The sequence below is a fragment of the Stenotrophomonas sp. NY11291 genome, assembly GCF_023277365.1.
Lineage (GTDB): Bacteria > Pseudomonadota > Gammaproteobacteria > Xanthomonadales > Xanthomonadaceae > Stenotrophomonas > Stenotrophomonas geniculata.
The window spans coordinates 3,553,743-3,782,124 of record NZ_CP096975.1; the positions used below are offsets into that span (position 1 = coordinate 3,553,743).

At 66.3% G+C, this 228,382-nt stretch carries 209 protein-coding genes, 1 tRNA gene and 1 riboswitch (2 of these 211 only partly in view); of the genes, 75 read left to right on the forward strand and 135 right to left on the reverse strand.

From position 1 onward, the window contains the following. Positions 1-325, reverse strand: partial view of a methyl-accepting chemotaxis protein gene (locus M1L61_RS16620; protein WP_241885692.1) — the start only. The gene continues 1,799 nt to the left of window position 1, outside the view; the window shows 325 of its 2,124 coding nt (coding positions 1-325); its start codon is at positions 323-325; its stop codon lies beyond the left edge, outside the window. 235 nt (positions 326-560) lie between these two features. On the opposite strand from M1L61_RS16620, the gene M1L61_RS16625 reads away from it, so the two are divergent. Both M1L61_RS16625 and M1L61_RS16630 read left to right on the forward strand, forming a co-directional pair. Next, positions 561-1,520 (forward strand): L,D-transpeptidase family protein, encoded by a 960-nt coding sequence (locus M1L61_RS16625; RefSeq protein ID WP_191849804.1) that lies wholly within the window; start codon positions 561-563, stop codon positions 1,518-1,520. Between the two features lie 4 nt (positions 1,521-1,524). Continuing rightward, entirely contained in the window at positions 1,525-2,175 is a 651-nt protein-coding gene (locus tag M1L61_RS16630; protein WP_248853797.1) for a M23 family metallopeptidase, read from the forward strand. On the opposite strand, the gene M1L61_RS16635 is transcribed toward M1L61_RS16630, so the two are convergent. The 5 genes from M1L61_RS16635 to hflK all read right to left on the reverse strand — a co-directional run bounded on the left by M1L61_RS16635 (position 2,111) and on the right by hflK (position 6,763). Beyond that, positions 2,111-2,773, reverse strand: coding sequence for a hypothetical protein (locus tag M1L61_RS16635; protein ID WP_019338667.1), 663 nt, complete (start codon positions 2,771-2,773; stop codon positions 2,111-2,113). The genes M1L61_RS16630 and M1L61_RS16635 overlap by 65 nt on opposite strands. 132 nt (positions 2,774-2,905) lie before the next feature. After that, positions 2,906-4,198: an adenylosuccinate synthase gene (locus tag M1L61_RS16640; protein WP_010482787.1), complete on the reverse strand. Its 1,293-nt coding sequence runs from the start codon at positions 4,196-4,198 to the stop codon at positions 2,906-2,908. Between the two features lie 317 nt (positions 4,199-4,515). Further along, positions 4,516-4,701, reverse strand: a complete 186-nt coding sequence (locus M1L61_RS16645) for a DUF2065 family protein (protein WP_005414170.1) — start codon at positions 4,699-4,701, stop codon at positions 4,516-4,518. 68 nt (positions 4,702-4,769) lie between these two features. Next, complete coding sequence (locus tag M1L61_RS16650) at positions 4,770-5,633, reverse strand: protease modulator HflC (protein ID WP_010482785.1); 864 nt, start codon at positions 5,631-5,633, stop codon at positions 4,770-4,772. Next, on the reverse strand, positions 5,630-6,763 hold the full coding sequence (gene hflK, locus M1L61_RS16655) for an FtsH protease activity modulator HflK (protein ID WP_049435269.1): 1,134 nt from the start codon (positions 6,761-6,763) through the stop codon (positions 5,630-5,632). Before hflK ends, M1L61_RS16650 begins: the two co-directional genes overlap by 4 nt. A gap of 153 nt (positions 6,764-6,916) precedes the next feature. Between hflK and M1L61_RS16660 the strand changes: the two genes are divergently transcribed. Both M1L61_RS16660 and pilH read left to right on the forward strand, forming a co-directional pair. Then, entirely contained in the window at positions 6,917-7,912 is a 996-nt protein-coding gene (locus M1L61_RS16660; RefSeq protein WP_191863541.1) for a YhdH/YhfP family quinone oxidoreductase, read from the forward strand. 88 nt (positions 7,913-8,000) lie between these two features. Then, on the forward strand, positions 8,001-8,372 hold the full coding sequence (gene pilH / locus M1L61_RS16665) for a twitching motility response regulator PilH (protein ID WP_005410644.1): 372 nt from the start codon (positions 8,001-8,003) through the stop codon (positions 8,370-8,372). 88 nt (positions 8,373-8,460) lie between these two features. Here the strand turns inward: pilH and M1L61_RS16670 are convergent, their stop codons facing one another. Then, positions 8,461-9,354, reverse strand: a complete 894-nt coding sequence (locus M1L61_RS16670) for a DnaJ C-terminal domain-containing protein (protein WP_010482782.1) — start codon at positions 9,352-9,354, stop codon at positions 8,461-8,463. Between the two features lie 261 nt (positions 9,355-9,615). Here M1L61_RS16670 and M1L61_RS16675 point away from each other — a divergent pair, with 261 nt between their 5' ends. Then, complete coding sequence (locus tag M1L61_RS16675; protein ID WP_248853798.1) at positions 9,616-10,098, forward strand: peroxiredoxin; 483 nt, start codon at positions 9,616-9,618, stop codon at positions 10,096-10,098. 29 nt (positions 10,099-10,127) lie between these two features. After that, a complete protein-coding gene (locus M1L61_RS16680) occupies positions 10,128-10,703 on the forward strand; it encodes a ferritin-like domain-containing protein (protein ID WP_010482780.1) in 576 nt (191 codons plus the stop codon). A gap of 154 nt (positions 10,704-10,857) precedes the next feature. Here the strand turns inward: M1L61_RS16680 and pbpC are convergent, their stop codons facing one another. The 9 genes from pbpC to prpB form a co-directional block, all read right to left on the reverse strand. Beyond that, the gene (pbpC, locus tag M1L61_RS16685) at positions 10,858-13,239 is read right to left on the reverse strand and encodes a penicillin-binding protein 1C (protein WP_019338672.1); all 2,382 of its coding nucleotides are present in this window, start codon (positions 13,237-13,239) and stop codon (positions 10,858-10,860) included. Between the two features lie 49 nt (positions 13,240-13,288). Continuing rightward, positions 13,289-18,196 carry an alpha-2-macroglobulin gene (locus M1L61_RS16690; RefSeq protein WP_248853799.1) on the reverse strand — a complete coding sequence of 1,636 codons (4,908 nt, stop codon included), beginning with the start codon at positions 18,194-18,196 and terminating at the stop codon, positions 13,289-13,291. Positions 18,197-18,474: 278 nt separating this feature from the next. Further along, complete coding sequence (locus M1L61_RS16695; RefSeq protein WP_043399099.1) at positions 18,475-19,935, reverse strand: bifunctional 2-methylcitrate dehydratase/aconitate hydratase; 1,461 nt, start codon at positions 19,933-19,935, stop codon at positions 18,475-18,477. A gap of 71 nt (positions 19,936-20,006) precedes the next feature. Then, on the reverse strand, positions 20,007-21,185 hold the full coding sequence (gene prpF / locus M1L61_RS16700) for a 2-methylaconitate cis-trans isomerase PrpF (RefSeq protein ID WP_053443378.1): 1,179 nt from the start codon (positions 21,183-21,185) through the stop codon (positions 20,007-20,009). A 23-nt stretch (positions 21,186-21,208) separates the two neighbouring features. Further along, positions 21,209-21,535, reverse strand: a complete 327-nt coding sequence (locus tag M1L61_RS16705) for a type II toxin-antitoxin system RelE/ParE family toxin (RefSeq protein ID WP_019338676.1) — start codon at positions 21,533-21,535, stop codon at positions 21,209-21,211. Then, positions 21,522-21,779 carry a type II toxin-antitoxin system ParD family antitoxin gene (locus M1L61_RS16710; RefSeq protein WP_019338677.1) on the reverse strand — a complete coding sequence of 86 codons (258 nt, stop codon included), beginning with the start codon at positions 21,777-21,779 and terminating at the stop codon, positions 21,522-21,524. Before M1L61_RS16710 ends, M1L61_RS16705 begins: the two co-directional genes overlap by 14 nt. A gap of 100 nt (positions 21,780-21,879) precedes the next feature. After that, the gene (acnD, locus tag M1L61_RS16715) at positions 21,880-24,498 is read right to left on the reverse strand and encodes a Fe/S-dependent 2-methylisocitrate dehydratase AcnD (RefSeq protein ID WP_010482771.1); all 2,619 of its coding nucleotides are present in this window, start codon (positions 24,496-24,498) and stop codon (positions 21,880-21,882) included. 97 nt (positions 24,499-24,595) lie between these two features. Then, positions 24,596-25,753 (reverse strand): 2-methylcitrate synthase, encoded by a 1,158-nt coding sequence (gene prpC / locus M1L61_RS16720; RefSeq protein ID WP_010482770.1) that lies wholly within the window; start codon positions 25,751-25,753, stop codon positions 24,596-24,598. Between the two features lie 36 nt (positions 25,754-25,789). Then, positions 25,790-26,683: a methylisocitrate lyase gene (gene prpB, locus M1L61_RS16725; protein ID WP_010482769.1), complete on the reverse strand. Its 894-nt coding sequence runs from the start codon at positions 26,681-26,683 to the stop codon at positions 25,790-25,792. Positions 26,684-26,839: 156 nt separating this feature from the next. On the opposite strand from prpB, the gene prpR reads away from it, so the two are divergent. Then, entirely contained in the window at positions 26,840-28,423 is a 1,584-nt protein-coding gene (gene prpR / locus M1L61_RS16730; RefSeq protein ID WP_109814895.1) for a propionate catabolism operon regulatory protein PrpR, read from the forward strand. An 84-nt stretch (positions 28,424-28,507) separates the two neighbouring features. Here prpR and pdxH read toward each other — a convergent pair whose 3' ends face one another. Next, positions 28,508-29,107: a pyridoxamine 5'-phosphate oxidase gene (pdxH, locus tag M1L61_RS16735; RefSeq protein WP_049410407.1), complete on the reverse strand. Its 600-nt coding sequence runs from the start codon at positions 29,105-29,107 to the stop codon at positions 28,508-28,510. Positions 29,108-29,147: 40 nt separating this feature from the next. On the opposite strand from pdxH, the gene M1L61_RS16740 reads away from it, so the two are divergent. After that, a complete protein-coding gene (locus M1L61_RS16740) occupies positions 29,148-29,975 on the forward strand; it encodes a kinase (protein WP_032952424.1) in 828 nt (275 codons plus the stop codon). Positions 29,976-29,981: 6 nt separating this feature from the next. Here M1L61_RS16740 and M1L61_RS16745 read toward each other — a convergent pair whose 3' ends face one another. Continuing rightward, complete coding sequence (locus M1L61_RS16745; protein WP_049435250.1) at positions 29,982-30,185, reverse strand: dodecin family protein; 204 nt, start codon at positions 30,183-30,185, stop codon at positions 29,982-29,984. Positions 30,186-30,284: 99 nt separating this feature from the next. On the opposite strand from M1L61_RS16745, the gene M1L61_RS16750 reads away from it, so the two are divergent. The 6 genes from M1L61_RS16750 to M1L61_RS16775 all read left to right on the forward strand — a co-directional run bounded on the left by M1L61_RS16750 (position 30,285) and on the right by M1L61_RS16775 (position 36,436). Beyond that, positions 30,285-30,827 carry a shikimate kinase gene (locus tag M1L61_RS16750; RefSeq protein ID WP_010482764.1) on the forward strand — a complete coding sequence of 181 codons (543 nt, stop codon included), beginning with the start codon at positions 30,285-30,287 and terminating at the stop codon, positions 30,825-30,827. Continuing rightward, the gene (aroB, locus tag M1L61_RS16755; protein ID WP_248853800.1) at positions 30,824-31,936 is read left to right on the forward strand and encodes a 3-dehydroquinate synthase; all 1,113 of its coding nucleotides are present in this window, start codon (positions 30,824-30,826) and stop codon (positions 31,934-31,936) included. The genes M1L61_RS16750 and aroB overlap by 4 nt, the downstream gene beginning before the upstream one ends. Before the next feature lie 120 nt (positions 31,937-32,056). Beyond that, positions 32,057-32,296 (forward strand): WGR domain-containing protein, encoded by a 240-nt coding sequence (locus tag M1L61_RS16760; RefSeq protein ID WP_019336384.1) that lies wholly within the window; start codon positions 32,057-32,059, stop codon positions 32,294-32,296. Between the two features lie 26 nt (positions 32,297-32,322). Beyond that, on the forward strand, positions 32,323-33,405 hold the full coding sequence (gene hemE / locus M1L61_RS16765; protein WP_019336385.1) for a uroporphyrinogen decarboxylase: 1,083 nt from the start codon (positions 32,323-32,325) through the stop codon (positions 33,403-33,405). A gap of 92 nt (positions 33,406-33,497) precedes the next feature. Next, complete coding sequence (gene mdtD / locus M1L61_RS16770; RefSeq protein WP_010482759.1) at positions 33,498-34,907, forward strand: multidrug transporter subunit MdtD; 1,410 nt, start codon at positions 33,498-33,500, stop codon at positions 34,905-34,907. Positions 34,908-35,084: 177 nt separating this feature from the next. Beyond that, positions 35,085-36,436 (forward strand): IS3 family transposase gene (locus M1L61_RS16775; protein ID WP_099560046.1). Its coding sequence is split into 2 segments (ribosomal slippage): positions 35,085-35,532 and positions 35,532-36,436, totalling 1,353 coding nucleotides; the frame shifts between segments, so codons are not numbered across the junction. 419 nt (positions 36,437-36,855) lie between these two features. Here M1L61_RS16775 and M1L61_RS16780 read toward each other — a convergent pair. Both M1L61_RS16780 and M1L61_RS16785 read right to left on the reverse strand, forming a co-directional pair. Next, positions 36,856-40,383, reverse strand: a complete 3,528-nt coding sequence (locus M1L61_RS16780; RefSeq protein ID WP_248853801.1) for a hybrid sensor histidine kinase/response regulator — start codon at positions 40,381-40,383, stop codon at positions 36,856-36,858. A gap of 96 nt (positions 40,384-40,479) precedes the next feature. After that, a complete protein-coding gene (locus tag M1L61_RS16785; protein WP_109814900.1) occupies positions 40,480-44,025 on the reverse strand; it encodes an ATP-binding protein in 3,546 nt (1,181 codons plus the stop codon). A 166-nt stretch (positions 44,026-44,191) separates the two neighbouring features. Here M1L61_RS16785 and M1L61_RS16790 point away from each other — a divergent pair, with 166 nt between their 5' ends. Genes M1L61_RS16790 through M1L61_RS16800 form a run of 3 tightly spaced genes read left to right on the forward strand, consistent with a single transcriptional unit; the run spans position 44,192 to position 45,983 of the window. After that, positions 44,192-44,824: a YceI family protein gene (locus tag M1L61_RS16790; RefSeq protein ID WP_248853802.1), complete on the forward strand. Its 633-nt coding sequence runs from the start codon at positions 44,192-44,194 to the stop codon at positions 44,822-44,824. Between the two features lie 10 nt (positions 44,825-44,834). After that, positions 44,835-45,407, forward strand: a complete 573-nt coding sequence (locus M1L61_RS16795; RefSeq protein ID WP_010482755.1) for a cytochrome b — start codon at positions 44,835-44,837, stop codon at positions 45,405-45,407. Positions 45,408-45,410: 3 nt separating this feature from the next. After that, complete coding sequence (locus M1L61_RS16800; protein WP_010482754.1) at positions 45,411-45,983, forward strand: YceI family protein; 573 nt, start codon at positions 45,411-45,413, stop codon at positions 45,981-45,983. A gap of 102 nt (positions 45,984-46,085) precedes the next feature. Here the strand turns inward: M1L61_RS16800 and M1L61_RS16805 are convergent, their stop codons facing one another. After that, entirely contained in the window at positions 46,086-46,319 is a 234-nt protein-coding gene (locus M1L61_RS16805; protein WP_010482753.1) for a glutaredoxin family protein, read from the reverse strand. A gap of 100 nt (positions 46,320-46,419) precedes the next feature. Here M1L61_RS16805 and M1L61_RS16810 point away from each other — a divergent pair, with 100 nt between their 5' ends. Beyond that, positions 46,420-47,802, forward strand: a complete 1,383-nt coding sequence (locus tag M1L61_RS16810) for an L-serine ammonia-lyase (protein ID WP_010482751.1) — start codon at positions 46,420-46,422, stop codon at positions 47,800-47,802. Positions 47,803-47,873: 71 nt separating this feature from the next. Further along, entirely contained in the window at positions 47,874-48,869 is a 996-nt protein-coding gene (locus M1L61_RS16815; RefSeq protein ID WP_043399124.1) for an alpha/beta hydrolase, read from the forward strand. Between the two features lie 58 nt (positions 48,870-48,927). Here M1L61_RS16815 and M1L61_RS16820 read toward each other — a convergent pair whose 3' ends face one another. The 3 genes from M1L61_RS16820 to M1L61_RS16830 are packed head-to-tail and all read right to left on the reverse strand — an operon-like array spanning position 48,928 to position 52,255. Beyond that, positions 48,928-49,995 carry a homoserine dehydrogenase gene (locus tag M1L61_RS16820; RefSeq protein WP_248853803.1) on the reverse strand — a complete coding sequence of 356 codons (1,068 nt, stop codon included), beginning with the start codon at positions 49,993-49,995 and terminating at the stop codon, positions 48,928-48,930. Further along, positions 49,992-51,227 carry an O-succinylhomoserine (thiol)-lyase gene (locus M1L61_RS16825; RefSeq protein WP_010482748.1) on the reverse strand — a complete coding sequence of 412 codons (1,236 nt, stop codon included), beginning with the start codon at positions 51,225-51,227 and terminating at the stop codon, positions 49,992-49,994. The genes M1L61_RS16820 and M1L61_RS16825 overlap by 4 nt, the downstream gene beginning before the upstream one ends. Beyond that, on the reverse strand, positions 51,224-52,255 hold the full coding sequence (locus tag M1L61_RS16830) for a homoserine O-succinyltransferase (protein ID WP_049481858.1): 1,032 nt from the start codon (positions 52,253-52,255) through the stop codon (positions 51,224-51,226). The genes M1L61_RS16825 and M1L61_RS16830 overlap by 4 nt, the downstream gene beginning before the upstream one ends. 77 nt (positions 52,256-52,332) lie before the next feature. Further along, positions 52,333-52,451, reverse strand: a riboswitch (SAM riboswitch). 148 nt (positions 52,452-52,599) lie between these two features. On the opposite strand from M1L61_RS16830, the gene M1L61_RS16835 reads away from it, so the two are divergent. From M1L61_RS16835 to M1L61_RS16850, 4 genes are all read left to right on the forward strand, one after another. Continuing rightward, complete coding sequence (locus tag M1L61_RS16835) at positions 52,600-53,484, forward strand: M23 family metallopeptidase (RefSeq protein WP_248853804.1); 885 nt, start codon at positions 52,600-52,602, stop codon at positions 53,482-53,484. Positions 53,485-53,550: 66 nt separating this feature from the next. Beyond that, on the forward strand, positions 53,551-55,155 hold the full coding sequence (locus tag M1L61_RS16840; RefSeq protein ID WP_014038155.1) for a peptide chain release factor 3: 1,605 nt from the start codon (positions 53,551-53,553) through the stop codon (positions 55,153-55,155). A 204-nt stretch (positions 55,156-55,359) separates the two neighbouring features. Then, positions 55,360-55,998, forward strand: a complete 639-nt coding sequence (locus M1L61_RS16845; protein ID WP_010482744.1) for a hemolysin III family protein — start codon at positions 55,360-55,362, stop codon at positions 55,996-55,998. Positions 55,999-56,071: 73 nt separating this feature from the next. Further along, positions 56,072-58,045: an AsmA family protein gene (locus M1L61_RS16850; RefSeq protein WP_248853805.1), complete on the forward strand. Its 1,974-nt coding sequence runs from the start codon at positions 56,072-56,074 to the stop codon at positions 58,043-58,045. A 491-nt stretch (positions 58,046-58,536) separates the two neighbouring features. Here M1L61_RS16850 and M1L61_RS16855 read toward each other — a convergent pair whose 3' ends face one another. From M1L61_RS16855 to mtgA, 3 genes are all read right to left on the reverse strand, one after another. After that, positions 58,537-58,968: a CBS domain-containing protein gene (locus M1L61_RS16855; protein ID WP_019336409.1), complete on the reverse strand. Its 432-nt coding sequence runs from the start codon at positions 58,966-58,968 to the stop codon at positions 58,537-58,539. Continuing rightward, positions 58,928-59,947: a glycosyltransferase family 2 protein gene (locus M1L61_RS16860; RefSeq protein WP_053443387.1), complete on the reverse strand. Its 1,020-nt coding sequence runs from the start codon at positions 59,945-59,947 to the stop codon at positions 58,928-58,930. The genes M1L61_RS16855 and M1L61_RS16860 overlap by 41 nt, the downstream gene beginning before the upstream one ends. Positions 59,948-60,010: 63 nt before the next feature. After that, positions 60,011-60,760 (reverse strand): monofunctional biosynthetic peptidoglycan transglycosylase, encoded by a 750-nt coding sequence (gene mtgA / locus M1L61_RS16865; protein WP_043399149.1) that lies wholly within the window; start codon positions 60,758-60,760, stop codon positions 60,011-60,013. 77 nt (positions 60,761-60,837) lie between these two features. On the opposite strand from mtgA, the gene M1L61_RS16870 reads away from it, so the two are divergent. The 3 genes from M1L61_RS16870 (at position 60,838) to M1L61_RS16880 (ending at position 65,842) form a co-directional block, all read left to right on the forward strand. Further along, a complete protein-coding gene (locus M1L61_RS16870) occupies positions 60,838-61,731 on the forward strand; it encodes an Hsp33 family molecular chaperone HslO (protein ID WP_010482737.1) in 894 nt (297 codons plus the stop codon). Positions 61,732-61,847: 116 nt separating this feature from the next. Next, positions 61,848-62,696 carry a hypothetical protein gene (locus M1L61_RS16875; RefSeq protein WP_010482736.1) on the forward strand — a complete coding sequence of 283 codons (849 nt, stop codon included), beginning with the start codon at positions 61,848-61,850 and terminating at the stop codon, positions 62,694-62,696. Positions 62,697-63,079: 383 nt separating this feature from the next. After that, complete coding sequence (locus tag M1L61_RS16880; protein ID WP_010482735.1) at positions 63,080-65,842, forward strand: TonB-dependent receptor; 2,763 nt, start codon at positions 63,080-63,082, stop codon at positions 65,840-65,842. 154 nt (positions 65,843-65,996) lie between these two features. Here M1L61_RS16880 and M1L61_RS16885 read toward each other — a convergent pair whose 3' ends face one another. Next, positions 65,997-66,599: a TetR/AcrR family transcriptional regulator gene (locus M1L61_RS16885; RefSeq protein WP_006464233.1), complete on the reverse strand. Its 603-nt coding sequence runs from the start codon at positions 66,597-66,599 to the stop codon at positions 65,997-65,999. Positions 66,600-66,740: 141 nt separating this feature from the next. Here M1L61_RS16885 and M1L61_RS16890 point away from each other — a divergent pair, with 141 nt between their 5' ends. From M1L61_RS16890 to M1L61_RS16900, 3 genes are all read left to right on the forward strand, one after another. Further along, positions 66,741-67,658: an alpha/beta hydrolase gene (locus tag M1L61_RS16890; RefSeq protein WP_010482732.1), complete on the forward strand. Its 918-nt coding sequence runs from the start codon at positions 66,741-66,743 to the stop codon at positions 67,656-67,658. Continuing rightward, positions 67,655-70,132 (forward strand): acyl-CoA dehydrogenase, encoded by a 2,478-nt coding sequence (locus tag M1L61_RS16895; protein ID WP_043399155.1) that lies wholly within the window; start codon positions 67,655-67,657, stop codon positions 70,130-70,132. The genes M1L61_RS16890 and M1L61_RS16895 overlap by 4 nt, the downstream gene beginning before the upstream one ends. A 75-nt stretch (positions 70,133-70,207) precedes the next feature. Further along, on the forward strand, positions 70,208-70,675 hold the full coding sequence (locus M1L61_RS16900) for a hotdog fold domain-containing protein (protein ID WP_109814566.1): 468 nt from the start codon (positions 70,208-70,210) through the stop codon (positions 70,673-70,675). Positions 70,676-71,173: 498 nt separating this feature from the next. Here the strand turns inward: M1L61_RS16900 and M1L61_RS16905 are convergent, their stop codons facing one another. Together M1L61_RS16905 and M1L61_RS16910 are read right to left on the reverse strand one after the other, a co-directional pair. Continuing rightward, entirely contained in the window at positions 71,174-71,524 is a 351-nt protein-coding gene (locus M1L61_RS16905; RefSeq protein ID WP_019338688.1) for a DUF1304 domain-containing protein, read from the reverse strand. Between the two features lie 30 nt (positions 71,525-71,554). Then, the gene (locus tag M1L61_RS16910) at positions 71,555-72,883 is read right to left on the reverse strand and encodes an MFS transporter (protein WP_248853806.1); all 1,329 of its coding nucleotides are present in this window, start codon (positions 72,881-72,883) and stop codon (positions 71,555-71,557) included. Positions 72,884-73,169: 286 nt separating this feature from the next. Between M1L61_RS16910 and M1L61_RS16915 the strand changes: the two genes are divergently transcribed. Continuing rightward, entirely contained in the window at positions 73,170-74,567 is a 1,398-nt protein-coding gene (locus tag M1L61_RS16915; RefSeq protein ID WP_010482727.1) for a serine hydrolase domain-containing protein, read from the forward strand. A 141-nt stretch (positions 74,568-74,708) separates the two neighbouring features. Here the strand turns inward: M1L61_RS16915 and M1L61_RS16920 are convergent, their stop codons facing one another. Next, positions 74,709-75,467 carry an SDR family oxidoreductase gene (locus M1L61_RS16920; protein ID WP_049436823.1) on the reverse strand — a complete coding sequence of 253 codons (759 nt, stop codon included), beginning with the start codon at positions 75,465-75,467 and terminating at the stop codon, positions 74,709-74,711. A gap of 114 nt (positions 75,468-75,581) precedes the next feature. On the opposite strand from M1L61_RS16920, the gene M1L61_RS16925 reads away from it, so the two are divergent. Next, on the forward strand, positions 75,582-76,475 hold the full coding sequence (locus M1L61_RS16925; RefSeq protein ID WP_248853807.1) for a LysR family transcriptional regulator: 894 nt from the start codon (positions 75,582-75,584) through the stop codon (positions 76,473-76,475). A gap of 120 nt (positions 76,476-76,595) precedes the next feature. On the opposite strand, the gene M1L61_RS16930 is transcribed toward M1L61_RS16925, so the two are convergent. Then, positions 76,596-77,114 (reverse strand): hypothetical protein, encoded by a 519-nt coding sequence (locus M1L61_RS16930; protein WP_019338693.1) that lies wholly within the window; start codon positions 77,112-77,114, stop codon positions 76,596-76,598. Positions 77,115-77,297: 183 nt separating this feature from the next. On the opposite strand from M1L61_RS16930, the gene M1L61_RS16935 reads away from it, so the two are divergent. Then, positions 77,298-77,597 (forward strand): hypothetical protein, encoded by a 300-nt coding sequence (locus M1L61_RS16935; protein ID WP_125438507.1) that lies wholly within the window; start codon positions 77,298-77,300, stop codon positions 77,595-77,597. A 292-nt stretch (positions 77,598-77,889) separates the two neighbouring features. On the opposite strand, the gene gcvH is transcribed toward M1L61_RS16935, so the two are convergent. From gcvH to nudE, 9 genes are all read right to left on the reverse strand, one after another. After that, complete coding sequence (gene gcvH, locus M1L61_RS16940; RefSeq protein WP_010482723.1) at positions 77,890-78,285, reverse strand: glycine cleavage system protein GcvH; 396 nt, start codon at positions 78,283-78,285, stop codon at positions 77,890-77,892. A gap of 93 nt (positions 78,286-78,378) precedes the next feature. Next, positions 78,379-79,491: a glycine cleavage system aminomethyltransferase GcvT gene (gene gcvT, locus M1L61_RS16945; RefSeq protein WP_010482722.1), complete on the reverse strand. Its 1,113-nt coding sequence runs from the start codon at positions 79,489-79,491 to the stop codon at positions 78,379-78,381. A 642-nt stretch (positions 79,492-80,133) separates the two neighbouring features. Then, positions 80,134-80,568 carry an NfeD family protein gene (locus M1L61_RS16950; protein ID WP_043399171.1) on the reverse strand — a complete coding sequence of 145 codons (435 nt, stop codon included), beginning with the start codon at positions 80,566-80,568 and terminating at the stop codon, positions 80,134-80,136. Between the two features lies 1 nt (position 80,569). After that, positions 80,570-81,529 (reverse strand): SPFH domain-containing protein, encoded by a 960-nt coding sequence (locus tag M1L61_RS16955; protein ID WP_043399173.1) that lies wholly within the window; start codon positions 81,527-81,529, stop codon positions 80,570-80,572. A 66-nt stretch (positions 81,530-81,595) separates the two neighbouring features. Next, positions 81,596-81,898, reverse strand: coding sequence for a DUF962 domain-containing protein (locus M1L61_RS16960; protein WP_010482717.1), 303 nt, complete (start codon positions 81,896-81,898; stop codon positions 81,596-81,598). Between the two features lie 160 nt (positions 81,899-82,058). Continuing rightward, entirely contained in the window at positions 82,059-82,388 is a 330-nt protein-coding gene (locus M1L61_RS16965) for a YnfA family protein (protein ID WP_100446428.1), read from the reverse strand. Beyond that, entirely contained in the window at positions 82,385-83,224 is an 840-nt protein-coding gene (gene mazG, locus M1L61_RS16970; protein ID WP_019338695.1) for a nucleoside triphosphate pyrophosphohydrolase, read from the reverse strand. The genes M1L61_RS16965 and mazG overlap by 4 nt, the downstream gene beginning before the upstream one ends. 13 nt (positions 83,225-83,237) lie before the next feature. After that, positions 83,238-84,041 carry a 3'(2'),5'-bisphosphate nucleotidase CysQ gene (gene cysQ, locus M1L61_RS16975; RefSeq protein ID WP_010482714.1) on the reverse strand — a complete coding sequence of 268 codons (804 nt, stop codon included), beginning with the start codon at positions 84,039-84,041 and terminating at the stop codon, positions 83,238-83,240. Next, entirely contained in the window at positions 84,038-84,601 is a 564-nt protein-coding gene (nudE, locus tag M1L61_RS16980) for an ADP compounds hydrolase NudE (RefSeq protein WP_049481820.1), read from the reverse strand. Before nudE ends, cysQ begins: the two co-directional genes overlap by 4 nt. 77 nt (positions 84,602-84,678) lie before the next feature. Here nudE and bioA point away from each other — a divergent pair, with 77 nt between their 5' ends. Both bioA and M1L61_RS16990 read left to right on the forward strand, forming a co-directional pair. Continuing rightward, positions 84,679-86,070, forward strand: a complete 1,392-nt coding sequence (bioA, locus tag M1L61_RS16985; RefSeq protein WP_248853808.1) for an adenosylmethionine--8-amino-7-oxononanoate transaminase — start codon at positions 84,679-84,681, stop codon at positions 86,068-86,070. Then, a complete protein-coding gene (locus M1L61_RS16990; RefSeq protein WP_010482711.1) occupies positions 86,061-86,798 on the forward strand; it encodes a 16S rRNA (uracil(1498)-N(3))-methyltransferase in 738 nt (245 codons plus the stop codon). Before bioA ends, M1L61_RS16990 begins: the two co-directional genes overlap by 10 nt. A gap of 104 nt (positions 86,799-86,902) precedes the next feature. Here M1L61_RS16990 and M1L61_RS16995 read toward each other — a convergent pair whose 3' ends face one another. From M1L61_RS16995 to pilG, 7 genes are all read right to left on the reverse strand, one after another. After that, entirely contained in the window at positions 86,903-87,367 is a 465-nt protein-coding gene (locus tag M1L61_RS16995) for a chemotaxis protein CheW (protein ID WP_010482710.1), read from the reverse strand. After that, positions 87,364-88,704, reverse strand: coding sequence for a chemotaxis protein CheB (locus tag M1L61_RS17000; protein ID WP_248853809.1), 1,341 nt, complete (start codon positions 88,702-88,704; stop codon positions 87,364-87,366). Before M1L61_RS17000 ends, M1L61_RS16995 begins: the two co-directional genes overlap by 4 nt. Further along, a complete protein-coding gene (locus M1L61_RS17005) occupies positions 88,691-95,398 on the reverse strand; it encodes an Hpt domain-containing protein (protein WP_248853810.1) in 6,708 nt (2,235 codons plus the stop codon). Before M1L61_RS17005 ends, M1L61_RS17000 begins: the two co-directional genes overlap by 14 nt. A 100-nt stretch (positions 95,399-95,498) precedes the next feature. Continuing rightward, the gene (locus tag M1L61_RS17010) at positions 95,499-97,535 is read right to left on the reverse strand and encodes a methyl-accepting chemotaxis protein (protein WP_010482706.1); all 2,037 of its coding nucleotides are present in this window, start codon (positions 97,533-97,535) and stop codon (positions 95,499-95,501) included. Between the two features lie 41 nt (positions 97,536-97,576). Then, positions 97,577-98,107 carry a chemotaxis protein CheW gene (locus tag M1L61_RS17015; protein WP_010482705.1) on the reverse strand — a complete coding sequence of 177 codons (531 nt, stop codon included), beginning with the start codon at positions 98,105-98,107 and terminating at the stop codon, positions 97,577-97,579. After that, positions 98,107-98,469, reverse strand: coding sequence for a response regulator (locus M1L61_RS17020; protein WP_005410717.1), 363 nt, complete (start codon positions 98,467-98,469; stop codon positions 98,107-98,109). The genes M1L61_RS17015 and M1L61_RS17020 overlap by 1 nt, the downstream gene beginning before the upstream one ends. An 18-nt stretch (positions 98,470-98,487) precedes the next feature. Further along, the gene (pilG, locus tag M1L61_RS17025; RefSeq protein WP_005418455.1) at positions 98,488-98,889 is read right to left on the reverse strand and encodes a twitching motility response regulator PilG; all 402 of its coding nucleotides are present in this window, start codon (positions 98,887-98,889) and stop codon (positions 98,488-98,490) included. Between the two features lie 240 nt (positions 98,890-99,129). Here pilG and gshB point away from each other — a divergent pair, with 240 nt between their 5' ends. After that, positions 99,130-100,077, forward strand: coding sequence for a glutathione synthase (gshB, locus tag M1L61_RS17030; protein ID WP_012511876.1), 948 nt, complete (start codon positions 99,130-99,132; stop codon positions 100,075-100,077). Further along, the gene (locus tag M1L61_RS17035) at positions 100,077-100,961 is read left to right on the forward strand and encodes an energy transducer TonB (RefSeq protein WP_010482701.1); all 885 of its coding nucleotides are present in this window, start codon (positions 100,077-100,079) and stop codon (positions 100,959-100,961) included. The genes gshB and M1L61_RS17035 overlap by 1 nt, the downstream gene beginning before the upstream one ends. A gap of 572 nt (positions 100,962-101,533) precedes the next feature. Here M1L61_RS17035 and tsaB read toward each other — a convergent pair. From tsaB to M1L61_RS17075, 8 genes are all read right to left on the reverse strand, one after another. Continuing rightward, a complete protein-coding gene (tsaB, locus tag M1L61_RS17040) occupies positions 101,534-102,247 on the reverse strand; it encodes a tRNA (adenosine(37)-N6)-threonylcarbamoyltransferase complex dimerization subunit type 1 TsaB (RefSeq protein WP_248853811.1) in 714 nt (237 codons plus the stop codon). 9 nt (positions 102,248-102,256) lie between these two features. Beyond that, positions 102,257-104,305, reverse strand: a complete 2,049-nt coding sequence (locus M1L61_RS17045) for an ATP-dependent DNA helicase (RefSeq protein ID WP_159360484.1) — start codon at positions 104,303-104,305, stop codon at positions 102,257-102,259. A gap of 644 nt (positions 104,306-104,949) precedes the next feature. Next, positions 104,950-105,486 carry a hypothetical protein gene (locus tag M1L61_RS17050; RefSeq protein ID WP_029379774.1) on the reverse strand — a complete coding sequence of 179 codons (537 nt, stop codon included), beginning with the start codon at positions 105,484-105,486 and terminating at the stop codon, positions 104,950-104,952. Continuing rightward, the gene (gene mrcB / locus M1L61_RS17055; RefSeq protein WP_049454809.1) at positions 105,483-107,921 is read right to left on the reverse strand and encodes a penicillin-binding protein 1B; all 2,439 of its coding nucleotides are present in this window, start codon (positions 107,919-107,921) and stop codon (positions 105,483-105,485) included. The genes M1L61_RS17050 and mrcB overlap by 4 nt, the downstream gene beginning before the upstream one ends. 76 nt (positions 107,922-107,997) lie before the next feature. Further along, a complete protein-coding gene (locus M1L61_RS17060; protein ID WP_224328387.1) occupies positions 107,998-108,918 on the reverse strand; it encodes a glycosyltransferase family 2 protein in 921 nt (306 codons plus the stop codon). A gap of 29 nt (positions 108,919-108,947) precedes the next feature. Next, a complete protein-coding gene (locus M1L61_RS17065; RefSeq protein WP_049454814.1) occupies positions 108,948-109,931 on the reverse strand; it encodes a glycosyltransferase family 2 protein in 984 nt (327 codons plus the stop codon). A gap of 74 nt (positions 109,932-110,005) precedes the next feature. Then, positions 110,006-111,571, reverse strand: a complete 1,566-nt coding sequence (locus M1L61_RS17070; RefSeq protein WP_248853812.1) for a hypothetical protein — start codon at positions 111,569-111,571, stop codon at positions 110,006-110,008. 30 nt (positions 111,572-111,601) lie between these two features. Next, complete coding sequence (locus M1L61_RS17075) at positions 111,602-113,758, reverse strand: bifunctional (p)ppGpp synthetase/guanosine-3',5'-bis(diphosphate) 3'-pyrophosphohydrolase (protein WP_043399224.1); 2,157 nt, start codon at positions 113,756-113,758, stop codon at positions 111,602-111,604. A 130-nt stretch (positions 113,759-113,888) separates the two neighbouring features. On the opposite strand from M1L61_RS17075, the gene M1L61_RS17080 reads away from it, so the two are divergent. Next, positions 113,889-114,425: a hypothetical protein gene (locus tag M1L61_RS17080; RefSeq protein WP_010481716.1), complete on the forward strand. Its 537-nt coding sequence runs from the start codon at positions 113,889-113,891 to the stop codon at positions 114,423-114,425. Positions 114,426-114,478: 53 nt separating this feature from the next. Here the strand turns inward: M1L61_RS17080 and hrpA are convergent, their stop codons facing one another. Further along, positions 114,479-118,561, reverse strand: a complete 4,083-nt coding sequence (gene hrpA, locus M1L61_RS17085; protein ID WP_248853813.1) for an ATP-dependent RNA helicase HrpA — start codon at positions 118,559-118,561, stop codon at positions 114,479-114,481. Between the two features lie 86 nt (positions 118,562-118,647). Between hrpA and M1L61_RS17090 the strand changes: the two genes are divergently transcribed. The 6 genes from M1L61_RS17090 to M1L61_RS17115 all read left to right on the forward strand — a co-directional run bounded on the left by M1L61_RS17090 (position 118,648) and on the right by M1L61_RS17115 (position 125,657). Continuing rightward, positions 118,648-119,196: a Dps family protein gene (locus M1L61_RS17090; RefSeq protein WP_006439098.1), complete on the forward strand. Its 549-nt coding sequence runs from the start codon at positions 118,648-118,650 to the stop codon at positions 119,194-119,196. A gap of 642 nt (positions 119,197-119,838) precedes the next feature. Next, positions 119,839-121,644, forward strand: a complete 1,806-nt coding sequence (gene recQ, locus M1L61_RS17095) for a DNA helicase RecQ (protein WP_053443400.1) — start codon at positions 119,839-119,841, stop codon at positions 121,642-121,644. A 153-nt stretch (positions 121,645-121,797) separates the two neighbouring features. Beyond that, positions 121,798-122,178 (forward strand): CopL family metal-binding regulatory protein, encoded by a 381-nt coding sequence (locus M1L61_RS17100; protein WP_248853814.1) that lies wholly within the window; start codon positions 121,798-121,800, stop codon positions 122,176-122,178. Between the two features lie 75 nt (positions 122,179-122,253). Beyond that, positions 122,254-124,062, forward strand: a complete 1,809-nt coding sequence (locus tag M1L61_RS17105) for a copper resistance system multicopper oxidase (protein ID WP_248853815.1) — start codon at positions 122,254-122,256, stop codon at positions 124,060-124,062. Beyond that, positions 124,059-125,063, forward strand: a complete 1,005-nt coding sequence (locus M1L61_RS17110; RefSeq protein ID WP_248853816.1) for a copper resistance protein B — start codon at positions 124,059-124,061, stop codon at positions 125,061-125,063. The genes M1L61_RS17105 and M1L61_RS17110 overlap by 4 nt, the downstream gene beginning before the upstream one ends. Before the next feature lie 81 nt (positions 125,064-125,144). Next, positions 125,145-125,657, forward strand: coding sequence for a GNAT family N-acetyltransferase (locus tag M1L61_RS17115; RefSeq protein ID WP_248853817.1), 513 nt, complete (start codon positions 125,145-125,147; stop codon positions 125,655-125,657). 54 nt (positions 125,658-125,711) lie between these two features. Here the strand turns inward: M1L61_RS17115 and M1L61_RS17120 are convergent, their stop codons facing one another. Continuing rightward, positions 125,712-126,032, reverse strand: a complete 321-nt coding sequence (locus tag M1L61_RS17120; RefSeq protein ID WP_171955117.1) for a zf-TFIIB domain-containing protein — start codon at positions 126,030-126,032, stop codon at positions 125,712-125,714. 149 nt (positions 126,033-126,181) lie between these two features. Between M1L61_RS17120 and M1L61_RS17125 the strand changes: the two genes are divergently transcribed. Next, entirely contained in the window at positions 126,182-126,949 is a 768-nt protein-coding gene (locus tag M1L61_RS17125) for a CPBP family glutamic-type intramembrane protease (protein ID WP_248853818.1), read from the forward strand. A gap of 94 nt (positions 126,950-127,043) precedes the next feature. Next, on the forward strand, positions 127,044-127,469 hold the full coding sequence (locus M1L61_RS17130; RefSeq protein WP_010481704.1) for a response regulator: 426 nt from the start codon (positions 127,044-127,046) through the stop codon (positions 127,467-127,469). A 107-nt stretch (positions 127,470-127,576) separates the two neighbouring features. Here M1L61_RS17130 and M1L61_RS17135 read toward each other — a convergent pair whose 3' ends face one another. Both M1L61_RS17135 and M1L61_RS17140 read right to left on the reverse strand, forming a co-directional pair. Next, positions 127,577-128,515 (reverse strand): alpha/beta hydrolase-fold protein, encoded by a 939-nt coding sequence (locus tag M1L61_RS17135; protein ID WP_134959311.1) that lies wholly within the window; start codon positions 128,513-128,515, stop codon positions 127,577-127,579. A gap of 82 nt (positions 128,516-128,597) precedes the next feature. Then, on the reverse strand, positions 128,598-129,437 hold the full coding sequence (locus M1L61_RS17140) for an alpha/beta hydrolase-fold protein (RefSeq protein ID WP_057503039.1): 840 nt from the start codon (positions 129,435-129,437) through the stop codon (positions 128,598-128,600). A 173-nt stretch (positions 129,438-129,610) separates the two neighbouring features. Between M1L61_RS17140 and M1L61_RS17145 the strand changes: the two genes are divergently transcribed. Further along, positions 129,611-129,949 (forward strand): hypothetical protein, encoded by a 339-nt coding sequence (locus M1L61_RS17145; protein ID WP_057503038.1) that lies wholly within the window; start codon positions 129,611-129,613, stop codon positions 129,947-129,949. 164 nt (positions 129,950-130,113) lie between these two features. Here the strand turns inward: M1L61_RS17145 and M1L61_RS17150 are convergent, their stop codons facing one another. Beyond that, positions 130,114-130,488, reverse strand: coding sequence for a hypothetical protein (locus tag M1L61_RS17150; RefSeq protein ID WP_134959308.1), 375 nt, complete (start codon positions 130,486-130,488; stop codon positions 130,114-130,116). 348 nt (positions 130,489-130,836) lie between these two features. Then, entirely contained in the window at positions 130,837-131,769 is a 933-nt protein-coding gene (locus M1L61_RS17155) for a hypothetical protein (protein ID WP_248854789.1), read from the reverse strand. A 325-nt stretch (positions 131,770-132,094) separates the two neighbouring features. Here M1L61_RS17155 and M1L61_RS17160 point away from each other — a divergent pair, with 325 nt between their 5' ends. Both M1L61_RS17160 and M1L61_RS17165 read left to right on the forward strand, forming a co-directional pair. Next, a complete protein-coding gene (locus tag M1L61_RS17160) occupies positions 132,095-133,072 on the forward strand; it encodes a hypothetical protein (RefSeq protein ID WP_248853819.1) in 978 nt (325 codons plus the stop codon). A 157-nt stretch (positions 133,073-133,229) separates the two neighbouring features. Continuing rightward, positions 133,230-133,493, forward strand: coding sequence for a hypothetical protein (locus M1L61_RS17165; RefSeq protein ID WP_248853820.1), 264 nt, complete (start codon positions 133,230-133,232; stop codon positions 133,491-133,493). 31 nt (positions 133,494-133,524) lie between these two features. Here the strand turns inward: M1L61_RS17165 and M1L61_RS17170 are convergent, their stop codons facing one another. The 37 genes from M1L61_RS17170 to M1L61_RS17350 all read right to left on the reverse strand — a co-directional run bounded on the left by M1L61_RS17170 (position 133,525) and on the right by M1L61_RS17350 (position 165,251). After that, positions 133,525-134,457 (reverse strand): SOS response-associated peptidase family protein, encoded by a 933-nt coding sequence (locus M1L61_RS17170; protein WP_248853821.1) that lies wholly within the window; start codon positions 134,455-134,457, stop codon positions 133,525-133,527. Positions 134,458-134,505: 48 nt separating this feature from the next. Next, positions 134,506-135,249 (reverse strand): hypothetical protein, encoded by a 744-nt coding sequence (locus M1L61_RS17175; protein WP_248853822.1) that lies wholly within the window; start codon positions 135,247-135,249, stop codon positions 134,506-134,508. Beyond that, positions 135,194-135,493, reverse strand: a complete 300-nt coding sequence (locus M1L61_RS17180) for a hypothetical protein (RefSeq protein WP_248853823.1) — start codon at positions 135,491-135,493, stop codon at positions 135,194-135,196. The genes M1L61_RS17175 and M1L61_RS17180 overlap by 56 nt, the downstream gene beginning before the upstream one ends. A gap of 53 nt (positions 135,494-135,546) precedes the next feature. Beyond that, on the reverse strand, positions 135,547-139,980 hold the full coding sequence (locus tag M1L61_RS17185) for a hypothetical protein (protein ID WP_248853824.1): 4,434 nt from the start codon (positions 139,978-139,980) through the stop codon (positions 135,547-135,549). Between the two features lie 6 nt (positions 139,981-139,986). Then, on the reverse strand, positions 139,987-144,573 hold the full coding sequence (locus tag M1L61_RS17190; protein ID WP_248853825.1) for a tape measure protein: 4,587 nt from the start codon (positions 144,571-144,573) through the stop codon (positions 139,987-139,989). A 72-nt stretch (positions 144,574-144,645) separates the two neighbouring features. Further along, positions 144,646-145,443: a hypothetical protein gene (locus M1L61_RS17195; RefSeq protein WP_248853826.1), complete on the reverse strand. Its 798-nt coding sequence runs from the start codon at positions 145,441-145,443 to the stop codon at positions 144,646-144,648. Positions 145,444-145,479: 36 nt separating this feature from the next. Then, positions 145,480-146,241, reverse strand: coding sequence for a hypothetical protein (locus M1L61_RS17200; RefSeq protein WP_248853827.1), 762 nt, complete (start codon positions 146,239-146,241; stop codon positions 145,480-145,482). A 223-nt stretch (positions 146,242-146,464) separates the two neighbouring features. Next, entirely contained in the window at positions 146,465-148,438 is a 1,974-nt protein-coding gene (locus M1L61_RS17205) for a hypothetical protein (protein ID WP_248853828.1), read from the reverse strand. Further along, positions 148,435-148,650, reverse strand: a complete 216-nt coding sequence (locus tag M1L61_RS17210) for a hypothetical protein (protein ID WP_099473310.1) — start codon at positions 148,648-148,650, stop codon at positions 148,435-148,437. The genes M1L61_RS17205 and M1L61_RS17210 overlap by 4 nt, the downstream gene beginning before the upstream one ends. Before the next feature lie 77 nt (positions 148,651-148,727). Beyond that, positions 148,728-149,102, reverse strand: a complete 375-nt coding sequence (locus tag M1L61_RS17215) for a hypothetical protein (RefSeq protein ID WP_248853829.1) — start codon at positions 149,100-149,102, stop codon at positions 148,728-148,730. A 124-nt stretch (positions 149,103-149,226) separates the two neighbouring features. Then, complete coding sequence (locus tag M1L61_RS17220; RefSeq protein WP_164222462.1) at positions 149,227-149,706, reverse strand: hypothetical protein; 480 nt, start codon at positions 149,704-149,706, stop codon at positions 149,227-149,229. A 78-nt stretch (positions 149,707-149,784) separates the two neighbouring features. Then, positions 149,785-150,147, reverse strand: a complete 363-nt coding sequence (locus tag M1L61_RS17225) for a DUF3168 domain-containing protein (RefSeq protein WP_201118945.1) — start codon at positions 150,145-150,147, stop codon at positions 149,785-149,787. Further along, the gene (locus M1L61_RS17230) at positions 150,144-150,647 is read right to left on the reverse strand and encodes an HK97-gp10 family putative phage morphogenesis protein (RefSeq protein WP_248853830.1); all 504 of its coding nucleotides are present in this window, start codon (positions 150,645-150,647) and stop codon (positions 150,144-150,146) included. Before M1L61_RS17230 ends, M1L61_RS17225 begins: the two co-directional genes overlap by 4 nt. After that, positions 150,640-150,975, reverse strand: coding sequence for a phage head closure protein (locus M1L61_RS17235; RefSeq protein WP_248853831.1), 336 nt, complete (start codon positions 150,973-150,975; stop codon positions 150,640-150,642). Before M1L61_RS17235 ends, M1L61_RS17230 begins: the two co-directional genes overlap by 8 nt. Further along, positions 150,972-151,451, reverse strand: a complete 480-nt coding sequence (locus M1L61_RS17240; RefSeq protein WP_248853832.1) for a head-tail connector protein — start codon at positions 151,449-151,451, stop codon at positions 150,972-150,974. The genes M1L61_RS17235 and M1L61_RS17240 overlap by 4 nt, the downstream gene beginning before the upstream one ends. Before the next feature lies 1 nt (position 151,452). Beyond that, positions 151,453-151,923: a hypothetical protein gene (locus tag M1L61_RS17245; protein ID WP_248853833.1), complete on the reverse strand. Its 471-nt coding sequence runs from the start codon at positions 151,921-151,923 to the stop codon at positions 151,453-151,455. Positions 151,924-151,984: 61 nt separating this feature from the next. Further along, positions 151,985-153,235 (reverse strand): phage major capsid protein, encoded by a 1,251-nt coding sequence (locus tag M1L61_RS17250; RefSeq protein ID WP_121504516.1) that lies wholly within the window; start codon positions 153,233-153,235, stop codon positions 151,985-151,987. An 11-nt stretch (positions 153,236-153,246) separates the two neighbouring features. After that, complete coding sequence (locus M1L61_RS17255) at positions 153,247-154,089, reverse strand: head maturation protease, ClpP-related (protein ID WP_032129826.1); 843 nt, start codon at positions 154,087-154,089, stop codon at positions 153,247-153,249. Then, entirely contained in the window at positions 154,067-155,341 is a 1,275-nt protein-coding gene (locus tag M1L61_RS17260; protein ID WP_248853834.1) for a phage portal protein, read from the reverse strand. Before M1L61_RS17260 ends, M1L61_RS17255 begins: the two co-directional genes overlap by 23 nt. A gap of 8 nt (positions 155,342-155,349) precedes the next feature. Then, positions 155,350-157,047 carry a terminase large subunit gene (locus M1L61_RS17265; protein ID WP_248853835.1) on the reverse strand — a complete coding sequence of 566 codons (1,698 nt, stop codon included), beginning with the start codon at positions 157,045-157,047 and terminating at the stop codon, positions 155,350-155,352. Between the two features lies 1 nt (position 157,048). Continuing rightward, positions 157,049-157,462: a hypothetical protein gene (locus M1L61_RS17270; protein ID WP_248853836.1), complete on the reverse strand. Its 414-nt coding sequence runs from the start codon at positions 157,460-157,462 to the stop codon at positions 157,049-157,051. Positions 157,463-157,621: 159 nt separating this feature from the next. Continuing rightward, positions 157,622-157,954: an HNH endonuclease signature motif containing protein gene (locus M1L61_RS23195; RefSeq protein WP_345779123.1), complete on the reverse strand. Its 333-nt coding sequence runs from the start codon at positions 157,952-157,954 to the stop codon at positions 157,622-157,624. Beyond that, a complete protein-coding gene (locus M1L61_RS17280; protein ID WP_248854791.1) occupies positions 157,954-158,244 on the reverse strand; it encodes a hypothetical protein in 291 nt (96 codons plus the stop codon). Before M1L61_RS17280 ends, M1L61_RS23195 begins: the two co-directional genes overlap by 1 nt. Before the next feature lie 162 nt (positions 158,245-158,406). Then, positions 158,407-158,751, reverse strand: a complete 345-nt coding sequence (locus M1L61_RS17285; RefSeq protein ID WP_248853837.1) for a DUF1064 domain-containing protein — start codon at positions 158,749-158,751, stop codon at positions 158,407-158,409. Then, positions 158,748-159,224: a lysis system i-spanin subunit Rz gene (locus M1L61_RS17290; protein WP_248853838.1), complete on the reverse strand. Its 477-nt coding sequence runs from the start codon at positions 159,222-159,224 to the stop codon at positions 158,748-158,750. Before M1L61_RS17290 ends, M1L61_RS17285 begins: the two co-directional genes overlap by 4 nt. Continuing rightward, positions 159,221-159,535 carry a hypothetical protein gene (locus M1L61_RS17295; RefSeq protein WP_032129818.1) on the reverse strand — a complete coding sequence of 105 codons (315 nt, stop codon included), beginning with the start codon at positions 159,533-159,535 and terminating at the stop codon, positions 159,221-159,223. Before M1L61_RS17295 ends, M1L61_RS17290 begins: the two co-directional genes overlap by 4 nt. Further along, a complete protein-coding gene (locus M1L61_RS17300) occupies positions 159,532-160,017 on the reverse strand; it encodes a glycoside hydrolase family 104 protein (protein ID WP_032129817.1) in 486 nt (161 codons plus the stop codon). Before M1L61_RS17300 ends, M1L61_RS17295 begins: the two co-directional genes overlap by 4 nt. A 96-nt stretch (positions 160,018-160,113) precedes the next feature. Further along, entirely contained in the window at positions 160,114-160,830 is a 717-nt protein-coding gene (locus M1L61_RS17305) for a hypothetical protein (RefSeq protein WP_248853839.1), read from the reverse strand. A 469-nt stretch (positions 160,831-161,299) separates the two neighbouring features. Then, positions 161,300-161,509 (reverse strand): hypothetical protein, encoded by a 210-nt coding sequence (locus M1L61_RS17310; protein ID WP_248853840.1) that lies wholly within the window; start codon positions 161,507-161,509, stop codon positions 161,300-161,302. After that, positions 161,506-161,709 (reverse strand): hypothetical protein, encoded by a 204-nt coding sequence (locus tag M1L61_RS17315; protein ID WP_248853841.1) that lies wholly within the window; start codon positions 161,707-161,709, stop codon positions 161,506-161,508. The genes M1L61_RS17310 and M1L61_RS17315 overlap by 4 nt, the downstream gene beginning before the upstream one ends. Next, positions 161,706-162,074 (reverse strand): Ref family recombination enhancement nuclease, encoded by a 369-nt coding sequence (locus M1L61_RS17320; protein ID WP_248853842.1) that lies wholly within the window; start codon positions 162,072-162,074, stop codon positions 161,706-161,708. Before M1L61_RS17320 ends, M1L61_RS17315 begins: the two co-directional genes overlap by 4 nt. Beyond that, positions 162,074-162,268, reverse strand: coding sequence for a hypothetical protein (locus tag M1L61_RS17325; RefSeq protein ID WP_032129812.1), 195 nt, complete (start codon positions 162,266-162,268; stop codon positions 162,074-162,076). The genes M1L61_RS17320 and M1L61_RS17325 overlap by 1 nt, the downstream gene beginning before the upstream one ends. Then, positions 162,265-162,936, reverse strand: coding sequence for a hypothetical protein (locus M1L61_RS17330; protein WP_248853843.1), 672 nt, complete (start codon positions 162,934-162,936; stop codon positions 162,265-162,267). The genes M1L61_RS17325 and M1L61_RS17330 overlap by 4 nt, the downstream gene beginning before the upstream one ends. Continuing rightward, entirely contained in the window at positions 162,926-163,822 is an 897-nt protein-coding gene (locus tag M1L61_RS17335) for a helix-turn-helix domain-containing protein (RefSeq protein ID WP_248853844.1), read from the reverse strand. Before M1L61_RS17335 ends, M1L61_RS17330 begins: the two co-directional genes overlap by 11 nt. A 1-nt stretch (position 163,823) precedes the next feature. After that, positions 163,824-164,135, reverse strand: coding sequence for a winged helix-turn-helix domain-containing protein (locus M1L61_RS17340; RefSeq protein ID WP_248853845.1), 312 nt, complete (start codon positions 164,133-164,135; stop codon positions 163,824-163,826). Continuing rightward, positions 164,132-164,662: a phage regulatory CII family protein gene (locus M1L61_RS17345; RefSeq protein WP_088026431.1), complete on the reverse strand. Its 531-nt coding sequence runs from the start codon at positions 164,660-164,662 to the stop codon at positions 164,132-164,134. The genes M1L61_RS17340 and M1L61_RS17345 overlap by 4 nt, the downstream gene beginning before the upstream one ends. A gap of 109 nt (positions 164,663-164,771) precedes the next feature. Further along, positions 164,772-165,251 (reverse strand): YdaS family helix-turn-helix protein, encoded by a 480-nt coding sequence (locus M1L61_RS17350; protein WP_111118790.1) that lies wholly within the window; start codon positions 165,249-165,251, stop codon positions 164,772-164,774. An 82-nt stretch (positions 165,252-165,333) separates the two neighbouring features. Between M1L61_RS17350 and M1L61_RS17355 the strand changes: the two genes are divergently transcribed. Then, positions 165,334-166,032, forward strand: a complete 699-nt coding sequence (locus M1L61_RS17355; protein WP_248853848.1) for a S24 family peptidase — start codon at positions 165,334-165,336, stop codon at positions 166,030-166,032. A gap of 91 nt (positions 166,033-166,123) precedes the next feature. On the opposite strand, the gene M1L61_RS17360 is transcribed toward M1L61_RS17355, so the two are convergent. Together M1L61_RS17360 and M1L61_RS17365 are read right to left on the reverse strand one after the other, a co-directional pair. After that, positions 166,124-166,297, reverse strand: coding sequence for a hypothetical protein (locus M1L61_RS17360; protein ID WP_248853849.1), 174 nt, complete (start codon positions 166,295-166,297; stop codon positions 166,124-166,126). Positions 166,298-166,348: 51 nt separating this feature from the next. Beyond that, positions 166,349-166,717, reverse strand: coding sequence for a hypothetical protein (locus M1L61_RS17365; protein ID WP_248853850.1), 369 nt, complete (start codon positions 166,715-166,717; stop codon positions 166,349-166,351). Between the two features lie 515 nt (positions 166,718-167,232). Here M1L61_RS17365 and M1L61_RS17370 point away from each other — a divergent pair. The 13 genes from M1L61_RS17370 (at position 167,233) to M1L61_RS17430 (ending at position 175,126) form a co-directional block, all read left to right on the forward strand. After that, positions 167,233-167,424 (forward strand): hypothetical protein, encoded by a 192-nt coding sequence (locus tag M1L61_RS17370; RefSeq protein WP_248853851.1) that lies wholly within the window; start codon positions 167,233-167,235, stop codon positions 167,422-167,424. Beyond that, complete coding sequence (locus M1L61_RS17375) at positions 167,421-167,636, forward strand: hypothetical protein (protein WP_248853852.1); 216 nt, start codon at positions 167,421-167,423, stop codon at positions 167,634-167,636. Before M1L61_RS17370 ends, M1L61_RS17375 begins: the two co-directional genes overlap by 4 nt. Continuing rightward, a complete protein-coding gene (locus M1L61_RS17380) occupies positions 167,633-167,905 on the forward strand; it encodes a hypothetical protein (protein ID WP_248853853.1) in 273 nt (90 codons plus the stop codon). The genes M1L61_RS17375 and M1L61_RS17380 overlap by 4 nt, the downstream gene beginning before the upstream one ends. Positions 167,906-168,161: 256 nt before the next feature. Next, positions 168,162-168,656, forward strand: a complete 495-nt coding sequence (locus M1L61_RS17385) for a hypothetical protein (RefSeq protein WP_248853854.1) — start codon at positions 168,162-168,164, stop codon at positions 168,654-168,656. Between the two features lie 109 nt (positions 168,657-168,765). After that, a complete protein-coding gene (locus M1L61_RS17390) occupies positions 168,766-169,008 on the forward strand; it encodes a hypothetical protein (RefSeq protein WP_164171501.1) in 243 nt (80 codons plus the stop codon). A gap of 82 nt (positions 169,009-169,090) precedes the next feature. Continuing rightward, the gene (locus M1L61_RS17395) at positions 169,091-169,474 is read left to right on the forward strand and encodes a hypothetical protein (protein ID WP_248853855.1); all 384 of its coding nucleotides are present in this window, start codon (positions 169,091-169,093) and stop codon (positions 169,472-169,474) included. Between the two features lie 3 nt (positions 169,475-169,477). Beyond that, positions 169,478-169,690: a hypothetical protein gene (locus M1L61_RS17400; protein ID WP_248853856.1), complete on the forward strand. Its 213-nt coding sequence runs from the start codon at positions 169,478-169,480 to the stop codon at positions 169,688-169,690. After that, entirely contained in the window at positions 169,687-170,811 is a 1,125-nt protein-coding gene (locus M1L61_RS17405; protein ID WP_248853857.1) for a hypothetical protein, read from the forward strand. The genes M1L61_RS17400 and M1L61_RS17405 overlap by 4 nt, the downstream gene beginning before the upstream one ends. Continuing rightward, the gene (locus M1L61_RS17410) at positions 170,804-172,792 is read left to right on the forward strand and encodes a DNA cytosine methyltransferase (protein ID WP_248853858.1); all 1,989 of its coding nucleotides are present in this window, start codon (positions 170,804-170,806) and stop codon (positions 172,790-172,792) included. The genes M1L61_RS17405 and M1L61_RS17410 overlap by 8 nt, the downstream gene beginning before the upstream one ends. Next, the gene (locus M1L61_RS17415) at positions 172,789-172,983 is read left to right on the forward strand and encodes a hypothetical protein (RefSeq protein WP_248853859.1); all 195 of its coding nucleotides are present in this window, start codon (positions 172,789-172,791) and stop codon (positions 172,981-172,983) included. Before M1L61_RS17410 ends, M1L61_RS17415 begins: the two co-directional genes overlap by 4 nt. Then, entirely contained in the window at positions 172,980-173,567 is a 588-nt protein-coding gene (locus tag M1L61_RS17420) for a hypothetical protein (RefSeq protein ID WP_248853860.1), read from the forward strand. The genes M1L61_RS17415 and M1L61_RS17420 overlap by 4 nt, the downstream gene beginning before the upstream one ends. Beyond that, positions 173,564-173,854 (forward strand): hypothetical protein, encoded by a 291-nt coding sequence (locus M1L61_RS17425; RefSeq protein WP_248853861.1) that lies wholly within the window; start codon positions 173,564-173,566, stop codon positions 173,852-173,854. The genes M1L61_RS17420 and M1L61_RS17425 overlap by 4 nt, the downstream gene beginning before the upstream one ends. 219 nt (positions 173,855-174,073) lie before the next feature. Further along, positions 174,074-175,126, forward strand: a complete 1,053-nt coding sequence (locus M1L61_RS17430; protein ID WP_248854792.1) for a tyrosine-type recombinase/integrase — start codon at positions 174,074-174,076, stop codon at positions 175,124-175,126. 73 nt (positions 175,127-175,199) lie between these two features. Here the strand turns inward: M1L61_RS17430 and M1L61_RS17435 are convergent. After that, positions 175,200-175,275, reverse strand: a tRNA-Lys gene (locus tag M1L61_RS17435). A 178-nt stretch (positions 175,276-175,453) separates the two neighbouring features. On the opposite strand from M1L61_RS17435, the gene M1L61_RS17440 reads away from it, so the two are divergent. Beyond that, complete coding sequence (locus tag M1L61_RS17440; protein WP_057503035.1) at positions 175,454-176,410, forward strand: DUF2268 domain-containing putative Zn-dependent protease; 957 nt, start codon at positions 175,454-175,456, stop codon at positions 176,408-176,410. 133 nt (positions 176,411-176,543) lie between these two features. On the opposite strand, the gene queC is transcribed toward M1L61_RS17440, so the two are convergent. The 18 genes from queC to aspS form a co-directional block, all read right to left on the reverse strand. Then, positions 176,544-177,209: a 7-cyano-7-deazaguanine synthase QueC gene (gene queC / locus M1L61_RS17445; protein WP_043400548.1), complete on the reverse strand. Its 666-nt coding sequence runs from the start codon at positions 177,207-177,209 to the stop codon at positions 176,544-176,546. Positions 177,210-177,287: 78 nt separating this feature from the next. Next, complete coding sequence (gene queE / locus M1L61_RS17450) at positions 177,288-177,989, reverse strand: 7-carboxy-7-deazaguanine synthase QueE (RefSeq protein WP_010481613.1); 702 nt, start codon at positions 177,987-177,989, stop codon at positions 177,288-177,290. 176 nt (positions 177,990-178,165) lie between these two features. Then, positions 178,166-178,984: a tol-pal system protein YbgF gene (gene ybgF, locus M1L61_RS17455; RefSeq protein WP_010481611.1), complete on the reverse strand. Its 819-nt coding sequence runs from the start codon at positions 178,982-178,984 to the stop codon at positions 178,166-178,168. 3 nt (positions 178,985-178,987) lie between these two features. Further along, complete coding sequence (gene pal / locus M1L61_RS17460) at positions 178,988-179,506, reverse strand: peptidoglycan-associated lipoprotein Pal (protein WP_005410748.1); 519 nt, start codon at positions 179,504-179,506, stop codon at positions 178,988-178,990. 64 nt (positions 179,507-179,570) lie between these two features. Then, on the reverse strand, positions 179,571-180,890 hold the full coding sequence (gene tolB, locus M1L61_RS17465) for a Tol-Pal system beta propeller repeat protein TolB (RefSeq protein WP_010481607.1): 1,320 nt from the start codon (positions 180,888-180,890) through the stop codon (positions 179,571-179,573). A 283-nt stretch (positions 180,891-181,173) separates the two neighbouring features. After that, a complete protein-coding gene (gene tolA, locus M1L61_RS17470; protein ID WP_010481606.1) occupies positions 181,174-182,226 on the reverse strand; it encodes a cell envelope integrity protein TolA in 1,053 nt (350 codons plus the stop codon). After that, positions 182,216-182,644, reverse strand: a complete 429-nt coding sequence (gene tolR, locus M1L61_RS17475; RefSeq protein WP_049453761.1) for a protein TolR — start codon at positions 182,642-182,644, stop codon at positions 182,216-182,218. The genes tolA and tolR overlap by 11 nt, the downstream gene beginning before the upstream one ends. 24 nt (positions 182,645-182,668) lie before the next feature. Next, the gene (gene tolQ, locus M1L61_RS17480; RefSeq protein WP_006438802.1) at positions 182,669-183,448 is read right to left on the reverse strand and encodes a protein TolQ; all 780 of its coding nucleotides are present in this window, start codon (positions 183,446-183,448) and stop codon (positions 182,669-182,671) included. 10 nt (positions 183,449-183,458) lie between these two features. After that, the gene (gene ybgC / locus M1L61_RS17485) at positions 183,459-183,890 is read right to left on the reverse strand and encodes a tol-pal system-associated acyl-CoA thioesterase (RefSeq protein ID WP_071229045.1); all 432 of its coding nucleotides are present in this window, start codon (positions 183,888-183,890) and stop codon (positions 183,459-183,461) included. Continuing rightward, complete coding sequence (gene ruvB / locus M1L61_RS17490) at positions 183,880-184,920, reverse strand: Holliday junction branch migration DNA helicase RuvB (protein ID WP_019337543.1); 1,041 nt, start codon at positions 184,918-184,920, stop codon at positions 183,880-183,882. The genes ybgC and ruvB overlap by 11 nt, the downstream gene beginning before the upstream one ends. 358 nt (positions 184,921-185,278) lie before the next feature. Further along, the gene (locus tag M1L61_RS17495) at positions 185,279-187,129 is read right to left on the reverse strand and encodes a potassium transporter Kup (RefSeq protein ID WP_005418516.1); all 1,851 of its coding nucleotides are present in this window, start codon (positions 187,127-187,129) and stop codon (positions 185,279-185,281) included. Positions 187,130-187,247: 118 nt separating this feature from the next. Next, on the reverse strand, positions 187,248-187,841 hold the full coding sequence (ruvA, locus tag M1L61_RS17500) for a Holliday junction branch migration protein RuvA (protein ID WP_010481591.1): 594 nt from the start codon (positions 187,839-187,841) through the stop codon (positions 187,248-187,250). Between the two features lie 13 nt (positions 187,842-187,854). After that, positions 187,855-188,376 (reverse strand): crossover junction endodeoxyribonuclease RuvC, encoded by a 522-nt coding sequence (ruvC, locus tag M1L61_RS17505; RefSeq protein WP_010481590.1) that lies wholly within the window; start codon positions 188,374-188,376, stop codon positions 187,855-187,857. A gap of 105 nt (positions 188,377-188,481) precedes the next feature. Further along, positions 188,482-189,213, reverse strand: a complete 732-nt coding sequence (locus M1L61_RS17510) for a YebC/PmpR family DNA-binding transcriptional regulator (protein ID WP_248853862.1) — start codon at positions 189,211-189,213, stop codon at positions 188,482-188,484. A gap of 247 nt (positions 189,214-189,460) precedes the next feature. Beyond that, positions 189,461-190,093 carry an alpha/beta fold hydrolase gene (locus tag M1L61_RS17515; RefSeq protein WP_099560251.1) on the reverse strand — a complete coding sequence of 211 codons (633 nt, stop codon included), beginning with the start codon at positions 190,091-190,093 and terminating at the stop codon, positions 189,461-189,463. A gap of 75 nt (positions 190,094-190,168) precedes the next feature. Then, the gene (locus M1L61_RS17520) at positions 190,169-190,690 is read right to left on the reverse strand and encodes a GNAT family N-acetyltransferase (protein WP_019337539.1); all 522 of its coding nucleotides are present in this window, start codon (positions 190,688-190,690) and stop codon (positions 190,169-190,171) included. Positions 190,691-190,721: 31 nt separating this feature from the next. Then, positions 190,722-191,042 carry a hypothetical protein gene (locus M1L61_RS17525; RefSeq protein ID WP_019337538.1) on the reverse strand — a complete coding sequence of 107 codons (321 nt, stop codon included), beginning with the start codon at positions 191,040-191,042 and terminating at the stop codon, positions 190,722-190,724. Between the two features lie 16 nt (positions 191,043-191,058). Beyond that, the gene (gene aspS / locus M1L61_RS17530) at positions 191,059-192,810 is read right to left on the reverse strand and encodes an aspartate--tRNA ligase (protein ID WP_010481582.1); all 1,752 of its coding nucleotides are present in this window, start codon (positions 192,808-192,810) and stop codon (positions 191,059-191,061) included. 159 nt (positions 192,811-192,969) lie between these two features. On the opposite strand from aspS, the gene M1L61_RS17535 reads away from it, so the two are divergent. Next, positions 192,970-193,713: a DUF3011 domain-containing protein gene (locus M1L61_RS17535; RefSeq protein WP_248853863.1), complete on the forward strand. Its 744-nt coding sequence runs from the start codon at positions 192,970-192,972 to the stop codon at positions 193,711-193,713. A gap of 76 nt (positions 193,714-193,789) precedes the next feature. On the opposite strand, the gene M1L61_RS17540 is transcribed toward M1L61_RS17535, so the two are convergent. From M1L61_RS17540 to blaL2, 3 genes are all read right to left on the reverse strand, one after another. Beyond that, a complete protein-coding gene (locus tag M1L61_RS17540) occupies positions 193,790-194,434 on the reverse strand; it encodes a hypothetical protein (RefSeq protein WP_248853864.1) in 645 nt (214 codons plus the stop codon). A 55-nt stretch (positions 194,435-194,489) separates the two neighbouring features. Next, on the reverse strand, positions 194,490-195,704 hold the full coding sequence (locus M1L61_RS17545; protein WP_010481576.1) for a cation:proton antiporter: 1,215 nt from the start codon (positions 195,702-195,704) through the stop codon (positions 194,490-194,492). A gap of 85 nt (positions 195,705-195,789) precedes the next feature. Continuing rightward, the gene (gene blaL2 / locus M1L61_RS17550; RefSeq protein WP_010481574.1) at positions 195,790-196,701 is read right to left on the reverse strand and encodes a L2 family extended-spectrum class A beta-lactamase; all 912 of its coding nucleotides are present in this window, start codon (positions 196,699-196,701) and stop codon (positions 195,790-195,792) included. 175 nt (positions 196,702-196,876) lie between these two features. On the opposite strand from blaL2, the gene ampR reads away from it, so the two are divergent. Beyond that, positions 196,877-197,740, forward strand: a complete 864-nt coding sequence (gene ampR / locus M1L61_RS17555) for a LysR family transcriptional regulator AmpR (RefSeq protein ID WP_043400524.1) — start codon at positions 196,877-196,879, stop codon at positions 197,738-197,740. A 91-nt stretch (positions 197,741-197,831) separates the two neighbouring features. Here ampR and M1L61_RS17560 read toward each other — a convergent pair whose 3' ends face one another. After that, positions 197,832-199,697 (reverse strand): ABC-F family ATP-binding cassette domain-containing protein, encoded by a 1,866-nt coding sequence (locus tag M1L61_RS17560; RefSeq protein ID WP_043400521.1) that lies wholly within the window; start codon positions 199,695-199,697, stop codon positions 197,832-197,834. A 334-nt stretch (positions 199,698-200,031) separates the two neighbouring features. Between M1L61_RS17560 and M1L61_RS17565 the strand changes: the two genes are divergently transcribed. Both M1L61_RS17565 and ybaL read left to right on the forward strand, forming a co-directional pair. Beyond that, entirely contained in the window at positions 200,032-202,419 is a 2,388-nt protein-coding gene (locus tag M1L61_RS17565) for a TonB-dependent receptor (RefSeq protein ID WP_248853865.1), read from the forward strand. Between the two features lie 158 nt (positions 202,420-202,577). Continuing rightward, positions 202,578-204,275 carry a YbaL family putative K(+) efflux transporter gene (ybaL, locus tag M1L61_RS17570; RefSeq protein WP_010481567.1) on the forward strand — a complete coding sequence of 566 codons (1,698 nt, stop codon included), beginning with the start codon at positions 202,578-202,580 and terminating at the stop codon, positions 204,273-204,275. Positions 204,276-204,550: 275 nt separating this feature from the next. Here the strand turns inward: ybaL and M1L61_RS17575 are convergent, their stop codons facing one another. Then, a complete protein-coding gene (locus tag M1L61_RS17575) occupies positions 204,551-205,837 on the reverse strand; it encodes an aminotransferase class I/II-fold pyridoxal phosphate-dependent enzyme (RefSeq protein WP_248853866.1) in 1,287 nt (428 codons plus the stop codon). A gap of 182 nt (positions 205,838-206,019) precedes the next feature. On the opposite strand from M1L61_RS17575, the gene M1L61_RS17580 reads away from it, so the two are divergent. The 3 genes from M1L61_RS17580 (at position 206,020) to M1L61_RS17590 (ending at position 208,984) form a co-directional block, all read left to right on the forward strand. Continuing rightward, positions 206,020-206,757: a response regulator transcription factor gene (locus M1L61_RS17580; protein WP_164194026.1), complete on the forward strand. Its 738-nt coding sequence runs from the start codon at positions 206,020-206,022 to the stop codon at positions 206,755-206,757. Beyond that, complete coding sequence (locus M1L61_RS17585; protein WP_010481562.1) at positions 206,754-208,043, forward strand: ATP-binding protein; 1,290 nt, start codon at positions 206,754-206,756, stop codon at positions 208,041-208,043. The genes M1L61_RS17580 and M1L61_RS17585 overlap by 4 nt, the downstream gene beginning before the upstream one ends. A 140-nt stretch (positions 208,044-208,183) precedes the next feature. Beyond that, entirely contained in the window at positions 208,184-208,984 is an 801-nt protein-coding gene (locus tag M1L61_RS17590; RefSeq protein WP_134957840.1) for a MipA/OmpV family protein, read from the forward strand. Between the two features lie 72 nt (positions 208,985-209,056). On the opposite strand, the gene clpB is transcribed toward M1L61_RS17590, so the two are convergent. Both clpB and M1L61_RS17600 read right to left on the reverse strand, forming a co-directional pair. After that, on the reverse strand, positions 209,057-211,642 hold the full coding sequence (gene clpB, locus M1L61_RS17595; RefSeq protein ID WP_248853867.1) for an ATP-dependent chaperone ClpB: 2,586 nt from the start codon (positions 211,640-211,642) through the stop codon (positions 209,057-209,059). A gap of 181 nt (positions 211,643-211,823) precedes the next feature. Further along, positions 211,824-212,645, reverse strand: coding sequence for a DUF3014 domain-containing protein (locus M1L61_RS17600; RefSeq protein WP_248853868.1), 822 nt, complete (start codon positions 212,643-212,645; stop codon positions 211,824-211,826). 170 nt (positions 212,646-212,815) lie between these two features. Here M1L61_RS17600 and M1L61_RS17605 point away from each other — a divergent pair, with 170 nt between their 5' ends. Further along, entirely contained in the window at positions 212,816-213,526 is a 711-nt protein-coding gene (locus M1L61_RS17605; protein ID WP_248853869.1) for a glutathione S-transferase, read from the forward strand. Positions 213,527-213,553: 27 nt separating this feature from the next. Here M1L61_RS17605 and M1L61_RS17610 read toward each other — a convergent pair whose 3' ends face one another. The 5 genes from M1L61_RS17610 to M1L61_RS17630 form a co-directional block, all read right to left on the reverse strand. Continuing rightward, positions 213,554-215,164: a hypothetical protein gene (locus M1L61_RS17610; RefSeq protein WP_053443416.1), complete on the reverse strand. Its 1,611-nt coding sequence runs from the start codon at positions 215,162-215,164 to the stop codon at positions 213,554-213,556. 343 nt (positions 215,165-215,507) lie between these two features. Beyond that, entirely contained in the window at positions 215,508-216,470 is a 963-nt protein-coding gene (locus M1L61_RS17615; RefSeq protein ID WP_049409923.1) for an IS110 family transposase, read from the reverse strand. A gap of 575 nt (positions 216,471-217,045) precedes the next feature. After that, positions 217,046-218,764, reverse strand: a complete 1,719-nt coding sequence (locus M1L61_RS17620; protein ID WP_241873110.1) for a thiamine pyrophosphate-dependent enzyme — start codon at positions 218,762-218,764, stop codon at positions 217,046-217,048. 109 nt (positions 218,765-218,873) lie between these two features. Then, on the reverse strand, positions 218,874-219,731 hold the full coding sequence (locus M1L61_RS17625; RefSeq protein WP_100447149.1) for a hypothetical protein: 858 nt from the start codon (positions 219,729-219,731) through the stop codon (positions 218,874-218,876). Between the two features lie 36 nt (positions 219,732-219,767). Beyond that, complete coding sequence (locus M1L61_RS17630) at positions 219,768-220,250, reverse strand: DUF3574 domain-containing protein (RefSeq protein ID WP_010481551.1); 483 nt, start codon at positions 220,248-220,250, stop codon at positions 219,768-219,770. Between the two features lie 214 nt (positions 220,251-220,464). On the opposite strand from M1L61_RS17630, the gene M1L61_RS17635 reads away from it, so the two are divergent. The 4 genes from M1L61_RS17635 (at position 220,465) to otsA (ending at position 227,007) form a co-directional block, all read left to right on the forward strand. Beyond that, positions 220,465-222,900 (forward strand): TonB-dependent receptor, encoded by a 2,436-nt coding sequence (locus tag M1L61_RS17635; RefSeq protein ID WP_049454803.1) that lies wholly within the window; start codon positions 220,465-220,467, stop codon positions 222,898-222,900. Between the two features lie 166 nt (positions 222,901-223,066). Next, a complete protein-coding gene (otsB, locus tag M1L61_RS17640; protein ID WP_071306336.1) occupies positions 223,067-223,825 on the forward strand; it encodes a trehalose-phosphatase in 759 nt (252 codons plus the stop codon). 39 nt (positions 223,826-223,864) lie between these two features. Then, entirely contained in the window at positions 223,865-225,646 is a 1,782-nt protein-coding gene (locus tag M1L61_RS17645) for a glycoside hydrolase family 15 protein (protein WP_029550881.1), read from the forward strand. Beyond that, complete coding sequence (otsA, locus tag M1L61_RS17650) at positions 225,643-227,007, forward strand: alpha,alpha-trehalose-phosphate synthase (UDP-forming) (protein ID WP_049413347.1); 1,365 nt, start codon at positions 225,643-225,645, stop codon at positions 227,005-227,007. The genes M1L61_RS17645 and otsA overlap by 4 nt, the downstream gene beginning before the upstream one ends. A gap of 124 nt (positions 227,008-227,131) precedes the next feature. On the opposite strand, the gene M1L61_RS17655 is transcribed toward otsA, so the two are convergent. The 3 genes in view from M1L61_RS17655 to pgeF are tightly spaced (at most 20 nt apart) and all read right to left on the reverse strand, a layout consistent with a single transcriptional unit that may run on beyond the window. Further along, positions 227,132-227,569, reverse strand: coding sequence for a thiol-disulfide oxidoreductase DCC family protein (locus M1L61_RS17655; RefSeq protein WP_126559681.1), 438 nt, complete (start codon positions 227,567-227,569; stop codon positions 227,132-227,134). Beyond that, positions 227,544-228,050: a DUF4166 domain-containing protein gene (locus M1L61_RS17660; RefSeq protein WP_019338720.1), complete on the reverse strand. Its 507-nt coding sequence runs from the start codon at positions 228,048-228,050 to the stop codon at positions 227,544-227,546. Before M1L61_RS17660 ends, M1L61_RS17655 begins: the two co-directional genes overlap by 26 nt. 20 nt (positions 228,051-228,070) lie before the next feature. Next, on the reverse strand, positions 228,071-228,382 hold the final stretch of the coding sequence (gene pgeF, locus M1L61_RS17665; RefSeq protein WP_164089494.1) for a peptidoglycan editing factor PgeF. Its footprint extends 459 nt past the window's final position; 312 of the gene's 771 nt are visible here — the last part of the coding sequence; the start codon falls outside the window, past its right edge; its stop codon occupies positions 228,071-228,073.

Below are 228,382 nucleotides of genomic sequence, written 5' to 3' on the forward strand. Positions count from 1 at the left end.
CATCACCCGGCAGTGCCTGATAGGCGGTCCAGCTGGCCTCATAACGCTTGACCAGATCGGCGATGCGCTGCTCGTCGTGGCCACGGTCTTCGCCCTGGCGGATCAGCATCTCGCGGCGCACCACCATCATCTGGTTGTTGGCATCGAGCATCTGCGACAACAGACGCACCTTGGTCACGCTGACGTCGACCACCTGCTGCATCGCGCGCTTCTGCACGACACTGGCGGTGGCGCCGGTGGCCACCACGGCGGCAACCAGCAACAACAGCAGGCCAAAGCCCAGCCCAAGACGCCAGGCAACCCTGACATTCCTCAAGTAGTTCATCGGTACATCCAAAACGGGGGGATGCGCCCCTATCGGCCGTGCCACCGGCAATCTTGATCGGCAACACGCACGCGCGTCGGCAGCCGTTCACCTTGGTGAGGCCACGCGCCGCGCTTCTGCGGCAAGGTCCAACCGCCCGCCGGGACCGCACTGCTCATGCCGGCATCAGGTTGCTTTCACGGGGGCTGCGCAGCCTCTCCGGGCAGGGTGGAGCTGCCATCTGCCGGAGATCTCCATGCCCGTACACCGCCCCGCCCTGCTCGCCCTGTCATTGCTGATGTCCCCCGCCTTCGCGCAGGTGCCGCCGCCGGACCAGCTGCCGGAGCCCATTGCCGAGAAGGCCGGACCCGATACCGCGGCGCGCTCGCCACTGCACGCCCAGGTGCTTCTGGATCGCGCCAATTTCTCCCCGGGCGAGATCGACGGTGAAGTCGGCAGCAATCAGCGCCGGGCCGTGGCAGGCTTCCAGGCGGCCCACGGCCTGACAGTGAGCGGAGAGCTGGACAATGCCACCTGGAAAGCACTGCAGGCCGATGCGACCACGCCGCTTGCCAGTTACACGTTGACCGCCGAGGACGTGGCCGGGCCGTTCATCGCCGTTCCGAAGACGCCCGCCGCGCAGGCAAAGCTGAAGGCACTGGGCTACAGCAGCGTCGAGGAATCACTGGGAGAGCGTTTCCATGCGTCGCCGGCATTGCTGAAGGCGCTCAACCCCGGCGTCGATCTGGCCAAGGCCGGCAGCCGCATCCAGGTGCCCAACATCGCACCGGCTGCATTGCCGAAGGCGGCGAAGATCGTGGTCGACAAGTCCGATTCCACCCTGCAGCTGCTGGATGTGCAGGGCAAGGTGATCGCGCAGGTGCCGGTCTCTTCCGGCAGCCAGCATGATCCGCTGCCGATCGGTGAATGGAAGATTCTCGGCGTCTATCGCGACCCGCCGTTCCACTACAACCCCAAGCTGTTCTGGGATGCGCGCAAAGGCGAGAAGAAAGCCACGCTGCCGCCAGGCCCGAACAATCCGGTCGGCCGGGTCTGGATCGACCTGTCCAAGCCCCACTATGGCCTCCACGGAACGCCGGTACCGGGCCATGTAGGCAAGACCGAATCGCATGGCTGCGTACGCATGACCAACTGGGATGCGCTGCGCGTGGCCGATGCGGTGGATACCTCCGTCCCCGTGGTGATGCAGGAGTGAGCCGATGCGTTTTTCGCAGCTGATCGTGCTGGGCGTGCTGCTGGGTATGGGACTGGGCTGGTGGCTGCGCCGCGATGCTGGCGAATTCGTGGCCGCGTCCACTCCTGCAGCGCAGCCCAGCGTGGCCACAACGCCGTCGATGCAAGCTGCCGCGCCGCGCGCGACGGCACCGACTGGCATCGACGCAGCCTCGGGCACCCTGCTGCTGCCGGTGCAGGGGGTACTGCCCTCTCAACTGCGCGACACCTTCACTGATGCACGCAGCGAGGGCCGCGTGCACGATGCGATCGACATCATGGCCGATGCCGGTACGCCGGTGCTGGCGGTGGCCGACGGCACGGTGGAGAAGCTGTTCGACAGCAAGCGCGGTGGGCTGACCATCTACCAGTTCGAGCCCAGCGGACGCTGGTGCTACTACTACGCGCATCTGCAGCGCTATGCCGATGGCCTGAGCGAAAAGCAGGTGATCAAACGCGGGGATGTGATTGGCTATGTGGGCAGCACTGGCAATGCCAGCGCGGAGGCCCCGCACCTGCATTTCGAAGTACACGTACTGGGGCCGGAGAAGCAGTGGTGGAAGGGGGAATCGATCAATCCGTATCCGCTGCTGAAATCGGCTGCTTCGACGCCCGGCGCTGCCAGCGCCGCAAGGTGAACGTGAACACCGCCAACGCGCCCCCGGGAATCAGCAGGAACAGTGCCGCCACCTTCCAGAAAAAGAACGGCCACAGCCAGACGTAATCCAGGTCGGTCAGCTTCAGCAGGTCCAGCGGGGGCTGCAGTTCGATCACGGCCGCCCTGCCCGCCAGCGCCGGGTCCACCTCCAGTACGGTTACCCGCAGCCATGAGCGTCCGCGTGGCAATGCATCACCGCGGCCATATCCAAAGTAGGACGCCATGAGCCCGCTGGACTCAACCGATGCCAGCCTGCGGTTGATACCCTGCCCGGCCACTCCCGAACGCTCTCCTGCGCGGAAGTCCCCATGATCGGTGGGAGTGTCGATGCGCAGCAGCACTTCAGGGTCAGCCTCAGTACCGTCTGCGGCATACCGCAGTCGCAGCCGCAGTTGGTCATCAATGAAGCGGTAGACCGTCACCTCGGCCGTCGCGCCGGGGCTGAGCAGCAGCGGCAGAGTCTGGGTGCGCGAGGCCAGATGGTTGGCGATGGCGCCGAGCGCCAGAACCACGCAGGCGATGCCCCACAGGCTCCACAACACCCACAGGGTGACCCGCACCACGGTCTCGCCTTTCACGCTGACATCCTGGTCATCGCTTCGCTTCCTTGCCGGCACTGGACTGGCGACACAGTAACGAAAAAGCCCCGCGTTCGCGGGGCTTCTTCCTTCTGCGACGCCAGGCATGGCCCAGCGCTACCGGTCACGCACTCAGGCGAACGGATCCTGCAGGACCATGGTGTGGTCGCGGTCCGGGCCGGTCGAGACGATGCTGATCGGGCAACCCGCCAGCTCTTCCAGCGAACGCAGGTAGGCACGTGCGGCCGGCGGCAGGTCGTCCCAGTGGGTGATGCCGTGGGTGTTCTCGCTCCAGCCCGGGAACTCCAGGTACACCGGGGTGCAGTCTTCCCAGCCCTGTGCGTCCAGCGGGGCGTACTCGGTGCGCTTGCCGTTGTATTCGTAGGCGATGCAGACCTTCAGCTTTTCCATGCCATCGAGCACGTCCAGCTTGGTGATGCACAGGCCGCTGATGCCGTTGATGGCCACGGCGCGCTTCAGCGCGACGATGTCCATCCAGCCGCAGCGACGCGGGCGACCGGTCGAGGCACCGTACTCGGCACCGCGGTCACGGATGCCCTGGCCGACTTCGTCGTCCAGTTCGGTCGGGAACGGGCCGCCGCCGACGCGGGTGGCGTAGGCCTTGGCGATACCCAGCACGTAGTCGATCGAATCGGCGCCGACGCCAGAACCGGCCAGCGCACCACCGACGGTGGTGTTGGAGCTGGTGACGTACGGGTAGGTGCCGTGGTCGATGTCCAGCAGCGCACCCTGCGCGCCTTCGAACAGCACGCGCTTACCCTGCTTGCGCAGGTCGTGCAGGATCCCGGCCACGTCGGACTTCATCGGCTGCACGTACTCGCCGAAGGCCAGCGCTTCGTCGAAGGTCTTCTGGAAGTCGACCGCATCGGTGTTCAGATACTTGGTCAGCACGAAGTTGTGGTAATCCAGCGCAGTGCGCAGGAGTTCTTCCAGCTGCTTCGGGTAGTGCAGGTCGGCGATGCGGATGCCGCGACGCGCCACCTTGTCTTCGTAGGCCGGGCCGATGCCACGGCCGGTGGTACCGATCGCCTTGCCACCGGCAGCGCGCTCGCGCGCCTGGTCCAGGGCGATGTGGTACGGCATGATCAGCGGCGCGGCCGGGGAGATCTTCAGGCGCGAACGCACTTCCACGCCGGAGGATTCCAGCTCGGCGATTTCCTTCTGCAACGCGGCCGGCGAGATCACCACGCCGTTGCCGATCAGGCACAGCGCGTCGTCACGCAGGATGCCCGACGGGATCAGGTGCAGGACGGTCTTCTTGCCGTTGATGACCAGAGTGTGGCCGGCATTGTGGCCGCCCTGGAAGCGCACGACGGCGCCGATTTCCTCAGTGAGCAGATCGACGATCTTGCCCTTGCCTTCATCGCCCCACTGGGCACCAAGCACTACGACAGACTGACCCATGACGGGCTCCTCATATGTTGCGGCCATCGGGGCCGCGGACGGGTAAACCGTGGCGGGGCTGGCCAGCACCTGGAGGGCGGCTCCAAACGGGGAGCAGCCGGCGATGGAAGGCCCAGACACGGAAAAAGCCGAACGGGGAGGCCCGTCCGGCTTTTGTGCATTATCCGGGTTTCCGGGGTCAGGTGCCACCTTTCCGACGGACGGCTTCACCGGCCGGTCAGGCCGGCGTCTCATGTAGAGCCGAGCCCATGCTCGGCTGCCTTCCCGCCGCTGCGCGGCGCCGCCCGAGCATGGGCTCGGACGCTACAGGGCGGGGTTCAGTGCCGCACCCACCACAGCAGGCTCAGCCCGGCCAGCAGCACCAGCCCGCCGAAGCTGCGCAGGGCCGGGCTGGGCAGGTCCAGCAGGCGCTCGGCCATGCGCTTCCAGGCGAACGGGGCGACGAACAGGAACAGGCCTTCCAGCACCGCGACCAGGCAGACGGCGGCGAACAGATCTTTCATGGGGGGACTCCGGAAAAAGCACGGGGCCCGGCGTCTGGCCGGGCCCCGTGGGGTAGTGCCCTGCGACCTCAGCGGTCGTTCTTCAGGTACTGCAGGAACGGGTCGTTCTTGTCCAGCACGATCACGCCGTTGCCGTCGGTCATGGAGCCACGGTAGGCCTCCAGGCTGCGGTAGAACGCGTAGAACGAGGGATCGGCCGAGCCGGCCTTGCCGTAGATACGGGCGGCATCGGCATCGCCTTCACCACGCAGGCGCTGGGCATCACGCTCGGCCTCGGCGATCAGCACGGTGCTGTCACGGTCGGCCTGGGCACGGATGGTCAGCGACTGCTCCTCGCCCTCGGCGCGCAGCTTGGCGGCTTCCTGCTTGCGCTGGGCGCGCATGCGCTCGTACACGTCATTGATCACCTGGCTGTCGGTGGGCAGGTCCACCTGCTTGATGCGCAGGTCGATCATCTGCATGCCGAGGCCGGCCACGGCTTCGTTGATCCCCTTCAGCTGCTCGGCGATCAGCTCGCTGCGGTCGCCGGAGACCAGCTGCTGCAGGGTGCGCGAGTTGATCTGGTTGCGCAGCGAGTCGGTGATGATCGGTGCCAGGCGGGCATTGGCGATCCGCGGATCGCCGCCGGTGGCACGGAAGTAGTCACCCACGTTGGAGATGTAGCCGATGGCGAAGAAGTCGACGCTGACGTCCTTCTGCTCGGCGGTGAAGTAACGCGCCGGCGCGGTGTCGAGCACCTGGAAGCGGCGGTCGAAGACCTTCACCGTTTCCACCACCGGCACCTTGAAGTGCAGGCCCGGCTTGATGTCCGAACGCACCACCTTGCCCAGGTTCAGGACCATGGCGGTCTGGTCCTCACGGACCACGTACACCGAGCCGAGCAGGCCCAGCACCACCGCCACGATCACGGCGATCCAGATAGGACTCTTCATCGGCTGCCCTCCTCACGGCCGCTCGGTCGCCCGGTCGGGCGGCCCACCGGCCGGCCCGGATCACGGGAAGCTTCCGCCGCTGCACCCGGCAGCGACGGCATCACCACCTCCGGGTTCGTCACTCCCGGCGGAGCCGAGGTGGTGGGACGGGTATCGCCGTTCATCGGCACGTAGATCAGCTGGCGGCCATCACCACCGATCACCTTGCGGTTCTCGCTCAGCACCTGCTGCACGGTCTCCAGCCACAGGCGCTTGCGGGTCACTTCCGGAGCGTCCTTGTACTGGGCCTGCAACAGGCTGAAGCGCTGCGCGTCACCCTCGGCCTTGGACACCACGGCCTGCTTGTAGCCTTCGGCGGTGGTACGGGCACGCGAGGCCTGGCCTCGGGCTTCCGGTACGACCTTGGCGGCGTAGGCCTGGGCTTCGTTGATCAGGCGTTCCTTGACCTGCTGGGCGCCGTTGACCTCGTCGAAGGCCGGCTTCACTTCTTCCGGCGGACGGGCGTCCTGCAGGGTCAGGCCGGTCACGGTCAGGCCGGTCTTGAACGCCTTCAGCAGCGCCTGCAGGCGCTCCTCGGCGGCCACGGCCAGCGGGCCACGGTTGTTCAGCACGGCGTTGAGGTCGGCGCGGCCGACTTCCTCGCGCACCGCGCTCTGCGCCGACTGCTCCAGCACCTGGTTGGCATCGACCGTGCCGAACAGGTACTGCTGCGGGTCGTCGATGCGGTACTGGACGTTCAGCGAAACGTTGACGATGTTCTCGTCGCGGGTCAGCACCGGCACCTGGATCGAGAAGGTCTTGATCTCGGTGGCATTGACCTTGGTGACCGATTCGATCGGCCACGGCAGCTTGAAGTTCGGGCCGGGCTGCAGGATGCGCGAGAACTGGCCGAAGCGCAGCACCACGCCACGCTGCTGTTCGCCGATCAGCTGGAAGCTGGAGAACAGCACCAGCAACACCACGGCTGCCACCACCCAACGCACGATGCCACCGTCGAACAGGTCCTTCAGCGGCCCGGGCAGTCCGCCCCAGCCACCACCATTGCCACCGCCGCGCGACCCGAAGGGCCCGCGTCGATTGTCCTCGGGGCCTTGTCCGCCCTTGTTGCCGCCGGGTGTATTCCAGGCCATGCACGCTCCATCAAGATTTGGGCTGCGGCGCGGGCCCTTCCCGCACCGCCAGCCGTGAAACCATCACCGATCATACAAGATGGGGCGGATCGGCAGGATCGAAAGGGGGGCAACGGGGTAAGGTGGCGTTTTCCTCGAAGTCAGGCAACGCCGATGGCCCCCACCACCCCGTTCACCGCCTTCCGCATCGAAAACGACGACGCCGGCTACCGCAGCGGCCTTGCCCAGCTCCGGATCGACGACCTCAACCCCGGACAGGTGCTGATCCGCGCCCACTGGTCCTCGGTCAACTACAAGGATGCCCTTGCCGGTACCGGCAAGGGGAAAATCCTGCGCCGCTTCCCGCTCGTGGGCGGCATCGACGTGGCCGGTACCGTGGTCGCCAGCTCCGACCCGGACTGGCGTGAAGGCGATGCGGTGCTGGCCACCGGCTGCGGCCTCAGCGAGACCCGTGATGGCGGCTACAGCCAGTACGTGCGGCTGGAATCGCGCGCGGTGATCGCCCAGCCGGCCGGGCTGACCCCGCGCGAGGCGATGGTGCTGGGCACCGCCGGCTTCACTGCGGCGCTGGCCCTGCTGCGCATGCAGGACAACCGGCAGACCCCGGAACTCGGCCCGCTGGCAGTCACCGGTGCCAGCGGCGGCGTCGGTGCGCTGGCGCTGTCGATCTTCAGCCGTGCCGGCTACAGCGTGCACGCGGTCAGCGGCAAGCAGAACCAGGCCGATTTCCTGCGCAGCATCGGCGCCACCGAGGTACTGCCACGCGACGCGCTGGCCGATACCGGCCCGCTGCAGTCGGCGCGCTTCGGCGGTGGCCTCGACAATGCCGGAGGCGACATGCTGGCCAGCCTGCTGGCGCAGACCGTGCCCTACGGCAGCGTGGTCAGTGCCGGTCTGGCCGCCAGCCCGACGCTGGACATGACCGTGATGCCGTTCATCCTGCGCGGTGTCTCGCTGCTGGGGGTGTCCTCGGCCAATGCGCCGCGCGGGCTGCGCGAAGAGGTGTGGTCGCGACTGGGCAGTGACTGGAAGCCGCAGCACCTGGACCGCATCTGCACTGCCGAAGTCGGCCTGGATGGCCTGCCCGCCGTGTTCCAGCGGATGCTGGCCGGCGGCTCGCTGGGGCGCACGGTGGTGCGGATCGACTGAACGTCGCAGGCAGGCGACGGACGGCAGACGCGCCCCTCCCGCCGGTAATGTGCCCGCACTACACTGCGGGCATTACATGGGGAACAACATGGCACGCATTCTGATCGTCGACGACTCACCGTCGCAGCTGTTGGGGATACAGCGCATCGTCGAGAAGCTCGGGCACCAGATCCTGACCGCCACCGATGGCGCCGCCGGGGTCGAAACCGCCAAGGCCGAGCTGCCCGACCTGGTCCTGATGGACGTGGTGATGCCCAACCTCAATGGCTTCCAGGCCACCCGCACCCTCGCCCGCGACGAGGCGACCCGGCACATTCCGGTGATCCTGGTGACCACCAAGGACCAGGACACCGACCGCATGTGGGGCATGCGCCAGGGCGCCAAGGCCTACATCACCAAGCCGTTCTCGGAAGATGAACTGTCCGAGGTGCTGGAACGGGTGTTCGCCGGGCAGGGCTGAAACATTCCGGTGGGTGCCAACCTTGGTTGGCACGCCTTGAACGGCCGAAAGGCGTGTGGACCGAGGTCCACACCCACCAGAATCGATCTCAGATCGTTTCGCCAAACGCCTTGGCCAGGTTCCGATAGGCCTTCTTCTGCGCCTCGTCGGTCGCAGCCGGGGCCACGATCTCGATTTCGACGATCTGGTCGCCGTCCGGGCTGCCAGGAAGGCCACGGCCACGCAGGCGCAGCTTGCGCCCGGCATCGGAATCGGCCGGAATCTTCAGCTCCACCGCACCGCCCAGGGTCGGCACGCTGATGCTGGTCCCCAACGCGGCCTGCCACGGTGTGACCGGCAGCGTATAGAGGATGTTGCGGCCATCGACCTCGAACTGCGGGTGCGCGGCGTATTCCACTTCCAGCAGCAGGTTGCCGCCATGGTTGCCCTGCCCTGCCAGGCGGATCACCTGGCCCGGGCGGATGCCCTTGGGCACGCGCACGTCCAGCTGCTTGCCGTTGACGGTGATGCGCAGGCTGTCACCGTTGTAGGCCGCCTCCAGCGGTACCGACAGCTTGGCGCGGGTATCGCGATTGGGCGCATGGCCCTGGCTGCTGAAGCCCGGCCCCGGACCAGCGCCGCCACCGCCACGCTGGCGCGCGAACAGGCTTTCGAAGAAGTCGCTGAAGCCGCCGTTGGGGCCGCCGCCGCCGAACACTTCCTCGAAATTGAACCCCCCGGCGCCGCCGTAGTTCGGCGGCACGTTGAACTCCTCGCCCGGGCGATAGCCCTGCGCGCGCAGCTGGTCGTAGGCCGCGCGCTTCTCCGGGTCGCGCAGCGCCTCATAGGCCTCGTTGACCGCCTTGAACTTGTCTTCGGCCCCGGCCTCCTTGCTGACGTCCGGGTGGTACTTGCGTGCCAGCCGGCGGTAGGCGGTCTTGATCTCCGCCTCGCCCGCGCTCGGTTCCACCCCCAGGGTGGCGTAGTAATCCTTGAATTCCATCCAGCTACCTCGATTCGCTTCGGCCGCGCCGGTGGCGCCGCCCCGGGTTCATTCTACGCGTCGGCGATGCTACGCCGGGCCTCGTGCGGCGCCGGTGAGGCCGACTGATCCTGCGCAATGCGGCTGCCATCCCCATGCCCCACGCTGTGGCTGGAAGCCCCTGCCGCAAAGCCCGAAGATGGGGCCTGCACGCAGGTTTTCCAATGTCTTGACGCCCCTGTCCCATCCGGCCCACTAGCCTGCCCCAGCAAGGAGTTCCCCATGACCATCCATGTCGGCGACCGCATTCCGGAAGTGACCCTCAAGCGCATCCGCGAGGGCATCGAAACACTCGATACGCATTCGCTGTTCGATGCGCGCAAGGTGGTGCTGTTCGCCGTGCCCGGCGCGTTCACCCCGACCTGCTCGGCGCGCCACCTGCCCGGCTACGTCGAAAAATTCCAGGACTTCCGCCAGCGCGGCATCGACGTCTACTGCATGGCCGTCAACGACCCGTTCGTGATGAAGGCCTGGGCTGCCGACCAGAGCGTGCCCGACGGCCTGCTGATGCTCTCCGACGGCAACGCCGAACTGACCCGCGCGCTCGGCCTTGAGCTCGACGCCAGCGCCTCGGGCATGGGCATCCGCTCGCGCCGCTTCGCGCTGTACGTGGTCGATGGCGTGGTGCGTGCGGCCTGGGTCGAACAGCCGGGCCAGTTCGAAGTCTCTTCAGCCGAGTACGTGCTGGAGCACGTGCCCACCTGATCTTCCACCGCAAGAGGAAACGGCCAGCCATGTCCAGCAAGCCAGCCAAAGCCACAAAGCCTGCCGCAAAGGTTCCCGGCATCAGCGACCGCAAGACCCTGCGCGAACGCGCCCGGCGCAACATCGAAGATGGTGCGATCACCGACAGCTACAATGCCGACCGCGAGGCAGTGATCAAGCTGCTCAACGACGCGTTGGCCACCGAGTACGTGTGCGTGCTGCGCTACTACAGGCACTTTTTCATGGCCAAGGGCATGCTGGCCGACGCGGTCAAGGCCGAGTTCCTGGAGCACGCACAGCAGGAGCAGGCACACGCCGGCAAGCTGGCCGAGCGCATCGTCCAGCTCGGCGGCGAGCCCGATTTCAACCCGGATACGCTGACCGCGCGCTCGCACGCCGAGTACAAGGAAGGCAGCGACCTCCGCGACATGGTGCGCGAGAACCTGGTGGCCGAACGCATTGCCATCGACAGCTACCGCGAAATGATCAACTTCATCGGCGACCGCGACACCACCACCAAACGCATCCTCGAAGAGATCCTGGCGCAGGAAGAAGAACACGCCGACGAATTCGCCGACCTGCTGGATGGGTGGATCGGGGAATAGCGGTTACGCCACACGCTCGCTGCCATCTGCCGCGTTGTAGAGCCGAGCCCATGCTCGGCTGACTGCACCACGCACGTCACAAGAGCAGCCGAGCATGGGCTCGGCTCTACAACAGCGTCGCAAATATACGGAAAGCGGCGACCAAGGTCGGCACCTACCGCAGCACGTTGAACCGTACCTGGGTCCACGCGCCATCTGCCGCCAGCGCGGTCAGGGTGTGTGCGCCCGGATCGGCGAACTCGCGCTGCATCAACTGCGCGCCGTGGGTCTGCGCAATCCAGCGTCCATCCAGCAACCAGTCCACCGCCTGCTCGCTGCCCAGCGCGCGCAGCTGCAGGCGTACGCCATGTTCGGCGTTGGGTGCACGCGCCAGTGCTGCGCCATCATTGAGGCCATCGATGTGCAACGCGACACTGGCCTCACGCCCATCGTCGCGGCAGTCAGGCGATAGCGCTGGCAATTGCGAGGCCTCGCGCGTGGCCTTGGACAACCACGGCGACAACAGCGCCGGCCAGCGCGCGATCTCACGCGCGACTTCCTCATGCGGCAAACGGCAATCAGCGGAGACACGCAGACCGGTCCGCGCATCGGCCAGGTAGCGCTGCCGCCCCGGCTGCCAGCGCCGCGCCTCGCGCTCGGGGAAGGTCGGTGGTGCTGCACCGTCCAGCAGGTAGGCCTGCATCCTGCGCTGGCAGAGCGCAGCTGGCAGTCCCTCGGCACGTTCGCCGGTCGGCCAGCAGATGTCTTCCTGGCTGACACTGGCCGGCATTGGCGCAGCAGCGGAATCGCCACGCTGGCGCGGCAGGCTGTCCACCACTTCGAACATCAGCGGCAGTGCGGTAACCGCACCATACTGGCCCGGCAACGGCGTGCCGTCTGGTCGCCCCACCCACACGCCCACTGTGTAGTGACGGGTACTGCCGATGGCCCACGCATCGCGGTACCCGTAACTGGTGCCGGTCTTCCACGCCACACGCGGGCGGCCACCGACATCGAACGTCCCGACGCCATAGCCCGGCCGCGGATTCGATTCCAGCATCTCGCGGACGATCCAGCTTGCGCCGGGCGAAGCGAGGCGCCGCTCGATCATTGGCTCATCGTCGGTGTAACGCACGCGCCCGGCGATGCCATTGCGGTTGAGCGCGGCGAACGCGCCGACCAGGTCTTCCAACCGCGCGCCGGTGCCGCCCAGGATCAGCGACAGATTAGGCGTGCTGCCCGGCGGGAAACGCAGCTGGATGCCGGAGTGCGACAGGCGAGCGGCGAAACGCGCAGCACCGACCCGTTGCAGCAGATCTACCGAGGGTACGTTGAGCGACAGGCGCAATGCACTGGAAGCGCCGATCGGTCCGTTGAAGGCCATGTCGAAGTTGCCGGGGCGGTAACTGCCGAAACTCTGCGGCGCATCCACCAGCAGGCTTTCCGAATGGATCAGGCCGTCATCCAGTGCCATCGCATACAGGAACGGCTTGAGCGTGGACCCCGGCGAGCGCCAGGCCTGCACCATGTCCACGTGCCCCAGCCGCTGGCGGTCACCGAACGCCAGCGTGCCCACATAGGCACGTGCCTGCAGGGTCTGGTTGTCGACCACCAGCAGGGCGGCCGAGGTGCGTTCGGGCAGCGTCGAGAAGTAGCTGGCCACGCGCTCTTCCAGCGTGCGCTGCAGGCCGATATCAATGCTGCTCTGGATGCGCGCTTTGCCCGGCTGCGCTGAATGCAGCCGCTGCGCCAGCAGTGCCGCATGCAGCGGCGGCCGCAGCGAGCGCGCCACCACGTTCTCGATGCGCGCGTCCTCCACTTCCTCCGGCGTCCACGCACCCAGTTCGGCCATGCGTGACAGCACCTTGTCGCGCGCCTTCTGCGCCGCTTCCGGATGGCGGTCCGGGCGCAGCCGGCTTGGCGCCTGCGGCAGCACCGCCAGCAACGCGGCCTCGGCATGCGACAGCTGCGCCGCCGGCTTGCCCAGGTAGGCCCAGCTGGCCGCTTCCACGCCCTCGATGGTGCCGCCGTAAGGCGCGCGCTCCAGATACAGGGCCAGGATCTGCTGCTTGCTCAGATGCACTTCCAGCTGCACCGCGCGCAGCATCTGCTTGAGCTTTCCCCAGGGCGTGCGCGTATGCGGGTCGAGGATGCGGGCAACCTGCATGGTCAGGGTCGAGCCACCGGACACGATGCGGCCGCCGCGCAGCAACTGGCCGCTGGCACGCAGGATCGCCAGCGGGTTGATGCCCGGATGGCGCCAGAACCAGCGGTCTTCGTAGGTCAGCAACGCCTGCAGGTACAGCGGCGAGACGCTGTCGATCGAAGCCGGATAGCGCCACACGCCCTCGGCATCGGCAAAGGCACGCAGCGGCGTGCCGTCGGCGGCCACCACCAGGGTGCTGGTATCACGCTGCTTCGGCAGCGGCGGCGGGAAAGCGAAGTCCAGCACCAGCAGCAGCGCCAGCGAGGCGGCCGTGCCCCAGCGCAACCACGGCCACAGCGGCCGCAGCCGGCGGCGCAGAGCCGCCAGCCGGGTCTTCATTGCGTCATTCATTGCGAATTGCCATCAGGACGGGCCGCGCCGTCGCGGCCCGTCCGCGCGGTCACGGCTGTACCACCGTGATCGTGGTCGGGTTGCTGCGGCCGACGCCGCGCAGCTGCGGCCGGTACATGTCCTCCACCAGCGGCGGCGGCACCGAGTAGGTTCCCGGGGTCACCGCGCGTACCAGGTAGAACACGTTGGCCTTGCTGCCACGCGAGAGCTTCAGCGCGGCCACATAGCGGTCGTCGCGGAACTCTTCGTGCTTGGTATCGGCGGCTTCACCACGATCGCTGATGGTGATGCCGTCCACGACCACGTCGGCCCACTGCTTGGCGTCGCCCAGGTTGAAGTTCTCGATCTCCAGGCCGGCCGGCAGCAGGTCGGTCAGCAGTGCATCCGGCATGGTGGTATCGGCAGTGACGGTGACGCGCACGATCAGCGCTTCGCCTTCCTTCAGTGGCCGCGGCGTCCACGGCTTGCCATCGGTGCCGAAGTAGCTGCGTTCAACACCCAGCACGCTGTTGTCCGGTGCCGGCGCGCTGCGCGGGATGCCGGCCACGTCGATGCTGGCAAACATCGGCGGCTGGCCCTGCGGGGTGAAGCGTACGCCGCTGGCCAGTTCGCTGCCGGTGAAGTTGCGGCCGAACAGCTTGCGCTCACTGATCGCCTCGGTGCTGCCACCGATCACCAGCTCACCGGCCACCAGCGCCTTCTGGTTGGCGGCCAGGGCCTTGCCGAGGCGGGCGATCGCCACCTGCTCCTGGGTGCTCAGCCACATCCAGCCGGCATTGCGGCGGGCATCCAGGCCACGGCCGAGATCGACCGCACGTGCGTCCCAGGCGGGCTTGGCCAGCTTGTTCTCGTGCGTCAGCGCGATCATCAGTGCGTCATCGCGGATCGCGCTGCCGTAGTCGCCGAAGTACGACGGGCGCTCGCTGCTGGACTTGGCGAACGCCGCCGCCAGTGCCGCCTGGCCACGCTTGGCATCACCCTGCAGTGACAGCGCCACGCCCAGGTGGACCAGCGACAGGCCACCGACCGCCTTGCTGCGCTCGTTGTCGTACAGCGTGCGCAGGGTACCCAGCGGCGCCCGGTTGACCCGGGCCAGCACATAGCCCGAATACGCCTGGTTGGCGAACTTCAGCTTCTCGCGGTCATCCTGGCCGTAGAACTGATTGCCACCGGACAGCAGGTCCTCACTGAGGCGGCTGAGTGCCTTCTGCAATACGTTGTCGGGCACCGCGAAGCCGGCGTCCTTGGCATCGAGCAGGAACTCGGTGATGTACGGGGTCAGCCACGGGTTCACGTAGCCGTCGTCACCCCACATCGAGAAGTTGCCGTTGGCCACCTGCATCGACGCCAGGCGACCGAACGCGCCTTCCATGCGCTCGCGGCGGGTCTTGGCATCCAACCCGTCAGCCCCGAGCATCGACGACGTCGCCTGGTCCAGGATCAGTGCGGCGTAGCCCTTGCTGGTGGTCTGCTCGGCGCAGCCGTATGGGTAGTTCAACGCGCCCTGCAGGGCACTGGCGAACGGGATTGGCGGCAGCGGGCTGACCAGCAGGCGCGCGTTCACCGACTCGGCCATCAGGCCGTCGGTCAGGCTGTTGTCGAGGCTGACCGCGGCCAGTGGATCCAGCGTGCGTACCTGCGAGCGCAGCACCTGCGGCCACGCCGCACGCACCGGCAGCTCGTAGCGGCGGTCGGCCTTGAATCCGTTGCCGTCCACCCGCACCCGCACCTTGGCTACGCTGTGGCCCTCACGCGCGGACAGCGGGAAACTCAGCGTGGTCTTGGCATCGGCATTCAACTGCACGCTGCGGCTGCCCTCACCCAGGTTCAACGGGCCCTCGCTTTCCACCTTCACGTTGAACTGCCCCCGCTTGCCGGTGAAGTTCTGCACGTCCAGGGTCACGGTGCTGCGGTCGCCCGGGGCCAGGACGCGCGGCATGCTGGCTTCGGCCAGGATCGGCGCGCGCACCACGGTCTCCACATCGCGCTTGCCGTACTGGTCATCGCTGTAGACCAGCGCCGATACGCGCAGGGTGCCGTTGAAGTCCGGCACCTTCAGGCGGATGCGGGCGATGCCCTTGGCATCCAGCTGCACCGGGCCGGAGAACAGGTCCACGGTCTGCACGCGTGCGGTCGGGCGCTTGGCCTGCGGCAGCGCCTGCAGCGCCATGTCGCCACCAAACTTCAGCTTGCCGCTGCCGCCATCGAAGCTCTCGATCACCCGGCTGTAGATGTCGTAGGCATCGATGCCGAGGCGACGCTGGGCGAAGAAGTGCGCGCCGGCGTCGGGCACCGGGAAGCGGGTGATGTTGAGGATGCCTACATCCACCGCCGAGACGGTGACGTGCGCCATCTTGCCCGCCAGCTGCGGTGCACTGACCGTCACCGGCAGGTCCTGCTCCGGCCGCATCTGCTTGGGCGCAGCCAGGCCAACCGCCACGGTGCGGCCCTTGCGGTCCATCGGAACGTGCACCACACCCACAGCACGGGCCGGGGTGATCTTGCTCGGCGCACTGCCGCCACGGAACACCAGCGCGGTGATGTACACGTCGTGGCGTTCCCAGTCGGCGGTAACCGGAATCTTGAAGGTCGACCCCGGCTTGGCGTCGATGCCCTGCACGTACAGCATGCGGTCGGTCTCGACCATCAGGATGCCCTTGCCGGCGTGCGGCGGGGTCACCGTCACCTCGAGCGTGTCGCCTGCCTTGTAGCCGGTCTTGTCCAGGCCCAGCTTGATCTTGTCAGGGCGCGCGTCCAGGCCGCGGTTGTCATCACCCCAGCTCCAGCCCGCACGGAACGGATAGCGGCTGGTCAGGCCGGTGGACGGATCGAACACGTCCACCCGGTACTCGCCCCACTCCACCGGGAAATCAAAGGCCACCGCGCTGCCGCCGGCATCGACGGTGCGCGTTTCCTTGTTCTCGAAACGGCGGGTGAAGTCGTAGTCCCAGCGGTTGTCGTTGAAGGTCCAGTGGTAGTCGCGCAGTTCGCGCACCAGGGTGATCTTCAGGCCCTTGGCCGGCTGCGGCTTGCCCGCTGCATCCACGCGCATCAGCTCGAAGCGCGCATTGCCGTTGGCATCGGCACCGTCTTCGGGATTGAACAGCGGGCGCACGCCCACCAGCGCATTGGCCGGCCACATCACCCGCTTCAAGGTGCGGGTGACGGTACGGCCGCCGGTCTCGTACAGGCTGCCGGACAGCACCACCGCAATCGGTGCCTTGGCCTTGGCCGCCTCCTCCGGCAATGCCACATCCTCGCGCAGCTGGCCGTTGGCCGGCAGCGTGGTGTCGATCACGTCCTTGGCTTCGCGCGGCAGCTGCAGGGTCGGGTCACCGAAGAAGTAGCCCGGCAGGCCCTCCACCGGCTGCTGCTCGGCCGCCACTGCCATGCGCGCGGTGAAGCGGTTGCCATCGGCCGGCGCACCATACAGGTAGGCACCATTGGCCTGCAGGCGCAGGTCCTCACCCGGCTTCAGCGTCTTCTGCGCGCTGTCCAGATCCAGCTTCATGCGCTCGGGCAGGAACTCCTCGATGCGCAGGGTCATGCCCTGGATCGCCTCCTTGCTGGCCGGGTCGGTGCGGAACTCGATCTGCCAGCGCCCGGTCGGCGCCTCGGCGGGGATCACCTGCTCGAAATTGATGTAGCCCTGGTCACCCGGCTGCAGGCGGGTCTCGCGGAAAGTCTTGCCGTCGGGCTGCTTCAGGCGCAGGAACACCGGTTGCGCCTTGACCGGCTTGCCATCGTTGTCACGCAGCAGCGCGGACAGGCGCACGGTCTCGCCCGGGCGGTACAGGTCGCGGCCGGACCAGGCGTAGACGTCGAACCAGGCATTGTCACGGCCGGCCACGGCGAATTCGCTCAGGTCCAGCGCCGGCTGGTTGAACGGCAGGAAGCTGGTGTCCTTGCCAGTGCTGGCGACCAGCACGTGGGTGGCATCCAGCGTGTAGTTCAGCAGCGCATTGCCATTGCCGTCGGTGCTGCCCTTCAGCACCACCTCGCCCTTGGCATCGAGAACCCGCAGGTCGATGCCCTTCAGCGGTGCGCCGTCCTTGAGGCCGGCGGTGTGCACGAACAGCTTGTCCTTGTAGGCGCGGGTATGCAGGCCGATGTCGCTGACCGAGAAGAACGCGGTATCGAACTCGCCCTCGTAGTCACCGGTGCGCTTGAGCAGGGCGAAGTACAGGCCCGGCTCCTGCAGTTCCTTGATGTCCTGGGTCGGCAGGTAGGTCAGCACCCGCTCGTTCTGCTTGCCACCCAGGATGAAGCGGTTGACGTAGACCGGCTCGGCCAGCTTGTTGATCGGGCTGCGCTCGTAGTCGCTGCTCAGCTCCCAGCTGCCACGGCGGCCTCCGCGCTGGTACTGGCTGAAGAAGGTCGGCAGGTCCTTCTCGCGCACGCGCAGGAACTCGACGTCGACCTCCGGCACGTTCACCGACACCACCGGCAGGCCACGGCTGTCCTTGGCCGGCAGCACGCTGCCCTGCGAGGCGAAGCCGACCACCGGCTTCAGTTCGCCGCTGAACACCTTCTGCTTCAGTTCCTTGCCCAGGCGGCTGCCATCGGCGGCCAGCAGGTCCGGCGAAACCACCAGGCTGAACTCCTTGCCGGCCTCGACGAACGGGTAACGCAGGGTCAGGCCGTCATCGGACAGCGTCCAGCTGCTGTCGTCGGTGCCGACCTTTTCCTCGAAGCGCACCAGTTTGTCGAAATCCTGGGTGCCGACGAGCGGGCGCGAGAACTCCAGCGCCAGCGACAAGCCGTCATTCTTCTGGTCCGGGTAGGCACGCAGCAGGGTGAACTCCTTCACCTGCTCGGCCTTGGTGGTGATGGCTTCACCGCTGGCCTTGGGCAGCTGCCCGCTGTCGTTGCGGCAGCCGGCCAGACCCAGCAACAGGCCTCCTGCCAGTACCGCCGCCGCCCATCCCCACCGCTTCCGCCGTGCCGGACCGCTCATGTCGTCACTCCTTGATCGAGGTGGTCATTATAGGCAGGCCGCGTCAAGGTGTTGACGCGGATTCGGCAAGTGCCCCGGGTGCAGGTAGTGCCGGCCGCTGGCCGGCAGTATCGGCAGTCGCCAACCTTGGTTGGCGTTGGGCCCGTGCCAACCAAGGTTGGCACCCACCAAAGCGCGCCTCCCCGGCAGGTACAGGCGCTGACACGAGTCCGGCGGGAATGCATCGGAGCGGTAGCGCCGGGCCATGCCCGGCGGGCCGGCGCCCACCAAGGCGCCTCCTACCCTGGCAGGTACAGGTCCACGTAGTCGGTCACCGGCATCGCCGGCAGCGTCACCGGGTCCAGTGAAGCGGCCCAGATGCGCTGCTGCTGGGCGGTCGGGAAGCGATGGGCCAGGTGCCGGCGGAACTTGTCCATCAGCAGCGGAATGCCTTCCTCGCGGCGCCGGGCGTGGCCGAGCGGGTATTCCACCAGTACCTCGGGCAGCTCGCTGCCGTCGGTAAAGCGCACGCTCAGGCCGTTGGCGATGCTGCGCTTGTCCGGATCCAGATAATCCGCGCTCAACTGCGGGTCTTCATGGCAGGCCATCTTCGCGCGCAGCGCATCAATGCGCGGATCGGCGGCAACGTCGTCCTCGTAATCCTCGGCCACCAACCGCCCGTGCAGCAACGCGATGGCGACCATGTACTGCACGCAGTGATCGCGGTCGGCCGGGTTATGCAACGGCCCCTGCTTGTCGATGATACGGATGCAGGCTTCCTGGGTGCGGATGGCGATGTGCGCGATGTCCTCGACCCGCCGTTCCATCGAGCGCAGCTGCTGGTGCAGCGTGACCGCCGCCTCCACTGCAGTCTGGCCGTGGAACTCGGCCGGGTAGCTGATCTTGAACAGCACGTTCTCCATCACATAGCTGCCCAGCGGTCGCCCCAGTGTCAGTGCCTGACCGTGCATGGATACGGCCTCGAAACCCCATGTCGGTGCACTCAATACGCTGGGATAGCCCATCTCGCCGCTGGCTGCCATCAGCGCCAGACGCACGCCACGACTGGTCGCATCGCCAGCGGCCCAGCTCTTGCGCGAGCCGGTATTGGGCGCGTGACGGTAGGTTCGCAGCGCCTGGCCATCTATCCAGGCCAGCGACACTGCATTGAGCATGCGTTCGCGATCCAGCCCGAGCAGCTGCGAGACCACCGCGGTGGTGGCCACCTTGACCAGCACCACATGGTCCAGCCCGACGCGGTTGAAGGAATTCTGCAGCGCCAGCACGCCCTGGATCTCGTGCGCCTTGATCATCGCAAGCAGCACGTCGTGCACGGTCGGCGGCGGACGACGCAGGGCCTGCGCGTTGCGCCCCAGCCAGTCAAGGACGGCAAGGATGCCGCCCAGGTTGTCCGATGGATGGCCCCATTCGGCGGCCAGCCAAGTGTCGTTGAAATCGAGCCAGCGCACCATTGCGCCGATGTTGAAGGCGGCCTGCACCGGGTCCAGCACGTAGTGCGTGCCCGGTACGCGCGCGCCGTCGACCACGCTGATGCCCGGCACCAGTGGACCGAGCAGTTTGCTGCAGGCCGGGAAGGACAGCGCTTCCAGGCCGCAGCCCAGCGTATCAAGCAGGCAGTGATGCGCGGTCTGGAACGCCAGCGGTGAGTCGATGCGGGCATCGCGCACGTAATCGACGATATCCACCAGCAGTGCATCCCACGCTGCACGCTCGTTGGATGGGGTGTGGTTGTCGGACATCGTCGATCTCCTCGTTGCGGTGCACGGTTGCCCGTGCACCATGCCAACCAAGGTTGGCATCTACCAGAGCACTATTCGGCTGGCACCCGCACCTTGCCTTCCATCAGCACACGGGCGCTGCGGCTCATGATGGCCTTGGTCACTGTCCACTGGCCGTCAACGAGACCAGCCTGCGCACCCACGCGCAACGTGCCCGAGGGATGGCCGAAGGTCACCGCCTCACGTTCGCCGCCACCGGCGGCGCGATTGACCAGGGTGCCCGGAATCGCCGCCGCGGTACCGATCGCCACGGCGGCAGTGCCCATCATCGCGTGGTGCAGCTTGCCCATCGACAACGCACGCGCGTGCAGGTCGATGGCCGAGGCCGGGATGGCCTTGCCGCTGGACGACACATAGTCCTGCGCCGGTGCAACGAAGGCCACCTTCGGCGTGTGCTGGCGCGTGGCCGCATCTTCCAGGTTCTTGATCAGCCCCATGCGCAAGGCGCCGTAGGCGCGGATCTTCTCGAAGCGCTCCAGCGCCCCCTTGTCCTCGTTGATCGCAGGCTGCAGTTCGGTGCCGGTGTAGCCCAGGTCGGCCGCATTGAGGAAGATGGTCGGAATGCCGGCGGTGATCATGGTCACCTCGAAACTACCCACGCCCGGCACGTCCAGGGTGTCGACCAGGTTGCCGGTCGGGAACATCGCGCCCGCATCGCCGTCATCGGACGGATCGATGAACTCCAGCTGGATCTCGGCGGCCGGGAAGGTCACGCCATCCAGTTCGAAATCGCCGATTTCCTGCACTTCGCCATCGCGCATCGGCACGTGGGCGATGATGGTCTTGCCGATGTTGGCCTGCCAGATGCGCACGGTGCACAGGCCATCGCGCGGCACGCGGGCGGGATCGATCAGCCCGTTGGCGATCGCGAATGGGCCGACCGCAGTGCTGAGGTTGCCGCAATTGCCGCTCCAGTCGACGAAGGCGGTGTCGATCGAGACCTGGCCGTACAGATAGTCCACGTCGTGGTCTGGCACCGAGGCGGTGGAGATGATCACGCACTTGCTGGTGCTGGAGGTGGCGCCGCCCATGCCATCGGTCTGCTTGCCATAAGGATCGGGCGAGCCGATCACGCGCATCAGCAGTGCATCGCGTGCGGCGCCCGGCGCCTGCGCGGCCTCGGGCAGGTCCTGCAGGCGGAAGAACACGCCCTTGCTGGTGCCGCCGCGCATGTAGGTGGCGGGAATACGGAGTTGCGGGAGGAAGGTCATCGTCGGATCCACGCGTTTGGATTTCAGGAAATGTCTTGCATCAGTGCGTCAAGACCACGATCAACGCACCACACACGCATGATGTCCACGCGGTCCGGTAGATCGAGGTAATAGACGAGGTACCGTTCGAAGCCCGGAACCAGCATGAACCGCAACGGCACCGGCAGCTGTGCTGCGAGGTCGGCGTGCCGGGTGGAACCCGAGCCTGGAAATACCGCGATGCGTTGAAGCGTGGCCTCCAACTCGGCGAGAAAGCGCCGACCCAGTATCAGCCCACCCTGCCGTGCGAACCACAGCGCGGCATCGGCTGCGTCGGCTTCGGCCCTGGGTCGCCATTCAATCGCCTTCACGCTCCATCCTTTCGGTCAGTTCACGACGCATGCGCTCGAATGTGTCGGCCGTCACCGGGACGCCAGGCCCAGAAGCCAGCCCCTCGGCAATCAGCTGCTTGAGCAGTTCTTCGGCCTTGCTGCGCTGGCGCTGGCGGATCAGGTCACGCACGTAGTCCGACGTACTGGAATAGCCGCCTTCACGCACTTCCTCGTCCACGAACTGCTTGAGCGGGTCGGTCAGCGAAATGTTCATGGTGGCCATGAGACTCTCCATTGGCAGTTTTTGCCAAGTCAGTGTGCGCCCTGCCCAGGTGTCGGACAAGCCCGCCCCCGGCCTCCGGGGGCAGGCATTCAGGCCGGCATCACGCCACCTTGGCGCCCTCCAGGAAGTCCTGGGCGAAGCGCTGCAGCACGCCGCCGGCTTCGTAGATCGCCACTTCCTCGTCACTGTCCAGGCGGCAGGTGACCGGCACGATCAGGTCCTGGCCGTCGCGGCGGTGGATGACCAGGGTCAGGTCGGCGCGCGGGGTGCGCTCGCCCACCACGTCGAAGGTCTCGGTGCCATCGATGCCCAGGGTCAGGCGGGTGGTGCCCGGCTTGAACTCCAGCGGCAGCACGCCCATGCCGATCAGGTTGGTACGGTGGATGCGTTCGAAGCCCTCGGCCACGATCGCTTCCACGCCGGCCAGGCGCACGCCCTTGGCGGCCCAGTCGCGCGAGCTGCCCTGGCCGTAGTCGGCACCGGCAATGATGATGAGCGGCTGCTTGCGCTCCATGTAGGTCTCGATCGCTTCCCACATGCGCATCACCTTGCCTTCCGGCTCCACGCGCGCCAGCGAACCCTGCTTCACGCTGCCATCGTCGTTGCGCACCATCTCGTTGAACAGCTTCGGATTGGCGAAGGTGGCGCGCTGCGCAGTCAGGTGATCACCGCGATGCGTGGCATAGGAATTGAAGTCCTCTTCCGGCAGGCCCATCTTCGCCAGGTACTCGCCGGCGGCGCTGGAGGCCAGGATCGCGTTGGACGGCGACAGGTGGTCAGTGGTGATGTTGTCCGGCAGCACCGCCAGCGCGCGCATGCCGGCCAGCGTGCGCTCACCGGCCAGTGCGCCCTCCCAGTACGGCGGACGGCGGATGTAGGTGCTCTGCGGGCGCCAGTCGTACAGCGGGCTGACCGCGGCACCGTTCTCCACGCGCACGTTGAACATCGGGTTGTAGACCTTGCGGAACTGCTCGGGCTTCACCGAGGCCTTCACCACCGCGTCGATCTCGGCATCGCTCGGCCAGATGTCCTTCAGGCGCACCTCGTTGCCATCGGCGTCCACGCCCAGCACGTCCTTCTCGATATCAAAGCGGACGGTGCCGGCGATGGCATAGGCGATCACCAGCGGCGGCGACGCCAGGAAAGCCTGCTTCGCATACGGGTGGATGCGGCCATCGAAGTTGCGGTTGCCCGACAGCACGGCCGTGGCGTACAGGTCCCGGTCGATGATCTCCTGCTGGATGGCCGGATCGAGCGCGCCGCTCATGCCGTTGCAGGTGGTGCAGGCGAAGGCGACGATGCCGAAGCCCAGCTTTTCCAGGTCCGGCAGCAGGCCGGCCTCTTCCAGGTACAGCTGCACCGCCTTCGAGCCGGGCGCCAACGAGGACTTCACCCACGGCTTGCGCAGCAGGCCACGTTCATTGGCCTTGCGCGCCAGCAGTGCGGCGGCGATCACGTTGCGCGGGTTTGAGGTGTTGGTGCAGCTGGTGATGGCGGCGATGATCACCGCGCCATCCGGCATCAGGCCCTGCGCCTGCTCGGCCTTGCCCGCTGCCAGCTTGGCCTCGTCGGCGATGCCGCGCTCGGCCAGCTCGGAAGTGGCGACGCGCTTGTGCGGGTTGGACGGGCCCGCCATGTTGCGCACCACGCTGGACAGGTCGAAGCGCAGCACGCGCTCGTACTGCGCGGTGGCCAGGTCGTCGGCCCACAGGCCTGTGGTGCGTGCATAGTTTTCCACCAGCGCCACCTGCGATTCCTCGCGGCCGGTCAGGCGCAGGTAATCGGTGGTCTGTGCGTCGATGTAGAACATCGCGGCGGTGGCACCGTATTCGGGGCACATGTTGGAGATGGTGGCGCGGTCACCGATGGTCAGTGCCGCAGCACCCTCGCCGAAGAATTCAAGCCAGGCTCCGACCACGCGCTCCTTGCGCAGGAACTCGGTCAGGGCCAGCACCACGTCGGTGGCGGTGATGCCCGGCTGCGGGCGACCACTCAGTTCGACACCGACGGTGTCGGGCAGGCGCATCCACGACGCGCGGCCCAGCATCACGTTCTCTGCTTCCAGGCCGCCAACACCAATTGCGATCACGCCCAGTGCATCCACGTGCGGGGTGTGACTGTCGGTGCCCACGCAGGTATCCGGGAAGGCCACGCCGTCCTGCACGTAGACCACCGGCGACATCTTCTCCAGGTTGATCTGGTGCATGATGCCGTTGCCCGGCGGAATCACGTCCACGTTCTCGAAGGCCAGTTTGGTCCAGTCGATGAAGTGGAAACGGTCTTCATTGCGACGATCTTCGATCGCGCGGTTCTTCTCGAACGCCTGCGGATCGAAACCGCCACACTCCACCGCCAGCGAGTGATCGACGATCAGCTGCACCGGCACCACCGGATTGACCTTGGCCGGGTCGCCGCCCTTGTCGGCGATCGCATCGCGCAACCCGGCCAGATCGACCAGTGCGGTCTGGCCGAGGATGTCGTGGCACACCACGCGCGCCGGGAACCACGGGAAATCAAGGTCGCGACGGCGCTCGATCAGCTGCTTCAGCGAATCGCTGAGCGTGGCCGGATCGCAGCGGCGCACCAGGTTCTCGGCCAGCACGCGCGAGGTGTACGGCAGGGTGGCGTAGGCGCCGGGCTGGATCGCATCGACAGCGGCACGCGCGTCGAAATAGTCCAGCGCGCTGCCGGGGAGGTTCTTGCGGTAATCGGTATTCATGGGCTGGCGGAGTGCTTGAGGCGGGCCGGGTGCCGGCGGTGCGGCGGCGAAAGCATCCGGCCGGCACGCGGCCGGCCGGATGGGTACAGCAGGTGGATCAGACGCGCTTGTCGATGGCGACGAAGTCGCGGTCTTCCGGGCCGATGTAGTTGGCGCTCGGGCGGATGATCTTGCCGTCGATGCGCTGCTCGACGATGTGCGCGCTCCAGCCGGCGGTGCGGGCGATCACGAACAGCGGGGTGAACATCGCGGTCGGCACGCCCATCATGTGGTAGCTGACGGCGCTGAACCAGTCCAGGTTCGGGAACATCTTCTTGATGTCCCACATCACCGATTCCAGGCGCTCGGCGATGTCGTACATCTTCATGCTGGACTGTTCTTCGGACAGCTCGCGGGCCACGTCCTTGATCACCTTGTTGCGCGGATCGGAGACGGTGTAGACCGGGTGGCCGAAACCGATCACCACTTCCTTGCGCTCGACGCGGGCCTTGATGTCTTCCTCGGCCTCATCGGGGGTGTCGTAGCGCTTCTGCACTTCGAACGCCACTTCGTTGGCGCCACCGTGCTTCGGACCGCGCAGGGCACCAATGCCACCACAGATCGCGCTGTACATGTCACTGCCGGTACCGGCGATGACACGGCAGGTGAAGGTCGAGGCGTTGAACTCGTGTTCCGCATACAGGATCAGCGAGGTATGCATCGCCTTCACCCACGACTCCTGCGGCTTCTCGCCGTGCAGCAGGTGCAGGAAGTGGCCACCGATCGAGTCGTCATCGGTTTCCACATCGATGGCGCGGCCGTTATGGCTCCAGTGGTACCAGTACAGCAGCATCGAACCGAGGCAGGCCATCAGCTTGTCGGCGATGTCGCGCGCGCCGGGGTGGTTGTGATCGTCCTTCTCCGGTGCCACGCAGCCAAGCACGGACACGCCGGTGCGCATCACGTCCATCGGGTGCGCCGACGGCGGCAGCTCTTCCAGCGCGGCCTTCACCGCGGCCGGAATGCCACGCAGCGACTTCAGCTTGGCCTTGTAGGAAACCAGCTCGGCGCGGGTCGGCAGCTTGCCGTGCACCAGCAGGTAGGCGATTTCCTCGAACTCGCTGGTGTTGGCCAGGTCCAGGATGTCGTAGCCACGGTAGTGCAGGTCGTTGCCACTGCGGCCCACGCTGCACAGCGCGGTGTTGCCGGCAGCGGTGCCGGACAGGGCGACGGACTTCTTCGGCTTGAAGGTCGGGGTTGCGGTCGTATCGTTCATGTTTCCCTCCGAAAACTTGATGGTGCAGGGTACTGCTTATTTCTTGGCGGCGAACAGTGCATCGAGCTGCTGCTCGAACGCGTGGTAGCCGATGCGGTCGTAGAGTTCTTCGCGGGTCTGCATGGTCTCCACCACGTTGCGCTGGTGGCCATCGCGGCGCACCGCCTGGTAGACGTTCTCGGCGGCCTTGTTGGCGGCGCGGAAGGCAGACAGCGGGAACAGCTGGATGGCAACACCGGCCGAAGCCAGTTCGTCGCGGCTGAACAGCGGGGTGGCGCCGAACTCGGTGATGTTGGCCAGCACCGGCACCTTCACCGCATCGACGAAGCGGCGGTAGGTATCCAGGTCGTAGGCGGCCTCGGCGAAGATGCCGTCGGCACCGGCCTCGACGCAGGCGATGGCGCGCTCGATGGCCTTGTCCACGCCGTCCACCTGGATGGCGTCGGTGCGCGCGATCAGGAAGAAGTCCGGATCGGTCTTGGCATCGGCGGCCGCCTTCACGCGGTCGACCATTTCACCCTGCGACACGATCTCCTTGCCCGGACGGTGACCGCAGCGCTTGGCGCCGACCTGGTCCTCGATGTGGCAGGCGGCCGCGCCGGCCTTGATCAGCGACTTCACGGTGCGCGCGATGTTGAACGCACTCGGGCCGAAGCCGGTGTCGATGTCGACCATCAGCGGCAGGTCGCAGACATCGGTGATGCGGCGCACGTCCACCAGCACGTCTTCCAGGGTGTTGATGCCCAGATCCGGCAGGCCCAGCGAGCCGGCGGCAACACCGCCACCAGACAGATAGATGGCGCGGAAGCCGGCGCGCTTGGCCAGCAGGGCGTGGTTGGCGTTGATCGCGCCGATCACCTGCAACGGCGATTCGGCAGCCAGCGCCTCACGGAAGCGGGCACCGGCAGAGAAAGGAGTGGAAGCGGTCATGCGGCAATCCAGGTTGGAGAACGTGTGTGTGTAGGCGCAAACACCATGCCAACCTGCAAGCGCTTGATTTCACGGGGATGACTGACCCGCATCAGTGAAACATATGAAACACTGAAACAGATGTATCATGAAACACCCTTCCCGGTCCGAGCCACCATGTACCTGCCCCGCTCGCCCCTGCGCCACGCCGACGCCGACCCCGGTCGCCCGGTGATCTGGACCGTCAGCGTTTCGCGGCTGACCGGTCTGCTCGGCGACGTCATTCCGGAGTTCGACCGCCGCGCGCGCATCGAGCAGATCAACCTCGGTTTCGAGGAAGCCGTGGACGTGATCGGCCAGCGCCTGCGCCGCGAGCACTGCGACGTGGTCATCGCAGGCGGCTCCAACGCGGCCTGGCTGCGCGGCCGGCTGGAGCTGCCGCTGGTGCCGATCCAGGCCAACGGCTTCGACCTGATGGAAGCGCTGGCCCGGGCACGACGGATCGCCAGCCGCATCGGCCTGGTCACCCACGCCAGCGACGTACCGGTGTTCAGCAACTTCCAGCAGAGTTTCGGCCTGGATATCGAGCATCGCCGTTTCGTCACCCGCGAGGACGCCCGCGACTGCATCGCTGACCTGCGCGCCAATGGCATCGAAGTGATCGTCGGCACCGGCATGGCCATCGATCACGCCGAACAGGCCGGCCTGCCCGGCGTGCTGCTGTACTCGGCCGACTCGGTGCGGCAGGCGTTCGAGCATGCGCTGGAACTGACCCAGACGCTGGCCCGCTCCAGTGGCAACCGATCCACCCCACGCCGGCGCCCGGCAGTACGTGCCGACGCGCATGAACTGCTCGGAGACAGCGATGCGATGGCACAGGTACGCGCACAGATTGCGCTCTATGCACCGCACGACAGCACCGTGCTGGTCAGTGGCGAAACCGGCACCGGCAAGGAACTGGTCGCGCGCCAGCTGCACGCCGCCAGCGGCCGGCGGGGTCGCTTCGTCGCGCTGAACTGCGGCGCGATCAGCGAATCGCTGCTGGAAGCGGAGTTGTTCGGCTACAGCGATGGCGCTTTCACCGGTGCACGTCGTGGCGGCCGCGTCGGCCTGGTCGAGGCCGCCGATGGCGGCACCCTGTTCCTGGATGAGATCGGCGAACTGCCACTGCCACTGCAGACCCGCCTGCTGCGTGTACTTGAAGAACGTGAGGTACTGCGCGTGGGCGCAACCGAACCGACCCCGGTCGACCTGCGCGTGGTGGCCGCCACCCTGCAATCGCTGGAGCAGCGCGCGGCAGCGGGCAGCTTCCGCCGCGATCTGTATTACCGACTGGCCGCACTACGCATTGCCCTGCCCTCGCTGCGTGCCCGGCGCGGTGACATCCCGTTGCTGGCGCAGCACTTCTTCCGCCAGCTGCGTGGCATCGACGCGCCACTGGATGAGGATGCACTGGCGGTGCTGACCACGGCCGAGTGGCCCGGCAACGTGCGCGAACTACGCAATCTGGTGGATCGCCTGCGCATCCACTGGCAGCCGGCTGAAGGGCCTATTGATGCTTCGCGACTGCTGCAGCTTGCGCCCGAGCTGGCAAGCGAAGGCGCGACGGCACTGCCGCTGGAAAGTAACGGCAAACGCCCGCCGCGTGCGCAGCTGGAAGCATTGCTGCAGGAACATCGCAATGACCGCGAGGGCATGGCACAGGCGCTGGGCGTATCACGCACCACGCTATGGCGCTGGCTGCGCGCGGAGGGTCTGTAGAGCCGAGCCCATGCTCGGCGGCTTCTGCAGGGACAACAGCCGAGCATGGGCTCGGCTCTACCGCAGCCCCGGCACCGCCCCGACTTACGGATACAGCAGGCGCTTGCTCCAGCGCCCTTCGGCACCGGCTTCATAGCACCAGCGTTCGTGCAGGCGGAACTGCGCGCCGTACCAGAACTCGATGCGGTCGGGCACCACGCGCAGGCCGCTCCAACCCTCCGGGCGCGGCACGTCCTTGCCTTCGAAGCGGGCTTCGATCCCGGCAACGCGCGCGTCGAACTCTTCACGCGTTGCCAGCGTCTTCGACTGCTGCGAGGCCCAGGCGCCGATCTGGCTCATCCGCGGACGGCTGGCGAAATAGGCATCGGCTTCGGCGTCGGCCACCTGCTCCACGCGCCCCTCGATGCGCACCTGGATGCCGGCCTCGCGCAGGCTGCGCCACAGGAACAACAGCGCCGCCTGCGGATTGGCCTGCAGTTCCTGGCCCTTGTGACTGTCCAGATGGGTGTAGAACACGAAGCCGCGCTCATCGAACGCCTTCAGCAGCACGGTGCGTGCCGAGGGACGACCCTGCGTATCGGCGGTGGCCACGGTCATCGCATTCGGCTCGACCTCGCGGCTCTGCTTGGCCTCTTCGAACAGGCCGGCAAACGTGGACAGGGCTTCGGCGTACAGGTCGCTCATGATTGCGTTCTTCTCACACGGATTGGGCTATTGTGGCTGCATGGCCGCTGCTGCGTATATGCCCCAGGTGAAAGGATTCCCCGAAACATTGGCCGAACAGGTGCTGGACGACGCACTGGGCAGCGACGCAGCAGTTCCAGTATTGGCGATCAGCGGCCTGCAGGGGAGCGGCAAATCGACGCTGGCCGCGCAGGTGGTGGCACGTGCCCAGGCACGCGGCCTGAACGCAGCCACGCTGTCGATCGACGATGTCTACCTGACCCGCGCACAGCGCCAACGGCTGGCCCGCCAGGTGCACCCACTGCTGATCACCCGCGGCCCACCCGGCACCCACGACCTGCCGCTGGCCCACGCGGTACTGGATGCAGTGGCCGCACGCCAGCCCTTCGCGATGCCGCGCTTCGACAAGCTGGCCGATGAACGCCTGCCTGAAGCGCAATGGCCGCAGCTGCAACAACCGCTGGACCTGCTGGTATTCGAAGGCTGGTTTCTGGGCACGCCTGCGCAGGATGACGACGCGCTGGTCAGCCCGTTGAACGCGCTGGAACGCGAGGCCGACGCCGATGGCCACTGGCGGCGCTGGTGCAACCAGGCGCTGGCCCGCGACTATCCGGCGCTGTGGCAGCGCTGCGCCCGCCTGTGGTTCCTGCAGCCACCGGATTTCTCGGTGGTACCACGCTGGCGCTGGCAGCAGGAGCAGAACCTGCAGGCCGCACAGCCGGGCCGGCACGGCATGAGCCGGCCACAGCTGGAGCGCTTCGTGCAGTATTACGAGCGGGTCAGCCGCCAGGCGCTGCGTGCCCTGCCCGCCCTGGCCGACCACGTAGTGGTGCTGGACGGCCAGCGACAGGTGCAGGACGTGCGCTGAGCGCGCCTATTCCACCAGGAAGGTCACCCGCAGGTTGACCCGCCATTCGGTGATCTCGCCACTGCCATTGGTGACCACCTTGGTCTCGTTCACCCAGGCGCCCTGGATGCCCTTGACCGTCCCGGAGACCTTCTTCAGCCCGCTGCGCACGGCGTCCTCCACGCTTTTCGGCGAGGAGGCGGTGATTTCGATGACCTTGGCGACCGTCATGGCCTGTACTCCGGCTGGCGCGGGAGACCCCGCATGAACGCCTACCCTGACGTGAAGAACGTAAAGGCCAGGGCACGGAGGTGTTAGCATCAGAGATGCATGAATCCTGCTCCGAACCTGATCCTGATCGGCCCGATGGGCGCCGGCAAAACCTGCATCGGCCGCCGCCTGGCCGAGCGCTTCACGCTGGACTTCGTCGACGTCGACCAGGCCATCGTCGATGCCGCCGGCGCCAGCATCCCGACCATCTTCGAGCACTCCGGCGAAGCCGGCTTCCGCAGCCATGAACGCGAGGCGCTTGCGCGCGTGCTGGAAGGCCGCGGCCAGCTGGTCTCCACCGGTGGCGGCGCGGTGCTGGATCCTGGCAATCGTGCACTGATCGCCCAGCGCGGCTTCGTGGTCTACCTGCGGGTCAGCGTGGCCGCGCAGCTGGAACGCCTGGCCCGCGACAAGGGCCGGCCGCTGCTGCAGCGCCCGGACCGCGAGCAGGTGCTGCACGATCTGGCCGCACACCGCGACCCGCTGTACCGCGAACTGGCCGACCTCACCCTCGATACCGACCCGTATACCGCTGCCGACGCGACCGCCCACCTGGTGGTCAAGCTGGCCACGCAATGGCAGCGCCAGGACCTGACCGCATGACTTCCCCCGCCCTGCTGCAGGTCGCCGTTGGCGGCGACCGCCCATACACCATCACCATCGGCGCCGGTGCCCAGGCCGACGGCGCTGCGCTGGCCTCGCATGTTCGCGGCCGCCACGTGCTGCTGCTCAGTGACAGCGAAGTGGCCCCACGCTATCTGGACGCCGTGAAGCAGACGCTGTTGGCCGCACGCCCCGACCTGATCGTCGGCGAGCACGTGCTGGCCGCAGGCGAAGCCTCCAAGACCCTGGCCGAGTTCGGCCGTGCGATCGAAGCACTGGCCGCGCTTGGCGCCACCCGCGACGCCTGCGTGTTCGCCCTCGGCGGCGGCGTGGTCGGTGATCTCGCCGGTTTTGCAGCCGCCTGCTGGATGCGCGGCGTGGACTGCGTGCAGCTGCCGACCACCCTGTTGGCGATGGTCGATTCGTCGGTGGGCGGCAAAACTGCGGTCGACATTCCGGCCGGCAAGAACCTGGTCGGCGCCTTCCATCCGCCGCGCGCGGTCATAGCCGATACCCGCGTGCTGGCTACGCTGCCGCCGCGCGAACTGCGTGCCGGCCTGGCCGAAGTGGTGAAGTACGGCGCGCTGGGCGATGCCGTGTTCTTCGAATGGCTGCAGCAGCATGCCGATGCGCTGATCGCCGGCGAAGACCACGTGCTTTCCGAAGCCATCGCGCGCAGCTGCCGGCACAAGGCTGCCATCGTCGAGCGCGATCCGTTCGAGAAGGGCGAGCGCGCCCTGCTCAACCTCGGCCATACCTTCGGCCATGCCATCGAGACCGAACAGGGCTATTCGGCCCCGGGCCGCGATGCACTGAACCATGGCGAGGCCGTGGCCGTGGGCATGGTGCTGGCGGCGAAGCTGTCCACCCACCTGGGCCTGGCCGAGGATGCCGACCGCGCGCGCCTGCAATCGCTTCTGGAGCGCCTTTGCCTGCCGGTGGCGATTCCGGCCGGGCTGGACCCACAGGCCCTGCTCGGCCGCATGCGGCTGGACAAGAAGAACGTGGCCGGCCGCCTGCGCCTGGTGCTGTGGCGCGGCATGGGCCGTGCCGAGGTGGTGCCGGACGTGGATGAGAAGGCTGTGCTGAAGGTGCTGGGCGCGGGCTGACCTTTCCGCGTTCGCCGGGCATGGCCCGGCGCTGACGGATTGTGCTGCGGCATGAAGCGCAGCCGAGCGTGGGCTCGGCTCTACAGGTCCGTGCCGCCCCGGGGCGATACAATCGGCGCCATGCACGTCTACCTGCAACATCCCGACGCCGGTGCGCAGGCACCGCGCTTCCTGCGCCTGAGCCTGCAGCCGGATCTGTTCGGCGGCTGGGAACTGCTGCGCGAAAGCGGCCGCGTCGGTGCCCGCTCGCAGCTGCGGCGCGAGCTGTTCCTGCAGGCCGACGAAGCCCGCCATGCTTTCGAGAAGGCCCGCGATGCCGAACTGCATCGCGGCTTCCAGATCCTTTCGCACGGCGACTGACGCCGCTGCCAACTTTCGTCCAAGGAATGCCCATCGTGACCAGCCCTCTCCGCAATGATCGCCTGCTGCGCGCCCTGCGCCGCGAACCGGTGGACTGCACCCCCGTCTGGCTGATGCGCCAGGCCGGCCGCTACCTGCCGGAGTACCGCGCGACCCGGGCCAAGGCCGGCAGCTTCCTGGCCATGGCCAAGAATCCGGAGATCGCCTGCGAGGTCACCCTGCAGCCGCTGCGCCGCTTCCCCTTGGACGCGGCCATCCTGTTCTCGGACATCCTCACCATTCCCGACGCGATGGGCCTGGAGCTGTACTTCGTCGAAGGCGAAGGCCCGAAGTTCCGCCACCCGGTGCGTGATGAAGCGGCCATCGCCAGGCTGGCCGTGCCGGACATGGAACAGGACCTGGGCTATGTGATGGACGCGGTGCGCCTGATCCGCCGCGAACTGGATGGCCAGGTGCCGTTGATCGGCTTCTCCGGCAGCCCGTGGACGCTGGCCTGCTACATGGTGGAAGGCGGCGGCAGCAAGGACTTTGCGCGCATCAAGGCGATGGCGCTGAACCACCCCCAGGCCCTGCACCGCCTGCTGGAGGTCACCACTGAAGCGGTGATCGCCTACCTCGGCGCGCAGCGTGCGGCTGGTGCGCAGGCGCTGCAGGTGTTCGACACCTGGGGTGGCGTGCTGTCGCCGTCGATGTACCGCGAGTTCTCGCTGCGTTACCTGCAGCGCATTGCCGAGGGCCTGGAGCGTGGCGAAGGCAGCGAGCGCACGCCGCTGATCCTGTTCGGCAAGGGCACCGGCCTGCATCTGGAAGCGCTGTCGCAGACCGGCGCCGATGCGCTGGGCCTGGACTGGACGCTGGACCTGGACGAGGCCATGCGCCGCACCGGTGGCCGCGTTGCCCTGCAGGGCAACCTCGACCCGACCACGCTGTACGCCTCGCCGGATGCGATCGCCGCCGCTGCCGCACGCGTGCTCGACACCTATGCCGCGGGCAACGGTGGTTCGCGCGAGGGCCATGTGTTCAATCTTGGCCACGGCATGTCGCCGGACATGGACCCGGCGCACGTGCAGGTGCTGGTCGACGCGGTGCACGCGCACAGCCAGCGCTGAACCTTGCGCATGCGGTTGCGGCGCGATGTTGATCGCGCCGTGACCCGCAGTGCGCGATCATGGTCTCCCCAACGCTGCACCGGCCGCGCCCCATGTCCACATCGCCATCGACCTACAACCGCCAGCGCCCCCTGCTGTGGTTGGTTTCGTTGGCGATCTTCATGCAGATGCTGGACTCGACCATCGTCAACACGGCGTTGCCGGCGATGGCCGCCAGCCTGGGCGAAAGCCCGCTGCAGATGCAATCGGTGGTGTTCAGCTATGCGCTGGCGGTGGCTACCTTCATTCCCGCCTCCGGCTGGATCGCTGACCGCTACGGCACCCGCCGCACCTTCCTGGTGGCGATCATCCTGTTCACCCTCGGCTCGCTGGCCTGCGCGCTGGCCCAGCACCTGCACCAGCTGGTCGGTGCGCGCGTGCTGCAGGGCATCGGCGGTGCGATGCTGCTGCCGGTCGGTCGCCTGGCGGTGATGCGTTCGGTGCCGCGCGAGGATTTCCTGCGTGCGATGAGCTTCATCGCCATCCCCGCGCTGGTCGGCCCGTTGATCGGTCCCACGCTGGGTGGCTGGCTGGTCGAGATCGCCTCGTGGCACTGGGTGTTCCTGATCAACCTGCCGATCGGCGTGATCGGTTTCATCGCCGCGATGAAGATCATGCCCGACCACTACGCCAGCCATCGCACCCGCTTCGACCTGCGTGGCTACATCATGCTGGCCTTCGCGATGGTGGTGCTGTCACTGGCGCTGGACGGCATCTCTGGACTCGGCACGCCACATGCGCTGGTGATGCTGATGACCGTGGCCGGCCTGGCTGCGCTGGTGGGCTACTGGCTGCACGCCGCCAACTCCACCGCTCCCTTGTTCTCGCTGGCCCTGTTCCGCGTGCCCAGCTATCGCATCGGTATCCTCGGCAACCTGTTCTCGCGCATCGGCAGCAGCGCCATGCCGATGCTGATCCCGCTGCTGCTACAGGTCGGCCTGGGCCTGGGCCCGATGAACGCCGGCCTGATGATGGTGCCGGTGGCAGCGGCCGGCATGGTGTCGAAGAAGCTGGCGGTAAAGCTGGTTGAGCGCTACGGCTACCGCCGCGTGCTGATGGTCAACACCGTGCTGGTCGGCCTGGCGATGGCCAGCTTCATCCTGATGACACCGGGCCAGCACCTGGCGTGGCGCCTGCTGCAGCTGGCGTTCTTCGGTGCGGTCAATTCGCTGCAGTTCACCGTGATGAACACCGTGACCCTTCGCGACCTGGACCGCGAATTCGCCAGTTCCGGCAACAGCCTGCTGTCGATGGTGATGATGCTCGCCGCTGGTTTCGGTGCCGCCGCTGCGGGCAGCCTGCTGGCCGCGTTCGGCAACCACCTGGACAGCAACAGCGCGACCGCGGCGCTACATGCGACGTTCCTGTGCGTGGGCGCGATCACGCTGACTTCGACGATGATCTTCTGGCAGCTGCCCGATACCAAGCCGGAGCCACGGCAGGTCGAGCACGTCGCGGAATAAGGGGGTTCGCCAGGGCCTGCGGCCCTGCACCCGCTACACGCAACGGCAACAGCTGAAGCAACAGCCAAAGCAGAATTCCGTGGGATGGCGGGGTACCGTGGGTTTGCGGGGCCGCCGTGAACCCGTCCATGAAGTGACCCCCGGGAGTTGGACACCAGATCCAACCCCGAGGGATACATGAACAGATACGACGCGCGTTTCAAACTGCAGGTCGCCAAAGAGGCCTGCAAGACCTCCACATCGGTCAAAGCCGTTGCTCGTCGCCACAGCCTGGAGTTTTCCACGGTCAGGCGCTGGGTGGCGACCTATCGGCTGCACGGTTGGCGCGGGTTTCACCGCCAGGCCCGGTCCTATGACCTCGCGTTCAAGCTGGCTGTCCTGGAGAAGATGAGCCAGGACGGCATGTCCGGGCGCGAAGCCACCACCTACTTTCAGATTGGTGATGCCGGCGCAGTGGGGCAGTGGCGGCGCCTGTATGCTCAGGGCGGTGCCCAAGCGTTGGCACCGCCCCTGCCGCCGCCCCGAAAGCCGATGAAAAAGACCCGTTCGTCCAAGCCACCTGAGGATATGAGCCGCGATGAGCTGCTCAAGGAAGTCGCCTATCTGCGCGCGGAGACCGACTACCTAAAAAAACTCGATGCCTTGATCCGGGAAGAGCAGGCGGCGCGAGACGCAAAGCGCAAGCCATCCAAGGATTGAGGCAGGTTCATACGCTGTCGCTTCTGCTCGAAGCGGCAGAGCTGTCACGCAGTACGTTCTATTACCAGAACCATGTCCTGGCCCATCCGGATCAGGACGAGGCAGATCTGCGCGAGCGCATCCGTGCAATCTACGATCAAAGCCAAGGGCGCTATGGCTATCGCACGGTAACGCTGGAATTGGCCAATCAGGGCCATCGGACCAATCGCAAGCGGGTACAGCGCCTGATGGGGGAGATGGGCCTGAAATCGCGCGTGCGCGTGAAGCGCTATCGGGCCTTCAAGGGAGCGGCCAATATTGTGGTTGGCAATGACCTCAATCGTGAGTTCCAGGCCGAGCGGCCCAACCAGAAGTGGGTGACTGACGTGACCGAGTTCAAGGTGCAGGGCATGAAGCTGTACCTGTCGCCGATCATGGACCTCTACAACGGTGAAATCGTGGCTTATCAGATCAAGCGCCAGCCCGTGTTCGATCTGGTGGGTCAGATGCTGGAGGAGGCCATCAGCAAGCTTTCCCCGGATGAGCGCCCCATGATCCATTCTGACCAGGGCTGGCAGTACCAGCATGAAAACTACCGGCACATGCTGGAAAAGCACTCGTTGAAGCAAAGCATGTCCCGGCGTGGCAACTGCTTGGACAATGCGGCAATGGAGAGCTTTTTCGGGACGCTGAAGTCGGAGTTCTTCTATCTGAACAGCTTTGACAGCATCGAGAGTCTGGAGGCTGGGCTGGTGGAATACATCCAGTACTACAACGAAGAGCGCATCAAACTGAAACTGAAAGGCCTGAGCCCGGTAAAGTACCGGGAGCAGGCCCAATCGGCCGCTTGACCCCGTCCAAGTCTCGGGGGTCACTTCACCATGGGGGCTTGGTCGCCGCATCCATGCGGCTCACACCCCGCAAACCCACGGCACCCCGCCTTCGACAGTTTCCCGGTGGCCTGTAGAACCACGCCATGCATGGATGAATCTCCATCGAGATCGAATATTTCGAATTGAAATCGAAACGCATCCACGCATGGCGTGGATCTATTGCAGATCGCAGGATTCTGTCGAAGGCGGGGTGGGTCCGGTTGCGGGAGTGTCCGCGGCATGGATGCCGCGGCCAAGCCCCCATGGATGGGTTTACGGCGTCTCCCACAACCGGATCCACCCCGCCATCCCACAGGAAGCCAGCTTTTGCTTCGGCTGTTGCTTCAGCTGTTGCCGTTGCGTGTAGCGGGTGCAGGGCCGCAGGCCCTGCCGAACCCCTACCTGCCCATCACCCGGGCGATCGCTTCCACCAGCAGCTCACCGGTCACCGGCTTGCGCAGGAAACCGCCGATGCCGGCCGCTTCCACCTGCTGCTGCAGGTCCGGATCGGTCCGCGCGGTCACGGCAAGCAGCGGCAGCATGTAGCCCTGGTTGCGCAGGTGCTGGGCCAGCTCGAAGCCACTCAGGCCCGGCAGGTCAAGATCCAGCAGGCCGACGTCGAAATCACCGGCGCTGATCTCGCGCAGTGCCGCCAGCGCATGCCCCGCATGCACGACCTCGTGCCCGCGCGCACTCAGCAACCCGCGCACCACGTCGGCCACGGTCGCATCGTCCTCTACCAGCAGTACCCGCAATGGCGGCATGTTGGCCGCGTCCTCGCGGTGCGTTTCGCCATCTGCTTCGGCATTGGCATCGACCACCATCGGCAACGGCAACGTCACACCGAAGCAGGTGCCGCGACCGAGTTGGCTCTCCACCTGGATGCGCCCCTGCATCGCATGCGCCAGTTCGCGGCAGATCGCCAGGCCCAGGCCACTGCCGCCGTACTGGGCGGCGGTACGTGCACCATCGGCCTGCTCGAAGCGGCGGAACAGGCGTTGCTGCTGCTCCTGGCTGATGCCGGGGCCGGTGTCGCGCACCTCGAAATGCAGCGATCGCAGCTCGGCGTCGCCGCGCGCGTGCAGGGTGATGGTGCCGCGGCTGGTGAACTTGACCGCATTCGAGAGCAGATTCAGCAGAATCTGACGGACCCGCATTGCATCGCCGGTGGCCTGCAGGCCGGGGGGCAGCTGGTTGTCGAGGGTGAAACGCAGGCCCTTCTGCGCCGCCAACGGCCCCATCAGCGCGGCCAGGTCCTGCAGCAGGCTGCTCAGTGCGAACGGCTTGTGCTGCAATTCCAGACGACCCGATTCGATCCGCGCAAGGTCCAGCGCATCGTTGACCAGGTGCAGCAGGTGCTCGCCGACATGGCGGATCGATTGCGTATAGCCGCGCTGCTGCGGATCCAGAGGCGAGGACAGCAGCAGCTCGCTCATGCCCAGCACACCGGTCATCGGCGTGCGGATCTCATGGCCAAGGTTGGCCAGGAAGCGGGTCTTGGCGGCCGATGCCTGTTCGGCCAGCTCCTGCTTGTGCAGCGCCAGCTGATAGGCGTGGCGGCGCTGCAGGCGACGACGGTACAGCCAAGCGAACCAGCTGGTCAGCAGCAGCGCGAACGAGGCCAGCACCAGCAGGCCGGACAAGCTGCGCCACCACGGTGGCTGCACGCGGAATTCCAGGCTCTGCACCCGTGACCAGACATGGTCGGCCGACCGCGCCTGCACTTCCAGCCGATAGCTGCCCGGTGCCAGCCGCGAGAACAGGCGCTCACCGGCCGGTCCCACTTCCACCCAGTCCGGGTCGTAGCCGGCCAACCGGTAACGATAGGTATTGGACGCCGAATCGGCGAATGACAGCAGGCGCGCGACGATGCGCAGATCGCGGTCGCCATCGGCGATCTGCAACGGCGTGTCGTGGGTGAGGTCCAGCACCTGCTCGTTGCGGCGCACCTCCACCCGCTCGATCACCAGCGGCGCACGCCGCATCGAGGGCCGCACCTGCTCCGGGTCGAAAACCACCACACCGGCCGGCGTACCCGCCACCAGATGGCCGTCTCCCGACATCACCAGCGTGTGCTCACGGAATTCCTGGCTCGGCAGGCCGTCGTGCACGCCATACAGGCGCACGCTCTGGCCATCGGCACCGATGCGCACCAGGCCACGCGCACTGGTTGCCCACGCTACCCCCTGGGCATCGACCACCAGTCCCGAGGCGGAGATCGCCGGGTAGCCCTGCTCGGCACCAATCACGGCCTGCCGCTCCAGCCGGCCCTGGCTCCAGCGGTAGCGCGACAGGCGGCCATCCTCGGACAGCCAGACCTGGCCATCGCTTCCCACGTGCAGAGCATGGATCGCGGTCGCCGGTGCACCCGGCACCGGCTGGAAACGCTCGCTTTCCGGCAGCCACTGCAGCAGGCCACGGCTGCTGGCCAGCCAGATATGGTCCTGAGGCCCGCATTCCACGTCGAGATTGAGCTGGCCCTGCTGCAATCCGCGCTGGCCATTGTCCAGCTGGCGCCGCAGGCGCCCATCCAGATCGCGCTGCTGAAGACCCGCCGACAGCATCAGCCAGAGACTGTCACCATCACAGGTCATCATCGATTCGATGACCCCTTCCATGGTCGCGTCGGCGCCGGCATCCCGGCCCCAGCGGCGCAGATCACGCCGCTTCGGGTCATAGCGCAGCAGTGCGTCGTTGGAACCGATCCAGACCTGGCCGCGGCGATCCTCGCGCACCGAGGTCAGCCAGTGCATGCCGTTGACCCAGGTGCGATGCTGTTCGATGCTGCCGGTCTTCGGATCGAAGCGGTCCAGCGCGCCGTGGCTGCCGACCGTCCAGATGCCGCCGTTGCTGGACGGGCTGGTACCCAGCACGAAAGCGTTGCGCAGCGAGCGGGGGTCGTCCTCCAGCCGCGACAGCACCGAGAACTGCCACCAACGCGGCAGCAGGTGCCAGAGGCCGGCGTTGGTGCTGGCCAGCCAGATACCACCCTCGCGATCCTCGTAGGCGCCGGTCCAGTTCGGGCGCACCGGACCACGCGCCACGGCGCTGTACAGGGGCACGGCCTGGTACTGGCCATCGACCGCCCGGCCAAGGCCGGTGCGGGTGTCCAGCCAGTGCCCGCCCTGCTCGTCGCGCAGCATCATGCCCAGCACCTGTTCGCCTTCGGGCAGCTTCCAGGACGGCGCCTCGAAACGACCGTCGGGGCGACGCACGACGGCACCGGCCATCGTGCTGATCCAGAGGCTGCCATCGGGCTCGGCCGTCAGGCCATTGATCAGCTGGCTGGGAACGATGCCGGCACCGACCCGTTCAAAGTCTGTGCCGGTCCAGCGCGCGACGCCATGCTTGGTGCCGATCCACAGGCTGCCATCGGCCAGGGTTGCCAGGTACGGCACCGATGCGGCCGGCAGGCTGCGTGGGTTGTTCGCTTCGGGCAGGAAGCGCTGCAGCCGGTCCTGGTTGTCCAGGCGGTACAGACCACCTTCGTGGGTGCCGAACCAGACCGAACCATCCGGCGTCGTGGCCAGGCTCCAGACCGTGTTGGTGCCCATCAACGGCTGGCTGCTGCGGTCGTAGAAATGCAGCTGGCGGCGATCGGCCGACATCCGTACAAGACCGGCGTTCTCGGTGCCGATCCAGAGCTGGTTGCGGGCATCGACCAGCACCGTCCAGATGCGGTTGTCGCGCAGGCCGTCTTCCGAACGCCAGATCCGGTAGTTGCGCCCGTCGTAGCGGGCCAGGCCGTCGTTGGTGGCGATCCACAGGTAACCGTAACGGTCCTCGGCCATGCGGTTCACGGTATTGGACGGCAAGCCGTCGAACACCGTCACCTGGCGCGGGCTCGGTGGCACCGGCTGCGCCGCAGCGGGCGACAGGCAGCACAGGAGGACCAGCAGCAGCATCGCCGCCCGCAGATACACCACCGATTGCCTCCTCACGCTGCTTCTGATGATTCCCGCACTACGGGCGTCGGCATGGTAAACCGAAAGTCGCGCCGTTCACGCCCGGCACTGCCGCATTCAAAGGGTGGTCTGCCGTTTTGCGCGCGCCTGGGCAATGGCAGCCACCAGCATGTCACCGGTCACCGGCTTGCGCAGGAAGCCATCGAACCCGGCCGCCAGGACCTGGGTCTCAGCGTAGGCATCGGAGCGTGCGGTGACCGCCACCAGGGGTAGTTCATAGCCCATGGTGCGCAGCTGGCGGGCGATGGCGGTGCCGTCCAGCGCCGGCAGATCGAGATCCAGCAGGCCCACGTCAAAGCCATCGGTGGCGATCTCCGAAAGCGCGCCCAGGCCATGCAGCACGTGCACCACATCGTGCCCACGGCCACGCAGCAGGCCGGCGATGACCTCCGCCACGGTCGCGTCATCCTCCACCAGCAGGATGCGCAGTGGCGGCAGCATCGGCAGCACCGGCGATTCGCCCGGCGCATTGGTGGCCTGCCGGATCCAGGGTAGTGGCAACCACACCCGGAAACGCGCGCCCTTGCCCGGCTGGCTGTCCACTTCGATGCGTCCGTTCATGGCCACGGCCAGCTCCTGGCAGATCGCCAGGCCCAGCCCGCTGCCGCCATAGCGCGACGCAGTGCGCGGGCCGTCCGCCTGTTCAAAGCGATGGAACAGGCGGTCCTGCTGCTCGGCGTTGATGCCCGGGCCGGTGTCATGCACTTCGAAGCAGAGGCCGCCGCCATTCTCCTCCAGTCGCACGGCCAGGCCGACGTGCCCACGCTCGGTGAACTTGATTGCGTTGCCCAGAAGATTCAGCAGGATCTGCCGCACGCGCATCTCGTCGCCGCTGACGCTGACCGGCCCCGGCGGATCGCTCCCACGCTGGAACTCCAGGTTGCGCTGCTTCGCGATCGGCTGCATCAACGCCTGCACCTGGTCGAGCAGGCCGGCCAGATCGAACGGGCGCAGGTCCAGCTCCAGCCGGCCGGCCTCGATGCGGGCCAGATCCAGCGCGTCGTTGACCAGCCGCAGCAGGTGGCTGCCAGCCTGCTGGATCGAGCCTGCATAGCTGCGCTGCACCGCATCCAGCGGGGTGGCCAGCAGCAGTTCGCTCATGCCGAGCACACCGGTCATCGGCGTGCGCACCTCATGGCCCAGCGTGGCCAGGAACCGGCTCTTGGCCTGTGAGGCCTGCTCTGCCAGCTGCTGCTTGTGCACGGTCAACTGCCATTGCTGGCGGCGGCGCAGGCGCGCGCGGATCGACCACACCAGGATAAGCAGCAGCAGCGAGCCGATCAGCAGGTAGCCGAAGATCGCCATGCCGCTGCGCCACCAGGGTGGCAGCACCTTCACCTGCAACTGCTGCGAAGGCGTCCACGCGCCACTGGCCGTAGCCGCCTGGACTTCAATGACGTAGCTGCCGGTCGGCAGCCGCGACAGCGTGCGCTGGCCGTCACCGCCCTGCTCCACCCAGTTCTGGTCGTAGCCCTGCACCCGGAAGCGGTAACGATTGCCCTCCGGATTGGCATAGGAAAGCAGTCGCGCATCGATCTGCAGATCACGATCGTCCGGCCCCAACAACAGCGTGCCGGTGGTCGGCAGTGGTTGCCAGCCACGGGCATCATCGCGCCGCACGCGAACCTCGGCGATCACCAGCGACGACGGCGGCAACACGGCATCGGCAGCATTCACATCGAACACCACCAGGCCGGTCTGGGCCACCGCCAGCACGCGACCATCGGCATTCACCGCCGGCGGCCGGCTGGTGAACTCGGCGTCGGGCAGGCCATCGCGTTCGTTGAACTGCTGCAGGCGGCGCGCCTTCGGGTCCCACCGCAGCAGGCCACGTGGCGTGGTCGCCCACAGGCGGCCATCTTCGGCCAACGCCAGTCCCCCCATGCTCACCGACGGCACGCCCGCACTGCCATCGATGCGCTGGATCAGGCGCAGGCTCATGCCATCCCACTGGTAGCGCTCGAGCGCGCCCTGGCGGGCCAGCCACAGCTGCTGTGGATCCACCCACACCAGATCGTAGATCAGCCCACGCGAAACGCCCGGCACCGCTTCGAAACGCCCGGCCTGTTCACGCCAGATCCCCATGTCGCCCATCACCCAGGCCTTGCCCTGGGCATCAAAGCGGATCTGCTCAACCGGTGAATCGGCCGTCTTGCGGAGATCCTCCAGCGGGAAACTACGCAGCACGCGGCCATCGGCGCTGCGCTGCTGCAGGCCCAGGTTCATCACCGACAGCCAGACCGTGCCATCGGGGGCCTGCCGCATCAGATCGATGCGCTGGCGCAGGTCGGCCCCTCCATCGATATGCCAATCGTGCAGCGCGCGGGTGGCCGGGTCGTACACGCTGATGCGGCCGGCACGCCCCAGCCACAGGCGCCCGTCCGGCCGCGGCAGCACCGACCACACCGCCCCGCTGCCGATCTCGCGATCGCTGGCCAACAACTTCAGCACTCCCTGCGCGTCCAGCTGGTACACGCCATGCGCTGAGCCGACGTAGTAATTCCGGCCATCACTGGCTGCACTCAACAGGTACTGGCTGTCCAGCGGCTTGCCGTCAAGCTGGTTCCAGATCGAAAACCGGCGCCAGTCCGGCGGCAGGTAGGCCAGGCCCTGGGTCAGCAGCGCCACCCACAATCCGCCCTCATGGTCCTGCATCAGATCAAGCACACCGCTCTGGGCAGTGAGGAAACCACTGCCACGGTCGCCGTCCAGCCGCCGCAGCATGCTGGCATCTCCGCGCAACAGGCCATCGGAGGTGCCCGCCCAGTAACCCCCCTGGCGATCGGCCAGCACCAGGGCCGAACGCAGGCGTGCACTGTCGGTCCAGCGCGGACGACTGACCCGGTCCTGCGCGTCGATACGGTAGAGGCCGTCGTTCTGGCTGCCGGCCCAGATCGAGCCATCGGGGTCGCGGCTCAGGCGCAACACACTCAGCGCCCCCAGTTCGCGCGGTGCGACAGCCTCGAATCCAGTCCCGTTCCAGCGCGCAATGCCCGCCTCGGTGCCGATCCACAGGCGCCCCTGCGCATCGACCAGGCTGCTGTAGATGGTATTGCTGGGCAACCCGCCAGGACGGGCCGGATCATGCTCGAAGAAGCGCAGGCTGCCGTCTTCACCGAAACGGCAGACGCCATGCCCACTGGTGCCGATCCACAGTGCATCCTCGGCGTAGGCCAACGTCCAGAACTGGCTCATGCAGGGGCCGTTGACCGCATCGAAGGTCTTGAAGTGCTCGCGGTCAGCATCCAGCCGGGCCACGCCCTTGCCATTGATGCCGACCCAGACGCGATCCAGGGGATCGACCAGCAGGGTCTCGATCTCGTTGCCGGGCAGCGATCCCGGCTGCTCCGGATCATGTTCCCAGACCCGCAGGCTGCCGCCGTCATAGCGCACCAGGCCACCATCGGTGGCAGCCCAGATATGGCCCTGGCGGTCTTCGGCCAACGCCAGCACCATGCGCGAGGGCATGCCTTCGGCGGCACCGAAACGGCGCAGGCGCGGTGTTTCCGCCATGTCCAGGGCCGTGGCCGCCGTGGCGAACGCCATCAGCAGCAGCCCCATTCCCGCGATGCCTCGGCACCACCGGCGCCAACCGCTCGTCATCCTGAACCCCCTGTCCTGTCCCGATTGTCACACAGGGCCGGCTTCATGGCTGCAACAGCCTGTTTCCACCGGTGGACCCACCACGAACTGTTGCAGCCATGCACGCAACGTTGGCAGGGGGCTGTGCGTATGATCGCAACGTCCCCCTTTCCGGAGCCCGCCATCGATGCGTCCCTGCCTGGCCCTGCTGCCGATGCTGCTCGCCACCGCCCCCGCCTGGGCGGATGCAGATACCTATCGCCTCGATCCGGTGCATACGCGTGTGCTGTTCACCATTGACCACGCGGGTTACTCGCAGGCGATGGGCACGGTCTCCGGCAGTGAGGGCCGCCTGCAGTTCGATCCCGACAACTGGCGCGAGGCCACACTGGATGTCGAGGTCCCCGTGTCGCGACTGGACCTGGGTGATGCCAAGTGGAACCAGGCCACGCTGGCCCGCAGCCTTCTGGATGGCGAGCGTTTCCCGAAGGCACATTTCGTCTCCAGCCGGATCGAACCGATCGATGCCAGGCGGGCCCACGTGATCGGCACCCTGACCCTGCGCGGGGTCAGCCAGGAGATCACGCTGGACGTGACCCTCAACGCCATCAAGCGCTATCCCCTGCCCCCGTTCCGACGCACCGCCGGTTTTTCCGCCAGCACCACGCTGAGCCGGCGCGCGTTCGGCATCACCGCCTGGCCGGGCGTCATCGGTGATGCAGTACAGCTGAGAATCGAGGCTGAAGCCACCCTCGACCGCAGCGCCGCCCCGGGAACTCCCGCTCCCGTTCCACACTCCGACCCCAAGACGGCCCCCTAGAGGACCCTTCATGACCGCCAAGAACACCCCCGCCGCCTGGGGGAGTGTCAGCCAGATCCTGCATTGGTTGATCGCATTGCTGATCCTCGCCCTGGGCGTGGTCGGCCTGACCATGGGCGAACTGCCCAAGACCCCCAAGTATTTCTGGGTCTATACCGCGCACAAGTCGATCGGCATCACCGTGCTGGCGCTGGTGCTGTTCCGCCTCGGCTGGCGCCTGTATGCCGGTGCCCCCAAGCCGGTGCCGGGCGTGCCCAGCTGGCAGGAACGCATCGCCAGTGCCACCCATGTGCTGCTGTATGTGCTGATGTTTGCCATCCCGCTGTCGGGCTGGCTGTACGACTCGGCCAGCGGCCTGCGCCCGTTCCGCTGGTTCGGCCTGGTTGACGTGCCCAAACTGAGCGGCCCAGACCCGCAGGTCGTTGCGGTGTCCCATGCCATCCACGAATACGGCTTCTGGCTGTTGATCGCGGTGGTGCTGGCCCATGCCGGCGCTGCCTTCTACCACCACCTGTTCCAGCGCGATGCAACCTTGTCCCGCATGTTGCCGCGTGGCTGGCTCACCTCCCCTCAGAAGGACTGACCGATGAACCTGAAACTGACCACTCCGGCCGCCGTGGCCGCCGCCCTGGCAGGCATGCTGGCCACCGCTCCGGCACTCGCTGCCGACTACGCGCAGGCCCCCGGCGCCGGCTCGATCCTGGTGTTCGCGACCAAGTACGACGGCGAAGTGTTCACCGGCAGCTTCCCGGGCTTTGCCACCAAGCTCAGCTTCGACCCGGCCAACCCGGCCGCCGGTTCGCTGGACGTGGTGATCCCGCTGGCCGGCGCCAAGAGCGGCAACAGCGACCGCGATTCGACCCTGCAGACCGCCGACTTCTTCAACGTCGGCAAGTTCGCCACCGCGCGTTACACCGCCAAGGGCTTCCGTGCCGTCGGCAATGACCAGTTCGCCGCCGATGGCACCCTGGAACTGCGCGGGGTCAGCAAGCCGGTCACGCTGACCTTCACCTGGAAGCCGGGCACCCAGCCGGTGCTGACCGGCAAGGCCACCGTCAAGCGCCTGGACTTCGGCGTCGGCAGCGGTGACTGGGCCGACACCAAGACCATCCCGGACGAAACCGCGATCAGCACGATCGTGAAGTTCGACGCGAAATGAGCAATGGGCCGGGGCACGGCTCCGGCCGCATCCTGTAGAGCCGAGCCATGCTCGGCTGCCGTCCAGGTCGCGCTGCGCGCGTCAGCCGAGCATGGCTCGGCTCTACAGTGAGCTTTCAGCCAGCCAGGCCTGAACCGTGGCCGCGTCGAACGGCCAGTCCAGCTCACGGTCACCGCGCTCGTCGCGCAGCACCGGCACCCGCGCGCCATAGCGCGATTCCAGCGCCGGCTGGTCATCCAGGAACACCGATTCGAACTCCGGCGCCCTGGCCTTGGCCAGCTCGGCCAGGGCCATGTCGCACAGGTGGCAGTCGTCACGCTGGAACAGGGTCAACACCGGTTTTGCTCCCTCTGCCGAAATGCTGCGCCGCAGCCATGGAAGTGCGGCATGAACCGCTAGAATAGCGGTCTCTTCCGGTACCCGCAGTACGGCAACCATGGCTGTCAGCACGTTCGACGTTTTCAAGATCGGCATTGGCCCGAGCTCCTCGCACACCGTCGGGCCGATGAAGGCCGCCGAGCGATTCATCCACCGCTGGCTGCTCGATCCGGGCCGCCTGCACGAGGTCGCGCGCATCCGTGCCGATGTCTACGGCTCGCTGGCGCTGACCGGCCGCGGCCATGGCACCGACAAGGCGATCCTGCTCGGCCTGGAAGGTCAGCGGCCCAACCTGATCGACCCGGACATCATCCCGGCCACGCTGGAGCGCATCCGCAGCAGCAAGCGCATCCAGCTGATGGGCCAGCACGAGATCGCCTTCGACGAAAAGCGCGACCTGGGCATGAACAAGCGCCAGAAGCTGCCGTACCACACCAACGGCATGCGCTTCACCGCGTACAACGCCGAGGACGAAGTGATCGCCACCCGCGATTACTACTCCGTCGGTGGTGGCTTCGTGGTCAACCAGGACGACGCGGCCGATGACCGCATCGTGCCCGACGAAACCCCGCTGCCCTACCCGTTCAAGAGCGGCGACGAGCTGCTGGCGCAGACCGCGCGCAGCGGCCTGAGCATTGCCCAGCTGATGTTCGAGAACGAGAAGTGCTGGCGCAGCGAAGACGAGATCCGCGCGCAGCTGCGCGAGATCTGGAGTGCGATGCAGTCGTGCGTGGCGCGCGGCATCCGCGAGGAAGGCGTGCTGCCGGGTGGCCTGAAGGTGGGCCGTCGTGCACCGGCGCTGTACCGCGAGCTGTCGTCGAAGCCGGAAGCGGCAATGCGCGACCCGCTGACCACGCTGGACTGGGTCAACCTGTACGCGCTGGCGGTGAACGAAGAGAACGCCGCCGGTGGCCGTGTGGTGACCGCGCCGACCAACGGTGCGGCCGGCGTGCTGCCGGCGGTGCTGCATTACTTCGACCGCTTCTGCCCCGGCGCCAACGAGCAGCGCGTATTCGATTTCCTGTTGACCTCGGCAGCGATCGGCATCCTCTACAAGGAAAACGCCTCGATTTCCGGCGCCGAAGTGGGTTGCCAGGGCGAAGTGGGCGTGGCCTGCTCGATGGCGGCCGGTGGCCTGGTCGCGGCGCTGGGTGGCAACCCCAGCCAGATCGAGAATGCCGCGGAAATCGGCATGGAACACAACCTCGGCCTGACCTGTGACCCGATCGGCGGCCTGGTGCAGATCCCCTGCATCGAACGCAACGCGATGGGCGCGGTGAAGGCAATCAATGCCTCGCGCATGGCGATGCGTGGCGACGGCAAGCACAAGGTGTCGCTGGACAAGGTGATCAAGACCATGCGCGATACCGGCCGCGACATGCAGGACAAGTACAAGGAAACCAGCCGCGGTGGGCTGGCGGTGAACGTCATCGAGTGCTGAGTCGTAACGCCGGACGGCACCGTCACCGCGTTCCGGTTAGGCTCGGGGCTCCCTTGCCCCCGGACTGCCCCATGCGCGTGATCGCTGCCGCCCTGCTTGCCTGCCTGCCGCTGCCTGCCCTGGCTGCGCCGACCTATGGGCCACGCCTGGAAGGCTTCGACTACGGCTATCCGGTGAAGACCTTCGCACTGGAATCGCAGCGGCAGCCGCTGGAAATGGCCTACCTGGACATCGCGCCGAAGAAGGCGCCCATCGGTGTGGTGGTGCTGCTGCACGGCAAGAACTTCTGCGCCGCCACCTGGAAGGAATCGATCAAGCCACTGGTTGCCGCCGGCTACCGGGTGATCGCCCCGGACCAGGTCGGCTTCTGCAAATCCAGCAAGCCCGAACGTTACCAGTATTCGTTCGCGCAGCTGGCCGCCAACACCCATGCCCTGCTGCATCAGCTGCAACTGGGTGATGTACCGGTGCACCTGGTCGGTCATTCGATGGGCGGCATGCTGGCGGTGCGCTACGCGCTGATGTTCCCGCAGGACCTGCGCAGCCTGTCGCTGGTCAACCCGATCGGTCTGGAAGACTGGAAGGCGTTGGGCGTGCCGTGGCGCAGCGTGGACGCGTGGTACGCCGGCGAATTGAACATCAGCTATGACAGCATCCGCCGCTACCAGCTGGAGGTGTACTACGACGGCAAATGGAAACCGGCGTATGAACCGTGGGCGCGGATGCAGTCGGGCATGTACGAAGGCCCGGGCAAGCAGGCCGTTGCATGGAGCCAGGCGCTGGCCTCGGACATGGTGTTCAACCAGCCGGTGGTCTACGAACTGAAGAACCTGCAGGTGCCGACCACGTTGTTCATCGGCCAGAAGGACCGCACCGCGATCGGCCGTGACCTGGCACCACCTGCAGTAAAGGCGACGCTGGGCAATTACCGGGTGCTCGGCAAGGCCGCGGCCTCAGCGATTTCCGGCTCGAACCTGGTCGAGTTCGCCGAACTGGGGCATTCGCCGCAGGTACAGGACCCGAAGCAGTTCAACAGCGCACTGTTGAAGGCGTTGAAGTCTCGCTGACCGGCAGGCGTGCCCCTGTAGAGCCGTGCGTGGGCTCGGCTCTACAGAAGCGGTGCGATCAACCCACGATCCGCAACACATCATCCAGCAGCGCGGCGGCGGTGACTTCCGCGCCAGCGCCCGGGCCCTGGATCAACAACGGCTGGCGCTGATAACGGTCACTGTGGATGGCTACGCGGTTGTCGGTGCCCGCGCCCTGCGCCAACGGGTGATCGGCCGGCAGCTCGCGCAGGCCCACCTGCGCACCCGCGCCATCGACACGGCCAACGAAACGCAGCACGTGGCCGTTGTCGCGCGCCTGCTGCCAACGCACCTGCAACGGCGCATCCAGCTGCTCCAGTGCCGCCAGTGCATCCTCCAGCGGCAACGCTGCCAGCGTTTCAGGCACCAGTGAATCCACCTGCACCTGCGAAGCATCCAGCGCCAGCCCGCTGCTGCGGGCCAGGATCAGCAGCTTGCGCCGCACGTCTTCGCCGGACAGGTCCAGGCGCGGATCGGGCTCGGTATAGCCGGCCGCCAACGCGTCGCGCACCGCCGCCGAGAACGGCGACTGGCCGTCGTAACGATGGAACAGCCACGCCAGCGAACCGGACAGCACACCCTTGATGGCATGGATGTGATCGCCACCGGCCACCAGCGCGCGCAGGCTGCTCAACAGCGGCAGGCCGGCACCGACGGTGGCGCTGTCGCCATAGCGCGCACCACTGTCTGCGCAGCTTTCGGCAATCGCCTGCGCGCGTGCGAGCTGCGCACCACGGCCCAGCTTGTTGGCGGTCACCACGTGCACGCCGCGCGCCAGCCACTGCACGTGGCGTGCGGCCACGTCTTCGCTGGCGGTGGCATCGACCACTACATCGCCACGTTCCAGTCCTTCGGCGCTGGCCCACGGCGGCGAACTCTGGCCATCGCGCGGTGCACGCCGTGCCAGCTCCAGCGGCAACACCAGGTCACGATCGATCTCCAGCGCAGTGCGTGAATTGGCCAGCCACTGCACGCTGGGCAGTTCCAGCCCACGCGCCCGCAATGCTTGGTAACGCTGCACGAAGGCCGAGCCGACCGTGCCAGTGCCCAGCAGCGCCAGGCGTCCCACGCCCAGCGCAGGAATGTCAGCGGCGAGCGCGCTCATGCATCCACCACCTGTTTGCGACGCGCGGCCGCATCAATCACCGCTTCGGCGCGCTGCAGCGCGGCGCCCAGATCTGCCAGCAGGTCACGCTCGGCCTCGATGCCGACCGACAGGCGCAGCAGCCCTTCGCTGATGCCCGCGGCGGCGCGCGCTTCGGCGGTCATCGCCGCATGGGTCATGGTGGCCGGATGCGCGATCAGGCTTTCGACGCCGCCCAGCGATTCGGCCAGGGTGAAACAGCGCAGGCCATCGACGAAGGCACGCACTGCGGCATGCGGATCATCGCCTTCGCAGTCGGCCAGTTCGAACGACAACATCGCGCCAAAGCCACTTTGCTGGCGTGCGGCGATGGCATGCCCGGGGTGATCGGCCAGGCCCGGGTAGTAGACCCTACCGACTGCCGGATGCTGGTCCAGCAGGGCAACGATCGACGCGGTGTTCTCCTGGTGCACGCGCAGGCGCGCATCCAGCGTGCGCAGGCCGCGCAGGGTCAGGAACGCATCGAACGGCGAACCGGTCAGGCCCAGCGCGTTGCCCCACCACACCAGCTGCTCGTGCAGTGCCTGATCGCGCGCGACCACCGCACCACCCACCACATCGCTGTGGCCATTGATGTACTTGGTGGTGGAATGCAGCACCAGATCTGCGCCGAAGGCCAGCGGTTGCTGCAGCGCCGGCGACAGGAAGGTGTTGTCGACCACCACGAGTGCACCGGCCTTGTGCGCGGCATCGATGACGAAGCGCAGGTCGGTGATGCGCAGCAGCGGGTTGGACGGGGTTTCCACCAGCACCAGCTTCGGCTGGGTGGCCAGCGCCTGTGCCAGTGCACGCGGATCGGTCAGGTCGGCGGTGACCAGTTCGAAGTGGCCCTTCTTCGCCAGCGCATTGAACAGGCGCCAGCTGCCACCGTACGCATCGTGCGGCACCACCAGGGTATCTCCCGGCTGCAGCAGTGCATTCAGCACCAGGTTGATCGCCCCCATGCCGGTGGCGGTGATCACGCCGCCGGCACCGCCTTCCAGTTCGGCCAGCGCCTCACCCAGCAGGTCGCGGGTGGGGTTGCCACTGCGCGTGTAGTCGTACTGGCGCTTGTTGCCGAAGCCTTCAAAGCTGAAGTTCGACGACAGCACGATCGGCGGGGTGACCGCGCCATGGGCGGTATCGCGATCGATGCCGGCACGGACGGCGGCGGTGGTGCGACTACAGGACGGCTCGTTGGCGTGCAGGCTCATGCGGACTCTCCAGAGGTGCGGAAGGCGGTGGCGAGGATCGCGTCGATGCGATCGGTTTCTTTGAGGAAGGCGTCGTGGCCGTAGGGCGAGCGCAGCACGCGCAGGCTGCCGCGCGGGCCCAGACCTTCGACCAGGCCGACGAGGTCGGCCAGCGGCACCAGGCGGTCGCCCTCCACGGCCACCACCACGGTCGGCGGCAGGATCGCGGCGGGGTCGACGCGGTGCAGGTCGATCGATTCGGACAGGCGCAGGTAGGCGGTCACCGGTGTGCGCGCGACGTACTGCGCGCCGGCGGCGTCGAGATAGTCTTCGGCGGCCACGCGCACGCGGCCGTTGATCACTTCCGGCGCGGCATCGAAGCGCTCGCCGAATTCTTCCGGGGTGCGGTAGCTGAGCATGGCGAACTGCCGGGCCAGCGCCAGGCCATGATCTTCGCCGCACTGCAGCTGGCCCAGCGCGACGGCGCGGCGCTGCAACGCGCGCCAGGCGGCGGCATACGGGTGCGGGCGATGCGCACCGCTGGCCAGCACCAGCTGGCGCACGCGGGCACGATGACGGATCGCGAACTGCTGGCCGACCAGCGCGCCATACGAATAGCCGACGAAGGCTTTCAGCGCGCGGATGCCGAGATGATCCAGCACCAGCGCCAATGCGTCGGCCTGATCGGCGGTATCGATCGGCACGTCCAGCGCACCGTCGGCGCCGATGAAATCGAACGCCAATACGCGCAGCTGCTGCGGATCCAGCGTGCGCCCCCTGCCGACCAGCTCTTCGGCCCAGCCCTTCTCGCTGAACTGTGCGTTGGAGGCCACATGGCGATGCGCGGAGATGCCGCCGGCCAGTACCACCACCGGCGCGTTGGCCGGGCCGACCCACTCGTAGCGCAGGCGCACCGGGCTGGGGCCGGCATGACGCATCGACAGCACCGCGGCGAACTCACCGCGCTCGGCATGCACACGGTCTTCGACCGGCACGCTGACGGGGACAAAGGGTTCGGGGCGAACGGCGGTACTGGCGGCGAAGCTCATGGCGGGATCCGGTTGGGGAATCGGCCATCGAGCCTTCGCGGGGCCCGCGTTCGAGATGCACGTGTGGTGCATGGTTCGAACCATCTTTCGGTGGACGCCACGGTCCCCGCAGGATTTGGCACCTACGCGGACGCTTGCGCGCCTGCGGGCTGCCCCGGCTTCAAAGGGCCTGTCCCTCTGCCGGTCTCGATGGTGAGGCCACGATGCCAGCCCTTCCGCGCACTGTCAATCCCTTCATGCGGATAAAGCGATGAATATTTTCGTCCCGGGTATGCGAGGGGCGTCGCGGTTGTCCCGTTCAGGATCCGGTACAGTCCCGGCGGTCCCTGCCGCTGGAACCCCCGATGCCACGCCTGCCCCTGACCTGGCTGCTGCTGCCCCTGCTGGCGAGTGCGACGGCCAGCGCCGGCGACTGGCGCCAGGGCTGGGGACTGGTGCCTCCTCCCGCTTCTGCCGCCCGCGCAGGCGATGCCGAGGCTGCCGCACCGATGGCCCAGCTGCGCCTGCAACCGGTCGGCACGCAATGGCAGGCCCGTATCGACAACACCCTGGCCGGACCGCTGCAGATCGAGCTGCGCGCTGCACCCGGACACCCGGTCGAAGGGCTGCCGGTGCAATCGCTGATCCAGGGCGACAGCAGCCTGGTGGTCGGCCACCTGCCTGCCCCGCTCGACGGCCGCACGCTGGACCTGCGCCTGCAGTCGGTACCGGGCAATCCGGCCGCACATGCCGAGGATGTGGCCTATCGCCTGCCGTTCGATGCGGCCCGTCCACGCGTGGACCAGGCGCCGCAGGGCCGGTTCAGCCACGACGACGAGGAAAACCGCGATGCGGTCGACTTCGCGCTGCCTGAAGGCACGTTGGTGCTGGCCGCACGCGAGGGCACGGTGATGCAGATCCAGGATGGCTTCCGTGGCAACGGCCAGGACCGCGAACGCGATGGTGGCCGCGCCAACTTCATCCGCGTGCTGCACAGCGACGGCAGCATGGCCCTGTACGGCCACCTGCAGGCCGGCGGCATGCGCGTGCGTCGCGGCCAGGCGGTGGGGGCCGGGCAGCCGATCGGCCTGTCCGGCAACAGTGGCTACAGCAGCGCCCCACACCTGCACTTCGTGGTACAGGTCAACCGCGGCATGGGCCTGCGCTCGGTGCCGGCACGCATCTTCGCCGAGCAGGGCCAGCTGCAGTTCGCCCGCCACGGCGAGGCCGACGGCGGTACCGGGCGCTGACCGGCCCCGGCCGGTATAATCGGGCGCTTATCTCTTTGAAAAGCGCCCCGGGCGGGCGCCACTGCCATGTCCGAAGTCGCCAACGAAGCGTCGCGTCGCCGCACCTTCGCCATCATTTCCCACCCTGACGCCGGCAAGACCACGCTGACCGAAAAGCTGCTGCTGTTCGGAGGCGCGATCCAGATGGCCGGTTCGGTGAAGGGCCGCAAGGCTGCCCGCCACGCCACCTCCGACTGGATGGCGCTGGAAAAGGAGCGCGGCATCTCCGTCACCTCCTCGGTGATGCAGTTCCCGTATGAAGGCAAGATCGTCAACCTGCTCGACACCCCCGGCCACGCCGACTTCGGCGAGGACACCTACCGCGTGCTGACCGCGGTGGACTCGGCGCTGATGGTGATCGACGTGGCCAAGGGCGTGGAAGAACGCACCATCAAGCTGATGGAAGTGTGCCGCCTGCGCGATACGCCGATCATGACCTTCATCAACAAGCTCGACCGCGAGGGCAAGGACCCGATCGAGCTGCTGGATGAAGTGGAAACCGTGCTGGGCATCCAGTGCGCCCCGGTCACCTGGCCGATCGGCATGGGCCAGCGCCTGAAGGGCGTGGTGCATCTGCTCACCGGCGAAGTGCACCTGTACGAACCGGGCCGCAACTTCACCCGCCAGGACTCGACCATCTTCCCGTCCATCGATGCCCCCGGCCTGGCCGAGAAGATCGGTGCACAGATGCTGGCCGACCTGCGCGACGAACTGGAACTGGTGCAGGGCGCCAGCCACCCGTTCGACCTGGACGCTTATCGCGCCGGCAAGCAGACCCCGGTGTTCTTCGGCTCGGGCGTGAACAACTTCGGCGTGCAGCCGCTGCTGGACTTCTTCGTCGAGCATGCGCCGTCGCCGCAGGCACGCTCCACCACCGGCCGCGAGATTGCCCCGGAAGAGAACAAGCTGACCGGCTTCGTGTTCAAGATCCAGGCCAACATGGATCCTCAGCACCGTGACCGCGTGGCGTTCATGCGCGTCTGCTCGGGCCGTTTCAGCGCCGGCATGAAGACCTTCCACGTGCGCACCGGCAAGGAAATGAAGCTGGCCAACGCCCTGACCTTCATGGCCAGCGATCGTGAAATCGCCGCCGAAGCGTGGCCGGGCGATGTGATCGGCATCCACAACCACGGCACCATTTCCATCGGCGATACCTTCACCGAAGGCGAAGCGGTCACCTTCACCGGTATTCCGAACTTCGCCCCGGAGCTGTTCCGTCGCGCACGCCTGCGTGATCCGCTCAAGCTCAAGCAGCTGCAGAAGGGCCTGGCCCAGCTGTCCGAGGAAGGTGCGACCCAGTTCTTCCGCCCGCTGACCAGCAACGACCTGATCCTGGGTGCGGTCGGTGTGCTGCAGTTCGACGTGGCCGCGTACCGCCTGAAGGACGAGTACGGCGTGGAAGCCACATTCGAGCCGGTCAGCGTGACCACTGCGCGTTGGGTCCACTGCAGCAACGAAAAGAAGCTGGAAGAGTTCCGCGAGAAGAACGCACTGAACCTGGCACTGGATGCGGCCGGCCACCTGGTCTACCTGGCACCGACCCGGGTCAACCTTCAGCTGGCGCAGGAACGCTCGCCGGACGTGCGCTTCTCGGCCACCCGCGAAGCGGCGCATACGGTTTCGGTGGGCTGATGCCACGCGGTCGGATCCCTTTCCGCAGGAAAGGGCTCTGACTCCTGCAGTGCCGGGCGTTCATCCACGCATGGCGTGGATCTACCATGGACCCGGCGCAGGCCGGCAATTCATCGACCATACGGTGACGGGCGTGCAGACGCCGCCCATCGCGGCGATGATAGGGGGGTGCGGGTCCCCCTCCCCGCGAACGATGCCTACGCCATGTCCACGACTTCCGTTGCTTCGATCCGCGAAGAAATCGCCAGCGCCCTGACCCACGGCCTCGGTGCCGTGCTCGCTCTGGGCGCCGGTGCGGTACTGATCACCCTGGCCGCCATCTACAGCGATGGCTGGCAGCTGGCCGGCGCGATCGTATTCGGCATTGCGCTTCTGCTGCTGTACACCGCCTCCACGCTGTACCACGCCATCCAGCACCCGGTCGCCAAGGGCCGCCTGAAGGTGTTCGACCACTGCGCAATCTACGTATTGATCGCCGGCACCTATACCCCGTTCACCCTGATCGGCCTGCGTGGCCCGTGGGGCTGGGGCCTGTTCGCCGCGATCTGGACCCTGGCCCTGGCCGGGGTGGTGTTCAAGCTGTTCTACACCGGCCGCTTCAAGGCGCTTTCCACCGGCATCTACATCGCCATGGGCTGGCTGGTGATCGTGGCGATCAAGCCGATGCTGGCCTCGATCGACGGCTGGACGCTGGGCTGGCTGCTGGCCGGCGGCCTGTCGTACACGCTGGGCACCTATTTCTATCACCGCGAATCGATCCCCTATTCGCACGCGATCTGGCACCTGTTCGTGATCGGCGGCAGCGTCTGCCACTTCGTCGCGGTAACCATGCAGGTGCTGTAACGGCGCGGGTTGTGCACACCACGCACATGGACGCTTCGCGCCCCGTCCACGATGAAGGGGCAACCATGGCAGCGTGAATGCTGCCGCCTCCCCTGCCGCAACGCGCGCTTCCCGCTGGTGCCTCCGCAGACCTGGCCCGCGCGGCCGGCGCTGGCTCACGGTCCTGGTCTTCCTGCTGGCAGTGATCCTGGTGGTGATCGCGCTGTGGGACTGGAACTGGTTCAAGGGTCCGGTCGAGCGCGCGGTGCAGGCACGCACCGGTCGTGCACTGCACATCGGCCACCTGGATGTCGACCTCGGCCGCACCAGCACCATCCGTGCCGATGCGATCACCTTCGCCAATGCCGCCTGGGCGAAGCAGCCGAACATGGCCACGGCCGACCGCGTCGAGATCGACGTGCGGGTATGGCCCCTGCTGCGCGGCAGCGTACAGCTGCCGGAAGTGCGCCTGACCCGACCGGACGTGCTGCTGGAAACCGCCCCGCGCAAGGGCGAGCCGGGCAACTGGGATTTCCTGGGTGACAGCAGAGGCGGGACAAGCCCGCAACTCAAGCGCCTGCGCATCGACGACGGCCGGCTGCAGTTCCTCGACGCACTGGGCCGCACCGACATCCGCGTGGGCGTGCACAGCGGCCAACCGAAACAGGCCGATGCCTCGCCGCCGCTGCTGGTGCAGGGCAAGGGCCACTGGCAGGGCAATCCGTTCACCCTGCAGGGCGGTACCGAATCACCGCTGGAACTGACCGACAGCGACCACCCGTTCCGCATCCACCTCGACGGCCGCGCCGGTGCCACCCACGCAGTGGCCCGCGGCACGCTCACCAACCCCTTCCAGCTGCGCGTGTTCGACCTGCAGTTCGCGCTCAGTGGCCAGGATCTGGCCGATCTCTACCCGCTGCTCGGCATCGCCATCCCGCCCTCACCGCCCTATGCGCTGGACGGCCGCCTGAAGCGCGACCACAACGTCTGGCGTTACGACGGCTTCACCGGTAAGGTCGGCGACAGCGACCTGGGTGGCAACCTGCAGTTCGAGGTGGGACGCGACCGTCCACGACTGACCGCGACGCTGGAATCCAGGCGCCTGGACTTCGATGACCTGGCCGGCTTCGTCGGCGCGCCACCGAAGACCGGCGGCGGCGAAACCGCCAACGCAGAACAGAAGGCCGAGGCTGCACGCGTTGCTGCCCGTGCACGCGTGCTGCCCGACACGCCCTACAACCTCGGCAAGCTGCGCGCGATGGATGCCGACGTGCGCTGGAAGGCCCACCGCATCAACGCCCCTTCGTTGCCGCTGGACGACATGGATGCGCACCTGCTGCTGGATGACGGCGTGCTACGGCTGGACCCGCTGAACTTCGGCGTGGCCGGCGGCGATATCCGCAGCACGATCCGCATGGATGCACGTCAGCCGCAGATCCGCACCGCGCTGAAGGCCAGCGTGCGCGGCGTGCAGCTGGGCCAGCTGCTCCCGGACGCGAAGCTGGCCGAGCAGGCCAAGGGCGGCATCGGCGGCGAAGTGGACCTGAGCGGCCGTGGCAACTCGATCGCCGCGATGCTGGGCAGCAGCGATGGCAAGGTCGGCCTGGCGATGGGCCGCGGCCATGTCGGTAACCTGGTAATGGAACTGGCGGGGCTGGACATTACCGAATCGCTGAAATTCCTGGTGACCGGCGACAAGCAGATCCCCCTGCGCTGCGCCTTCGCCGACTTCGGCGTGCGCGACGGCCTGATGACCAGCCAGGCACTGGCGGTGGATACCACCGACACGATCCTCATCGGCGAAGGCACGGTCAGCCTGCGCGACGAGACCTTGGACCTGCTGCTGAAGCCTCGCCCGAAGGACAAGAGCATCCTGGTTCTGCGCTCTCCGCTGCATATCAGCGGCACGTTCAAGGATCCGTCGTTCCGCCCGGACTTCAAGGCATTGGGTATTCGTGGCGCCGTGGCCCTGGCGCTGGGCAGCATCGCGCCGCCGGCGGCGTTGCTGGCGACGATCGAACTGGGGCCGGGCAAGGATGCCGACTGCGGGGGGCAGTATGCGAAGTAGGTTTACAGCGTTGTTCGCGGCGCCTCTTTTCCCGCGCGTAGAGCCGGAGCAAGGCGACAGGCAGGACACGCCGTAAATACGTCCCTGTAGGCTCGGTCGGCGCATCCATGCGCCTCACGGTCCTGCCTGCCGCCTTGCTCCGGCTCCGGACAGTTTCCTGCGCGCGCGGAACGAGAGCGGAAATTCAAAGTCAAAAGAAAAAAGCAGAGTCAAAAGCCGTTGCCAACCAAGGCTGGCAGCTACCCAAGGCGAGGCACCGCGCATGTAAACACCGCGCTCGCAGAAATGTGTCCAGAGGCGGAGGGTGCGGCTGGGCAGGACCGTTGGCGCCATGGATGGCGCCATCGAGCCTACAGGGACGTACTTGCGGCGTGTCCTGCCCAGCCGCACCCTCCGCCTCCCAACGTATCAGGAAGGCGCTGCTGTGGCTTTGGCTGTGGCTCTGGCTTCGAAAAGCGGGCCGGCGGGCCGCAGGCCCGCCAGCGACACCCTCACCCGGCAACGATATACTGCTGCAGCTGATCCAGCTCGCGCCGCTGCGCATCAATCACCGATTTCACCAGGTCACCGATGGAGATCACCCCCAGCACCTGCGCCCCCTCCACCACCGGCAGGTGGCGGATGCGGTAATCGGTCACCAGTTGCAGGCAGTGCTCTACCTGTTCGCCCGGCGAGACCGTCACCACCTTCGCCGTCATGATCTCGGCCACCGCCGTATCCCGCGACGAACGATCACGCAGCACGATCTTGCGCGCGTAATCGCGCTCCGACAGGATCCCGACCAGCCGCGGCCCGTCCATCACCAGCACCGCGCCAATGCCCTTTTCCGCCATCAACCGGATCGCATCGATCACCGCCGCATCCGGCGCGACCGCATGTACTTCAGGAGACTTGCCGTCCAACAGTTGCCGTACCGTGGTCATCTGCCTGCCCTCCGAGGGTGGGTTGCAGGGCCGAGTCTGCCACGGTGGATGCTAGCCACGCGTCAACCAGGTACAACGGGCGCTGCTTGGATTCCTCGTACAGCCGTCCCAGGTACTCACCGATCAGGCCCAGGGCGATCAACTGCACCCCGCCCAGGAACAGGATCACCGCCATCATTGTCGGCCAACCCGCCACCCGGTCACCGTACAGGGCCGCCTTAGCGATCACCCATACACCGAATACGAAAGCAACCGCCGCCGTGGCCAGGCCCATGTAGGTCGCCGCCCGCAGGGGAACGGTCGAGAACCCGGTGATACCTTCCAGCGCGAAGTTCCACAGCCGCCAAAGGCTGAACTTGCTGGAGCCGGCCACGCGCGCGTGGCGGTGGTAGGGCACGGCAATCCGCTTGAATCCGACCCAGCTGAAAAGACCCTTCATGAAGCGATGGCGTTCACGCATCTCGCGCAGCGCGCTCAGCGCGCGCGGCGACAGCAGGCGGAAGTCACCGGTATCGGCAGGGATCGGCGTGCGTGAGAGGCGACCGATCACCCGGTAGAACGCCGCCGCCGTGGCGCGCTTGATCCAGGCCTCGCCATCGCGGGCCATGCGCGTGCCATAGATGTTGTCATGCCCTTCGCGCCAGCGCGCAACGAACTGCGGCACCAGTTCCGGCGGGTCCTGGCCATCGGCGTCCAGGATCATCGCTGCGCCTTCGCGCACCAGATCCAGGCCGGCAGTCAGCGCGGCCTCCTTGCCGAAATTGCGCGACAGCTTCAACGCCGATACGCGCGCGTCGCCCTGCGCCAATCCTGCGATCACCTGCCAAGTCCCGTCGTGGCTGCCGTCGTCCACATACAGGATGTGACCATCGATGTCGGGCATACCATCGAGCACCGCGCACAGCCGTGGATGCAGCAGCGGCAGTGCCAGGGCCTCGTTGTAGGCGGCGATGACAAAAGTGAGCCGTTCGCGGTTCATGCCCGGATTGTACGTTGCCGGCGCGCACACGACCCGCCGCCTGCCGATCGCAGCGCGCCCGCCTCAGTCCTCCGACAGATAGGACGCGCCGCCCAGCTGCCGTGCCTGGCGCTGGATCCATGCCGCGCGCCGCTGCACGTACGGCCCTGGCTTGGCCGCGTTGTAGCGTCGCGGTGCCGGCAACACCGCCGCCAGCCGCGCACTCTCGGCCGGACTCAACCGGGCCGCGTCCTTGCCCCAGAACGTCTGTGCCGCTGCCTGCGCGCCATATACGCCATCGCCGAACTCAGCGATGTTGGCGTACATCTCCAGGATGCGTTCCTTCGGCCACAGTGCTTCGATCAGCACCGTGTACCAGACTTCCAGGCCCTTGCGCACCCAGCTGCGGCCCTGCCAGAGGAACAGGTTCTTGGCGACCTGCTGGCTGATCGTGCTGGCCCCCCGCAGGCGCCCGCCCTTGGCGTTGTGGTCGCGGGCCTTCTCGATGGCCTGCAGGTCGAAGCCGTTGTGGTCGGGAAAGCGCTGGTCCTCTGCGGCCACCAACGAGATCGGCAGGCTCGCTGCCATCTGGTCCAGGTCGCGCCACTGGTAGTGCAGGCGATAGGACCAGTCGGCCTCGCCCAAGGCCTCGCCATAGCGCCACAGCATGACCGTGGATACCGGCGGGTCGATGAACCGCAGCACCAGTACCTGCAGGCAGCTGAAAGCGGCCAGCAGCAGCGGCAGCCAGAGCAGCCGTTTCCAGCGCCAGCGCCTGCGGCGCGGGACTTCCGCGATGGCCTCCACCTTGTGCTGCTCTCCCCCTGCCCCCATTACTGGTGCATCCTTCTTCTATCTGGTTGTCGGCGCATTATCCGGCAACCGCCCTCGTTTACGCGCGATGTGAGCCGATGACCGCCAACCCCGATTCCCTGATCCGCTTCCTGCTTCCCGACGCTGGCGTCCGTGGCGTCCACGTGCGCCTGCAGGCCACCTGGCAGGAGATCCTGTCCCACGCCGAGTACCCGGATACCGCCGCCGAACTGCTCGGCGAGGCCTGCGTGGCCTCGGCGCTGTTCACCGGCCACACCAAGATCGATGGCCGCCTCTCGATCCAGCTGCGCAGCAGCACCGCCCTGCGCACCCTGTTCGCCGAGTGCACCGCCGCCGGTACCCTGCGCGGCATCGCCCAGCTCAGCGAGGGCGCCGATGCGCCGCGCGACCTGTCCCGCCTGGGTGATGACGCCCTCCTCGCGATCACCATCGAGAACCCGGGCCTGGACCCGCGCGAGCCGCAGCGCTACCAAAGCCTGGTCGCGCTGACCGCACCGGAGCTGGACGAGGCCTTCGAGGATTACTTCCGCCAGTCCGAGCAGCTGCCGACCCGCCTGCTGCTGGCCGCCGACCGCAATGGCGCCGCCGGCCTGCTGCTGCAGAAGCTGCCGGGCGACGAGGGTGACGAGGACGGCTGGGCGCGTGCCAGCGCCCTGTTCGAGACTCTGGGCAAGGCCGAGCTGCTGGCGACCCCGGCCGAGCAGCTGCTGCACCGCCTGTTCCACGAAGAGAAGCCGGAACTGATGGGCGACAAGCCGTTGTCCTTCGCCTGCTCCTGTTCCCGCGAGCGGGTCGCATCGATGCTGCAGTCGCTGGGCGAGGACGAGGCCCGTGCCGCGGCCGTGGACACCGGCGCCGTCGAGGTCCGTTGCGAATTCTGCGGGCGGGAGTATCACTTTCCTTTGACGGAGTTCGGCATACTGTTCCACGGCGCCGAGGGGACTGTACCGGCGCCCGAACGGCTTCAGTAAACGGCTTGTCTTGCATCTGGGGGGATCAAGGCTTGTTAAGAATTCATAAACACCCTAGGATCAAGTTCCCGTCTCTGCGGGAACTTCCGTTGTCCGTCCCTGTCTGAACTGGTCCGATGCGTACCTTCCTGCGTCTACCGCTGGCCCTGCTGATCGCCCTTGGCGCGATCACGGGCGTGCACGCGCAGAGCAAGGACACCCGGACCGTGCTGCCGGTGTGGAACAAGGGCAGCGGCAAGGTCGAGGCCCTGCTGTACCTGGAGCCCACGGGTGAACAGGCCGCCGGCGCCCGCTGGCACTTCGGCCGCAACTCGCTGGATGCGGCCTTCGGCCTGTCCTCCGGCGATTCACTGGGCCTGCTCTGCAACAGCAGCAGCGGGACCAGCATGAGCGGCCTGGCCAGTCATTGCATGCTGGCCAGCCTGGGTGACGACGACGACCTCAACAGCCGCCGCTTCACCGGCACCGCCGCGCTGAACCGCGGCAACAGCCGCCTCGGCATCACCGCGGGCACCGGCCGTGAAACGCTGCCGGCGTGGCTGTCAGGCCCGAACAAGACACCCTCGCTGCGCGCCGAGCAGAACGACCTGACCGTATTCGCGCAGAAGAACATCGGCCGCGAGGGTTTTGTCTCGATTGCCGGTACCTACGCCAAGGCCCGCCTGGTACCGCTGGCCGACGCCGCGCCGTCCATCGTCGACCGCTGGGACAGCAAGAGCCTGAGCATCGGCGCCGGCTACGGCAACTTCACCGGCAGCATCATCGGCCGCGTGATCGACGTACCGGGCAAGCCCGGCAAGTGGGAAGGCCTGGGCATCGGCCTGACCTGGCGTACCCCGTGGTCCGGCCAGCTTACCGTTGGCGCCGAGAACGTGATCAGCCGCGGCAAGAATCCGTTCTCCCCACGCAATGAAAGCAACGACGACGGCACCGTGCCGTACGTGCGTTACGAACAGGATCTCTGACCCCACCACGCGGGTCTTCCTGCAGTGACTCCTCCCGGGCGCCGAAAGGCGCCCGTTGCATATGCGCGATCGTGATACACGTCAAGCGCTTTTCGACGAATTGGATACCGCGCAATTCATGTCGACATACTGCGATACACATCAATGGAAACTTTTTTCATCACTTTGCGCTAACAAACGAGACATTGTGATCGCAGATTCAATTCAACTCGTTGATTTTAATCATTAATTTTCATCTTTACCAAAAACACAGACTTGATTAACGCAGCTTTAATTCTTGGCGAACGCCCGCTACTATCGGCTCAGCCCTCGCGATTTGGGAGCGCTTTTCGCTCCCCCGCCGGGCATTAACCCAGCCAAGATTTCTTGGAGAGAGAGAGCCAATGAATTTCCAGTCCAACAAGCTGCGCGATGCCGTTCTGGTCGCGCTCGTTGCCGGTGTGGCGTCCACTGCCACCGCCCAGGCTCAGGAAGCGACCAACCTTGACCGCATCTCGGTCACCGGTTCGCGCATCAAGAGCACCGACATCGAAACCTCGCAGCCGGTCCTGAGCCTGACCCGCGCCGATATCGAAAAGCAGGGCGTGACCTCGGTCGCCGACATCCTGCAGCGCGTTGCCGCCAACGGTGCCGCCCTGAACCGTACGTTCAACAACGGTGGTGATGGTTCGGCCGGCATCAGCCTGCGCAACCTCGGTTCTGCGCGCACCCTGGTGCTGGTCAACGGCCGCCGCTGGACCACCGGCCTGGATGGCAGCGTCGATCTGAACACCATCCCGACCGCGATGATCGAGCGCATCGACATCCTGAAGGACGGTGCATCGACCATCTACGGTTCGGACGCGATCGCCGGCGTGGTGAACATCATCACCAAGCAGAACTTCGATGGCGCGGAAGCCAACTTCTACAAGGGCCAGTACAGCGCTGGTGACGGCGAACGCGAAGCGGCCGACTTCACCATCGGCACCACCACCGACCGTGCGTCGGTGATGCTGGGTGTCTCCTACGTGAAGGAAGACAAGGTCATGGCTGGCGATCGCAAGATCTCCGCCGGTGGCCCGCCGTTCTTCGACGGCCAGAGCAGCACCGGCATGCCGGGCTCCTACCTGCGCAATGACGAGCGCTATGTCCAGATCAACGGCGTGGAAACGCCGTTCAACGCCAACGTCCACGGCTACAACACTGCACCGGACAACTACCTGCTGACCCCGCAGGAGCGCACCTCGCTGTTCGCATCGGGCTCGTACAACATCACCGACAACGTCACCTTCCGCACCGAGGCGATGTACAACGAGCGCAAGTCCGAGCAGCTGCTGGCCGCCATGCCCGTCACTGGCATGCGCCTGAGCAAGGACAGCATGTACAACCCGACCGGTGAAGACCTGACCGGCGTCAACCGTCGCTTCAACGAGAGCGGCGGCCGTTCGTTCAACCAGAACGTCAAGAACTGGCACTTCTACGGTGGTTTCGAAGGCTTCTTCGAATTCGCCGATCGCAACTTCGACTGGGACGTCGGCTACCGCTACGACAAGACTGACCAGAACGACCTGACCTATGGCCTGTTCAACCTGGCCAACCTGCGCAACGCCTATGGTCCGTCCGAGCTTCGTGGTGGCGTGCCGGTGTGCGTTACCGCTCCGGGTGGCGACATCATCCAGGGTTGCGTGCCGGTCAATGCGCTGGGTCCGGAAGGCTCGATCAGCCAGGGTGCCATCGACTACACCTCGTTCACCGCCCACGACTCCTCCAACCTGGTGTCCAAGGGCTACTACGCCAACATCTCCGGTGAAATCGCCCAGCTGCCAGCAGGTGCCCTGGCGTTCGCCGCGGGCTACGAGTACCGCAAGGAATCCGGCCAGTTCGATCCGGACGCCTTCATTGCTGCGGGCCTGAGCACCGGCAACGGCGCCAAGCCGACCAAGGGCAGCTATGACCTGGACGAGTTCTTCCTGGAACTGTCGATCCCGGTGCTGGCTGACCTGCCGGGCGCCAAGCTGCTCGACTTCAGCGCGGCAACCCGCTACTCGAAGTACAGCAACTTCGGCAACACCACCAACAACAAGTTTGGCTTCCGCTGGAAGCCGATCGACGACCTGATGATCCGCGGTAACTACTCGGAAGGCTTCCGCGCGCCGAGCATCAGCAACCTGTTCGCAGGTGACGGCGACTCGTTCGAAACCTACGCTGACCCGTGCGCGGCCGCCAATGGCCCGACCGGTGCAGTGCTGGCGCAGTGTATTGCCCAGGGTGTTCCGGCTGGCTTCGTGCAGCCCAATACCCGCGACGATGACGGCGTGCCGCAGTCCGGTGCCGCCCAGACCGCCGAACCGTTCACCTGGAAGTCCAACCCGAACCTGAAGCCGGAAACCTCGACCAGCAAGACGCTGGGCCTGGTGTGGAGCCCGAGCTTCGTGACCGGCCTGAACGTCACCCTGGACTGGTGGCAGATCAAGATCGAGGACGCCATCACCCGTCCGGCGATCCAGGACATCATGAACTACTGCTACGGCGGCTCGCCGGCTGAGCAGGCAGCCTACTGCGGCCTGATCACCCGTGACCCGACCTACGGCACTGCCGCCGAGCGCTACACCATCACCAACGTCAACATGCCGCTGCAGAACCTGGCATCGTACAAAGTGGAAGGCTGGGATCTGGGCATCCTGTATCGCCTGCCGGAAACCTCGATCGGCCAGTTCACCGTCACCCTCGACAGCACCTATCTGAGCAAGTGGGAAACCAAGGCCACGGAAGACTCGCAGGTCGAAGGTCGCCAGGGACGTTACCTCGACCAGGATCCGTACTGGCGCATCCGTTCCAACCTGTACGTCGACTGGTCCTATGGTGATTTCGGCGTCAACTACGGCCTGCGTTACAAGTCGGGGATGACCGAGTCGTGCCTGCTGGGTGGTTCGCTGCGCAACTACTGCTCGGATCCCGAGAACCGCGAAAACCACATGGGCGCCACCACCTACCACGACGTCCAGTTCCGCTACAACACGCCGTGGAAGGGCACCATCATGGTCGGCCTGAACAACGTGTGGGACAAGAACCCGCCGGTCTCGTACTCGACCTCGTACAACATGTTCGACCCGCAGTACGACCTGCCGGGCCGCTACATGTACATGCAGTACAAGCAGAAGTTCTGATCGATCCACTGATCAGCTGATGCAGCAACGGCCCCGCAAGGGGCCGTTGTTTTTTGTGTGTTCCAGGTTTTTGAGTGTTCCAGGTTGCGGCAGCACCAACGGAAAAGGCCGCGGCATTGCCGCGGCCTTTCTGCACTCAACGCAGCAACAACGCTCAACCGTTCGGAATCAGCGTCTCGATGAGATGCTCGACATAGGCTTCGAAATCCTCGCGCGCCTGCTTGGGCTGCTGCAGCTGCAGGGACAGCTGCAGGAAGCCGACATAGGCGGCGTAGGCCAGGCGTGCGCGATGGCGTGCATCGGTCGAGCTGAGCCCTGCCTGGCGGAACGAGGCGATCAGATAGTCGAGGCGGCGCTGCGACACGCGGTCGATCACCGGCCGCACCATCGGATGGTCCAATGCCTTCAGCAGCTCGCTGTAGATGATGTGCGGCTGCACTTCATGCGCCACCATCTGGAACAGCTGGCGCAGGCGCACGCGCGGGTCCGGTACGTCTTCCAGGCTGCCGAACACCTGTTCCTGTTCGAACAGTTCCCAGCGTTCCAGCGCGGCCTGCAACAAGGCGTCACGCGAGGGGAAATGCCAATAGAAACTGCCCTTGGTCACGCCGAGTCGCCGCGCCAGCGGTTCCACCGCAACGGCGCCTACGCCTTGTTCAGCAATCAGGTCGAGGGCCGCCTGGGCCCAGTCTTCGGCACTCAGGCGGCTGTTGCGGCCGGCGCGCGGTTCGCCGGCGGAAGCGTCAGGTTGATTCATGGGCTGATTTAACCATACGCCGGGGTTCGTTGCAGTACGCCGTTGCGGTCGAAACCGTCAAAGGCCTCTCCTGCAGGCCTGTCGCACTGCACCATACGATGCAGTATTGACTTCCCTCGCAGGCGATCCATACTAGCAAGTATGGTTACGTCCCCTACTCCCGCTGCGTTCCATGACCTGCGCCTGGAGGCGGCCCATGGCGCCCGCCTCGCCGCCACTGCCAGCGACCACGGTCGCCGTGGCCGGGTGCTGTTCGCGCACGGCTTCGGCCAGACCCGTCATGCCTGGAATGCCACCGCGCGTGCCCTGTCTGCAGCCGGCCTGCAGACCCTGGCTTATGACGCACGCGGCCACGGCGATTCGGACTGGAATGCCGCCGACCTGCCCTACCACGGCGAACAGTTCGCCGATGACCTGATCGTGCTGGCCGGCGAGCAGCCGCGCCCGCCGGTGCTGGTCGCAGCCTCGATGGGCGGCCTGTTCGGCCTGCTGGCCGAATCGCGCTGGCCGGGCCTGTTCTCGGCGATGGTGCTGGTCGACATCACCCCGCGTTGGGATACCGCCGGTGTTGAACGCATCCTGGCCTTCATGACCGCCCATCCCGACGGCTTCGCCTCGCTCACCCAGGCCGCCGACGTGATCTCGGCCTACATGCCGCACCGCCCGCGCAAATCCGAGCAGTCGCTGCGCGCCCTGCTGCGCGAGGACGGCCCCGGCCGCTGGCGCTGGCACTGGGATCCGCGACTGGTGGCCGAACTGGCCCGCGACAGCGAGCAGCACCAGGATGCACTGGCCGAGGCCGCGCGGCAGGTGAAGTGCCCGCTGCTGCTGGTCAGCGGCGGCCGCAGCGACCTGGTCACGCCGCAGACCGTGGCCGAATTCCTGGCGTTGGCGCCGCACGCGCGCCATGTACAGCTGCCGCAGGCCACGCACATGGTCGCCGGCGATGACAACGACGCCTTTACCGCTACTGTGTTGGACTATCTGGACGTGTTGCCCGCAGCAGACGCTGCGGCTTCGTCCGCCACAAACGAGCACGTCACCGGAGCACGCTCATGAGCATCGTTCTTCCCTTCCTCGCCCTGCTGCTGGCAGGCGCGTTCGTCGCCTACCACCGCATGCGGCTGGTTACCTGGACGCTGATCAGCGTGGCCCTGCTGGCCGCCTGCTGGTTCATTCCCTACGTCAACCAGACCGCCACGATCGTCGCAGCCGCCGTGCTTGCCGTCATCGCCGTGCCGCTGCTGCTGCCGTTCATCCGCAAGCCGCTGCTGACCGGCCCGATGATGAAGGTGTTCCGCAAGGTGCTGCCGCCGCTGTCGCAGACCGAGCGCATCGCGCTGGAAACCGGCTCGGTCGGCTTCGAGGGCGAACTGTTCACCGGTGATCCGGACTGGAACATCCTGCTCAACTATCCCAAGCCGCAGCTGACCGCCGAAGAACAGGCCTTCCTCGATGGCCCGGTGGAAGAGCTGTGCACCATGGTCAACGACTGGGAAATCACCCACGTCCATGCCGATCTGCCGCCGGAGCTGTGGGCCTTCATCAAGAAGAACAAGTTCTTCGGCATGATCATCCCGAAGGAATACGGCGGCCTGGGCTTCTCCGCACTGGCCCACCACAAGGTGATCCAGAAGCTGGCCTCGGTGTCTTCGGTGGTCAGCTCCACCGTCGGCGTGCCGAACTCGCTGGGCCCGGGTGAACTGCTGGTGCATTACGGCACCCAGGAACAGAAGGACCAGTACCTGCCGCGCCTGGCCGATGGTCGCGAGGTGCCCTGCTTCGGCCTGACCGGTCCGTTCGCCGGTTCCGACGCCACCTCCATTCCGGACTACGGCATCGTCTGCAAGGGCGAGTGGAACGGCGAGCAGGTGCTCGGCGTCAAGCTGACCTTCGACAAGCGCTACATCACCCTGGCGCCGGTCGCATCGCTGATCGGCCTGGCCTTCCGCATGTACGACCCGGATGGCCTGATCGGCGATACCCGCGACATCGGCATCACCCTGGGCCTGCTGCCGCGCGACACCGCCGGTGTTGAAATCGGCCGTCGCCACTTCCCGCTGAACTCGACCTTCCAGAACGGTCCGATCCGCGGCAAGGACGTGTTCATTCCGCTGACCCAGCTGATCGGTGGCGCAGCCATGGCCGGCAAGGGCTGGAACATGCTCAACGAGTGCCTGGCCGTGGGCCGCTCGATCACGCTGCCGTCCACCGCCAGTGGCGGTGCCAAGGCCGGTGCCGCCGTCACCGGCGCCTACGCACGCATCCGCAAGCAGTTCGGCCTGTCGGTCGGCCGCTTCGAGGGCGTGGAAGAAGCGCTGGCCCGCATCGGCGGCAAGGCCTACAAGATCAGCGCGCTGTCGCAGGCCACCGCCGCGGCGGTCGACCGTGGTGACGTGCCGTCGGTGCCGTCGGCGATCGCCAAGTACCACTGCACCAACATGAGCCGCGAGGTGATCTCGGACATGATGGACGTGATCGGCGGCAAGGGCATCATCCTGGGGCCGCGCAACTTCGCCGGCCGCAGCTGGCAGGCCGCGCCGATCGCGATCACCGTGGAAGGCGCCAACATCATGACCCGCAGCCTGCTGATCTTCGGCCAGGGTGCGATCCTCTGCCACCCGTGGGTGCTGAAGGAAATGAAGGCCGCGCAGGATCCGGACACCCGTGCCGGCCTGCAGGAGTTCGACCGCAGCCTGTTCGGCCACATCCGCTTCGGTATCTCCAATGCCGTGCGTTCGTTCTGGTTCGGCCTGACCGGCGCGCGCTTCGGCGCCGCCCCGGGCGACGCCTATACCCGCCGCTACTTCCGCAAGCTGGACCGTTACTCGGCCAACCTGGCGCTGATGGCCGACATCTCGATGATGACCCTCGGCGGCAAGCTGAAGTTCAAGGAATCGCTGTCAGGCCGCCTGGGCGATGTGCTGAGCCACGTCTACATGACCAGCGCCATGCTCAAGCGCTACCACGACGAAGGCGCACCGCAGGCCGACCAGCCGCTGCTGGCCTGGGCCTTCCATGACAGCGTGCACAAGATCGAGGAATCGCTGTCGGCGGCCCTGCGCAACTTCCCGATCCGTCCGATCGGCTGGCTGATGTGGGCGCTGATCTTCCCGCTGGGCCGTCGTGCCGAGGCTCCGGGCGACCGTCTGAGCCGCCGCGTCGCCGCGCTGCTGATGGCGCCGAACGAAGCGCGTGATCGTCTGGCCAGCGGCGTGTTCCTGACCCCGTGCGAGAACAACCCGGGTGGCCGCATCAACAGCTACCTGAGCAAGGCGATCATGGCCGAGCCGGTGGAGCGCAAGTTCCTCAAGGCGCTGAAGAGCAAGGGCATCGAAGCGCTGGACTTCAAGGCCCAGCTGGACGAAGCCGTGGCCGAGGGCGTGATCACCCAGGACGAGCGCAGCCTGCTGGAAGAGCTGCGCACGCTGACCCTGGACACCATCACCGTGGACGATTTCGACACCCACGAGCTGCGCGCGGCCAGCTACTACGACCGCCAGCACAAGGATCCGCATTCGCAGGCGGCCTGATTGCCCGCGACACGCGTTGCCTTCGACGGCGGGCCTCGGCCCGCCGTCGTTCTATCCGCCGACCGGAAACCGCTCATGTCCACGCCCCTGCTTTCGCTCTACCACCGCCTGCAGCGCTGGCCCGCCGGCAACTGGCTGTTCTCGCGCGCGGTCTGCTTCAAGGCGCCCTACTTCGCCAGCATCGCACCGCGCATCACCCGCCTGGAACACGGCCGCTGCGAAGGCACGCTGGCCGATCGCCGCAAGGTGCGCAACCACATCGGCACGGTGCATGCGATCGCGATGTGCAACCTGGCCGAGCTGACCGCCGGGCTGATGGTGGACGCGTCGCTGCCGAAGGGCATGCGCTGGATCCCGAAGGGGATGCAGGTGCAGTACCTGGCCAAGGCGCGTGGCACGCTGCAGGCGGTGGCGCTGCCGGCACAGCCGATTGTGGTCGCGGCCGAGGGCTATGCGCTGCCGGTGACGGTCAGCGTGCGCGACCGCGCGGGCACCGAGGTGTTCAGCGCGATCATCGACATGTGGATGTCGCCGGAAAAGTAGTGTCCCGGCGAACGGCGCAGCCCCTCGTGGGTGGGCGGCGAAAGCGGTTTATCGGTTGGGCCGGAGGGATGGGGCCGGGCGGGGACGCCGCAAGTACGTCCCTGTAGGCTTAGCCGCGCCATCCATGGCGCGGATACCCCGCCCGGCCCCACCCCTCCGGCCTCTGACAGATCTCTGCGGCGTCCACCACGCAAGAGAAAGAAGAAGAGCAGAAGCAAAAGCGGCCCAATGGCCGCTTTTTTCATGCGCGCAGAGCCCACGAGCGCAGCGACCCGCTGTTGCTCTTGATCTTCTTTTTTCTTCTCCGTGGGCTGGCCGCGCACGGAACCTGTCTGAGGCCGGGCGGGTTGGGTTCGCGGGGGTGTCCGCGGCATGGATGCCGCGGCCAAGCCTACAGGGACGTACTTGCGGCGTCCCCCGCGAACCCAACCCGCCCGGCCAACCCCATGACAAGCTCTACGCGAGCAACCCACGAGGGGCTGCGCCGTTGGCTGGAAACTACGCTACCGCGCGAAACACCAACGCCAGGATCGCAGGCACCGCCTGGATCATGAAAATGCGGCGGCTCACGCTGTAGGCGCCATAGCACCCGGCCACCACCACGCAGGCCAGCGAGAACGTCACCAGCACCGGCTGATTGATCACCAGCCCCACCACGATGCCCGCCGCCAGGAAGCCGTTGTACAGGCCCTGGTTGGCCGCCAGCACGCGCGTGGTCTCCGCCTTCTCCGGCGTGTTGCGGAACGTCTTCAAGCCCAGCGGACGGGTCCACAGGAACATCTCCAGCACCAGGAAGTACAGGTGCAGCACCGCGACCAGCACGGTCAGCAGCAGCGCGATCAGCGACATGGTTTCTCTCCTCGAAATGACTGGACGGGATCAGCGGTCGCGCGGCAGCTTTTTTTCTTCGCGCAGTACACCAAACGCGGCGGCGGTCATGCACGCGGCAACCACCACGCCACCGATGAACACCACATGTGAACCAAACAGCGACAAGCCCTTGTGCACCCACGCAAAGCTCAGGTCCGCGCCGCGGTACACCACCGTATCGATGGCCGCGCCGGCTTTGTAACGCCACTGCCGGTCCACGCGGGTATAGATGGTTTCACGTGCCGGCTTGGCCAATGCGAACTCGCTGGCGCGGGTCATCACCTGCACCACGGCCACCATCAACGGCATGGGTGAAGCGGCAAGCACCGAGAAGCCGATCAGGATCGCAAAGCCAGGGATCAACAGGGCCGGCGCGATGCCGTGGCGCGACAGCAGCCAGCGGGACAGGCCCAGCTGCATCAGCAGCGCCAGTGCGTTCACCGCCAGATCGATACGCGAGAAGAAGGCCGTGGCAGCGCCTGCATCGTTGAACGCTGCACGCACGATACTGGCCTGCTGGTTGTACAGCAGGGTGCCCACGCCCACACCGAAAACCACCATGATCGCCAGCCAGCGCAGCAACGGCTCACGCACGATCAGTTTCAGGCCGTCCAGCACGCTGCCGCCCATCGGCTGCTCGCCGGATACCAGCTGCTGCTCCTGCTCACGCAGCACCGCCCAGTGCCGCAGCCGCCAGATGCTCAACAGGCAGATGGCGAGAAAGCCTGCCGAGACCAGCATCAGATTGGCAATGCCCACGCGCTGCACCAGCGCACTGGTGATGACCGGACCAAGGAAGGCACCGATGGTGCCGGCCGCGCCGATGTAACCGTAGAAGGCACGTGCCTGCGCGTTGGAAAACACATCGGCCATGAAGCTCCAGAACACTGCCACCGCGAACAGGTTGAAAACGGTGATCCAGAAAAAGAACGCCATCCCGCGGCCTGGCACACCGCTATCGAACAGTACGTAGAAGCCCAGCAGAGTGACGATGAAGAACCCATACACCGCCGGCAGGAACACCCGCCGCGGGAAGCGGCTGACCAGCCAGCCGTACACCGGCTGCAGTACCAGCATGATCACGAACACGCAGGAGAACAGGAACTGCAGGACGAAGTCCTTCAGCGCGATGCCATGGCTGGCAAACCAGGCGATCAGCATCGGCGGGAACACGGTCTCCAGGTCAGCCGAGGCAGCCATCGCCTCACGCACCGGGCGCAGCACGTAGTAGCCACTGAGCAGGCAGAAGAAGTACAGGAACGACCACCACAGCGCCGGCGACTCACGCAGTGCCACCGTCAGCCCACGCAGCGGCCCCTTGCCCTTCACCGCGCTCACGCGGCGTCCCTCGCCAGAAGACGGCGGTTGGACAGCGGCATGGCAGGCTCCGGGGGCGGTGAAGCGCGTACGTTAGCCAATGCACTGCAACATCGCCAGCAGCAGCCACGCAGAAGGCTGCAACGCAGTGTCACGGCCCCACCCATACGACACGTTCCGATACATGCCTTCAGGGCGTCAAAATTCCAACTTTTTCAACGAGATGCGCATTCATCTTCGCTTTGTTTGTGCACAAGGGAAAAGCGGCGCTAGAATCGCCATCAGCAGTCGCGCACGGGTCTCCACGATGAAAAAGAACAGCCTGCGTCGTCCGATCCGTTCGGCGGCCACCGGTTTGCTGGGCATGTTGATGCCCGTTGCCTTGTCCACCACCGCGCAGACCCCGCCGCCATTGCCGCCGATGCCGGCCAACATCGAATCCGCCGCCACCGCCGTCGCCCACACGCAGCCCGCCGCCTACCGCACCGGCCTGGTGCCGCAGGTGCAGCTGCCGGCGGCCGGCTTCAACGTGGCCAACATCGAGTCGATGGCGCAGCAGCTCACCTATGGCGAGCGCGTGCCCGGCATGGCCGTGGCCATCGTGCAGGGTGGCCGTGTGCTCAGCGCGCGTGGCTATGGCGTCACCGACGTCAACAACCCGCTGCCGGTCGACGCCCACACCGTGTTCCGCCTGGCATCGCTGTCCAAGGCCTTCGCCGGCACCATGGCCGGACTGCTGGTCAACGACGGCACCCTGCGCTGGGACAGCAAGGTCACCGACTACGTGCCGGGCTTCCGCCTGAACTCGCCGGAAGCGACCGATCGCCTGACCGTGGCCGACGTGCTCAGCCACCGCGTCGGCCTGCCCTACAACGCCTACGACCGCGACATCGAAGGCAACGCCGAGTACTACTCACTGACCCAGAAGCTGGCCAACACCAGCCTGAAGTGCCTGCCGGGCGACTGCTACGCCTACCAGAACGTGGCCTTCAGCCTGATCGGCGACGTCGTCTATGCCGCCTCCGGCAGCTTCTACGAGCAGTCGGTCGAGCGCCGCATCTTCAAGCCGCTGGGCATGAACGATGCCAGCCTCGGCCTGGCCGGCATCCAGGCCAGCTCGCGCTGGGCGCGTCCGCATGTGCGCAGCCGCAACGGCTGGGTCTCGCTGACGCCGAAGCCGACCTACTACCGGGTCGCCCCGGCGGCCGGCGTCAATGCCAGCGCCAGCGACATGGCGCAGTGGCTGCTCGCCCACACCGGCCACCGCCCGGACGTGCTGCCGGCACCGCTGCTGGCCACCCTGCATTCGAGCCTGATCAGCACCCCCGGCGAGATGCGTTCGGGCTGGCGCCGCGAGCGCCTGCACTCGGCCGGCTACGCCCTGGGCTGGCGCACCTTCGACTACGCCGGCCACGACGTGGTGTTCCATGCCGGTGCCGTGCAGGGCTATCGCGGCCTGGTCGCGCTGGTGCCGGAACGCGATCTGGGCATCGCCATCATGTGGAATGGCGAAAGCAGCCTGCCCAGCGGCCTGCTGCCGACCGTGCTCGATTCCGCGCTCGGCCTGCCTGCGCAGCGCTGGCTGGATGTGGACACCGACTTCGGCAGCGACAACCTGATGGCCGAGGGCGCAAGCCCGGCGCAGCAGGACAAGCGCAAGGGCAAGGGTGCCTCGAGCAACCGCGCAGTGGCGTCCCCGCGCTGATCAGGCGGGCGCGACCTTAAGCATGAAGGGCGGCCCATGGGCCGCCCTTTTTGTTGTTGTGTAGAGCCCAGCCGTGCTCGGCTGAGCGGAATTCTGGCGCAAGGCAGCCGAGAATGGGCTCGGCTCTACAGCTCCGCAGCGCTAGTGCGCGAAGTAGTGCATGCCGCCATCCACCGGAATCACCGCGCCGGTGATGTAGCCGGCCAGCGGCGAAGCCAGGAAGGCCACCAGCGGCGCCACTTCGTCCGGCTCACCGAAGCGCCCGATCGGAATGTTGCGTGCAATGAACGCGCGCCGGCTTTCCTCGGTGGGATGCAGGCGGTCCAGGATCTGCGGGCTGTTGATGCGCCCCGGTGCAATCGCATTCACCGTAATGCCCTGCCCGGCCACCTCCGACGACAACCCCTTGCTCCACAGATGAAGCGCCGCCTTCGCTGCGGTGGCGGCATTCACCGAACGTGGCTCCATCGAACCGCTGAAATTGATCACCCGCCCCCATCCCTGCGCCCGCATCGCTGGCAGCAGTGCCTGGGTCAGCCGTCGTGCGGCGGAGAAGTTCAGGGCGATCGCTTCCTCCCAGACCTCGTCATCGGCATCAACCGTGGTCGGCCGGGAGCCCCCTGCGGCATTGACCAGGATGTCCACGTGCTGCAATGCCTCCCGGGATGCCTCCGCGATGGACCGGACGTCGCCGGCGACGGTGACATCGCCGACCACGATGACCGGTGCCGCGCCGCCTTCGGTTTCGATCCGCGCTGCCAGCGCCTGCAGGGGGTCGCGCTGCCGCGACGTGATGGCGACGCGCACGCCCTGGGCAGCCAGCTGCCTGGCGACGGCGGCACCGATGCCGCTGGCCGCGCCCGTCACCAATGCGGTACGGCCTGCAAGATTCAAGTCCATGGTGTTCTCCTGTCCACGTGGCCGGCCAATCCAGCCCTTGCACGACATGCTGTTTGATCACCCCTGATTGATAAACTCCGCGCAGGTTTCAGCATTCAACACCCGGAGTGTCAGATGAACCTGCTGGAGAGCATGCGGGTCTACGTGCTGATCGTGGACAAGGGCAGTCTCAGTGCAGCGGCGGCGGCGATGGATATCTCCGCGACGATGGCCGGTAAGCACCTGCGTGCATTGGAAGCACGGTTGGGCATGCAGTTGTTGAGCCGTACCACCCGGCGCCAGCATATGACGCCCTTCGGCGAGGACTACTACATCCGCTGCCGGGAGATCCTGCGCCTGGTGGAAGAAACCGACGCGCAGGCGCAGCACCAGCAACTGGCACCGGCGGGTACGCTGCGCATCAGTGCGCCGGTGATCTTCGGCACGCATGCGCTGGTACCGGCACTGGCCGAGTACATGGCGCGCCATCCGGAGGTCCGGGTCGAAGCCACGCTGACCGACCGCGTGGTCGACCTCGCCGAGGAGGGTTTCGAAGCAGCGCTGCGCATCGGCACGCTGGCCGACAGCAGCATGCTGGTGGCGCGTGCGCTGGCACCGTATCGCTTGATGATGTGCGCATCGCCCGGATACCTCGCCCGGCACGGTACGCCCTCCGACCTGCAGGCGCTTGCCCGGCACCAATGCCTGTCCTTCGAACCCAGCGCACTGGCGCAGTGGCTGCAGGTCGATGCTGGCGGGCTTGAGCGTGTGCCCGACGGCCGGCTGCAGATCAACAACGGCGAAGCACTGCGCACGGCGGCGCTGCATGGGCTGGGCATCGTGCTGCAGTCGGCACTGCTGCTGGCTGCCGACGTCGACGCCGGACGCCTGGTGCAGCTGTTCCCGGAACATGGCCAGACCGGTCGGCCGATGCACGTGGTCTACGCCCACGATCGCTACCACTCGACCCGCCTGCGCAGCTTCCTGGACTTCCTGGTGGAGCGCTTTCCACCGGCGCCGCACCGCTAGCGTCGACCGTCAGAAAAGCCGTCGGGCATGGCCTGACGCTACAAACCGCTCCATAAAAAAACCCCCTCCCCGCTGGGCAGCCAGGGAAGGGGGTTTCAGGATGCGGCTATCGGGAAGTACTTAGATCAGCGGCGCCGGGGTTGCCGGCAGAGCGACCGGAGCGGCCTTCTTCTTGCGGGCGGCCGGCTTGCGCTTGGCAACCTTCTTCGCTGCCTTCTTCGGGGCAGCCTTCTTGGTGGCCTTCTTCGCGGTCTTCTTTACTGCCTTCTTGGCGGTCTTCTTGACGGCCTTCTTGGCAGTCGCCTTCTTCGCGACCTTCTTGGCCGGCTTGCGGGCCGTTGCCTTCTTGGCAGTCTTCTTGGTGGCCTTCTTGGCTACCTTCTTGACGGCCTTCTTGGCGGTCTTCTTGACGGCCTTCTTGGCAGTGGACTTCTTGGCTACCTTCTTCGCCGCCTTCTTCACTGCCTTCTTCGCAGTGGCCTTCTTGGCGACCTTCTTCGCAGCCTTCTTCACTGCCTTCTTGGCGGTCGCCTTCTTCGCGACCTTCTTCACTGCCTTCTTGGCAGCAGCCTTCTTCGCGACCTTCTTCACCGCTTTCTTGGCGGCGGGCTTCTTCTTCGCAGCTTTCTTGGTTGCCATGGGATGGCTCCTCGTCAGTGATAGGGAGTTGAAACGCCCAGTTGGATCAAACCCGCGGATGCTGCGTGCGGGGACCGCCGGCGCGTCAGGCGCGCCGTTACGGATGCGGCAATGCCCGCCTCGATCGGCGGAGCGGACATCGGAACGGGGGTTGCCTTGCATTTCTCCGGGGGAAGCGGGGCCATGTCCACCGTCATCAGGGTCGCGGTGGTCTTGAAGGGGCTGCTTCGCATCGGACGATTGATTCTGCGCACTCGGTTGGGCAGGCAAGGTCTGCTGAGGCGAAACCTAATCACGGTTTTTTTTACTGTCAACAACCCCCGCGAAAAATTTTCACATCCGCGCCAGCCCGGACGCCGCCCGCGCCACCGCCGTGCGCGCCCTGCAACGACCATTGAAGCGGCGCGCACGCGCGTCGCATGCGACGACGTCGATGCGCTCTCTGAACAAAAAACACTTGAAATAAGCACTCTGCGCAGATAGGCACATGTTCTGGACAACAGCGCACGTGCATCGCCGATGGTCACCGGCACCGTCGCCAACGCCAGCACAACGGGGCCGCAACGGGGGGCGAAAAGTTTTCACATCTGATCGCTTCGGCGCAGGGCGGAAACGCGGATTTGCGCAAAACTGCGCACGCCGATCGGCACCGTTCGTCTGTCGGCTGATGCCACGCCGAGGGTGCAGAGCGAACCCGCCGTCATGAGTCCGACGCACTCGCCAAAACAAAAACGGCCACCCGAAGGTGGCCGTTCCAGAACCCGGAAGTGACGACTCAGTGGTCGTCGTTTTCCAGGGCTTCGGCATACGCGTCCGGATCCAGCAGTTCGTTGAGCTCTTCGGCGTTGGTCAGTTCGACCACGAACATCCAGCCTTCGCCGTAGGCATCTTCATTGATGGTTTCCGGCTTGTCGGACAGCGCCGAGTTGACCTCGACGACCTTGCCGCTGATCGGGCTGTAGACGTCCGAGGCGGCCTTCACCGATTCGACAACGGCGATCTGCTCGCCAGCCTTTGCGTCGGCACCGACTTCCGGCAGTTCGACGTAGACCAGGTCACCCAGCAGGCCCTGGGCGTGGTCGGAAATACCGACGGTGACACGGCCATTGCCTTCGACACGGGCCCACTCATGGGACTTGAGGAACTTGAGGTCGCCGGGGATCTCGCTCATGGGACTGCTCCAGAGATATGCAGGGGTGGAAAAAACGGGGCTAGTGTAACCAACCGGCCGCCACTGCTGTCAGTGACGATCGGCAGTTTCGGATCAGGCGTCGGCGAGCACGCCGGGCTGGGCCTGGCCTTCGCGCACGAACGGGAACTTGACCACGCGTACCGGTACCTGCCGGCCGCGGATGTCGACGGTGACCTCGCCGAGTTCACCGGCCGGTACGCGGGCGAAGGCGATGCCCTTGGCCAGGGTCGGCGAGAAGGTGCCGGACAGGATCTCGCCCTGGCCGCCCGCGGTGGTCACCGCCTGGCCGTGGCGCAGCACGCCCTTCTCGTCCATCACCAGGCCGATCATCTGGCGTGCGGTGCCGGCGGCCTTCTGCGCTTCCAGCACGTCGCGGCCGATGAAGTCGCGGCCTTCGTCCAGCGACACGGTCCAGGCCAGCGCCGCTTCGTACGGGCTGATCTCTTCGTCCATGTCCTGGCCGTACAGGTTCATGCCGGCTTCCAGGCGCAGCGTGTCGCGTGCGCCGAGGCCGGCCGGCTTCACGCCCGCCGCCAGCAGGCGGTTCCAGAACGCGACCACGGCGTCCTGCGGCAGCAGGATCTCGAAACCGTCTTCGCCGGTGTAACCGGTACGGGCGACGAACAGTTCGACGCCGTCATCGGACTGCACCTGCAGGGCGGCGAAACGGCCCAGCTTGGTCAGCGCCTGACGGTCCGCATCACGCGCCAGGCCGATCACGATGTCGCGCGCCTGCGGTCCCTGCACGGCCAGGATGGCCAGGTCCGGGCGCTGCTCGACGGTGACGCCGAACGGCGCAGCCTGCTCGCGCAGCCAGGCCAGGTCCTTCTCGCGGGTGGAGGCATTGACCACCATGCGGAAGAAATCGTCGCCCAGGTAGTAGACGATCAGGTCGTCGATGACGCCGCCGCGCGGGTTCAGCATGCACGAGTACAGCGCCTTGCCGGTCACCTTCAGCTTGTCGACCGAGTTGGCCAGCAGGCGGCGCAGGAACGGCTTGACCTGCTCACCGCGCAGGTCGACCACCGTCATGTGGCTGACGTCGAACACACCGGACTCGCGACGCACCTGGTGGTGCTCGTCCAGCTGCGAGCCGTAGTGGATGGGCATGTCCCAACCCCCGAAATCGACCATCTTGGCGCCAAGGGCGCGGTGGGTATCGTTGAGCAGCGTCTTCTGGGTCATGACCGGGTCCGGCAGCAGAGGAAACAAGAATCCCCATTATCCCAGATCGGTCGCCCGCAGGTCGCGCCGCAGCGCAGCGGGGATGTTTGGCCGGCCTGCGGCCGGCGCCGCTTTCTACAAGCCAAGCAACGGCAACAGCCAGAGCGTATCGGCTCGGCGAAGTCGACGGCTTGGCCGGAGCGGTATGGGTGATCGGGACACGCCGTGAACCCATCCCTGGGGGCTCGGTCGCGCCATCCATGGCGCGAACGGTCCCGCTCGCCTATACCGCTCCAGCCTTTCAACGTTCCCACTGACGGAACGGAAGTCAAATGCAGGAGCAACAGCAGATTTGGATGTCGATACAAATATAGAGAGGTGTCGGAGCCCTTTCCTGCGGAACGGGATCCGACCCCGAGTTCAGAGAGCGCAGCGACCGGCTTTTGCTTCTCGCTTTTGATTTCTTGTCCGTGGGCTGTACGCGTACGGAAACTGTCGGGGGTCGGTCGGGTTGGGTTCGCGGGACCGTTGACGCCATGGATGGCGCCATCGAGCCCCAGGGATGGGTTTACGACGTGTACCGCGAACCTAACCCGCCCGACCCAAACACATGAACCGCGTTCCGCGACCACCCACGAGGGGCTGCGTCGTTGGATGGAAACCCTAGGCCACCGCTTCGACCACAAGCGTGCTGCCCTGCACCGCCACCACCCGCACCAGGCTGCCGGCCTGCAGTTCCGGCCCACTGACCTGCCAGTACGCATCATCGATACTGACCCGGCCCTGCCCGCCGATGATGCCCTGCTGCAATGGCACCACCCGTCCGACCAGCTGCTCGGCGCGGCGGTTGAGCAACGGTGCATCGCTGGGTCGCGCCCTTGCCTTGCCCCAGCGCCGGTAGCACTGGATCGAGACCACGCTCAGCACGACGAAGGCAACGACCTGCCACAGCAATGGAATGCCGCTGAACACGGCCACCAGCACGAACACCGCCGCCGCGCCAATGCCGATCCACAGCATGAACGCACCCGGCGCCAGCGCTTCGGCAGCGAACAGCAGCAACGCCAACGCGCCCCAGCCCACGACTTCCCAGCGCATGTCAGCCTCCGATCGGCGGCGGCCGCTTGCCCGCGGCCTTGGTGTTCTGGTCGCCCAGTGCCTGCTTGGCCAGCTCGGCCACGCCGGCGATCGAACCGATCACACCGCTGGCCTCCATCGGCATCAGCACCAGCTTCTGGTTCGGCGAGCTGGCCAGCTCCTTGAACGCTTCCACGTATTTCTGGGCAACGAAGTAGTTGATCGCCTGCACGTCGCCTTCGGCAATCGCCGCCGACACCATCTGGGTTGCCTTCGCTTCGGCCTCGGCCAGGCGCTCACGCGCCTCGGCGTCGCGGAACGCAGCCTCGCGCCGGCCTTCGGCCTCGAGCACGGTGGCCTGCTTCTCGCCATCGGCACGCAGGATCTCCGACTGCCGCGAGCCTTCGGCTTCCAGAATCTGCGCGCGCTTTTCGCGCTCGGCCTTCATCTGCCGCGCCATCGCGTCCAGCAGATCCCGCGGCGGCTGGATGTCGCGGATCTCGATGCGGTTGACCTTCACGCCCCAGGGATTGGTGGCATGGTCGACCACGCTCAGCAGCTGGGCATTGATCACCTCGCGCTGGCTGAGCGATTCGTCCAGGTCCATCGAACCGATCACGGTACGGATGTTGGTCTGCACCAGGGCGATCATCGCCACTTCCAGGTTGGCCACCTCATAGGCGGCCTTGGCAGCATCCAGTACCTGGAAGAACACCACGCCGTCCACGCGCACGGCGGCGTTGTCCTTGGTGATCACTTCCTGGCTGGGCACATCCAGCACCTGCTCCATCATGTTCACCTTGCGCCCCACCCCGTACACGATCGGGATCAGGAAATGCAGGCCGGGGGTCATGGTATGCGTGTAGCGCCCGAAGCGCTCGACGGTCCACTCGTAGCCCTGGGGCACCATCCGTACGGCCTTGAACAGGATCACCACGGCCACGAAGGCCAGTACCACCGTAAAGAACATGGTCGGGAACATCTTGCTTTCCTTATCGATGACGTCCAGGCCCCAGCATAGCGCGTGAAGGCCGCATTCACAGCGGAGCTACCAGGGCACGCGCCCGCGCAGGATGTCGGCGAACATCACCCAGTCGCCCATGAACGAGTACAGCGGGTGCTGGAAGGTGGCCGGGCGGTTCTTCTCGAAAAAGAAATGGCCGACCCAGGCGAAGCTGTAACCGCAGAACAGGGCGGCCAGCACAAGGATGGGTTGGCCGCGCAGGATCGCCGCCGCAACCAGCAGCAGCACCCCGCAGCTGCCGACGAAGTGCAGCCGGCGCGACACCGGATGGCGGTGCTCGCTGAGGTAGAACGGATAGAACTCGCGGAAGCTGGCGAAGCGGGACATGCGCATGCTCCGGGGCCATGGTCAGGCCCATCATGCGCCTTTCGGGGGGCGCTGCGCTGCCTTGCAGCACCGAACCATGCTCGGCTTGCGCGTGCCAGCGCGGTCGGAAAGAAGAGCAGCCGAGCGTGGGCTCGGCTCTACAGAACCGCCTTGCCCGGACCTACACCGATGAGGTGCGCGGCCCGAACATGATCACCGCCATGCCGGCCAGGCACAGCGCGGCGCCGAACAGGTCCCAGCGACTGGGACGGATGCCATCGACCAGCCACAGCCAGAACAGCGCGGTGCCGATGTAGACGCCACCGTAGGCGGCATAGACCCGACCACTGGCGGTCGGATGCAGGGTCAACAGCCAGGCGAACAGGGCCAGGCTGGCGGCCGCCGGCAGCAGAAGCCAGATGCTGCCTTCCTTGCGCAGCCACAACCAGGGCAGATAGCAGCCCACGATCTCGGCCAGCGCGGTCAGCAGGAACAGGCCGAGCGTCTTCACGCTTTCTCCGCCGCCTTGGCGTGCTGCCAGAGGGCTTCCTGCGCCTCCAGGTCCATCGCAGCCAGCGCCCCACCCTGCGCATCGGCCTGCGCTTCCATCGCACGGAAGCGACGTTCGAACTTGTGGTTGGCCCCGCGCAGCGCCGCACCCAGATCGATATCGGCGTGGCGCGCCAGGTTGGCGCAGACGAACAGCAGGTCGCCCAGTTCTTCCTGCAGGCGCGCCTTGTTGCCGGCGATATCGCCGCGCTCGAACTCCTCGCGCAGCTCCTGCAGTTCCTCGGCCGCCTTGTCCAGCACCGGCAACGGGCCCGGCCAGTCGAAGCCGACCTTGGCCGCGCGCGACTGCAGCTTCACTGCCCGCTGCCATTCCGGCAGGCCGCGCGAGATGCCGGCCAGCGCGGAGGTGTCCTGTTCGCCCTTGGCGGCGCGCTCGGCCCGCTTGATCGCCTCCCAGTTGCGCATCACCCCATCGGCATCATCGACGCTGACCTCGGCGAACACGTGCGGGTGGCGGCGCTGCATCTTGTCGCTGATCGCGCGGGCCACGTCTGCGAAGGCGAAGCTGCCCTGCTCTTCGGCCATGCGCGCATGGAACACCACCTGCAGCAACAGGTCGCCCAGCTCGTCGCACAGGTCGTCGAGGTCGCCGCGGTCGATCGCATCGGCCACCTCGTAGGCTTCCTCGATGGTGTACGGCGCGATGGTCGCGAAGTTCTGCTCCAGGTCCCACGGGCAGCCGCCCTGCGGGTCGCGCAGGCGCGCCATGATCGCCAGCAGGCGCTCCAGTTCGTTGCTTGCGGCGCTGCCGGTGGTGGGGGTGTCGTGCGCGCTCATGCGGCCTCCAGTGTCAATCGGACAACCAGTCACGCCATGGCAGGCTGGTATCACCAAGGGCAATGAAATCGCCGTTCAACAGGGTCTCGCGGCGGTTGTAGCGGAACGGCTTGCCGGTCGCGGCCGACAGTACCGCACCACCGGCGGCGTGCAGCACGCACTGGCCGGCAGCGGTATCCCATTCGGAGGTCGGACCCAGCCGCGGATAGACATCCAGGCCACCTTCGGCGATCCGGCAGAATTTCAGCGACGAGCCCTGCGCGATGGTCTCGATGCGGCCCATCCTCGCCAGCAGCGCCTCGGTCTCCGGTGAGCGGTGCGAACGGCTGGCGGCAACCCGCAACGGTGCGGTGGCCGGTGTACGGGTACGCAGCACGGTGTCGTGCAGGCCCTGCCGGCGATAGGCCAACTCGCCGCGCATGGCATGCCAGACGATGCCGGTGACCGGGGCCAGCACCACGCCGAAAGCCGGTGCGCCCTGGTAGATCAACGCGATGTTGACGCTGAACTCGCCGTTGCGCTTGACGAACTCGCGGGTGCCGTCGAGCGGGTCGACCAGCCAGTAGGCCCCCCAGTGGCGGCGCTGCTCCCAGCCCACCTGCGCCGATTCCTCGGACAGGATCGGCAGGTCCGGGGTCAGCTGCTGCAGGCCCTGTTCAATGACCTGGTTGGCCGCCAGGTCGGCACTGGTGACCGGGCTGTTGTCGTCCTTGATCTGCACCTCGAAGCCATCGGCATAGACCTGCATGATGGCCTGTCCGGCTTCCTGGGCGATGGCGATGGCGGTCTCGCGCAGGTCCGTGGTCAGTTTGATCATCGCAATCCCTGCAGCCACTGGCGGGCGATGAACAGCGCCGCCAGCGAGCGTCCCTCGGAGAAGTCCTCACGCAGCATCAGCTGGTCCAGCTCGGCCAGCTTCCACGGGACAACTTCCAGTTCTTCCGGCTCGTCGCCGGCCAGCTTTTCCGGGTACAGGTCGCGCGCCACCACCAGCCACGACTGGTGGCTCATATAGGTCGGGGCAAGGGTCATTGCGCGCAGCACGTCGATCCGGCGCGCACCGTAACCGGCCTCTTCCTTCAGTTCGCGGTCCGCAGCCTGCTCGGGAGTCTCGCCGGCATCGATCCGGCCCTTGACCAGGCCCAGTTCGTAGCGGTGCATGCCTGCGGCGTATTCACGTACCAGCAGCACGGTCTCGTCGTCGAGCATCGGCACCACCACCACCGCACCATGGCCACGGCTGACCAGGCGCTCGAAGCGGCGGCGTTCGCCGTTGGAGAACTCCAGGTCCAGGTGCTGGCGCTGGAAGGGACCGTTCTCCTCATCGGTGATCCGATGGATGATCGGCAAGCGACGGCCGGCACGGTCATCGTTCATGCGGAATCTCCGCGGCGGCCGGCGCCTGCGCCGGGGCCGATAGAATGTGCAGGCAGCAACATGTTCATGAGCCCGAAATGCTAGCAGACCCAACCCCCTCCCCGCTGGCCCACCATTGGCGGCAGCGCGACCTGCAGGTGCTGTGGCACCCCTGCACGCAGATGCGCGAGCATCCGGACACCCTGCCGCTGGTGCCGATCGCCCGTGGCGAAGGTGCCTGGCTGATCGACCACGATGGCAATCGCTATCTGGATGCGGTCAGCAGCTGGTGGACCAACCTGTTCGGCCATGCCGAACCGCGCATCGGTGGCGCCATCGCCGCCCAGGCGACGCAGCTGGAACAGGTGATGCTGGCCGGCTTCGGCCATGAGCCGGCCATTACCCTGGCCGAACGCCTGCTGGCCCTGGCCCCGCACCAGCCTGGCCGCGAACCGCTGGCCAAGGTGTTCTACGCCGACAACGGTTCGGCCGGCGTGGAAGTGGCCCTGAAGATGGCCTTCCAGTATTTCCAGAACCGTGGGGAATCGCGGCGCACGCGTTTCATCGCACTGGAGAACGGCTACCACGGCGAGACCCTGGGCGCGCTGGCGCTGGGTGACATCCCGCTGTATCGCCGTGTCTACGCGCCGCTGCTGGCCGAAGCGCTGTTCGCGCCCTCGCCCGATGCCTACCTGGCCGAACCCGGCCAGAGCGCGGCCGACCGCGCGCGGCAGGCTGCCGACGGCCTGGCCACCCTGTTCGACCAGCATCCGGGCGAGATCTGCGCGGTGATCCTGGAACCGCGCCTGCAGTGTGCCGGCGGCATGCGCATGCATGACCCGGTCTATCTGCAGCGCGTGCGCGAACTGTGCGATGCCCATGGCGCGTTCATGATCGCCGACGAGATCGCCACCGGCTTCGGCCGCACCGGCACCCTGTTCGCCTGCGAGCAGGCAGGGGTGATGCCGGACCTGATGTGCCTGTCCAAGGGCCTGACCGGCGGCTTCCTGCCGCTGGCCGCGGTGCTGGCCACGCAGGCGCTGTACGACGCCTTCCTTGACGACTCGCGCGAGCGCGCGTTCCTGCACTCGCACAGCTACACCGGCAACCCGCTGGCCTGCGCGGCCGCGCTGGCGACGCTGGACATCTTCCGCGACGACGATGTGATCGCCCGCAACCGCAGCATCGCTTCCGTGATGGGTACGCTGGCGGCACCGTTCAACGACCATCCGCACGTGGCCGACGTGCGCCAGGCCGGCATGGTGGTGGCCTTCGAGCTGTCGCGCGACGGTAACAAGCGCACGCCGTTCGACCCGGCCATGCGGCTGGGCCTGCACGCCTACAAGGCCGCCTTGAAGCGCGGCGTGGTGCTGCGCCCGCTGGGCGACGTGCTGTACTGGATGCCACCCTACTGCGTGGACGACGAACAACTGGAGCTGCTGGCACATACCACACTGGCAGCGATTGACGAGGCGATTGCATGCGCGTGACCCGCTGCCCCATCGACCTGGCGCTGCACAGCGGCCAGACCGTGACCCTGCCGGAAGAGACGGCCAACCACCTGGTGCGGGTGATGCGCCTGCGCGAAGGCGATACCTGCGTCCTGTTCAACGGCGATGGCCACGACTACAGCGCGACGCTGACGGTGGCCGGCAAACGCGAGGTGCAGGTACGCATCGACGCCGTGCAGGCCATCAAGAATGAATCGCCACTGGCGATCACTCTGCTGCAGGGCATCGCGCGCGGCGAGAAAATGGACCTGATCCTGCAGAAGGCCACCGAACTGGGCGTGGCGGCGATCATTCCGGTCAACGCCGAGCGCACTGAGGTGAAGCTTGATGCAGCTCGGGCGGAGAAGCGCGTGGCGCACTGGAACAACGTGGTGACCTCGGCCTGCGGCCAGTCCGGGCGCGCGCGCATTCCGCAGGTGGGCTCGCCACTGTCGCTGGCGCAGGCCGCGGCGGCACTACCAGTGGATACGCTGCGGTTGACGCTGGACCCGCACGGCGCGCATCGGCTGTCGACGCTGGACGCTGCACCTGCCGCGGGAATCGTGATTGCAATCGGTCCGGAAGGGGGGTGGTCGCCGCGTGACCGGGATCAGCTGACGGCTGCAGGCTTCCAGGGCCTGCAGCTGGGCCCGCGCATTCTGCGCACGGAAACCGCCGGCCTGGCCGCGATCGCGGCACTGCAAGCGCGGTTGGGCGATCTGGGATAAGGAGCAGGTCCGGTGACCGCGGCGCTCGCCGGGCATGGCCCGGCGCTACCCCGGGAATCCGGGTCACCTGTGGTAGCGCCGGGCCATGCCCGGCGGATTCCCCATCAGGCCGCCAGTGAATCCAGCGCGGCTTCCAGTGCATCCAGGTTTGGCAGCAGCGCGCTCTGCTCACCCAGCAGCACGCGCATGTGCACGATCTGCGGCAGGGTTTCTTCGGAGGCGTCGGCCAGCAGGCCGTCGCGCGGCACCGAGATCAGCTGCGGGAAATTCTGCGTCAGCAGCGCATAGTAGGGGCGCTGCGCGTTGCCGCTCAGGGCCTTCAGCACCACCACTTTGTTGTGGCCGGCCACCGCCTCTTCGCCCAGCCCCGAAAGGCGTGCGAACGACACCAGCGGCACCTGCCAGCCGTGCCAGCCGATTTCGCCAACCAGCCAGCGCGGCGCATCGGAGACCGGCTGCACCGGCACGCGCGACATCATTTCGGCCACGGTGGCATTGGGCAGCAGTACGCGCTCGTTGCCGGCCTGGATCAGGACGCCGCGGATTTCGTCATTGCTGGCGTAGCTCATGGTGCCTCTCCGTTATCGTCTTCCGAGCCCCAGCGCGAGGCGATGGCCTGCGCCAGTTCCTGTGGCTCACCCGCCACCATGCCAGCGGCGACCACCGCCGTGGCTGCGGCAGGGTCATAGCAGCCCTCGCCGACCTGCCCGGCCACCCAGGCGCCGGCGGCGGCCAGATCCAGCGCCGGACCAACATGTGCAAGATCGGCGCCGCTGAGCAGGACCAGCGCAGTGTGGTCAGCCGGCAGCGCGGCAATCGAAATGCCCTGCGCGTCGCTGACGAAATGCAGGCCGTCACTGGCTGCCTGCACGCCAATGTCATCGGCCAGCACGTGCACTTCACCGGGTGTTGCACGCTGGCCGGCTTCGGCCAGCTGCACCGGCAACGGCGACACGCGTGCCATCTGCTTGACCAGGTTGCCGTAGCGTCCGCCATCCAGGCGCATGTGCACCAGGACCGGCACGCTCAGCGAAGACGGCAGCGCGCCGAGCAGGCGACGCAACGCGTCCGGGCCACCGATGCCGGCCAGCACCAGCAGCGATCCGGCGCGTGCGCCCACGGGCGCTGCGGCATCCAGGTCGACCAGGCTCAGATGACCGGTATCGAAGGAAGGCAGCGATGCCTCCACTGCAGCGTGGTGCGGAGCGGCGGCCGGGGCATCGGCCCCGTCTTCGACCAGGGACCAGGCGGTGTGGTCGAAGGAGACCGGCGGCAGGGGCGCTGCTGCGGGCGCGGTCTCTGCCGGCGACGGCAGTGCGGGCGGCTCCAGCGGCTCGGGCACGACCGGCTGCAACGCCGCCAGCGCCTGTTCCAGCGCGATCGGTTCGTGCAGCTGCGCGGGCGGCGAGTACAGGCTGTCAGCAGGGACCTCGTCGGCCCAGCTCAATGCCTGGTCCAGGTGCGGCTGCAACGCTTCTTCCTGCGGCGCCGGCGGTGGTGCCGGATGGCCCGGCTCCAGCTGCAGGCCGGGTTCTTCTTCGGCCCCCGGCGGCAACACCTGCTGGTGGCCATGCAGCTTGGCGGCCAGATGACGGCCCCAGCGCTGAGCCTCCCAGCCATCACGACGTGCGGCCAACTCGGCCTCGTCGAAGACCAGGGTCAGGCCCGGTGCGGACAGCACCGCTTCCAGGCGCTCCAATGCATCCTCGATGGCGGCCTCCAGCGCGATCACCACGAACTGCGGGCGCGCCTCCTGCAGGACCCGCACCTCCAGCGTATTGGGATCATCTTCCAGCACCAGCTGTACATCGGCGTGCGACAACGCCTCGCGCAGGCGCTCACGCGCCGCGCCGGGGCGGGCCAGCAGGGCAACGGCCGGAGCCGTTTGGGTTTCACTCACGGACACGGGCGATCCCCAGCAGGTCGTACACGTTACGCATCAGGTCCAGTTCCTGGTACGGCTTGCCCAGATAGCGCTGGACACCAATCTCGAAGGCGCGCTGGCGGTGCTTGTCGCCGCTGCGCGAGGTGATCATCACGATCGGCACATCCTTGTAGCGCGGGTCGGCGCGCATCGCGGTGGCCAGCTCGTAGCCATCCATGCGCGGCATCTCGATATCCAGCAGCATCAGGTCCGGCACGCGCTCTTCCAGGCGTTCCAGCGCCTCCACGCCGTCGCGGGCAACGCTGACCTCGAAATTGTGGCGTTCGAGGATGCGGCCGGTGACCTTGCGCATGGTCAGGGAGTCGTCCACCACCATCACCAGCGGCACCTGGCGCTCCTGGCGCGGCGCATTGGCCAGTACCGGCAGCGTCGGGTTGGCCAGGAAGCGGCGCACCAGCGGCGCCACGTCCAGGATCACCACCACACGGCCATCGCCGGTGATGGTCGCGCCGTAGATGCCCGGCACCGATGCGATCTGCAGGCCGACCGGCTTGACCACGATTTCGCGGTTGCCCAGCACCTGGTCGATTGCCACGGCGGCACGCAGGTCGCCGGCGCGGACCAGCAGCAGCGGCACCTGGTCCTGGCCGTCGGCACGCGCCGGAGCCTGCCCGACCAGGCTGCCGAGGTCGTACAGCGGATAGTCCTCGCCGCTGTAGCGATAGCTGCTGTCGGCCGCTTCGAAACGCTCACGCGACAGGCGGCCGATGCCACTGACCGAGGCGACCGGCACCGCAAAGGTGGTTTCGCCGATCTGCACGAACACCGCCTGGGTGACGGCCAGCGTCTGCGGCAGGCGCAGGGTGAAGCGCACGCCCTGGCCCCGCACCGACTGGATGTCGACCGAACCGCCGAGCTGGCGCACTTCGTTGCGCACCACGTCCATGCCCACGCCGCGGCCGGCCAGCTGGCTGACCTGATCGGCGGTGGTGAAGCCGGACGCGAAGATCAGGTTGTCCAGCTCCTGCTCGTTCGGCTGCGCATCGGCGGCCAGCAGGCCGCGGTCGATGGCGCGGCGGCGGATCGCTTCGCGGTCCAGGCCGGCGCCGTCATCGGCCACTTCCAGCACGATTTCCGAACCTTCGCGGTGCAGGCGGATGGCGATCTCGCCCTCCTCCGGCTTGCCGGCGGCGCGGCGCTGCTCCGGCGCCTCCAGGCCATGGGCCACGGAGTTGCGCAGCATGTGTTCCAGCGGCGCGACCATGCGGTCGAGGACGTTGCGGTCCAGTTCGCCGTGGGTACCTTCCAGGGTCAGGTGGACCTGCTTGCCGGTATCCATGCCGGACTGGCGGACCACGCGGCGCAGGCGCGGCACCAGGCCGTCGAACGGCACCATGCGCGCGCGCATCAGGCCATCCTGCAGCTCGGAGCTGACGCGCGATTGCTGCTGCAGCAGCGAATCGTACTGGCGCGACAGATCGTCAAGCACGCCCTGCAGGCCACCCAGGTCGGCCGCCGACTCGTTCAGCGCACGGCTGAGCTGCTGCAGGGTGGAGAAGCGGTCCAGTTCCAGCGGATCGAATTTCTGGTCGGCCTGGTCCTGTTCGCGCTGGTAGCGGGCGACGATCTGCGCCTCGGTTTCCAGGTCGAGTCGGCGCAGCTGGTCGCGCAGTCGCGCATTGGTGCGCTCCAGTTCGCCCATGGCACCACGGAAGGCACCGAGCTGCTGTTCAAGCCGCGAGCGGTAGATCGCCACTTCACCGGCATGGTTGACCAGGCGGTCGAGCAGGTCGGCGCGCACGCGCACCTGCTCCTGCTGCGGACGCGCCAGCGGATCTTCATCGACCACGCCTTCTGCCGGCAGCGGTGCCGACAACGGCGCATCGAGCAGTGCCGGAGCCGGGCTGGCGACCGGTGCCGAGTCGGTTTCTGCGACGCTCGCCACGTTGGCCGCCGCAGCCGCAGCGATATCGGTGGTGGTACGCACTTCGAACGCGTCGACCAGGTCCTGCGCCGGTTCCACCACGCGATGATCACCGGTGCGGGTCAGCAGCTGGTGCAGGCGATCGAAGCCACGCTCCAGCAGCTGCACATCACGGCGCTCGATCTCGGTGCGACCGGCGGCGACGGCTTCCAGCAGCGATTCGATGCTGTGGCCGAGATCGCCGATGGCGTTGATGCCGGCCATGCGCGCGCCCCCCTTGAGGGTGTGCAGGTCACGCTGCAGGCCGGCCAGCACCTCGCGGTCCTGCGGTGCATCGCGCAGTTCGCTGATCAGGCCATCACAGTGGTCGAGCAGGTCCTTGCCTTCCTCGACAAAGATATCGACCAGCTCGCGGTCGTACACGCTGAAGTCAAGTGCGTCGGCGCCGTCTTCGGCATCGGCCGCATCAGGCGCCTGCTCGAGGTGCGGCGCACGGGGCGTGACGTCGGCCTCTGCAATCTCGGCATCGGCATCGGCATCGGCTTCGACCATGCCCTGGCCCGGCGCCTCTTCCATCTCGAAGAAGCGCACCACAGCAGCGCTGCCCTGCGGGGGCTCCGCGGTGATCTCCTCAATCACCGTCGCCGGGGACGGCTGATCGGCGCTCTCTCCTTCACCGACCGCCGCCTCCCCGCCGACGTCCGCATCCTCGGCAAAGGCATCTGCCTCGCCCGGCGCGAGTTCGCTGGCCTGGAGGCCGATCACGGGCCATTGCCCGTCGTCGTCCAGGGTCTGCTCTTCCTCGATCACGTGCAGGCCGGCCTCGAGCGCGGCTGCCAGCGTGACCGGTTCTGCAAAACCCGGCACAGCCATTTCATCCTGCAGGCTCGACAGCTCGCTGTCGAGTGGCAGTGCAGCAGCGTCGTCAATGACGCGGTCATCGCCACGGCCCGAATCAAAGGACAGCGACGTATTCAGGTCGATCGCGTCAACATCCGCAGACACCGGCAGCTCTTCCGCGTCACGGTCATCCACCGGCAGCGCACTGGCGTCGAGGTACGGCGACAGATCGTCGGCCATGGTCAGATCAGCGTCGTCGACCGTCGCGATCGTGGGCACGGCATCTGCTTCGGCCACTTCGACAGCAGGCGCACTCTCGGCCGGCTGGATCGATTCAATCGCGCCGATGTCCGCCACGGCAGGTTCAGCTTCGCCTGGCACCGACGGCCAGCCGGCGTCGAAGTAACGCGAAAGATCATCGCTGGCGGTCAGCTCGCCCACGTCCAGGCCGCTGTCGGCCGCGACATCCAGCGGCTGCGACTCGGCTGCAGCTGGAACCGGTTCCAGCGCATCTTCGGCAAGCAGCTGCGGCTCGGCAATGAGATCGGGCGCCGCATCCAAAGCGGACGGCATGCCGGTTTCGTCCAGCGCGTCCAGCCCGGCCAGCGGCGCTTCGGCTTCGGATGCCTGCTCGACATCAGCCGCCAGCTCGACGCCCTCCTCATCCTCGTCTTCCAGCGCGAACAGCGGCCAGCGTGCTTCCGGCAGCTTGCCGGCCAACGCCTGCAGCCGCTGCACCAACGCGCCCTGCGGAACAATGCGCGGCTGTTCGGCCTGCAGCGCCTCCATGGTCGCGGTGATCGCCTGCGCAGTCGCATCCAGTGCGGCAACGCCTTCGTCGCCAGGCACCACGTCGGCGGCCAGTGCGCGCTTGATGTAGGACTCGGCACCGCCGGTGACCGCCGTGATTTCCGGCACTTCGGTCATCGCGAAGGCGCCGTTCATGGTGTGCACTGCGCGCAGCAGCGCGTCGCTGACCGGCTGCGGTGCCTGCTGCGCCGAGCGCAGCCAATCCTGCAGGGTCGCCTGGTGGACTTCCACTTCGGCTTCGAGGATCTCGCGCAGCACGCTGTCGATGTTGGCTGGCGTGCCCACGGCCTCGGGCACCGGCTCGGCTTCGTCCTGTACCGACGCGATGGCTTCGGCCGCCAGGATGCGGCTGATCTCGTCCTCGTCCTCGCCTTCGGCCTCGGCCACCGGTGCCACAGGCGCGGCCGCTACCGGCAGCGGCACGTAATAGGTTTCCTCACCGGCGCCGACACGATCGGCGATGGCCTGCATCGCCTGCAGGTCCACGCTGATGCGCTGGCCATGGCGCAGCGCGGCGTTCAGCTGCGGCAGCGCGGCATGTGCGTTATCGACCATCGCCAGCACGGCCGGAGTGGCCGGGCGGCTGCCATCAAGCACGCGGTTGAGCATGCCTTCGATCTTCCAGGCGAACTCACCCAGGGTGCGTGCACCGACCAGTCGGCCACTGCCCTTGAGGGTGTGGAAGATGCGCCGGATCGGCCGCAGCCGGTCCATGTTGTCCAGCTGCACACGCCATGCCGGCAGCAGCGTGCCAAGGTTGGCCAGCTCGTCGTCGAACTCTTCCAGGAACACCTCGCGGATGTCCTCGTCGATGTTCTCGGCATCGTCGTCGAAGCCCGCCTCGAAGCCGGCCTCGGTCCCAGCCACGACCGGGATGTCCGCAGCGGGCGGAGCCGCCATGGCCTGCGGATTGAAGTCGGCCGCCGCGGCGCTCAGCTCGGCAAAGAACTGTGCGTCGGCTTCGCTGAAATCGATCGGTGCGATGGTGTCGATATCAATCACCGACACCGCCGGTGCCGGTGCATCGGAGGCCGGCGTCAGCACCTCGGCCATCGGCGCGGGCACGTCCTCCGGCACATCCGCCGGAACGGCGTCCACTCCGGCAACCACAGGGCTTTCGTCTACCCGCAGGGGCGTGGCGGCATCGACGATCTCCAGCGACGGATGCAATCCGGCGTCGTCGTCCAGCGACAGCGTCTCCATCGCGTGCAGCGACAGCACGTCGTCGGCATTGTCCAGTGCATCGCCGTCGAAACGGAATACCACGTCCTCACCGGCGGCAACCGCATCGTGCTCGGCAGCGACCGGGTCGAACACCGGCACGGCAAAGTCAGCGGTGTCGAAGGGCACCGAGGCGTCGACGTCGCCCTCGACAGCCATCACGGCCGCATCGGCCACTGCCGGCGGCGCTGCCTCCGACAGTGTCCACTGCGGCGCCGATCCCACTCCGGTTTCGGCCCGTTCGAAACTGACCGGCTCGAAGCTGGCGAAGGTCGGACTGCGCTCGTCTTCGGCACTCGCGGCCGGATCGGAGTCGGAATGGAACGGTGCGAGATCCCATTGCGGCACGTCGGGTGCAGGCGCGCTGGAGGCGGCGAAGACCAAGGGCGCATCTGCGTCGTCCTGCAGCGACAGCGGTGCGGATGCAACGGTCCCCAGCGCACCGAACATCAGGCTGTTGTCCACCACCTCCGGTGCAGGCGTGGCCGGTGGCGGATCAAAGGTAAAGTCCGGCAGCGGCACCGGCACAGTGCCGGCGGCGGGCGCGGCCGGCTGCACCGGAATCTCGATGCGCTCCGGCTGCAACGGCTCGGCCTGCAGCGCGACCGGCTCGCGTTCGATCAGCAGCGATGCGAACGGAATCGGCGCGGCGGCAACAGGTTCCACCGTGTTGCGATCCGGCAACGGCCAGTAGCGCAGCGCTTCAAGGCTGCTGCGGGTGATGTCGAGAATGTCCTCGCGGCCCGGGCGGCGGTCGCGCAGTGCTTCGAGGTAGTACTCCAGGCTGGCCATGGCATCGGCCAGGGTGTCCAGCTGACGGCCACTGGGCACGCGCTGGCGACCGATCAGCTCGGCTTCGATGTACTGCTGCACACCGCGCAGGTAATCGGCAGCCGTGCCCAGATCCAGCATGCGCAGCGCGCCGGAGACATCGCCCAGCAGGCGCGGCACGTCCTGCAGCTCGGCATGGTTCCAGCTGGTTTCAATGAACGCGACGAAGTGCTCGCGCGCGGCGGCGAAGTTGGCGATGGCCTCATGCGCCAGCACTTCTACCGTGCGCCGGTTCTCCACCGCGCTCGGATCGTCCTCGCCACTGCCGCCGGCGCCCAGATGAGCAACCTGGTCATCCAGCGAGGCATCCACGTACAGCAGTGCCCCGGCGATATCCAGCAACAGGTTCTCGTCGATCTGCTGGCGCCCTTCGACCACGCCACGCAGTGCATCACGCTGCTGCACGACCACGCCGCGGGCAACGCCCAGGCCCATCATGCCCAGCGTATCGGCCACCGCACCGAGCTCGTTGGCCTGGGTCTGCAGCTGTTCGGGCGCGCCGCCGGTACGCAGGTGCAGGTCCAGCGCATCCTTGATGCGCAGCAGTTCTTCCTTCACCGCACTGCCGACGGTGTCGAGCAGTTCGCGATTGCGTCCACTCAGGCTGCCACGGGCATGGTCCAGTTCGGCCTCGGTGGCGGTGACGCTGTCCGGTGCGAATGCCAACAGCACGCTGTCATGCACCCCTTCTTCGCCACGCGCGGCACGGATTTCGTTGAGCAGTGGCATCAGCACGATCGGGATGTCGCGATGCCCGTTCTGCAGGCGCTCCAGGTAGTCGGGCAGCAGCACGCTGCCACGCATCAGGGTCGCGCAGGCTTCATCCCGATCGGCCACACCCCCAGCGCCGATGGCATTGGCCAGCTGTTCAAGCTCCTCGGCCACCATCGCCGGGGCATACAGTTCGACCATGCGCAGGGTGCCCTGCACCTGGTGCAGGTAGCCGGCGCAGATGCGCATGCGGCTGGCATCGGCCGGGTCTTCCGCGTAGTACTCGACCTCGTTGCGCACCTGGCGCAGGGTCTCGTCCAGCTCAGGCTTGACCCAACCCAGCGCTGCGTGGCTCATCGCATCGCGCAGACTGCTCATGGACGCGCTCCGTTCGCCGCCGCGCGGAAGCCGCGCGAGTTCTGGCGTGGGAAATGGAAATGCTTCATCGACTGGTTCCTTGCTCGCCGCCCTGCCTGCGTCACGCCGGCAGCTTGAAGTCGGCGACCGAACGACGCAGGTCGGCCGCCAGCTGCGCGAGGTGGCCGATCGATTCGGCGGTCTGCCCGGCACCCTGCGAGGTCTGGCCGGTGATCTGCCGGATCACGCCCATGGTGCGGGTGATGTCCGAGGCCGCGGCCGACTGCTGCTGGGCGGCGATGGAGATGTTCTTGATGAGGGTGTTCAGTGCATTGGACACGCGTTCGATTTCGGTCAGCGCGGTGCCGGCGTCCTCGGCCAGGCGTGCACCGGACACCACTTCGGCGGTGGTCTGTTCCATCGAGGTGACCGCTTCGTTGGTATCGGCCTGAATGGCCTGCACCAGGTTCTCGATGCGTCGGGTCGCGCCGGAGGTACGTTCTGCCAGGCGCTGCACTTCGTCGGCCACGACCGCGAAGCCGCGGCCCGCTTCACCGGCCGAGGCCGCCTGCACCGCCGCGTTCAACGCCAGGATGTTGGTCTGCTCGGAAATGTCGTTGATCAGTTCCACGATCGAGCCGATTTCCTGCGACGACTCGCCCAGGCGCTTGATACGCTTGGAGGTTTCCTGGATCTGGTCGCGGATCTGGTCCATGCCCTGGATGGTCTCGCGCACCACGCCGGCACCCTCGGCGGCGATCACCACCGAGCGCTGTGCCACGTCGGCCGACTCAGCCGAGTTGCGCGACACCTGTTCGATGCTCGCCGCGATTTCGCCGATGCGGTCCGACGCCGAAGTGATCTGGTTGGCCTGGTGGCCCGCCGCCTCTGCCAGCTGCATGGCGGTGGCCTGGGTTTCCTGGGTGGACAGCGCGACCTTGGCCGAGGTGTCGTTGATGGTGGTCACCAGGTGGCGCAGCTCGTCGACGGCGTAGTTGATCGCGTCGGCGATGGCGCCGGTCATGTCCTCGGTCACCGAGGCCTTCACCGTCAGGTCGCCCTCACCCAGCGAGGAAATTTCGTCCAGCAGCCGCATGATCGCCTGCTGGTTGCGGCTGTTGAACTCCACCTGGGTCTGGTAGCGCAGTTCCTGCTCGCGCGAGCGGCTGCGCACGTTGGTGGAGACGAAACCGATGATCGCAATCAGCGACAGCGCACCGGAGACCACGCCGATCCAGAAATTCGGGAACAGGCGGGTATCGGACACCGAACCGAACGAGGAGAACGCCTCGAACAGCTTGCGGCTGTCGTCCAGCATGTGCGCCGAACCCTGGCCCAGCGCGGTGGCTGCGGACTGCGCGGCGAACAGCTGGCGCGAGCTGGCCAGGATCGCGTCGGCGTCCTGCTTCATCGCTTCCCACTTCTGCTGCGACTGCTCCAGCGCGGCCACGGCGGCGGCACCGCGCACGGCGGTGATGCCCAGTTCCTCGTTGCCGTTGCGCAGGCCGTCGAGCACCTGAGAGAACACGGTGATGTCACGGGCCAGTGCATCGCCCGAGGTGGCAGCGGCGCTGCCACCGGCACGCATTTCCGTCACGCGGCGGGCCATGGAGCCGGCCACCACCACCTGCTGCAGGGCGCTGTACACCTGCGACGACGGGGCGCCGGAAGCGGACATCGCACGCACCAGCTCGTTCAGCTGGGCCTGTAGCCCCGGCACGGCGCCGGTGAAGTTGTTGGCGTTGCCGGCCAGGGCCAGCACCGCCGGTTCACTGGCGACCAGCTGCCCGGCCTGCTTGCCCAGCGGCGCCCAGGTTTCGCCCAGGGTGGCGATCGCACCGGACACGCCCGGTTCCTTGCCGTAGCGCCCCTGCAGGGTCGACACGTTCTGTTCGATCGCGTTGCGGGTGGCCTTGAAGGCGGTGAACGCCTGCGCGTTGCCGCCCACCGCGTCACGGCCCTGGTTGGCCAGCTGCTGTGACAGCACCTGCAGGTCGGCCGCCTTGGAACCGGCATCGGCCAGGCGACTGCCCTGCCAGGTGGCGACGCCGGTGTTGACGCCGAACAGGATCATCGATGCCAGCAGCAGGAACAGCCAGAGGTTGCTGCCGCCCAGCCGCAGCTTGCCGGTCTTGGTGGCGTCCGAAGCAGTACTCATCGTTCAACCTCGATCTTCAATGCAGGGGGCGTTGCCCGGCCTCAGGCCGCGGCTTGCCGGAATTCAGGGGTACGCGACAGCAGCGAGAGCGAGAACACGCCCCAGTCGTGGCCGTCGGCGTGGAAGGCGCGATCGACGAAGTGGCCGTAACGCCCTTCGGCCAGCGTGCCGGCTTCGATCTGCTGGTCCAGTTCGAAACTGCGCTGGCCGAACAGCTCATCGATGGTCAGCGCGACGTCGCCGCCGGCCTGGCGCATGATCAGCACGCGCTGGCCTTCCTGCTGCACGGTACGCGTGCCTTCCAGGAAGTACTTCAGGTCGACCACCGGGAACAGGTTGCCGCGCAGGTTGCCCACGCCCAGCAGCCACGGCTGCGCGCACGGCACCGGGGTGACCGGCGGCATCGGCACGATTTCCACCACTTCGCGGAAATCGGACACCAGCCGGCGCTGGCCGACGCGGTAACCCACGCCACGCCAGAGGTCCTGCGCGAACTGCCGCTCCGGCAGCTGCACCGCGTGGGCCAGGCTGCGCCGTTCGTAGGCTTCGAGGATGTCGAAGGGCGAGCGCATCAGGCCACCAGTTCGTTGATCCGCGCGATCAGTTCATCCTCGCGCGGCGGCTTGACGATGTAATCGGCCGCGCCCTGGCGCAGGCCCCATGCTTTGTCGGTTTCCATCGCCTTGGTGCTGACGATGATCACCGGGATGTGCTTGATCGCTGCATCACGGGCCATCGCGCGGGTGGCCTGGAAGCCGCTCATGCCGGGCAGGACCACGTCCATCAGCACCAGCTGCGGCACCTGGTCGCGGACCAGCTGCAGTCCATCCTCGGCATTGTCCGCTTCCAGCACCTCGTGGCCGGCACGGCGCAGCCACTGGGTGAACACCGCACGGTCGGTCGGTGAATCCTCGATCAGAACGATACGAGCCATTGTGCCTTTCCCCCCTGGTCAGGCGTTGACGTATGTGCGGATGGCACCCAGCAGTTCTTCACGCGTGAAAGGCTTCGTCAGGTATTGCTCCGAGCCGACGATGCGTCCCCGCGCCTTGTCGAACAGGCCATCCTTGGACGAGAGCATGATGACCGGGGTCGCCTTGAACAGCTGGTTGCCCTTGATCAGCGCACAGGTCTGGTACCCGTCCAGGCGCGGCATCATGATGTCGACGAAGATGATCTGCGGTTGCTGGTCTGCGATCTTCGCAAGCGCTTCGAAGCCGTCGGTGGCGGTGACCACCTCGCAGCCTTCGCGCTTGAGCAGCGTTTCCGCAGTCCTGCGGATGGTCTTCGAATCATCGATGACCATCACCCGGAGTCCTGCGAGTTCCCCGCCCGCAGTCGTGTTTTCAGTCATTGCCTATCCCCAAGCGCACGGCCCGATCTCTGGCGGGGGCCGCTACGAAAGCGTATCTATATCGCACTTTCCGCGCCCGCTTCAAGGCCGCCCCATGGCGCGGGGCATGGCACCCTCCTGAACGTGACGGGTTTCGCAATGCGTGCGCGGGCGCCGGGCGGACGCTGCGTTGCAGTACGGCGGGGAGGCGCGCGGGCGGCGTTGCCGCTACCATCAACGCCTTGCCTGACAGGTGCGCCCATGCCGTTGAACGTCATCGTGGTGATGGACCCCATCGCCCACATCAAGATCGCCAAGGACACCACCTTCGCCATGCTGCTGGAAGCCCAGCGCCGCGGCCATGCCCTGCACTACGTGCGCCCGGGCGGCCTGGCCCTGGAGGGCGGCGTAGCGGTGGCCCAGACCGCGCCGCTGCAGGTGCGCGATGACCCGGCCGGCTGGTATGAGCTGGGCGCATTCAGCCGCACCGAATTCGGCCCCGGCCAGATCGTGCTGATGCGCAAGGATCCGCCGGTCGACGCCGAATACATCTACGACACCCAGGTGCTGGACGTGGCCGCAGCGGCCGGCGCCTGCGTGGTCAACAACCCGCAGGGCCTGCGCGACTACAACGAGAAGCTGGCCGCCCTGCTGTTCCCGCAGTGCTGCCCCCCCACCCTGGTCAGCCGCGACGCCAAGGCGTTGAAGGCCTTCGCGCTGGAGCATGGCCAGGCCGTGCTGAAGCCGCTGGACGGCATGGGCGGCCGCTCGATCTTCCGCAGCGGCCAGGGCGATCCGAACCTGAACGTGATTCTGGAAACGCTGACCGACGGCGGCCACAGGATGGCGCTGGCGCAGAAGTTCATTCCCGACATCACCGCCGGCGACAAGCGCATCCTGCTGGTCGATGGCGAACCGGTCGACTACTGCCTGGCGCGCATCCCGCAGGGCGACGAATTCCGCGGCAACCTCGCCGCCGGCGGCCGCGGTGAAGGCCGCCCGCTGAGCGAGCGCGACCGCTGGATCGCCGCCCAGGTGGGCCCGGAGATGAAGCGTCGCGGCATGCGCTTCGTCGGCCTGGACGTGATCGGTGATTACCTCACCGAGGTCAACGTGACCAGCCCGACCTGCGTGCGCGAACTGGACGCGCAGTACGGCCTGAACATTGCCGGCACCCTGTTCGACGCACTCGAGGCCGGCCTGCGCTGATGCCGTCCGCACCTGCCGTCCTGCCCCCGCCGCCGCGCGAAGCGCAACGGCTGGGGGCGACCATCGCGCTGTCTGTGCTGGTCCACGCCCTGCTGATCCTGGGCGTGGGCTTTGCCGTGAAGGGCGATGCACCGCTGGTGCCGACGCTGGAAGTGATCTTCAGCCAGACCCGTACCGCGCTGACGCCGAAGCAGGCTGATTTCCTGGCCGCGGCCAACCAGGAAGGCGGTGGCGAACACGACCGCGCACAGCGTCCACGCGACAACCAGGCCGGCATCGTCCCACAGGCCCAGTCCGGGCTGAGCCCGGTGCCGCAGCAGCAGCAATCGGCCGCGCCGGTTCCGCCGCCGCAGGCACGGGTGGTCAGCAGCCGCAATGGCGAAGAGGTGGTGGCGCAGGCACAGTCCCGCCCCACGCCGGATCAGCCCGAACCGGACGCACCGCTGAGCGCGCGCGAGCAGCGCGATGTGGAGATGGCGCGGTTGGCTGCCGAAGTGCATCTGCGCTCGGCGCAGTACGCCAAGCGCCCGAACCGCAAGTTCGTGTCGGCCAGCACGCGCGAATATGCCTATGCCAATTACCTGCGTGCCTGGGTCGACCGCGCCGAGCGCGTAGGCAATCTGAATTACCCGGACGAGGCCCGGCAGCGCCGCCTCGGTGGCCAAGTGGTGATCAGCGTGGGGGTGCGCCGCGATGGCAGCGTGGAGAGCAGCCGGATCCTGCGTTCGAGCGGGACGCCGTTGCTGGATGAGGCGGCACTGCGGGTGGTGAAACTGGCCCAGCCGTTCCCGCCGTTGCCGAAGACCGAAGACGAGATCGACATCCTGCAGGTCACCCGCACGTGGGTGTTCCTGCCGGGCGGCACCCTGCACGACGACCGGTAGGGGTTTGCTGCCCGGGCCTGCGGCCCGGGACCCGCAGAGGCAACGGCCACAGCCGAACCAACAGCAGAAGCGGCGGCGGGGATGCTGGACCTGGCGGGGCGGTGTGGGCTTGCAGGACACGCCGTAAACCCGTCCCTGGGGGCTCGATGGCGCCTTGCTCGTATGCGCCATCCTGCGCATACGGCAAGACCGGGGCTGGGCGTCCTGCCCAACCCGCCCGAGGCATGCCTCGGGCCCATGGCGCCAACGGTCCTGCAAGCCCACACCGCCCCACCTCTGACAGATCGCGGCGCACCATTGCTTTGGTAGGTGTCGACCTTGGTCGATACACATCCACGCCACGCGTGGATGCAAGCGAAGCGACCCGCTTTTGATTTTGACTTTTCTTTTTTTGATCTTCCGTGGCGGACGCGCACGGAAACTGTCAGAGGCCGGGCGGGTGGGCTGCGCAGGGGCGTGAGCCGCATGGATGCGGCGACCGAGCTTACATGGACGTACTTGCAGCGCCCCCTGCGCAGCCCACCCGCCCGGCCAAACCACGGCTTGTGCTTTCGCGCTCCGCCACGAGGGGCTCAGCCGTTGGCCTTCGCCTTCGCCTCGCGCGCAGCCTGCTGCTCGACCAGGGTCAGCGCCACGTTGTCACGCAGGTACGCGGGCTCGACCTTCTCCGGCGCAATCGCCTCGCCACGCGCGAACGCCGGCACCGCCAGTGCCAGCACATCCGATGCCCGCGGCAGTGCTGTCGCATCGAATCCCCGAAGGCCACTGCCCAACTGCGCCACCAGCGCGCCGTCGGCCGCGCCGAAGCCGGTGCCGACGCCATAGGCCGACAGCCCGTCCGGCAGCGCCACTGCTGCCGGTGCACATACACGCTCGCCATCGCGCGCGAGCCGCAGGCCGTCAACACGCTCGAAGCGCGCAACGTACAACTCTCCCATCCGTGCGTCGATCGCCGACAGGATCTGCGTTTCTTCTTCCGGTGCCCGCAGCGCCAGCACCTGCAGCGTCGAGACCGGCAATAGCGGCCGGTCCAGCGCCAGTGCGATGCCCTGGGCAATCGCGATCGCCAGGCGCACGCCGGTGAACGCCCCGGGGCCGCGGCTGAGCGCGATGCCGTCCAACTGGCGACGGCTGATGCCGGCCTCGGCCAGCAGCGCCTCGGCCCACGGCAGGCTCAGTTCGGCATGCCGGCGCGGGGCGATCTCGAAGCGTTCCAGTACCTGCCCATCGACATGCAGGGCAACGGAACAGGCTTCGGTGGCGGTTTCAAAGGCGAGCAGTTTCATCGGATCGGGTCAGAACAGGGGGAACGTGGCACCGGGCGCCGGCTCGGGGCCGGTCGCAACAGCGGCCCGGGCAGCCGCATCATCGGCCACGGGCGCCCATTGTGGCGTAAAGAAGGCCTGAACATCGGCCAGGCTGCGGGTACGGCGGAACGGTGGCAGTGAATCGAGGAAGACCCGGCCGTAGCCGCGGTTGAGCAGGCGCGGGTCGCACAGCACCAGCACACCACGGTCGCTCTCGCTGCGGATCAGGCGGCCGACCCCCTGCTTCAGCGCGATCACCGCCTGTGGCAGCTGCTCATCGCGGAACGGATTGCCGCCCTGGCTGCGGATCGCCTCCAGCCGCGCCTCGTACACCGGATCGTCCGGTGCCGCGAACGGCAGCTTGTCGATCATCACCACGCTCAGCGCCTCACCCACCACGTCCACGCCCTCGCGGAAACTGGCCGAGCCCAGCAGCACGCCATTGCCCGATTCGCGGAAGCGTTGCAGCAGCGTCGCGCGCGGTGCCTCGCCCTGCACGAACAACGGCCACGGCCCATCACGCAGTGCCTCGGCGGCCTCGCGCAATGCACGGTGCGAGGCGAACAACAGGAACGCCCTGCCCTGCGACGCCTGCAGCACCGGCCGCAGGGTCTGGATCAGCGCGGTTCCGAAACCACGCGCGGCCGGATCAGGCAGGCCCTCGGGCAGATAGCACAACGCCTGCTCCGGCCAGTTGAACGGGCTGGGCTGGACCAGCGTATGCGGGTCGTCCAGGCCCAGGCGGGTGGCGATATGATCGAAACCACCGCCCACGGTCAGTGTCGCCGAGGTAAAGATCCATGCGGCTCGGCTGCGTTCGCGATGCTCGCGCAATGGACCGGACACATCCATTGGCGTGCGCTGGCAGCGGAAACCACGCGGCGTGAGCTCGTACCAGAGCACATCGGCGGCGCTGGCGGTCTCCTCCGGATCGGTATCGAAATCGAGGGTGGGTTCGTCATCCCCCAGCCAGCGGCTGAGCCGCGAAACCGCTTCGCGCGCACGCGCATGGCAGGCATCGAGGCCGGCAGCCGCTTCGCGCAGCGGCTGCAGCGCCTGCTCCAGCGTCACCAGGCCAGCCATCACCGCATCGAAGCCATCACGCACCTGCGGCATCGCCAGTGCACGCCATTGCGTGCCACGCGCTGGCAGCCCTTCCATTGCCGAGCGCAGCGCCAACAGCGCCTGCTGCAACTGGTCGACCGGTTCCTGCAGCGCCGACTGCGCGCCCCCGACGCCGCGCGCTTCGGCCAGGCAGTCGCGGCCCAGTTCCTGCCACGGACGCATGCCAAAACCTTCGCCGAAGAACTGCGCGGCCAGTTCGGGCAACTGATGCGCCTCGTCGATGACGAAGGCCTGCGCCCCAGGTAACAACTCGCCAAAGCCGTCCTGCTTCAGTGCCAGGTCGGCCAACAGCAGATGGTGGTTGACCACCACCACATCGGCGGCCTGCGCGCGTTGCCGCGCGCGCACCACGAAGCAGTCATCCCAGAACGGGCAGTCGGTCCCCAGGCAGTTGTCGACAGTGGAGGTGACCATCGGCAGCAGCGGCGAATCATCGGCCAGGCCTTCCAGTTCGGCGATGTCACCGAACTCCGAACGACCGGACCAGGCCAGGATCCGCTGGAACTGCGCAGCCTGTTCGGGGCTGGAAAAACGCGGCTCGCCGCGCGCCTGCTGCAGGCGATAGCGGCACAGGTAGTTCGCGCGTCCCTTCAGCAGCGCACTGCGCAGGCCAACACCGAGCGCCTGGCGCACCCGTGGCAGATCGCGGTGGTAGAGCTGGTCCTGCAGCGCGCGGGTACCGGTGGAGATGATGGTGCGCAACCCGGACAGCAGCACCGGCACCAGGTAGGCGAACGTCTTGCCGGTGCCGGTACCGGCCTCGGCCAGCAGCAGGTCACGCTGCTGCAGCGCATCGGCGATGGCTTCGGTCAGGTGCAGCTGTGCCGGACGCGGGACGAATGCATCCAGGTGCGAGGCGAGCGCGCCGCCGTCGCTGAGGGCTTCGCGGCTGGCATGGACAAGGTCGGACATCAGAGGGAAAGGATACCCGGCCGGGCGCTGCCCGGCACCCGTTTCAAGCCAGAGCACCCGCAAAAGCAACGGCAACAGCTTGGTTCATGGCTCTGGGTTTCTACGTGCTGGGCGGGTCGGGAGGGGCAGGCAGGACACGCCGTAAACCCATCCCTGGGGGCTCGATGGCGCCTTGCTCGTGCGCGCTGTCCTGCGCACACGGCAAGACCGGGGTTGGGCATCCTTCCCAACCCGCCCGAGGCATGCCTCGGGCCCATGGCGCCAACGGTCCTGCCTGCCCCTCCCGACCCGCCTTCGACAGTTTCCCGGTGACGGATGGACGCACGTCGTAAGGTCGAGCTTGCTCGACTGGCAACTCAGAAGCTGTGGGAGGAACGAGGGAAGAAGATGGATTACTGCGAGTGCGCGCAGCGTGCGACCCGCTTTTGATTTTTTTTTCTCTTCCGTGGCCGGCAGCACACGGAAACTGTCAGAGGTCGGGCGGGGTGGGTTCGCGGGGGTGTCCGCGGCATGGATGCCGCGGCCAAGCCCCCAAGGACGGGTTCACGGCGTCCCCCGCGACCCCACCCCGCCCGGCCAAGCGCGGCTTTTGCTTTACGCGGCCAAGCAGCCAGCCACGAGGGGCTGCGCCGTTGGCTGGAAATTCAGTACCGCTTGATCCCCGGCACGGTGCAGCCTTCCAGCTGTGCATGCGCCGACACCGCATTTTCCTTCTCGCCCCGCGCCAGGCGCGACTGCTCGATCGTCGCCCAGTGCCGCCGGCACAGCGGCCCCGTCTTCGAGCCCAGATCCACCGCCTTGCGCGCGAACGTCTCCGCCTGCGCCCACTGCCCCTGCAGCAGTGCCAGTTCGGCACGTTCCTGCAGTACCGCCGGGTCGCCGGCGACGATTTCCAGCGCGTGGTCCAGGCTGCTGGCGGCACCGGCCAGGTCGTTCGCCTGGCGTTGCGCCTGCGCGGTCACCCGCAGGTCTTCCACCTGCGAATCACGCAGCGGCTGCACCGACAGCTCCTTGTCGTCCGGACCTGCGGCCGCATCCACCGCGGCCAGGCGCTGTGCCGGCGTAGTGGTATCGACCGGCGTGACCACCGGCGGCGCGCTGGTCACGCAGGCGGCCAGGGCCAGGCTGAGGCCGGTCAGGGCCAGGGGCTGCAGCAGGGATCGCATGTTCATCGGCATCATCGGCTCGGGGGAGGAGTGGCGGCGGCGGGCGCCGCGGCAGGTTCGGCAGGCGCTTCCGGCTTGCGGTCCAGGCCGAACCAGCTGCGCCAGCCACCGCCCTCGCCTTCAGCACCCTGCGCGTCCGGCGACACTGCCGGCGCGCACGGTGCATAGGCCGGTGCATAGCCCACCACGAACGGGAAACGACGCGCGCCCGGGCAGCCTTCATCCGTGCTGTTGAGTCCGGTGGGCGCCACCGACTGCCAGTCCAGGCCCTTGTTGCTGACCCGCAGCGGAGCACTCGGCAGGCGCTGGAAGATACCCGACCAGACCCGCATCGCGCCGGTGGCACCGTACAGGCCGGCCTGCTCGTTCTGGTCGTTGCCGATCCAGATCACCGCCAGATGATCGCCGGTGTAACCGGCGTACCAGCTGTCGCGACCATCGTTGGTGGTACCGGTCTTGCCGGCGGGTTGCAGGCGGCCCAGGCCATCGGCGTTCAAGCGCTGCGCGGTGCCGCTGGCAACCACCTGCTGCAGGCCGACACTGATCAGGTTGGCGGCAATCGAGTCGCCCTCCTGCGCCGGTGCCGGGGTCTTGTCGTAACGCTTGAGCAGCTTGCCCTGCGGATCGAGCACGCCACGCACCGCATGCAGCGGTTGGATCTCGCCACCGGACGCGAGGAACTGGTACAGCTGTGCCATCGCGTACGGGCTCTGGTCGGTCGAGCCGAGGATCACCGCCGGGTTGGCGTCGGCCTTGATGCCGGCCAGGACATGGATCAGCTGGGTCACGCGCTCCGGGCCGACCTGCATGCCCACGCGCACCGTGGCCTGGTTGTAGGAATGCGCCAGTGCGTCGATCAGGCGCACCGTGCCGTGGCTGCGGTTGTCCGCGTTGCCGGGACTCCAGTTGCGGCCGCGGCCGAGCTGCACCGTCACCGGCGAGTCATCGACCCAGCTGGCCAGCGAGTAGCGGTCCGGCTGTGCCAAGGCCAGCAGGTAGACGAACGGCTTGAGCAGCGAACCGACCGGACGCTGTGCTTCGATCGCCCGATTGAAGCCGACCTCGGACACCTCACGGCTGCCGATCACCGCCAGCACATCACCGTTGTGCACGTCGGTCAGCACCATGCCGGCCTGCAGTTCGGGGCGGCGCTTGCTTTCCAGCGACTTGATGGTGCGGGTCACCGCGCCTTCGGCATAGGCCTGCGCGGACGGCGACATGCCGGTCATCACGCTCAGGCCCGCGCCCTGCAGCGCCGATTCCGGATAGTCATGGCCCAGCTGGCGGCGGACCAGATCGACATAGGCCGGGAAGCGGTTGGCGGCAACCAGGCCCGGCGTCTTGGGCACGCCCAGCGGGGCCTTCAACGCACGTTGGTACTCGGCGTCATCGATCAGCGTGGCCTCGTGCAGTTTGCCCAGCACGAAGTTGCGGCGATCCAGCGCGCGTTCCGGATTGCGCCGCGGGTCGTAGAAGGACGGGCCCTTGACCAGGCCGATCAGCAGCGCGATCTGCTCGGTCTCCAGCGACTGCAGGTCGCGGCCGAACCAGAACTCGGCACCGGACGACATGCCATGGATCGCCTGGCTGCCACGCTGGCCCAGGTACACCTGGTTGAGGTAGGCCTCGAAGATGGTGCGCTTGTCGTAGCGCGCTTCCATGATCAGCGCGTACAGCACTTCGTTGAATTTGCGGGTGACCGTTTGTTCCTTGCCGATGCCGAGCAGGCCGCTGCGGGCCAGCTGCTGGGTCAGCGTCGAAGCGCCCTGGCGGCTCTGCCCACCGGAGCGGATGGTCACCCACACCGCGCGCGCAATGCCGGACAGGTCGATGCCGTGATGGCGGTTGAAGTCCTTGTCCTCCACCGCCTGCAGGCCGGTCACCAGCAGGTCCGGCGCCTCGTCCATGCGGATCAGGCGGCGTTCTTCCTGCTTCTGGCCGTACAGGGTGGCGATGCGGGCCGGGTCCAACCGTGCGGCCTTCAACGCCTTGCGGTTGTCGGCGTCGCGCAGCGAGGCGACCGCACCATCGGCCAGCGACAGCTCGAGCCGGCGCGGGGCAACCCGGCCATCGACGTCGTTGTAGCCGCGGCTGGAGATGACGAAGCGCCCGCCGTTCACCGCATAGGTGGCCGGCTCCTTGCCCTGGCCGTCATCGCGGTAGGCGGAGGCGGCCAGCTCGGTCTTCAGCGTGGACGCATCCATCGCCTTGCCGGGGGTGAGCACCAGCGGGCGCGCATAGACACGCGTCGGGATCTGCCAGCGCAGTTCACCGAAACGCTGGGTCACCTGCTGGTTCAGGTACAGCGTATAGGGAATGAGGAAACCCAATCCCAACGCGACCGCAGCCATGCTCCAGGTGATCAGGCGACGCCGCCACAGCGGGCCGTTGTCCTGCTGGTCGTCGTCGTCGAAATCGTCGATGTCGTCGGAATCGTAGCGTCGGGGCACGGGAGAAGCATAGCGATGGCGTCAGCGGAGTCTACCCCAGCACATTTCCCCAAGGCAGTTTCTCGAAACCGCCTGTTCAGCGACCTGCCGGGGGTAGCGCCCCCGACTTGCCTCGAACTCCATCCCACAACCCTTTCAGCATGAACCTTAACCGAACCCAGCGAGGGGCTAGGAATAAGCTGTTTCCCATCAGCTTCAGCAGCAACCGCGGCATATCCTGGGCAATCCAAATCCAGGGCGTATAGGCACGCCCATAGAGCAGGACCCGATTGCGCATGATGTAGTAAAGCCGGAAGGGCTTGTGCACGATCACACCATCGGGTTTTGCACGTGAAGGCAGCAGTTCCTCGCCGATGCTGTGGGTCATCTGCGCATCGCAAATGCCATACAGGGCATGGCCACTGCGCTTGGCGCGGAAGCACCAGTCCATGTCCAGATTGTCAATGAACAAGGATTCGTCCATTGCGCCAATCTCCCGCAAGGCCTTCATTGGTATCAGCGAACCGGATGTAATGAGGAAATCACAAGAGATGCGCTGACCTGGCCCACCGCGCAGCTTGAAATTGAACGGGAATCCAAAGCGCACGAACGGAGCAAGCATGCCATTGCGCGAATCCCGGAACTGCGGACCGACAGCCGCCACACTCTCATCCCGGGCCAATTCAACCAGTGCGTTTCCCAGCAGAACGACCATTCCCGGTGCCAGTATGCTGTCTTGGTCCATCAGCAGCACATAGTCGAATTCCAGCGCCTGCGCACGCTCATAGGCTCGATTCAAGGCACTGCCAAGACCAACATTGATTGGTGAAGCAAAAACGCTTATCCCCTCTTGATCTCCCAGCATTTCAGCAACGTCAACAGCACTGCTGCCATTGTCGAACACTACCAGATGCCCTACCTGCTGCAGCACGCTGTCAACCACATTGCGCAGCAAGACGGGATTGGGCCTGTAGGTAACGATCACGGCGCAGACACGTTTGGTGTCGAAGACAGACACGGAGTCGGGTTTCTGCAATATCAGTGGACTCATGGCATCAGATCACTGGCTGCGGACCGCAAGCCATTTGAAAAGCGATGGTAGCGGCCACTGGCCACTTCCCTGAAGACCTGCAGCAAACGTGCGAACAACGACACAGCAAGTCCGGCACGTGCCTGTGCATGCTTCAGGCGCTGCTCGAGAATCTCGGTCTGCACAGCATCAAGCGGCGGCCGTCCCCGCTGCGTGCGCGACTGCAATGAGTAGAGGCGCTGCAACGCCGCCATCAAATAGTTGCGACGTACCACGGCACTTCCCAATGCACGCTCAAGCACCCCCCGCCTGTGCGCCCCCACCTGGTTCCTGTCGTGCTGCCGGTAATCGGTGGTGATGGTCTCAATACAATCCAGTCCACCGCTGGCTGCTGCCACCATCGCCAACCATTCGTCGTGGATCCAGCCATCAGCCACTGGCAGTGCCTCCGCGATCAGATCGCGGCGCAGCGCTGTGACCGCGCCGGTTACAATGTTTCGGCCGAGGAGGACCTCAAAGCCTTCACCGCGATGCTCACGCTTGATGTCCTGGCGATCAATGGCCAAGGCCTGAAACAAAGTCGCCCGCAGAGGGACACCTTCGGCGTCGACCAACTGCGCGTTGCTGTGCAGGAGCCGCAAACCTGGACGCGCATCGAAGATCCTTAGGAAGGTCTCGATCTTGTCCTCGCGCCAGAGGTCATCCTGATCGCACAGAAAGACGATGTCGCCGCTGCACTGTAATAATGCGCTTTCGAAATTGCGGACGTATCCGACGTTCTGCTGCTGCCGTCGGAGCACCACTTCGATACCCCTCGCATGCAGGGTCGCCACCTCCTGTTCGAGAACACCCCATGTACCGTCAGTTGAGGCGTCGTCGACTATCACTACTTGCGTAGGCAGCACGGTCTGCGCACCGACGGTGCGCAGCTGGGCGGCAATGTAGCGCTCCCCCTGCCAGGTACATAAAGCAACAGAGACGGTGGTTGTGACGCTGGACATGTTCACAGGAGCGGCCGGAGCGACTGGACTATACCCCACCCGTAGACCCTACACGAATCGCAACAACTTCAGCGTCACCGCGATTCACCGCCTGCGCGGCGCAGGCGGTCTTCGAATGCTGGCAGCTCGGCCAGGTCCGGCTGCAGCAAACGGGCCTGTCCGGCGGCATGCGCCGCGAAAGCCAGGTCGCCGTTGCCGAGCCGTTCGCTGCCGATCGCCAGCCAGCGCTGGGCCAGGCGCAGGCGCGCCGAGGGAAGTCCGGCCGCGGTCGGCGACAGGGTCTGCCAGGCCTGCAGGCAGGCACCTGCGGCCTGCACGCGGTTCTGCCGCAGGTTGTCGTCGAAGCAGCGGCGGCTGGCGGGCAGCAGCCGCGCTGCGGCAGCCTTCACCCGTGCATCGCGTGGCGCCAGTGACTGCGCTTCGCGCAACGCGTCGAACGCACTGTGGCCGGGGGGGCTGATCCATTGCCCGGCACGTTCAGCGCGCTCGATCCTGCGCAGGTGGTCGCGCAGTTGGCGTTCGCGTTGCGTGTTGCTGACCGCCGGCTGCTGCAGCACCTTCTGCGCCTGTTGTGCGCGCTGCAGGCGTTGCGCGAGCTGCTGTTGCGCGGCCGGCGAAGCACCCAGTTCCGCCGCCAGCGCGGAATCGGCCTGCGCCGGCTCGAACTGGAAGTCGTCGGCCCGCTTCTGGCTGCGCGCCAGCACCGCCTGCAAGGTCTGTTCGCGGCCGCGCTGGGCACTGGAATCATCAACCGCCACTGCCAGCACGGCGAGGAATCCCTTCGCTGCCGATTCCAGCTGCCGCCGCTGCAAGGCGCGCTGGGCCTGGCGCAGGCGCTGGTCGACAGCCTGTGCCAATGCTTCCTGGCTTGCGGGCAGATCGGCGTGGCCGGCATCGAACTGGCGCGCACGCTGCAGTATCGTCGCTGCCTCGGCCAGCTCGCCGCGCCCGGCCAGGATGCGGGCCTGCTGCAGCAGATCGCTCAGTGCGTCCTCGCGACCTTCCAGCGCCGGCAGATTGTCCGGCTGCAATGCCAGGATGCGCTGGAACAGGGGCAGCGCGCTGCTGTCACCTTCGTCCAGCCGGCCCGCTGCAAAGGCGTTGCGCGCCTGCGCCAGCAGTGCACCGATGCCGGCGCCTGCACTGCGCCGGGCCTGCAGCTGGCGAGCCACGGCGTCCGCATCGGCCTGCGGCACCTGCAGCTCCCGGGCCAGTGCCAGCGCCTTCGCGCTGCCCTCGAGGTCGTTGGCCTGCAGTTTTTCGCTGGCCTGCTGCAGGGCCGCGGCGCCGGTACGGGCCAGGCCTTCGCGGGCCTGCGGACGATCACCATCCAGCGCCAGCACGGCCAGGTAGCGCTCGCGCGCACCACTGCCGTCGGCCGCGCTCAACCGGCCGGTGGCAAGCGCGCGGTCACCTTCGGCCAGCAACTGTTCGATCTGCGGCTCATCCCAGAACCAGTCGGCCAATGGCTTGCGCAGCAGCACCAGCAGCACGAACACCGCCAGCGCCGCGACCAGCGCCCAGCGCCACACCCGGCGCGCGTGGCGTGCCTGCAGCCACCACCAACGGCCTTCACGGCGGACGCGGTCCAGCGCAGGGTGTTCAGCGCCATGCGGGCGATGCGGGGGCTCGCGTTCCATGCGTGCAGGGTAGCCGGGGCAGCGTGAAGCTCAGCCGAGGCGACGCGCCTCGCTCACGCCGGGCAGCGCATCCAGCTTGCCGAGCAGGGTCGACAGCTGGCCGTAGTCGCTCACCTTCAGGCGCAGGCGCAGGTGGGCACGGCCACTGTTGCGTACATTGTCACTGTGGATGTCGAGCACGTAGGCGTCTTCCTGGGCGATCAGGTTGGTGATGTCCTTCAGCAGCCAGCGGCGGTCGACCGCAGTGACCACCACGTCCACTTCGTAGCCGCCGCCGGCCTGGCCCCACTCCACCGGCAGGATGCGCTGCGGGCTGGTGGCTGCCAGCCGGGCCAGCGCGGCACAGTCTGCACGATGCACGGTGACACCACGGCTACGGGTCAGGTAGCCGACGATCGGCTCGCCAGCCACGGGCTGGCAGCAGCGTGCCAGCTGCACCAGCAGGTTGCCTACGCCCTGCACGGTGAACTTGGACTTGCCCAGGTTCTCGCGGCGCGCGGTCGGCCGCGGCAGGGTCGGCGCGGGCGCCGGCTGGCTCGCTGCACGTTCGGCTTCCAGCAGGGTACGGCTGACCTGGTTCGGGCCGGTATCGCCCAGCGCCACCTGGATGTAGAGATCGTCAACGCTGTCGGCATGGAACTTCTTCGCCGCCACCGCCAGGTCCGAGTGCTGCAGGCCCAGACGCTTCAGCTCGCGCTCAAGCAGTTCGCGCCCGGCCTGCACGTTGCGCGCGCGGTCCAGCTTGTGGAACCAGCTGCGTACCTTTTCGCGCGAGCGGTTGCTGGCCAGGAAGCCGTTGGCCGGCATCAGCCAGTCGCGGCGGGGGTCGGCCTCCTTGCCGGTCAGGATCTCGACGCGGTCGCCGCTGCGCAGGCGATAGGTCAGCGGCACGATGCGACCGTTGACCTTGGCGCCCCGGCAGCGGTGGCCCACCATGGTGTGCACCTGGTAGGCGAAATCGAGCGGCGTGGCGCCCTGCGGCAGATCCAGCACCTCATCCTTCGGGCTGAGTGCATAGACCCGGTCTTCGGTCAGCTCGGCATCGAGCGCCCCGGCCAGCTCATTGCCCTGCCCGTCCTGCGCCTGCTCCAGCAGCTGGCGCATCCAGGTGATCTTGCGGTCGAAGGACTTCTCCGCGCCCTTGCCACCTTCCTTGTACTTCCAGTGCGCGGCCACGCCCAGCTCGGCCTGCGAGTGCATCTCATGGGTACGGATCTGCACTTCGATGGTGCGCCCTTCCGGGCCGACCACGGCGGTATGCAGCGAGCGATAGTCGTTGGCCTTGGGCCGGGCGATGTAATCGTCGAACTCGCTCGGCACCGGCGCCCACAGTGCATGCACCACGCCCAGCGCGGCATAGCAGGCGGCGACGTCGTCGACCATCACGCGCACCGCACGGATGTCATACAGCTGGTCGAACGCCAGACGCTTCTTCTGCATCTTCCGCCAGATGCTGTAGATGTGCTTTGGACGGCCGCTGACCTCGGCCTTGATGCCCTGCGCGACCAGCTCGCGCGACAGCACCTTCTTGACGTTCTCGACGTAACGCTCGCGGGCGATGCGGGTTTCGTCCACCTCCCGCGCAATGCGACGGTAGGTCTCCGGTTCCAGGTGGCGGAACGCCAGGTCCTCCAGCTCCCACTTCAGCTGCCAGATGCCCAGGCGGTTGGCCAATGGCGCGTGGATGTCGCGTGTCAGCTGTGCCAGCGCGCGGCGTTGCTCGTCATCCAGCTTGTCGGCCGCGCGCATCCGCGCCAGCTGCCGGGCCAGCAGGATGGGCACCACGCGCAGGTCGCGGATGATCGCCAGCAGCAGGCGGCGCAGGCCTTCGCTGTTGCGCCCTGCCTCACGGCCGGCATGCAGCGCCCACACCGGGTCGGCGGCGTCCTGACCATCCAGCAGGCCGATCACCGCGGCCTTGTGGTTGCCCAGCGGCAGCTGTTCCAGGCTCGCCCGCAGGCCTGGCAGGTCGAACAGCAGGGCCGCGACCACCGCGCCTTCGTCGGCGGAGAGCATCGCCAGTGCGTCGAGGGTGTCACCCAGCACCGACCAGCTGGCGCGCATCTGGTGGTCGCATTCCGGCGCTTCCCAGTGCCCGCGCAGGGCCTGGCGCAGCGCAGCAGGCAGCACGGCTGCCGAGGGACGGTTCAACAAGGCATCCAGGCCGGGGACGGAAGCGCGGTTCACAGCATCGAGCAGGCAAGACAGAGGCCTCTACACTAGCGCCGGCGCCGTTCAGGGACAATCACCGCGACCACCATCACCCGGCATGAAGACATGCCGCTACACTCGCGGGCAAACCCAGGAGAGTCCCGACATGTCCTCGATCGCCCCGCGTTTCCGCCTACGGCTGCTGGCCTGTGCCGCACTGTTGCTGTCCTTGTCGGCGCCTGCGCTGGCCCAGCGTGTGGTGGAGGGGGACCTGCAGCAGCAGATGTCACCGGCCGAGTTCAAGGCTGCTGGCCTGGACAAGCTCAGTGCGCAGGAACTGGCCACGCTGAACCGCTGGCTGCAGGGCAAGGTCGAAGCCGCCACCACCCAGGCGGTTGCCGCCGTACGGGAATCGGCACGCGAGGAAGGCCGTCAGGAAGTGATCGTGAAGAATCGCGGCTTCTTCGATTTCGGCAGCAGCGAGCCGATTGTCGGCGTGCTGCAGGGCGAATTCCGCGGCTTCGGCAAAGGCCGCGTCTACGTGCTGGACAACGGCCAGGAATGGGAGCAGACCGATGCAAGCACCCTGGCCGGTGTGCGCAAGCAGTCCCCCGCCGTCAGCATCAAGCCCGGCGTGATGGGCGTGTGGTACCTGAAGGTCGACGGCGTGAACACCCAGCCGAAGGTGCGCCGTACCAAGTAACGCCGTGACCTTGCTGTAGAGCCGAGCATGGGCTCGGCTCTACAGCAACGACGTCATGCCTGGCGCAATGCGGTCACCCGCTGCGCCAGCTTCTTCGCCGAGATGCCGGTGCGTGCCCCCAGCTCCTGCGCGAACAGTGACACCCGCAGCTCTTCCAGATCCCAGCGCAGCGCCTGCCATTGCGGGCGCTCGCGCAGTCCCTGCTGCTCTCCCACTTCCAGCGCTTCCAGGAACGGGTGCAGTTCCAGCATGCGCGCCTGGTCACGTGGCGGATCACGCTTGGCACGCTCGGTGCGCAGGATCATCGCCTTCAGGTAGCGCGGATACTGCGCCAGCGCGTCAGCCGGCGTGTCGCGCAGGAAGCCGGGATGGATCAGGCCGGCCAGCTGCGCTTCCATGTCGTCCAGGTTGCCGCGCGCCCAGCCCATCAACGGTGCTTCCAGCATCGGCTTCAGTTCCGCCACCAGGCCCAGGATGGTTTCGGCCAGTTTCAGCCGCGACATCGCCTCACCGAACAGGGCCTTGGCCGCATGCTCGCGTCGCTGCTCGAAGGTCGCCGCATCGCGGATGTCTTCCAGGCCCTCGGCCAGCACCGCGTTCATCGCTGCATCGACCAGGTCGCCGCGCAGGCGCTCCTGCGATTCGATCGCGGCATACAGCAGGCCGGTCTTGGCACCGACCGGCAGCTGCTTGCGCGCCTGCTTCACCTTCTCGGCCAAGGCGATTTCCAGCAGGCGGCGCACGCCGAGCGGATGGGCCTCCAGCGCCTGCTGGCGGTCGGCGAAGATGCGCAGCGCCACGCTGTCGCCCTCGTCCAGCAATGCCGGATACGCCGGCACGCCCGCTTCACCGGGCACCTGCAGCGGAATCGGCGTGGCCGGGAACGTACGCAGGCCATCGGCCGCCATCTCGCGGCCGGCGCGTGCAGCGAACGCATCGCCGGCACGACCGCCGAATTTGGCGCGCAGTGCATCCAGATCGCGCGAGGTCGCCAGCACCTTGCCCTGCTCGTCGCGCAGCCGCAGGTTCATGTGCAGGTGCGGTTCGATCGAACCGGGCTCGAAATCGAGCGCGGTCACGGTCGCGCCGGTTGCGCGCGACAGGAAACGCGCCAGTTCGCCGGTGATGGCATCGGCGCTGGGCTGCGGGAACGCCTCGTAGAACGCGCGGCCGAAGTCCGGCGCCGGCACGTAGTTGCGGCGCATCGCCTTGGGCAGGCTGCGGATCAATGCAGAGGCCTTGTCGGCGACGAAACCCGGCGCCAGCCAACCCAGTTGCACTGGGTCCAGGGCATTGAGCAGATGCAGCGGCACATCCAGGGTCACGCCATCGTCGTCGGCACCCGGTTCGAAGCGGTAGTGCAGCGGCAAGCGCGCCTGGCCCAGGGCCAGGTACTTCGGATAGCGCTCCTGTTCACTGCCCTCACCCGGTAACAGATCGACCAGCGACCAGTGCAGGGTCTTGCGCTGTTCCGGCGCCAGCCCCTTCCACCAGGTATCCAGCCCCGCCGCCGAATGGATCTGCGGCGGCACCCGGTCCAGGTACCAGCGCGCCTGCCAGTCCTCGTCGGCGACGATGCCGGCGCGGCGCAGCTTGGCTTCTTCCTCGCGGGCGGTCTCCAGCACTTTCTGGTTGTCGGCCACGAAGCTGGCGCGGGTGTTGATCTCGCCGGTCACCAGCGCCTGACGCACGAAGATGTCATGCGCTTCGCCCGGTTCGATGCGGCCGTAGTGCACCGGCTTCTTCGGCGCCAGCACCAGGCCGAACAGGCTGATCTGCTCGGACGCCAGCACCTGGCCCTGCGCGCGCGACCAGTGCGGATCGAAGTGCTTGCGCAGCAGCAGGTGCGGCAGTTCGGCGATCACCCAGTCCGGCTCGATCGCGGCCAGGGTCATGCCCCACACCTTCTGCGTATCCAGCAGGTTGGCCACCAGCAGCCACGGCGGCGGCCGCTTGGACAGCGGCGAACCGGGGAACGGCAGGAAGCGGCGCTGGCGTGGTGCCTGGAAATCGCCCTTCTCGGTGCGGTGGCCGATCTGCGTCGGCAGGCCCGCCACCAGCGCCCGGTGCAGGGTCTGGTAGGCGGCGGCGCGCACGCGTTCACTGAAACCGCCGCCAACTGGCGTCTGTTCCTTCTGCGCACGCACGGCCACCGGCATCGGTGCGGCCTCGGCCTTGCCTTCGCGGGCCAGGCGCGCGGCACGGTGCAGCTGGCCTCGGGTGGCTTTCACCGCCGCGGCGTCGTCACGCGCCGGTGCCGGCGCACTGCTGCCGGCCAGCAACGGTGCCATCGAGGCCTCGTTGGCCTCTTCCTTCCAGCCCAGTTCTTCGCACAGCAGGCGAAGCTGGCGATGCAGCTCGCGCCACTCGCGCATGCGCAGGAAGCCGAGGAAATGACGGCCACACCAGTCGCGCAGTTTGGACTGGGTCAGGTCTTCGTGGGCCTGCCGGTAGCCATCCCACAGGCGCAGCACGCCGACAAACTCGGAGCGGCCATCGGCGAACTGCGCATGTGCGCTGTCGGCCGCACCGCGTGCTTCGGGCGGGCGTTCGCGCGGGTCCTGGATGCCCAGGAACGAGGCGATCACCAGCATCGGCCGCAGGCAACCGGCAGCCTGCGCAGCGACCAGCATGCGCGCCAGCTTCACGTCCACCGGCAGGCGTGCCATCTGCTTGCCGATGGTGGTCATGCGCCGCTCGGCATCGATCGCGCCCAGTTCGGTCAGCTGCTGCCAGCCATCGGCTACCGCGCGCTCGTCCGGTGCTTCCAGGAACGGGAATTCCTCGATGCGGCCCAGGCCCAGCTGCAGCATGCGCAGGATCACCCCGGCCAGGCTGGAGCGGCGGATTTCCGGATCGGTGAACTCCGGCCGCGCCTGGAAATCAGACTCGGCGTACAGGCGGTAGCAGATGCCCTCGGCGATACGCCCGCAGCGGCCCTTGCGCTGGTTGGCGCTGGCCTGCGAGATCGGCTCGATGTGCAGGCGGTCCAGCTTGTTGCGCGGACTGTAGCGCTTGACGCGGGCGAAGCCCGGATCGACCACGTACCGGATGCGCGGCACCGTCAGCGAGGTTTCCGCCACGTTGGTGGCCAGCACGATGCGCCGGTTCGGGCCGGGGTTGAACACCCGGTCCTGGTCCTGGTTGGACAGCCGCGCGTACAGCGGCAGCACCTCGGTGTTGCGGTACTTGCGCCGTTCCAGCGACTGGTGCGCATCGCGGATCTCGCGCTCGCCCGGCAGGAAGATCAGCACGTCGCCGCGCGCATCCAGGCGGGTGATCTCGTCGATGGCCGACACGATGGCGTCGTTGACGGTGCGCTCGCCCTCCTGTTCGCCCTCGCCTTCCAGCGCGCGGTAGCGCACTTCCACCGGGTAGGTGCGGCCTTCCACGCTGATCACCGGCGCATTGTCGAAGTGCTGGGCGAAGCGTTCGGTGTCGATGGTGGCCGAGGTGACGATCAGCTTCAGGTCCGGGCGCTTGCGCAGCAGCTGCTTCAGGTAGCCCAGCAGGAAGTCGATGTTGAGGCTGCGTTCGTGCGCCTCGTCGACGATGATCGTGTCGTAGTTCGACAACCAGCGGTCGCTGGCGATCTCCGCCAGCAGGATGCCGTCGGTCATGAACTTGATGCGGCTGTCTTCGCTGACCTTGTCGTTGAAGCGCACCTGGTAGCCGACCAGCTGGCCCAGTTCGCTCTGCAGTTCCTGCGCCACGCGGCTGGCCACCGCACGTGCGGCAATCCGTCGCGGCTGGGTGCAGCCGATCATGCCGGCCTGGCCCCGGCCCGCGGCCAGGCACAGCTTGGGCAGCTGGGTGGTCTTGCCCGAGCCGGTTTCACCGGCGATCACCACGACCTGATGGTCGCGGATCAGCTTGATGATCGCGTCGGCTTCACGCGCAATCGGCAGCTGCGGGTCCAGAGTAATGGACGGCTGCTGCTGCGCCCGTGTCATCCGGCGCTGCACCGACGCCTGCAAGGCCTGCTCGAAGGTGGCGGCCAGTGCCGCATCCTGTGGCTTGGCCTGGCACCGCGAGAGCATCCCCAGCAAACGGCCCCGGTCGCGGCTCATGGCGCCGTCGATGGCGGCGCGCTGTTGGCGCAGGCGGGGCGATGGATTTTTATCGATAGAGTTCATCAATCGGTTCGTTCAAAACTTTGAAAGCGACCAGTCATCACGACCGGTTTATTGTGAAGGCCAACGATTCCACAAGGAGGAACCCCATGGCGAAGACCAAGAGCACGACCAAGGCCAAGACCGGCAAGCAGAAGCTTGCAGCGGCGGCACCGTCGGCGCCGAACATCGATATCGGGATCACCCAGGGCGACCGCAAGAAGATCGCCGACGGTCTGTCGCGCTTCCAGGCTGATGCGTTCACGCTCTACCTGAAGACGCACAACTTCCACTGGAATGTGACCGGGTCGATGTTCAACTCGCTGCACACCATGTTCGAGACGCAGTACACCGAGCAGTGGGCGGCACTGGACGACGTGGCCGAGCGCATCCGCGCGCTGGGCTTCAATGCCCCGGGCTCCTACCGGGAATTCGCTGCGCTGACCTCGATCGCCGAGGAACCGGGCCTGACCGACAGTGCGGACTGGCGTGAAATGGTACGCCAGTTGGTGGTCGCCAACGAAGCGGTCTGCCGTACGGCACGTGAAGTGCTGGACGTGGCGGCCAAGGGTGACGATGCCCCGACCGAGGATCTGATGACCCAGCGGCTGCAGACGCACGAGAAGTACGCCTGGATGCTGCGCTCCCTGCTCCAGTAAGGGTTTTGGGGGTCTCGGCAGGGCTGCGCCCTGCACCCGCAGAGGCCGAAGCAACAGCAACTACCAGAGCAAGAGCAAGAGCTGGTTTCCTGTGGGTTGGCGGGGTGGGTCCGGTTGCGGGAGACGCCGTAAACCCGTCCTTGGGGGCTTGGCAGCCGCATCCATGCGGCTGACACTCCCACAACCGGACCCACCCCGCCCTTGACAGATTTCCGCGGTCTGCCTGCCCTTGTAGAGCCGAGCCATGCTCGGCTCTTTTCGTTTCGATCTCGAAATATTCGATTTCGATGGATTTTGATCCACGCATGGCGTGGATGGCCCAACCGTCACCGGGAAGCTGTCGGGGGCGGGTCGGTGTGGGCTTGCAGGACCGTTGGCGCCATGGGCCCGAGGCACGCCTCGGGCGGGTTGGGCAGGAAGCCCAACCCCGGTCTTGCCGTGTGAGCAGGACAGCGCACACGAGCAAGGCGCCATCGAGCCCCCAAGGACGGGTTTACGGCGTGTCCTGCAAGCCCACACCGCCCCGCCCAACCAGCAGACACCCCAGAGCCGGCTGCTGCCTTTGACGTTGCTCTGGCTTGAAGGCTTCTGCAGGTGCAGGGCGCAGCCCTGCCGACTCCCCCGCCGGGGTAAACTAGCGCGATGGCTTCCCGTCCCGCGCACGACCTGCTCCAACGCGTCTTTGGTTACGACGATTTCCGTGGTCCCCAGCAGGACATCGTGGAGCATGTAGCTGCCGGTCACGATGCCCTGGTGCTGATGCCCACCGGCGGCGGCAAGTCGCTGTGCTACCAGGTCCCGGCCCTGCTGCGTGACGGATGTGGCATCGTCATCTCGCCGCTGATCGCGCTGATGCAGGACCAGGTCGAAGCCCTGCGCCAGCTCGGCGTGCGTGCCGAGTACCTGAACTCGACCCTTGACGCCGAGACCGCCAGCCGCGTCGAGCGCGAACTGCTCGCGGGCGAGCTGGACATGCTCTATGTCGCCCCCGAGCGGCTGCTGACCGGCCGCTTCCTGTCGCTGCTGTCACGCAGCCACATCGCCCTGTTCGCCATCGACGAAGCACACTGCGTGTCGCAGTGGGGCCATGACTTCCGCCCCGAATACCGCCAGTTGACCGTGCTGCACGAGCGCTGGCCGCAGATCCCCCGGATCGCGCTGACCGCCACCGCCGACCCGCCGACCCAGCGCGAGATCGCCGAGCGCCTGGACCTTCAGGAAGCACGCCACTTCGTCAGCTCCTTCGACCGCCCCAACATTCGCTACACCGTGGTGCAGAAGGACAATGCCCGCAAGCAGCTGACCGATTTCCTGCGCGGCCACCGTGGCGAGGCCGGCATCGTCTACTGCATGTCACGGCGCAAGGTCGAGGAGACTGCCGAATTCCTCTGCGGCCAAGGCTTCAACGCCCTGCCCTACCATGCCGGCCTGCCGCCGGAAGTGCGCGCTAACAACCAGCGCCGTTTCCTGCGCGAGGATGGCATCGTGATGTGCGCCACCATCGCCTTTGGCATGGGCATCGACAAGCCGGACGTGCGCTTCGTAGCGCATACCGACCTGCCCAAGTCGATGGAAGGCTACTACCAGGAAACCGGTCGCGCCGGCCGTGATGGCGAAGCCGCTGAAGCATGGCTGTGCTACGGCCTGGGCGACGTGGTCCTGCTCAAGCAGATGATCGAGCAGTCCGAGGCCGGCGAAGAACGCAAGCAGCTGGAGCGGGGCAAGCTCGATCACCTGCTGGGCTACTGCGAATCCATGCAGTGCCGCCGCCAGGTGCTGCTGGCCGGTTTCGGCGAGACCTATCCGCAGCCCTGCGGCAACTGCGACAACTGCCTGACCCCGCCCGCTTCGTGGGATGCCACCATTCCCGCGCAGAAGGCATTGAGCTGCGTCTACCGCAGCGGCCAGCGCTTCGGCGTCGGTCACCTGATCGACGTCCTGCGTGGCAGCGAGAACGAGAAGGTGAAGCAGCAGGGCCACGACAAGCTGAGCACCTATGCGATCGGCCGCGACCTGGATGCACGCACCTGGCGCAGCGTGTTCCGCCAGCTGGTCGCCGCCAGCCTGCTGGAAGTGGATAGCGAGGGCCATGGCGGCCTGCGCCTGACCGATGCCAGCCGCGACGTGCTGACCGGCCGCCGCCAGATCAGCATGCGCCGCGACCCGGCCAGCAGCACCAGCGGACGCGAGCGCAGCGCACAGCGCACCGGCCTGTCGGTGCTGCCGCAGGATCTGGCCCTGTTCAACGCCCTGCGCGGCCTGCGTGCCGAACTGGCCCGCGAACAGAACGTGCCGGCCTTCGTGATCTTCCACGACAGCACCCTGCGCAACATCGCCGAGCAACGCCCGACCAGCCTGGACGAACTGGCACGGGTCGGCGGCATCGGCGGCACCAAGCTGAGCCGCTACGGCCCACGCCTGGTCGAAATCGTTCGCGAAGAAGGCTAGCGGCGGGCCCCTGTAGAGCCGAGCCCACGCTCGGCTGCCTCTGCGCGAACAGCAGCCGAGCGCAGGCTCGGCTCTACATTGATGCTGGTCCAACCTTGAACCGGCCATTCAGCCGGAAGTGCATCCGCGCCCACTTGCAGCTAGATTAACGCCATGTCCCTGGCCTCGACCCTGCTCCGTGTCGTGCTCATGCTCAGCCTGTTGCTCAACGGGCTGAACGCGGCCATGGCCAGTGGCCACGAGGAAATGGGCCGGATGGCCCACGCGGTAGCCGCCCTTGATGGTGGCGATGCCGACTGCCACCACCACGCCGCCATGCAGGCCGACCAGGCCCCGCAGACCAAGGCCCCCGCCCACGACGCCCACTGCCAGATCAAGGACTGCGTGCGCAGCTGCGCCCAGCACCCGCTGCTGGTGGTGCAGCCGTTGCCGTACCTGGCCGGCCCAGCACTGTCGCTGGCCCCGCAGCCGATGCCGGCCACTGGCCGTCCGGCGCCGCCGCTGCCGCCGATCTCCCGCCCTCCCATCGGCTGATTCCACACGCACCGTGCGCCCTGCGCACCGCAGCCGGCCGCCTGCCGGCGTCTTTACGTGTCTGGAGTCACCACCATGAATACCCGTATTCCCCCCGGCCCGGGCGCTGTGCCCATGCCGTCGCGCCGCCTGTTCGTGCAGGGCCTGGCCGCCGGTGGCGTGGTTGCCGGCATCGCCGCTGTCGGCGTGCCGCAACGCGCGCTCGCCGCCGCCACGGCCGCCCCACGCCTGGCCGGCGTTCCCGCCGTGCTCAGCGATACCCGCATCGAACTGGCCATCGGCGAATCGCTGGCCAATTTCACCGGCCGCACCCGCCCGGCGATCACCGTCAACGGCTCGCTGCCCGCGCCGATCCTGCGCTGGCGCGAAGGCCAGACCGTGGACCTGTTCGTGCGCAACACGCTGGGACGCCACCCGACCTCCATCCACTGGCACGGCATCCTGCTGCCGGCCAACATGGACGGCGTGCCGGGCCTGAGCTTCAACGGCATCGGCCCCGGCGAGACCTACCACTACCACTTCCAGCTGAAGCAGTCGGGCACCTACTGGTACCACAGCCACTCGATGTTCCAGGAGCAGGCCGGCCTGTACGGTGCGCTGATCATCGATCCGGCCGAACCGGCGCCGTACCACCACGACCGCGAGCACGTGATCATGCTGTCCGACTGGACCGACATGGACCCGGGCGCGCTGTTCCGGCGCATGAAGAAGCTTGCCGAGCACGACAACTACTACAAGCGCACGCTGCCCGACTTCCTGCGTGACGTGAAGCGCGACGGCTGGTCGGCCGCGCTGTCCGACCGCGGCATGTGGGGCCGGATGCGGATGACGCCGACCGATATCTCCGACATCAACGCGCATACCTACACCTATCTGATGAACGGCACCGCCCCGGCCGGCAACTGGACCGGCCTGTTCCGCAGCGGCGAAAAGGTGCTGCTGCGCTTCATCAATGGCGGGTCGATGACCTATTTCGACGTGCGCATCCCCGGTTTGAAGATGACCGTGGTCGCCGCCGATGGCCAGTACATCCATCCGGTCAGCATCGATGAGTTCCGCATCGCTCCCGCCGAAACCTACGATGTGCTGGTCGAGCCCACCGGCCAGGACGCGTTTACCATCTTCTGCCAGGACATGGGCCGCACCGGCTACGCCGCCGGAACACTGGCCGTTCGCCATGGCCTGCAGGCACCGATTCCCGCGCGCGACCCACGCCCGTTGTTGACGATGAGCGACATGGGGCACGACATGGGCAGTGGTGGCCACGGTGGCCACGACATGGCCGCGATGAAGGGCATGGAAGGCGGCTGCGGCGCCAGCATGGGTCACGGCGCGCACGGCGGCGATACCGCCAGCAAGGCACCGAAGCATCCGGCCAGCGAACGCAACAACCCGCTGGTGGACATGCAGAGTTCGGCCACCGAACCGAAGCTGGACGACCCCGGCATCGGCCTGCGCGACAACGGCCGCCAGGTGCTGACCTACGGCGCCATGCGCAGCCTGTTCGAAGACCCGGATGGTCGCGAGCCCAGTCGTGAAGTCGAGCTGCACCTGACCGGCCACATGGAGAAATTCTCCTGGTCGTTCGACGGCATCCCGTTTGCCAGCGCCGAGCCACTGCGGCTGAACTACGGCGAACGCATGCGCATCGTGCTGGTCAACGACACCATGATGCAGCACCCGATCCATCTGCACGGCGTGTGGAGCGATCTGGAAAACGCACAAGGCGAATTCCAGGTGCGCAAGCACACCATCGACATGCCACCCGGTACACGCCGCAGCTACCGCGTGCGCGCCGACGCGCTCGGCCGCTGGGCCTATCACTGCCATCTGCTGTACCACATGGAAGCGGGCATGATGCGCGAAGTGAGGATCGAAGAATGAGCCGCTCACTGCTTTCCCCCAGCCTGCTGGCCTTGGGCCTGGCCGCCGCATTGCCGGTGTTCGCGCAGTCGCACGCGGGCCATGACATGGGCGCGATGAACGCGCCTGCGAAGGCCACGAAGTCCGCGAAGACGCCTGCCGAACCGGTCGATCATTCGAAGATGGACCACTCGACCATGGATCACTCGAAGATGAACCACGCCGCGATGCAGCCGGCGACGATGGACCATTCCGCGATGGATCACTCCAGCATGGATCACGCGGCGATGGGTCACGGCACGCCCGCACCCACCGAACCTCGCGAACCGATCCCGGTCCCGACCGATGCCGACCGCGCCGCCGCCTTCCCGCCGATCGCACATGGCGCGATGGAACACGCGCCGGAGATCAACAGCCTGCTGCTGATTGACCGCCTCGAACACTGGGACGGCAAGAGCAGCAACGGCCAGGCCTGGGAAGCCACCGGCTGGATCGGCGGCAACATCAACCGCCTGTGGCTGCGCACCGATGGCGAACGCAGCCGTGGCCGCACCGAGTCGTCATCGCTGGAGGCCCTGTACGGCCGTAGCGTGTCGCCGTGGTGGGACGTGCTGGTCGGCGTGCGCCAGGACTTCCGCCCCGCCGACTCGCGCACGTGGGCGGCGATCGGCATCCAGGGCCTTGCGCCCTACAAGTTCGAGAGCTCGGCCACGCTGTACATGGGCTCCGGCGGCCAGGTGCTGGCCAAGGCCGAAGTCGAGTACGACGTGCTGCTGACCAACCGCTTGATCCTGCAGCCGCTGCTGGAAGCCACGGTGGCAGCCAAGGATGAACCGGAGTACGGCATCGGCCGTGGCCTGAACAAGGTCGAAGCCGGGCTGCGACTGCGCTATGAGTTCAGCCGCCGCTTCGCGCCGTACATCGGCATCAGCCACGAACGCAGTTTCGGCGACACCGCCGACTATGCCGGTGACCACGCGCGCGACACACGTTGGGTCGCTGGCGTGCGCATGTGGTTCTGAGCAGCGTTACGTGAGCAGTGGCCAGCCCCGGCAGCCGCCGGGGCCGGCTACACTGCGCCTCGTTCCAATGCAGGCACCGCCATGTCGTTGCAGATCCGCCGCGCCACCCTCGCCGACGTCGACACGCTTTCGGCAATCGCCATCGCCACCTACACCGAGACCTGGGGCGACTCGTATCCGCCGCAGGACCTGCACGATTTCCTGCAGGATCACTACAGCAGCGAACCGCAGCGCATCGAACTGTCCGACCCACGCAGTGCCATCTGGCTGCTGACGGACGGTGACGCCGTGGTCGGCTATCTGGCCGCCGGTGCCAACACCCTGCCGCACGCGGATGCATGCGAGGGCGACATCGAACTGAAGCGGTTCTACATTCTGGCTGCACACCAGAACGGCGGCCATGGTGCACGCATGATGGACGCGTTCATGGCCTGGCTGGACCAGCCGCAGCGCCGCACCCTGTGGGTGGGCGTATGGGAAGAAAACTTCGGCGCGCAGCGCTTCTACGCGCGCTATGGCTGCAGCAAAGTGGGCGAGTACGACTTCATCGTCGGCGATACCCACGATCGCGAGTACATCCTGCGCCGGCCGTGATCATGCGGCCCCTGTAGCGTCGAGCATGGCTAGACGCTACAAAGAGCGAAGCGGCTAGAAGTCGAACAGCTCCGACAGGAAGCTGTCCTTCTTCTTTTTCTTGTAGCCGTGACCGTACTGCTGGCCACGGTTGTCCTCGTAGCGCTGGCCCAGATGGCGGGTGTCACGGTGCATCACCGGCGGCGGCGCGGCGGCCGGCTGCGACTGCGCCGGGGCGGGCGGCGGTACCGCACTACCCGCACCCGCGCGCTCGATGATCTTGTCCAGCTCGCCACGATCCAGCCAGACACCACGGCAGCCAGGGCAATAGTCGATTTCGATGCCATGGCGTTCGGCCATCTGCAGGGTCTGGGTCTTGCACACGGGGCACAGCATCGGCATTGCTCCTGTCGGTCTGGCAAGGACTCTACCTGCCCTGTGATGACTGTGCGGCAACACATGACCGATGGCACAGGGACTTCCGGCGCGTGCCAGCGTGCCCGGCCCCTTCCACACTGCATGCTGGTTCCGCAGGGAGTGCGTGCATGACCGTCCTGTCCCGCCTGCCCAGCGCCGCGCGCCTGCTGCTGGTGCTGCTCGGCGTCGGCGTTGGCCTGAATCTGCGCGACATCGCAGCCGCCGCAGGCACGCCGATTCCCGCCTTGCCCATTGCTTACGGCGGCAGCCTGCTCGACAACGCGCTGGCCGTGCTCGTGGCACTCCTGCTGGCCGCGCTGCTGCGGCCACGCGGGATGGGCCTGATGACCAGCCTGGGGCTGCGCGGCAACGGCTGGAGCGGCCCGTTCTGGGTACTGCTGGCCAGCCTGCCATGCTGGCTGGGCCTGGCGCTGCTCGGTTCACCGAACACCGCGCTGACCGCGTTGGACGCCACGATGCTGGCAGTGCTGTTCCCACTGGCCGAGGAAGTGCTGTTCCGCGGCCTCGGCTTCGTGCTGCTGGTGAAGATCGTGCGCGCCCCCTGGCCATGGCTCGCACTGCCGCAGGCGCTGTTGTTCGGCTGGGTGCACTGGCTGGGTTTCGGCGGGTTCGACGGCGGCGGCCTCGCGCTGTTCGTCGGGGCGGTGATCGCCCTGGGCGGCTTCATCTTCGCCTGGCTCGACCACCTCGACGGTGACACCTTGTGGTGCGGCCTGGTCCTGCACGTGTCGATGAACCTGGCCTGGAACGTGTTCAGCCTTGATGACGCCGTTGCACTGGGCTGGCAGGCCACCGGCCTGCGCATCGGCACCGCCCTGTTCGCGGTCGCGATCCTGGCCTGGCACGTGCATCGCCGGCGCCAGACGCGGTTGTAACGCCCACTTAGCTTGCCGTGCACGCCGGGATCACTACCGGCTTGCGCATACTTGCGCGCCTTTCGCTCCCCCTGTTGTCCGGAGTTGCCGCGTCATGTTGCTGTCCAAGCGCTTTGTGGAACCGCGCGTCCTGCTCATCGAGGACGCCGAGGAAACCCAGGAACTGAGCCGTCTCGCCCTGGAAAGCCAGGCCTGCCAGGTCACCGCTGTCAGCAGCGCCGAGGCCGCGCTGGGCTTGCTCAACGCCGGTGAACCGTTCGACCTGCTGTTCACCGACGTCTGCCTGGGCGGCATCAGCGGCATCGAAACCGCCAACCGCGTGCGCGAGCACCTGCCGCAGCTGCCGATCCTGGTCACCTCCGGCATGGATCAGCATCGCGTGCTGCCGCAGCTGCGCGCCGGCATCCACTTCCTGCCCAAGCCATACAGCATGAGCGAGCTGCTCGATGCCATCCGCCTGTGCTTCCGCCACGCAGCGGATGCCGCGCTGATGCCGCCGCCGCAGGCCAGCGCGGCCTGAGGGGATCATCCACGCATGGCGTGGATCTACTGATTCCGTTTCTCGTCGGCGTGGATCCACGTCAACAACCCCGGTAGATCCACGCCATGCGTGGATTGAACCTGCGATCAACCGCTGCTGTACGGCCCGCTACCCGGGAACACCTTCAGCAGTGCGCGGGTGATCATGTCCGGGTAGACCGTGAAGTGATCCTCGTCATCGATCACCATGTCCTCCACCTTCAATGATCGCCCGCTGCTGCGCAGCTGCTCGGCGAATTCTGCGTTGTGGCGCAGCATGTCGTTGCGGGTGAAATAACGCGGTTCGGGCTTGACCGTTTCAAAGCTGCCCACCGACAGCACCACCGTGGTCGGCTGCGCCGGCGCCTTGGCCTCGGCCTGCATGCGCGGCACCCGATGGTCGTCGAACCACAGTGATGGGCTGGAGAGGATGTAGGTGCGGAACATGTCCGGGCGCGTGGTCAGCACATAGGCGCCGAACAGGCCACCATAGGAATGACCCGCATAGGCGCGCCGCGCCGGATCAGTGCGGTAGCGCGCATCGATCATCGGCAGCACCCGCTCGGCGAGGAAATCGCGATAGTGCGCCGCGCCACCGTAGCTCACGTCATCGCTGTAATCACGCGGATCGGTACGCGCCGGGTCGCTGGGCGTGTAGTCGCGCGAGCGGCTCTGCTTGGAGGTCAGCCCTTCCTGCGGCGGCAGCCCGACCAGGATGAAATCCTCCAGGTTGACACCCTTCTGGCCCACCAGGTTGCGCACGCTGCGCACCAGCGGGAAGCTGTACAGCGCGTCGGTTACGTACAGCACCGGATAGTGCTTTTCCGGATGTGCGGCGTAGTCGGCCGGCAACGCCACCCAGACCGGATAATCGCGGCCGATCGGATCGTGCACGCGCAGCGCTTCGGTATCCGGCAGCACCACGCCCGACACAGCGGCGGCCGGGCTCTCCTTCGCTTCACTCTGCGCTGCCGGCGGCGCCACCGACATCGCACAGCCACTCACGGCCAGGCCGGCCGCCACACTCCATCCACGCACACGCTGCATCCACACGCTCCCATTGCGGGCGGCGCACCGGATGGCGCCGCTGCCGCATCCTTGCATGGTGCGCAACCCGCTGCCAGTGCGGTCAGGGCGAGGCCGGCGGCGCCGGGAACAGTGTGCGCAGCGCCTGCAATGCGGCCGGATGATAGATCGTAGCGTGGGTTTCTTCCGGCAACGGCAGGTACTTCACCAGCGGCGACGGCGAAGCCTGCTGCAGCAACTCGGCCAGTCGTGCAGTGGATGCGGCCAGCTCCGGCTGCCCACTGCTGGCCAGGAATACTCGCGGCTGCGCACGCGTCACCGCCGGCAGCTGCTTGGCCGCCCCGGCCAGCATTGCACCACGGTTCCACCACAGGCTGGGGTCCAGCGCGATGTAGCTGTTGAACAGTGTCGGTTCCTGCAGCAGCGTTTCGACCACGAACAGGCCAGCCAGCGACTCGCCGATCAACGCGCGTTCGTCGGTAGTCGGGTAGCGCTGGCGCACCTGCGGCATCAGTTCATCGCGCAGGAACGTGCGGTAGGCCGCCGAGCCACCAATGCGTGGCGCGATCTTCTGGTCCTGCGGGTCGTTGCTGGGGCCGGTCATGTCGCGGCGGCGCTCGGTGTTCTCGATGCCGACCAGCAGGAACGGGCGCATGCTGCCGTTGCCGGTCAGCACCTGCACCAGCCCAGCCACATGCAGGAAGTCCTCGCCGATGCCGCCGTCGGGCATGTAGAGCACCGGCAGCGGCGTTTTCGGGTCCAGACCCCATGGCTGCGGGCGGTAGACGTTGATGCGGCGGGTTTCGCCCAGCGCCTTCGATTCGATGGTGAAGGTCTCGCCGATGACCAGAGGCAAGGCGGCAGCGGGCGGCGCGGTTTCGGCGGCCATCAGCGGCGCGGCGGAGACAGCGGACAACAACAGCGACAGCACGATCAGACGCATGGGGCGGTCCATATTGGGAAAGCGCTGAGCATAGACCGCCGGAGGCACTGTCGTTCGCGGCACTTTGCCGATCGACCGGAACTGGAGCACCATGGAGTCGGTGATGGTCATGCAACGCGCACCATGGCTCACGGACTGGTCACCGCCACGCTCATATCCACAAGGAGGTTCCCATGTTGAGTGTATTGATCGCCACCGCCCTTGCCGCCGCCTCGCCTCAGGCCAGCAGCACTCCGGCAGCATCCGCAGCGTATGCGGACTGCCTGCTCGCCCACCTCCAACCGGGATTGTCCGACCACGCGATCCCGCTGCTGCAGCAGGCCTGCGTCGCGAAGCATCCGGAGAGCTACGTCGCATATTCAGAACTGGAACGCCGGATCAGCGCGCAGCGCCGGGCTGACTTTGACGCGGCTCAAGCGGAAGCCGTGCGTTCCGCGAACGCGGCAGCGACGGCCGCACAAGAAGCTGCCGACGCGGCGGCCGCGAAAGCCAAGGGAATGCGGACGAAGTAGAGGCCCTGGACCAGGCAACAAAAAAGGCACCGCATTGCGATGCCTTTCTGAATGACCTGGGTCATTGGATGCAATGGTGGGCCGTGAAGGATTCGAACCTTCGACCAAAAGATTAGAAGCCATTGGACAATCGCATTACCTTCAATGCGCTATGTCGTTCCGCCTCAATCTTCGAAACTGACATTTGAATTCCTTGAGCCACATAGGGCGAGGGAATTTGCGGAACGGATTTCCAACCCCTCCAGCGACCTCAACAAGGCCCACTCCATCTGCCCGAAAGGCGGATCAAGGTCGGTCTTGGCCAGCCGGTTTCCCCTGACCTTCTCCCGCCAGGCTTGGATCCTGGCCACGTCCTCCCGCAGTCTGTCCTCGCGCATAGCCACCCATAGTTCGACGCCGGCCCGTCCCCGCTCATAGCTGCTGCGCCAGCGGAACGGTCCGCCCGGGCCATGCCTGTGCCGGTCCAGCGCGGCAATCCAGGTTTCGTTGTTTACCCACGGGGCCATAGCCACGACCCGCACGCTTTGGGAGTCGATCACGTTCAGCGGGCCATCCGGCCGGCTGGCGAACCTGATCGTCCAGTGGAAGTTGGGAGAAGCGTCATGGCCGGCAGCATACGGCCGATCGTCGCGAAGACCGCGATCACGTCGCCGACCTGCCTGTGCCGCCAGGCGAAGGAATTGTTAAGGGCTGCATCGGCGATCTGACGAAATCGTCGATTTGCCCAGATACCAGGGTCGACTCTGGGCCGGCACGCCGCTGCTCAGGCGCAGAAGGGCAAAACCGCCATCGCCCCGGACTGACCAATGCTCACCTCGTAATGGAATAGCCCCGCTGTGCAGGGGCTATTCCAGTGACCAAGAGAAACTACAGCGCTAACGAGAATTTCAGCGAATCATATACTGGACATGACAGGTCTTGGCAGCGCCGGCACCGCTACAAGTAATAGCTTGCACGGAGCCAGATGATGGACCAGACGAAGTCATCGTTGCACCAAGGCCGTGCAGGTGCGTGACCATCTGCCCCAGGTTCTCTCCATTGTAATCCGTCCACTCCCCTTGCACCTGCTGGATGTCAGAAGGAATCAACTGACCTGCAGCAGTACGCTCACTACCGACTTCGCTCTGGCCGTTCTGATACTCAAGATTCACAATAACCGTAACGTAGGATCCATCTTTGAACACGATCCGCATCAACAGTCGGGCTTGGTCGCGAAGTCCCGTGTAGTTGGTCACGTGTTGGAGAAGATCAGACATCGCTGTCAAAACGTTGGCACCAACTATTTTTGTGATCACGCCGGTACTTCCAGCTGCCGACTCCACCATCGCACGCAAGTTGTGATCGCCGACGTAATCGTAGGCGGTCTTGGCAGACGCACTTGGATTAAGACCCAAGACATCAACTGGGACGATATAAGTCGGCCGCAGAGTACCGCCGCCCTCAACCATCACCTGATGCCCACGCCTAACCTCCTCGACAGCTCCAGAGGGTGGCGTCTGACGCTGCACTACAGGACCTGCAGCACGGGGAACAACGCCACCACCACCACCACCACCACCAGTGCTGTCATATCCGATGTAGTACTGCTGGATCAAATTGGCGGAAACGTTGTACACAAGGTGTGTTCCCGCACCCAGCCTTACTGCTTCATTGCGGAAATCAAGGTCCTTGGTGCACGTATCGCACCGAACAGCTTTCGCCTCGACAGCGGGAGCAAAAGAAATGAACCCCACCAGCGCAAGAAACCCAGCAAAACAGCCCTTCAACACGACCTTCTCCTTGGCAAAAATGCGATCTCTGTCACTTCCGAAGTAGACCACCAAGCCTACTTCTCTCTAAAGTGACAAACCGATGCTACATCGAATGAATTGATCGCGCATCCGAACATCCAGCGCCGTATCACGTTTCAAACTTATTTTTCATGCATCAACATTCCGTCGCGCATGCCAGTGCACAGCTTCTGGCATGTGACCGTGATCAGGGCGGAGTGGCACATGGGCGCAATCTGACACGTCGCCTCGTTCAGCCGCCGTGAGACCGTAGCTTAGTGTCCGGTCACATGAATAAGCACGAACCTGCCAGCTACGAACCTCGCGGATTCCTACGCCCACGTTATCCGGTGACCACCGCGAGTCCCAGCCGTCCATGCTGGTCATCAGCGCATTGCCGAGCATGTCCGGAGAACCTCCAATTCTGCCCCTGCTGCGTGACTTGGGACTCAGCGGGTTGAAGCCGCTGGCGAACCGGCCGCTGACGTTCAAACGGCACGGCAAGCAGAAGGGTGCGGTGATCGTTCACACGGCGCTGCTGGATGAGTGCGGCCAGCTGCTGAGCAAGGGCCAGCTGCGAAGACGATTCGATGCAGCGCACGCACTTGCAGGCGCTGCCAAGGCGGCATCCCAGTTCCGGGATCTGCGGGCTGAGGCCGGCACTGACAAGGCAGACGCGGCGGCGGACATTCGCCCCGACGAAGTAATCTTGCGGAAACGATCGGCGATTGCGGAAAAGAAAAAGGGTTCCGGATTGATCCGAAACCCTTGTATCGCAATGGTGGGCCGTGAAGGATTCGAACCTTCGACCAAAAGATTAAAAGTCACAGGACAATTGCATTACTTTCAATGTGTTACGCCGCTATTCGTTCCGCTTCAGTCTTCGAAACTGACACTTGAAAGCCTTGGTCCGCAAAGGCCCCGGGAATTTTGCGGAACGGATTTCCAACCCATCCAGCGGCCTCAACGAGGCCTATCCCATCCAACCAAATGGCGGATCCTGGCCTGCCTTGGCCAGCCGGTTGCCCCGAACCTTTTCCTGCCAGGCCCGGATCAAGGCCACGTCCTCGCGCAACCTCGCCTCGTGCCTGACCACCCATTGTTCGGCGCCGGCCCGGCCCTGCGCGTAGCTGCTGCACCAGCGGAACGGTCCTCCCGGGCCGTGCCGGTGCCGGTCCAGCGAGGCAATCCAGATGCCATCGTTCACCCGTTCAGCCATGGCCACCACCCACACCCCATGGCAGGCGATCACAGTCGGGGTGTCATTCGGGTGGCTGGCCGACCTAGTCGTCCAGTAGAAGTCGGCGGGGAGCGGCATGGCCGGGAGGATACGGCAGGACGTCGCACTGACTGAGACAAAAGGCAAACAACTTAATAACGCCGACCGAACATAACTGTTATGCTCCTGATTTATAACGTTTTTTATCTGGACATTCGGACGCAGGCCGGTTCTAATCCCGCCGCACCTTGAAGCTGACCGCCACGGTCTGCGGGGCGCAGAGGAAGCAATCATGAATGCCATCCCCGTCGGTCTCGAAGCCTTGTCCCCAGACTTCATTCGTCACCACAGCCGCTTTCCTTCTTTACAACACATGCTCGACGAACACGGCCTGAGCATTGCTTCTGGCCAGGAGCAGCTAGATTCCATGGTCCGCACGAGCACCGCGTTCAATGACTGGCAAGACATGTTCCGGGAAGCAGCGAGAGTGATGGTCTCGAACAACCTGGCCGCCCGCCTTCGGTCGAACGGCTCGCGCAAGCGCTACATTCGCTGACGGGGACACCGCCGATCTACCCGCCGGTCACCTAAGCTGCCAATCGGTGCTCATAGAACGGGTGCCGCTTGTCATCAAAGATCCGGTACAGCGCGGATAGGTCTGCCGGATCCGGGTTGAGCCAGGCATCCACGTGCTCGGGTTTGATGTTGATGATCGTTCGATCATGGCCGGCAGCAGCCACCTCCGGCTCCGGGTCGTCGGTGATGGCAGCGAACGACAGGAGGTCGGGTTCTTTCCCCGCGGGGTCCGCCCAGTGCGACCACAGGCATGCCACCAGCATCGGTTCACCGGTGCGCGGCGTGAACTGCACCACCTGGTTCTTGCCGTCCGGCCCCTCGACGTTCTCGTAGAACGTGTCCACCACCAGCAGGCCGTGGGTATGGCCGAAGGCCGGTGCCCAGAAGTTCTCCAGGCTGTCGCGGCGGGCGTTGTAGGTGCCCGGATAGCGCTGGTCGTAGTTGGCCGGCTTCCCGGCGAGCCGGCACTGGTAGCGCATGGGCCTGATCACCAGCTTGCCTCCCTCGGAGACGATCACCGGGGCATACACGCCGGGGAAGATCCGGCTATCCCGGTCCTTGGGGTCGGTACGCTTCAGGTCGGCCAGCTTGGCCAGGGCGCGATCGATCTTGTTGCCGGCGATCCGCACGTCCTCCCGGGCCTTCTTCGTCTCCTTCACCTGCAGCGCGCGCTCGGCGTCGGCCAGGCGCTTCCGGTTGGCGAACAGCTCCTGTTCCAATACCGCGGCCTCGGCCCGGTTCCACTGCTCGACCTCAGCCCACACCGCCAGCTCAGCCGGGCTCGCCCCGCCCCGGAAGGCGTCGTCCATCGCCTTCGGGGTCTTGGGCCGCTTCTTGCCCGGGTCGTGAGCATAGAGCGCGGCGAATTCCTGCAGTGACAGCGTGGCGCCGGTCATCCGGACCAGTTTCTGATAGGCGGCGGTGATCTGGGCGGAATAGCACATGGGCGCAATCTGACACGCCCCGCCGTTCAGTCGCCGTGACGCTGCAGCTTAGTGGCCGGTCACGTCGATCAGCACGAAGTGGCCCGATGCGCTGAACTGTGTCGCATTGTCGGACTGGGGGATCAAAGCGGCAGCGCCGGCATAGTAGAAGCGCCCCGAACCCGCTGCACCAGTCCCGTCCCCCTGCGGCCCGGTCAGGCGGAAGCCCACGCCGCGCTCAATCCGCTGACACGAACGAGACGAGATCACCGCGTAGCGTCTGCCAGCCGGGACCTGCATGTATGCTCCCTCAGCCGCTCCGAACGGAGCAGTCGTCACGCCCATGATGCGTAGGGGCTTCGCCCAGGAAGCGAAGGCCAGTTCGCCGGTGTGCTCTCGGTACACCTCGATTCCTTCCTTGCCCGGTGTTCCAGTCACAACCGAGTCGTACACCCACACCGTGCCAGCGACCCATGTTGAGCCGGTGTAGGCTGACACTCGCCAGTTGTTGCCACCGAGATTGGTCAGAATAACGCTGAGCCCGAAGTTGTTGTTCGGACCGGTGACAGCAACCACTGGGCTCTTGGCCTGGAAGTCACGGGTGACGAACCGGGTTACTACGATCCCCGACACCTCGTACGCAATGGCTCCCGCCTCGTTGAAATCCCACTTGTGGCGCAGATGGAAGTTGAGCAGATCGCTTCGGACCTGCACCGTCCCGGACGGGGTGTATGCCTCAAACCCTCCTACTAGCATTTCAATGCACCCCGTAAAGAACAGTTGCTGGGACCAGGGTAAAGGCTGGCTGCCCATTGCCATCCACATCCGTGCCCCAGTAAACCCTGCCATCCGAGTACCAAACGGTCGGGGTGCGGCCAGGCTGCGCAGGCGGAGGCACCACGTAGAAGAGGAAGTCCCCTGGTGGCAGAGGCCCTACCCACGTCGAATTGCCGTGCACGGCGTCGGTCTGAACCGTGCCGATGAAAAGCCCCAAGCGGGTCGTGTAATCAATCTCCAGCGACCCGTCGAGATTGAAGGTCTGGATGCCCGCAGGCATGCGCTCTACTCCTCTAGTGATTGGCGGGAGGGCGTTTGCGCCCCCGCCGTTTTCTATTGCCACCAACCCATGCGAGTGGCGAGCTGCCCGTTCGGGTAGTAGGTGCGCCAGTTCCCGTCGCTGTACTCCGTTCGCTGTCCACCCGATGGCGAGGACACACGGAATACGTCCGCCAGAACATCAAAGGCAGATATCTCACCCGTCGCTGAGAGCTGCACACCACCGATCTTCTTGTCGGCACGCACACTGACGCCCCATTGCGCCATCGCCTCCATACCGCTCGCCGAGTACTGAGGCGGCTGAGTCGCCCCTTCGGCAACCTGACACAACATCGGCATGTAGAGGAAAAACGCTGGGTCTGAACCACCATTGCCCTCGATGTGAACAACTACCCGAGCACGCACCGCATCAGCAGGTGGCTTCACCATGACGAAAGGCCGCGGGTACTGCTTTATATCGACCCGCCCCAGACTCACGTTTGAGGCGAAAGGCGTATAGGCCTCGCCTGCGATCGAGTCGTTGGCCCGATAGAACAAAATGCCCATCCGCATACGACAGCGATGAGGGTTCATGTAGGCAGACAGGCAGTAGGTCGTCCGCGTGTCCACGGGCACTGAGTACTCAGATTGGATCCATCCGCCTCCGCCTTGCGGGTAGGCGCCAGCACGCTGAGCCCACAGGGACGTGCGCATGCCGGCTGGCACAAAGGCCAGATTTCCGGAACTACCGAGTGCCGGCCAGCCATCCGGGCTCGACCAGCTCCACCCGGCAGCGCTCCAGTTCGGGAACTGCGAGTTCCCAAGCAAATTCCCGCCGCCTCCCTGGTTCTTCACCTGCGCCTGCATGGCCACAACAACCTCGGCGTCCGCCTTGCCACCAAGCGACGTCTGGATGCCCGAGATCTGCTGGGCCTGCGCCGACTGCGTCTGCCCCTGCTGCGTGACCTGCGTCTTCAGCTCGTTGAAGCCGCTGGCCGACACGTCCCCCACCTGCGTCTTCAGGCTCACCAGGTCCTGCGCAGTCGCGTCCAGCTTGCTGCCCTGCTGGTTCACCTCCGTGTTGAGGCCTGCCGTTGCAGCAGCATTGGCGGTGATCTTGACCTCGTTGGTAATGTCGTAGAACTCGATCCGGTCAATCAGGACTCGGGCCGGGCCCGTAGACCCTGCACGGTTCGTCACCCACACGTGGGACAGGACTTCCGTACGATCGTCACCGACGGGGTGCTCTAGCTGGAACCGCTGCCACTCCGTGGTCAGGTTCGGGGTTGTCTGGTCATTATTGCCCTCACCAGCCACCCCACCCGTACGCACACGGCAGCGAGCCGTGATCGACGCAGTGCCCGAGATTGCCCGAGCAACAACGACGGTGCGCATGCGGCGGCCGGTGCCCGCCTTCATACCCGACCAGCGATTACCGTTGGCGAACAGACCTGGCGACTGGGTCGCGTTCTGTACCACGGTCACGTCTACCGCCGAGCCGATCTGCCCCGCACCGTTGGACCACACAATGTCACCACCGGTAGCGCCCGTGTTCGTCTTCACGAACGGGGCCATGCCGCCATCGAAACCGGAATTGGTGTTGATGTTGTCGCCGCGGTTGAACGTGGTGGTGATGGTGGTATTTAGATCGGTGACCTGGCTTGCTGTGCTGGCCAAGGTGTTCTCGGCGCTCGTTACCCTGGAGGCCAGCCCGGTGATGGCTTGCGCGTTCGCCTCCGAAGATTGCTGTGCACCATAGGCCTCAGTTACATCGGTGATGACAATGTCATCCAGCAGCAGAATCGACCCGATCACGCGTTGGGACTTGGGGTCGGTCGCGTGACCAGGCAGAGAAACGAACAACCGCCCCTGTGCCGCAGACGCGTTGGTCGTCACGTACCCGCTCACCTTCGTCCACGAGGTTTTCGACAGGCTGGCGACACCCCAATTAACAGTCGTCCAAACATTGCTCGTACCGCCAGCACCTGCAGCAGAGGTCTGAACTCCAATGCGCAGATTGCTCTTGTTGTCGACCGGAATCTCAGCGCTACCAGAGGAAAGTGCCGCCCACGCCTCGACGTACAGGCGTCGAACTCCGACGAGGGGAATGAACTCGGTGACCGGATAGCAATCGGCATTTAGATCAGGGCGTGCGTCAGACGCCACCTGAATCAACAGGCCACGATTTCCATTGCGCTTTGCCGACGGGTTGACGGTGAACGTCGTGCCATAAGCCTGGGACAGCACCTGGCCATCCGCGAACTGCTCAAACGTCCCCGACGGGAACATCCCACCGCCACCGGCCAAACTGGCTTTCATCTCCGACTGCAGCTTGGTGACACTGGTCGAGGTCGAATCGATCTTGTCCTCTGCCGTCGTCACACGGGTCGTGAGGTTCTGCAGGGCAGATGCGTTGGCGTCGGTCCTTCCGGAAACGCCGGTCAGGTCGCTGCGAAGCGCCGTCAGCTGCTCGGCCTGCGACGTGACCGTATTACCCAACTGCGTCACGCTGGTGCTGAGGTCCGAGATCGCTTGTGCGTTCGCCAGCAGCTCAGTCACCTCCTCAAATGCAACATCGTCGACCCACAACGTACCAGCCGTGTGGTTCATGGTGAGCGACAGCTGCAACGCCGTGATGGACGTGTTCTCCGCAACGGTATAGACCGCTCCCAGGTAGGTCCATTCGCTCTTCCCCGGCAAGAATGGCGTTGCACCGCCAACAAGTGCCGCCGTCTGCGTACCCAGCCGCAACTTGCTGTTGTCAGGCGTGCCGTTGAAATCAGTAGTGGTTCTGTACCAGCAGCCATAGCGATACTTCTTGCCAGGCTTTGCTTCCATGTCCCGGCCGCCCGGCAGAATCCCGTTTGCTATAGCAGTGCGCACGCCGTTTACACCGTCTGCACGGAACGCTGCACCTCCTGCACGACCTTCCGTTGCAGCAACCAACATGGTCGGACTGCTGTAGGACCAGCCCACATCACGGCCAGCCTGCCAGCCACCGTTCACGACCAGGTTGCTTCCCTGCGAAATCATCGACGGCAACGTGGCGTTGATCGTCGTGATCGACTGCGCCAAGGCGTTGGTGGTGGTGGCGGTAGCCTCCTGCAGCGCCGTCACCGATGCCGCGGTTGCCAGCGAACCGGCACCGGCCGGCATGCGGGCCTCCATCGTGCTGATGCGCTGCACCTGCGCCGAGTCGGCAGCCACTCGGGCTTTCAGTTCCTCGTAGGCCAGGCCAGCTGTCAGCTGCAGCGGATCCGTTCCGGTGTAGTTCCCACGCATCTGCACGGCCAACGTGGTGCGCTGGGCGGCCTCGGCGGCGTCAGCGGTGATGCGGGCTTGGGTTTCCTCCTGCACCAGCGCCACCGACGCACCCGGCTGCGGGCGCCCGACGGCGATGTAGTCGATCAGGTAGTAGTTGGCGACGGTCTGCGCCGCCCCCAGCTGCAGGCGAATCGCATCGACCGTGGCCGGCCACCAGGCAATGTCCTGCACGTCGACCGTGGCCACGCCGTTCACGTCCCACGCCGGTTCCGGGATCGCCACACGCTTCTGCGTGTTCCATGCCTGGTCCGTGGCGGTGATCCACTGGAGGAATCCGTTCCACGTCGGCGAGCCAACGCGCTTCACACGCAGCTTCACGAAGCGGTATGCGCTGCCGTCTACGGCCAAGGCCACCGGCGACTGCACCCACGGTGCGGTGGCATGGTTGGCGGGCCGCAGCCAGCCATCTACGAGCGTCGGCGCGCCGTTGCCCGTCCACCCTTCAATGTTCTGATTGAACGGCCAGAGCTTGATGCTGTCGAACTGCGTCCCGCTGCCGGCAGCGACCTCCGATACCGCGCGCGCCAACGATTCATCGGCGCTCTGCCGCAGTTGCTGCTCATGGCTGATCGCTGCCTCGCGCTCCAGCTTCTCATTCAGGAGCGCATCGATTCGCGCCTGGGCCTCCGCACTGACCGCCTGCAGGGCCTCGGTCACGCCCTGCTGCCGCAGCAGTGCCTCGGCGACCAGGTCCTGTGCAGCCTGCGCCAGCCCGGCAGCGCGTGCCGCCGCCTCGTCTGCGATCGCCTGGATCCGGGCGCTGATCTCCGCCGCCAGCTTGGCCTGCTGCTCGGCCAAGTCCTTGGAGGTCGTGGGCGGGACAACACCCACCACGGTTCCGGTGCCTGTCTTGCCGCGCACGGTCGGGGTGATCTGGAACCACCACGTCTTGCCGCTGCCGTCGCTATAGACGTACCGCGTCTCGGTGGTGCGATGGATTTCCGTCCAGGGGCCGTTCTGGCTCTCGCTGCGCGAGATGACGTAGACCACGCCCTCCAGATTGACGGCGTCCCATTCGAGCACGACGCCGTCGGCCACCGGCGTAGGGGTAACCCCGTTCGCCGGCGGCACGTCCGGTGCCTTGAAGGGCACCGGGAACCACGTGGAAAAGCGCGGTGCCACCGGAGACGCGGACGGCAGCCCGCCCACGCCGATTTCCACCAGCGTGAGTTTCCTTGCTTGCATTGCTGATTACCTCGCGTTGAGTGCTTCGCGCAGCGCTGAACTGCTGGCGTTGCGTACGCCCTGGGTAGTGGTAGACACGAGTTGGCGGAGCAGCTGGTTCTGCTCGGCGAGCAGAGCGTTGCTCTGCTGTACTGCGGCAGTGGTTTGCGTCTGAGCGTCGTTGTTCACGACCAGGTCGAACACGGCCCGGCTGAAGTTGTCCGGCAGCGCCTCGATGGCGTCTGCCAGCGCCCCCATGCTGGTGCCGTCCTGCTGATTGAGGTCGCCGACCTTCATGCCATCGATCAGGCCCGTCACGCGGCCGTACAGGCTGTTGTAGTCCTGCCCGCTGGCGTAGAGGTTCCGACCAAAGCCCAGCGCGGCCTGAGCGGCCGCCTGTGCGGCGCTGGTGTCGCCACCGGACACCGCCCGCTCCAGCTCCTTCATCGCCTCGCCCAGCTTCTCCTGGTCCGTCAGCGGCGAAAGATCGCTGATCGACAGGCCGTACTGCATGGCCTTCTTGTCCTTGTCGATCTGCGCCTGCAGCTTGCCCATGTTGGTGGCACGCAGCGCCTCGATCTTGGCCAGGTCCTCCGCGCGGGCGCCGGACAAGCCAAGCGCCTTGGCGTAGTCATTGGCCGACTTCACCTGCTGGCGATACGTGCGCTCGATCGACAGCGCCTGCGACTGGTACTGCGTCAGGTTGGCCGTCATCAGCTGGGTGCTCACGTCGGCCATGAGGCTGGCGTAGTTGCCGAGCAGCCCCGTCACCTTCTGCACCTGGGTCGCCAAGTCCGTGCCGGCGACGCCGGCCAGGTCCTGGAAGTAGTCAACCGCCTTGTTGACCTTGTCGACTTCCAGCCCGTTGAGTGCTCGGCCCAGCTCATCGGCATTGCCCACGGCCAGCGCGATCGATGCACTGAGCGCGGTGAACACGTCCGCCGACTCGAAGTAGCCGTCGAGCTGGCGACCGAACCCCGCCGCCTTGACCGCCTCGGTATACAACCGATTGGTCATGTCGCTGAGGTAGGCCTCCAGCTGCGCCTTGGCCTCGGTGGAGTCCGCAGACAACTGGAGCTTGCCCAGTTCTACTCGCACGCTGCCGAGCTTCTGCGTCAGGTCCACACCCAACTGCTTGGCAAGATCGGTAGCCGCACCACGCACCTGGCGCGCGGCCATATCGAACGTGCGATCGATGCCAGGATCCAGCGCGCCGAACTGCGTCCACTTCTTGTCGCTGCGGAACAGGCCGCCCTTGGCCTTGATATCCGCATAGCTCTGGCCGTCGAACCCGCCGAAGCCGTAGCTGCCGGTGATGCCTTGGCCTGTGACCTTAGGCGCCTGTCGACCGAACAGCTTGGCGTGGATGCTGGAGCCAGACAGGATCGAAGCGACCTTGTCGTTGAAGCCAAGGGCACGGAACCCCTTGTCGGCCAAGCCGACAGCCCCAGCGGTTGCGATCTTTCCGGCCCAGCTCTCCCCATTGGCGATGTTCCAGCCTTGATCGAACAGCTGGGCGTTCTTCATCATGCCGGCCACGATCCAGCCGATGATCGGCACCGCCGCTGCCGCCGAGCCGGCCGCACCAGCTCCTGCACCAGCACCAGCGCCGGCACTGCCACCACCGATCAGGCTCGAGAAGCTGGAACCGGTCATCCCGGCCATGCTGGTCACGTCGCCGAAGCCGGTAAGGGTGCCCGCCGCGGCACCGGCCGAGCGACCGAAGCCGAACAGACCCTGCCCCTTGGAGAGCAGGCCGGCCACCGTGCTCAGGTTCTGCCCGCCGGCCGCCGAGCCGTTGCCGCCGAACAACCCCATCAAGCTCTGCAGGTTCAGCCCACCGCCTTGACCGCTCATCCCGTTGAGGATCTGTGTCTGGATCGGGATCACCAGCTTCTGCTGCAGGAACTCGCGAGCGAGATCGCGCAGGCCGCGCTTGGCGGCGTCCTTCAGGTCGTCCCACAGGTTGTCGAAGTCGCGCATGCCGCCCGCAACGAAGTCCGCCATGGCGTCTGCGGCATCGCCGACGCCGTACACCAGCACGTTGGCCCATGCCTCTACGTTCGCTGCAGCCTCTTCCACCCGCAGCGACAGATCGGCCGAGGCGCGAGCCGCAGCAAGCATAGACTGCTCATACGCCTCATATGAGGCAACGCCCTTCCTCCTGGCCAGCTCCTCCTTGCTGCCTGCCGCCTCCACGGCCCTCTGCAGCTCCTGCCGCATGTCGCGCTCGTTCATCATCTGCCGGCGCGACAGCTCTCGCGCACGCCCGACCTTGCCGAGCATGGCCACCTCGGCGTCCATGGTCGCCAGCAGCGATTCCGGACTGGCCAGGGCCTTCTTGATCTCAGCGCTGGACTGCTCCAACGCCTTCTGCGACTCCAGCACGAGCGTGTTGTACGCGGCACGCTCGATGCGCCCTTCCTTGAGCGCTTCCTTCAGCTTGTCCTCGAGCTGCTTCTGGCGCTCGGTGGCCTCAGCCAGCGGGCCGGCCATGGTCGCGGCAGCCATCGCCGCCTGCTCGCCGTAGCGCTTGATTGCCTCCGCGTCGGCTTTGCGGTCCTTCGCGCCCGCACGCTCTGCGGCCGACGAAGCCTTGCGCGATTCGGTGAAGTTCTTCTGCGCCGCGGCCAGCTCGGTCTGCAGCCGGATGTACTGGGCGCCCTGTTCAAGGTACTGCTTGACCTTCGGGTCGTCGCGCTTGGAGAAGTCGACGCCGTTGGCTTGGGCCTCCTTGAACCAGTCGCCCACGTCCAGCTTTGCCACCTCTGCCGCGCTCTTGCCGACGCGCGCCAGCTGGCCAGGCAGCGACTGCATCGCCGACGCGATGCGCTTACCTGCAGCTCCTGCCGAATCCCCCAAGGCATTGAACGAGCCCGACAGGCTGTCAGTCGCAGTCGAGGCTTGGTTTGTAGCTCCTGTGAATGCCGTCAACAGACGGTTTTGCTGTTCATACCTTTGAGCCAGAGATGCAGCCGACGCCGTCTGTTCAGTGAACTTGTCGGTGATGCGCTTGGCAGCCGGAGCGCCATCAAGAAGCTGCGTATTTGCAGCAGCAAGTGAGGCACTGAACTGATCCGCAGTTATCTTGCCTGCCTGAAACTCTGCTCGAAGCTGCCCAACTTCTTGGACGTAGAGCTTGAAGCGCGGCCCGCCAATCTCCGTACTAGAGACCGCCACCATCTGATTCACGGCAGCGTTTAGCTCGTCATAGCCCTTGGACATTTCCTTCTGCAGCCGAAGGATCTCACCTGCCTGCATCTCGGCATTGAGGGACTTGAACTTCTCAATGGCCGTATCGGCCGCGCCGCTAAAGTCGACCAAAGCAGCCGATGCGGTCTTGGTGTTGTCGCGGAAGATCAACCAACCGGCGGCCGCTGTGGCCAGCATGGTGATGATGCCGGCTGGACCACCCAGCATGGCGAGCGTCGATGCACCCGCACGAGCAACCCATCCGGCATTCGCGGCAGCGGCCTGCCCTTGGGCCTGTGCAAGCAGGATGACGGCTTGCCGATGTTCCAGGGTCGCCGCTGCGGCCTTGGAGCTAACGGACACACTACCGCCGATAGCAGCAGCACGCCCGACTTCCGCCTGAGCATCAAGCATTGCGGCCCGGGTCCGCAGTTCCAGCTGCTGGGCCGCGGCGACGTTCTGCGCGGCTGCGGCCCGATCTGCTGCCATTCCAGCGTTAGCTGCAGCCACCCGCGCCAGTAGGGCCTTCAGTAGTGGGCCAGAAGCCACGGCAGCACCAGCAACCGCTACCATTTCCAAGTTGTTGGCAAGCGCCCCAATGCCCGCAGAAAGCGCTTGGGAAGCCCCCGTTGCCTCATCTGCCCTGCCGATCATCTCTGTCAGGTTGGTATTTAGGTTGGTGATCGACTGCGAGACACGGACTTGCATCTTCCCAAACGAGTCATCAACGCCGTCAGACATTTTCAGCAGAGCGTTGACGATCTGATCGGCTGCGACACCGCCATCCACCACGAACTTGCGGAGACTGCCGCGGGCAATGCCCATTCCGTCTTCAATGGTCTGCACCAGCTTGGATGCGCCATCGACCATCGAGTTGAACTCTTCGGCGCGCAACGTACCTGCCGCCAGGGCCTGGCCAAACTGAGTAAGCGCGCCCTCCGACGCAGCTGCGCTACTACCCGACATGGCAATCGTCTTGTTCACCGTCTCCACGATCCGCGCTGTCTGCGCGCCCGTTACGCCGAGCCGATCCTGAACCATTGCCAGGTTTTGATAGAGACTCGCGGTGGCGTCCAACGGCTGATATGTCGCTTTGGCGATCCGGACCACATCCTGCTGGGCCGCAACAAACTCGGCCTGTGAGGCGGTGACCAGGCGAATGCGGTTGCTCATCCCGGTCCATTCGTCAGCCCGGCCGATTGTCGCCTTGACTGCCGCCAGAGCCGAGCCCATCCCGACCGCCTCAAGCGTCACGCGACGGAACCCTGCCGCCACGTCATCGGCACCACGTCGTGCAGCCTCAGACATCGCCGACTGAATGCTCGACATGTCCCGCTGCACTACTCGGGCCGCTTTGCCGCTGTCCCGCTCGAAAGAGCCGGACTTGAGCAGTAGATCGACGGTGAGGGTATATAGGCTCATGGCTTCCTCAATAAAAAAAGCCCGCTCAAAGCGGGCTTTCGATGAACATGCGTTGGTCCGTCGCTGAACGCGCTAGCGGGTGACCGCTGACTTACAGATATTCAGCTTCTCGACCAAGCCTGAAAGATTGAACTCTCGGATTACTTCCGACTCATAGGGCCATTGATATGCACCAACAAGTAGACGCCTCCCGCCCGACCGGATCTGTGCCACAAGTGCCTGAGCCCTTTGACCGCTTAGGCCATCGACCTCAGAAACTGCACGATTCTTGTCCACACGAAACGTTGTGCTCTTACCGGGGAAGTCACCGCCGACAACAGTCACTGAAAACCCTTCTTTCGAGTGATAGAAGAACATCGGATATGGCAACCGATCGGTCTGTGGAGTCACATGGCAGGACTTCGCATCCGTCATTCGATCAGTTTCATTTGTGACGACCCAAGCAGTGGCCGGAGCCACAGCGAACTCGATGCCGAATGCCATCGCGTCCTCCGCGTCAATATCGCTCGCGTTACGCAAATATGCGGAGGAGCAGTCCTCAACGAGAACCTCCCTGGCATAAGCGCCAGCCTCCCGGCCGATCTTCCCCCTCTTCCCCGCGTACTCATCAAAGGGAAGACTCTCAAACCCATCTACAGTCTTTGAAAAGTGCTGGAATCCGTACTTTCGATAGACCTCGTCGCGGGAGAATGTGAATTCCAAGCCGCTGAACTGCGAGTAGTCGCAGTACTTCCCTGTGTAGGGGGCAGGACTTTCGCGTTCTTTCGAAGCACGCTCCCAAACAGGCTGTAGTGGGTTCTCTTGAGCTGCTAGAGGGGTCGCTAGCCCGAGCGCACAAGTGAGGAGCAAGCATAGGGAGTTCTTTTTCATAGATCGTCCTTGATGGAAGGTGCGGCCATTCCAGCATCATGCTGGTACTTCTTCAAACTCCATGTATCCCGAGAAGTATTGCCGGCTGATGTTCTCGGCACTGGGTAGCTGGGTCGGAAAGCCATAGAGAGCGGACCGCGCCGCCAGTGCAGGATCGAATGCCTTCGTGACCATATCCCGGTACTGGGGCACCACGCAGGAGCGCCGCCGGCCCGAGAGTGCGGCCCCGATCGTCTCCCAATCCATGCCGCCGAGACCGTTGCCGCGCACAACCGGCGTGGATCGGCCCGACAGCGTGCAGTTCAGGCGACGGTACAGCGCCCCGGGAACCGTATTGACCTGGCCGCCCTTGGTCCGGGCATGAACGCTGGAGTCGATAGTGGCCACGGCCCAGCCGTCCCTGATGCCAACGTCCACCGCCCGGAAGATCGCAATCTCGCCCACGTCCACGTTGGTGGCGGTGGTGGCGATCTCCACGGACACCACCGAGACCAGGGCGGAGGCCTGAGGGAACAGCCAAGCGCAGACGCTGCCGTCCGGCAAACGCACAGTGGTCCCGGTCGCGCCGGCAGCGCTGACCTGCACGCCCGGCGGAATGTTGAGGCCGAGAATCGCGATGATCCCCGGGACGACAGCATCGGCCAAGGTGATCGTAATCGCCAGCGAGCTTGTGCGCCGGATCCGAGAGGCCCTGCCAGGCTTGCCATCGAAGAGTGCCGAGCCCTGGTCAGCACTGAGCCACGTGGCGCCCGTGAGGGTGACCGTCGCAACGGCCGGCATGCCATATCCGATCAACATTCAAGATCTCCCGAGGGCACCCATGCAAACGGGCTGAACTGCCCGGTAGCGGGAAGCATCGTCATCGCCCACTCGCCGGCATACTCTCCGTCCTCGATCAACCAGCACGCTTTCCACTTGGACGGCTGACCGATGAGGTCCGATGCCCCAGGCACCAAGTCGTCTTGGCGCCGCGGTTGGAACTTCGCGACCACTACATCGAATTGGCGAACGTCTCGCATACCTAGCCCCACACCGTCAGCACCACGTCCCCTGTGGCAGGGTTGCGCTCTACCCGACGCACCAGCACCGGCTTGCCGTCCTCGAGGCCGTATCGACCGTAGGTAAGCCGGCCGATCTGCCCGGGAAGCGGCGCCAGTTCCTGATCACCACGGACGGCGAGCTGGTAGAAGTGGCGCTGCACCTGGTACATGCTCAGGACGCGCTCAATTTCCTGCTGCGCATCGGCCGCGTGCCAGAACAACGAGATGACCGGGTCGGCAGCCTCTGCCCGCTGGTAGTGGGCGTGCAGCGGACCAGCACCATACACCTGCCCCCGGTAGAGGCCGGTCAGTTCGTCGCGTCGGGACTGGGGCACGTCGACAACGTCGGTGACCAGGTCCGATGCGCCCAGCGCCTGGCCGTTGGGTCGGTAGGCCATGCGTCGGGTCAGGTTGGGAGCGTCATCGGGCACCATGACCAGATCAGCCGCCAGATCATCCTCCGACAGGTCGAAGGCGAACGCACCGGCATGGGCCTCGGGCGCGGTCACGCGGACAAAGCGCAACACGCCAGCAGGATCCTGATAGCAGCCGGCGCCGTAGCTGGGCAGGAGCGAATTCAGTGCCGCGCGGCCGGTGATGGCTGTGCCCGCGTAGTAGCCGATCCCCATGTAGCCCGTGGCTTGGTCGATCACCGCGCAGTCGCTGGCCGACCACGCCGCTCGGCCCAACCGGGCCATCACATCACCCACCGCCTGCTCCAGCCGTGCCGGCATCATGCCCGCGCCGATGCTGGAGGCGTCAACCACGACCGGCGTCACCGGTGGCGACTTCAGCAGCAGCTGTTGCCCGTCCGGGGCCTCGTTGTAGGTGTTGATCTCCATCAATTCGCCGCGGTCCATCACCGCATTGACGTAGACCCGGCTGTCAGCGACGAACATCGATGTTGCGTCCGAATTGGCGCCCATGGCCGGGATGCTGGCCACCGCGCCGATCACCACCGGCTGTGGTTTCCATGCCAGTGACGCGACATTCGGCAGGAACACACCCCGGTTGATCGTCTCGTCCAGGTAGTCGTGCGCATCGCGCAGGTGCAGCGTCTTGGTGCCGTCGTCGTTGATCTCGATCTGCTCGATCGCGCATCGGAAAGCCGGGACCGCGTCGGCCCGCATCCCGCTCTCGGGGGCCAGGAGGATCTGCACCGAACTGCCAGAGGCACCAGTGCCAGCCATGCCGTCCAGCAGACCATCCGCATCTACCACGACGCACTCGGCGGCCGCTGCCTGGGACACCGGATCACCGCCCCACGGCCAGAACGCCAGCTCCTGGATCAGGTTGACGCCCTCGGCCACCAATCCCTCGTAACGGGCATTGGCCGGGCTGTCGCCGGGCGCGGACAGCCAGTCCACGTCGGCCAGCCGGGTCGGGCTGACGGATGCAGTGGGCAACCGCCAGCCAGCGGCCGCCGCCTCGCTTCGCGGCCCCCACTGCCCGGCGTTGACAGCCAGACAGAGACCACCCGCCTTCGAAGCGCCCAGCGACGCGGCGAAGAACAGCGGACCGGACAGTTGCAGCTCACGCACCAGGATCTGCGCGCCGTTGAGGTAGAGCCGCAGCTGGCGAGGAGTCGAGAACACCACCTGCAGCCCGACAATATCGCCATGGGTCACTGTCGGAAGGCCAGTCGCGATCGCACCACCCGCCTGCAGCAGTCGCCCGGCGGCGAGGTCCCAACCGATACTGGTCAGGTCTGCACCCAGCGCCTTGTTCAGCGCTGCTGGACCGGTGGCGAATCCTACGAGTGCTGCAACGGCGTCATCACCCCACACGGCAAACTCCACGCCCACCGTCCCGGCATCAAGGCTGAAATCGGAACGCGCGTGGCTGGCCAGCGTTGTGGCACCGGTTGTGGCCAGGGTGAGCCCACCATCTCGCGCAGCGAGTACCGGGCCAATGGGTGTGGCGGCGAACCGCCCGAATGTGTCGGTCATGGTCATCCCAGTCCGTCGAACCAGTCCTGCGCCTCGTCCTCATCGGACCGCGGCACGAGAGCGTCGAGGTAGTGCTGAAAGGAGCGTTTGGTCCCGCCCTGGCTGTGCGAGGCGGTGATGTACGCGACGAAGGCAGCGGGCTTGATGTGCAGGCTCACGGGGTCGATGGGGTTCCGCTTGTGAAACTCCCACCACTCCAGGAACTCGCGGCGCGACATGGTGGCCCGCAACTCCGAATCCGGACGGTGCAGGTGACCGGCGAGGACCTTCCAGAACCAGTCATCGCCACGCTGCCTTAGCCGTTTCCCGCGTCGGCCTGCGCTTGGGCGGCGTCGTCGCCGAACCCGGAGTGCTTCATGGCCACGCGCTGCAGCTCAGCAGCCACCAGCGGCTTGAGCTGGGCGGCCTGCGTCACGTTCATGACCGGCTTGCCGTCCTCGTCGCAGATGGTCGCCGCGATCAGCTTGGCGCGGTCGCCTTCGCCCCACAGCTTGCGGAACTCCGCATCGGGCAGCTCGCGCACGTGGAACTGTGCTTTGTCACCGTTCGGCAGGGTGATCGTGTCGGCATGCACGTCCTTGGACGCGAACATGCCCAGGTCAGTGAACGACTGCAGGATGCTCACGGGCTGCTGCGGCTGGGTATCGGTGGTTTCGCTGGTCTTGCTCATTGGCCGTTTCCTTGAATGGCGACAGGGCGCGCGGGCCGCGCACGGCTAACACGCAGAGGATCCGCGCGCCCTGCCAAAGAGAAGGCCCGCCGAAGCGGGCCGAGAGAGAGCGCCGTTGCGACGGTCAGCCGCCCACCGAAGGCCGGTGGGTAGTGACTGCGCCGGAGCCGCGGATGGTGATCGTGGCCTTCCAGACGTCGTTGTCCTGGCTGGTCACCGCGAAGTTCTGGACGAAGCCGTCGAACTGCTTGGACAGCACGTCAGTGGGCGGGGTGATCTTCCCGGCGACCGCGACCGGCTTTGCCGCTCCTTCAGTTTCCGACTTCGGCGCGGTCACCAGCCAGTTCACGACAGCGCCGGTCTTGTGGAGATCTTCCAGCTTCTCGTGATCTTCGCTGTCGTAGATGATCTCGATGCTGGTGCTGCCGGTCTGCTTGCGCCCGGCGACGAACTGGTCCCAGTCGTCGTCGTAGTCGGAGATATCGATCTCCGACGCCTGGCCATCGGGGAAGCCAACCGAGCGCAGGCGGGTCACCTTGGTGACCTCAGCCGCACCGGTGGCGACGAACAACTGGGAGTGCTTCGACTTGATTACCTGTCCCATAGGGGTTTCCTTGCGTTGTGCCCGTCGCCGGGCATGAAAAAGGCCCCTTGCGGGGCCGGTGGGTTGCCGTTGTGTGGATCAGCGCAGCTGCAGGAGCCGCACGTCGAACGAAATGCCTATCGCATCCGTGCCGTCGCTGTCGGGCGTCGGGTTGTACGACTCGATGCTGCCCACGCGCTCCACCACATCGCGGATGGCGACGGCAACGCCGTTGGCTTGGGTGAGGACCTCGCCCCATACGGTCATGCGGACCCGCCAGCCGTCAGCCGGCGGCGGCTCGGACAGCATCGCGGTTGGCGAGCCGTTGACCACCTCCCACGTGGCGTAAGGGAGCGGCGTGTTCTGAGGCGCGCTACCCAGGAAAAGGCGGACGGGGTCGCCGAGCAGCTGCCGGACGGTCGCATCGTCTTCCAGCAGGGATTGGATCAAAGGAACCATCATCGCCAGCCATCCTTCTTCAGCTGCTTGTCCAGCGCCGCCCAGGTCTCATCGATGACCACTTGAGCCGCTTCCGGGCCCTTGGCCTCGCCTGCTGGCGTGAGGAACGGAGACGCCCGCATGTTCTTGGTGCCGAACTCTATGAACCGCCAGTAGTAGGCCCAGCCTCTATCGACATAGGTTTTACCGGTCCGCCCACGCCGTTGATTGCGCTTGGTGTTGGCGTACTTGCGGCGGCGCCCCGTCTTAACGCCTACGGTGAAGTACTCGCCGCCTTGGCCTACACCTGCGCGCTGTCGGCTCTTGGAGTTGGCCCGGCGGGTGACGATCTGCGAGGCCATGAACCCCGATGCTTTCAGTGCGCGGCGCCTGGCGTCGTCCCGGATGACGTTGCCGCCCTTGCGCATGCCGGCCTGGACCGCCCTTCCCTGGATCGCCTTGGGCGCTTCCCGCAGCGAGCGCAACAGGCCATCCAGGCCCTGAATCGACACTTGCTCAGACATTGCTCAACCCCGCTACGGCGATGATCGCGATCTCGCTACGATCGTTGCTGGGCGCGATGCTCTTGATATCGAAGGCGCGACCACGGAACACGATCCGCCACTGAGGATCAACATCACGCGGCCGGATATCGAACCGAACCTGCTCCCGGTAGCGATCTGCGCCGGCGGCGACCGCCTCTGTCGTTGCCGCAAGATTGTTGGTGGCCTTGGCCCACACGCTCACAACCTCGACCCACACCGGTTTACCTGGGCCGCCCAGTGGATCGCGCGAATCGGTCTTGCGCTCGAAGCGAATGCGGTGCTGCAGATCGCCATCTAGAAGCGTCATGGCATCATCACCCTTCGGTATGGGCGCAGCAGGCTCTTGGCGCCGTTGGGTAGCTCGACCGCCTGGGCTCCCACGATCACGTCCGTGCGGTTCGCGTAGAGGTGACCGAGCGTCAGCAGGATGGCAGAGAAGATGCTTGGATTCACAACAACGCCATGGACGCAGGCCTCCGCCTCGGCTGTCGCCTCGCGATGGGCGACAACCGCCAGCCTTATTGCGGCAGTGCGCTCGTCGCTATCCTCAATGAACACCGCGTCACCCAGCGCCTGGCTTTTTGCAAGCGCCGCGTCCTTCATTGCGGCTGGATAGCCACTCCGTGCCAGAGCCAAGGCGTCGGCGTCCTTGTAGATCCGACGGTTGAGGTATGCCTGCGCTGCATCCTGCGCGCCGGCAATGGCGGCCTGCAGCTGTTCCTCGGGGTAATCGGCCTCAACTCGCACATGCGAGCGGGCTTGTGCGAGTGAGACGACGGGCATATCAGTCCTTCTTCCCTTCAACCAGAGCAGCGGCCAGCTTCTCCGCCCCCCAGCGCTTGTCGAACGGGATACCTGCGGCTTCCAGCTGCGCCATCAAGGCGGGCTTGTCTTCGGCAGCGACCTGGCCCTTGTCGTCCTCGCCGGACAGCTTGTCGACGGTATCAGCAATCAGCGCCTCGCGTGCGGTGCTATCGAGCGCGTTCCAGTCCTCCACCGACAGCCCCGAGGCTACGTGCGCGCGGCCAACCACATCGCCCAACGACAGGACACTGCCGTCGGAAATCTCGAAGCTCTCCGGCTGAACACTGGATCCCAGCAGGATCGGGGGCGGTGTGTCTGCCATCAGGCTGAGCGCACCGACAGAGAGTGCGCCGGCCTCCAGCTCGGGCGGGCAGTCATCCCCGGCAACGAACTGGACGGGATAGATCTCGCCTTCCGGCACTCCACGGAAGGGCTTGATGAACTTTGCCATTGCGGCTCCTCGATCACAGGGTGAATGCCGGGCGGCGCGAGGCCGCCCGACGGGTGGGTGATCAGGCCGAAGCCGCGATCTTGAGGGCACGCATCGGCTCCGGGTTGTGCACACCGCCGCCCACGCGCTTGGTGGTGTAGAACATCACGTAGGGCTTGTTGGTGTACGGGTCGCGCAGCACGCGCACGCCCTTGCGGTCGTACACGGTGTAGGTCTGCTTGAAGTCGCCGAACAGCGCGGCGATGGCGTTTGCTGCCACATCCGGGATCGCGGCCACGTCCTGCACCGCAAAGCCGGCCAGGGTCGACGGCTGGCCGGCCACCAGCGACGGCTGCCACAGGTAGTTGCCCTGCGCATCCTTCAGCTTGCGCACCACACCCTGGGTCTTGCGGTTCAGCGCGAACTTGGCGCCCGCGGTGAATGCCGACGGCAGGTCATAGACCAGGTCCAGGATGCTGTCACCGTTGATGCCGGCCGCCACGCCGCTGTTCACCACCTTGATCGCACCAAACGGGTGCTTGGCCGCGTTGGCGCCACCGTCCACGTAGGTCAGGATGCCGAACGGCTTGTTGACGCCATTGCCGGAGAAGAAAGCATCGCCCTCCTGCTTGGCGAACTCCAGCTCGACCTCGCCGGCCAGCCATGCCTCCAGGTCAATCTCGGCATCGTCCAGCAGCTGCTGGGTCGCCGCCGGATTGGCGTAGATCTCGCCCCAGCCGAAGCTGAGCGGACGCAGCTTCGCCGTTGCGGTCTCCGGGCGGGCATCTTCTTCGCCCACCCAGCCCGACGAAGTGCCGCCGGTGTTGTAGAGCTTGGTCAGGCCCGCACCGGAGCAGGGCTGCACGTTGGCCAACTGCCGCATATCCGACACGATGACCAGTCGGTCGGTGATCGAACGATCCCATTCGACCGGGGCCAGGTATCCACCTTCATCGGCCGCGCCCTTGTTCAGGGCCGCCTGCACTTCACCCTTTCGGAAGTGGGCACGGAAGGAATCGGTGTACTCAGCATCGGCGACGCCGCTGCCGGCGCTGCCGCCACCCATCTGGAACGCGGCCATCTGGGTGTTGGCCTGGTCGACCGCGGCTTGCAACCGGGTGATATCGGCGTTGATGTTGTCGACCTTCAGGGCCTGCAGTGCGTCGGCGCTGCCCTTCTTGATCTCTTCGAGCTGCTTGGTGTGCTCGGCCTTGAACTCGGCGAATGCCTTGTTCAGCGACTCCACCAGCGCCTTCACGTCAGGCTGGCTGCCTCCATCGGCGTGCACGGAAACGAGGCCGCGCGGGACGCGGCCGTGGGTCATCTTGGTCATGTGTTGGCCTCTTAGGCTTTGATGTTGTCGAGAAGGCCCTGCAGCAGGGCCGAGGTTTCGTTGCCGCCAGCGCTCGGCGTAGCGGACCCGGCAGCGCTCGGCTTGCCGTTGAACAGCGATTTCAGGGTGTCGCGTCGCATGGATCGAGAGTGGCCGGCCTTGGCCATCGCCGCTTCGACCAAAGCCAGAGCCTTGCGCCCACCCGATGCCTGCTTGGCATCCTTGGTGGCGGCAGCTCCATCGAGCAGACCATCGGCAAAGCCGTCTTCCACGGCCTGGGCGGCACCGATCCAGGTCTCCTCATCCATCATCCGAGCCGCCTCGGCCTCGGTGACGCCCGAACGGGCCGCGTAGACCTTGGCCATGGCGGTGTCGAAGGGCTCCAGCAGCCTTGCCGCGTCGGCCATGTCGTGTCGATTGCCGATCGCCACCGCCCAAGCGTTGTGGATCATCAGGAACGAACCGTCACCCATCAGGATCTCGTCGCCGGCCATCGCGATCACCGACGCCGCCGACGCGGCCAGGCCCATGACCTGGACAGTCACCCTGCCCTGGTGCTCGCGCAGCAGGTTGTAGATCGCGACACCTTCGAAGAAGTCGCCGCCGGGCGAGTTGATGTTCACCACCACGTCTTTCTCGCCGATTGCGCGTAGGGCGGCGCTGATCCGCTTGGCGGTGACGCCAGTGCCCTCCCAGTTTTCGCCGATCGAGTCATAGATCGAGATGCTGTTCGCGTCGTTGCCGGCGGCGCGAACTTCGGGCTCCCAGCGTTCGAGCGCGTCGGGGCGCATGTCGAACTGGGCGGCGCCGAGCCGTCGCTCGGCACGGATTTCAGGCAGCTGCCGGAGGCTCATTGCTCTTTCCCTTCTGTGTCATGGGGTTGATCAGGTCATTGGCCCCGGGCTGGTCCGATTCCGGATAATCCAGCAGGTCGCGGACCTCGTTCTGCGTGTGGAACGGCGCCGTACCGCCGGAACCGAGCGCGGCCTTGAAGAAGTCGGCCTGATCCTTGAGCGTGCCGCGCATCAGCGCCCGCACGTTGAACTTGGGCTGGTAGCGCTCCAGGTCCCGCTCGTCGATCAGCGATCGCGCGACCGCCTGCTCCCAGTTGGTGAAGTGCTCCAACATCGTGTACTGCAGGAAGAAGATCCCCAGCTGCTCGATGCCAGTGCCCCAGCTGGTGTCGCTGAGGAACAGGAGCGGTCGGGGGACGCCGTAAAGCCTGGCCACCTCCTCCACCTGTGCGCTGCGGTTCTCGACGTGCTGGGCCTCTTGGGCGGTGCTGCCGAACTTGTTGGCCTTGGCGTTCTCCTCCAGCAGCATCCAGCGCTGTGCCGCGGCGGCGCCGGCATACTCGGTGTCGAGAGACGTGCGCATGCGCTCGTAGGCCACGTCGCTGAGCGCATTTGGCACCTCAATGGCGCCGCCGGCCATGTTGCCGGTCTCAAAGATCCGGCTTGCTGCCTGTTCCGCATCCAGAGCCAGGCGAATAGCCCGATCTGCCAGCTTCATCCTGGACAGGCTCGTCACGCCGTCCACGGATAGGTCGCGGATGTGCAGCACTTCCTCCTGCTTGAGGATGACCTCGCCACGCTTCTTGCTGTTGAACCGGTAGAGCATGCGCCAGTCGTCGCCCAGCTCCGCCCGCACCGCTGGGGAATCCAGCGGGATAAGGTGGATTGGCCGGCCTGCTGACCACACGATCCGCGCGTAGGCATCCCCGTGCCGCTGCCGGGCCAGCTCCATCTGCCGCTTGAACTCCAGCGGCGTCTGCCATGGATTCGGCTTGATCTTCAGCAGGCGGTGCGCGGGATGCTCGGTGGCTATGCGCTTCTTCCCACCCGACTCAACCAGGTTCAGCGGCAGCATGCCGATGGTCCCGCAGATCAGAGACAGGCAGCGGAGCACTGCCATGTTGCGGAGCTGGTAGCCACCGCCGCCGTGCCCACCTTGCGATCGAATGAACTCCAATAGTGCCGGGTCGTCCATCCCAGTGAACTGGCCAGCTTGGGCCCGCGCAGCTTGTGGCGGAGGCGAATCGAGGACCGGCGGAGGGTTCCAGTACCGGTCCAGAGACGCCAGATCGTCGGCATTGAAACGAGACATGAGGTTCCTTATAGGAATCGAATGCCGCGGCTCTCGTAAACGGAGGTGCCGCGAGCAGTTGGATTGAGTGCCATCAACGAAACCGCGTTGAAGAGCGCCATCAGCGGATCGATCTTTGCTGTACCGCTGACCTGCTTGGTGATCGTGATGGCGTTTCCGGCTGGAACCACCTTCGCATTGCCTACCGACCACGCCATCAGAGGTTGCCCGGCGTGGACCAGGTCGCCACCAGCCAATGCACGTTCTGTCGTCTTGATGGCGCCATTGAGCTTCCAGCCTTGGGAGACGGCCACGATCTGCTTGAGATCGATGCCTCGATCCTCGGTGGTCAGCTCATCAACAATGGCCCCGATTCCTGCCGGGTCCACCCCGATCCCGTTCTCTTCAGGCATCAGGCCCGCCTGCTTGATCCGGCAGATGGCATCGGCCACCTGATCCACGTCCTGCCCCGGCAGCTTGACGATGGTGAGATCGCCTGCCCGCTCGAACTCGCGAAGCTTGGTGACGATATCCTTGCGCCGCTCCAGCACGATATCGTGCGCCCAAGCGTGAACCCAGGCCAGCCACTTGCGTGTTTCCCGTTCACGCCCTACCGCTGCCAAGCCCAGCAGATCGTCCAGCCCACCACCATCGATCCCGGTGGTGATCACCTCGCAACGCTGCAGCAGATCATCCAGCGTCGCCACAAGCTCCGGACGGGCTTGCTGCTCCCAGAAGTCCGCCCCGGCCCAGCGATCCGAGCGCAAATTGAGCCCGACTTCGACATTCGCATGCTTAGCCAGAAAGCCCCGTAGAGAATGCTCGCCAGCCTGTTCGGCCTTCTCGTATTCCCGTCGCAGGAACTCCGAGTCCACCGACACCCCGAAGTTGGGATTGACTAGCGGCATATTCTCCAGCTTCAGGTGATCGCCAGCGGCAACCATCTCAGGTGGGTGCTCATAGAGCACCGGCAACGACTGAGGGTCCACGATCTTGCCATCACGTACGTCCCGCATGCGCTGCAGGTCCTGCTTGAACACACCCGCCGGCGGCTCATCGGACTGGGTCGTCAGCTTGATGACGATCCCTTCCGGGCGCGACGCCAGGCCACCGACCGCTTCGCGGAACATCGCCTCGGCATTGGGGCGCTTGCCGAACAGCCACTCCTCATCGATCAGAACCCAGCTGGCTTTCTTGCCACCGACTGTTTCGCTATCGGCCGCGACCACCTTCAAGGTGGCCCCCATCGTCCGATGGGTGATGGTGCGTACATGGTCCTGCACGTGGAACAGTTCGGACAGGTCGTCATCGACCTTGATCATGTCCCGGGCCGGCGCGAACGCGTTGTTGGCGATTTCCACGGTCGGGGCCAGGATGATCATCTCCGCTGACACACGCCAGTTCAGGATCAGGGCAGTCACCATGATTCCTGCCGCCAGCGTGGACTTGCTGTTCTTCTTCGGGATCAGCATCAGCACCTCGCGAATCAGCCGTCGACCGGTCTCCGCGTCGTAGGCGCCAAAGATGGCCGCCACAAAGTCGAACACCCATGGCTCGCAGGCTTCCCCAAAGGTCGGGCTACCTGGTGCATCGACGATCCGCAGCTGCTTGAAGACCTGCAGTGCCTCTTCCGCCTGACTCGGGTATATCGGCGGCGGGATGATGCTCTTTCCCGAACGCAAGCGATCCACCCAGTCCAGGCAGGCCGTTGTGTAAGCGATTCCCATCTCAGTTCATCCGAGGGCGGGGCGGAGCGGAAGGGGCGAAGCGACCGGCCACTGCCTGGGCCTTCTGCTGCCGCTCCTCCTTCTTGCCGCCCTCGCCCTTCTTGGCGTGGGTGTAGGGCAACGCCGCCGAGGCCGCTTTCACCTGCAGTGCAGTCGCGACCACGCGCCCCAGTGCAATGTCCTGGAGAAGGGTCAGCATGTCCTTGTCCTCCTGCTCAACCGGCACTGACGTAGTGCGCTTGAGAGCGCCACCGCCGGGCTGGGCTTCCAGAGAGACCTCCACCGCCGATGCCTTGGTATTTGCTGATTTCTTCGCGGGAACCGGAACCGGTTGCTTGGGCTTTCGACCGGCGCCAGGCCTTGCGCCGCCTGCGTTCTTGCGCGGGCCGCCGCTCTTGCCTTTGACGCCTGCCATTTGCTGATTTCCTTTCCTGAGGGGAATTTTTTCCGTGCGTGGGAGGGTGCGCGGTCTAGGTCCGAATCGGCTCCATACTTTTGACGCCCCCTCCGTACGCTGACGCCAAGGGGCCGTGGAACACTCGCCGACTGCCTTGCACTCGGGATGGTTTCACGCTCACAAAATGCCGCGCTCAAGCCTCTGCTTAGCGCCATCGTGGCAGGGCTTGCAGAGCGGCTGATGGTTCTTCGGATCCCAGAACAGGCGGTGATCACCCCGGTGCGGAGTGATGTGATCGACGACCGATGCCGCCACTACTAGGCCCAGAGCCCCACACATCACGCACAGTGGATGCGCCTCAAGAAAGCGCGCTCGATACTTTTGCCACCGGTATCCGTAGCCACGCTTGGTGCTACTCGTCTCCGTGCCGCGCCAGCTTCCTGGCGTCACACTCTTAAGCCGTGGAGATATCCCGCCCACGCGTGGAGGGACCGTGCGAAGGCGCGCCATCAGTACGGCTTCCCGTCCAGGTCGACTCGCTCAGGCTCGGCACCTTCGTCTTGCACCGGTGCGCCGGCCTCCTCACCCAGCAGCTGGGCCACCGCTTGCACCAGCAGCCCCACGTGCATGGCCAGCTCGGCGATCTGCTTGCCCTGCTGCTCGATGATCCCGACCAACCGATCGATGCGAGCGTCGGCGCTACCGTCAATGCGTGCAGCCAAGGCATCAACAGCAGCAGCGCGCGCGGCCTGCTCGTTTGCCAGCTCAGTGGCCAGCGCTTCAATCCGTGCAACGTCCATCAGCAACCCTCGTCGTTTGCAGCACCAGGCCGCGGCGTATCCACCGTTCAACCCGGTCCCAGTCCGGCTCCATCCCCGTTGCCCGGGCGAACCACATCACTGCGGCGAGGTAGCAACGCAGCCACCACCGCATGCGTATCGACGCGCGCACTGTCGCAGCCATCAGAACTCCTCCACTGCCCAGCCGCCGCCATCCCGCTTGGGCTTGGCCTTCACCGCGATGAAGCGGAATGGGTACATGGCCGCGGCGATCTTGATCTTGGCCCTGGCATCGTCCTGCCAGTGGCCCTTCACTTCGTGGCAGGCCATGACACCGTCGGCCTCCAGCACGGCAAAGTCCGGCGTGTAGAAGGTGTTGTCCGCCAGGCGCAGCTTCAGCCCTTCGAACCGGTGCCACTGGATCTCACCAGCTGACTGCAGCGCGCGCAGCCGTTCGGCGTACGCAGCCTCGGTCTTGTTCATCTCGCCGGTCTTCAGCCGGCCCAGCGCCAGCAGCCGGCGATTCATTGCGCCACCGGCTGCCGATCAGCTGCGATCACGGCCTGACAGGCCCGGACGTGGTCGTCGGCGTCTCGTCCGATTTGAACAAGAGCGCCCGCGACCTCTGCTCGTAGTTCGGCGTGCGCATCACGTTCGACGGCGCCGGCGACGGCTTGGGACAGGAGGCTGGTACTGCAGGTGGCGAGGTCGTCGCGCAGCTGGAGGCTGCCATCACGTACGCCAGCTGCAACAGCAGCAGGGACGGCCTCGGCCGCAGTGCGGTCTTCTTCATGCTTAGCTCCGATGGTGGCCAGGCTGTCTGCCTGGCGGTGTTCGACGGCGCGTGTCTGGTTCACCTGGTCCGCCACTGCCTCGGCGCCGGCGGCACGCTGGGTGGCTTCCGTGCCCTCTGCACGATCACCTCGCCAGGTCCAACCCACGCCGACCATGGCACCGGACCACAGGATGAAGGCTGCGCCAGCGATGGCTATGCGGTTCACTCCGAACCTCCCGCCCTGATGGTGTCGCTGTCCGGATCGAATGGCGGCGGCTCGAGGCCGGCTGCGCGCATCAACCCTTCAAGCCGGTAAATGTGGCGGATGAGCCGCAGTTCCCTGGCCTCCATGCGGCCAACCCGCTCGCCCAGCCGGGTCACTTCCTCGCGCATCAACTGGATCACGTTGACCTCAGCCCCTTCCCTGGCTGTCTCTACGAACTGCTTGCGCCACCACAGCGCTACACCGCCGGCGCCGACCATCAGGCCACCAACGGCCGTGCCAATGGCCTGCCAGTCCACGTCGACCCCGATCATGGCGCCACCGTCCCACCGGCCTTGCGGTACACGGCCAGCAGGTCGGCAAAGGTGTGTTCGTGCTGGCCGTAGCCCGCACCGGGCAAGCTCGCCCATTCCTTGGAACACAGCGCAATCGCGTGGTGAATGTGGCCGGCCTGCACTGATGCCAAAGCACCCCGGCCCTGGATCAGCCTGATACAACCCTTGTCCTGGCTCAGCGGACCGAAGTCCGCCAAACCCATCTGGCGCCGCAGGCTGTCCCAAGTGCGCGACAAGAACTGGTAGCGACCTGCAGCCGTCGACGCCAGCTTCGAGTTCAGGCGAACCAGAACACGCGGATGATCGCGGTAAGTGTTGAAGAGCTTGCCGCCCACCAGCACGTCATAGCCGCTGTTGTTGGTGGGCTGCTTGCCGTTGTCGGTGCCTTCGGACCAAGCCAGCATGTCGAGGAAGGCCACGACGTTCACGCCGCCAGCCTGTTGGGGAGTGATCTGCGCCATTGCGTCTCCGGAAAAGAAAAAGCCCCGGCTGGGCCGGGGCTTGCGTCTGGATGGTGACGAGATTGCACGCCAAAGTGGGGACCCTGCAAGTCCCCACTAAGCGGCGCGGTTCAACGCGCTTGAGAGACTCTCGGCAGCAACGTGCTCAGCGCTTCGCATGCGCTCCAGCATCCATTCGTAGACCGGCTGCCAGAACCGCTGATAGGCCGACTTGTCGGCGCCAATCGCTGCCGCGCGCTTTCTGCCGCTGAGCTGCTCCAGCCCCATCCCGCCACATGCCTCGCACTCCACCACCCCGCCACCCTCAGGGGCGGATTGAATGCGCAGGCCGTCGCAGGCCTTGCAGCAGCCACAGCTGGCCATCTCCTCAATCACAGCGCTGGCCAGCACCCCAAGCTGCTCCATGGTGTTGTTCGGCCATGCCGCAGCGCGCGCCTCATCCAGTGCGCTCTCTGCCCGGCTCAGCTCACGCCGCTGCATATCCGTCACGGGCCCGCCGCCCCAGCCGATGCTTGCCTTGGCAATGCCGAACTCGGTCCGCGCGGTGGCCAGGCCATGCATCTGCTGGATGAACTCTGGCGCCACCAGGCCGATCACCGCCTTGCGCAGATGCTCGCGACGGCGCGCTGCGCTCTCCGGCCACCACAGCACCTCCAGCAGCTCACGCCCAAGGCCATCCGGCACGTACGCAAGGGCGGCCGCAATGTCCTGCGTCGTCAGCTCCGGCCGTCCGCCGCCACAGCCAGCGTCGAACTTCTGCGTGGTCGGCCCCATACGGCTTGCCAGCAATTCGCGTGCCTTGTTCGTCCTCATGCGCCTTCCCCTTGGTGGTTTGCTCGTGCAGCGCGCGATTGCGCCAAGTCTTGGACTACCGCCCCCCTTCCGAGGGCCTTCCCCTGGACATGAGCGGCTGTAGCCTCCCCGTCATCTTCCGGGCGTACACCGGCCTTATGTTCCGATGCGACCTGTGCCAGCTCGATATCCCGTGGGAGACCGCCGGCTACCTGGTCGATCCCTACGGCACCTGCTTCGTCTGCCCCGAGTGCGGCCGACGGAACTACCTGGAGTTCTTGGGCCTCGATCCGGCTGGCGCCGTCTTGGTCCAGCAGGTCGACAGGCCGACCCTGCAATAGGGCGGCGATGATGGCATCCAGTGCCGCTTGCTCCCTGCGGTCAAGTCTCCCGTGCACCAGGCCCTGGGACTCATGGACCATCGGCGGATAATCCGTTGCCCGATATGCAGCAGACAGCATCTCCCGCGCCCGCTTCTCGATGGCGTCCATCAGTGCCTCCCCTTGATTTCAGGAACCGGCTCAAACTGCTCGTAGGTGCCCTTGAACCGGCCAAGGTGATCGCTGACCACCTCCATTCCGATCCCATCCATGCAAGGAACATCGAGAACGGAAACACGTGCGATCTCCCCACAGAACGGGAATACGTCCGGATCTTCCTTCACCATGACCAACTGGCCCACGCGGAAACCCGCGCTCATGCTGCCTGCTCCCAGCTGGCCGTCAGGCGCTGCACCTGTCCGCCACGCGCCTTGAACTGCTCCACCGTCTCGGCCGGGCCGGTCGCGTTCTTCGCCGGTTTCAGCCGCTTGGGTCGGGAAACGGTGTTGTGGTCCATCCGCCGCTCACGTGGGACACGCTGGGGGTTGATCCTCGGCGCCATGGCCTTCGTCTTCTTCATGCTGCCGCCCTCAATTCGTTCACGCAGGTCTGGTTTGCAATCAGCTCGTCGTCGGAGCCGTACATCTCGTGGAAGGTCCGCGAGCCATCCATCAGGCTCGGGCCGTAGATATGGCGCATCGTCGCGAAGGTGTTCCCCTCCATCGGATGCCGCATGTGGTGCCACTTGCAGAGGGCGTAGCCGAACATGTGACCGCGCCGCACGTTCCCGCTCTTGGCGTGGTTGTAGTCGCAGCCGTAGACCACCAGCTCCGGCTCCAGAAGCTCCTGCATCTGCAGCGCCAGGCAGGCCATGCACGGGCCGGTCTTGGCCAGCTCGATCCGCGCAGCTTCTTCCCTTGTCGGTGGCGGTGCCTTCGACCACATCAGCGCAGCTCCGGGATCGGGCCGGCATAGCGGGTGATTGGGATCTGGCGCATGCCATCGCGCCACACCCGGGTGCCACGGGTGGCGTACAGCACCAGCGGCTTGATCCCGTAGCCATAGGCCAGATACCAGCCGGCCACCGCCACCGGCTCGGACACCGGGCGCACCTCCAGTTCGACGTGGTCTTCCCTCATGCCGCGGCGTCCTGAGCGGAGCCGAGCAGCTCGGCAATCTCAGCCAGCCGCTTCCGGGCGCGCTCGTTCGCCTGCGGACTCGCCTCCACTCGGCCAGCCAGCAGCGCCAGCGGATTGAACGCGGGCGTGGCCGGCGGCAGCGACAGGTATTCGGCGACCTGCCCATGCGCCAGGCGTCCAGCATTGACCGCCTGCTGCAGCGCGGCGTCCCGTGCGCCGGAGTCATGGCCCAGCGACGGCTGGTAGACGGCACAGCCGCCTACAGCGCGCGCCTCCTTCACCAACCGGCCATAGACCTCCAGGAATGCAGCCCGGCCTGCGATCTTGTCTCCGGCTTCCACCAGCGGCAGCGCCGCGGTCCATGCGTCCCGGGTCTGCTCGGTCCACACCAGCGTTACCGCCTCGTCAGCGGCGCGGATGGCCACGGCCCAAGCTTCGTTGGGTGCCGGGTGCCCGTCGTCAATCCGCTCCATGATCGCGGCCAGGCTGAGCTTGCCTTTCACCTCGCGACGGCAGGCGGTCAGCGCGTTGGCCAACACTTGCAGCGAATAGGTCGCCAGGTCGGTGACCATATAGGCTGCAGCTGCCGGGCGGATCTGCTCGCCCATCACCTCAGCCGTGGCCACCAGCATTTCGACCAGCCTGTCCTGATCAGCATCACTGAGCATTTGCGTTCCCCTTCAAGCGGCGCAGCAGCGCCTTGGCGTCGTCGGCGGCGGAGGCGTTCGCCTGGGTCTGGTCCTGCTGCCTGGCGCTGGTATCCGTCACCTGCCGGTTGGTCAGCCACTGGGTGCGATAGGCCTCAGCCCGGAACAGCAGCGAGCCAACGTCGTGGCAGGCCTTCACCACACCGTGTTCGCTGACGTTCTCCACGAACCATGCGGCTACCTGCGGTGCCTCGCCCTGACCAATCCGCTTCACCAGCTCTCGCACCTGGCCGTTGACCTTCGCGTTGCGGACCGGGGCGACGCGGTAGCGATTCCGGTAGGCCAGCGAGTAGGCCGCCCACGTTGCCCGGCAGGCAGCCTGCATCTGCTCCTCCAGCTCCGCCTTCGTCGGCGGCGTCGCCACCGGCGGCGCAATTGGCGGTTCATCTGACGGTTCAATGGGGGTTATATGACGGTTAGGCGGCACGGGGCGCACCTCCAGACCTGCGCCCGGTGCATCCCCTCCTGCAGCGGGCGCATCCCCACCTGCACCGGGCGCACCCCCTGCATGGGGCGCAGCACCTGCGCCCGGTGCAGTACCGTTCTTTCCAGTCTTGCGGGTGCCCTTGGACGGCGCAGCGGCAGCGTTGAACTTGGCCGGCGTAACCGAGTAGACGGTGCTGCTGTTGAATCGGCGATCGCGCGCCAGCAGGCCAACGGCCTCCAGATGATCCATGGCGCTACGTACAGCGCGCGCCGACATGCAGCAGCGCGCAGCGATGGTGCCGACCGCTGGCCAGCACACGCCGTCGTCGTTCGCCTGATCAGCCAGCGAGATCAGTACAGCCTTCTGCGTGACGCTCAGGCCCTGCAGCGGCCAGCACTGCGACATGATGATGGTCGACATGTCAGAGCCCCAGCGTCATGTTTTCGCCCGGCGCCACCGGCCACCAGGTGCACGCGGGCTTGCCGGTGGTGGCGCACGGAGCGGTCGGCCCACGCCAGATGCGGCCCTCTCGGGCCAGCTCAGGAAGGCGGCGACCAAGCATGTGGCGGTCAAGGCCGGTCAGCGCCGCGAGGTGCAGACTGCTCTGACCGGGATGACGTTGGACGGCGACTGCGGCCATGGTCTGCTGGTCCAGCAGCTTGCCGGTAGAGACAAGGTCGGCGGCGGCGATGTGGCTGGACTGCGGATCAGTGGAGCGGGCCGGATGGTTCATCGACGCGCCCTCCCCTTCGCTGCAGCGCGCGACACATTGCGGATCAGCCGGTGCGCCATCGTGATCAGCGAGTTGGCCTCTTCCACCATCAGCCTGGCTTCGTCGCTATCGATGTGGCGATCTGCCATGGCCTCCACCGCAGTGCCCGACAAGCGCCCCACCCGCGTGGTGATCTCCAGCAGCTTCGTCTGGATTGCGCCGATCTCGTCCGACCAGCCACCCTCCGGCGGCGGCGGAACGGTGGCCACGGCCATTCCAAACTGCCCGGCCAGTGCCTGCATCCAGTCCAGGGCGTAGTCGCTACCCCCGGCCTTCTCCTGCATCCACTCGGTCAGCAGTTCGGCGATTTCCATCGTCACCGATTCACCCTCCAACCCGCGCAGCTTCGCGCGCAGCGTCTCCGGGTGCATCGACTTGCCGCGGCGGTCGGCCAAGAAAGCGGCTGCGTCCACCACACCGCCGGGCGTCTTGCGCACCGAGTTGTAGAGAACGTCGAGCCAGTTGAGTGCAGATGTACGGCAGGTCATGGGTCACCTTGGGGAAGGCTGTGTTTCAAGGTTTCGGGCTGGGCCCGGGTGGCGCACGATGGGCGCCATGGAGATCAACAACTCAGGGACGACGGCCAGGGATGGCCTTTCAGGCGGTGTCGACCGGGGCGATGCGATTCGCGTCGGGATCATCGTTCGCGGGCTCAGCAGCGGCCTGGGGCTCAGCACCGAGCAAGCGCTGGATCTGCGGCAAGGCGGGCAGAACGCCCTCCTCTGGCCATGCCGCAACCTCTTCGACGGGAAGCTGCAGCAGGGTGGCCAAGTGCTTGTCGCTGGCCATACCAAGCTTGGCGCGCAGCGCGCGCTTGCTCATGCGGCTATCGATTTCTGCGCGCAGCTGTGCGACTGCCTCGGTCTGGGCTTCCGCAGGATCTGGCCCAAAGACGTCTGGGCGGAGCTGGTGGCGGGAGACGCCAGTGGCCAGCTCGATTGCGATGCAACGTTCTGCGGGAACGCGGCAGCGGTCGTACCAGCCGGATACCGACGGCGGCTTGATGCCGAGAAGCTGAGCAAGAGCCTGCTGGCTCCCTGCCGACTGAACTGCTCTATCGAGGGCTGACATGTTCATGGCATCTATTAGTCCACAGCTAACAGCTTATTGCAAGCTGGCAGCTGCACGAAATCGATTAGTTACCAGCTAACCTGCCGCGATGGACATTCGAGAGATCCGCAGCCGCAACTTTCGCCATCTGATCGACGCCCTTGAAATGAAGGGGATCAAGGGGCGACGGGATCAAGGCGCCCAACTGGGTGGCTTCCTGTCGGCGTCGTACGTGTCCCAGCTGCTCGGCGGGAAGTACATCGGCGACGATGTGGCCAAAAAGATCAGTAGCGCCCTGGGCAAGGATCATGGCTGGATGGATCGGCCACAGTGGAGCGAAGACGGAGAGGTATCCGTCTCACCAATCCCGGAGAATGAGACGCCACCCGGCTATGTTCGCTTCGACTTGTTCGAAGGGGGTGCGGGAATGGGCGCAGGGATGGTCAACCAGGACTACCCAGAGGTGGTGAAGACCATCGAGGTCGCAGAATGGGAAGTTCGCAGGAAGCTCGGTTACCTACCCAAGCCAGGCAGGATCCAGATCATCACCGGCCGAGGGCCGTCGATGAAACCCAAGCTCGAAGACGGCGACATTGTCTGGATCGACACCAGCTGCGACTACTTCGACGGCGACGACTACTACCTGATCAACATCGGTGGCGAGACCCAGATCAAGATGCTGCAGAAGCGCGGCGATGGTCTCTACGTCGTGAGCGTCAACACTGACTTCCCGGCCTATAGGCCAGATCCAGGTGACGTAAGCATCTTGGGTAAGGCGCTGATTCACGCAGGCCTGAGGAAGTTCTAAGTAGCAGGGGAATTCCCAGTGTCGTCCCAATTTGGGACAACAAAAAAGCCCCGCCGAAGCGGGGCTTTTCGTATGAGATCAGCTCAGAGAGTCAGGCCGAGGCTTCCGCATCGTGCGAGCAGCGCTCATTGGCAAGAATGTCAGCCATGTGCGCCCGAATGTTCGCAAACTCCGAACGGACTTCCTTGGCCAACGCAATGAGATCGGCGCACGACTTGGGAGCAGCCAAGGCATGGAGATCAAAGTTCAAGGCATCAGCTTTCATAAGTAGCTCCGGGACATGTTCATCTAAACGGTGAGGTGATCGTGACAACAGTCAGTGTTGGCGCTGAGTGCTCAACTTACGGACTACGTCATCGTATTCCGCCTGGTTGTGGAACTTCAGAGCGATGTGCACACGGCGGATGAGGTGCATGCTCTGCTGGCAGTTTTGCAGCGTCTGACGACATTCAAAAGACAAAGACTGGTCTTCAGTATCCAGCATCGTGTTCAAGGCTGTGTCAATGAACCCAATGCTGTTCACGATATCTTCAATTGACGGGTCCGCGTATGCAGCGAAGTGCTGGAACCCAAAAAAGCGGTGACCGGCCAGCACATCATTGATCGCGCCAATGCAGTCACTCCAGATACCCGCTACCAGCTTCTCAAGCTCTTCTTGCTCGGAGCTTATGACCAAAGCATTCATTTCCCTATGGATCCCCCGTTTAAGACGAAGGCTGACTGGTCGCGTCGACCGGTCTCGGCCCAAGTCAAGTTGCGGGATTGTAAGTGTGAAACCCCCGCTAACACAACTACCCGTAGCGTCAATGGTTGACAAATTTGCATGTTCACAAAATTTGTTCAGATTTCTCGTGCCACCAAATCTTCGGCAAATAGCAATGGAACTTTAGGATCCCTTGTGACACTAGGCCTTTGCTCGGTTCGTCAGCATCAATAGCGTCTACCTAGACTCACGGCAAGTGAAGAAAGTTTTAACGTTAAAGCGGTCTGTTCATCGTTCGTTTTCCGTGGGCCACTGTCCATAGCCGAAGCTTCCCAGCCTGGCTCAGCCGTATCACTTGCAGGGGTGGCCAGCGGGCCAACCAGCCCATTCATAAAATTGTTAGCTGATAGCTGTTGACTAACAATTAGTGCGCAGCTAACGTTATCTCCAGTCGCCCACCATCACCCCATCCCGGGGCCGGGCGCAGGAGATCACGCATGGCCACCCTTTCCCTGGGCTGCCGATCGGCAGAGATGAAAGTCACCGCTGACCACGTCAGCGAACGCGTCATCGCAGACATGGGCGCTGCCCGCCTGCACCTCACCGCCGACGAGGCGGAGCAGCACGCACACCAGCTGCAGGCTGCAGCCAAGCAGCTGCGCGCCGCAATCCAGGACGCGGCCGCATGAGCGCCGCCCTCGCCCACCACTCCAACGCTCAGCGCGCCGCTGCAGCCGCTGGCATCGTCGCCCGCGCCGGGCGCCGCTGGGGCCTCCTCCCTTACCAGGTCGTCGCCGCAGCCAACTCCGCCGCCGATATCGTGCGGTTGCAGGGAAAGAGCGTTGCGGGTGCTGTCTCCGCCGCTCGTCGTGCAGCGCGCGCACAGGCAGGTGCTGCATGAGCGCCCCATCCAAGATCGCGGCCATCCGCCACGCGGTCAGCGCGCTGCACGGCGCCGCCGACGACGGTGCGGACACCCGCCGCTACGCCGACGCGCTGCAGGAAGCGGCCGAGGCCATTGATGCGCTCGTTGCAGCCGATGAGGACTACGACCAAGCGCGTGACCGGTGGCTCAACTCGCCAAGCGATCACGAATCGTTCGAAGCGGCGCGCGAAGCCTGGGCGCGGCGCGCAGTTGCCCTCGCCCGCGTCAAAGAGGGTGCCGCATGAACGCCGCTGCTGAAGTGCTGGCTGCGAAGCTGGCCGGCCGCTGTGCAAACGGCCTCGAACGGGGACAGGGCACCAAGCTGCATGCGATCCCGTCCGCGCAGGTGCGGCGCCATGGTGGATTCGTTGAACCTACCGGCAAGGCTCTGTGCGGAGCAGCACCTGGCCGTCGCTCCGTGGGCTGGACCGCCTGCGAATCGCATCCTGTGACCTGTCCTCGATGCCAGCGTGCCCTCGCCCGAGTCAAAGGCGGTGCCGCATGAGCTTCTACAAGACCAACGATCCAGCCGTGCTGGCTGCGTATGAGCAGGAGCGCTCTGAAAAGGCGCTGTTGCAGGCCGAGGTGGACGCCTTCGCAGACCGCTTTGGCGGCAAGGGTTTGGTGTACGCGGATCCGGCACGCTTGGCCGGCATCAAGTTCACCCCTGCGAAGCCCCGCGACCTGTGGCGCGCGCCTGATGGCAACGGCTTGCAGTGGCCGCGTAGCTCTCCGCTCAAGGGCGCAACCGCAGAAACCAAGGCGGCGCTCAAGGCGCTACAGGCCGAGTGGAACCAGCATTTGCCGACTCGAAAGATCGACACCAATGCCGTCATTCGTGCGCTGGGGTTCAGCAGCAGCTGTGACTTCTTTTTCGAGGGTCTGACGCTGTTCCGCTCGAACGGCTTCGTCTACGCGTCCACCAGCAAGGCCATGCCGCGCATGACCGAGATCCTGGGCAGCGAGTACGAACAAGCCAAGGCGGCGCGCGCATGACCGACCCCGACTTCTTCGCCGCCATGGCCGTCGGCATCCCGCCCATCACCCCGCCCGTCAGCCCGCCGCCCGCGCCGGCCGAGCCCACCGCCGAACAGGAGACCGAGTAATGCGCCACCTCGCCCTGCCCTTCTTCTGCGCCGTCGTCGTCGGCCTGCTCCTCGCACTGCTCCCTTGGGCACTGCGCAACCAGGTCGACGCCGTCGCCCTCGCCTGCGCCATCGGCGCCGTGTTCTTCGCATGGCGCTGCTGGGAAGACCTCCAGACCACCTGGCCAGCCTTCAAGGCCGAAATGCAGCGCCGCACCGCCGAGAGGCAGCGCGCGCCGCTGGCCGCTGACGACACCCACTGAGCAACCGCCCGGCCGGCGCATCCGGCCTCCCCCGCCGGCAGGACTTCCACACAGCCGGCAACCTATTCCCCAGAGATCCGCCATGACCGATTCCGTCGTTGTCGATTTCCAGCACGAGCCCGAGTTTTCCAAGAAGGAAAACGGCGAAATGCCCCGGGTTGAACTGATCCGTGAGCAGGTCGCCGGGTTCGTTCAGGGCTATACCACCGCCAAGGGCCAGCGGCCACCGCGCATCGTCCTGCAGGCTTCAGACCTGAAGCACTGCGTGCGCCGGATCCTCGCGCGCATGCAGAAGCCGTACCGCGATGAAGCCAAGGCGGCATGGATGCGGGCGCGCAAGGCTGGCTCGAAGCAGCCGTGGCGCGAAGCGAAGCCCGAGCCGATCCCCGGCGCCACCCTCGCCTGGTGCGGGATCCCCATCGAAGGCATGGGCTACAGCCGCCATCGCGCGGTCGAAAAGCACTGATCCATGGCCAAGCCGGTCCAGATGGACATTTTCGATGACGACCCAGCGCGCGAGGCAGCCGCTTGGCGCGTGCAAGCGGAAGAGTCTTTGAAGCACTTCCAGTTCTCCGAATCGATCCGTCTGGAACGACACGCCTACTACCTCGGCATAGCCGAACAACTCGAAGCCAGAGCGCGCGGTGCGCGCTCGACCAACGGCAAGGACATGCAGGCATGAGCAACGAATCGACCAACCAGAACGCCCAGAAGCCTGCGGCCGCGCTGGCAGACACCCTGGCAGTCAAGCTGGCCCGTGCAGCGGCATTCGCCCACTGCACCCAGCACTCTTACCTGCCGCAGACCCATGAGCAGGCCAACAGCTGGCAGCCGCATGAATGGGGCGTCGCTGCGATCCATACTGCCGCACTGATCGCCTCGCAGCCGGTGGGCGCAACCGTCAAGGATTCCTTGGCCGTTGGCGGTGGCCAGGCTGTGGGGCAGGAGCCGGCCTTCTACCTGGGCGCTTCGGACTGGGGACACATTCGTATCCCGATGACCAAGCATCGGGATGTGCGTGCGCTGCGACACGGGTTCGATCACGGCGATACCACGCTGGTGCCGTTCTACGCCGCCCCGCCCGCGCAGGCCGTGGACCAAGCAAAGCCCGATCCCACCCTGCTTGAGTTCTACCAGGTCACGGACTACCCGACGTTGGTGGCCGCGCTGGAATCACATGTCCTGAAGCTGATCGATACGTGCGAGCGAAACGTAAAGCCGTGGGAAGACACCTTCCCGCCGACCCTTCTCCCGAAATGGCAGCGGGAGCAGCGCGCGCAGGCCGTGGACTTGGCGCAGTTCCGCGTCCTCGCCGCGAAGTTCGATGGGATGGGCGACGAAGAAGTGGGCGACGCCTACAGCGGCCCCTACTACCAGTGCGCGCAGGAGCTGCGTGCCCTGATCGACAGCCAGGAAATGGGCCGTGAGCCGAATAGCGCGCCCAATCGGCTCACGGAGCAATCCGAATTCATGCCGGTGATGCTCAAGGGCATCGGCAAGATCAACGGCGACGGCTGGAAGGACACCACCACCATCGGTGAAGTCGTCTACGTCTGGCCCAACGAGTTGCCGAAGCCGTATGCACCTGGTCAGTACGACCGCGTGGGCAATCAATGCGGCTGGACCGCCAGCACGCACCAGTACGACTTCCAACCGGCCACGCACGCGGAGGTGCGGGAGTTCGTTGAAGCCATGGCCACGAAGTCGTGGGAGCGAGCCGCCGAGCTGGACCGGCTGAACCCGGATCGCGCCGTTGCCTGTGGTCAGGCCGCCATCATCACCAAGGATTCCACCAATGGCTGACGGCTCCCGCTCCTTCAACTTCCCCGCGCCGCAGCGCTCCCGCCTGCGCCCGGGCGAAATCGTGGTCGACCTGTTCGCCGGCGGCGGCGGTGCCAGCGAAGGCCTCAAGCAGGCCCTCGGCATCGATCCTGCCCTGGCCTACAACCACGACGAGCTGGCCATCGGCATGCACGCCGCAAACCACCCGCTCACCCAGCACCACCGCGAGGATATCTGGCACGCAGACCCGCGCGTGGACGTGGCCGGCCGCCCCATCGGCTGGTTCCATGCCTCCCCGGACTGCACCCATTTCAGCCAGGCCAAGGGCGGCCAGCCGCGCAGCCGTAAGACCCGCGCCCTGTCGTGGGTGGTCGTGAAGTGGCTCGGCATGCTCGTGCGCGCCGATCTGCTCAACGGCACCAACACCGCGCCGCGAATTTTCTCGATGGAGAACGTGTGGCAGATCCTGACGTGGGGGCCGCTGGTGGCCAAGCGCTGCAAGGCTACCGGCCGCGTCATCAAGATGGACGGCTCCGTTGCAGCGCGCGGCGAGCGAGTGCCTATTGAGAACCAGCAGCTCGTGCCGGACAAACGGCACAGCGGCCGCACCTGGCGCCGGTTCGTAGCCGAGCTGCGTGGACTGGGCTACGCGGTCGAATGGCGCAAGCTGGTTGCCAGCGACTACGGCGCCGGCACCAGCCGCGAACGCCTCTTCGCGCTCGGCCGCCGGGATGGTGAGGCCATCGTGTGGCCGGAGGCCAGCCACGGTGCCGCGCCGGGCCAGACGCCGCGCGTCACCGCTGCCGACTGCCTGGACTTCTCCATCCCCTGCCCGTCCATCTTCGCCCGCGCCCGGCCTCTGGCCGACGCCACCATGCGGCGCATCGCCAAGGGCGTCATGCGCCACGTCATAAACTCGGCCGATCCCTTCATCGTGCCAGTGACGCACCAGGGCGGCGACCGCGTCCACGATGGGCGTGACCCCATGCGTACCATCACCGCCGCCAACCGCGGCGAGCTGATGCTGGCAGCACCGGAACTGGCTCCCTTCATCGCCGAGCATGCCAACGCCAGCAACCAGCGCACGATGGCTGCCGACGAGCCGCTGCGCACGGTCTGCGCCGGAGTGAAGGGTGGCCACTTCTCCGTGGTAGCGCCGACGCTGGTGCAGACCGGCTATGGAGAGCGCGAGGGCCAGGCGCCGCGCGCGCTCGACCTGCAGCAGCCGCTGGGCACCGTGGTTGCCGGCGGCGTTAAGCATGCAGTGGCAGCACCGCACCTGGTCAAGTTCCGTGGCGACAGCATCGGCACGCCCGCTACCGAGCCTGTGCCCACGATCACCTCGGGCGCTGGCGCTGCTCGCCCGGCTGGTGCGGCCCACGCCCTTGGCCTGGCCGCTGCCTCGTTGGTCACCCTGCGGAACAACATGGCCGGCGCCGATGTGCAGGGACCGCTCAGCACTATCGCCGCGCAGGGCGGCCACCATGGCCTGACCACGGCATTTCTGGAACAGGCCAACGGCGGCTTCTACCAGGGCACCGGCAATGACGCACGCGACCCGGTCAGCACGATCACTGCCAGCGGCAGTCAGCAACGGCTGGTGAGCGCCGGACTCGCCGAGCTGTCGCCCGACCAAGAGGCCGGCGCGCTGCGCGTCGCAGCGTTCCTGGTGAAGTACTACGGCAGCGGCATCGCTGTCGATCTGCACGACCCCGTGGACACGGTGACCACCAAGGATCGCCTGGCACTGGTGACCGTCCACATCCAGGGCACTCCCTACGTGATCGTAGATATCGGCCTGCGCATGCTCAAGCCGCACGAGCTGTACCGCGCGCAGGGCTTCCCGCCGGGCTACATCATCGATCGGACAGCCAACGGCACCCCGCTCACCACCAGCGCCGCCGTGCGCATGGTCGGCAACAGCGTCAGCCCGCCGCCGCTGCGTGCCTTGGCCGAGGCGAACATTGATCGGATCCCGGCCGACATGGCGGTGGCGGCATGACCGGCGCTGCCCTGGCCAAGCACGTCGCCCGCGTGCTGCTGACCGAATGCCGGGCGCGCCGACACGGCCTCGGCTTCTGGTTCGCCTTCAACGCTGCACAGCGCGCGCGCATGCGCGCCACTAACCCGGCCCCGCTTCCGGCACCGCCACGCGCTCCGGCACTGCCGGCCCAACTGGACCTGTTCCTATGACTGCACCACTGCCCATTTCCCCGGCCACCGTTGTCGAGGCCACCAAGGCATCGTCGCCTGTCGCTGCGGTCGTCGCTGCCATGCGGCGTGTCGATCCCGCCGGCGGCGCCGTCGCCGCCAACCAGGTACGCGCGTGGGCCGATACCCTGATGACCGCGCTCTACACCGCGCAGCCTGTCCGCTGGGAGTATCGCAACAAGAAGGACGTGAGCCCGGGTTGCTGGGTTCAAGCCGACGCTGGGCACGTCTACGCCGCCCACCAGCGTGGGCTCGTTGTCCGCGCCCTATTCGAAACCCCGCGCGTGATCCAACCGGAGAAGCTGCATGAATTCCGGGGGCGCGTGTGCGTCCGCTGCGGCGACAGCGAGGATTGGGCCGGGCCGGATTGTGAGCCGCTGATCCAGAAAGTCGAGCCGCGCACCCGGCTCCCGGTAGAGGCGAGCTGGCTCCTTGAGCCGCTCAAGTGGATCCGGGACGCCGGACCCGCGCCGGTCAGCACGCACGAACGCCGCCGCAGGGCCACCGAAGCCACCTTCCTGATCGAGAAGCTCGAAGCCCACATCGAGGAGTGCAACAAGCCATGACCCAGGAACATATCAGCCACCCGGAAGGGTTGCCGAACTGCGCCGCCGGACACCGCGCGCGCCACATACACGACAAGCGCTGCGCGTCCGCCGGCGGTGGCCACTTGGTGGAGTGCGCCTGCAGGTCGACCAGCAAGCATGCCGACCCCGATGCGGCCATCGCCGCATGGCGCAGGCTCAACCGCCCCGCGCGCAGCGCGCGCAAGGCGGAACCGGCTTTGCCAGAGAATGTGCTGCAGCTTCCACTGCTGGGCTCGCCGCGGGAGGTGCGCCGTGTCAACGGCTGACAAAATCATGCGTCCTGGCGCGCACGGCGATGTGGCGGAGCTGACAGGCGCACACACCAAGCGTCGGCAGATCCAGAATCTGTCCCGGAACGGAATCCCCCATACCATCAACGCTGCCGGCTGGCCGGTGGTGATGTGGTCGGCCGTCGATGGGTCAGCGAAGAAAGCACCTGATGTAGAAGGTGGGTGGTCAAGCAACGCATTGAGGCCTGCTGCGTAATGGGACGACGTTCAAAGGATCCGGGCGCGATCCCGCACATGCGGAAGCGGCCGCGGGGAAAAACCACGTATTACTTCTTCGACCATGGCGGTAAGCCGCGGCGAGAAACTCCGCTGGGTAAAAGCTACCCGGAGGCCGTTCGCAAGTGGGCGGAGCTGATGGCGACCGAAGCAGCTGTTCCGGAGATCGTGACCTTCCGGGATGCAGCGGCTCGCTACAAACAATTGGTTATTCCCAAGAAGCGCGCATCAACGGCCAAGGTCAACCTGGCAGAACTGGCGAAGCTGGAAGAATTTTTCTGCAATCCACCAGCGCCGCTGGCGAAGATCCGGCCGCTTCACGTTCGGCAGTACCTGGACTGGCGAACGAAGAACGGGACGGTGGCCATGGTCAGCGCCAACCGCGAGAAAGCGCTGCTCAGCCATCTGTGGAACAAGTGTAGGGAATGGGGCTTCACCGACGCGGAAAACCCTTGCAAGGGCGTGCGTGGTTACGGCGAAGCGGGCCGCGATGTGTACGTCGAGGATGACGTATACCGGGCAGTGTGGGATGCAGCAGATCAGCCGCTGCGCGATGCGCTGGATCTGGCCTACCTGACTGGCCAGCGCCCGTCCGATGCTCTCAGCATGGATCGGCGAGACGTGCGGGATGGCTTCCTGCATATCAGCCAGAGCAAGACCAAGCACAAGCTGCGCATTGCTATCGAGGGTGAGCTGGCCGAGCTGCTGGTGCGCTTCGGTGCCAGGACATTCAAGCGCCGCGGCAAGCAGAAAGGTGCGGTGATCGTGCACACGGCGCTGCTGCTGGATGAGTATGGCCAGCCGCTGACCAAGGGCCAACTGCGAAGCCGGTTCGATGCAGCGCGCGCACGTGCAGGCGTTGCCAAGGGGGCCTTCCAGTTCCGGGACCTGCGGGCTAAGGCCGGCACTGACAAGGCAGACGCGGCGGCAGATATCCGCCAGGCGCAGCGACAGTTGGGTCACTCGTCCGTGGTAATGACCGAGACCTACACGCGAAAGCGTAAGGGCGACCGCGTAACCCCTACGAAGTGATTTTGCGGAAAAGACTGACGATTGCGGAAAAACAAAAAGGGCTCCGGATCGCTCCGAAACCCTTCTGTCGCAATGGTGGGCCGTGAAGGATTCGAACCTTCGACCAAAAGATTAAAAGTCTTCTGCTCTACCGACTGAGCTAACGGCCCATTGCACTGCCCCAGCCTTTCGGCGGGGTGGGCATTCTACCCTACTTTGCCGGGCCGGGTGAAACCCTGGTGCGTCGAGGTTGCCAGCCAGCGGCCGGCACTACCCGATCTGGACCGCCGGCTTAAACCTTCCGGGCCGTCGTCGCATCCCATCTGTGATCCTTCCCCGGAGCCACGGATGCGCCTGCCCCTCTGCCTCATTGCCGCCCTGCTGCCGTCCTGTGCGGCACTGGCCACCCCGTCCCAGGTCGTCACCGACGACATCGGCCGCTTCTGGGCCACCTATGACGCGGTGCGCGCCGAGCCCGACGTTGACCGCCAGGTCGCACTCGTACAGGAGCGCTACATCGATCCAGGCAGCCCCGGCCTGCATGCGCTGATGCAGGTCCGCAACTATACCGCCCGCGAATACGCCGAGGCCATGCGCGCGTGGCCGCGCTTCTGGACGTCGGTTCGGCCGTTGACCGCCAACGCGCAGCAGGCCAGCGCCACACTGGAACGGGATCTTTCCAAATTCCGGGCGCTCTACCCGGCTTTGCGTCCGGCCACCGTCACCTACGCAGTCGGTGTGCTGCGCACCGGCGGCACCACGCTGGGTGACAAGGTGCTGATCGGTGCCGAGATGGCGCTGGGCGATGAGCGCGTGGACGTGAGCGAACTGCCGGAGAAGATGCGCGACCGCCTGCGGATCTTCTACGACAGCCGGCCGGGCGCGAACAACGCGCAGAACAACCTGCACGAGTACGTGCACACGCAGCAGCGCGAGACCACCGGCAGCCTGGCCCAGTACGCGGTGCGCGAGGGTGTTGCCGAGTACGTGGCCGAACGGCTGAGTGGGCGTCGGCCGGCGCTTCCGCTGTACAGCTACGGGCCCGCGCATGAGGCGGACATCCGCACGCGTTTCATTGCCGAGATGGACGGGGGTAACCTCGACAACTGGCTCTACAACAGCGCCCGCAATCCATTCGGGGTGAGTGATGTGGGGTACTACGCCGGGTATCGCATCGCGCAGGAGTACATGCGCCAGCAGGCCGACGAGAAGGCCGGTATCGCGCGGATGATTGAGTTGGACTATGCCGATCCGAAGGCGGTGCGGGCGTTTATTGACGCGTCGGGATGGTTGCAGCAGCGGTAGCGCCTGGCCATGCCTTGCGGGCCAGGGGGTGCGAACCAAGGTTCGCACCCACCGAGGGAGCGGTTGGCACACACCAGGTCCATCGGGTTCGCACCCACAGGGAAGCCGGCCAGCGGCCGGCTCTACCGAGCGATCAGGCGTAAAGCGTCGGGTCCGGCACGCCGGCCTCGGTGAAGCCCTGCGCGCGCAGGCGGCAGGCGTCGCAGTGGCCGCAGGCGGCGCCGTTGGCGTCGGCGTTGTAGCAGGACACGGTCAGGCCGAAGTCCACGCCCAGGCGCACGCCTTCGCTGACGATCTGGCCCTTGCTGAGGAACTGCAGCGGCGCGTGCACCTTGATGCCCGCACCTTCCACGCCCGACTTGGTGGCCAGGTTGGCCAGTGCCTGGAATGCAGCCACGAACTCGGGGCGGCAGTCCGGGTAGCCGGAGTAGTCCACGGCGTTGACGCCGCAGAAGATGTCATTGGCACCGAGCACTTCGGCCCAGCCCAGCGCCAGCGACAGCATGATGGTGTTGCGTGCCGGCACGTAGGTGACCGGGATGCCGGCGCCGCCGGCCTCGGGTACGTCGATGTCGTCGGTCAGTGCCGAGCCGCCGATGCTGCGCAGGTCCACGTCCACGGTCTTGTGCGCGACCACGCCCTGGGCCTTGGCCACGCGGGCGGCGGCATCCAGTTCGGAGGTGTGGCGCTGGCCATAGCGCACGCTCAGGGCATGCACGGCGAAGCCCTGTTCCTGGGCCATGGCGATGACGGCGGCTGAATCCATGCCGCCGGAGAGAAGCACGACTGCCTTCTTCATGGGAAAAACATCCGGTTGGGAGGGGAAAGCCAGCACGCTGTCCCGCGCCGGAGCTACATCAGGGAACGCTGCGCAGGCTCATCGGCCCGGCTCGTCGTTCCACAGGATTTTATGCAACTGCATCTGGAAGCGCACCGGCAACCGGTCTTCAACGATCCAGTCGGCCAGCTGCCGCGCGGTGATCTCGCCCTTGCTGGGCGAGAAGAACACCGTGCAGCGCTTGACCAGATCGTGCTCGGCCAGCAGGGACTTGGCCCAGTCGTAATCCTCGCGGCTGCAGATGACGAACTTGATCTGGTCGCGGGCGGTCAGCAGCGGCAGGTTGTCCCAGCGGTTGCGCGCCACTTCGGCCGAGCCCGGGGTCTTGATGTCGACCACGCGCGATACGCGCGGGTCCACCGCGCTGACGTCCAGCGCGCCGGAGGTCTCCAGGGAAACGTCCATGCCGGCATCGCAGAGCTTCTGCAGCAGCACCAGGCAGCGCTTCTGCGCCAGCGGCTCGCCGCCCGTCACGCAGACGTGGCGCACGCCCTGGGCCAGCACCTCGGCCACGATGTCGTCGATGTCCCACCAGGTGCCGCCATGGAAGGCATAGGCGGTGTCGCAGTACTGGCAGCGCAGCGGGCAGCCGGTCAGGCGCACGAACACGGTCGGCCAGCCGGCGGTATCGGCTTCGCCCTGCAGCGAGGTGAAGATCTCGGTGATCTTCAGGCGTGGCAGCGGCGACTGCACGATCTCACTGGGGGTGGCGGCGGCGCTGGACGGGGTAACGGCGGTCATGGCGGGGAGTTCTTGGTGGGACACGTGGCGGGTGGGCTACCGTGGCCGGTAACGAAAGCAGCCGAGCATGGCTCGGCTCCACAACAGCAACCGGACGGGTTTGCCGGTCCGGAAACGAAAGCAGCCGAGCATGGGCTCGGCTCTACAGGGCACCCATTGTACGCCCGGTCAGCGGATCAGCGGATCTGCTTGCCGAGGCGGATGGACTGCAGACGGTCCTGCGCGGTGCGCGCGGCGTCCGAGCCCGGGTACTGCGCCACGACGGTCTCCAGCGTCTGCTGGGCCTGGTCGACCTTGCCCTCGCCGTATTGCGAGAGGCCGACCTTGAGCAGGCCGCCAGCGGCCTTGTCGTGGGTCGGATAGCGCGAGAGCAGTTCGCGGAACTGGGTCTCGGCCATCGGGAAATTGCGGGTGGCGTAGTAGCTCTCGCCCAGCCAGTACAGCGCGTTCGGCGCGTAGACGCCGTTCGGATACAACTGCAGGAAGCTCAGGAACAGCTGCGCCGAGTCATCGTACTTGCCGGCCTTCAGCGAATCGAAGGCGACGTTGTAGGAGGTGCGCTCGTCGCCGGTGGCGGCAAGGCTGCCGGCATCACCATGGACGGAAGGCGGCCGCTCGGAAGTGGCCGCCGCTGCGGGTTTTGCCGGAGCCGGTGCGGCCTTCGGCGCGCTCGCCGGAACGGGCGGCAGGGCCGGGGCGGCATTGCCCCCTTCCAACCGGTTCAGGCGGCTGTCCAGATCCAGGTACTGGTCCTGGGCGGACTGCTTGAGCTGGGCGTTGTCGTGCTGCAACTGCTCGATCGAGGCCTGCAGGCTGGTGACCTGCTGCCGCAGCTGATTGATCTGGTTCAACAGGTCCTGGTTGGCACTGTTGTTGTACATCTGCTGCTCGATCGCGCCAACGCGGTCGGCCAGGCTCTGTCGCTGTGCATGCGCCGGTGCGGCAGCCACGAGGGCTGCCGCAACGACCAGCATCAGTTTGATGCCAATGCGCATGGATTACTGCGCGGTGTAGACGATTTCGACGCGACGGTTCTGCGACCAGCAGGACTCGTTCGACTCGGTGCAGACCGGACGCTCTTCACCGTAGGACACGACGGTCAGCTGCGAAGCCGAGCCACCGTTGGCCTGCAGGGCCGAGTTGACGCCGTTGCCACGACGCTCACCCAGGGCCTGGTTGTACGCGCGCGAACCGCGCTCGTCGGTGTGGCCCTGCAGGGTGATGCGCGAGGAGGGACGGTCACGCAGGTACTTGGCGTGGCAAGCCATGATGGCCTGGAATTCCGGCTTCACGTCTTCCTTGTCCAGGTCGAAGTAGACAACGCGCTGGCGCAGGCAGGCGTCGGTGTCCAGGTCGCCCGGGCCGTACAGGCCGGAGGTCGACGGACCGGTCGGGGTGGTGGTCGAGGTGCCGGTGTCAACCGGGGCTGCCGGCTCTTCCTTCACCTTCTTCGAGCAACCGGCCAGGACGGCCACAGACAGCAGGGAAACAAGCAGAACGCGGGTGGACTTGTTCATGGCGATACCTTTGTGGCTCCTAGGCCGATGAGGGGTTCAAGACAGCGAAAATATTAACACTCTTTTAGCGCTGGGTACGGTATGGGGACCATGCCGGCTCGCGCACATCACCATCGGCCAGGACCAGGCGCTGGCGAACCCGCGCATCGGCCGAAACGGCATACAACACACCACGGCCACCTTCGCGGGCGGCGTACAGCACCATGCTTGCGTTGGGCGCAAAGCTGGGCGATTCATCCAGCGAACCCGGGGACAGCGTGCTCCAGCGGGGCGAACCCAGCGAGCTGTCCATCATCGCGATCTTGTAGCTGTTGCCCGAGCCCTGGGCGACGGCGATCTTCTTGCCATCGTAGGACACCGAGGGCTTGGCGTTGTAGTTGCCCTGGAAGGTCACGCGCTCGGCGCTGCCGCCGCCCGCACCGACCTTGTAGACCTGCGGACGGCCGCCGCGGTCGGAGGTGAAGTACACCGCGCTGCCGTCCGGCGCCCAGGTCGGCTCGGTATCGATGGCGAAGTGGTTGGTCAGCTGGGTCAGCTGCTTGCTGCCCAGGTCCATCACGTAGATTTCCGGGTTGCCCGAACGCGACAGGGTCAGGGCCAGCTTGCGGCCGTCCGGCGAGAACGCCGGAGCGCTGTTGATGCCGCGGAAGCTGGTGACCAGCTCGCGGGCGCCGGTGCCGATGTTCTGGATGTAGATGGCCGAATTGCCACGCTCGAAGCTGACGTAGGCCAGCTTGCTGCCATCCGGGCTCCACGACGGCGACAGCAGCGGCTCGGCCGAGCGCACGATGGTCTGCGGGTTGAAGCCGTCGGAATCGGCCACCATCAGCGCGTAGCGCATGGCATCACCCTTGCCGCTGGCGGTCACGTAGGCGATGCGGGTCCAGAAGGCGCCGCGCACACCGGTGATCTTCTCGTAGATGGCGTCGGCCATCTGGTGGGCGACGTCGCGCATGGCATTGCCACGGGCGGTCATCGCCAGGCCCAGCAGGCGCTCGCCCTTGGGCACGTCGAACAGTTCGTACTCGACGCGGTAGGCACCGGCACCGGCGTCGAGCACGCGGCCGACCACGATGTAGTTCTGCTTCAGCGCGCGCCAGGTGGCGAACTGGATGTCGCCGCCGCGCACCGGCTTCTCGACGATCTGCGCTTCCGGCAGCGTGCGGAACTGGCCCGAACGCTCCAGGTCGGCACGGACCACGCCAGCGACGTCGGTCTGCGGTGCAGCCGCCGAACCCTGGTAGGGCATCGGCACGATGGTGATCGGCAGCGCGGAGGCATTGCCGCCGATGATGTCGATATCCAGCCCCTTCTGCTGCGCGAGGGCAGCAAAGGGCAGCAACAGGGCCGCAAACACGGCAAGCCAGCGAGGCATCTTTTTCATGGAGCGCTCAATAGGGGGAAACCGGAACGAGGGATAGCAAAGCGGGAGTGAACCGCTTCGCAATCATGAACCAAGGGTACGTGAATTCCGGGTCAGTTCCAGCCCGTCTTCTCACGCACCGTTAACGTCGTGGCTAACATCGCACCGTCTGCCCCGGTCACGCCGCCCTGCAGGACGGTGTTCGACAGCAGCCCACAGCCTGCCCGGTCGAATCCGAGCACACCAGAGGCAAGTGCGACATCCGTGGGCGTGGGCGGCCTGATGACCGCCCTGCCTCGCCCGATCAATCCTGCGCGGTAAAGGTCAGGTTGAGCGTGCGGTTGAACACCGACTCGAAGCCCCGGTACGGCAGCGGCTGGGCATTGAGCACGGCGGCCTCGATCGAGCGCTTGCCGGCCTCGTCATAGGGGCAATTCGCGCCCACCTTGGCCTGCAGCACCTGGCCACCCGGGATCTGGGTGATGGTCACCTGGCACTTCTGCCCCAGCGGCACGCTGTCCGGGCGGGTCCAGGTGTCACGCACCTTGGCCTGGATGGCCGCAGCGTATTTGGCAGTCAGGTCATCGCTGTTACCGCCACCACCGGCGGCTGGCTGGGATGCACCGCTGGCACCGGCGGCGGCACTGCCGGCGGCATTGCGCGCGGCGGCGACCTCACGCAGCTTCCGCTCGGCCAGCTTGGCTTCCTTCTCGGCCTGCTCGCGGCGGGCACGGATCTCGGCGATCTTCTTCTGCTTCTCGGCCTCGGCCTTGTCTGCGGCCTGGCGCGCCTGATCGGCCAGCTTCTTCTTCGCGTCTTCTTCCTGCTGCTTGGCCAGGCGCAGCTTCTGCTCCGCTTCTTCCTGGCGCTTGCGTTCGGTCAGGTCGATCTGCTCCTGGCGGCGCTTGGCTTCCTGCTCCTGCTTGGCCTTCTCCTGCGAGATGGCCAGCGCGCTCACTGCTTCCTGGTCCTTGGTGTCCGGCTGTGCGACGCGCTCCTGCGCCTGTTGCTGCTGGGGCGTGGGAGCGTCCTGCGGGCGCGGTTCGGGAATCGGCTGCGGCGGCGGAATGGTGTCTTCCGGTACGGGGATCGGTTCGGCCACCGGCGGCGGCAGGTCCTCCAGCTTCTCCGACTGGCGCAGGGCCTGGCGTGCGGCGGAGGCCTCCGACGCGGACAGCGCCAGGCTGGCCTCGACCGAGGGATCGCCTGCGGCGGCGTCGGTGTTGCGCTCGGGCGACCAGAACCAGGCCACGATGAAGACCAGCGCGACCAGCAGGTGCACCAGCAACGCCAGCGCCAGGGGCAGGCCCCAGCCGGGTTCGCGCTGCTGTGGAGGTGGCAGGGCGTCAGCGTGCATCGGTGGCCAGGCCTACCTTGTCTACCTTGGCGCGCTTGATCACATCCATCGCAGCGATGACCTTTTCATAGGCCACGGCACGGTCGGCGGCGACGATCACACGCACGCCCTTGTCCTGGGCGGCGATGCCGGCCAAGCGGCCTTCCAGTTCCTCGGCCGACACGGCGGTCGGTTCCTTGGCGTCGGGCAGCTTCAGGCTGAGCTGGCCGTCATGGCGCACCGAGACGATCACCGGGTCCTGCTTGCTCTCCAGCGCCTTGGCGTTGGATTGCGGCAGGTCGACGTCGAAGCTCAGCGTGAGCAGCGGCGCGGTGACCATGAAGATGATCAGCAGCACCAGCATGACGTCGATGTAGGGAACGACGTTGATTTCCGATTTCAGCTTGCGGCGCTTGCGGCGACCGATGGCAGCGGACATGGCTTGGACTCCCGGGTCAGGCGCTTACTCGTCGCCAGCGCTCTGGCGCTGCAGGATGGAGCTGAACTCTTCGGCAAAGGTCTCGAACCGCACCGACATGCGCTCTACGCGGGTGGTGAAGCGGTTGTAGGCCCACACTGCCGGAATCGCCACGAACAGGCCGATCGCGGTGGCGAACAGGGCTTCGGAGATGCCTGGGGCGACGGCGGCGATGCCGGCCTGCGCACCGCTGCTGATCATGTCGTGCATGGTCACCATGATGCCGAACACGGTGCCGACCAGTCCTACGTAAGGCGCGGTCGAGCCGATGTTGGCCAGCAGCTCCAGGTTGCGCTCGAGCTGGTCCACTTCGCGGGTGTAGGTGGTGCGCATGGCACGCTGCGCGCCTTCCAGCTGCGCGCGGCCATCCAGGCGACGCTTGTCGCGCAGGCGGGTGTATTCGCGGAAACCGGCTTCGAAGATGGCTTCCAGGCCGCCGACATTGCGGCTGCGATCGGTGGCCGAGCTGTACAGCTTGCCCAGGTCCGCACCGGACCAGAAGCGGTTCTCGAACTCGTCGGCTTCGCGGGTGGCCTGCTTGAACACGCGGGCCTTGCGGAAAATGATCACCCAGCTGACGAACGAGCCGACCAGCAGCAGCAGCACGATGATCTTCACCGGCAGGCTGGCCTTGGCCATCAGTTCGAGGTAGTTGATGCCGCCGCCGGTGGTGGCCTGGGCAAGGGTCTGTGTCGCGGCGTTGCTGACGTCGGCCGGCAGTGCCTCGGTGACCGTGGCCTGCAGGGCCAGGAGCGTTGCGATCATCCGTTGTTCCTCAGTGTTCGGATTCGGGGTGGAGGTGGGGTTGCAGCACGGCAAGGACGGCCTCGTCCATGCCACGCGGGCGGAAACTGGCCGCTTCCAGTGCGGCGATGCGGACCTGCGCCGACAGCAGCAGCTCGCCGTCGCGCAGGATCTGCTGGTCGAAGACCATGCTGGCCTTCTTCAGCTGGACCAGGCGGGCACTCACCTGCAGGGTGTCATCCAGCCGTGCCGGCTTGATGAAATCCATCTGCATCGAGCGCACCGCGAAGACCATCCCATGCTCGGCGCGCATGCGCTCCTGGCCGTAGCCCAGCGCACGCATCCATTCGGTCCGGGCCCGTTCCATGAAGGCCACGTAGCGGGCGTGGTAAACCACGCCACCTGCGTCGGTATCTTCCCAGTAAATGCGTGTCGGCCAACTGAATCGGGGCTCAACCGACATCGGGAACCTCCGCGAACAGGTCCTGCGGCGGGTTCTTCGGCTTCAGGCCCATGTGCCGGTAGGCCTTGTGGGTGGCCATGCGGCCGCGCGCGGTACGCACCAGGAAACCCTGCTGGATCAGGTACGGCTCGACCACGTCTTCCAGCGTGCCGCGCTCTTCGGACAGTGCCGCGGCCAGCGATTCGATGCCGACCGGGCCGCCATCGAAGTAGTCGACCATGGTCTTGAGCAGACGGCGGTCAAGCTCGTCGAAGCCCTCCGGGTCGACCTTCAGCATCTGCATGGCAGCCTGTGCCACGGCCTCGTCGATGTGGCCGCCGGCCTTGACCTGCGCGTAGTCGCGCACGCGGCGCAGCAGGCGGTTGGCGATACGCGGGGTGCCACGCGCGCGGCGCGCGATCTCCCCTGCCCCATCGGCGGTGCAGTCGATGGCCAGAATGGCCGCCGAGCGGCGCACGATCCGGGTCAGCTCCTCGACGCTGTAGAACTCCAGGCGCTGGACGATGCCGAAGCGGTCGCGCAGCGGCGCGGTCAGCAGGCCGGCACGGGTGGTGGCACCGATCAGGGTGAACGGCGGCAGGTCGATCTTGATCGAGCGGGCGGCGGGGCCTTCGCCGATCATGATGTCGATCTGGAAATCTTCCATCGCCGGGTACAGCACTTCCTCGACCACCGGCGACAGGCGATGGATCTCGTCGATGAAGAGCACATCGTGCGGCTGCAGGTTGGTCAGCAGCGCGGCGAGGTCACCGGCCTTCTCGATCACCGGGCCGGAGGTCACGCGCAGGGCCACGCCCAGTTCGTTGGCGATGACATGACTGAGGGTGGTCTTGCCCAGGCCGGGCGGCCCGAAGATCAGCACGTGGTCGAGCGCGTCGCCACGCCCCTTGGCCGCCTGGATGTAGATCTCCATCTGCTCGCGCACCGGCACCTGGCCGAGGTAGTCGGCAAGGCGCTTGGGGCGGATGCTGGCGTCGGCGGCGTCATCCTCGCGGGTGGCGCCGGCGCCGATGATGCGGTCGTCGGTCATGTGCTGATTATGCGGCAAAAGTACGGGTTTCGGCCGGGCTGCGCCCGGCACCCGCAAAGGCAACTGCCGGGGCAACAGCCGGAGCAACAGCCGGAGCAACAGCCAAAGCTGGCTTCCTGGGGGATGCCGGGGTGGGTCCGGTTGCGGGGGACGCTGCAAGTACGTCCATGTAAGCTCGGTCGCCGCATCCATGCGGCTCACGCCCCCGCAACCGGACCCACCCCGCCTTCGACAGATCTCCGCAATCTGCCGGAATGGCATGGCCGGCTCTGCCTGCTCTTGGTGGGTGTCGACCTTGGTCGACACGGTAGATCCACGCCATGCGTGGATGGATCTCTGGATGAATCGACGGTGGAGATTAAATCTCCACCTGCGCACCGAGTTCCACCAGCCGGTTACCCGGAATCCGGAAGAAGCCGGTCGCAGGAGCAGCATTCCTGTGCATCAGCGCGAACAGCTTGTCGCGCCAGATCGGCATGCCGCGATTGGCGGTGGCCACGATGGTCTCGCGGCTGGCGAAGAAGGTGGTGTCCATCGGGTCGAAATAGATGCCACCGTGGTCGCACGAGCGCATCAGCGCCAGCGGCACGTCCGGGGTTTCCATGAAGCCGAAGCGCACGTAGACGCGATAGAACTCGTCGCCTACCGATTCGATCTTCAGTCGCTGCCCTTCCATCGCATACGGAATCGGCAGGGTTTCCACGTGCAGGAACACGTTGCGCTCGTGCAGCACCTTGTTGTGCTTGAGGTTGTGCATCAGCGCATGCGGGGCCACGGTCGGGTCGGCGGTGAGGAATACCGCAGTGCCCGGCACGCGTACCGGCGGTGCCAGCATCAGGCCCGGCAGGAAGGTATCCAGGCGGATGCCGTCCTTGCGGATCTCATCGCGCAGCAGCTCGCGGCCACGGCGCCAGGTACGCATCATGGTGAACAGGAAGATGCCCAGCACCACCGGGAACCAGGCGCCCTGCAGCAGCTTGGCGCCGTTGGCGATGACGAAACCGAGGTCGATGATGAAGAACACCACGCACAGCGGCAGGATCCACTTGCGGGCCTTCGGCCACAGCGAGCGTGCCACCAGGGCCAGCAACAGGGTGTCGATCAGCATCGTCGCCGACACGGAGATGCCGTAGGCCACGGCCAGGTTGGACGAGCTGCGGAAGGCCAGCACCAGGCCGATCACCATCACCGCGATGCCCCAGTTGATGCCCGGGATGTAGATCTGGCCGATGGTGTCGTGCGAGGTGTGCTTGATGCGCATGCGCGGGATGTAGCCCAGCTGCATGGCCTGGCGCGAGACCGAGAACGCACCGGTGATGACCGACTGCGAGGCGATCACCGCGGCCATGGTGGCCAGGATGATCATCGGATACAGCGCCCACGGCGGCACCGCCTCGAAGAAGGGGTTCTTCAGCGCCTCTGGGTGGTTGAGCACCAGTGCGCCCTGCCCCAGGTAGTTCAGCACCAGGCACGGCAGAACGAAGAAATACCAGGCGTGGCGGATCGGCTTGGCGCCGAAATGGCCCATGTCGGCGTACAGCGCTTCGCCGCCGGTCACTGCCAGCACCACCGCGCCGAGGATGAAGATGCCGTGCCAGCTGTGCTCCATGAAGAAGCGGATCGCCCACCAGGGGTTGAAGGCCTTCAGCACTTCCGGCGCGTCGACGATGTTGTAGATACCGATCGCGGCCAGCGAAATGAACCAGACCGACGTGATGGGGCCGAAGGCCTTGCCGATCTTCTCGGTGCCAAAGCGCTGCGCGGCAAACACCATCAGCAGTACCACCACGGTGATCGGCACGATGAAGGCATGCAGGCCCGGCGCGGCCACCTCCAGGCCTTCGACGGCGCCCAGCACCGAAATCGCCGGCGTGATCACGCCATCGCCGAAGAACAGCGAGGCACCGAAAATGCCGAGGATGCCGACCACGTACGCCGAGCGTGACCCGTTGCGCAGCGTGCGCTGGGTCAGCGCCATCAGCGCCATGATGCCGCCTTCGCCGTCATTGTCGGCGCGCATGATGATGGTCACGTACTTCAGCGTGACCACGATGTTCAGTGCCCAGAACGCCAGCGAGAGCACGCCCAGTACCGTGTCGTGGTCGCTGTTGAGCCCGTAGTGCGGCGAGAACGCCTCCTTCAGGGTGTACAGCGGGCTGGTACCGATATCGCCGAAGACCACGCCGATCGCACCGATGATCAGCGCCATGCCTCCGGCTGGAGGGGCGTGACCATGGCCGCCTGGGGCGGCGGCGTGCGGGGTTTGACTGCTGGACATGGGACTCCTGGCGAAGCTCAGGCGGTGGGTTGGGGGAAAGAAAGGCAGGTCAGCGCAGCGCCGACTGCAGCGCCTTGCGGATCACGGTGGCCACTTCGTCGCCCTCATTGAAGGCGTCGCGGGCCATGCGCGCGGCTTCGGCCGGCTTGTAGCCCAGCTGCTGCAACGCCACGGTCGCATCGGACAGCGGGTCGGCCGGAGCCGGGCCACTGCCGGTGGGCAGCGCGCCGCCGGCACCGAACTGGGCGGCGCGGTCACGCAGCTCCAGCACCATGCGCTCGGCGGTCTTCTTGCCGATGCCCGGAATGCGGGTCAGCGCGGTGATGTCACCGGCCTGGACCATGCGCGCGAACTCCTCGACGGTGACGCCGGACAGCACGGCCAGCGCGATCTTCGCGCCGATGCCACTGACCTTCTGCACGTCGCGGAACAGGCGCCGCTCGCCCTCGCGCAGGAAGCCGTACAGCGAGACGCTGTCTTCCTTCTGCGCGTAATGGGTGTACAGGGTGACCTCGCGGCCGAGCTCGGGCAGGTCATAGAAGGTGCTCATCGGCGCCTCCAGCTCGTAGCCCACTCCGTTCACGTCCACCACCAGCCACGGCGGCGCCTTGTAGGCGACGATGCCGCGCAGTCGACCGATCATTGCGTGCAGCTCCTCATTTGCGGCCCCACGCCTGGCGGGCACTGAGCCCCAGGCGGTTGGCCGTCGCCCTTACGTGGGCATGGGTGATCGCCACCGCCAACGCGTCGGCCGCGTCGGCCTGCAGCTTGGTTTTCAGGTTGAGCATGAGCCCGACCATGTGTTGAACCTGTTGCTTTTCGGCGCCACCACGCCCGACCACCGCCAGCTTGATCTCGCTGGCGGCATATTCATGCACCGGCAGGTCGCGCAGCACCACGGCGGAAATCGCCGCGCCACGGGCCTGGCCCAGCTTCAGTGCCGAATCGGGGTTGCGGGCCATGAACACGCGTTCGATGGCCACTTCCTGCGGCTGGTACTCGCGGCACAGGTCAGCCAGGCCCAGCACCAGCAGCTTCATGCGCTGCGGGAAGTCGTCGGCGCCCAGCAGCACCAGCGGCTGGTGATGCACGTGGCTGACCTTTCCGGTGGCGTCGACATCAATGATGCCGACCCCGGTCCGCTGCGAACCGGGGTCGATGCCGAGGATGCGGGTCATGCTGCACTCCTGGCGGGGTGGAACGGAAAGCGCTGGCAGGCGTATGGGCTCATGACTGTCCGCGGTGACCGTTCAACGGCCCGCGCCCAGGCCGTCGTGGACGGCTCAGGCGTAGGCGTCGGCGCCGAGTTCGGCGTTGGAATACACGTCCTGCACATCGTCCAGGTCTTCAAGCATGTCCAGCAGCTTCTTGACCTGCAGGGCAACCTCGCCCTCGACCTTGATGTCGTTGTCCGCGCGGAAGGTGATTTCGGCGTGGTCGGCGACATGGCCGGCGGCGGCCATTGCGTCCTTGACCGCGTTGAACGCGTCAGGGCTGGTGACCACGTCGATCGCGCCGTCTTCCGGGTAGACCACGATGTCGTCGGCGCCGGCCTCGATGGCGACCTCGGTGATGGCTTCCTCGTCGACGCCCGGGGCGAAGCTGAGCACGCCCAGGCGCTTGAACATGAAGGCCACCGAGCCTTCGGTGCCCATGTTGCCGCCGCACTTGCTGAACGCATGGCGGACATCGGCCACGGTGCGCACGCGGTTGTCGGTCAGGCAGTCGACGATCACTGCCACGCCGCCCGGGGCATAGCCCTCGTAGCGGATTTCCTCGTAATCGACGCCTTCCAGTTCACCGGTGGCCTTCTTGATGGCGCGCTCGATCACGTCCTTGGACATGTTCACGGCCAGGCCCTTGTCCATCGCCACGCGCAGGCGCGGGTTGTTGTTGGGGTCGCCTCCACCGCCGCGCGCGGCAACGCCGATCTCACGGATGATCTTGGTGAAAATCTTGCCGCGCTTCGCGTCGGACGCGTTCTTGCGGGCTTCGATGGAGGGGCCTCTACCCATGGGTGCTACCGTCTGGCTGCTTCAGGATCAAGGCGCGGATTCTACCTGATCGGGCGCTGCAACCGTGTCTAGGCCCGATGGATGCCGCTGCGCTCGCCGGGCATGGCCCGGCGCTACCGCTGGCGATCTGGCGGTGCTTTTCCCGGTAGCGCCGGGCCATGCCCGGCGAAGAGCGTGCGAACCAACGGTTCGCACCCACCCTGGTGCCGTTCGCACCCACCCTGGCAGGCCGTTCGCTCCCACCAACTTACGCGGCGGCGACGTCGCGGCTGTGGTCGAAACGGCCATGGCGCAGGAAATGGGCGGTCTGCCGTGCGGCGTCGGGCGACACCACCAGGCCACTGTGGCTGGTGCGGACCACGCAATGGTCGGCCAGGCCCGGCAGGCGCGTCTCAGCCAGGGCCACGGTGCCGTCGGAGGCATCGTCGATGGCCCCCAGCAGGCTGCCCAGCCCATGCGGCACCGAACCGGCGATCAGGCCAACCTCGGCCCTGCCCTGCCAGTCCGGCAGGCCATCCAGCAGCAGGTCGCTGCTGCGCCCCAACGCGAGGCCCCAGCCGTGCTCGGACAACGAACGCGCAGTGCCACTGCCGCGCAGCGGCGAGCCCAGGCAGACCACGCGCTGCACATCCAGCTGCGGCTGGCGGCGCAAGGCCTCCAGCGCCAGCAATCCCCCCAGGCTGTGTCCGACCAGCGACAACGGGCCGGCATCGGTCAGCCGCTCCAGCAGCTGCGGCACGGCCACGTCGGGACCACCGAATACCGAGGAATAGCCGAACGCGTGCACCTGGAAACCACGTGCGCGCAGGCGCCAGGCCAGCGGCCCGACCCAGGCACGGGCATTCCAGATGCCATGCAGCAGCAATACGGGGGGAGTCATGCAAACAGCCTGGCGGTCAGCGGGGCGGGAACGTACGGTGATTGAACACGCGCGCGCAGCAAGCGGCGGTGAACGTCAGGCTGCGCGCGGTGTGCGGCGCAGGATGAATTCAAGATCGTGGGTGTCGCCGACCGGGAACAGATATTCGCCCGCCTTCTCGAATCCATAGCGGGCGTAGAAGCGCTGTGCGCCGAAGTTCTCCGACCACACGCCCAGCCACAGCGTGCGCGGGCCTTCGTGCTCCAGCCAGGCCAGCGCGGTTTCCAGCAGGCGGCTGCCCCAGCCACAGTTCTGCTGGGCCTTGATCAGGTACAGGCGCTTGAGTTCGCCGTCACCGGGTTTCACCTCGGGATGCGGCAGGCCACAGGGGCCGGCGGCGGCATGGCCGACCGCCTCCCCGTCCAGCTCCAGCAGCCACACCGCGTAGTCGGGGTGGGCCAGGATCACGCGCTGGCGCTCGACCGTGTAGGCCTCCTCAAGGAAGGCCTGCAGGTCCTGCGGCGGATACAGATGGCCGAAGGTTTCGGTGAACGTGCGGGCAGCCAGCGCCGACAGGGTCGGCGCGTCGTCCACAGTGGCGCGGCGGATCGAATACATGCAGGAAGTTGACGTCAGGGCGTAGGGCGGGTCAAGCCTTTTCAGGCGATTCCGCTTCTTCTTCCTCGTCCTCTTCCTCGTATTCCTCTTCGTCCTCGTCCTCTTCTTCCTCGCCTTCCTCGTCCTCGTCGTACTCTTCCTCTTCGTCGTCCTCATAATCCTCGACGCCGAAGTCTTCACCGTCCCAACGGCCTTCGCCGTCGGCGACGAAGGTCAGGGCCATCGCCGCCGGGTTGGTACCCACACGAACCAGCCACCCCCCGAACACGCGTGCACGCTCGGTGACCAGATTGGCCTCGGCGCCTTCATTGCCCAGCTTTTCCCACTCCAGCGAAAACGCGAACTCGGTCATTGCCTGGATCTCCTGATCAGTTGGTCTTGGGGCGAACCTGGATGTGCACTTCGGCCAGCTGCGCGTCGACGATCGGCGACGGCGCGTCGGTCATCAGATCCTGTGCACCGGTGGTCTTCGGGAACGGGATGACGTCGCGGATCGACTCGGTGCCGGCCATCAGCGCGGCGATGCGGTCGATGCCGAAGGCGATGCCACCGTGCGGCGGCGCGCCGTAGTTCAGCGCGTCGAGCAGGAAGCCGAACTTGGCGCGGGCTTCTTCGGCACCGATGCCGAGCAGCTCGAACACTGCGCTCTGCATGTCCGGACGGTGAATACGGATCGAACCACCGCCGATCTCATTGCCGTTGAGCACCATGTCGTAGCCGCGCGAGACGGCGGTACGGGCGTTGGCGCGCAGGTCGGCGATGTCGTCCACGGCCGGTGCGGTGAAGGGGTGATGCAGGGCGACGTAGCGCTGTTCTTCCTCGTCCCACTCGAACATCGGGAAGTCGGTGACCCACAGCGGTGCCCAGCCGTCGGCGACCAGGCCGAAGTCCTTGCCGGCCTTCAGGCGCAGCGCGCCCATGAAGTCGGAGACCTTGTTGTAGCCACCGGCACCGAAGAACACGATGTCGCCGTTGCCGGCACCGACGTGCGCGACCAGCGCAGCGAAGGATTCCTCGCTGAAGAACTTCTGGATCGGCGAGCTGACTTCGCCGTTGTCGGCGATCTTGATGTAGGCCAGACCCTTGGCACCGTACTTGGCGGCATGCGCGGCGTACTCGTCGATCTGCTTGCGGCTGAGCGCTGCACCGCCCGGGATGCGCAGCGCGGCAACGCGGCCTTCGGCATCGTTGGCCGGGCCGGTGAACACGGCAAATTCGCTGTCCTTGACCAGCTCGGCCACGTCCACCAGTTCCAGCGCGATGCGCAGGTCCGGCTTGTCCGAACCGTAGCGACGCATCGCCTCGGCCCAGGTCATGCGCGGGAAGCTGGCGTCCAGCTGCACGTCCACCACTTCCTTGAAGATGGCGCGGATCATGTCTTCGACGAAGTCCTGCACGTCGCGCTCGCGGACGAAGGCGAATTCCATGTCCAGCTGGGTGAATTCCAGCTGGCGGTCGGCACGCAGGGCTTCGTCGCGGAAGCAGCGCGCGATCTGGTAGTAACGGTCGAAGCCGGCCACCATCAGGATCTGCTTGAACAGCTGCGGGCTCTGCGGCAGGGCGTAGAACTCGCCCGGGTGCATGCGCGCCGGCACCAGGAAGTCGCGGGCGCCTTCCGGGGTGGCCTTGGTCAGGATCGGGGTCTCGATGTCCTGGAAGCCCTTCTCGTCCAGGTGGCGGCGCAGGGCCTGCACCAGCTTGATGCGGGTGCGCTGCATGCGCTGCATTTCCGGGCGGCGCAGGTCCAGGTAGCGGTACTTCAGGCGGGTTTCTTCGCCCGGGTTCTCGTGGGCGTGGAACGGCAGCGGCGCGGCCTTGTTCAGCACGGTGATGGCAGTGGCGATCACTTCCACCTTGCCGGTGCGCATCTTGTCGTTCACCGCGTGGCGGGCACGCACCACGCCTTCCACCTGCAGCACGTCCTCGTAGCCCAGCGACGCGGCCACGGCAAACACGTCGGCGTTGTCGACTTCCACGGTCACCTGCACGATGCCTTCATGATCCCGGAGATCGATGAAGCAGACGCCGCCCTGGTTACGGGCCACGTCGGTCCAGCCGGCGAGGGTGACAGTCTGGCCAATCAGGGTCTCATCGACCAGGCCGCAGAAGTGGGTACGCATGGGGGGGAAGCTCCGCTGGAGAACGCCGGCACCGGATGGGGGCCGGAAAGCCTCGTATTCTGCGGCCGAGGCCCCGGCCGGGGCAAATCCGGCCAGTCACACTGGCTTGATCGGCCCCCTCCCTATAGTCGGGCACCTGCCACCGTATGGGATGCCGCCATGAAACCGCTGTCCCTGGCCAGCCTGGCCGTAACCTTCAGCCTGGGTGCCCTGGGTACCCTTGCCCTGCCCGCCCCTTCCGCACATGCGCAGAGCGGCGTGGTCCGCTGTGAAAGCCAGAACAACCGCGAACGGGTCTGCAACACCGGCTGGCGCAATGCGCAGCTGGTGCGCCAGCTGTCCGGCTCGGACTGTGATGAAGGACGAACCTGGGGCAGCCGTAACGGCAGCATCTGGGTCACCAACGGCTGCCGCGCGGAGTTCGTCGAGGCCCGCGGTGGCTGGGGCGGCGGTAATGGCGGTGGCTGGGGCGGCAACAACGGCCGACCCGGCGAGACCATCCGCTGCGAGAGCCAGAACAACCGTGAGCGCAGCTGCCCGGTCGGCTGGCGCAATGCCCGCCTGGTCCGCCAGCTGTCTGGCAGCCCCTGCAACGAAGGGCGTACCTGGGGCGTGCGCAATGGCGCGGTCTGGGTCAGTGGCGGTTGCCGTGCCGAATTCGCCGAAGCCCGTGGCTGGGGCGGTGGCGGCGGTGGCTGGGGCGGCGGAAACAGCAATTACACGGTGACCTGCAGCAGCAACAACAATCGCTCGCAGACCTGCGACTGGGATGAGCGCCAGGGCCGCCCGGTACTGCAGCAGCAGCTGTCCGGCAGTGCCTGCCAGGAAGGCCGCAGCTGGGGCTACTCACGTGGCCAGGTGTGGGTGAGCAACGGCTGCCGGGCGCGTTTCGGCACGCGGTGAGGGGTAGCGCCGGGCCATGCCCGGCGAGCGCGGTGGCGCGGTCAACTGCAGAAGACCCGCCGGGCACGGCCCGGCGCTACCGGGCTGGCTGCGCGGCCTCATCACCCCAAGGCGGCGGCGGCAGGTCGACCGGCTTGCTCAGATCGAACTGCACGCGGAAGCGGCGGCCGTCCGGGCGCGTCAGCTCGTAGACGAACGTCTGGTCGGGGTCGATTTCCATCGCCCAGATGTTGTGCGTGGAGGCCAGCATGTCGGCGCGGCGGAACATCGCCACCGAATCGGCATCGGCCGGGAACTGCTGGCGCTCGGCAGTGCCCGGCGGCGTGCTGTCGCCACCGTACAGGGTGATCGCGTCGGGGCTGCCGTCTTCGTGGCGATGGTCGTGCTTCAGGCGCAGCCCGTTCGGCGTGCGGATCAGCCCCCACGTACGCGAGTGGTCATCCCCCACGTGGAACGGGATGCGCAGCTCATGCGCCGGGTCGGCACAGCCGCGCACATGCATCACCAGGCGCTGCCCGGCGAACGGATCCTTGCCGGTCGGTGCCGGCGTGTCCTCCACCACCTTGCCGGCGTATGCCTGGCCGCAATGCGCGGCGATGGCGGCCATGAAGGCATCGGCCGGTGCGGTCGCCAGATCATGGGCGACCGTGTCGGAGCGCTGCGTACAGGCAGCAAGGCTGAGCAGGAGGACGGAAGCGGTGACGGCGGCAGGCAGTTTCATACCCCAACCCTAACGGCCATGGCCGAAGTGCGCAAACCGCACGCGCAGCATCCGCTCAGCGATCGAGGGCAGATGCCGCCGGCAGTGTTTCTGTGGCTGCCACCGGCGCGGCTTCGCCTTCACCCGCAGGTTCCTGCTCAACCGGATCGACATCGAACGGGGTACGGAACACCAGCGACGGCAGCAGCGTGGTCAACGCCGCATACAGCAACAGCGCGCCGAACAGCACCGCCGGAATCTGGAAGCGCTCGCGCATGATCGCCGCCAGCACCAGGGTGAAGATCAGGGTCGGCGCCAACGCCAGCGAGACCCGCAGGCTGCTGCGGAAGCTCTCGCCGAACATCACCCGGCGCTGCAGCCAGACCACGCCGATGCGCAGCGGCAGCACCACCAGGGTGATCACGATACCCAGCCCCAGCGCCTCGAAGCTGAGCGCTTCGGCGGGCACCTTGGTGCCGGCGTTGAAGAAGTAGAACGGCACGAAGAACGAGGCGAACAGGCGCAGCGCGTGCAGGTTCTCGTGCGAGGCCAGCAGCGGCATGCGCTGGTGCAGCAGGCGCGCGACCAGCCCGGCGATGAACGCGCCGACCAGGTAGTACACGCCCAGCAGGTAGGTGATGTAGGCCGCGACCATGCCCACCATCACCAGCAGCGAGAATTCCGAGCCCGGCGCGTGCGGCGCCACCCAACGGCCCAGGCCGATGAACAGCAGCGGCAGGCCGACCATCATCGCCAGCAGGGCCAGGCTGGACAGCGCCATATGCCCCGGATCGCCCGCCTGTAGCACGATGAACAACGCCGCCAGCGCCAGCAGTTCGCCGGCGATGGCCTTGCTGGTCACCCAGAACCGCTCGTCCTCGCTCAGGCCCAGCCGCGACAGCGAATCCATGATGAAACCGGTGGAGGGCGTCAGCAGCGCCAGGGCCAGCAGGCCGGCAGCCTGCCAGGGCAATCCCGCGTAGCGCCAGGCCAGCCAGCCTACGCCGAACAGCGTGCCGGTACGGATCACCAGATGCGCCAGCAGCGGCCACATGCCACGGCGCAGCGCCTGCAGGTCCACTTCCAGGCCGGCGAACAGGAACAGCGAGGAAATCCCCAGCGTGGCCAGCAGGCCGATCACCGCATCGTGGGCCTGGTCGCCCAGCCAGAGCATGCCGATGATGCCGAACAGCAGGCAGGTCAGCGGTGCGGGCAGGCTGAAGCGCTGCAGCGCGCGCGGGATCACCAGCAGCGCGAAGATCAGCAGCAGGTAGATCAATTCATGGCTCATCGGGGTCTTCCGTGGGGTTCGAACGCGCGCAGGATGCGCGCGCCGAACCGATCCGGCAAGCCACGTTTGAATGACCCCGGTTACCTCATCCAATCAGTCGATCGGCGATCCGGCCCACCTGGGCCAGCACCAGGGCGCGCTGCTCATTGCTGATCGCGCCGGCCTGCAGATAGGCGGTCAGCACCCACGGCGCGCCGCCCGCGCGCGGCCACAACACGGCGATGTCGTTGCGCGCGTCCTCGCCATTGCTGCCGGTCTTGTCGCCAACGCGCCAGCGCTTGCCGAGGCCCGCGCGCAGGCAGGCGTCGCCGGTCTCGTTGTCGATCAGCCAGTCGGCCAGCTGCTGCCGCGACGCCGGCTGCAGCACTTTCCCCAGCACCACACGCTGCAGCGAACCAGCCATCGCCGCCGGTGTGGTGGTGTCGCGCGGGTCGCCTTCGGCGAAGCTGTTCATTTCCGGCTCCAGCCGGTCGCTGCGGCTGACCGCATCACCGCTGGCGCGCAGGAACGCGGTCACCGCCGGCGGGCCACCGACCACGCCGAACAACAGGTTGGCGGCGGTGTTGTCGCTGGTGATGATCGTGGCCCGGCACAGGTCGCGCACGGTCATGTCCTTGCCGGCATGACGGCGGGTGACCGGTGCGTGCGAGAGCAGGTCGGCCTCGCGCACCGGCACGCGCCGGTCGAGCAGCGCGGGTGCGCGCTCGGCCTGGCTGAGCACGGTCGCGGCCAGCATGCTCTTGAAGGTGCTGCACATCGGGAAGCGCTCGTCCTGGCGATGGCCGACGCGGCGACTGCTTGCGGTATCGAGCAGGGTCACGCCCAAGCGTCCTGCGCAGGCCTTTTCCAGCGCGGCAAAATCACCGGCGGCGTTGATGGCGGCATCTGTGGGTGCGTTGGCGGCGGCTTTGCCCGCTGCACGTGCCAGCAGCGGCAGGGCAAGCGAGGAAGCAACAGCGGCACCACTGAACTGCAGGAATCGGCGACGGGCGAGCATGCGAGGGTTCTCCTGGGGACCGTTCGATTATTGGAACCCACGGCCAGGACGACCAGCGCGAAAATTCAGCACCAGCCATTAGATTTATTGATGTCTATTGCATCAATTCCTGCGATTAGCGACCTTCCCTGCCCAGGCGTTAGGATCAGCCATCATCCAGGCTCACGACTCGACGATGCTGCACCCCACCCTGCCGCTGAACGCGCTGCGCGCCTTCGAGGCCGCCGCCCGCCACCAGAACTTCACCCGTGCCGCACTGGAGCTGTGTGTCAGCCAGGCCGCGCTGAGCCACCAGATCCGTGGGCTGGAGGACCGGCTCGGCATCCGCCTGTTCCACCGACTGCCTCGCGGCGTGGCGCTCACCGACGAAGGCGCGGCGCTGTATCCGGTGCTCAACGAATCGTTCGAGCGCATCTCCGCCAGCATCGCGCGCTATACCGGCGGGCCGGCCCGTGAAGTGCTGACGCTGGGCGTGGTCGGCACCTTCGCCACCGGCTGGCTGCTGCCACGGCTGGCCGCGTTCGAGGCCGCGCATCCGGACATCGAGCTGCGCCTGCAGACCCACAACAACCGTATCGACCTGGCCGGCGAAGGCCTGGACCTGGCCATCCGGTTTGGTGATGGCGACTGGCAGGGTCAAGCCTGTACGGCGATCCTCGATGCGCCCTTCGCACCGCTGTGCGCGCCGGCACTGGCGCGGCGGCTGAAACAGCCGCGCGACCTGGGCACGCTGTCGCTGCTGCGCTCCTACCGCAGCGACGAATGGCCGCGCTGGTTGCAGGCGGCAGGAGTGAGTGGCGTGGAAGCCCGCGGGCCGGTGTTTGATTCGTCGTTGACGGTGGCGATGGCCGCGGTCGGCGGCGCCGGCGTGGCGCTGCTGCCGCTGCGCATGTTCGAGCAGGAGCTGGCCGAAGGTCGCCTGCTGCAGCCGTTCAGCACCACGCTGGAGCTGGGGCGCTACTGGCTGACGCGATTGCGCTCGCGCGCCGAGCGTGAACCGGCGAAGCGATTCCGCGAATGGCTGCAGGCGCAGGGATGAAACGCAGGCGACGTGGGTAGCGCCGGGCCATGCCCGGCGGCTTTTGCGATCCGTTGCGCTCGCCGGGCATGGCCCGGCGCTACCGATGGCATCAGGACTCCAGCAGTTCCATCCACGCTGCCTCAGCTTTTTCCAGCTGGGCGGCGGCGGTTTCGCGGTCACGGCCGATCACCGCCATCCGGGTGGCATCGGCGTAGTTGGCCGGGTCGGCCAACTGGCGGTCCAGCTCGGCCAGCGCGCCTTCCAGCTCGGCTACCTTGGCCTCGGCGGCGGCCAGCTTGTGCGGGTTCACCGGCTTTTTCTGCACCACCTGCGCCACCGGCGCGGTCTTGACCACCACCGGCTCTTCCACCTGCTCCATGCGGGCCTTGGTGCCCTGTGCCTGCGGGCGGGTACGCAGCCACGCGGCGTAGGCATCCAGATCGCCGTCGAACGGCTCGACCACGCCATCAGCCACGCGCCAATAGGTATCGCAGACCAGGCCGATCAGGTGGCGGTCGTGCGAGACCATCACGATCGCGCCTTCGAAGGTGGCCAGTGCTTCGGCCAGCGCTTCGCGCATTTCCAGGTCAAGGTGGTTGGTCGGTTCGTCCAGCAGCAGCACGTTCGGCTGCTGCCAGGCGATCAGCGCCAGCGCCAGGCGCGCACGCTCGCCACCGGAGAAACCATCGACCGGCTCGAACGCGCGGTCGCCCGGGAAATTCCACTTGCCAAGGAAATCGCGGAACGACTGGTTCGGCGCATCCGGGGCGATTTCGCGGAAGTGCTCCATCGGCGACTGGCCTTCGTGCAGCGACTCCACCGTGTGCTGGGCGAAGTAGCCGATCTTCAGGTCGGGATGCGCCATTCGCTCGCCCACGATCGGTGCCAGTTCGCCCACCAGGGTTTTCACCAGGGTGGTTTTACCCGCACCGTTCGGGCCGAGCAGGCCGATGCGCTGGCCCGCTTCCAGGCCGAAGCCGACGTTGTGCAGGATCACCGCATCCTTGCCGTAACCGGCCTCGACGTGGTTCAGGCGAATCAATGAGAACGGCAGCTTGGCCGGCGGCGCGAATTCGATGCGGAACTCGCGCTCGGCACGCACCGCTTCGGTACCGGCCAGCTTGGCCAGGCGCTTCATGCGGCTCTGCGCCTGCGCGGCCTTGCTGGCCTGCGCCTTGAAGCGGTCGATGAAGCTCTGCAGGTGGGCGCGCTCGGCCTGTTCCTTCTCGTGCGCGATCTGCTGCTGGCGCAGCTGTTCGGCGCGCTGGCGCTCGAAGTCGGTGTAGCCGCCCGGGTAGAGCTTGGCGCCGCCACCGTGCAGGTGCAGGGTGTGGGTGGCCACGTTGTCGAGGAACTCGCGGTCATGCGAGATCAGCAGCAGGGTGCCCGGGTACTTCAGCAGCCACTGCTCCAGCCAATACACCGCGTCCAGATCCAGGTGGTTGGTCGGTTCGTCCAGCAGCAGCAGGTCACTGGGCATCATCAGCGCGCGGGCCAGGTTCAGGCGCACGCGCCAGCCGCCGGAGAACGAGGACACCGCGCGATGGTGGGTCTCGGCCGGGAAGCCGAGGCCATGCAGCAGCTTGCCGGCGCGCGCTTCGGCGTCGTAGGCATTGAGCTCGGCCATCTTCGTGTGGGCTTCGGCCACCGCCTCCCAGTCTTCACGGGCGGTGGCCTCGGCCTCGGCGGCCAGCACCGCGGCCACTTCGATGTCGCCGCCCAGCACGAAGCTCAGCGCCGGGTCGGGCAGCGACGGGGTTTCCTGGGCAACGCTGGCGATGCGCACCTTGCCCGGCAGATCGACATCGCCCTTGTCCGCCTCCAGCTCGCCCTTCACCGCCGCGAACAGGCTGGACTTGCCAGCACCGTTGCGGCCGACCACACCCACCCGGTAACCGGCGTGCAGGGTCAGGTCGACATTGGACAACAGCAGCCGCTCGCCGCGGCGCAAGGCGAAATTACGAAGGGAGATCATCGGGGGAGGCGTCCATATAACCGAATGGAATGTGCTGGTGAGCACTGTTCCTGCGACGCAATTCTAGCGTTAACGAATACTTGACGCGCCCCGGGATGCGCAGCGGCCGGCGTTTCTCTCTCCCACGTCCTCGCCGCGCGCCTCCCGGGCCCCTCCCCGCAAGCTCCGATCCGGGCTAAATGGTTGCTTCTGCAACGTTTTTCCCGATGACCGGCATTTGACAGCCACTGAATATCCCGTTAATTCCTGCTTTGCGCACCGCAACAACCGCCGTCCGCCTCACCCCCGTGATGTCGATTCCGGTGCCGCCCCCGCCAACCGGAGCCCCATCCCGATGACCCGCAAGACCAGCCTGATCGCCGCCGCCGTCGCTGTCGCACTCGGTGGCTCTCCGTTCGTTGCCGCTGCCCAGCAGGCCGGCACCGCCGCCAACACCCTGGATACGGTGATCGTCACCGGCACCCGCGTGGCCGACCGCACCGTCGCCGAATCGCAGTCGCCGATCGACATCATCACCCCCGAAGCCCTGCAGTCCACCGGCACCAGCGAGCTGGCCACCGCGCTGTCGCGCGCCCTGCCCTCGCTGAACTTCCCGCGCCCGGCCCTGACCGATGGCACCAGCGGCGTGCGCCCGGCGCAGCTGCGCGGCCTGTCACCCGACCAGGTGCTGGTGCTGGTCAACGGCAAGCGCCGCCACACCTCGGCGATGATCAACGTCAACGGCAGCATCGGCCGTGGCTCGTCGGCGGTGGACATCAATGCAATCCCGATCGCCGCCATCGAGCGCGTGGAAGTGCTGCGCGACGGTGCGTCGGCGCAATACGGCTCGGACGCCATCGCCGGCGTCATCAACATCGTGCTCAAGGGCAGCGGCAGTGGCGGCAGCCTGGCGGTGGACTACGGCCAGTACTCGGCCGGTGACGGCAACAAGTACCAGCTCTCCGGCGATACCGGCGTCGAGTTCGGCAACGGCCGTGGCCGCGTGCACGTGGCCGGCCAGATCAGCCAGCAGGACGAAAGCAACCGCGCCGGCCCGTACCGCGGCACCACACCGAACACCGGCAACTTCCCGAGCATCGGCCAGAAGACCTTCATCGTCGGCGACCCGCGCGTGGATGCGACCGCGGCATCGGCCAACGCCAGCTTCGACTTCAGCGACCACGTGACCGGCTACGCCAGCGCGCTGCTGAGCAACCGCGACATCACCTCGTTCGCGTTCTACCGTTCGCGCAACCACAACGGGCAGAGCGCGCTGCTGGCGCAGACCTACCCGGACGGCTTCGTGCCGGAGATCAACCAGTACTCCAAGGACCGCTCGCTGGTGGCCGGGGTCAAGGGCAACACCGACAACGGCTGGACCTGGGACCTGAGCCTGAACCACGGCGAGAACACTCTGGACTTCCACACCCGCAACAGCATCAACTACAGCCTCGGCGCGACCAGCCCGCGCTCGTTCTACGACGGCACGCTGAAGTACCAGCAGGACATCTTCAATGCCGATCTGACCAAGTCGCTGGACTGGGGCCTGGCCTACCCTGTCACACTGTCCTTCGGCGGTGAGTACCGCAAGGAGAAGTGGGACCAGAACCCGGGCGAACTGAACTCGTACACCGGCAGCGGCGCGCAGGGCTTCGCGGGCTTCACCCCGACCAATGAAGTGCATGCCGACCGCCATAACTACGCGGTCTATGCAGGCCTGGAAGCGGACCTGACCGAGAAGTTCTCGGCGGGCATTACCGGCCGCTACGAGGACTACTCGGACTTCGGCGACCGCTTCTCCGGCAAGCTGTCGGCGCGCTATGCATTCACCGACAAGGTCGCGCTGCGGGCAACCGCCTCCAGTGGCTTCCGCGCACCGTCGCTGGCGCAGCAGGGTTACCAGGCCGTCACCAGCCAGTTCCTCAATGGCGTGTTCGTTGAACGCGGCACCTTCCCGACCACCAGCCCGGCCGCGCAGGCGCTGGGCGCCTCGCCGCTGAAGGCCGAGACCTCCACCTCCTACAGCCTGGGCCTGGTGCTGCAGCCGGTGGACCGCCTGTACATCACCGTCGATGCCTACCAGATCGACATCGATGACCGCATCGCGCTGTCGTCCAGCATCACCACCAACGCCGCCACCAGTGCGCTGCTGGGCACCCTCGGCCTGCCGCAGGTGACCGCGTTCTCGTACTTCACCAACGGCCTGGATACGCGCACCCGCGGCGTCGACTTCGTCTCCAGCTACACCGTGCCGTTCAGCGCCAGCAGCCTGGAGCTGACCGCCGCCTACAGCTACAACGACACCGAAGTGCGCCGCGTCAGTGGCACCCCGGCGGTGTTTGGCACGCTGGGCCTGACCCAGTCACTGATCGGCCGAGATGAGATCGGCCGCATCGAGGACAGCTACCCGCGCGACAAGGCGATCCTGAGCGGCACCTGGCGTTCGGACCACTGGGAACTGGGCCTGGCGGCGACCCGCTACGGCAAGTTCACCGTGCGCAACTCGGCCACCGCGCTGCGCGACCAGACCTACGGCGATGCCTGGGTGGTGGATGCCTCGGCCAGCTACAAGCCGAGCACCAACTGGACCCTGACCGTGGGCGCCGACAACCTGCTGGACAAGTACCCGGACCGCACCGAAGACCTGCAGAACTCCACCTTCGGCATGCTGCCGTACAGCAACTACTCGCCGTTCGGCTTCAACGGCGCGTATGTGTATGGGCGGGTCAAGTACACCTGGTAAGCGGTAGTGCCGGCCGCTGGCCGGCATTCCGTGGCGCGGGTGGGGTAGATCCCTTTTCCTGCAGGAAAAGGGATCTGACCCCATTTGCATTTAAGGTTTGCCGCATCTGGCGCATTAGGTGAAAATCGGGGCATTCCCCCGATTTCCTGCGAGTGCCGATGCACCATGACACCGACCTGATCAACATCGTTGCCGTTGGCCTGGGGCTCGCCTTCATCTTCGGCGCGCTGGCCAACAAGCTCCGCTTGTCCCCTCTGGTCGGTTACCTGGTTGCTGGCATCTGTGTAGGCCCGTTCACCCCCGGCTTCGTCGCCGACCAGGCGCTGGCCAACCAGCTGGCCGAGCTGGGCGTGATGCTGCTGATGTTCGGCGTCGGCCTGCACTTCTCGCTGAAGGACCTGATGGCGGTAAAGGCCATCGCCATCCCCGGCGCCATCGGCCAGATCGCGGTGGCCACCCTGCTCGGCTGGGGCGTGGCCTCGCTGATGGGCTGGCCGGCCATCCATGGCGTCATCTTCGGTTTCTCGCTGGCCACCGCCAGTACCGTGGTGCTGCTGCGGGCGATGGAGGAACGCCGGCTGCTGGAGACAATGCGCGGCAAGATCGCGGTCGGCTGGCTGATCGTGGAAGACCTGGCCTGCGTGCTGGCACTGGTGATGATGCCGGTGATGGCCGGTGTGTTCGGCCCCGAAGCAGCCAAGGAATCGCACTCGCTGGGCAGCGTGCTGGCCGACATCGGCTGGACCTTCGTGCAGCTGGGCCTGTTCGTGGCGGTGATGCTGGTGGTCGGGCGCCGGGTCATTCCGTGGATCCTGGAACGCATCGCCGGTACCGGTTCGCGCGAGCTGTTCACCCTGTCGGTGCTGGCGATCGCGCTGGGCGTGGCGTTCGGCTCGGCCATGTTGTTCGGCGTCTCCTTCGCGTTGGGCGCGTTCTTCGCCGGCATGCTGCTCAACGAATCGGAGCTGAGCCACAAGGCCGCGACCGATTCGCTGCCGCTGCGCGATGCGTTCGCGGTGCTGTTCTTCGTCTCGGTCGGCATGCTGTTCGACCCCAACATCCTCGTCCAGCACCCGTGGCAGGTGCTGGCCACGGTGCTGATCATCATGTTCGGCAAGTCGGCCGCCGCATTCTTCATCGTGCGCGCGTTCGGTCACCCGACCAGCACCGCGCTGACCATCTCGGCCAGCCTGGCGCAGATCGGCGAGTTCGCCTTCATCATCGCCGGCCTGGGCGTGGCACTGCAGATCCTGCCGAAGGAAGGCCAGTCGCTGGTGCTGGCCGGTGCGTTGGTATCGATCATGCTCAACCCGCTGGTATTCGGGCTGCTGGACCGTTGGCAGGCCAAGCAGGAGCAGTCACCCCAGGCCGCCGAGCCCGAAGAGGCCACCGGTCCCTCACGTGACCTGCATGACCACGCCATCGTGATTGGTTATGGCCGCGTGGGCAGCGAACTGGCCCAGGTGCTGCGCGACCGTGGCGTGCCGGTGCTGGTGATCGATGACAACAAGGAGCACGTCGAGCAGGCGCACGCCAAGGGCCTGGCGGCGATCCGCGGCAGCGCCGCCGCCGACCGGGTGCTGGCCGAGGCCCATCCGGAGCGCGCGAAGATTGCGGTGCTGGCGATTCCGCAGCCGCTGGAAGCCGGTGAGGCGCTGGCCAAGCTGCGGGCGATCAACCCGGACCTGACCCTGCTGGCGCGCGCACACAGCGATGCGGAAGTGAAGCATCTGCTGGAACACGGTGCCGATGGCACGGTGATGGCCGAACGTGAGCTGGCGTATTCGCTGGCGGAGATGATCATGTCCACGCCGCCGTACCGGAATCTGGGGCAGCACAGCATTCCGGTGGTGTGAGGGGTGTGGGTGCGGCAGGGCTTGCAGCCCTGCACCTGCCGAGGCAACGGCAAAAGCAAAGGCTGACTATCCGTGGGATGGCGGGGTGGGTCCCCGCTGCTGTTGGTGGGTGTCGACCTTGGTCGACACGGCGGCAAAAAAAAATCCCCGGTCGACCCGCATCGACCGGGGATCTGGATCGCCACGTTGCCATGCCTTGGAGAGGCAGTTCCACCGTAGCGCATCGCGGTGCCGGTGGTGATCGCCTGTAGCGATGACGACCAAGCGCGTAGCTATCAGGCGGCGGCCAGGGCCTGTTCCAGGTCGGCGCGCAGGTCGCCGATGTGCTCGATGCCGATCGACAGCCGCACGGTGTCTTCGCTGACGCCGGCCTTGGCCAGTTCGGCGGCATCCAGCTGGCGATGGGTGGTGGAGGCCGGATGGGTGGCCAGCGACTTCGCATCGCCCAGGTTGACCAGGCGGGTGAACAGCTTCAGTGCATCAAGGAAGCGCGCGCCGGCTTCACGGCCGCCGGGCAGGCCGAAGGTCAGTACGCCCGAGCCGTGTCCCCCCAGGTAGCGCTGCGCGGCGGCGTGCTCCGGGTCGTCGGCCAACCCGGCGTAGCGTACCCAGGCCACCTTGTCGTGCGCCTTCAGGTACTGCGCGACGGCCAGTGCATTGGCATTGATGCGCTCCATGCGCAGGGCCAGGGTCTCGATGCCCTGCAGGATCAGGAACGCATTGAACGGCGACAACGCTGCGCCGGTATTCCGCAGCGGCACCACGCGCGCGCGGCCGATATAGGCCGCCGGCCCCAGCGCTTCGGTGTAGACCACGCCGTGGTAGCTGGGGTCGGGCTGGTTGAGTCGGGCGAAACGCTTCGGCTGCGCCACCCAGTCGAAGCGGCCGGAGTCGATGATCGCGCCGCCGAGGCTGTTGCCGTGGCCGCCCAGGTACTTGGTCAGCGAGTGCACGACGATGTCGGCACCGTGCTCGAACGGGCGCAGCAGGAACGGTGTGGCCACCGTGTTGTCCACGATCAGCGGCACGCCGGCGGCATGCGCGACCTCGGCGATGGCGGCAATGTCGGTGACGTTGCCACGCGGGTTGCCGATCGATTCGACGAACACCGCCTTGGTGCGCTCGTCGATCAGCGCGGCGAACGCGGCCGGATCGGCGGGGTCGGCGAAGCGCGCCTGGATGCCGTACTGCGGCAGCGTGTGGGCCAGCAGGTTGAGGCTGCCGCCATACAGCGCGCTGGAGGCAACGATGTTGTCACCGGCCTCGGCGATGGTCTGGATGGCATAGGTGATCGCGGCCTGTCCCGAGGCCAGCGCCAGTGCGCCGATGCCACCTTCCAGGGCGGCCAGGCGCTGCTCCAGCACGTCGGTGGTGGGATTCATGATGCGCGTGTAGATGTTGCCCGGCACCTTCAGGTCGAACAGGTCGGCCCCGTGCTGGGTGTCATCGAAGGCGTACGCCACCGTCTGGTAGATCGGCACCGCCACCGCGCGGGTGGTCGGATCGGGCCGATAGCCGCCATGCACGGCCAGGGTTTCCAGTTGCCACTGCGGGTCGCTCATTGCACCAGGCTCCATCCGGGGAAACCGCCACCATAGGCCAGCCGGGGCGTGGCACTGAGAGCCGCTGGCGATGACGTCCGTACCGCCGGTTATCAGGTTGGCCCCGATTCAGGCAGCCGTCATGGGCCGTTGCTAGGCTTCGCCGCCGGGCGCTCCTGCCCGGGCACGGAGGCCCCACGCGCATGCAGCCATCCCCTTGGACACCCACCGCCAACGGCACGCCGACACCGGTCCTGCTGGTGGAGGATGATCGTCGCCTGGCCGAACTGGTCAGCGACTACCTGAACGAGCATGGCTTTGCCGTGCAGCACGTCGCCCGTGGCGACCTGGCCGGCGCGGCCTGCCGCCAGCATGCGCCGGAACTGGTGGTGCTGGACCTGATGCTGCCCGGCCTCGGCGGCATCGACGTGTGCCGGCAGATCCGCAGCTTCTCCGACGTGCCGATCCTGATGCTGACCGCGTGCGAGGACGACATCGAGCAGGTACTGGGCCTGGAATCCGGCGCCGACGACTATGTGCACAAGCCGATCGAACCGCGCCTGCTGCTGGCGCGCCTGCGCGCGCTGCTGCGCCGCCGCCACGGCAGCAGCAACACTGGCACGCCCTGCCGGCTGATGCATGGTGAACTGCTGATCGACCGCATGCAGCGCGAGGTGCATCTGCATGGCCAGCCGGTAGACATGGGCACCACCGAATTCGAGATCCTGTGGCTGCTGGCCAGCCAGCCGGGGCAGATCCTGTCGCGCGACCAGATCCTGCAGGCGGTGCGCGGCATCGGCTTCGACGGCCTGGACCGTAGTGTCGATGTCAGCATCGGCAAGCTGCGCCGCAAGCTGGGCGATGACGCGCGCGAACCGCGGCGGATCAAGACCGTGTGGGGCCGCGGCTACCAGTTCAACCCGTCGGCCTGGACCGCATGAAGCGGCTGTTCCTGTGGCTGTGGTTCGTCACTGGTGCCTGCTTCCTGGTGTCGGTGTTTTTCCTCAACCACATCCTGGACGGCATCTACACGCCTGTGCAGGATCGAGTGTTCGTCGAGCAGGTGCGCGGGCAGGTGTACGCCCTGCGCAGTGGCCTGGCCGGCCTGGACGCCGGTCAGCAGCGTGAGCGCCTGCAGCAGTGGCAGCCACACTACGGCATCGCGCTGACCCTGCTCGACAGTCCGCCCGCGCTCGCCCCCCAGGAACAGGCAGCCGTGAAGGCTGATGGCTTCATCGTGCGCGATCAATACCAGCAGGTCCTGCTGCCCATCGAAGGCATCGGAGGCCGCTGGCTGCACCTGCGCCTGCCTGGCGCGGTGCAGATGACGACGTACATGACAATCGCGGCATACCTCAGCATCCTGCTGCTGGTCGGCGCCAGCCTGTACGCCTGGGTGCGCCTGCTCTGGCGCGATCTTGAAGCGCTGCGCCTGCACGCCGACCGCATCGGTGCCGGTGATCTGCAAGCGCGCGCACAGGTCTCGCCGCGCTCGCAGATCCGGGTCATCGTCGAACATTCCAACCGCATGGCCGCGCGCGTAGCCGAACTGGTGCAGCGCCAACGCGACCTGACGCATGCGATCTCGCACGAACTGCGCACGCCGATCGCGCGCGTGGCCTTCGGCCTGGACCTGATGCAGGACAGCGATGACCGCGAGCGCCGAGAACGGCTGGCACAGGGCCTGCACGGCGACCTGGCCGAACTCAACCGGCTGGTCAGCGAACTGCTGGCCTATGAGCGCCTTGAGCATCCCAGCGAAGGCGAGCCGATGCAGCGCATCGAAGCCGACGACTGGCTGCAGGCCTGTCTGGCCGATGCACGCCGTGATGCCGAACGCGGCGGCGTGGTCCTGCGCGTGCAGCCCAGTGCGTTGCCACGGGTGGATGCCGAGCCGCGCCTGCTGCAGCTGGCACTGAGCAATCTGGTGGGCAATGCGCTGCGCCACACGCATTCGCAGGTGGAAGTCTCGCTGGTCGGCGTCGGCGGCCGGGCCTGCCTGCGTGTGGATGACGACGGCCCCGGCATCGCCGAAGCCGATCGCGAGAAGGTGATGCGTCCATTCACCCGCCTGGACGACAGCCGCAGCCGCGACACCGGCGGCTTCGGCCTGGGCCTGGCCATTGTCAGCCGCATCGCCGCCCGCCACGGTGGCGAGCTGCGCATCAGCCGCGCCACGCTGGGCGGCGCGCGCCTGGAAATGCACTGGCCGCTGGCTGCCAGCTGAACGCCCACGGGCACGATTACAGTTGATTACAACTCCCGCACAACTGCGGACGGATCGGTCGCCGGCGTATCGCCACGCTAACGACCCTGCAGCACTCGCCGGATGCGCGCGCTGCCTTCCTCCCATTGTCGAGAGTTTCCATGTCCCAGCTTCGCCGTTCCCCTGCCCTGCTCTGCCTGGCCCTGTTGCCGCTGTTCGCCGCACCGATCGCCCACGCCAAGGATGACCACTGGACCTTCGAGGTCGCTGCCGGCGGTGGCGTGGCACCTCGCTACAGCGGCAGCGAGGAGTATCGTGCAACGCCTTCGCTGTCCTTCGATGTCACCTCGCCGGGGGGCTGGTTTCTGGGCACCAGTGGCATCGGCTGGGGCACGTCCATCGGCGAGCACACGCGCGTGCGTGCCTACGTCGGCGCCAGCGGCATCCGCAAGGAAAAGGACTCCCTGCTCGGTGGTTCGGACTTCCTGCGCGGCATGGGCGATATCGATACCCGTCCCCTGGTCGGCGTCTCGGCTGGTTATACGCTGGGCGAAGCCGTGCTGAGCGGTTCCTGGCAGTTCACCCGCAAGGATGAGGACAAGGCCGAGAACGGCCTGGCCACCCAGCAGGTGCACTTGAACCTGACCATGCCGCTGTTCGACCTGGCCGGTGGCGTGGTCAGCGGCAGTGTTTCCACCGACTACGGCAACCGCGGTTACATGCAGACCTGGTACGGCGTCAGTCCGGAACAGGCGGCGCGCACCGGCTTTGCCCAGCACAAGCCGAAGGCCGGCCTGGTCAGCGCCGGTCTCGGCCTGAAGTGGAGCCACCGCGTGGGCCGCAACGGCAACTGGTACATCTCGGCCGAAGGCACGCGCCTGCTTGGCGATGCCGCCGACAGCCCGATCGTGCAGAAGGCGAACCAGTTCGGCTTGATGAGCGGTTATACGCACCGCTTCTGAGTGAGCGCCGGGCATGGCCCGGCGTACTTCGCAGGAAACGGGGCGCTGCGGTCAGGCAGCGCCCCGTGTGAATCACGCCTTGGCGAACACCAGATGGCCGCCGTCGTTGCCGACTTCGATGGTGTCGCCGTTGACGAAGGCACCGGAGAGGATCTTCTGCGCCAGCGGATTTTCCAGCTGTGCCTGGATCGCACGCTTCAACGGACGCGCCCCATACACCGGATCGAAGCCAACGTTGCCGAGCAGGTCGAACGCTGCATCGGACACCAGCAGCTTCAAACCACGCTCGGCCAGGCGCTTCTCCAGCCCACGCATCTGGATACGCGCGATCTGCTTGATCTGCTGCTTGTCCAGCGGGTGGAACACGACGATGTCGTCCAGGCGGTTGATGAATTCCGGGCGGAAGTGTGCCTGCACCACGCCCATCACCGCCGCCTTCATCTGCGTGTAGGCCTCCAGGCTGTCGTCGGTGCTCATGTCCTGGATCTGGTGCGAGCCCAGGTTCGAAGTCATCACGATGACGGTGTTGCGGAAGTCCACGGTGCGGCCCTGGCCATCGGTCAGGCGGCCATCGTCCAGCACCTGCAGCAGGATGTTGAACACATCCGGATGTGCCTTCTCCACTTCGTCGAGCAGGATCAGCGAATACGGGCGGCGACGCACGGCTTCGGTCAGGTAGCCGCCTTCCTCGTAGCCGACGTAGCCCGGAGGTGCACCGATCAGGCGTGCGACGCTGTGCTTCTCCATGAACTCGCTCATGTCGATGCGGATCATCGCGTCGGCACTGTCGAACAGGAACTCGGCCAGCGACTTGCACAGCTCGGTCTTGCCGACGCCGGTCGGGCCGAGGAACAGGAACGAGCCGGCCGGACGATTCGGATCGGACAGGCCGGCACGCGAGCGGCGTACCGCATCGGAGACGACCTTGATCGCCTCTTCCTGGCCGACCACACGGTTGTGCAGCACTTCTTCCATGCGCAGCAGCTTGTCGCGCTCGCCTTCGAGCATCTTGTTGACCGGGATGCCGGTCCAGCGCGAAACGACCTCGGCGATCTCCTCATCGGTCACGCGGTCCTGTACCAGCTTGAAGTCCTTGTGCTCGGCTTCCTGCGCGGCGGCCAGCTGCTTTTCCAGTTGCGGCAACAGGCCGTACTGGATTTCGCTCATCTTGGCGAAATCCTGGCGGCGCTGCGCAGCTTCCAGCTCCAGCTTGGCCTGCTCGACCTGTTCCTTGATCTTGGTGGCGCCCTGCAGCGCAGCCTTCTCCGACTTCCAGATTTCATTGAGGTCGGAGAACTCGCGCTCCAGCCCGTCGATATCGTTCTCCAGGTCGGCCAGGCGCTGCCGCGAGGCTTCGTCCTTTTCCTTCTTCAGCATCTCGCGCTGGATCTTCAGCTGGATCACCCGGCGTTCCAGGCGATCCAGCTCCTCCGGCTTGGAGTCGATCTCCATGCGCAGGCGTGAGGCGGCTTCGTCCATCAGGTCGATGGCCTTGTCCGGCAGCTGGCGGTCGGTGATGTAGCGGTTGGACAGCGTGGCGGCAGCCACGATGGCCGGGTCGGTGATTTCCACGCCGTGGTGCACGGCGTACTTTTCCTTCAGCCCGCGCAGGATCGCGATGGTGTCCTCCACCGTGGGTTCGCCGACGAACACCTTCTGGAAGCGGCGCTCCAGCGCAGCGTCCTTCTCGATGTACTTGCGGTATTCGTCCAGCGTGGTCGCACCGATGCAGTGCAGCTCGCCGCGTGCCAGCGCCGGCTTCAGCATGTTGCCGGCATCCATCGCGCCATCAGCCTTGCCGGCGCCGACCATGGTGTGCAGCTCGTCGATGAACAGGATGATCTGGCCTTCGTTCTTGGCCAGGTCGTTGAGCACGCCCTTCAGGCGCTCCTCGAATTCACCGCGGAACTTGGCGCCGGCGATCAGCGCGCCCATGTCCAGCGACAGCACACGCTTGCCGCGCAGGCCTTCGGGCACTTCGTCGTTGATGATGCGCTGAGCCAGGCCTTCCACGATCGCGGTCTTGCCCACGCCGGGTTCGCCGATCAGCACCGGATTGTTCTTGGTCCGGCGCTGCAGCACCTGGATGGTGCGACGGATCTCCTCGTCACGGCCGATCACCGGATCGAGCTTGCCGCTCTCGGCACGCGCGGTCAGGTCGATGGTGTACTTCTCCAGCGCCTGCCGCTGTTCCTCGGCATTTTCCGACTGCACGTTCTCGCCGCCACGCAGCTTGTCGATGGCAGCCTGCAGGCGGGTCTTGTCGGCACCGGCGGCGCGCAGCGCCATGCCCAGCGTGCCGTTGTCTTCCAGCGCGGCCAGCACGAACCACTCGCTGGCAATGAAGGCATCGCCGTTCTGCTGGGCCAGCTTGTCAGTGTGATTGAGCAGGCGGCCGAGGTCATTGCCCATCGAAACGTTGCCGGCCTGGCCGGACACCTTGGGCAGCGCATCCAGCGCCTCGGTCAGGCGCTCGCGCAGCACCGGCACGTTCACCCCGGCCTGGGCCAGCAACGGGCGCGTGCTGCCACCCTGCTGGTCCAGCAGCGCGCTGAACAGGTGAACCGGTTCGATGATGCTGTTGTCGCGGCCCACGGCCAGCGACTGTGCGTCTGCCAGCGCCTGCTGGAAACGCGAGGTGAGCTTGTCCATCCGCATTGCGAATCCTCATCGGTCATCAGGGCCGGCCCGCGCCGGCGATGCTGAAAAGATGCGGTTGCCCCACCCCGTTTCAAGGGTGACTGCGACTGCACCCCGAGGCCAGTCAGCCTGCGGCCAGCATGCCGGAGTGGGTGTGGTCGGCGCGTTGATCCGGATCAGTTCCGCGCGGTGGACGGGTTCAGCGGGTGATCGCGGTGCGGATCGCCCGCAACTGCTGCTTGACTGCCCGTGCCTGCACCGGGTCCATGCGCAGCAGCGCCTTCTGGCCGATCGATCGCGACTGCAGGGTGGGATCGACGAAGCGGTAACGGCCGCGCTCATCGCGCTGCACCAGCGGCGCCTGGGCCAGTTCCGGGGTCTCCAGCAGGTGATCGATCACCGCGACCAGGCGGTCGTTGAAATATCCGTCGGGTCGGCCCAGGTCCACATAGGCCTGCTGGATCAGCGGATAGAAGCGCTTGTAGGCGGTCGCCGTCGCCGCCGGGTCCAGCGCTGTGAATGCCTGCACATAGGGCGCGTAGCGTGCCCCGTTGCTGGCAGCGATCCGCTCGCCGCCCTCAGCGGGCTCGACCTGCAGACTGCCCGGCAGCGGCCGTGCGGCAAGCGCAGTGGGCGGCACGCTGGGCTTGTCCAGGTTGTCGACCTGGGTGACCAGGCGCTGGATCAGGTGATCGCGCAGCAGCAGGGTCAGCGGGCCCTCGCCCTGGAACAGCTGGCTCAATGCGCCCCAGGCCGCGGTATCGCTGTCGGCCAGTTTCGGCAGCGCGGGATCGGCTGCGACCTCGGTATCCAGCGGATGCTTGATCGGCGGTGGCGCTGGCGCGGGTTCTGCGGCCGCCTGTGGTTGTGGCGGTGCACTGGTACTGGCGGGGGTTGATTGCACCGGCACCGAGACACCGTCTGCCAGGCGCTTCAGCTGATCGCGGAACAACCAACCGCCCGCGCCACCGATCACCACCACACCCAACACCCAGGGCCATATCGCCTTTCCACTCTGCATGATGCAGCACCTCGTTTCACACGCATGGAGAGGGTGTGACCCCACCGATTCCAGCGGGTTCCCCACCTGTTCCGCTGCCGTTCGGGTTCGGGCCTGCAGCAGAGCCGCGCTCACGCCTGCTTTGCACGCCACGCGCGACGCTGCGGGTCTTGTCCTGTGGAGGCACTGCCATGCAGTACGCCCTGTATTACTGGACCGGCATCCAGGGCCGTGGCGAGTTCGTGCGCCTGGCGCTGGAAGATGCCGGCGCCGATTACATCGACATGGCGCGGGTGCACGGCGATGCAGTGATGCAGCCGTTCCTCGACGGTGGCAGCGAAGGTGCGCAGCCCTTCGCACCGCCGTTCCTGAAGGCCGGGCGACAGGTCATCGCGCAGGTCGCGGCCATCCTGGATTTTCTCGGCCCGACGTTGGACCTGGTGCCACAAGCGGCCTCGCGGCGGATGCAGGCACTGCAGTTGCAGCTGACCATCGCCGACCTGGTGGCAGAGGTACATGACACCCACCATCCGATCGCCGCATCGAAGTACTACGAAGAGCAGAAGATCGAAGCCAAGGCCCGGGCCACGTCGCTGCGCGGCGAGCGCCTGCCGAAGTTCCTGGGCTACTTCGAACGGGTACTGGCCGCCAACGGAGGCCGACATGCATTGCGCGAGCATTCCTATGTGGATCTGTCGCTGTTCCAGCTGCTGAGCGGGCTGGACTACATGTTCCCGCGCCGCATGCAGGCACTGGCGCCGACCCTGCCCCTGCTGCGTGCGCTGCAGGAGCGGGTGGCGAAGCGGCCGAACATCGCCGCCTACCTGGGCTCGGAACGGCGGCTGGCGTTCAACACGAATGGCATTTTCCGCCATTACCCGGAGCTGGACGCCGAACGGTAGCGCCGGGCCATGCCCGGCGTCCCCCGGTCAATGATCGGTGCCTTCACCCAGCGGCTTCACCGGCTGCTTCTGCAACGACAGCAACCCCAGCAGTACCGCCAGTGCCACATACGCGCCTGCGAACTGCCAGCTGATGATGCGCGCCAGGCCTTCCAGATCCCACGGCAGGTAGATGCCACCGCGCGGGTCCACCGAGTGGATCAGGCCGAACAGGGTCAGCACCGCCGCCACCAGCAGGAAACCGCAGGCGCGGCGCAGGCGGCCATCGACCATCGCCGCCACCGCCGAGATCCACAGCATCGAGGTGATGATGAAGCCATTGCCAAGGGTGAAGATCACCGCCAGCTCGGGCAGGCCGTGGCCGTCGAGCTTGGTCAGCAGCTGTGGCAGCTGGTCCGGGGCGATCCAGCCGGGTGCCTTGATCGCCAGCAGGTAGGCCACCGACGGCAGGAAACCGAACACCATCGCACCGGTGTGGTGACGTGGCGTGGCCTGGAAGGCCTGCGTGGTGATGTCGATGGCCACGTACACGATGATCGGTGCCAGCACCGCCAGTGGCAGCCACTGCACCAGCCCGGAAATGATGCCGAGCATGCCGCCGATGCCGACGAACAGGCCGGTCAGCAGCGTATAGCCGCTGCGTGCGCCCATGTGCTTGTAGGCCGGCTGGCCGATGTACGGCGTGGTCTGCGCAACGCCGCCGCAGACACCGGCCACCAGCGTCGCCACCGCTTCCACCAGCAGGATGTCACGGGTGCGATAGTCATCGCCGGCCGCACGTGCGCTCTCGGACACGTTGATGCCACCGACCACCATCAGCAGGCCGAACGGCAGCAGCAACGGCAGGTAGGTCATCGCCGTGGGCAGGCCTTCAAGGAAGCCCAGCGTCGGCAGCGGCAGCACCACCTGCGGTGGCACCCATTCCGGCACATGGAAGCCCGGTGCACCCAGTCCGGCCGCGCCCAGGCCGTAATACAGCACGGTGCCGAACACGAAGGCCAGCAGCACGCCGGGGCCACGCACCGGCAGCTTGCCCTTGGCGATCAGCACATACAGCAGCAGGCCCAGCGTGGTGAAGCCGACCAGCGGCGAGCGCAGCGTTTCCAGCAGTGGCAGCAGGCCCATCAGCACAAGCGCGATGCCGGCAATGGAACCCAGCAGCGCCGCACGGGGCAGCGCGCGGGTGACCGCTTCGCCGAAGAACGACAGCACGAACTTGAGCACGCCCATGATGACCAGCGCGGCCATGCCCAGCTGCCAGGTGGCGATGCCCGCTGCGTGCGGGTCCATGCCCTGCTGCTTGAAGGCGAGGAAGGCCGGGCCGAGCACCAGCAGCGCCATGCCGATGCTGGTCGGCGCATCCAGGCCCAGCGGCATGGCGGTGACATCGTCGCGGCCGGTACGTGCGGCCAGCCGGCGCGCCATCAGGGTGTACAGCAGGTTGCCGACCAGCACGCCGAACGCCGTGCCGGGGAACATGCGGCCGAACACCACATCGGCGGGGAACTGGAAGATCCCGACCAGGGCCATGGCGATGAAGCCGAGGATGGAGAGGTTGTCGACGACCAGGCCGAAGAAGCCGTTGAAGTCGCCGGAGACGAACCAGCGACGCGGTGCGGCGGAAGCGGGAGCGGACATGGAAGGGGCGGTGGGGGTGGGGACCGCCGATGGTAGGCCCAGCGGGGCCCGGGCGCCAATTCCGCGGTGGAATGATGGGTTCCAGCCAACGGCGGGGCCCCTCGTGGCTGGGTTGGTCGCGGACGGCGGACCTCAGGGGGTGGGCCGGGCGGGTAGGCTGCGCAGGGGTCGCTGCAAGTACGTCCCTGTAAGCTCGGTCGCCGCATCCATGCGGCTCACGCCCCTGCGCAGCCTACCCGCCCGGCCCCTGACAGTTTCCTGCGCGTGCCAGCCACGGAAAAGAATCAAAAGATCAAAAGCAAAGGCAGGCTCTCTTTGTAGAGCCGAGATCCTATGTTCGCGGTCAAGCCTGCTGGAAGCAGGCTTGACCCACTTTCAGCATGGCTGGGTCAAAGTCCCGACCGCTCTTGAAGACGCCCCAGGCGATCTTGGCTAGTTTTCTCGCCAGAATGTTGAAAGTGGCAGTACTGCTGTGGCCGCGCTCGCGGATGGCGTTGTAGAGAGGCTTGCCACCCTTTGAGCGGGTCAGGCCCATGGCCGCCATGTAGAGGATCTGACGCAAACCGGCGCTGCCGCGTTTGGACAGGCGACGCCGACCGATCCGTGCGCCGGATTCGTTGGGTCGCGGATCCAGGCCGGTGCAGGCAATCCAGGCGTCCGAGCTGGCCAAGGGCCAGCGCGTGATGTGATGGGTAATGAAGGCCGCCACCGTCGGTCCGATCCCCGGAATGGTCATGATTCGTCGATACAGATCGTGCTGTTCACCACTGCGGCACAACCGTTGGATCTCTTGATCCAGCAGGGCGATGGCCTCTTTCAGGCTACTGAAAACCCCTCCGAAGAGTGCGGATTCTGATGCTCCCGACCCCAGCGAGAGATTGAGCTTCGTCTTGCTCCTGACCAGGCTGTCACGTTGCTGGAGCAGTACATGCAGCCGCTCCTGCGCAGGCGAACGAGCGACATGCTCGTGCAGATTGTCGGCCTCCTTGGCGATGTAGCGCGCGATAACCTGTGCGTCGCCAGAGTCGGTCTTGCCGCGGCAAGCCACCCCCTTGGCGTAATGCTTGATGTCGCGCGGATTGAGCACAAAGACCGCGTGGCCGGCCTTCTGGGCAGATTGAGCCACAAGCTCGTGGTAGCGATTGGTCGCCTCCACCCCAATGCGAGTCCTGGTCGGCAGGCCGGACAGCCACTTACCGATGGCCGACGCTGAATTGGGGATTCGAGTGCTGCCCTTGGTGCCATGGCGCGCCACCACAAGGCTCTTTGAGTCGGCATCGATGCCGACGGCTAAACGATCTGACATCTGCGTAACTCCCAGCTATTGTTGAGGGGCTGGGGTGGTACCGCACCACGTTGGCTTGCCTCCATCGGCGGTCCTCAAAGGCCGCTAGATCCTTTATCGACGTTAAGGTGCGGGATGGGGATCGCTCGGCTCGTCTGTCGGCTGCTACCCGCAGATATCATGTTGACGGTCCCTCCACCCTGGCTCCTACATACCGCGTAGGAGCCGGGAGGAACATACAAGCCCATGCTCGGCTGCTGTACGCGAAGCCTCTCAGCCGAGCATGGCTCGGCTCTACAGAAGATCATTCCGATCATTCTTTCGTTCATCCACGCATGGCGTGGATCCACCGTGTCGACCAAGGTCGACACCCACCAGTGCAATATCCCGTTCCGGCAGATTGCAGGAAGCTGTCGAAGGCGGGGTGGGTCCGGTTGCGGGGGCGTGAGCCGCATGGATGCGGCGATCGAGCTTACATGGACGTACTTGCAGCGTCCCCCGCAACCGGACCCACCCCGCCATCCCTCAGGAAACCCGCTTCTGCTCTGGCTCTGGCTCGTAGCGGGTGCAGGGCGCAGCCCTGCATCGACCACCTCCTACTTCTTCAGGAAGTTGTCCACCAGCAGATGCTTCACGTCGTCGAAGCGGCCGTTCAACACCGCCTTGGCCGCATACAGCGCGGTACCGGCCACCTGCTTGGCTTCGATCTGTGGCGGCATCACCAGCTCGGCGCGGCTGGTGTGTACGTCCAGCAATGCCGGGCCACGCTGCGACAGGAAGTCCTGCACCGCTTCCTCCAGATCCTCGCTGCGGGTCACGGTGCGGCCGTGGAAGCCGATCACCTCGGCCAGGCGACCGAAGTCCGGGTTCTTCAGGTCGGTGTAGTTGTCCAGCAGGCCTTCCACCTTCTGTTCCAGCTCGACGAAGTTCAGCGAGCCATTGTTGAACACCACCACTTTGATCGGCAGGTTTTCCTGCACTGCCGTCAGCAGGTCGCCCAGCAGCATTGCCAGGCCTCCGTCGCCGGACAGCGATATCACCTGGCGGCCCGGGAACGCCTTCTGCAGGCCCAGCGCCTGCGGCATCGCGTTGGCCATCGTGCCGTGCAGCAGGCTGGTCAGCGTGCGGCGGCGGCCATTCACCCGGATATGCCGCAGCACCCAGACCATCGGCGAGCCGCCGTCGGCGGTGAACAGCGCATCGTCGGTCGCATACTTCGACAACAACGCGGTCAGGTGCTGCGGGTGGATCAGCTCGCCTTCACCCGGCTGTTCTTCCTGTTCGCGCTTCTTCAGCGCCTTGTCGCGACGCTCGATGCACTCGTCCAGGAAACTGCTGTCCTCGCGCGGCGGCAGCATCGGCAGCAAGGCATCCAGCGTCGGCGCGATATCACCGACCACGCCCAGGTTCACCGGGTGGCGGCGACCCAGATGACTGCCATCGCGGTCGACCTGGATGATCGTGGCCTTGTCCGGGTAGAACTGGCCCCAGGCGAAGTCGGCGCCGAGCAGCAGCAGCGTGTCGCACGCCATCAATGTGTGGAAGCCGGACTCGATGCCGAAGATGCCGGTCATGCCCATGTTGTACGGGTTGTCCGGCTCGACGAAGTCCTTGGCGCGCGAGGTGTGCGCGATCGGCGCCTGCAGGCGTCGGGCCAGTTCCAGCAACTGCGCGTGCGCGCCCTGGCAACCGGCACCCGCGTAGATGCCGATGCGCTTGCCCTGCCCCAGCAGCTCGGCGATACGCTGCAGTTCGGCGTCGGAAGGACGCAATACCGGCTGGGTGTAGTGCACCGAGAACGGCACATCGTGCTTGACCTCGGCCTGGCTGATATCGGCCGGGAGGATCACCACCGCCACGCCGCGGCGGCTGATCGCCGCCTGGCAGGCCAACGTGACCACGCGGCGTGCCTGTTCGGCGCTGTGCACCTGTTCGCAGAACACCGAACAACTGGCGTACACCGCCTTGAAGTCCACTTCCTGCGGGAATTCCATGCCCAGCTCGCTGGTCACCACCTGGCTGGCGATCAGCACCATCGGCGCACGGTTTCGGTTGCTCTCGAACACGCCGTTGATGAAGTGCAGGCTGCCGGGTCCGCAGGAGCCGGCGCAGGCGGTCAGTTCGCCGCTCACCAGCGAATCGGCGCCTGCAGCGAACGCTGCCACTTCTTCATGGCGCACGTGCACCCAGGCGATCTCGCTGCCATGTATCGCATCGGTCACATGATTGAGCGTATCGCCCACGATGCCGTAGCAACGGCGGACACCGGCCTGCTGCAGGGCGTCCACCACGATTTCGGCCACGCGCTTGCTCATCGGATACATCCTCGAACGGGGGAACGCCCGAGGCTAGACCTGATGAAGTGATGCCCCCGTGGGCACGTCGCCCGTCGCCTCGATGTGCAAACTGCGGGCAGAGGTCTCGTCAATCATTGACGTTGATCCAGCCCAGCACCGCGCCCTGCTTCGGGTTGCGGTAGCGCAGCTTCACCCAGCCGGCCTGTTCATCCAGCATTTCCACGCGGTCGCCCTGCACGAGGTAACGCTTGGTGCTGGACGCACCGGGCCGGTCGAACAGGAACAGGCGCGCAGGTACCACGGTGGCCTGCTGACCACGCAACGGCCCATCCGGTGGTGCACCCAGGCCATCGGCAATGGCGCTCTCCAGCACACCGCCGGCGGGGTCATAGGTGCGCCAGACCGCCAGAGGGCCCTGTTCTTCGGTTTGTTCCCACTGCAGCGCGGCGTTCAACGTATCGCCCAGCATCAACACGCTCTCGGCGCGGTACAGGTAGAGCTTCGCACCCGCGAACCGGTACTGGTCGGCGTACCACATCGGCCCGCTGCGGCAACTGCTGGTGAGGGTGCGGGTGGCAACGTCCACGCTCAGCCCCATCAGGTCACCGCAACTGTCCTTGCCGTGGGTGTCGGCCTGCAGCACGCGATACGAAGCACTGGCCGGATCGAAGCGGTACACCGTCACCGCTTCATTGACCATGCCCACCGAGGCGCGTGCGACCAGTTCCGGGTAGCCATCGAAGTCGACGTCCTCCAGACCCCAGCGCGAATTGCCGTCGGCATCGGCCGCGCCCGCCAGCGTCTGGCGCTTTCCCGACGGCGACAGCTGCACGGCGATGCTGCCATCCTGCTGGGGATCGGCGTGCGCCTGCACGTGCGCGGCCACCTGGAACCGCAGTGTTTCGACGTCGTCGCCACTGGCCTGCGCCGACGGTGCCAGCAATCCCACCAGCACCAGGCCCAGCACGCATTCCCTGTGTTTCATCATCGCTCCCTGCGGCACCGCGGTGGTGCCTTCAACTCAGAACGATACCTCGACCGGCTGCCGCGACCACAGCACCGATTGATGCTTGGTCTGCTGCTTCCACGCCAGGCGGATCGCTTCGATATCGGCGCGGCGCTGCGGGGTGTCCTCGTGCAGCACCACCAGCACCTTCGTGCGCAGGCGGTTGGGCGCGGCATCACCGCGGAACAGCCACTGGCCGTAGGCATCGAACACGGTCAGGCCATCCGGGAAGCGCGGGGTCACTTCCTTGTCCAGGAACGTGCGCCACTGCGCCTCGCTGATGGTGTCGGCCTGCGGGCGGTTGCCAGCACCCTGCTCCTCGCCCACGCCGAAGTACAGCTCACTGCGCACCCAGCCATGGCCGGCGGACGGGCGTGCTGCATCGCCCTTCAGTTCGGCGGTGGTGGCCGTGGCATAGGCGCTGGGCGCCTGCGAAGAGAGGCTGGCGCAGCCGCTGGTGGCCAGCAGCACGGCGAAGACGAGGCCAAGGTGTTTCATCGGTACAGCTCCGGGGAAGGGGGACAAGGCGAGCCGGCAGCGTACAGCGCCACCGGCCCGGCGTGCTGATGCCAGCAGGGCATCAGCTCATGCCGGACTGGCAGGGGCTTGCATCGGCACCGGCCATCACGCGAAGATAATATATCGCTTCATCCGGATGGATGTAAGTGAAACTATCTCCCCCTTCCCCGTCGTCGTTGTTGCTGGAGTCCCCATGTCCGTCCGCCTGCCCGCGTCGCCGCTCGGCCTCGCCATCGCCCTCGCGCTTTCCTCCGCCGCCGTCCCAGCCCTGGCCCAGGACGCCACCAACCTGGACACGGTGATCGTCACCGGCACCCGTGCCGCCGACCGCACCGTGCTCGAATCCACCTCGCCGGTGGACGTGCTCACCGCCGAGGACATCCGCAAGGCCGGCGTGGTCAACGGCGAGCTGGGCAGCGCGCTGCAGGCGCTGCTGCCGTCGTTCAACTTCCCGCGCCAGTCCAACTCCGGTGGCGCCGACCACGTGCGCGCGGCACAGCTGCGTGGCCTGTCGCCGGACCAGGTGCTGGTGCTGGTGAACGGCAAGCGCCGCCACCACACCGCGCTGGTCAACACCGACAGCAAGATCGGCAAGGGCACCACCCCGGTCGACTTCAACTCGATTCCGGTCAGTGCGATCAAGCGCATCGAAGTGCTGCGCGACGGCGCCGGCGCGCTGTACGGATCGGACGCTGTGGCCGGCGTGATCAACGTGATCCTCGACAACGGCGGTGACGGCGGGGAGATCGAGGCCAGCTACGGCGCCAACCACACCGACCTCAAGCCGATCGGCCGCACTCTCACCGACGGCCAGACCGGCAACATCAGCGCCAAGGTCGGCACTTCGCTGGGCGAAGACGGCGGCTTCCTGCGCGTCGGCCTGGAATACAAGCACCGCAACGGCACCAACCGCGCCGGCTTCGACCAGATTCCGCCATGGGACCAGACCCCGGGCAACCTGGCGCTGCAGGGCAAGCGCAACTATGTGCTGGGCGATGGCAAGAGCAAGGACATCAACCTGTGGCTGAACACCGAGATCCCGGTGGGCCAGACCTCGACGTTCTACGCGTTCGGTACCTTCAACCAGCGGGATACCGAAGGCGCGAACTACTTCCGCTACCCCGATGGCGATGCCAACTGGAAGGAGATCTATCCGAACGGTTACCGGCCGATCTCCGAAGGCGAGAACCGCGACGTGCAGGCCGTGGCCGGCGTGCGTGGGCAGTGGGGCGAATGGAGCTACGACGGCAGCCTGGATTACGGGCAGAACGACTTCACCTACCGCCTGCGCGACTCGCTCAACGCCTCGCTGGGCCCGACCAGCCCGACCCGTTTCAAGACCGCTGACTACGAATACGCGCAGACCGTGGGCAACCTCGATCTGAGTCGCGTGTTCACCCAGAGCGACAGCATCAGCCACACCCTGGGACTGGGCGTGGAAGCGCGCCATGAGCGCTACCAGACCCGTCCCGGCGACCCGGCCAGCTATGCGGCCGGCCCGTACACCGACCGCCCGACCGGTTCGCAGGCCGGTGGCGGCCTGACCCCGCAGGATGCAGCCACCCTGTCGCGTGATGTGGCCAGCGCCTATGCCAGCCTGTCCAGCCAGTTCGGCGAAAAGTTCTCCACCGATCTGGCCGCGCGCTACGAGCACAACGACGATTTCGGCGGTGAACTGACCGGCAAGCTCGGCCTGCGCTACGAATTCACCCCGGCGTTCGCGTTGCGTGGCGCCATCTCCAACAACTTCCGTGCGCCGTCGCTGGCACAGATCGGCTACGAGTCCACCTCCACCGGCTACAACGCTGGCGGCCAGCTGGTGCAGGGCCGTTTGCTGTCGGTCAACAATCCGATCGCGCGTGGCCTGGGTGCGCAGAACCTGAAGCCGGAGAAGTCGATCAACACCTCGCTGGGCTTCACCAGCCGCATCGGCGAGCACTTCGACCTGTCGCTGGACTTCTTCCAGATCGACATCGACGATCGCATCGCGCTGTCGGAGAGCATCACCGGTGATGCGCTGACCGACTATGTGGCGGCCAATTACGGCGTCAGTGGCCTGCAGAGCGCCAGCTTCTTCGTCAACGCCGCCGACACCCGCACCCGTGGCGCCGAGCTGGTGACCAACTGGCGCCAGTCGCTGGGCGATGGCCAGCTGCTGCTGACCGGCACCTATGCGTATACCAAGACCACGCTGAAGAACGTGCTGGCCACGCCGGCACAGCTGCGTGCGCTGAACCCGGACTACGTGCTGTTCGGCATCGAAGAAACCAACACGCTCACCGACGCCACGCCGCGCACGCGCGGTAGTTTCTCGGCAGCCTGGAGCAACGACCACTGGTCGCTGAGCAGCCGCGTGAACCGCTACGGCAGCGCCACCCGCGTGTTCAACTTCGGTGACGGCTACATCCCGCGCCAGACCTACCAGGCCGAGTGGCAGCTGGATGCCGAGGTCGAGTACCGCATCACCCCGCAGTGGAGCGTGGCCATCGGCGGGCAGAACCTGACCGACAACTACCCGGATCGATCCAACAGCGATATCCACTACTTCGGCAACCTGCCGTACGACGTGCTGTCGCCGATCGGCAGCAACGGCGCCTACTACTACGGCCGCGTTCGCTATACCTTCTGATTGCTCTGGGTGTAATTGCCTTGGGTGGGTGCGGACCGTTGGTCCGCACTGTCTGGGTTCAATGCAGGCTGACCCTTTGTGCCGACCCACGGTCGGCACCCACCGAAGCAAGGCCGTAGCCTGCCCTCGACCCCACGTACACGCCCACGCTGGCAAGCTGGGCGTCATGGCTGAACCGCTCCCCCTGCGTCCGCCACCGCCATTGCTGGACGACGCCTGCGCGTTGTTCCTCGATGTCGACGGCACCCTGATCGAATTCGCTGCGCGCCCGGATGCCGTGCAGCTGCTGCCGGATGTGCGTGAAGCCATCGGCCGCATCAGCGACCGCCTGGAAGGTGCCGTGGCACTGGTCAGTGGTCGCCCGCTTGAACAGCTGGATCAACTGTTCGCTCCCCTGCAACTGCCTGCCGCTGGCCTGCACGGCCATGAACTGCGTGGCCAGGATGGTCGTGTGCTGCGTGACGAACACGATGACGACACCGCCGAGTGGCTGCACGCACTGCACCAGCAGGCGATGCGCTTCGCCCACGGCCATCCCGGCGTACTGGTGGAAGACAAGGGCGTCGGCCTGGCCCTGCACTGGCGCGGCGCGCCGCATGCCGCCAGCGATGTCCGCGCCTTCGCCGACCGCCACGTGCGCGGCCGTGCCAGCTACCGCCTGCAACCTGGCGACCATGTGGTCGAGTTCGTGCCTGTCGGCACCGACAAGGGCCGTGCCGTGCGCCGGATGATGCAGTACCTGCCCTTCCGCGGCCGCCTGCCGGTGTTCCTCGGCGACGACCTCACCGATGAATTCGGCTTCGACGCCGCCAACGGCCAGCATGGCTGGAGCGTGCTGGTGGGCGAGCGGGAACCGAGCAAGGCGGTGTTCGCGCTGCCCGACATACGCAGCGTGCACGCCTGGCTGCGTGAGAATGCCTATTGACCCGGCCACCCCACGGCCGCAACCGAGATGTACCGCGTGATGACCCAACCCGATCTTGATCTGGGCGTGGTCGGCAACGGCAGCTTCGGCGCCCTGGTCGACAAACGTGCCCGCGTTGTCTGGAGCTGCCTGCCCACCTTCGACGGCGACCCCACCTTCTGTGCCCTGCTCGGTCCCAACCAGCAGACCGGTGGCGACTTCGCCATCGAGCTGGAGGACTTCGCGAGCAGCGAGCAGGAATACCTGACCAACACCGCGATCCTGCGCACCGTCCTGCGCGACGCGCACGGTGGCGAACTGGAAATCCTCGATTTCGCCCCGCGCTGGCGCCAGAACGACCGTTTCTACCGCCCGGTCAGCCTGATCCGCCAGGTGCGTCCGCTGGCCGGCAGTCCGCGCATCACCGTGCGTGCGCGACCACTGGCGGACTGGGGCGCGCGCGTGCCGGAGTCCACCTGGGGCAGCAACCATGTGCGCTGGATCCTGCCCGAGCATGTGCTGCGGCTGACCACCGATGTACCGGTGCGCTTCGTGCGCGACGGTCTGCCGTTCGTACTCAACCATCCCATCCACCTGATCCTGGGCGTGGATGAATCGCTCAACCGCTCGATCAGTGGCTATGTGCAGGAAGCCTTCCAACGCACCCGCGACTACTGGCGCGAATGGGTGCGTTACCTGTCCATTCCGCTGGAATGGCAGGACGCGGTGATCCGCAGTGCGATCACCCTGAAGCTGTGCCAGTACGAGGACAGCGGCGCGATCATCGCGGCGATGACCACCTCCATTCCGGAAGCCCCCGGCAGCGTGCGCAACTGGGACTACCGTTACTGCTGGCTGCGTGATGCCGCGTTCGTGGTGCGCGCACTGAACCGCCTCGGCGCAACACGCACGATGGAGCAGTTCCTCGGCTACATCTTCAACCTGGCCACCACCGACGGCACGCTGCAGCCGCTGTATGGCATCGGCTTCGAAGCCAAGCTGGACGAGGACGAAGTACCCAGCCTGTCCGGCTACCGTGGCATGGGCCCGGTGCGGCGCGGCAACCTGGCCTGGGTGCAGCGCCAGCACGATGTGTACGGCAGCGTGGTGCTGGCGTCCACGCAGCTGTTCTTCGACCGGCGCCTGCAGGACCCGGGTGATGCGCACACCTTCGCCCGCCTGGAGCCCCTGGGCGAACAGGCGTTCGCCCTGCATGACGTACCCGATGCCGGCCTGTGGGAATTCCGCGGCCGCACCGAAGTGCATACCTATACCAGCGCGATGTGCTGGGCCGCGTGCGACCGCCTGTGCAAGATCGCCGTGCGCCTGAAGCGTGATGACCGCGCCCGCTACTGGCGCGAGCGCGCCGACACCATCCACGCGCGCATCATGGCCGAATCCTGGAGCGAGGAGCTGGGCCACTTCACCGATACCTTCGGTGGCCATCGGCTGGATGCCTCGCTGCTGCTGCTGGCCGATATCGGCTTCATCGACGCGCTGGATGCGCGCTTCATTGCCACCGTCGATGCCATCGGCCGAGACCTCAAGCATGGCAATTCGCTGTACCGCTATGTCGCGCCGGATGACTTCGGCGAGCCGGAAACCAGCTTCACCATCTGCACCTTCTGGTACATCGATGCGCTGGCGGCAATCGGGCGCATGGACGAAGCACGCGAGATGTTCGAGCTGCTGCTGAAGCAGCGCAACCACCTGGGCCTGCTGTCGGAGGATCTGGCCTTCGACAGCGGCGAGGCCTGGGGCAATTTCCCGCAGACCTATTCGCACGTCGGCCTGATCACCGCCGCGATGCGCCTGTCGCGGTCCTGGCAGGAGGCATCGTGAGTCGTCTGGTCGTGGTATCAAATCGTGTGGCCGTGCCCGGCGAGAACCGCGCAGGCGGCTTGGCGGTCGGCCTGCTGGCCGCCCTGAAGGAGCGCGGCGGCCTGTGGTTCGGCTGGAGCGGCAAGACCGTAAAGGAAGGCAGCGGCACGCTGCACCGGCAGAAGGACGGTGACATCGACTACGTCACCATGGACCTGAGCAAGCGCGAAGTCGATGGCTACTACAATGGTTTCGCCAACCGCACGCTGTGGCCACTGCTCCACTTCCGGCTGGACCTGGTCGACTACGACCGCGGCACCCGCGAGACCTACCACAAGGTCAATGCGCTGTTCGCCGACAAGCTCGCGCCATTGCTGCGAGAGGATGACATCGTCTGGATCCACGACTACCACCTGATCCCGCTCGGCGCACTGCTGCGCGAGCGCGGCATCGGCTGCCGCATCGGCTTTTTCCTGCACATCCCGATGCCGTCGGCCGACCTGCTGCAGGCGATGCCCGACCACCTGCGACTGTTCTCCGCGCTGTACGCCTACGATCTGGTCGGCTTCCAGACCCAGCGCGACGCCGATCGTTTCCAGACCTACCTGCGCCTGTTCGGTGGTGGCCGCGTACTCGACAACGGCGAGCTGGAAGCACCGGGCGGGCGCCGCTTCCGTGCGGCGGCTTTCCCGATCGGCATCGACACCGAGCTGATCGCACGCCAGGCCGGCACCGCCGCCACCAAGGCCGCGGTGAAGAACCTGCGCAACAGCCTGCGTGACCGCCAGCTGGCGATCGGCGTAGATCGCCTGGACTACTCCAAGGGCCTGCCCGAGCGCTTCCTCGGCTTCGAGCGCTATCTTGAGCGCCACCCCGACCAGCGCGGCTCGCTGACCTACCTGCAGATCGCGCCGGTCTCGCGCGGCGACGTCACCGAGTACCGGCAGCTGCGCAGCCAGCTGGAACAGATCGCCGGCCACATCAACGGTGGCCACGCCGAACCGGACTGGACGCCGCTGCGCTACGTCAACCAGAACTTCACCCATGCCACGCTCACCGGCTTCTACCGGGCGGCGGCGGTCGGCCTGGTCACGCCGCTGCGCGATGGCATGAACCTGGTGGCCAAGGAGTACGTGGCCTCGCAGGACCCGGAGGATCCCGGCGTGCTGGTGCTGTCTCTGCTGGCTGGCGCTGCCGACGAACTGAAGCAGGCACTGCTGGTGAACCCACATGATCTGGACGGCGTGGCCGACGCCATCGCCACGGCAGCGACGATGTCGCTGAGCAGGCGCAAGGAGCGCTGGCACGCGATGATGGAACATCTGCGTACCTACGACATCAACCACTGGCGCCGCAGCTATCTGGACGCGCTGGAAGGCTGAAGCACGCGTTCCTGTAGAGCCGAGCCATGCTCGGCTGCGTTTTGTAGAGTCGAGCCATGCTCGACTGCTATTGGCAGGAGAAAAAGCAAGTCGAGCATGGCTCGACTCTACAGAAGACAGGCGATCAATCCAGGAACCGCGCGGCCTGCTCCGGTGCGGGCAGGTAACAGGCGTCATGCCGCCCGAACCAGCGGTAACGGTTGCGTGCCAGCGCGCGATACGCGGCATCACGCCAGCCGCGCGGCACTGCCCGCAGCACGCCGATCAAACGCCAGGCGCCGCCCAGCCCCGCCAGCACGCGCAGGATCGCATCGGTATCGGTCCAGGCGCCCTGCGCGTCCAGCAGCAGGAACGACATCGGGTCCTGCGGGTCCAGCCCGTGCGCGCGCAGCATCGCGCTGCCCTGCTCCCCCTGCATCGCCGCAAAGCGATAGCGCCCCCTGCGGTCGAAGCGCAGCAGCAAGCGCACCCAGCGGTTGCACAGCGCGCATACGCCATCGAATACGATCACCGCGCTGCCAGCCTCGGCGGCGGCCTCACTGCGGTTCGAGCCAGCCTTCATAGCGGATCAGAGCTCCCACCCAGGGCAGCGTCACATCGACCAGGAAAGTGTAACGCTCACCCTGCCAGGCTTCGCGGCAACGCACGCCACCAAACCAGCGCCTCGGCAGCGGCAGCAGCCCGAAGGCCCAGACCCGCCGCACCGACCAGTCGATGCCACCTTCGCGGGCCTGCAGATCAAATTCGAAGCGCACCGCGCCCAACTGCTCGCGCAGGTATCCCTCATGCGCCCACAGCCGCGACACCATCGGCCAGCGCCCAAAACGCCGCGCCCACTGCTCGCCCTGCCCGTGTGCCCTGAACGCCACTTCGGTCGGCAGCGCGTCTCCGTCCTTTGGCAACCGTGCCAACGCAGCCAGCAGCGGCACCAGCCAGTGCCACCCCCTCACGATGCGCGCCTGCCCCACGTAGCGGCATGGCAACGGCGCGGCATGCAGCGCCTGCACCGGCGCGGCCAGGGTGGCGAAGGCCGGCCCCAGCACACGTGCGAACAGCGGAGTGGTCAGGGCGCGATCCAGGCCAGGGTTGCCATGCGCCCGGTGCGACGATCCCGCCGGTGCGAATACAGGTCCGGATCGGCCATGGTCGACACCGTGCCGCCATGCACCTGCGCCGGGTCCATGCCCGCCGCCTGCAGGCGCTGTCGGGCCAGCGCGAACAGGTCCACCTTCCAGTGACCGGGGCGCGTCGCCACGAACGCTGCTTCGGCCGCCGGATCGTGGCCGACGAAGGCGTGGTAGACCTCCTCGCCGATCTCGTAGTCGGCCGGTCCGGCGGCCGGACCCAGCCAGGCCCGCAGCTGCGCCGGCGGCGT

Bases quoted from the DNA above. Each gene is read 5' to 3' on its own strand.
- mtgA (WP_043399149.1), bottom strand. From the start codon at position 60,760: ATGGGGGCAGGGGGAGAGCAGCACAAGGTGGAGGCCATCGCGGAAGTC.
- M1L61_RS17345 (WP_088026431.1), bottom strand. From the start codon at position 164,662: ATGACCTGCCGTACATCTGCACTCAACTGGCTCGACGTTCTCTACAAC.
- M1L61_RS16670 (WP_010482782.1), bottom strand. From the start codon at position 9,354: ATGGAATTCAAGGATTACTACGCCACCCTGGGGGTGGAACCGAGCGCG.
- M1L61_RS17130 (WP_010481704.1), top strand. From the start codon at position 127,044: ATGTTGCTGTCCAAGCGCTTTGTGGAACCGCGCGTCCTGCTCATCGAG.
- M1L61_RS17375 (WP_248853852.1), top strand. From the start codon at position 167,421: ATGAGCGCCGCCCTCGCCCACCACTCCAACGCTCAGCGCGCCGCTGCA.
- M1L61_RS16855 (WP_019336409.1), bottom strand. From the start codon at position 58,968: ATGACCACGGTACGGCAACTGTTGGACGGCAAGTCTCCTGAAGTACAT.
- M1L61_RS17325 (WP_032129812.1), bottom strand. From the start codon at position 162,268: ATGAGGGAAGACCACGTCGAACTGGAGGTGCGCCCGGTGTCCGAGCCG.
- M1L61_RS17425 (WP_248853861.1), top strand. From the start codon at position 173,564: ATGACCCAGGAACATATCAGCCACCCGGAAGGGTTGCCGAACTGCGCC.
- M1L61_RS16905 (WP_019338688.1), bottom strand. From the start codon at position 71,524: ATGTCGCTGATCGCGCTGCTGCTGACCGTGCTGGTCGCGGTGCTGCAC.
- M1L61_RS17495 (WP_005418516.1), bottom strand. From the start codon at position 187,129: ATGGCGCTGATCATCGGTGCGATCGGCGTGGTCTTCGGCGATATCGGT.
- M1L61_RS17265 (WP_248853835.1), bottom strand. From the start codon at position 157,047: ATGGGAATCGCTTACACAACGGCCTGCCTGGACTGGGTGGATCGCTTG.
- M1L61_RS17515 (WP_099560251.1), bottom strand. From the start codon at position 190,093: ATGACTCCCCCCGTATTGCTGCTGCATGGCATCTGGAATGCCCGTGCC.
- bioA (WP_248853808.1), top strand. From the start codon at position 84,679: ATGCTAGCAGACCCAACCCCCTCCCCGCTGGCCCACCATTGGCGGCAG.
- M1L61_RS17245 (WP_248853833.1), bottom strand. From the start codon at position 151,923: ATGGCAAAGTTCATCAAGCCCTTCCGTGGAGTGCCGGAAGGCGAGATC.
- M1L61_RS17585 (WP_010481562.1), top strand. From the start codon at position 206,754: ATGAAGCGGCTGTTCCTGTGGCTGTGGTTCGTCACTGGTGCCTGCTTC.
- M1L61_RS16960 (WP_010482717.1), bottom strand. From the start codon at position 81,898: ATGTCCCGCTTCGCCAGCTTCCGCGAGTTCTATCCGTTCTACCTCAGC.
- M1L61_RS17175 (WP_248853822.1), bottom strand. From the start codon at position 135,249: ATGGGCAGCCAGCCTTTACCCTGGTCCCAGCAACTGTTCTTTACGGGG.
- M1L61_RS16745 (WP_049435250.1), bottom strand. From the start codon at position 30,185: ATGACGGTCGCCAAGGTCATCGAAATCACCGCCTCCTCGCCGAAAAGC.
- M1L61_RS17615 (WP_049409923.1), bottom strand. From the start codon at position 216,470: ATGTCAGATCGTTTAGCCGTCGGCATCGATGCCGACTCAAAGAGCCTT.
- M1L61_RS17575 (WP_248853866.1), bottom strand. From the start codon at position 205,837: ATGAGCGACCCGCAGTGGCAACTGGAAACCCTGGCCGTGCATGGCGGC.
- M1L61_RS16820 (WP_248853803.1), bottom strand. From the start codon at position 49,995: ATGAGCGCGCTCGCCGCTGACATTCCTGCGCTGGGCGTGGGACGCCTG.
- M1L61_RS16990 (WP_010482711.1), top strand. From the start codon at position 86,061: ATGCGCGTGACCCGCTGCCCCATCGACCTGGCGCTGCACAGCGGCCAG.
- M1L61_RS17205 (WP_248853828.1), bottom strand. From the start codon at position 148,438: ATGACCATGACCGACACATTCGGGCGGTTCGCCGCCACACCCATTGGC.
- M1L61_RS17365 (WP_248853850.1), bottom strand. From the start codon at position 166,717: ATGAATGCTTTGGTCATAAGCTCCGAGCAAGAAGAGCTTGAGAAGCTG.
- M1L61_RS17165 (WP_248853820.1), top strand. From the start codon at position 133,230: ATGAATGCCATCCCCGTCGGTCTCGAAGCCTTGTCCCCAGACTTCATT.
- M1L61_RS17285 (WP_248853837.1), bottom strand. From the start codon at position 158,751: ATGAATCGCCGGCTGCTGGCGCTGGGCCGGCTGAAGACCGGCGAGATG.
- M1L61_RS17590 (WP_134957840.1), top strand. From the start codon at position 208,184: ATGTCCCAGCTTCGCCGTTCCCCTGCCCTGCTCTGCCTGGCCCTGTTG.
- M1L61_RS16675 (WP_248853798.1), top strand. From the start codon at position 9,616: ATGACCATCCATGTCGGCGACCGCATTCCGGAAGTGACCCTCAAGCGC.
- tsaB (WP_248853811.1), bottom strand. From the start codon at position 102,247: ATGAAACTGCTCGCCTTTGAAACCGCCACCGAAGCCTGTTCCGTTGCC.
- M1L61_RS17400 (WP_248853856.1), top strand. From the start codon at position 169,478: ATGGCCAAGCCGGTCCAGATGGACATTTTCGATGACGACCCAGCGCGC.
- M1L61_RS16830 (WP_049481858.1), bottom strand. From the start codon at position 52,255: ATGAGCTTCGCCGCCAGTACCGCCGTTCGCCCCGAACCCTTTGTCCCC.
- M1L61_RS17630 (WP_010481551.1), bottom strand. From the start codon at position 220,250: ATGAAACACCTTGGCCTCGTCTTCGCCGTGCTGCTGGCCACCAGCGGC.
- otsB (WP_071306336.1), top strand. From the start codon at position 223,067: ATGGCTGAACCGCTCCCCCTGCGTCCGCCACCGCCATTGCTGGACGAC.
- M1L61_RS17240 (WP_248853832.1), bottom strand. From the start codon at position 151,451: ATGCCCGTCGTCTCACTCGCACAAGCCCGCTCGCATGTGCGAGTTGAG.
- M1L61_RS16825 (WP_010482748.1), bottom strand. From the start codon at position 51,227: ATGAGCCTGCACGCCAACGAGCCGTCCTGTAGTCGCACCACCGCCGCC.
- M1L61_RS17545 (WP_010481576.1), bottom strand. From the start codon at position 195,704: ATGAGCCATGAATTGATCTACCTGCTGCTGATCTTCGCGCTGCTGGTG.
- M1L61_RS17050 (WP_029379774.1), bottom strand. From the start codon at position 105,486: ATGATGCCGATGAACATGCGATCCCTGCTGCAGCCCCTGGCCCTGACC.
- M1L61_RS16885 (WP_006464233.1), bottom strand. From the start codon at position 66,599: ATGAATCAACCTGACGCTTCCGCCGGCGAACCGCGCGCCGGCCGCAAC.
- M1L61_RS17215 (WP_248853829.1), bottom strand. From the start codon at position 149,102: ATGAGCAAGACCAGCGAAACCACCGATACCCAGCCGCAGCAGCCCGTG.
- aroB (WP_248853800.1), top strand. From the start codon at position 30,824: ATGACTTCCCCCGCCCTGCTGCAGGTCGCCGTTGGCGGCGACCGCCCA.
- M1L61_RS17005 (WP_248853810.1), bottom strand. From the start codon at position 95,398: ATGAGCAGTCTGCGCGATGCGATGAGCCACGCAGCGCTGGGTTGGGTC.
- M1L61_RS16760 (WP_019336384.1), top strand. From the start codon at position 32,057: ATGCACGTCTACCTGCAACATCCCGACGCCGGTGCGCAGGCACCGCGC.
- M1L61_RS16795 (WP_010482755.1), top strand. From the start codon at position 44,835: ATGACCGCCAAGAACACCCCCGCCGCCTGGGGGAGTGTCAGCCAGATC.
- M1L61_RS17330 (WP_248853843.1), bottom strand. From the start codon at position 162,936: ATGCTCAGTGATGCTGATCAGGACAGGCTGGTCGAAATGCTGGTGGCC.
- M1L61_RS16870 (WP_010482737.1), top strand. From the start codon at position 60,838: ATGACCGCCAACCCCGATTCCCTGATCCGCTTCCTGCTTCCCGACGCT.
- M1L61_RS17340 (WP_248853845.1), bottom strand. From the start codon at position 164,135: ATGAACCATCCGGCCCGCTCCACTGATCCGCAGTCCAGCCACATCGCC.
- M1L61_RS16835 (WP_248853804.1), top strand. From the start codon at position 52,600: ATGCCACGCCTGCCCCTGACCTGGCTGCTGCTGCCCCTGCTGGCGAGT.
- M1L61_RS16815 (WP_043399124.1), top strand. From the start codon at position 47,874: ATGCGCGTGATCGCTGCCGCCCTGCTTGCCTGCCTGCCGCTGCCTGCC.
- M1L61_RS17195 (WP_248853826.1), bottom strand. From the start codon at position 145,443: ATGAAAAAGAACTCCCTATGCTTGCTCCTCACTTGTGCGCTCGGGCTA.
- M1L61_RS16900 (WP_109814566.1), top strand. From the start codon at position 70,208: ATGTCCACGCCCCTGCTTTCGCTCTACCACCGCCTGCAGCGCTGGCCC.
- M1L61_RS17190 (WP_248853825.1), bottom strand. From the start codon at position 144,573: ATGAGCCTATATACCCTCACCGTCGATCTACTGCTCAAGTCCGGCTCT.
- hemE (WP_019336385.1), top strand. From the start codon at position 32,323: ATGCCCATCGTGACCAGCCCTCTCCGCAATGATCGCCTGCTGCGCGCC.
- M1L61_RS16935 (WP_125438507.1), top strand. From the start codon at position 77,298: ATGTCCACCGTCATCAGGGTCGCGGTGGTCTTGAAGGGGCTGCTTCGC.
- M1L61_RS17250 (WP_121504516.1), bottom strand. From the start codon at position 153,235: ATGACCAAGATGACCCACGGCCGCGTCCCGCGCGGCCTCGTTTCCGTG.
- tolA (WP_010481606.1), bottom strand. From the start codon at position 182,226: ATGCACGCTGACGCCCTGCCACCTCCACAGCAGCGCGAACCCGGCTGG.
- M1L61_RS17100 (WP_248853814.1), top strand. From the start codon at position 121,798: ATGTCCCTGGCCTCGACCCTGCTCCGTGTCGTGCTCATGCTCAGCCTG.
- M1L61_RS17125 (WP_248853818.1), top strand. From the start codon at position 126,182: ATGACCGTCCTGTCCCGCCTGCCCAGCGCCGCGCGCCTGCTGCTGGTG.
- M1L61_RS16930 (WP_019338693.1), bottom strand. From the start codon at position 77,114: ATGGCAACCAAGAAAGCTGCGAAGAAGAAGCCCGCCGCCAAGAAAGCG.
- hflK (WP_049435269.1), bottom strand. From the start codon at position 6,763: ATGGCCTGGAATACACCCGGCGGCAACAAGGGCGGACAAGGCCCCGAG.
- prpF (WP_053443378.1), bottom strand. From the start codon at position 21,185: ATGACCTTCCTCCCGCAACTCCGTATTCCCGCCACCTACATGCGCGGC.
- M1L61_RS17300 (WP_032129817.1), bottom strand. From the start codon at position 160,017: ATGGCGCAGATCACTCCCCAACAGGCTGGCGGCGTGAACGTCGTGGCC.
- M1L61_RS17020 (WP_005410717.1), bottom strand. From the start codon at position 98,469: ATGGCTCGTATCGTTCTGATCGAGGATTCACCGACCGACCGTGCGGTG.
- ruvB (WP_019337543.1), bottom strand. From the start codon at position 184,920: ATGACCGACGACCGCATCATCGGCGCCGGCGCCACCCGCGAGGATGAC.
- gshB (WP_012511876.1), top strand. From the start codon at position 99,130: ATGCCGTTGAACGTCATCGTGGTGATGGACCCCATCGCCCACATCAAG.
- M1L61_RS17235 (WP_248853831.1), bottom strand. From the start codon at position 150,975: ATGACGCTTCTAGATGGCGATCTGCAGCACCGCATTCGCTTCGAGCGC.
- M1L61_RS16860 (WP_053443387.1), bottom strand. From the start codon at position 59,947: ATGAACCGCGAACGGCTCACTTTTGTCATCGCCGCCTACAACGAGGCC.
- M1L61_RS17355 (WP_248853848.1), top strand. From the start codon at position 165,334: ATGGACATTCGAGAGATCCGCAGCCGCAACTTTCGCCATCTGATCGAC.
- M1L61_RS17105 (WP_248853815.1), top strand. From the start codon at position 122,254: ATGAATACCCGTATTCCCCCCGGCCCGGGCGCTGTGCCCATGCCGTCG.
- M1L61_RS17390 (WP_164171501.1), top strand. From the start codon at position 168,766: ATGCGCCACCTCGCCCTGCCCTTCTTCTGCGCCGTCGTCGTCGGCCTG.
- M1L61_RS16695 (WP_043399099.1), bottom strand. From the start codon at position 19,935: ATGTCCGACAACCACACCCCATCCAACGAGCGTGCAGCGTGGGATGCA.
- M1L61_RS16955 (WP_043399173.1), bottom strand. From the start codon at position 81,529: ATGTTCCCGACCATGTTCTTTACGGTGGTACTGGCCTTCGTGGCCGTG.
- M1L61_RS16895 (WP_043399155.1), top strand. From the start codon at position 67,655: ATGAGCATCGTTCTTCCCTTCCTCGCCCTGCTGCTGGCAGGCGCGTTC.
- M1L61_RS17430 (WP_248854792.1), top strand. From the start codon at position 174,074: ATGGGACGACGTTCAAAGGATCCGGGCGCGATCCCGCACATGCGGAAG.
- blaL2 (WP_010481574.1), bottom strand. From the start codon at position 196,701: ATGCTCGCCCGTCGCCGATTCCTGCAGTTCAGTGGTGCCGCTGTTGCT.
- M1L61_RS16785 (WP_109814900.1), bottom strand. From the start codon at position 44,025: ATGACGAGCGGTTGGCGCCGGTGGTGCCGAGGCATCGCGGGAATGGGG.
- M1L61_RS17280 (WP_248854791.1), bottom strand. From the start codon at position 158,244: ATGGACGTTGCACGGATTGAAGCGCTGGCCACTGAGCTGGCAAACGAG.
- prpR (WP_109814895.1), top strand. From the start codon at position 26,840: ATGTACCTGCCCCGCTCGCCCCTGCGCCACGCCGACGCCGACCCCGGT.
- M1L61_RS17070 (WP_248853812.1), bottom strand. From the start codon at position 111,571: ATGGAACGCGAGCCCCCGCATCGCCCGCATGGCGCTGAACACCCTGCG.
- M1L61_RS17065 (WP_049454814.1), bottom strand. From the start codon at position 109,931: ATGTCCAGCGTCACAACCACCGTCTCTGTTGCTTTATGTACCTGGCAG.
- tolB (WP_010481607.1), bottom strand. From the start codon at position 180,890: ATGAAAAAGATGCCTCGCTGGCTTGCCGTGTTTGCGGCCCTGTTGCTG.
- M1L61_RS16890 (WP_010482732.1), top strand. From the start codon at position 66,741: ATGGTTACGTCCCCTACTCCCGCTGCGTTCCATGACCTGCGCCTGGAG.
- M1L61_RS17335 (WP_248853844.1), bottom strand. From the start codon at position 163,822: ATGTCGACCATCATCATGTCGCAGTGCTGGCCGCTGCAGGGCCTGAGC.
- M1L61_RS16645 (WP_005414170.1), bottom strand. From the start codon at position 4,701: ATGAAAGATCTGTTCGCCGCCGTCTGCCTGGTCGCGGTGCTGGAAGGC.
- M1L61_RS17620 (WP_241873110.1), bottom strand. From the start codon at position 218,764: ATGAGCAAGCGCGTGGCCGAAATCGTGGTGGACGCCCTGCAGCAGGCC.
- M1L61_RS16845 (WP_010482744.1), top strand. From the start codon at position 55,360: ATGTCCACGACTTCCGTTGCTTCGATCCGCGAAGAAATCGCCAGCGCC.
- M1L61_RS17380 (WP_248853853.1), top strand. From the start codon at position 167,633: ATGAGCGCCCCATCCAAGATCGCGGCCATCCGCCACGCGGTCAGCGCG.
- M1L61_RS16625 (WP_191849804.1), top strand. From the start codon at position 561: ATGCCCGTACACCGCCCCGCCCTGCTCGCCCTGTCATTGCTGATGTCC.
- pbpC (WP_019338672.1), bottom strand. From the start codon at position 13,239: ATGAATGACGCAATGAAGACCCGGCTGGCGGCTCTGCGCCGCCGGCTG.
- ruvA (WP_010481591.1), bottom strand. From the start codon at position 187,841: ATGATCGGTCGACTGCGCGGCATCGTCGCCTACAAGGCGCCGCCGTGG.
- M1L61_RS17270 (WP_248853836.1), bottom strand. From the start codon at position 157,462: ATGGCAGGCGTCAAAGGCAAGAGCGGCGGCCCGCGCAAGAACGCAGGC.
- M1L61_RS16915 (WP_010482727.1), top strand. From the start codon at position 73,170: ATGAAAAAGAACAGCCTGCGTCGTCCGATCCGTTCGGCGGCCACCGGT.
- M1L61_RS17315 (WP_248853841.1), bottom strand. From the start codon at position 161,709: ATGAAGAAGACGAAGGCCATGGCGCCGAGGATCAACCCCCAGCGTGTC.
- M1L61_RS16630 (WP_248853797.1), top strand. From the start codon at position 1,525: ATGCGTTTTTCGCAGCTGATCGTGCTGGGCGTGCTGCTGGGTATGGGA.
- recQ (WP_053443400.1), top strand. From the start codon at position 119,839: ATGGCTTCCCGTCCCGCGCACGACCTGCTCCAACGCGTCTTTGGTTAC.
- tolQ (WP_006438802.1), bottom strand. From the start codon at position 183,448: ATGATCGCAACGCTCCTGGCCCTGCAGGCCACGGTCACCGAGGCACTG.
- M1L61_RS23195 (WP_345779123.1), bottom strand. From the start codon at position 157,954: ATGGCGCGCCTTCGCACGGTCCCTCCACGCGTGGGCGGGATATCTCCA.
- M1L61_RS16660 (WP_191863541.1), top strand. From the start codon at position 6,917: ATGGCCCCCACCACCCCGTTCACCGCCTTCCGCATCGAAAACGACGAC.
- M1L61_RS16995 (WP_010482710.1), bottom strand. From the start codon at position 87,367: ATGAGCTACGCCAGCAATGACGAAATCCGCGGCGTCCTGATCCAGGCC.
- M1L61_RS17395 (WP_248853855.1), top strand. From the start codon at position 169,091: ATGACCGATTCCGTCGTTGTCGATTTCCAGCACGAGCCCGAGTTTTCC.
- nudE (WP_049481820.1), bottom strand. From the start codon at position 84,601: ATGAACGATGACCGTGCCGGCCGTCGCTTGCCGATCATCCATCGGATC.
- M1L61_RS17320 (WP_248853842.1), bottom strand. From the start codon at position 162,074: ATGTGGTCGAAGGCACCGCCACCGACAAGGGAAGAAGCTGCGCGGATC.
- M1L61_RS16640 (WP_010482787.1), bottom strand. From the start codon at position 4,198: ATGGGTCAGTCTGTCGTAGTGCTTGGTGCCCAGTGGGGCGATGAAGGC.
- M1L61_RS16875 (WP_010482736.1), top strand. From the start codon at position 61,848: ATGCGTACCTTCCTGCGTCTACCGCTGGCCCTGCTGATCGCCCTTGGC.
- M1L61_RS17370 (WP_248853851.1), top strand. From the start codon at position 167,233: ATGGCCACCCTTTCCCTGGGCTGCCGATCGGCAGAGATGAAAGTCACC.
- M1L61_RS17135 (WP_134959311.1), bottom strand. From the start codon at position 128,515: ATGCAGCGTGTGCGTGGATGGAGTGTGGCGGCCGGCCTGGCCGTGAGT.
- M1L61_RS17645 (WP_029550881.1), top strand. From the start codon at position 223,865: ATGACCCAACCCGATCTTGATCTGGGCGTGGTCGGCAACGGCAGCTTC.
- M1L61_RS16710 (WP_019338677.1), bottom strand. From the start codon at position 21,779: ATGGCCACCATGAACATTTCGCTGACCGACCCGCTCAAGCAGTTCGTG.
- M1L61_RS17185 (WP_248853824.1), bottom strand. From the start codon at position 139,980: ATGCAAGCAAGGAAACTCACGCTGGTGGAAATCGGCGTGGGCGGGCTG.
- acnD (WP_010482771.1), bottom strand. From the start codon at position 24,498: ATGAATACCGATTACCGCAAGAACCTCCCCGGCAGCGCGCTGGACTAT.
- M1L61_RS17610 (WP_053443416.1), bottom strand. From the start codon at position 215,164: ATGTCCGCTCCCGCTTCCGCCGCACCGCGTCGCTGGTTCGTCTCCGGC.
- M1L61_RS16880 (WP_010482735.1), top strand. From the start codon at position 63,080: ATGAATTTCCAGTCCAACAAGCTGCGCGATGCCGTTCTGGTCGCGCTC.
- M1L61_RS17385 (WP_248853854.1), top strand. From the start codon at position 168,162: ATGAGCTTCTACAAGACCAACGATCCAGCCGTGCTGGCTGCGTATGAG.
- M1L61_RS17510 (WP_248853862.1), bottom strand. From the start codon at position 189,213: ATGGGTAGAGGCCCCTCCATCGAAGCCCGCAAGAACGCGTCCGACGCG.
- M1L61_RS17010 (WP_010482706.1), bottom strand. From the start codon at position 97,535: ATGAGTACTGCTTCGGACGCCACCAAGACCGGCAAGCTGCGGCTGGGC.
- M1L61_RS17305 (WP_248853839.1), bottom strand. From the start codon at position 160,830: ATGAGGACGAACAAGGCACGCGAATTGCTGGCAAGCCGTATGGGGCCG.
- queC (WP_043400548.1), bottom strand. From the start codon at position 177,209: ATGAAGAAGGCAGTCGTGCTTCTCTCCGGCGGCATGGATTCAGCCGCC.
- M1L61_RS17170 (WP_248853821.1), bottom strand. From the start codon at position 134,457: ATGTGCTATTCCGCCCAGATCACCGCCGCCTATCAGAAACTGGTCCGG.
- M1L61_RS17210 (WP_099473310.1), bottom strand. From the start codon at position 148,650: ATGTCGCGCCGCGAGTTCCTGGAGTGGTGGGAGTTTCACAAGCGGAAC.
- ybgC (WP_071229045.1), bottom strand. From the start codon at position 183,890: ATGTCGGTTGAGCCCCGATTCAGTTGGCCGACACGCATTTACTGGGAA.
- M1L61_RS17625 (WP_100447149.1), bottom strand. From the start codon at position 219,731: ATGAAACACAGGGAATGCGTGCTGGGCCTGGTGCTGGTGGGATTGCTG.
- M1L61_RS16920 (WP_049436823.1), bottom strand. From the start codon at position 75,467: ATGGACTTGAATCTTGCAGGCCGTACCGCATTGGTGACGGGCGCGGCC.
- M1L61_RS17180 (WP_248853823.1), bottom strand. From the start codon at position 135,493: ATGCCTGCGGGCATCCAGACCTTCAATCTCGACGGGTCGCTGGAGATT.
- M1L61_RS16925 (WP_248853807.1), top strand. From the start codon at position 75,582: ATGAACCTGCTGGAGAGCATGCGGGTCTACGTGCTGATCGTGGACAAG.
- M1L61_RS17110 (WP_248853816.1), top strand. From the start codon at position 124,059: ATGAGCCGCTCACTGCTTTCCCCCAGCCTGCTGGCCTTGGGCCTGGCC.
- M1L61_RS17415 (WP_248853859.1), top strand. From the start codon at position 172,789: ATGACCGGCGCTGCCCTGGCCAAGCACGTCGCCCGCGTGCTGCTGACC.
- M1L61_RS16750 (WP_010482764.1), top strand. From the start codon at position 30,285: ATGAATCCTGCTCCGAACCTGATCCTGATCGGCCCGATGGGCGCCGGC.
- M1L61_RS17580 (WP_164194026.1), top strand. From the start codon at position 206,020: ATGCAGCCATCCCCTTGGACACCCACCGCCAACGGCACGCCGACACCG.
- prpB (WP_010482769.1), bottom strand. From the start codon at position 26,683: ATGACCGCTTCCACTCCTTTCTCTGCCGGTGCCCGCTTCCGTGAGGCG.
- ruvC (WP_010481590.1), bottom strand. From the start codon at position 188,376: ATGACCCGCATCCTCGGCATCGACCCCGGTTCGCAGCGGACCGGGGTC.
- M1L61_RS17565 (WP_248853865.1), top strand. From the start codon at position 200,032: ATGACCCGCAAGACCAGCCTGATCGCCGCCGCCGTCGCTGTCGCACTC.
- cysQ (WP_010482714.1), bottom strand. From the start codon at position 84,041: ATGATCAAACTGACCACGGACCTGCGCGAGACCGCCATCGCCATCGCC.
- M1L61_RS17145 (WP_057503038.1), top strand. From the start codon at position 129,611: ATGTTGAGTGTATTGATCGCCACCGCCCTTGCCGCCGCCTCGCCTCAG.
- M1L61_RS17560 (WP_043400521.1), bottom strand. From the start codon at position 199,697: ATGATCTCCCTTCGTAATTTCGCCTTGCGCCGCGGCGAGCGGCTGCTG.
- ybaL (WP_010481567.1), top strand. From the start codon at position 202,578: ATGCACCATGACACCGACCTGATCAACATCGTTGCCGTTGGCCTGGGG.
- M1L61_RS17045 (WP_159360484.1), bottom strand. From the start codon at position 104,305: ATGTCCGACCTTGTCCATGCCAGCCGCGAAGCCCTCAGCGACGGCGGC.
- queE (WP_010481613.1), bottom strand. From the start codon at position 177,989: ATGACCGCCGTTACCCCGTCCAGCGCCGCCGCCACCCCCAGTGAGATC.
- M1L61_RS17655 (WP_126559681.1), bottom strand. From the start codon at position 227,569: ATGAAGGCTGGCTCGAACCGCAGTGAGGCCGCCGCCGAGGCTGGCAGC.
- M1L61_RS16690 (WP_248853799.1), bottom strand. From the start codon at position 18,196: ATGAGCGGTCCGGCACGGCGGAAGCGGTGGGGATGGGCGGCGGCGGTA.
- pilG (WP_005418455.1), bottom strand. From the start codon at position 98,889: ATGACTGAAAACACGACTGCGGGCGGGGAACTCGCAGGACTCCGGGTG.
- pal (WP_005410748.1), bottom strand. From the start codon at position 179,506: ATGAACAAGTCCACCCGCGTTCTGCTTGTTTCCCTGCTGTCTGTGGCC.
- M1L61_RS16790 (WP_248853802.1), top strand. From the start codon at position 44,192: ATGCGTCCCTGCCTGGCCCTGCTGCCGATGCTGCTCGCCACCGCCCCC.
- prpC (WP_010482770.1), bottom strand. From the start codon at position 25,753: ATGAACGATACGACCGCAACCCCGACCTTCAAGCCGAAGAAGTCCGTC.
- M1L61_RS17295 (WP_032129818.1), bottom strand. From the start codon at position 159,535: ATGATCGGGGTCGACGTGGACTGGCAGGCCATTGGCACGGCCGTTGGT.
- mazG (WP_019338695.1), bottom strand. From the start codon at position 83,224: ATGAGCGCGCACGACACCCCCACCACCGGCAGCGCCGCAAGCAACGAA.
- M1L61_RS17635 (WP_049454803.1), top strand. From the start codon at position 220,465: ATGTCCGTCCGCCTGCCCGCGTCGCCGCTCGGCCTCGCCATCGCCCTC.
- M1L61_RS17440 (WP_057503035.1), top strand. From the start codon at position 175,454: ATGCGCCTGCCCCTCTGCCTCATTGCCGCCCTGCTGCCGTCCTGTGCG.
- M1L61_RS17605 (WP_248853869.1), top strand. From the start codon at position 212,816: ATGCAGTACGCCCTGTATTACTGGACCGGCATCCAGGGCCGTGGCGAG.
- mdtD (WP_010482759.1), top strand. From the start codon at position 33,498: ATGTCCACATCGCCATCGACCTACAACCGCCAGCGCCCCCTGCTGTGG.
- tolR (WP_049453761.1), bottom strand. From the start codon at position 182,644: ATGTCCGCTGCCATCGGTCGCCGCAAGCGCCGCAAGCTGAAATCGGAA.
- M1L61_RS17090 (WP_006439098.1), top strand. From the start codon at position 118,648: ATGGCGAAGACCAAGAGCACGACCAAGGCCAAGACCGGCAAGCAGAAG.
- M1L61_RS16740 (WP_032952424.1), top strand. From the start codon at position 29,148: ATGGCCGCTGCTGCGTATATGCCCCAGGTGAAAGGATTCCCCGAAACA.
- M1L61_RS17230 (WP_248853830.1), bottom strand. From the start codon at position 150,647: ATGTCTGAGCAAGTGTCGATTCAGGGCCTGGATGGCCTGTTGCGCTCG.
- M1L61_RS17260 (WP_248853834.1), bottom strand. From the start codon at position 155,341: ATGTCTCGTTTCAATGCCGACGATCTGGCGTCTCTGGACCGGTACTGG.
- M1L61_RS17360 (WP_248853849.1), bottom strand. From the start codon at position 166,297: ATGAAAGCTGATGCCTTGAACTTTGATCTCCATGCCTTGGCTGCTCCC.
- M1L61_RS17410 (WP_248853858.1), top strand. From the start codon at position 170,804: ATGGCTGACGGCTCCCGCTCCTTCAACTTCCCCGCGCCGCAGCGCTCC.
- gcvH (WP_010482723.1), bottom strand. From the start codon at position 78,285: ATGAGCGAGATCCCCGGCGACCTCAAGTTCCTCAAGTCCCATGAGTGG.
- M1L61_RS17140 (WP_057503039.1), bottom strand. From the start codon at position 129,437: ATGCGTCTGATCGTGCTGTCGCTGTTGTTGTCCGCTGTCTCCGCCGCG.
- M1L61_RS17405 (WP_248853857.1), top strand. From the start codon at position 169,687: ATGAGCAACGAATCGACCAACCAGAACGCCCAGAAGCCTGCGGCCGCG.
- pilH (WP_005410644.1), top strand. From the start codon at position 8,001: ATGGCACGCATTCTGATCGTCGACGACTCACCGTCGCAGCTGTTGGGG.
- M1L61_RS17535 (WP_248853863.1), top strand. From the start codon at position 192,970: ATGAAACCGCTGTCCCTGGCCAGCCTGGCCGTAACCTTCAGCCTGGGT.
- ybgF (WP_010481611.1), bottom strand. From the start codon at position 178,984: ATGCGCATTGGCATCAAACTGATGCTGGTCGTTGCGGCAGCCCTCGTG.
- M1L61_RS17080 (WP_010481716.1), top strand. From the start codon at position 113,889: ATGTCCTCGATCGCCCCGCGTTTCCGCCTACGGCTGCTGGCCTGTGCC.
- M1L61_RS17035 (WP_010482701.1), top strand. From the start codon at position 100,077: ATGCCGTCCGCACCTGCCGTCCTGCCCCCGCCGCCGCGCGAAGCGCAA.
- M1L61_RS16650 (WP_010482785.1), bottom strand. From the start codon at position 5,633: ATGAAGAGTCCTATCTGGATCGCCGTGATCGTGGCGGTGGTGCTGGGC.
- M1L61_RS17160 (WP_248853819.1), top strand. From the start codon at position 132,095: ATGCTGGTCATCAGCGCATTGCCGAGCATGTCCGGAGAACCTCCAATT.
- M1L61_RS16950 (WP_043399171.1), bottom strand. From the start codon at position 80,568: ATGCGCTGGGAAGTCGTGGGCTGGGGCGCGTTGGCGTTGCTGCTGTTC.
- M1L61_RS17600 (WP_248853868.1), bottom strand. From the start codon at position 212,645: ATGCAGAGTGGAAAGGCGATATGGCCCTGGGTGTTGGGTGTGGTGGTG.
- M1L61_RS17115 (WP_248853817.1), top strand. From the start codon at position 125,145: ATGTCGTTGCAGATCCGCCGCGCCACCCTCGCCGACGTCGACACGCTT.
- M1L61_RS16800 (WP_010482754.1), top strand. From the start codon at position 45,411: ATGAACCTGAAACTGACCACTCCGGCCGCCGTGGCCGCCGCCCTGGCA.
- M1L61_RS16680 (WP_010482780.1), top strand. From the start codon at position 10,128: ATGTCCAGCAAGCCAGCCAAAGCCACAAAGCCTGCCGCAAAGGTTCCC.
- aspS (WP_010481582.1), bottom strand. From the start codon at position 192,810: ATGCGTACCCACTTCTGCGGCCTGGTCGATGAGACCCTGATTGGCCAG.
- M1L61_RS17200 (WP_248853827.1), bottom strand. From the start codon at position 146,241: ATGTTGATCGGATATGGCATGCCGGCCGTTGCGACGGTCACCCTCACG.
- gcvT (WP_010482722.1), bottom strand. From the start codon at position 79,491: ATGACCCAGAAGACGCTGCTCAACGATACCCACCGCGCCCTTGGCGCC.
- M1L61_RS17525 (WP_019337538.1), bottom strand. From the start codon at position 191,042: ATGACCGAGTTCGCGTTTTCGCTGGAGTGGGAAAAGCTGGGCAATGAA.
- M1L61_RS17255 (WP_032129826.1), bottom strand. From the start codon at position 154,089: ATGAGCCTCCGGCAGCTGCCTGAAATCCGTGCCGAGCGACGGCTCGGC.
- M1L61_RS17015 (WP_010482705.1), bottom strand. From the start codon at position 98,107: ATGCGCTCGCCCTTCGACATCCTCGAAGCCTACGAACGGCGCAGCCTG.
- M1L61_RS16810 (WP_010482751.1), top strand. From the start codon at position 46,420: ATGGCTGTCAGCACGTTCGACGTTTTCAAGATCGGCATTGGCCCGAGC.
- M1L61_RS17220 (WP_164222462.1), bottom strand. From the start codon at position 149,706: ATGGGACAGGTAATCAAGTCGAAGCACTCCCAGTTGTTCGTCGCCACC.
- M1L61_RS17120 (WP_171955117.1), bottom strand. From the start codon at position 126,032: ATGCTGTGCCCCGTGTGCAAGACCCAGACCCTGCAGATGGCCGAACGC.
- pdxH (WP_049410407.1), bottom strand. From the start codon at position 29,107: ATGAGCGACCTGTACGCCGAAGCCCTGTCCACGTTTGCCGGCCTGTTC.
- M1L61_RS17520 (WP_019337539.1), bottom strand. From the start codon at position 190,690: ATGTATTCGATCCGCCGCGCCACTGTGGACGACGCGCCGACCCTGTCG.
- M1L61_RS17225 (WP_201118945.1), bottom strand. From the start codon at position 150,147: ATGATGGTTCCTTTGATCCAATCCCTGCTGGAAGACGATGCGACCGTC.
- M1L61_RS17540 (WP_248853864.1), bottom strand. From the start codon at position 194,434: ATGAAACTGCCTGCCGCCGTCACCGCTTCCGTCCTCCTGCTCAGCCTT.
- hrpA (WP_248853813.1), bottom strand. From the start codon at position 118,561: ATGAACTCTATCGATAAAAATCCATCGCCCCGCCTGCGCCAACAGCGC.
- M1L61_RS17350 (WP_111118790.1), bottom strand. From the start codon at position 165,251: ATGAACATGTCAGCCCTCGATAGAGCAGTTCAGTCGGCAGGGAGCCAG.
- ampR (WP_043400524.1), top strand. From the start codon at position 196,877: ATGCTGCACCCCACCCTGCCGCTGAACGCGCTGCGCGCCTTCGAGGCC.
- clpB (WP_248853867.1), bottom strand. From the start codon at position 211,642: ATGCGGATGGACAAGCTCACCTCGCGTTTCCAGCAGGCGCTGGCAGAC.
- M1L61_RS16840 (WP_014038155.1), top strand. From the start codon at position 53,551: ATGTCCGAAGTCGCCAACGAAGCGTCGCGTCGCCGCACCTTCGCCATC.
- M1L61_RS17420 (WP_248853860.1), top strand. From the start codon at position 172,980: ATGACTGCACCACTGCCCATTTCCCCGGCCACCGTTGTCGAGGCCACC.
- M1L61_RS17310 (WP_248853840.1), bottom strand. From the start codon at position 161,509: ATGAGCGCGGGTTTCCGCGTGGGCCAGTTGGTCATGGTGAAGGAAGAT.